Here is a 230,686-nt window from a genome sequence, read left to right as displayed (position 1 = left end):
GCTGCATCCCGGAAAGCCGCGTCACCGCTGTGCTCGAAGGCGAGCCACAGTTCGCCGGGCCAGAAGCCGGCGGTCCATTGGTCGTTTGCCACGGCGGCATAAAAGTTGCCCACACTTGAATGGTTCTGCGCAGCGTGAGTGAATTCGGGAAGATTGCGCCTGACCTGCTCGACGGCGATATCGAGCGCGGCCTTCACTTCCTCATCGGTGATCGGCTGCGGGGCAACTGTTGAAACGGCGTTCATGGCTTAACCCTTCAGTCCCGTCGAGGCGATGCCTTCGACGAAGAAGCGCTGGAGAGAGAGGAAGACGACGAGAACTGGAATGAGGGCGACGACGGAGGCGGCCATGATCAGCCCGTATTCGGCCGAATATTGCGAGATGAACATGCGCAAACCAATCTGGACGGTCTTCAGTTCGGTCTTGGTGAGATAGATCATCGGCCCGAGGAAATCGTTCCAGGTGGTGACGAAAGTGAAGATCGTCAGCGTCGAGAGCGCGGGCTTGGAGAGCGGCAGTATGATGCGCGCCCAGATCTGGTACTCGTTCATGCCGTCGATGCGGGCCGCCTCGCAGAGCTCGGTCGGGATCGACATATAGAACTGGCGCATCAGGAAGACGCCGAAGGCGGTGAAAGCCTGCAGGCAGATCAGCGCCAGATGCGTGTTGTTGAGGCCGAACTCGCGCATCAGCAGGAATTGCGGCACCATATAGACCTGCCAGGGCATGGCGATGGTGGCGATATAGCCGAGGAACAGCGTGTTCTTGTAGGGGAAATTCAGCTTGGCGAAGGCGTAGGCGGCAAAGCTCGATGTCAGGAGCTGCAGCAGCGTGACGATGATCGTCAGCTTCGAGGTGTTGTAGATGAAAAGGGCGAGCGGGATCTTCGTCCAGATATCCACATAGTTCTGCCATTGCGGCTCAGACGGTATCCACTCGATCGGGAAGGCGAAGACGTCGCGGCTAAGCTTCAGGGAGGCCGAGAGCATCCAGGCGAAGGGCATCAGCATGACCAGCGTCACCGTGATGACGATTACATAGAGAAGGACCGTCTTGAGGGTGATCTTGCGTCCGGCGATCCTCATGCCTCGTCCTCCCGCTGGCGCCGGAACTGGAAGACCGTGACGGCGAGCACGAGGAAAAACAGCACCAGCGACACCATGCTGGAATAGCCGAGATCCCAGGAGATGAAGGCCTCGTTGTAGATGTGATAGACGAGGACGAGCGTCGAAGTGCCGGGGCCGCCCTGGGTGATCATGAAGATCTGATCGAACACCTTGAAGGACTGGATCGTCAGCATGACGGTGACGAAGAAGGTCGTCGGCCCGAGCTGCGGTACGGTGACGTGGATGAATTTCTGCCAGGAATTGGCGCCGTCGAGATCGGCGGCCTCATAAAGCTCGGCATTGATGCCCTGCAGCCCGGCCAGATAGATGACCATGTAATAGCCCATGTTCTTCCAGATGCCGAAGAGGATCACGGTGACCATCGCCCAATGGCGATCGGCTGCCCATCCGGGCATGTTCTGCGGATCGAGGCCGAGCGTGTAGAGGATCATGTTCACCGGTCCCATCTCGGGATTGAAGATCATGTTCCAGACGACGGCGACGGCGACCAGCGAGGCGACATAGGGGAAAAACATTGCTGTGCGGAAGAAATTCCGCCCGGCGATTTTCTGGTTGAGGAGGACGGCGAGACCGAGCGCGCAGAGCAGCGTCGCCGGAACCGAGGCGACCGTATAGATGACTGTATTCCAGAAGGCGGCGATGAAGGCCTTGTCCTCGAAGAGCCGCCAGAAATTGTCGAGGCCAGCGAATGTGATCGCATTCGAGCCGTCCCAATGCATGAAGGCGAGCGCGAAGGCGAAGAGGATCGGGCCGAGCGTGAAGACGGCGAAACCGAGGAAATTCGGCGCGATGAAGGAATAGGCAACGAGCGCATTGCGTATCTTGCGCTGGCGCCTGGACAGGACGGCGACCTTCCGGCGGGGCGTTGTCGGAACGCCATCCGTTGCGATGGCCGAATTCGATATGGACACCGATGTTTCCTCCTGGGCGGACATTCTGCAGCTGACGGCTCGCGGGGATTTCCGAATCCTCGATCCGGAACATCCGGGCGGCCGAATGCCGCCAGTTCTTCCTCCTGCCGTCGACATAGCACATATCCGGCATTGGTCAAACAAGTTATAAATAGATCCTACAAATTTTATGGCGATCGCTAGAAACATATGATAGGTGAGCGGGGAGACCGGTTGCGCGTCGAGGTTTTTCGAGTGCGGGGAGGGATATGTTCAGCGAGATTTCAGGAGAGTTGCCGGACAGTTTGGGCGATTTCCCTCCCGGGGCGATTGCTGCGGATCGCGCCATATGGAACGCCGTGCCGCAGACGTTGCGGGATGCCGTCCTTCGCGATGCCGAAACCACGCTTGCGCGTAGCTGGCCTCTCATCACGGCCTCCGATTACCGGCAGTATACGGAGACGGGCAACCGCTGGCGCTTCGAGGAGCTTTATTTCACGCGGCGGCGGATGCTCAACGATCTGGTGCTGGGCGAACTCGTCGAAGGGACCAGGCGGTTCCTGCCTGGCATCGTCGACGGCATCTTCCTGATAACGGAGGAGAGCGGCTGGCAGCTTCCGGCGCATAATGCCTATCAACGCGGTGGCCCGCGTCTGCCGTTGCCTGACAACTCCCAGCCGGTCGTCGATCTCTTCGCCGCTGAAACGGCGGCCCTGCTTGCAACGATCGTCGCCTTGCTGGGCGATGAGCTCGACGGCATCAGCCCGGAGATTGCCGCGCGTGTGAAACGCGAGATCGAAATCCGCATCCTGACGCCCTATCTCGGCCGGCATTTCTGGTGGATGGGCCGCGGCGACGAGCGGATGAACAATTGGACGGCCTGGATCAGCCAGAACGTCCTGCTGACCGCCTTCTCGCTGAAGACAGATCAACCGACGCGCCGCGCCGTCGTCGAAAAGGCGCTCGGCAGTCTCGATGCATTCCTGAAGGATTATGCCGAGGACGGCGCCTGCGAGGAGGGCGTGCTCTATTACCGCCATGCCGCACTCTGCCTTCACGGGGCGCTGACCGTTCTCGATAGCGCAGCACCCGGCCTGTTCGACAGGATCTGGCGGCAGCCGAAGATCCGCAACATGGCCGAATATATCGCCAACATGCATGTGGCCGGCCGTTATTATTTCAACTTCGCGGATTCTTCCGCCGTCGTCGAACCCTGCAGTGCGCGGGAATATCTGTTCGGAAAGGCTGTTGGTTCCGAGATGCTGGCGGATTTCGCCGCAGCCGACAGGGCCACGGCGGATAATCCGCACCTGCCCGGGGAATGGAACCTCTGGTATCGCGTGCAGGAATTGCTGGCGGGAACGCTGCCCGCAGCCGAGCCGCGTCCGGAACCTCCGCGCGATATCTTCTATCCCGGCATCGGCCTGTTCGTCGCCCGCGACGGAGAGTTTTCCCTCGCGGTCAAGGGCGGCAACAATGGCGAAGGCCATAATCACAACGATGTCGGCAGCGTCACGCTCCACAAGAACGGACGCCCGTTCCTGATCGATGTCGGCGTCGAGACCTATACCGCCAAGACCTTCTCGCCGCGCCGCTACGAAATATGGACGATGCAATCGGCTTACCACAACCTGCCGAGTTTCGAAGGCGTGATGCAGTCCGCCGGCGAAGCTTTCGGCGCGCGCGACGTCGAGGTCGAGTTCGGCGATGATCGTGCGCGCATATCGCTCGACATATCAGGCGCTTATCCCCCGGACGCGGAACTGCGCAGCTATCGGCGCACCGTTTCCCTGATGCGGGGCCGCCATGTCGAGATCGTCGACACTTATGACGGAGACAAACCGGCCGTCCTGTCTCTGATGACGTGCCTCGCGCCGGCCGTCACCCCGGAGAAAATCGAACTTTCCGATCTCGGCAGCATCTTCGTCGAGGGCGCCGGCGCGATCGAGATCGACGAGATCGAGGTGGATGATCTCAGGCTGAGATCGGCCTGGCCGGAAAAACTCTTCCGTCTGCGCGTGCCGCTTACCGGCAAGCGCCTGAGACTGCGGATCGTCTGAGGAGGGTAAGCATGGAATTGACGCTGAAGATCGTGGATGCCGATGGGTTCGTGCTGGCAAGCTCGACAGGGCAGGACGAGGCGTTTCTGGTCTATCGTCTGAGCTATAGCGGGGGCGACTGCCTCATCGTCGAGACCTCGGAGCCGGGACATGTCTTCCTCGCGCTGGACAGCGCGGTTCATCCCGCCCTGGTCTACATCAGGGAAGGCGCCTATTCGCTTGCCGTACCCTTCGGCGACAAGCGCAAATCCTATTCGCCCAACGCCTTCAAGGGCGATATCCACCGGCTTTCAGCAAGACGTGCGCGGCCGGACGAGGTCGCTCAAAGGCGAAATCTCGCCCTGAACCCTTGGGACGATCACGCCAACCGCACGCTGTTTCCGCATGCGCATGCCAATGTGGAGACCCGCTGCGAGGCCGCCTTCGCCGCGCGCAATGCCATCGACGGTGAAAAGGCCAACGACAATCATGGCTTCTGGCCCTATACGAGCTGGGGTATCAACCGCGATCCTCAAGCTGCGCTAACGGTGGAATTCGGCCGGCCGATCCGGATCGATGAGATCGTCTTATATCTGCGGGCGGATTTCCCGCATGATTCCTGGTGGGAAAAGGCAAGCGTCACCTTCTCGAATGGCAGGAGTTTCTCATTCCCGCTGCTGAAATCGGGTGCCGCGCAGAGCTTTGCGATAGAGCCGTGCATCATCGAATGGGTGCAACTGCACGGGCTTGTAAAAGCCGAGGACAGTTCGCCCTTTCCGGCGCTGACGCAGATCGAAATCTGGGGGACGGAAGCGGCTGCCGCTGTGGCCGTCGCCGTCGAAGACGAGGCCGGGCACGCCTCCCTTCCCCTTCCTTTATGAACCGACGGCCGGCTTGGGCCGCGCCGCGCTCGGCGGGCTGTCATGCAGGCGGTTCCAGGCGCGGCGCAACTGCCGAGCCGAGCCGAAGCCGGCGCGCATCGCCACGGCCTCCATATCCAGCCTCGAGCCGGCGAGCATCTCGCGGGCGAAGGCCACGCGCATGCGGTTGACGAAATCCGTGACGCTCATGCCGGTATGTTCGTTGAAGAGCCGCGAGAGGTTTCGCGAACTGGCGCCGCTGAGGCGCGCGAGCGAGGCGACTGACCAGTCGCGGGAGGGATCGGCGGCGACGGCGTCCTGGGCGCGATGAATGGCCGGGTGGATATGGTTGCGGCCTTCGAGCCAGGGCGAAAGCTGAGGGTCCGCGCCGCCGCGCCTGAGATAGACGACGAGATAGCGCGCCACCGCAAGCGCACAGGCATGTCCCGCCGCTTCGGCGACGATGTGCAGCATGAGGTCGATGCCGGCGGTGATGCCGGCGCTCGTCAGGCGCTCTCCATCCTCGACATAGAGCCGGTTGTCCCGGATGCGCGCGGTGGGCGCAAGCCGCGCCAGATCTTCCATGCAGCCGTGATGCGTTGTGCATTCGCGGCCGTCGAGCATTCCGGCCTCGGCGGCGAGCAAAGCGCCCGAGCAGATCGAGGCCAGCCGAACCCCCGGACGAACGGCCCGCTTCAGCCAAGCGACAATGGCAGCCTGGGCGGCGCGCTCCTCTCCGTCCCACGGACGATTGTTCTCCATCGGCGCGTCGGCGCTGCCGGCGATGACGACAAGCGCCTGATCGGGCAATCGCTCCGGCAAGGCGGCGACCCCGGTCACGGCAAGGCCGACCGAGCTGCCGACCGTTGCCGACGGACCGATGTAGGTGACACTGAAGCGCACCGCCGTCTGTTCGAGGTTCGCCTTGCGCAGCACTTCGATCGGGCCGGCGACATCGAGCAGCAGCACGCGCGGCGGCACGACGACGTAGACGGGAATAGCGAAGGGCTGCGCTGTATCAGTCATGCCGCGAGTTGCTCTCCGCGCCCCGCCAGCGCCTGTTCGACCGTGGCGATCCGGGCGAAACGTCCAGACAGGACCAGTTCCGTGCGGCCCCGGATTTCTCCGGCGCTCCAGGTGCGCCCTGCCGCGTCGGTCATCGGGAAGGTCAGGGTCGCTTCGCCGGCATAGTCGACCTGATAGCCAAGATCCGAGGCGTGGCGGGTCGTTGTCTCGCAGCACTGCTCAGTGCGGATGCCGGAGACGATGATGCGACGAACGCCATTCTCGGTCAGCCACACGTCGAGCCCTGAGCCGACGAGCGCGCTGTGGCGGCTCTTCTTGAAGATGGCTTCGGGTGCGATCCTGAGCGGCGCGAGCGTTCTGACGAAGCCCGAGGCCTCCGAAAACGGCCCGCTTCCATCGACATGGAAGATCTGGATGACGGGTATCCCGCCGGCCTCGGCGCCGTCGATCAGTGCCTGCTGGCGTTCGATATAGGCGGAGGCGAGACCTTCATCCCAATAGTCGCGCTGCCGGAAAGACTCCTGGGCGTCTATGACGAGAAGAATGGTTTCATGGTCGGACATTTTTTGCTCCATGCGGTTGATCATGAAGCCATATTCGGCGACTTCACGACAGAGGAAAATGCACGCGTCGGACAAATAGCGGACAATTCGCGCCAGTGATTACCGGACGCAGTCCCACGCTTGGAGCGACAACGCCATAGGCACGCTTCCGCCAAGCCCTCTGCACATGCTAAGGGGGATGAATGAGACTGCTTGTGGTGGAGGACAACAAGGATCTGGCGGCCTGGCTGGGCAAAGCCCTGCGACAGGCGCAATACGCTATCGACATTGCTTATGACGGCGAGGACGCTGAGCATATGCTCAAGGTGGCGGAATATTCGGCGATGATCCTCGATCTTTCGCTGCCCAAGCTTGACGGGCTGACGCTTTTGAAGCGGCTGAGGCAATCGGGAAACAAGCTGCCGGTCATCATTCTGACCGCCAATGCGAGCCTGGACGGCCGTGTGGCCGGGCTCGACAGCGGTGCCGACGATTATCTCGCCAAGCCCTTCGAAATCGCCGAACTCGAGGCGAGGATCCGCGCGGTCGTCCGCCGCGGCCAGGACCGGGCATCCTCGGAGATAACGGTCGGAAACCTGCGCTTTTCCGGCGGCACGCGGCAGTTTTTCGTCGCAGACGAACCGCTGCAACTGACCCCGCGGGAATATGCCGTTCTCGAACAGCTCGTCACGAAGCTCGGCACTACGGTCTCGAAAGCCGCCCTTTCCGAAAGCGTCTTCGGCTTTGACGACGAGGCCGATCCGAGCGCCATCGAAATTTACGTCCACAGGCTCCGCAAGAAGCTCGAGAGCAGTTCGGTTCAGATCGCGACGCTGCGCGGGCTCGGCTATCTCCTCAGACATGTCCAATAGCGTCGTGACAAAGGCTGGCGGAACGATCGCGCGGCTCAGCCAGAGCCTGAGGGTGCAACTGCTCTGCTGGGTGCTGTTGACGCTCTTCGGCGCGATTGCCTTCAATCTTTACGACAGCTTCTGGTCGGCTGACGCGACGGCAAAGCTGGTGACGGATCGAACGCTTCTGGCCTCGGCCCGCGTCATCGCCGAGGCCGTCCGCGTCGATGAGGGCGGCAATGTTCAGGTGGATGTGCCGCCGGCTGCTCTCGAGATGTTCGATACAGGCTTCGGCGACCGCGTATCCTACCAGGTCATCACCGCCTGGGGCAGTCTGGTGAGCGGCTTTCCCGACCTGCCGAGGCCGGCTGTCCAGCGGGCGGGCGAGGATCGGACCTTCCATGGCGCTGACGTGCGCGTCATCATGCTCGACCATCCCGTCGTCGGCCTTCCCGATGACGGCACGGTCTCGGTGACCGTCGCGGTGACCCATAAGAGCCAGTATGCGATGCGGCGGCAACTGTGGCTTTCGGACTTTTCCAAGCAGTTCGTGCTTGTCTTCGTCGCAAGCTTGGTGACGATCCTTGGGCTTCAGCGCGGCCTCGCACCTGCTCTGAGGCTGCGGGACGCTGTGCGCCGGCGAGGGCGCAACCGTCTCGATCCGCTGCCGCCGGAGATGGTCCAGAGCGAACTGCGCCCGCTCGTGCATGCGCTGAACGATTACATGGAGCGCGTCCAGAACCAGATGGCAGCGCAGCGGCGGTTCGTATCGAACGCGGCGCATCAGTTGAGAACGCCGCTCGCATTGATTTCGACGCAGGCGAGCGTGGCCTCCCGCGAAGACGATGCCGCCCGCCGCGACGAGGCGCTGGCTGCGCTACGCACCAGCACCCGGCAGATTTCGCGTCTCGCCAGCCAGCTTCTTACCTTGTCGCGGGCCGAGCCCGGCAGCCGCCGCCCGCGCAGCGATGCGACCGATCTCAGCAGGGCTGCCCGCGAGATCCTGGAGGCCTATGCCGAAGAGGCGTTGAGACGCAACATCGATCTCGGGCTGGAAGCGGACGGGGCTGTCATCGTCGAGGGTGACGGCACGATGCTGCGCGAGATGCTGGTCAATCTCATCGACAACGCAATCCGCTATACCAGTGCCGATGGACGGGTGACCGTCGCCGTCGGGCAGGCGGATGGAAGCGCCTTGATTGCCGTCGAGGACAATGGGCCGGGCATCCCCGCCGGGGAGCGCGAACAGGTTTTCGAACGGTTTTACCGGATTATGGGAACCGAAAGTGAAGGAAGCGGCCTCGGGCTTGCGATCGTGCGCGAGGTCGTCGAGGGGGCCGGAGGTTCGGTCTCGCTGGATGATGCGGACGGCGGCGGTCTCGTCGTGACCGTGCGGCTTCCGCTTGCTTGAACGGTCATCCTCGGGCTTGCCCATGCTGTTCGGTTAGCGCGGCTTTGCCCGTAACCTCCCGCTTTTGACGGGGAGAGGGGGCGTGCCAAACGCAGCGTTGAGGTTGGGGAAAGCCGGTGCGGCGTGGTCCCTTGCGTCTCGCAAGCTTGGAGAAGGTGCCCGTAGGGCGGATGGGCAGGCGCCGGATGACACCGTCAATAAACAGAAGGCCGGGCATGGCGCCCGGCCTTCACTTCGATCTGCCTTGGGAGGAGGTCGATCTGATTACTGCGTATCGAGGTGCTGCTGCGGGCGCCATTTCGCCAGGCGGTTTTCGACCAGCGTCATGATGTATTCGGCAACGAGCGTGACGACCATGACGAGGAGGATGGCCGCGAACATGCCGGCGGCGTCGAAGGTGCCCTTGGCGATCGAGATCAACTGGCCGATGCCGAAGCGGGCGCCGACGAATTCGCCGACGATGGCGCCGATGATCGCAAAGCCGAAGGAGACGTGAAGGCTGGCGAAGATCCAGCTCATTGCCGAGGGAATGACCACCGTGCGCGTCACCTGCCAGTCTGACGCGCCGAGGATGCGGGCATTGGCGATCATGTTGCGGTCGGCTTCGCGCACACCCTGGAAGGCGTTGGCGAAGACGACGAAGAACACCATGATGAAGGCGAGCGCGACCTTGGACGGCAGGCCGAGACCCATGATCATGATGAAGATCGGGGCAAGAACGACGCGGGGGATCGAGTTGATCGCCTTGATGTAGACGGAGAAAATGTCGGACAGGAAACGGTTGCGGCCAAGGCCGATGCCGACGAAGACGCCGGTGATCGAGCCCGCGAAGAAGCCGATCAGCGCCTCTTCCATCGTCACCCAGAGATTATACCAGAGCGACCCTTCGGTGGTGCCCTCGGTTGCCCATTCGTAGAGGCGTTCAAGGACGCCGCTCGGGCTCGAATAGAAGAACGGATCGATCCAGTTCATGTTGGATGAGAGTTCCCACATGCCGATCACGAAGACCAGGATGGCGATCTGCCAGAAACGCACCAGCGTGTTGCGCCGGCGTATCGCCTTCATTGCGGAGGCTTCGATCTCGGCATCCGACGTGCCCGGGCGAAACAAGGTGGCCGAACCGGCCTCGAAAGTCGTGTTTGCCATGATATCCTCCCCTCAGGCCGCTTCGCTTGCGCGGCGGTAGCTGGTCTCGACCTCTTCGCGCAGGTCCTCCCAGATGGTCTTGCAATAGTCGATGAAGCTCTGCTCGTAACGGATCTCCGACACCACGCGCGGGCGCGGAAGATCGATCGGATAGACCGACTTGACCGTGGCCGGGCCGGCGGTGAGCACATAGACCTTGTCGGCAAGCGCTACGGCTTCTTCGAGATCGTGGGTGACGAACACCACGGACGCCTTGCGCTCGGCCCAGAGCTTCAGCAGCTCTTCGTGCATGACCGTACGGGTCTGCACGTCGAGTGCCGAGAAGGGCTCGTCCATCAGCAGGATCTCAGGCTCGTTGATGAAGGTCTGGGCCAGCGAGACGCGCTTGCGCATGCCGCCGGAGAGCTGATGGGGATAGTGATGCAGAAACTTCGACAGGCCCACGCGGGCCAGCCAGTCGCGGGCGCTCTGTTCCGCCTCCGCGCGCGACTTGCCGCGAAACAGCGGGCCGGCCATGACGTTTTCGATTACGTTCTTCCAGGGAAAGAGCGCATCGGTCTGGAAGGCGAAGCCGACACGCGGGTCGATGCCGGTGATCGGCCCGCCCATCAGGCGCACTTCGCCGGCGCTCGGGCGTGCAAGGCCCGTCACGAGGTTGAGCGTCGTCGACTTGCCGCATCCTGTGGGGCCGACGACGGCGACGAATTCGCCGCGGGCGACCGTCATGTTGAAATCGCGCAGCGCCGTCAGGGACTTGCCGGTCGGCGAGACGAAGCGCCGGCTGACATTGATCAGCTCGATCGCCGGGATCTGTTTGTTGTCCTGTTGCATGGTGATACCCTAGGCGTGCTTGAGGGCGCGCACGCAAAGCCCATGATCGAACGGACGCCGCTTCCGGCGAATGCGGGAAGCGGCGCGACTGATTACTTGGCGTTCTTGACGAACTCAGTCGTGTAAGTCTTGGAAAGGTCGATCTGCTTGCCCTTGACGTTCTTGGAGAACTCCGACAGCACGGCAAGCACGGTCTTCGGACCGTCTTCCGGCATCACGCCATCAGGCGTGAACATGCCCTTGCCCTCGTCGAGAGCCTTGATGTAGCCGTCCTTGTCGCCGACGTAGAAATCCTTCGGCATCTTCTCCGCGATCTCGGCGGCGGAATGCGTATTGATGTACTTCAGCGTCTTGACGAAGGCGTTGGCGAGCTTCTGCGCCTCTTCCTTGTGCGCGTCGACCCAGGAGGTTTCCATGTAGAGCGAGGCGGCCGGATAGGTTCCGCCGAGTGCCTTGCGGGTCGAGTCGACCGTGCGCATGTCGACGAGAACGCTCGCTTCGCCCGTCTTGATCAGGCGCGAGATCGTCGGCTCCGTCGTCATGCCGGCCTGGATCTGATCCTGCTGCATGGCGGCGATGAACGTGCCGCCGGCTCCGACCGGAATGGTGACGACGTCGCCCGGCTGCAGGCCGGCCTTCGAGGCCATGAACAGCGTCAGGAAGTTGGTGGACGAGCCGAGGCCGGTGACGCCGAGGTTCTTGCCCTTGAAGTCGGCCGGCGACTTGATTTCGGGGTGCTTGCTCGAGACCATCTCGACCTCGCCCGGCGCCTGGCTGAACTGAACGACGGATTCGACGAATTTGCCCTTGGCCTGGAGGTCCACACAGTGGTCATAGAAGCCGACGACACCCTGCACGGCGCCTGCCAGAAGCTGGTTTTCGGCATCGACGCCGGCAGCTTCGTTCAGCAGTTCGACGTCGAGACCCTCATCTTTGAAGTAGCCGAGGGATTCCGCGAGCTTGGCGGGCAGATAGATCTGCTTCTCATAGCCGCCGACCATGATGGTGATCTTGTCGGCCGCGTGGGCGGCGCCTGATGTGAACGTGGCTGCGGCGAGAAGCGCGGAAAAAGCGACGGTGTGAAAAAGGCTGCGTGAAGAACGCATTGATATCTCCTCCTGATGGTTTGCCTGCATCGTCGTCTCGTCACCTCAACCCGTGTCTCCTCCACGATGCAGCCCTTTCGTAAGACGTCGAAGCTTTCAACTAGCTTTCAGCCGCAAACGATCAATCTATTGAGTGAACCGGCGGGAAAGTGATGCGTCGACGCCCACGCCTGCAGGGTGGCGGCTTACAACGCGGAAGAGCTTTTCGCCGGCTTTGTCTCCGCCAGGGCGTTCGGGCTCTCGGGAGCAGATATCAGCTGGTAAAGCTTCGCAGATCCTTGAGCAGGTTGCGATATCTCGCCTGGCTGCCAACGAGATGCTCGCGCATCGCATTGCGGGCGGCCTGATCGTCCCTGTCGGAAATGGCGACGACGATCGCTTCGTGTTCCCTGTGGATCAGCTTTCGGTAGGCGGTCTGCTCGGCCGTTCTGGTTTCCGGAACGAGCCTCGACTGCGGAATGATCGCTGCACCCTGAGATTCCAGGAAATGCTTGAACAGCGGATTGTTCGTCGCCTCCGCGATTGCGACATGGAGTTCGAGATCGGCCTCGCGGATGGATTGATCGGCCTCGATGCACTGGAGGATTTTCCGGTGGCATTCGAAGATCGCTTCCTCCTGCGCCGGCGAACGGCGGAGCGCGGCAAGCCCCGCCGCCTCGATTTCGACAGGTGTGCGGATCTCCAGCACTTCCAGATCGGAGGCGACACGAGCCTTGTCCACTTTCCGTCCGGAGAGAGAGGGATCGGCGCCGAGCACGAAAATGCCCGCGCCCTGGCGCACCTCGACCAGCCCGTCAGAGCGAAGGGCTGCCACGGCTTCGCGCACCACGGTTCGGCTGACGCTATGTGTTTGCGTCAGTTCGTGCTCGCTCGGAAGCTTGTCGCCGGCGGCATATTGGCCGCTCAGGATCGCTTGCCGAAGGCTCTCGCCGACCTGTGCGACCAGCGACCCCGAACCTCTGCTGCGATCCTTCATCTGCATAGCCACGCCTTGTCCCCCGCATCGGCTTTGATCCGCATGCCGCCAAGCTTGGCGGCATGCGGAATCTCAATTCATCACACATGTATGACAAATCCTCCGATCTTTCAATGATGAACGGCACCGTTGCTACCTGTTTTGCGGGGAGTGTCGCCGGGCGCAGAGCGTCTTGTGAGCCTTGCTGCGACATCCTCCGACGCTCCTCATGCTGAGGTGCGCAGCCCGAAGGGCGAAGCCTCGAAGCGCGCCGCAACGCTGCTTCTTGCATGTATCAGCGCCTGAGCACCCGCCTCGTCCTTTGCCTGGTCAATAGAGATCGAGGGAGGAGGCTTAAAGCCGCCTGGTCGACTCCCCGCGCACGAATCTCGGCGTCAGGATGAAATCCTTCGGCGGCTCGGCGGCGGCTTCCGGGTTTGCGATCCTGGCCAGCAGGCGCTGGGCGGCCAACTCGCCGAGTTTCTGTGCATCCTGCACGACCATGGTGATGCGCGGCGTGATGACATTGCTCCAGGGTACGTCGTCGACCATCGCCAGCGAGACGTCGTCGGGACAGCGGAAGCCCATTTCCTGCATCACCTGCAGGGTTGCCAGCCCCGTCATGTTGTTCGCGCCGATGATGGCGGTCGGCCGGTCGCGGCGGGTGAGCAGGCGCATTGCCTGCGCATGGCCGCCGCTCCTGGTATAACCGCCCTCGACCACCAGCGACGGATCGACGTCGGCGCCGGCGCCTGCCATCGTGTCCATGAAGCCTCTCAGGCGCTCGTCGGCGGTATGCAGGCCGGAGGGGCCTGATATGAAGGCGATGCGCCGGTGGCCTAGCTGCAGCAGATGCTCGGTCAGGATGGTGGTCGTCAGCGGGTTGTCGGAACCGACGAAATCGCGCTCGGCGCCCTCGACCTTCTGGTCGAACATGACGATCGGTGTCTTGAAGTCGCGCAGGAAGGTTGCGTATTCCGCGCCGCGCCCGTTTGTCGCCAGCGCAATGCCGGCGATCTTCTGTGCCTCCAGTCGCTCCAGTAGCGCCCGTTCGAGATTGGCCCGGCCGGAGGAGTCGGCGATCAGCACGAAATAGCCGTGGTCGAGCGCCTGGTGCTCGATCTCGCGGCGGATGTCGCCGAAGAACATGTTGCCGAGATTGGCCGAGACGAAGCCGATCAGCGAACTGCGCCCGCGCGCCAGCGTCTGGGCCACCGGATCGATGCGGTAGCCCGTCGATTGTATCGCCTGCTGGATGCGGTCGAGTGTCTCGGCGCCGACCCGCTTCGGGCTGTTGAGCGCCAGCGAGACGGTCGAGATCGAAACCCCCGCAAGGCGTGCGACATCGCGTATGGTTGTCATGTCTATCGAACCGGTTCTAAAGCTTTCTTTTGTCAGATTTTATTCGTATGCGCAACATATCCTGCTGGATTACTCATCTGTGGTGCATTTACTTCGCAGTTCTGCAATTCGCGAATTTCGGCTTGACAGATATGGGATCAAGGAAGATGGTCAGTCACCGAACCGGTTCGACATGATGTGGAACCGGAAAACAGGGAGGAGAAACCTGTGACGAGTTCGGAGCGCCTGCCGGAAAATCCGGCATCGGGAGCGGGCAAACACGCCTGGTTCAGCCATGATCGCCTCGGCATGTTCATCCATTGGGGCCTTTATGCGCTTGGAGCGCGGCACGAGTGGTTGAAGAACCGCGAAGAGCTGAGCGACGATCACTATCAGCGTTATTTCGACAATTTCGATCCCGATCTCTACGATCCCAAGGAGTGGGCGCGTTGCGCGCGTCTTGCCGGCATGAAATATGTCGTGGTGACGACCAAGCATCACGAGGGTTTCTGCCTCTGGGACAGCAGGGTTACCGACTACAAGGCGCCGAACACGCCCTGCGGCAAGGACCTGTTGACGCCGCTCGTCGAAGCCTTCCGCGCCGAAGGATTGAAGATCGGTTTCTACTATTCGCTGCTCGACTGGCATCATCCGGATTTCCCGATCGATGTTCATCATCCCCTGCGCAACCATCCCGAGGCCGCGGCGCTGAATGCCGGGCGCAACATCGCCAACTACGCTGCCTATATGCGCGAACAGGTGCGTGAGCTCCTGACCGGCTTCGGCCGCATCGACATCATCTGGTTCGATTTCAGCTATCCCCGGCGTGAATATCGCGGCCTGCCCGGCAAGGGGCGCGCCGATTGGGAGAGCGAGCGGCTGCTCGAGCTGGTGCGCGAACTGCAGCCCGAAATCATCGTCAACAACCGCCTCGATCTGCCGCCGGGAACGCTGCCCGATGTGACGACGCCGGAGCAATATACGCCGCGCGTGGCGCCTGCCATCGTGAGCCAGGGGGTGCTCTGGGAAGCCTGCCACACCTTCAGCGGCTCCTGGGGCTATCACCGCGACGAGGATAGCTGGAAGAGCCCGGAGCAGATCATCCAATTGCTGATCGATTCCGTCGCGCTCGGCGGCAACCTCCTGATGAATGTCGGTCCGACCGGCCGCGGCACGTTCGACGCGCGCGCCATCGATGCGCTCGAAGTCTACCAGAACTGGACGTCCGTCAACGGACGTTCCATCTACGGGGCAGGGCCGTCCGCCTATCCGGCGCCAGCCGGCTGCCGCTATACCCAGCGCGGCAATCGCCTCTACCTGCATGTCTATAACTGGCCCTACCGCCACATCCATATCGAGGGCCTTGCCGACAGGATCGCCTATGCGCAGTTCCTGCATGACGCGAGCGAAGTTCGCTGGCTCAGTCATACCAGGGATGTGGATTCCAATATCGGCGTGATGGTGCCGGAAGGCATGATCATGCTCGAACTGCCGGTCCGGCGACCCGACGTTACCGTGCCCGTGATCGAGATCGTCCTCAAGGCGTAGTCGATCGCACTTGCCTGTCCATTGCGTTCATGGAGGGAGGAGAAACCCATGAAGGTTCTGCAGAAGACGCTTATGCTTGCCACAATCGGCGGCAGCCTTTTTGCCACAGCCGCATCGGCCGAGCAGGTCAGCCTGACTTGGCAGATGTGGACCGGCTCCGATGCCGACACCAAGGGCTGGCAGCACCTGGCCGACATGGTGACCGCCAAATATCCCGATATCAAGGTGACGCTGACGACGACGGGCTGGGTCGATTATTGGACCCGGTTGCCTGTGCTGGCGGCGTCGGGCCAGCTTGCCGACATCGTTTCCATGCAATCGCTACGCATGCCGAACTTCTATTCGCTGCTGGAGCCGCTGAACGATCGGATCGCGGCCGATAAATTCGACGTCGGCGCGTTTACGCCCTCGATCATCGGCGGCATGTCCATCGACAAGCAGCTGTACGGCCTGCCGTATGACGTCGGTCCGTGGGTCGTCTATTATAACCAGGATGCCTTCGAAGCCGCCGGCATTGCCTTGCCGAAACCGGGCTGGACACTGGCCGAGTTCACCGATGCCGCCAAGAAGCTGACGAAGGACGGCAAATACGGCTTCGGCATTACCCCGCAGAACTATTCGGTCCTGGCTTCGGCCTGGGGCGACAAATACGTCAACGACGCTCGAGAACTCGACCTCACCAATCCAGGCGCTATTACCGCTGCCGAGACGGTGATCGGCTTTGCCGCCAAGGACAAGATCGCGCCGCTGGTGCCGTCGAGCGCCGATGCCGGCACGGTCATCCAAGGCCGGTTCTATTCAGGCAATGTCGCCATGTATGTCGACGGTCCATGGTCGATCATCGGCATGAAGGACAAGGTCAAGTTCAAGGTCGGTTCCACCACCCTGCCGCGCGGAGAACGAGAGCTGACGGCCGTCACGGCGGGCTCCGGTTTCGGCATCGCCACGACGAGCAAGAACAAGGATGCGGCCTGGAAGGCGATCCAGGTGCTGACCAGCCCGGAGGCTTTGCAGTACCTCGCCGAACAGGGCCGGGCGCTGCCGGCGCGCACGGCCTCGCAATCCTCCTGGTACAAGGTGGCTGCCAAGGACATTACCAATGGCGGCGAGGCCATCGACTATTCCCTGGCGCATTCGGTGCCCTACGTGATCACCAATAACTGGGCGGCGGTGGAAAACCTCTTCAACCAGTATTTCCCGCCCGCCTTCGCCGGCAGCGCCGACGCCAAACAGACGATGGACGCCATCCAGAGCCTCGCGCAGCAATAGGGCGCCGTCGCTTTGAACCCGTGCATGATCCCTCGGAAAATCCACTGCGATATCGGGGATCATGCGCCAGCTCTCGCCGTGGCGGAACCCGCCGGGCATGGAGGAAGACATGTCGGAAAGCGCCGTCGCCGAACTTCCCTTGCAACCCGTTCAGCCACGGCGCTTCCTGAAGCCTGAGACGCAGACTGCGATGGTGTTCCTGCTGCCGAGTTTCCTCGGTTTCATGATCTTCATGGCTCTGCCGATCGTGGCGTCGTTCGCGCTCTCCTTCACCAACTGGCAGCTGATCTCGACGCCGTCCTTCGTCGGCTTTCAGAATTATATCAAGCTCTTCACCGTTGATCCCTCATTCTACACCATATTGGGAAACACGCTGTTCTTCGCCGTCGAATATCTGGCCGTGAACATCATCGTCTCGCTGACGCTCGCGGTGTGGATATCAAGCCTCAAGCACGGCAAGGCGATCTTCAGGGTGATCTTCTTCCTGCCGACCTTCACGCCGACGATTGCGGCTTCCGTGGTGTGGCTGCTGATCTTCACGCCGGACGGCCTCGCCGACAGCGTCATCCGCTCGCTCGGCCTCGGCCTGCCGAATTTCCTGCTGAGTTCGAGCTGGGCGATGCAGGCGGTCGTGATCGTCACGCTCTGGGCCAATGTCGGCTACAACGTCGTGATGTTCAACGCCGCGCTCGATCTGGTGCCGAAGCATTATCTCGAAGCGGCGATGATCGACGGCGCCGGTCCCTGGCGGCGCTTCTGGCGCATCCGCCTGCCGCTCATCTCGCCGACGGTCTTCTTCGCCACCGTGATGACGGCCATCACCTCGCTGCAGGTCTTCGACGAGATCTTTGCGATGACGCGCGGCGGTCCCGGCTCGGCGACGGCGACGCTGGGCTTTGCCATCTATCAGAAGGGCTTCACCAATTTCCAGATGGGCTATGCCTCGGCGCTCGCCTGGGTGATGTTCGTCATGATCATGGCGCTCACCATCCTGCAGTTCCGCATGCAGCGTAAATGGGTGCATTATGACGAATAGCCCGACCTCACGGCATCCGCATTCCGTCTCGGCGAACCGCCATCGCCTGTTGCGGCGCATCGGCACCTTCGTCAGTTATGTGGGGCTTTCACTGGTCGCGCTGCTCTTCCTCTTTCCCTTCTTCTGGATGGTGTCGAACGCGGTGCGCTCCAATGCCGAGGTGATGGCCGTGCCGGTCCGCATCTTCCCCGAGGAGTACCAGTGGGGCAATTTCGTCGAAGCCCTGGTGTCGCTGCCCTTCGGCATCTTCCTGTTGAATTCCCTCGTCGTCGCCTGCGGCGTGACCGCAATCGTCATCGTGGTATCCTGCCTTTCCGCCTATGCTTTCGCCCGGCTGCGGTTTCCGGGACAGGAAGGGCTGCTGCTCACCTATCTCAGCACGCTGATGATCCCGCAGGTGATGCTGGTCATCCCGCTCTTCCTCGTCGTCAGCAAACTCGGTTGGATCAACACCTATCACGGCATGATCCTGCCGGTCGCCTTTTCTTCCTTCGGCACCTTCCTGCTGCGCCAGTTCATCCTCGGCATTCCCAAGGATCTCGACGAGGCGGCGATGATGGACGGGGCTTCGCGGCTGCGCATCCTGGTGACGGTGATCGTTCCGCTCGCAATGCCGGCGATCGGCCTGCTCGCGCTCTTCACCTTCATCGCGCAATGGAAGAGCTTCCTCTGGCCGCTGATCGCCACCAGCGGCGTCGAGAAGGCGATGTTGCCGCTCGGGCTCACCTTGTTCCAGACACAGCAGGGCACCGCGTGGAACTACATCATGGCCGGTGCGACGATTTCCATGGTGCCAGGCGTCATCCTGGCCATCGTGCTGCAGAGGGTGATCTACAGGGGCATCACCGTCAGTTCCGGCTTCGGTGGCCGTTAATTCCCATTAAAACAAAGGGGCGCGCGCTGCTGCGAGATCATATCCTGCGCTTAACTTTTGCTTCCGGTCGAAAAGTAAAATTTAACCAAGATTTGAAATAACGCATTCATATCCGAATTGCGCAGGGGAATTCATGAAAACGGCCACGCTTGCATCCATCGCTCTGGCGATATCGGTCTCTGTTGCCAATGCGCAGACGATCGGGGTTTCGATGACCAATCTCGACAAGTTCAGAGAGATGCTTGTGAACGGCGTCGTCTCGCACGGGAAGACGATATCGGGCCTCAAGCTCATCACCGAAAATGCCAATGGCGATAATGAGCTGCAGAAGAAGCAGGTTCAGCAGTTCGTCGCCGACAAGGTCGATGCCATTATCATGATGCTGTCTGATGGCGATCTCGGGCCGCAAATGACCAAGATCGCAGCGGATGCCGGCATTCCGCTGATCTACATCAACACGACGCCCTCCAATCTCTCGGACTTGCCGGACAATCAGGTTGTTGTCGCCTCCGATGAGAAAGACTCCGGTACGCTGGAGACGAAGCAGGTATGCTCTCTCCTCAAGGGCAAGGGCCGCGTCGTCGTGCTGATGGGGGAGGTCTTCCATGTGGCTGCCCGCACCCGCACCCAGGACATCGCTGATGTCATCGCGACGCCGGAATGCAAGGGCCTTGAGATCGTCGAGCAGCAAGCGGCCTATTGGTCGCGCGATTATGCGGATCAGCAGATGCAGGAATGGCTGGCGGCCGGCGTCAAGTTCGATGCTGTGATCGCCAACAATGACGAGATGGCGCTCGGTGCGATCCGCGCCATGAAGAAAGCCAATATCCCGATGAAGGACGTCGTCGTCGGCGGCGTCGACGCGACCGACGATGCGCTTGCCGCAATGGTGGCGGGCGATCTCGATGTCACCGTTCTCCAGAGCGCCGTCGGGCAGGGCGCGGCCGCGGTCGATGCCGCCATGAAGCTCATCAACAAGGAGAAGGTGCCACGCGAAAACAACGTTCCCTTCGAACTCGTCACACCTGAGAACATTGCCCAATACCTGCCGAAGAGCCAGTGAGCATAAGAGGCCTATGATGTTGCATTTCTGGAATAAATTCGGCATTCGCGCGCAGATCACCTCGGGCTTCGTGCCGCTGATCCTGCTGATGAGCCTTCTCACCGTCAGCGCGATCTCCGGCATGAACGGGCTCGCCGCCATCTTCGCTTCCTATCGCTCCACCGCCGGCCAGAGCCTCGCCATCTCGGATTACAGCGACCAACTGCACGAGATCCAGATGTCGGCCGAGGCTTTCCGCTCCACGCCGTCGCAGGCTGTCGTCGACAGTTTCCGTGCCGGCGTCAAAGCTTTCGAAGCGGACGATCCGCGTTTTGCCGACAACAAGGATCTGCAAGCTGGTCTTGCGGTGATCCGTCAGGATATTGCCGCCTATGGCAAGGCCTTCGAACAGATCGTCACCCTTCAGGCCCGGCGCGACCTGCTGATCTCCAAGGTCACCGAATTCGGGCCCTGGACCAGTATCGCGCTCAATGACGTCATGCGTAGCGCCTGGCGCCAGAATGACGTGGCCCTGCTGCACATGACGGCGGAAACGCTGGAAGCCCTGAACCGCAGCCTTTATTTCTCCGAGCGCTTCGTCCATTCCAACGATTTCGCCGCCTATGACAAGGCGCAGGCAGCGCTTGCCGAAGCGGTGGCGCTGAACGATGCCGCCGCCAAGGCCGCCAAGAACGAGCTGCAGAAGAAGCGCCTGATGGGCGCCGGCCAGCTCATGCAGAACTACACGGCCCGTCTCGGCGACATGAAGGAAGTGCTGCAGGCGTCCGGCAATGTCCGCCAGACGCAGCTCAACGTTTTGGCGCCGAAGATCGCAGGCGAGTTCAAGGATCTGCAGGCGACCGTCACCGGCGCACAGAAGAACCTTGACGGTTCTGTGGAAGCAACCGTTGCCTCCGCGACCAGTACGACGCTCGTCATCAGCGGCCTGTTGATCGTCATCGGCCTCGTGCTCTCCTATTTCGTCGGTCGCCTGATTTCCTCGGCCGTTCGCAAAATGGCGCAGTCCATGGAGCAGCTTGCCCGCGGCGACGAACGGATCGTGATCGCCGGCGTCGAGCACCGCCACGAACTGGGCGCCATGGCACGTTCGCTGAAGGTTTTCCAGGAGACCGGACGCGCCAAGCTGATCGCCGAAGCCAATGCCGAACGTGCCCGCCTCGCCGCTGAAGAAGAGCGGCTGCGCCAGGAAGCCGAGCGGCTTTCCGACGCGCAGGTGATGGAGCACGCCTTCCGTCAGATTTCGATTGGTCTCGATGCGCTTTCCAAGGGCGACCTCACCGTGCGCGTCGGCGAAGTCGATCATCGCTATGTCAGGATTCGCGACCATTTCAACAATTCGGTCGCTAGCCTTGAAGAGGCGGTCGGCTCCGTCATCCGTGCGGTCGCCACCATCCGCTCCGGCCTTGCGGAAATCTCCACGGCCTCCAACGATCTTGCCCGCCGCACCGAGCAGCAGGCCGCTTCGCTGGAAGAAACCGTCGCGGCACTCGGTGACGTCACCCGCGGCGTCAACGGCACGGCGGAGGGCGCAAGCCGCGCCCAGGCTGTCGTGGCGACGGCCCGCACCAATGCCGAAAAGGGCGGCGAGATCGTTTCCCGCGCCATCGCGGCGATGACGGAAATCCAGAATTCGTCGTCGAAGATCGGCAATATCATCAGCGTCATCGACGAGATCGCCTTCCAGACCAACCTGCTTGCGCTGAACGCCGGCGTCGAAGCCGCGCGCGCCGGTGAAGCGGGCAAGGGCTTCGCCGTCGTCGCCCAGGAAGTCCGCGAGCTTGCCCAGCGCTCGGCCAATGCGGCGCGGGAGATCAAGGAGCTGATCTCCACCTCCTCGACGCAGGTCAAGACGGGCGTCGAGCTGGTCGGCGAATCCGGCGTCTCGCTCGAACAGATCGTCGAGCACGTCACCGCCATGAATGCGACCGTCGCCGAGATCGCGGTGGCCGCCCGCGAGCAAGCGACAAGCCTGCGCGAGGTCTCGGCCGCCGGCGACCAGATGGACAAGGTGACGCAGCAGAACGCCGCAATGGTCGAAGAGACTACGGCCGCCGCCCAGAGCCTGACGCAGGAAACCGAAAGCCTCGCCGAACTGCTGCGGCGCTTCAAGACGGGCAGCGCCCGGGCATCGGACCATCGCCATTACGCCATGGCGTCCTGAGGTATTTCACCCGAAAGCGCCTCGCACGGGTCCCAATCCCCTGCGAGGCGCTTTGGCGTGCCGCCAAGGCATAACCGGCGAAGTATCAGGCGGCCGCGGAGCGCGCGCTGTGTCGTGAAGGCCTTCCTGCCAAGCCGGAAGACTATGAAGGCGGCAAGGGCGTCCTTGCTGCCTGCGCGATCACGCCGTATGCGGCCCCGCTCGCAAACTCGTGTCGGCCCGCCCGGAAATTCCCGGCGAATGCATCCTGCTGACAAAATTTGTCACTGCCCTGCACTATACATCGGTCATCGCCACTTCACTGAAAGGAAAGAACGATGGCTGCAGCAAACGGCAGAGCCTTGGCGCTCGCCCACACCTATTTCGATGCCATGACCAGCAAGGACATCGACACGATCGCCTCGATTGTCGCGGAGGATGTCGTCTGCACGTCCCCGCTCGGAGAGCTTCAAGGCGCGCAGGCGTTCCGCGGCTTCCAGGAAGGCTTCGCCAGGATGATAGAGAAGCTGACGCTCGTCGCAGCCTTCGGCGACGACGAACACGCCGTCATTATCTATCTCTCGCAAACTCATCCGGTGCCAAGCGCAATCGTAGCCGAGCACCTCACCGTCAGGGACGGCAAGCTGGCGTCGACGACCGTCATGTACGACGCCACGCCTTTCGCTGAATATATGAAAACCGTACGGCCGCACTGACCGGAATCGGCGAGGGTTGCCAATGATTACAATCACCGCTGCAACCGGTCGCTACGGCCGGCTTGTTATCGACGCCCTGTTGAAACGCGGCGTGCCCGCCCATGAGGTCGTCGCCGCCGTTCGCGATCCAGGCAAGGCATCGGACCTGGCAGCCAAAGGCTTGAAGGTTCGAGAGGCCGATTACGATCGACCGGAAACTTTGGCGTCAGCCTTTGCGGGCGCCGACAAGATCCTGCTTGTTCCTTCCGCAGATTTCGGGCGGCGCTATTCGCAAATGCAACGCGCCGTGAATGCAGCAGTTGAAGCGCAAGTCGGGCTGATCGCCTATGCGGGCTTCGTCAACGGCGAAACCAGCACCCTGCTTTTGGGCGACGAGCATAAGCAGACGGAAGAGGCTATCACGGCGACCGGATTGCCTCACATCTTCCTGCGCAATGGAGCTTATATCGAGGTCTACGCCGGTGATCTGGGTGACATCGGCTATGCCCTAACGGCAGGGGAACTCATGGGTGCTGCCGCAAACGGCTATGTGTCGGGCGCGAGCCGCGCCGATCTGGCAGAAGCGGCGGCTGTCGTTCTGTCGAGCGAAGCGGAAGGCAACGCAGTTTACGAACTTGCCGGCACATCTTTCACCATGACGGACATGGCAGCGACGATCTCGAAGCTCACTGGCAAACCACTCGTCTATCAGGACATGCCCGTCGAGCAATACCGGCAAGTGTTGGCGACCTTTATGCCGGGTTTCCTTGCAGAGATTGTGGCCGATGCGAGTTTCGCCACTCAGCGCGGCGACTGGTTCAGCGAAAGCACGGATCTCGAACGTCTTCTCGGTCGGCCGACGACCCCTTTAGCAGAAGTCGTCTCGGTCACCCTCAAGAGAAATGGTCTGATATGAAGCGCATTCAGTACAACGCATACGGCGGCCCGGAGTTGATGAAACTCGAAGATTTCGAGCTTCGTGAGCCCGGCAGGGGTGAGGTCGCCGTGAAGGTCAGCTTTGCGGCCGTCAACCCAATCGATTGGAAGGTTCGCAACGGCGCTTTGAAAATGGTGACGGGGAAGAAATTCCCACGCGCTCTCGGAAGCGATTTTTCGGGGGTTGTGATTTCCGTCGGACCCGGCGTAACACGCATGAAACCTGGGGATGCGGTGTTCGGCCTCGCGCGGATCCAAGAGGCGGGGGCGATCGGCGAAGCCGTGATCGCACCCGAGACTTTCCTCGCCAGGAAGCCGGATTCGATTTCTTTCGAGGATGCAGCCTGTCTTGCAACTCCCGGCGTCACGGCTTGGAATGGTCTCGTCGACAAGGCGGGCCTGAAACAAGGGCAACGCCTGTTCGTCAACGGTTGCGGCGGCTCGGTTGGAGAATCGGCGGTTCAGCTTGCCCACATGGTCGGCGTGACCGTCTCAGGCAGTTGCAGTGCCGAAGATGTGCAAAGAGCGCGAGATCTGAGCGTTCAGACCATATTTGACTACCGAGTGACCGATCTGTCCAAGATCGGCGATCGCTACGACGTTGTGTACGACACTTCGGCCACGATGACCGTTGCGGTTGGAATGAGCCTGCTTCGCAAGGGCGGTACTTTCCTGGACATCAACCCCACGCCGGTCAAGTTCATTCGCGCGATTTTCGATCGGCGGCTAAGGCCGATCATCTGCACTGCGAGAGCCGACATTCTGGATGGTCTTGCCCGTGCGGCAGGTGAAGGAAAGCTGAAGCTGCCGGTCGCCGAGATCGTCCCGCTGAGAGATGCCATTTCTTTGGTGACCGCGCTCGAGGCCGGCCGAAAGCTTCGAGGGAAAGGGTTGATCTCGATGGCTTGATGCATGCCGGAGAAAGCTGTGCAGGACGACACGTATGTAGAGGCGTTTTAGGCGGCATGCTGCCAAATCTTGGCACGATCTGTGCTAGCATTGCCTTATGTCCAAGAGTAACCGGCTTTTCGACCTTATGCAGACGTTGCGGCGGCACCAGCGTCCGGTGCCAGGTCCGGAGCTTGCGCGCGAAGCTGGAGTATCTCTGCGAACGATCTATCGCGACATCGCCGCTTTGCAGGCATTGGGGGCGCAGATCGATGGCGAGCCGGGTTTTGGTTATGTCCTGAAGCCCGGCTTTCTGCTGCCGCCCCTGATGTTTTCCGAGGAGGAACTGCATGCGCTGACCTTGGGGGCGCAATGGGTCAGCCGGCAGACGGATGCGGGTCTGGCGATGGCTGCGCAAAACGCGATCGGAAAAATTGGCGCCGTGGTGCCTGTCGAACTGCGTCCGGCCCTGCACGAAAATGCCTTTCACGTTGGTCGAGCACCGGCCAAGGCAGGCGACCTCGATCTTGGGATCGTTCGGCGGGCGATGCGGGAGCAGCGAAAGCTACGCATCAGTTATCGCGATCCGAACGATCTCGACTCCCAAAGGATCATCTGGCCGATCATGCTCGGTTTTGTTCAGACGAACCGCTTCATCGCTGGCTGGTGCGAACTGCGGCATGATTTCCGGCTGTTCCGCGCCGATAGGATTACGCACGTGGAATGGCAAGAGGAACGCTATCCCGGCCGCCGTCGCGACCTCGTCAAGCAATGGCGGACGAAGGTTGACGCAGAGAATGCGAAGCCCTCAGGCATCGGGAAGCCTCGGGCTTAGATTAGAGCATGCCTCGCAAAGTGTGCAGCGGACTCATGTTTACTGTGACGCGTTTCCGGCAACGATCTGGTTGCGTGCTATCCGACCGCGAACCGTGTAGACGAGTGGCAGACCCGGCGTCAGTGGCTTCCGGATGCCGGGCCGTGCGGCACGCCGGCGATGCTTTTGCGCACATGACGGACAGCGGTCCAGACGGCGAAGAGCACGAGTGGAATGGCGCCGAGAACGGCGAGTTTTGCCACGTGCGGATCGACGCCCACTGCGGAAATGCTCTCGAGGCAGATCTTCACCAGGCCGACGGTATAGTAGGTAATGGCAATGACCGAAAAGCCTTCGACCGCCTGCTGGATATGCACCTGGATGCGCGCCCGCTCTTCCATCGAGGTCAAGAGCGAGGCGTTCTGATCTTCGAGCTGGACCTGCACGGTGGTTCTCAAGAGATCGCCGGCGAGACTGACGCGTTCGGCGAGTTCATCGAGGCGGCGTTCGGCGGCATGCACCGAGCGGACGGCCGGCTGGAAGCGCCGGCGGATGAAGGTGCCGATCCGCTGGCGCTGCTCGACGCGTTCTTCGCGCAGTTCCGACACCCGGCTCGCGACGATTTCGGCATAGGCTGTCGTCGCCCCGAAGCGGTGGCGGGCAAGGGCAGAGAAATTGAGGACATCTGAAGAAAGCCTGGTGACCTCGGACAGCAGCGCCTTGTCGACTTTGACGGCGCTCTGCATGTGCGCGATCAGGAGATCGAGGCGCTGGTCGAAGGCCGAAAGCTGCGAGATCGTTTCGCGCGCCATCGGCATCGCCAGCATCGCCATCATCCTGTACGTCTCGATCTCCAGGAACCGCCGGACCATGCGGCCGGTGCGATAGGCATTGAGATTGCGGTTGAAGAACAGGAATTCGACGAAACCGCTGTCGCTCAGCCGGAAGTTCGTATGCACTTCGGCATCGCCACCGCCGACCTCGGAGGCGACATAATCAAGATTCGGTTTTTCGAGAGCCTGTCCGTTCTTTTCGTCGCGCACCAGCACCCGGACGGCAGCGATCACCTTTCCTTCGATCTTGCGGTAGCAGGCATGAAAGGCTTCCGGCGGATGGCTGCCGGGCGCGGAGGCCGCGGGCGTGACGAAGGTCAGCGTCAGGAACTCGGTATGGGCCTCCCACTTCAGCCGGCCGTCGCCGAAGCGGCCGATGCCGTGGTTGCCTCCGTGGGTGGTCGAGACGTCCTCCAGCCCCGGCAAGGAAACCGGCAGCGGAGGCGAGCCGTTTTCGCCGACGATGGCGACGTGCCAGACATCGGTGTCGCCGTCGAAGTAAAGCGAGGGCCGCGCATGGAGCTCGTCATGCAACTCCCTGCGCAGCGGATGCTCGGAACCCATCGGCATGGAGATGCACCTCTATATGGTAGACAGATCGACGGCTGGCATGACCGGGGTTGCCGGCTTTTGGAATTGACCACGACGCCTATAGCCTCTCCCGAGGCTCGTGTCACGACGGCTTCGCCATCGGATGTGGAGACTGCATCGGTCGCTGCTTGACTCGTTCAGAATTAAAAACTATATATTATATTATAATGTATAATGACTTTTGCCACGGAGCCAATCATGCCTGTCACCGAAATTTCGGAGAAACTCTCGATCTCGCCGCAGCCAAGTATCGAGGAGATCCGGTTGCTGCGTGATAGCGGGTTCCGGATGCTCATTAACAACAGGCCTGACCGCGAAGACTCCATTCAGCCGGGGACGCGCGCGCAAGGGCAGGAGGTGAGACGCTACGGCCTGTCCTACACATTCATTCCGGTTACGGCCGATACGATCACCGAAACGGATGTGCGCGCTTTCCAGCGGGCCGTCGCCGAGGCGGAGGGGCCCGTCGTTGCGCATTGCCAGACGGGCAGACGGTCTTTGAGCCTTTACCTCATTGGTGAGGTTCTCGATGGTCGCATGTCTGTCGGCGAAGTCGTCGAGTTCGGACGTAGCCGCGGTTTCGATACCGCTTCCGCCGCAGCCTGGCTCGAGAAGCATGCCGCGCGCAGGCCGCAGGTGAAGGGTTTCTTCGACAAGCGCACCTGGAGCGTCCAGTACGTGGTGTCCGATCCCGTCACGCGCAAATGTGCCATCATCGATCCGGTTCTCGACTTCGACGAGAAGGCCGGAGCAACGGCGACCATCAATGCCGATGCTATTCTCGACTATATCAGTGATCGCGACCTGATCGTTGAATGGATTCTCGATACGCATCCGCATGCCGACCACTTCTCGGCGGCCCGATATCTGAAGGAGAAGACCGGTGCTCGCACGGCCATTGGCGAGCGCGTCGTTGACGTCCAGAAGCTGTGGAAAGGCATCTATAATTGGACGGACCTCGCGACCGATGGTTCGCAATGGGACCGGCTATTCGCCCATGGTGAAACCTTTAAGATTGGTTCGATCGACGCGAAGGTGCTGTTCTCTCCCGGGCACACGATAGCCTCCGTCACCTATGTGATTGGCGACGCTGCCTTTGTGCACGACACGCTTTTCATGCCGGATAGCGGCACGGCACGCGCCGACTTTCCTGGCGGCGATGCCCGTATTCTCTGGAGGTCGATCCAGGACATTCTGGCGCAGCCGGACGACACCCGGATCTTTACGGGCCACGATTATCAGCCCGACGGTCGCGAACCTCGCTGGGAAAGCACGGTCGCGGATCAGAAGAAATTCAATCCGCATCTTGCCGACGTGACGGAGGAAGAGTTCGTGGCGCTGCGAACGAAGCGCGACAAGACGCTGCCGATGCCGAAGCTGATCCTGCATGCCTTGCAGGTGAACATATGCGGTGGGCGCCTGCCGGAACCGGAAGCCAACGGCAAGCGCTATCTCAAGTTTCCGTTGAACGCATTGCAGGGAGCCGCATGGGCATGAGTTCCGATCCGAAAGAAATGATGAAAGCGGGGCTATCGCCCGCCGAGCTGTTGTCGCGTGCCGGCGAGGTCGCCGACCTGTTGAAGACACTGTCTCACCCGGCGCGCCTGATGATCGTCTGCACGCTTGTACAGGGGGAGTATGCGGTCGGCGAGCTGGAAGAGAAGCTTGACGTCCACCAGCCGCATCTGTCGCAGCATCTGACGGTGCTGCGCGGTTCGAGCATCGTCGAAACCCGGCGGGAAGGCAAGCAGATCTTCTACCGGCTGACGGAGGAGAAGGCGGCCCAACTGGTCGGCGCGCTGTACGACATTTTCTGCGTGAAGGAAGAAAAATGAGTGCCTATCTTCCATCGTTGATGGGAGGCGTGCTGATCGGCGCCTCCGCGGTCATGTTTCTCCTCCTCAACGGCCGGATTGCCGGGATCAGCGGGATCGTCGGTCGACTGATACAAGGCGCCGGCATAACCAACAACCTTGCCTTCGTCCTTGGATTACTACTCGGGCCGCTATCCTACCTCACGATGTTCGGCGACTTGCCGGCCGTGCAGATCACCGCCGGCTGGCCGCTGATCGTGGTTGCGGGACTGCTCGTCGGTTTCGGCTCAAGAATGGGATCGGGCTGCACCAGCGGACACGGTGTACTCGGGCTTGCCCGCTTGTCGCCAAGATCGATGGTGGCGGTCGCCACCTTTCTGACGGCAGGCGTGGTCGCCGTCGCAGCTCTGAGAACGTTCGGATCATGAACCGGAATCTCCGCCGATCCTCCGCAGCCTTCGCATCCGGCATCGTCTTCGGCTTTGGGCTATCCTTATCCGGCATGCTGAATCCAGTTCGCGTTCAAGGCTTCCTCGAAATCTTCGGCGCTTGGGATCCAAGCTTGGCATTCGTTCTCGGCGGCGCGGTGATCGTCACTTTCATCGGCGTGCAGGTGATGAAACGGATGACGCATCCAGCCTTCGACGACAGCTTCCATGTGCCCGAGAACCGTGAGATAGACGCTCCTTTGGTCGTCGGTTCCGCGCTTTTCGGTCTGGGCTGGGGGATCGGCGGATTCTGTCCCGGCCCGGCAGTCGCTTCCCTCTCAATCGGCCTTCCCCAGACGGTCCTTTTTGTCGCCGCAATGCTGGTCGGGATGACCTTGCATGACAGGGTATGGAACCGACGCCCGTGAACTATTCGAGTTTATCGATAATCGGTTCCGGCGGGCTCGTCGGGTTCATGCTCGGTCTCCTCGGCGGAGGCGGATCCATTCTGGCCACCCCACTGCTGCTCTATGTCGTCGGCGTGGCGCAGCCGCATGTCGCCATAGGCACCGGGGCGCTTGCGGTTTCGGTGAACGCATTCGCCAACTTTGCCGGCCATGCAATCAAGGGGCACGTTTGGTGGCGCTGCGCGGTCGTCTTCTCCTTACTCGGCATTGTCGGCGCTCTCGCCGGTTCCAGCCTTGGCAAGGCGATGGACGGAGACCATCTGATCTTCCTGTTCGGCATTCTGATGCTGGTCGTCGGCGTCCTGATGTTGAAGCCTAAAAAGGCGGTGGCGGCAGAATGTCGCCCGGTCGACTTGAGAATGTGCCTTGCCACCGGCGCCGTGGCACTTGCCGCCGGCGCGACATCCGGGTTCTTCGGCATCGGCGGGGGATTTCTGATCGTTCCCGGCCTGATGATGGCCACAGGCATGCCGATGATCAATGCGGTCGGCACCTCGCTTCTGTCTGTCGGTGTATTCGGACTGGCGACGGCCCTGAACTATGCCAGTTCCGGGCTGGTGGACTGGTGGCTTGCCACCGAGTTCATTGGTGGCGGCATCATGGGAGGAACGCTCGGCATGCTCCTTGCCGCCCGTCTAAGCGTTTACAAGAACGTCCTCAACCGCCTCTTCGCGGTGCTCGTCTTCGTAGTCGCGGGGTACATCCTGTATCGGAACGCGGGACCATTTCTGCCGAGGTGAGTGCGCCTGGAAGACAGATGGATCGCACGCGGTCTCCGCATCTGGCCGCGCGTTCAGAGCGAGCACCATGCAATGAAGCTTCCAAGCATCTGCACGCTGCCGCCGGCCGCAATCGCGACGATGAAGGCCGTTTCGGCTTCGCCGAGGAAGGCGAAGATAGCGCCTAGGACGGCGACGCCGATCGTCGCTCCCACCATGCGGGCGACGTTGATCAGGGCGCTCGCCGTGCCGGCGCGATCGGCGCGGTCACGGTCACCACCGCGACTGCCGTCAGAGGCCCCGTCGCCATCAGAAGTGCTGCGTAGACGAGATTGTAGGCGTCGATGACCCATTGCAGCTGCGTGACCGAGGCCCCGAGATCGAGCCCAATGGGCTGGACTGCCAGATTGACGACGGATGTATCGATCTGCGCCACGACCACGCCGAGGCACAGAATTGCGAGGGCGGCAGGCTTCAGGTTTGAACGGGACTGTCTGCTTCGTTCGATGACATTCATGACGCTACCTTTCCTTGCGGAAAGACCTAGCGTGGTTGAGTTGATCGACAATTCGAAACCGATCGAACTGTTCGAGACTGAATGTAAGCAGGGCAAAAAACGATCAGCCACGGCCCGTTGCGAGGCCGTGGCTGATTCAGCGCGCATTCTGCGGAGGGCGCAGACGCGGCCGATTACTTGTTGGCGGCGAGTGCCACGTTGATCTTGTCGACGTCTGCGCTCATTGCCTTGAAGGTGTCCTCGAGGGAAAGTTCGCCGACGATCAACTGGCTCATCCGCTGGACGATCAACTGATAGATGGCCCCGGATCCCTTGAGGCGTTCCAGGTCGCGGGCGGCCTGCGGCGCGCTGTCGCGGGCTGCGAGGAAGACGGCCATGGCGTCCTTCGCGTTCTTGCTGGTCAGCTTGTACTGCGGATCCTTGATGTCGGCGCCGGTCAGGATGACGTAGTTTTCGGCGATTTCACGCTGGACCTTTTCGGAGCCGAGGAACTCGATGAACGAGGCGACGGCCTGCGGATACTTGGTGCGCTTGAAGCCGACGATCGCCGTGCCGCCCGGCATCGCGTAGCAGCCGGCGTCACCGCAGGGCGCGCTGATCGCCGTCCAGTCGAAGCCGTCGCCGATCTTCTGCTGGAACGGATTGACCATCCAGTTGCCGGCGATATAGGTCACGACATTGCCGTTGACGAACTCGTCACCCATGTTCTTGTACTGGGTTCCGCCGGCAGCACCCCACATTTCCTTGGGGAAGGAGCCGTCCTTCGTCCAGTTGTAGAGATCGGTGATGTAGTGCTTGGCGGCATCGTCCGGGAACGAGAACTTGCCGTCCTTGACGTAGTTGGAGCCGTAGGAGAAGGCCGCACCCGAGAAACGGTGGCCCGAGCGGTCCATTGTGAACGGGATCTGGGCGCCGGTCGCCTTGGCAACGCGGGCGGAAGCTTCGACGATCTCCTTCAGCGTGGCGGTCGGTTTGGGAAGCGGTTCCTTAGCCTGGTCGAACAGCGTCTTGTTGACGAAGGGCAGGTTGAAGGTCTGCGAGGCGACGTAGCCGTTGATCGAGTTCGGATCGTTGACGCCGGGGAAGCGAAGCGTGTTGAGGCTGTCGCCGTGCAGCTTGGCGAAGCCGTCCGGATCCTTCATCAGCGGGCGCATGTCGAGGTAATAGGGCGCCAGCTGCCAGTCGGTGATCTTTGCAACGTCGGGGCCTTCACCGATGGCGAGCTGCACCGGCAGTTGCTTGGCAACGGCATCATAGCCCGACGAGACGAAATTCACCTTGATGTCGGGATGTGCGGTCTCGAATTCCTTGCTCAGCGCTTCCATGCGCTCGACATAAGCCTGGTCGTCGTCGGTGAAGAGAAAGGTAATCGTCTGGGTTTCCGCCATGGCGACACTCGACCATGCGAAAGAAACTGTGGCCAGCGCCAGTGCGAAAGCCCCTGAAAGATACGTTTTCATTTCCATCCTCCCATGAAAACATTTTCATCAATCGCGGCATCGGCCGTCGATAAGTGAATTTCATATACTTGACATTCGTTCCGTCAAGCTGTTTTCTACGCGAATAGCGATGTTTTTGAGCAATTTTCAAAAATCACGCACCCAAATAACCGAATGAAAATATTTTCATTAGATTGCGGAGGAGGCGATCTGTGAAAGCGGAAAGCATCAAGCAGCCGGACGCCGTGGCGCCAGCCTATGGCGTGGCCAAGGGACAGACGATAACGGCATGGGCCGTTTCCGGCCTCATCGCCAGCTATTTTCCCGGGGAACCGGCCCCGGCCGAAGATCGCGTGAACTACCGCTTCATCAACGGTTTCGTCGATGTTGGTGACCTGCCCTGCCGCAAGGCCTTCTGGTCGACCATGGTGGGGCGGCCGCTTCTGCCCGACACGTCCTGGCCGACCGAAAGCCTCTATCTTCCCGGCTCGAACCGCCGCGTCGAGTTCACCAGCTTCTGGCACGTGCCGACGCATGTCAGCAAATGGCTGAAAGGCACGTTTCGGACCGGGACCTCGCGCACGCTCAATCTGGCGCTGAAGACCTGCGGCGGCGTTCGCATCTGGGTCAACGGCGAGGAGGCCGTGCGATTCGAGCCCTTCAAGCGCAACGTCGAAAGCGCGACCGAGATCAGCTTGCAGCTCGAAGCCGGCGACAATGAGATTCTCGTTCACACCGAAGACCTGGCCGAGCGCGACACGACGTGGTTCTTCGAGCTCGAAATGCTCGACGAGGAGCCGCTCTGCGTGCTGCTGCCGGTATCACTCGACCAGGACGAGGTTCGCGAGCTGGAAGCGCTTTCGCGCGGTGTGCGCCCGGCGCGCGACGTCTTCGTCAATCAGCCGCTGGAGATCATTTTCGACACGGCGCCCGTGCGCGACCTGCCGGTGGAGATCAAGGTCGTCGGCCATGGTCACGAGCGGCCGGTTCTCGCTGATGTCAAACTGAGCCTGCGCGCCCATCAGGATCGTCTGATCGTCGAGGATATCTGCGGCATCGCCGATGGTTATCACGGCGTGCACATGACGATCGGTTCCGGGCCAGGTTCGGTCACGCGCGTCATCGACGCCGCCTTCATGAGCGACACCTCTCCGTTGCCGTCGGAGGCGTCGCTTTCCGCCCGCAAGCGGGAGGCGCTGGAATACAGCGCCCGCTTCGGCGCCAATCGCGCCGGCCGCCTCATCGCGATGATGGAAACCGGTTATGACGACCCGGGGAGCTTCGAGCGTATCGTCGATGCGACGCTTGCCTCCATCGATGCGCGAGAGGATTGCTCGGATTTCATCATGGTGCCGCTGCTCTGGCTGCTGGGCGCCTATGGCGACCGCATGCCCGAGGCGATCGTCGCCCGCATCCGCCATTCCGTTCTCTCCTACCGCTACTGGGTCGACGAGCCGGGCAATGATGCCATGTGGTTCTGGAGCGAGAACCACGTGCTCTGCTTCCATACGAGCCAGTTGCTCGCTGGGCTTCTCCTGCCCGACGAGGTGTTTTCGGCTTCCGGCCGGACGGGACGGCAGCAGGCGGAACTCGCCGTCGAGCGTCTCGGGCGCTGGTTCGACAGCGTCGAGGCCCATGGTCTGGCGGAATGGAATTCGGCCGCCTACTACCCGATCGATTTCATCGGCCTGCTGGCGCTGGAGCGCTGGGCGGAAAGCGGGATCGCCGATCGCGCCCGCGGCCAGATCGATCTCATCTTCCGTATGATCGCCCTTCACACGCTCGCCGGCGTTCCGGCCGGCTCGCAGGGCCGCGCCTACGACAAGGAATTGCGCGCCGGCCCGCTGACCGAGCTTGCGCCCTTCGCTCAGGTGGCCTTCGGCACCGGCTGGCTCAACAATGGTGTGGCGGCATTGACGATGTTCTGCGCCGGCGGCTACGAGCCGCCCGCCGACCTGACCGAGCTTGCCGTCCTTCCCAAGGGCCGAAACGTCGAGGCGCGTTACAGCCAGGGGCTCGAGAGCGGCAAACTCGTACTGTTCAAGAACGAGGCGGCGCAGCTTTCGACGGTTGTCGATCACAAGACAGGCCGGAAAGGCCACCAGCAGCACGTTCTCGATGTCAGGCTGGCCGGCCATCCGATGGCGAGGCTGTGGGTCAATCATCCGGGTGAAGACGACCCGTGGGGCAATCAAAGGCCGTCCTATTGGGCCGGCAACGGCATCCTGCCGCGCGTCGCCCAGCATCGCGATGTCGCCCTCCTGGTCGAGGACACAGGCGACGCACGGCATGCATGGACGCACGCCTATATTGGCCGCGACGGCCTGGATGATCTTATCATCGAAGACAAGTGGCTGATTGCGCGATCGGGCCGAGGATTTGCCGCCCTGTGGGCGTCTAACGGCCTGGAGCTGATCACCGAAGGCCCGACCGCCGGCCGCGAGGTGCGCTCTTACGGACCGCTCGGCGGCTGGGCCGCCATCATCGGCTGCGGCAACGGCGACGCCTTCAAGGCCTTCATCGAGCGCCTGTGCCAGACGACGGTTTCCTTCGATCCCGCGTTTCGGCGTCTCTCCCTGACGCCGCCGGGCGGCCCGGCGTTTTCTCTTTCCTATGCCGACGGTCTTTCGATCGGCGGCGTGGGACGGCCGTTCACGCATGACCAGCCGCATCCGATCCTCACCCACGACAGTGCGGCATCCGTCGCCGGCACTGACGGGCCCTTCTACTCCTGAAACATAGGTTTCCAGCATGAACACAGCATCTGTCGATAGCGCCGCTCTCCTGACGACGATCGATCGCGTGGCGACGGCTTTCAGCCGGCTCAAGGGCATCAAGGAAGGTCTCGTGACGGGAGGCGCCACCTCCGGCATCCAGTTCGACGAATGGGATTGGGAAGTCGGCGTCGGCCTCTACGGATTTCTCAGGCGCGCAATTTCTACCAACGACCAGAAAGCGCTGCAGGAACTTGTTGCCTGGTACAGCGCCCAGATCGAACGCGGCATCCCGCCGCGCCAGATCAACAGCACGGCGCCGATGCTGCCGCTCGCAATCCTCGTCCAGCATGTCGACCGCCCGGATTTCCGCGCCCTCGTCGAGGACTGGGCCGACTGGCTCATCAAGGAATTGCCGAAGACCGAAGACGGCGGCTTCCAGCACGTCGTCAAGGAACGCCTCAACGACGGCGAATTGTGGGACGACACGCTGTTCATGGCCTGCCTCTTCCTTGCCCAGGCCGGCGTGCTCTGCCAGCGCAAAGATTGGATCGACGAGGCCGTCTATCAATTCGTGCTCCACACCCGCTATCTCTCCGATCCGGTGAGCGGCCTCTGGTATCACGGCTGGACCTTCAACGGCCGCCACAATTTCGCCAACGCCTTCTGGGCGCGCGGCAATGCCTGGATCACGGTGGCAATCCCCGAACTCTTCGATCTCGTCCCGACCCTCGCCGAGAAGGACCGGCGTTTCCTCTCCAACGTTCTCGTCAGCCAGGTGCGCTCGCTGAAGGCATATCAGCGGCCGGACGGCATGTTCACGACGCTTCTGGACGATCCGTCCTCGCCGTTGGAAACCTCGGCCACGGCAGGCATCGCCTATGGCATCCTGCGCGCCATCGATGCCGGCATTCTCGACAAGAGCGACAAGGTCTATGCCGAGCGCGCGCTTGCAGCGGTGCTGGCTGAGATTGATGAGGAAGGCGTTGTCCACGGCGTCTCCGACGGCACGCCGATGGGCCATGACCTCGATTTCTACCGACGCATCCCGAACCTGCCGACCCCCTATGGCCAGGCACTGACCATGCTGCTTTTGACGGAAGTCGTCATTGAGAACGGCCGCCGCCAATGAGTACTCCCTCCCTTGTCGCAATCGAGGCGCTCGACAGCGACAATACCGACCGTCTGCAGGCGGCGATCGACAGCCTTTCGGCTTCCGGCGGCGGACGCCTGGAGCTCCGGGCGGGTATCCACATCTGCCGGGGGCTCCGGCTGCGCTCCGGCGTCGATCTGCATCTGGCCGCCGGTGCGATCCTGCGTCCCGTTGCCGATTATGCGGCTTATGCGCATACGACCGTTTCCGTGATCGCCGAAAAATCGGATCGCGGCATGATCGTCGCTAGGGATGCGCGGCGGATCAGCCTGACGGGGGAAGGGCGCATCGAAGCCGGCTGCGAGAGCTTCATCATTGGCGACGACGAGACTGTGGGAACCTTCATCCCGGCCGAATTCCGCCCCCGCGTCGTCGTCTTCGAAGGCTGCGACGAGGTCGAGATCAGTTCCATCCACGTCAGCCGCTCGCCGATGTGGACACTGCATTTCGTCGACTGCACAGATGTCGTCGTCCGGAACGTCACCATCGAGAACGACCGCCGCCTTCCCAATACGGATGGCATCGTGCTCGATGCCTGCCGCGGCGCCGTCATCGAGGACTGCAATATATCGACGGCCGACGACGGCATCTGCCTGAAGACCAGCATCGGTCCTCAAGGCGTCGCTATCGGCCGGTGCGAGAACATTCTCGTGCGCCGATGCTCCGTCCAGAGCCTTAGCTGCGCGCTGAAGATCGGCACGGAAACGCATGGCGACGTCACCAACATCGTGTTCGAGGATTGCAATGTCTCCTCCTCCAATCGGGCGCTCGGCCTCTTCTCGCGTGACGGCGGCCGGATATCGAATGTGCGGTTTTCGAGGATCGCGGTTGAGTGCCGCGAAACGCTGGATGGCTTCTGGGGCTCGGGGGAGGCGCTGACCGTCAACGTCGTCGACCGTGTCGCCGAACGGCCGGCGGGCGCGATTGAAAATCTCATCGTCGAGGACATAACCGGGCGTATGGAGGGGGCGATCACCGTCATCGCCGCCGCACCGTCCGGAATCCGAAACATATGGCTGAGGCGCGTTGCCATCGAACAGCAGCCCGGCGAACTCGGCACCGGGCAATCCTACGATCTGCGCCCGACGAATGCCGACCTTGCGCCGAAGGCTGAGGGCGGCGGGCGCGCCAATGCCTGGACCCGAGGCTCGGACGGGCGGGTGATCGGTCTCGAGCGCTATCCAGGAGGAATGCCGGCCGTCTACGTGGCCGGCGTCAAGGGGATACTGATGAACGAGGTGCGGATGACAAGGCCGACACCGCTGCCGCAAGGCTGGAACAAAAACGACGTCGTCTTCGAAACGGCGGCATCTGATGGGAGTGAGGCATGGCAGAACTGAAACTTTCTACCGTCAACAAGGCATATGGCACGGTCAAGGTCCTGCATGACGTCGAACTCGACATCAAGGACGGCGAATTCGTCGTCTTCGTCGGACCGTCCGGATGCGGCAAGTCGACTCTGCTGCGCGTCATCGCCGGCCTCGAAGAGGTGACGGAGGGCACGGTCGCGATTGGCGGGCGTGACGTCAGCGCGCTCTCGCCGGCCGAGCGCAAGATCGCCATGGTCTTCCAGTCGTATGCGCTCTATCCGCATATGAGCGTGCGCAAGAACCTCGCCTTCGGCCTTGAGAACCTGAAGTTCAAGCGCGCCGAGATCGAGGCGCGAATTGCCGAGGCCGCTCGGATGCTGGCGATCGAACCCTATCTCGACCGGCGCCCGAAGCAGCTTTCGGGCGGCCAGCGCCAGCGCGTGGCGATCGGCCGGGCGATCGTGCGCGAACCCGATATCTTCCTTTTCGACGAGCCGCTGTCGAACCTCGATGCAGCGCTGCGCGTCCAGACCCGCGCCGAGATCACCAAGCTCCATCGGGAGATCAAGACGACGATGATCTACGTCACCCACGACCAGGTCGAGGCGATGACGATGGCCGACAAGATCGTCGTCCTGCGCGCCGGGCGGGTCGAGCAGGTCGGCGCACCGCTCGAACTATTCGACCACCCGCGCAATCTCTTCGTCGCCGGCTTCCTCGGCTCGCCGCGCATGAACATCATCAAGGGCAAGGTCGCAGCCATCACGGAAAGCGGCATCGCCGTCGATGTCGCCAGCGGCGGCCGGATCGTCAGCGATGTCGATCCGGCCGGCATTGCCGTGGGGCAGGAGGTTCTGGCCGGCATAAGGCCCGCGCATTTCTCGCGCTCCAGCGGCCAGGGTCTGCCTTTCGTCGTGCAGTACCACGAGGGCCTCGGGACCGAGACTTACGTCTACGGCAATCTCGAGGGACAGGACGAGCAGATCATCATCCATGAGGCCGGTCATTTCGCACCTCACCAGGGCGACCGGCTCGTGATCGATGCCGATCCGGCACGGGTTCATCTGTTCGATCCCAAAAGCGAACTTGCTTTTGCCCGACGATCTGAACAGGGGAGGCGCTGACAATGGCGGCTGTTGCATTGCTCTCCCAGGCGGGCGAGACGGCGATGAGGGTCGTCGAAGCTCCGATGAATGCGTTCGAGCGCATCTTCGGCCGCAAGCGTATGCCCTGGATGTTCCTGGCGCCGAACCTCGTTCTCTTCGCCATCTTCACCTTTCTTCCGATTGCGATCGCGGTCGGCTACGCCTTTACCGGCGGCACCAATCTTTTCGTCTCGGAGCGGCCCTTCGTCGGCTTCGACAATTTCCGCGCCCTGCTATCCTGCGGCAATTACCTGCAGCCTGGAACCTGCCAGGAATCGCTGTTCTGGACGGCGGTGTGGAACACGCTCTGGTTCGTGGCATTGAACGTCACCGCCACATTGCTGGTGGCGTTGATCACGGCGCTGATCCTCAATCGGGCGATCTTCGCGCGCGGCTTCTTCCGCGCGATGTTCTTCTATCCCGTCCTGCTGTCGCCCGTCGTCATCGGCCTGATCTGGAAATGGTTCCTCGATCGCAACGGGCTGCTGAACGCCTTCTTTCAGATGGTCGGCGTGCCGCCGGAGATCTTCCTGCTCGATGTCGGCTGGTCGCGCTTCTTCGTCGTTGTTGTGTCGGTCTGGTTCCACATGGGTTTTTACACCCTCATCCTGCTCGCCGGCCTTCAGGCGATCCCGAAGGAACTCTATGAGGCGGCCTCCATCGATGCCGCTTCGCCGCGGCGCACCCTGTTCAGGATCACGCTGCCGCTGCTGGCGCCGAACCTGCTCGTCGTCTTCATCCTTCTGATGATCAAGTCCGTGCAGATCTTTGACGAGGCGTGGGTTCTGACCAACGGCGGCGGCCCGGGCACGGCCAACAGCTTCATCGTTCAATATATCTACCAGATGGCGTTCAGCAGCGATTTGCGCCTCTTCGGCCTTGCCTCGGCCGCCTCGGTTCTCATGGGACTGGTGCTGCTGGTTCTCACCCTCATACAGCTGCGCCTCGGCAAGCGAATGGAGTCCTGAGATGAACAGCTCTATGAACCCGATCCGCTTCATGACGCGCACCCGCCGAGCCGGCCGCATCGACATCACCGACATCCTGTCGTGGGTCTGGCTGATCGGCGGCACGCTCGCCGTGCTCCTACCGGTCCTCTGGGCCGGCCTCTCCTCGCTGAAGCCGGCGGCCGAAATTACCCGCTTTCCGCCGACGCTGCTGCCGCGCGCCGCCGTGGAGCAGACCGTGCCCGGCTTCGACAAACCGCTCAGTCTCTGGCAGGTCACCATCGACGGTCAGCAACGCGAAATGGCGATGGTTCGGCGCATCGGCCTCAAGGCCCAGATGGTCGATCCGGCAAATTCGGGACCGCCGGTCAGCGTTGACGTGAAGGGGATCACGCCGGTGCAGCACCTGACCGTCGCCACTGAGAATTACACCGATCCGCTGACACGCTTCAGCTTCCTGACCTTCCTCAAAAATTCGGTGTTCGTCACCGTGGTCGCGACGCTTCTGACGCTTGTTGTCAATGCCATGGCCGCCTTTGCGCTGTCGAAATATAAATTTCGCGGCGACACGACGGTTTTCGTCATCATCATTTCGACGCTGATGATCCCGCTCGCCGTTGTCATGGTCCCTGCCTATCTCGTCATCGTCGGGGTCGGGCTTGCCGACAATCTCTGGGGCGTCATCCTGCCGACGATCGCCTCTCCGACGGCCGTCTTTCTGCTGCGGCAATATATGCTGACCATACCCGACGAGCTGATCGAGGCGGCGCGCGTCGATGCGGCGAGCGAATTCTGCATCTTCTGGCGTATCATCCTGCCGCTGACGGCGCCCGCGCTCGCGGTGCTGGCAATCTTCTCGGTGCTCTGGCGCTGGAACGACTTCCTCTGGCCGCTGATCGTTCTCAACAGCCGCGAGAATTTCACGCTGCAGGTCGGCTTGAACGCCTTCCAGGGAGAGTTCTCGGTGCAGTGGCACTACATTCTGGCGATGACCTTCCTCAGCCTGCTGCCCGTCACCGCCGTCTTCCTGTTCCTGCAGAAGTACATCACCACAGGTATTGCCGGAACCGGCATGAAGTAAACGAGGTCGGCGCGTAATTCCGAGGCGCGGAGGCCTCCTCCCAAGCGTCCAAGAACCGCATTCCACGTCTCACGCGCCGCTGAAGCGCGCCGTAAAGAACTCGGTTCGTGCGGCGCGCTTCGGAGAAGAGCGGTTCAGGCCCGATCGCTTGAGCCGCTCGATTCAGCGGTCCTTCGGCTTGTCGGCCGGGCGATCGACATCCATTCATGAAGCGGTGCAGGGTTTTGTGACTGCGAATTCATTGTGTCACAAAACCGTTTCGAAGAGCGGGACCAAGGCCGCGCCGATGGCGCCTGGGGCATCGACGACCTCAGCCACCGCAAGGCTGGGGACGTCACGCAGGACGCCGTGCCGAGGCAGATTGTTGAATTCGGTCCGGTCGATAAGCATTCTTGCCAGCGAATGCGGAAACCCGCCGCCTAGCACGATCAAGGCCGGGTCGAAGACTGCGCAGATCGCGTTGATGGCTCGATTATGTGCCGGCGCGACGCGGTCGACCCATTCCGCAACGCCGTCCCAATCCACCAAAGCCTCGTTTTTCAAGTCCGCCAGCGTCAGGTCGGAGCGACCCTTGGTATGAAGATGTTGAAGCAGGAGGCTGAGCGCAGGGCGATCGTCGTATTCCTGACGGTTGAAAAGAACCGAATATTCGCCGGCATTGCCGAAACTGCCGCGAAACGGCATTCCGCCGGAAACGAGGCCGCCGCCATAGCCGTGAAGATGCGCAATATAGGCGAAATCCGCGACATCGCGGCCAACGCCGAAAATCGCTTCCGCCAAAGCGGCGGTTCTGGCCACGTTGTCTACCCAGACCGGCAGGCCGAGCTGCTCTCCAAGCACGGGTGCCAAGTCGATCAACGACCAATGAGCAAGCGGCAGAGGGCAGTTGAAGGCCGTGTCCAGCATGCGGTGGCCGGCAACGGCCAGCCCCACGCCGAGAATATCGCGTCGCTCGGCATGCCGACGGGCAAGAAGCTCTTCGGCCGCCGCTTCTATCCGCGCCATCTCCGCGGCGAGCGACGATCCGATCTGCGGAATTTCCATGTTTTCCAACGGTTCGCCAAAGCCCATGAGGCAAAGGCCGATCGAACCGACATTCACGGAGATGCCGAGCGTCAAACACCAATCCCTGCAGAGGCTAAGCTCGGGACTGGGCGGTCCGGGGCGTCGGGTTTCCGATGGGGAAAAGACGATCATTCCCCGATCGTGAAGCCGTCCGACGATCCTGTGCAGCGATTGCTGGGTGAGGTCGAGCGGCTCGGTCAGGTCGGAGCGTTCGATCCCCGGCGACTTCCAGATCAGCCGCAAAAGGTCCCGCTCATTGCGGGAGGCAACGCGCGCAGGTTGCGTATCCCGCAAGAATTGCGTCGCAACATGATTGAGAGGGACGTACTTCATTTTCGGATCGTTTTGATTTACACTGCAGGTGTGAAACCTGCCGAGGGAAATGCTTTGCTTCTGTCAAACCGAGGGTCAGTCCCCAATTTGTAAGTCCTGCTTACCGCATCGAAGTCGGCCAAGCCAGCCGAGGTGACGGTATTTCCTGGAGACGAGGGGACTATATCCGAGAAGATAAGGAGCGCGGCGGGATCGGCGGGCATGAAGAAGGAGAAGAACCGAGCTGCATGGTATGGTTGAGATCTCAGAAACCGGCTTATCCGCGCGAACGTGACTACGGCTTCATGCCGACTCATGAAGGCGGTGACTTTGAGTCGATGGTGCAAGCCTTTACCACGGGCTATGGGGTCTTTGGTGCGAAGCCGCTGCACAATGAGCGAAACTTTGCCTGGGCGACCGATTTGAGGACAAGCGGAACGCTGACCGCGGTTCATTCGGTTTTTCAGAGCTCCTGGGAGATTCGAACGCTCGATGAAACCCCGGAACACCTTGCGTTCTATATTCCGCACTCAGGATCTTTTCGCCTGACTGTCGGGAATCGGACGGTCGAAGGCGGGGCGGGTCGTATTCTCATGGCCAATAATCACCAAGCCGGTGATCGGGTGGTTCAAGGCGATGAGCACTGTTCGGACGCTCTTTTCCTGGATTGGAAGGTCGTCAGGCGAACGCTTTTTTCTCTCCTGGAAACGCCGACCCTCGATTCGATCGATTTGGAACCCGTCGTGGATCTTGCAACGCCGTCAGGCCGGCTTATCGGCAACCTCGCGCAAACCGTCGTGCAGGGCATGCGCAACGGCGGTCCGCTTCTATCCTCGCCGCTGGCCGTATCGACGATGAGCGAAACGCTCGCCGACCTCGTGATTCGATTTGGCCATCATCGTCTCTCCGGCCATTTCGAAAAGAAGAAAGTATCGGCGGTTGCACCGTGGCATGTCCGGCGCGCCATCGACTATATGCACGCCAATATCGCCGAGCCTTTCACCATGTCGATGGTTGCTGATCAAGTCGGGATTTCACTGCGCGCGCTGCAAACGGGCTTCAAAGCCTTCCGGGGAACGTCGCCTGGCGCCTATCTGCGCACGATCAGGCTGAAAGCCGTTCACGACCAGTTGCGGGATCCCTTCAACCAGCAGACCCTTCGCGACATCTGCACCACGTGGGGCTTCTTTCATCCGGGCAGGTTTTCCGCGATCTATCGCAGTGCCTTCGGAGAAAGCCCGCGCGATACACGCCTGCGGGCGGAGAGTTCGCCGCGCTGAGCGCGGCGCGATCTTTCAGAGGCGGGGTGGTGCGATGCTGCCGCGCAGGACGAGATGGCACCCGAGCTCCAGGCGATGGGCGGGCCGTTGCGGGTCGTTGGCGATCAATCTCTGTTCGATGAGCGCCAAGGCGGCGGCACCGAGCTTGTCGGTGGGAACGCTGACCGTTGAAAGCGGCGGGCGGCTGAATTCGCCGGGGACAATATCGTCGAAGCCCAGCACCGATATCGCTTCGGGCACGCGTATGTCGCGATCGGCCAAGGCCTTCAGGCAGCCGAGCGCCAGATTGTCGGCGGCGCAGAAGACGGCGGTGGCGCCTTTCATCCTGGAATCGCGGTCGAGCAGCGCATTGATGGCGGCCTCGCCGTGCTTTGGCTCATATCCCTCGGCCTCCAGAATCATGTCGTCGGGCATAGGAAGCTGTGCGGCGAAATAGGCATCGGAAAAGCCGTCATATCGGCGCTGGATCGTTGTGCGGCCCTTCCAGGTCAGATGCAGGATGCGGCGATGCCCGAGCGCCAGCAGATGCTCGATGCCGAGCCGAGCGCCGAAGCGGTTTTCGGGTGTCACCGTATCGACCAGCATCGCCGGATCCTCGCCGTTGACAATGACAACGGGCATATCGGGGGAGGCGAGGCTGCGGATCAGTTCCGGCTGATCGTCATTCAGGACGACGATGCCGTCGGCACGCTCCATGAGGGCGATCTGCCTGACCTGGGCACCGTCGATGCGCCGGCCGGTGCTGACGAAGGGCACGATTCGGATGCCGCGGCGTTCGCATTCCTTTCTGAGGCCGTTGAGGATCGTCCAGCTCACCAGGTTGAGGTCGCTTTCCGGCGCGGCATCGTCTGGAATGGCGAGAAGCAGGACACGCAGCGCCGCAATCGTCGCTTTCTTCCGTCGGCGATCCAGGTAACCTAGGCGTTTGGCCGAATCCAGCACCCTTTCGCGCACTTCGAGCGTCAGCGGCGCGGTACCGTTCAGCGCGTGCGAGGCCGTGCTCAGCGATACATCAGCGTCGCGCGCGACATCCTTGAGATTGACTTTGCGTTCCACTTTATTCCGTCGCGAATTGGGGTCGTGCCTACGAAGGCACAAGCTAACTCAATGTTTTCACATAAAGACTTCAAAAAAGCTACTTGCGCTGCAGCCTATTTTCCTCTTTCGCCGAAAACGGCTGCAGCACTGCCGCAAACGAGTGACGATTGCGGGGCATTAGCAATCAGGGAGACTTTGCCAGCAGGCCGTTGAACAGCAGGTCGAAATAGCTCCGCAGGAAGGCCTCCTTGTTGGGGGTGGGCACACGGCGGTCGTCGAATATCAGCCGCAGAACCGTGGTCGTCAGGATGGGCGCGACGACGAGATCGGAAAATTCGACCGGAATTTCGCGGAATTCCCCTGATGCCGCCCCTTCCAGGATAAGGGCGTCGATCTTGGCGATGATCGGCGCGATGAACTGATCATGGTGCCGATCGATCAGATCGGGGAACCGCTGCCCCTCCGAGATGACGAGCCGCGTCAACTCCCGGGTCGTGCGATCTTCGGCAATTTGGTCGTAGAGCAGACCGAGAATGGACATCAGTCTGTCGGTGGCGCTGCCGCGGAGGCCGGCGGTGATCGCAAGCAATTCCTCGAAGGGGACGGAGAAGTGACGGATCATCGCCTCGAAGAGCTTTTCCTTCGTTTCGAAGTAGACGTAGACCGTGCCCTTGGTGACGCCGACCCTGTCGGCGATGTCGTCGACGCGGGCTCCCGCGAACCCGTTTCTGACGAATTCCTCGAATGCCGCATCGAGGATCTGCAAGGGGCGCAGCGCCTTCTGTTCCGCGCGCGTGAGTTTCTTCTGTGCTGCCATTCGTGCCTCGCCTCCCTTGTTGCCCGCTCTCGTCCCCGCGGCAAAAGTTTCATTGACTAATCCGTCAGTCAATTATATAGCACCTGCCGTTGAGAGCAAGAGGTCAACTATGAGAACCATTCTGGTCGCCACAGCGATCGTATGCGCCGCCGGTCTCGCATCCTGCAGCGATGGGGAAGGGCCGACCAAACCTGCCGCGCGGCAGGTCGGCGTCGTCGTCGCCAAATCTGAGCCGCTGGTTCAGGGCGGCGCAATTACGGGAGAAGTCCGGGCGCGCGTCCAGACCGATCTGTCCTTCCGCGTCAGCGGCAAGATCATCGAGCGGCTGGTCGACGTCGGGCAATCGGTGAAGGCCGGGCAGGTTCTGGCACGTATCGACCCGGAAGAGCAGAAGGCCGATCTGGATGTGGCGGCGGCCAATCTTCAGTCCGCTGAGGCGCAGCAGACCCAGGCTCAGCTCGCATTCGACCGCCAGCAGAGCCTGTTTCGAACGCAGGTAACGACGCGCGCCGCGCTCGACCAGGCGCAAGAGGCGCTTCTGACCGCGCAGGCATCGACGAAGTCGGCGCAGGCGCTGCTGGAGACCGCGCAGGACACTCTGACCTATACGGAGCTGAAGGCCGACGCCGACGGCATGATCACCGCCCGCAATGCCGAGGTTGGGCAAGTGGCGCAGGCCGCCCAGGTCGTCTTCACCCTTGCCCATGACGGCGGCCGGGACGCCGTTTTCGAGGTGGTCGAAAGCGCATTCCTGCGCCCGATCGACGGCGACGGAACGGTGAACCTTCTGTCGGACCCGGCGCAGAAGATCACGGCGAAGGTTCGCGAGATTTCACCGACGATCGATTCCTCCACCGGCACCGTCAAGGTGAAGGTCGCGCTGTCGAGCGACGCCCCCATTCCGCTCGGCGCTCCCGTCGTGGGGAAATTCAATTACGCTGCGCAGGACGTCATTCAACTGCCCTGGTCGGCCATCACCTCCAAGCACGGCAAGCCGGCGGTCTGGATCGTCGATCCCGCATCCTCTGCGGTTTCGGTGAGGGTAATCGACGTCGCCGGCTACGAAACCGGCAGCTTCATCGTCAAGTCGGGTGTGTCGGCAGGAGAGGTCGTGGTGACCGAGGGGACCCAATTCCTCAGGCCCGCTGAAATCGTGTCTTATGTCAAGGAAGCTTCCAAGTGAGTATTCGTCCCAAGATAATCGCACTGATGATGGGTACGGCCCTGATCTCTTGCACGAAGCAGGAGGAAAGCAAGGATGAAGCGCCCCGTCCCGTGCTGTCGACGACTGTCAAGCAGACCGCTGCTTCGAGCCTCGGCCTGACCGGAACGATCGAACCGACGATCGAGACCGAGCTCGGCTTCCGGATTCTCGGGCGGATGATCACCCGCAACGTCAATGTCGGTGACATCGTCAAAAAGGGTGACGTTGTTGCCGCAATCGATCCGCTGGCGTTGGAACTTGCCGTGCGCAACGCCCAGTCCGACGTGGAAAACAGCGATGCCCAGCTCAGGAATGCGGTGACCACGGAGCAACGCCAGCGCGCGCTGGTGGAATCGCGCTCCGGCACAGAAGCCTCGCTCGAAGAGGCCGAACAGGCGAGACGGACGGCCGCAGCCGCGGTCGCCAAGGCGCAGGCCAATCTCGACAAGGCCAGGGAGCAGCTCGGTTACGCCCAGCTTCAGGCGGAGTTCGATGGCGTCGTGACGGCGACCTCGGCGGAGGTCGGCCAGGTCGTCTCGGCCGGCCAGACGGTCGTCACGATAGCGCGGCCGGACAAGCGCGACGCGGTGGTCGACGTGCCCCAGGCCGCCGCCCAGAAACTGAAGATCGGTGCGCCCTTCGAAGTGACCCTGCAGCTCGAGCCTTCGATCCGCACGACAGGGGTCGTGCGCGAGATCGCGCCGGAGGCGGAAACCGCCACTCGCACGAGCAGGACCAAGATCGCGCTCGCCGATCCGCCTGAAGCCTTCCGGCTCGGCGCGGTCATCACAGCCTCCGCAACCATCGCGGCCGATCCCGAGATCGTGCTGCCTTCCTCGGCAATCCTTGCCGGCAGCGAAGGCCCGAGCGTCTGGATCGTCGACGTGCCGGCCAAGAAGGTGACGCTCCGCCGCGTGAAGATCGACGGCGACGTCGTCGACGGCGGCACTGTCCGCGTCACCGAAGGGCTTGCTCCCGGAGAACAGGTGGTCGTGGCAGGCGTGCATAAACTTGAAGATGGCCAGGCCATCAGGATCGACCAGGAGATCAGCCAGTGAAGTCCTTCAATCTTTCCGACTGGGCGCTCGAACACCGTTCGCTCGTCTGGTACTTCATGATCGTCTTCATTCTCGCCGGCGCCTTCTCTTATCTGAACCTCGGCCGTGAGGAAGATCCGAACTTCACGATCAAGACGATGGTGATCACCGCGCAATGGCCCGGCGCCTCCGCCGACGAGGTGACGCGGCAGGTGACCGACAGGATCGAGAAGAAGCTGCAGGAACTGGAATCGCTCGATTACACCAAAAGCGAGACCGTTGCCGGCCAGACGACCGTCTTCGTCGAGCTGCTGCCGACGACGAAGGCTAAGGACGTTGCGCCGACCTGGCTGCGCATCCGCAACATGATCGCCGACATCAAAGGCGATTTCCCGAGCGGTGTCGTCGGTCCCTTCTTCAACGATCGCTTCGGCGATGTCTTCGGCAATATCTACGCCTTTACCAGTGACGGCCTGACCCAGCGGCAGCTTCGCGACCTCGTGGAAAACGCCCGCTCCGAAGTGCTGACCGTGCCCAATGTCGGCAAGGTCGATGTCATCGGCGCTCAGGACGAGGCGATCTATCTCGAATTCTCCACACGTCAGATCGCAGCCCTCGGGATCGACCAGCAGTCGGTCATCCAGACCCTGCAGGCGCAGAATGCCGTAACGCAATCCGGCTTCGGCGATGCCGGGCCGGAACGTATCGCCTTGCGGGTCAGCGGACAGTTCACCTCCGAGGAAAGCCTGCGGTCGATCAACCTCAGAATCAACAACCGTTTCTTCCCGCTGACCGACGTCGCCACGATCACGCGCGGCTATGTGGATCCAGCGTCGTCGCTGTTCCGGTTTAACGGCGAGCCGGCGATCGGGCTTGCCATCGGCATGAAGCAGGGCGCCAATCTGCTCGAATTCGGCGAGGCGCTCGACGCGCAGATGAAGCACGTCGTGGCCGATCTGCCGATCGGCGTGGATGTCCACCGCGTTTCCGATCAGCCGGCCGTCGTCGACGAAGCGGTTTCGGGCTTTACCCGCGCGCTCTTTGAAGCGATCGTCATCGTACTGGTCATCAGCTTCATCAGCCTCGGTGCCCGTGCCGGCATGGTGGTGGCGATTTCCATTCCGCTCGTGCTCGCCATCACCTTCGTGGTCATGGAATATTCCGGCATTTCGCTTCAGCGTATCTCGCTCGGCGCGCTTATCATTGCGCTCGGCCTGCTCGTCGACGATGCCATGATCGCCGTTGAGATGATGGTGGCCCGTCTGGAGGCGGGCGACGACCTGAGAAAAGCCGCTACCCACGTCTATACATCGACGGCTTTCCCGATGTTGACCGGGACGCTGGTCACCGTCGCGGGCTTCATCCCGGTCGGCCTCAACAGCAGCGCCGCCGGCGAATTCACCTTTACGCTTTTCGTGGTCATTGCGGTTTCGCTGGTTGTTTCCTGGATCGTCGCCGTGTTGTTCACGCCGCTTCTCGGCGTCACCATCCTGCCGAAGACCATGAAGTCGCACCACGAGAAGAAGGGACGCTTCGCCTCCGTGTTCTCCTGGCTTTTAAAGCTTGCGATGCGCTGGCGCTGGATCACCATCGTGCTGACGGTCGGCGTCTTCGCTCTTTCGGTCGGCGGCATGGGGCTGGTGCAGCAGCAGTTCTTCCCGAACTCGGACAGAACCGAGCTCGTCATCGACTGGAATCTGCCTCACAACAGCTCGATCGCCGAGACCAACAGGCAGATGGCGAAGTTCGAAAAGGAGATACTGGCCGACAACAAGGATATCGACCACTGGACGACCTATGTCGGGGCGGGCGCGCCGCGCTTCATCCTGTCCTTCGATGTGCAGACGCCCGATGTCACCTTTGGACAGACCATCATCGTCACCAAAGGCCTCGACGTGCGTGACAAGGTGCGGGCGGAACTGCAGGATTATCTGACGAAAACCTTCCCGGGCACCGACGCCTTCGTGAAGCTTCTCGATATCGGCCCGCCGGTGGGCAAGCCGGTCCAGTACCGGATCAGCGGTCCCGATATTCAAAAGGTCCGCGACATCTCCCAGCAATTTGCCGGTGTGGTCGGCACACATCCGCTGCTGTCGAACATGGTCCTGGACTGGAACGAGCCCTCCCGTGTGGTGAAGGTCGATGTGCTACAGGACAAGGCGCGGCAGCTCGGGGTTTCCTCCGAGGATATCGCCACCGCCCTCAACGGCATCGTCGAAGGCTCTACGGCGACACAGATTCGCGACGATATCTACCTCGTCAACGTGATCGGCCGGGCCAGCAAATCCGAGCGCGATTCCGTCCAGACGCTGCAGAATCTGCAGCTCTCCACCTCGAACGGCAAGGTTGTTCCTCTCTCGGCGGTCGCGAATTTCCGCTACGAGCTGGAGCAGCCGACGATCTGGCGTCGTGACCGTCAACCCACAATCACGCTCAAAGCGGCCGTTATCGGGCCGACGCAGCCCGCTACCATCGTCGAACAGCTGAAGCCGAAGGTGGAGGAGTTCCAGAAGGCCCTTCCTGTGGGATACAAGGTGGAAATCGGCGGTGCAGTCGAGTCCAGCGCCGAGGCCCAGGGGCCGATCGCCGCCGTGGCTCCGCTGATGCTGTTTACGATGGCGACGATCCTGATGATCCAGCTGCAGAGCTTCAGCCGCCTGTTCCTGGTCTTTGCGGTGGCGCCGACGGCTCTGATCGGCGTGGTCGCGGCACTGCTGTTGAGCAATGCGCCGATGGGCTTTGTCGCGATCCTCGGGGTGCTGGCGCTGATCGGTATCCTCATCCGCAACTCCGTTATCCTGGTCGTGCAGATCGAGCATCTGCGCGCCGAAGGGATGGCGCCATGGCAGGCGGTCATCGAGGCGACCGAACACCGCATGCGGCCGATCATGCTGACGGCGGCCGCCGCCACGCTCGCGCTGATCCCGATCTCGCGCGAGATCTTCTGGGGGCCGATGGCCTACGCCATGATGGGCGGCATCGTCATCGGCACCGCACTCACTCTGCTGTTCCTGCCGGCACTCTATGTCGCGTGGTTCAGAATCCCCAGGGATGAAAGTGTTCGGGCCGAAGCCTCGGCAGACGCATGAGGACCAGGCTTCGCCGTCTATCGCCTGCGGCCGTTGCGGCGGCCGTTGCAACGCGGGCGGCGGCAAGACGGGTGGGACGGCGCAGGCGATGCCGTCTCGCACCGGCGCGGAAACGGCATGGCGAATGATGACGCGGACAGAGCCACACGCAGGAGAGCGTCTGGCTCGAAGGAAAACGGAGCGATAATGCAGCGACATTTCCGAGACCTGCCAAGGGCAATGCCGGCGATCATCGTCACCATCGGCCTGGCGATGCTTGCCGGCTGCGCCACGCGGCCATCGCCTGAGGTCTTGACGCCGGTTCATCTGAGCGAGCCGGCCTCCTCCCAAACGGCTCCGGACAAGGTGAGCGTGCTCGTCGCGACCAACAGAACTCCCGATAGCGTGCGGGGCGGCTTCGGCAGCACATCGGCCGAGAAACTGACCTATGAGCAATACGCGTTCTCGGTTCCTCCCGGCAGGACGGATACCGTGATTACCTACCCCAAGGCGAAGCCGGATCCGGAACGGCAATTTGCCGTCATCGAGCGCAAGCAACTGCCTGGGGATGCTTTCGTGCAGCAGGCGCTCGCCTCTGTGCAGCCCGACGGCACCGTCGGCATCTTCGTCCATGGCTACAACTACAGTTACCAGGAGGCGCTTTACCGCACCGCCCAGATCGCCGCCGATGCGAAGCTCCCGGGCGCTCCGATCCTGTTTTCCTGGCCTTCGGCCGCATCCGTCGCCGGATATGTCGCCGACCGCGACGCTGCGCTTTCCTCGCGCAGCGAACTCGATTCCCTCGTCACATCGCTCGCGGCATCGGCCAAGGTGAAGCGCATCATCCTGTTCGGGCACAGCATGGGCGGGTTCCTCGTCATGGAGACGGTGCGAGAGCTCAAGCTGCAGCATCGCGACGCCGTCATCGGCAAGCTGGCGGTGGTGCTCGCCGCCCCCGACATCGACGTCGACGTCTTCCGCTCGCAGCTCAAGGATATCGGTCCGATGCCGATGCCGATCTCCCTTCTGGTTTCCAAGGACGACCGGGCGCTCGTGGCCTCGAGCTTCATAGCGGGCGAGCGGCCGCGCGTCGGGCGCCTCGATATTGACGATCCCGTCATCGAGGAGGCGGCCTTGAAGGCGAGGCTTCGGGTCATCGACATCACGTCCATCAAGACCTCCGATGGATTGGGCCATGACCGATACGCGTCACTCGCCAAGTTCGGAGCGCAGCTTGCCTCCTTCGAGAGCGGCAGACGCGCGACCGCCGGCGATGTCGGCGCCTTCGTCTTCGATGCCGCCGGTGCCGCAGTCGCGAGCCCGTTTCGCCTGGCCGGACGGGTCGTCGGCGCCCAATAGCTGCGAGCACGCTCAGGCACATCTGTACAGGCGGCCGCCAACATTGTGTACAATGTGACTATTAAATTGTCAGATGCCTAAATGAGGCGCAGACTTCCGTCCGTGGTCGAGTCGGCCACTGGGGATATGGGAGGGCATTCATGAGCATTCGAAATCCGTCTCCCTCGTTATACAACGAGGATCTTGCACCCGCCGAGGAGCGCAAATGGGGTGCGTTCAGTATCTTTAACGTCTGGACATCTGATGTTCACAGCCTGTGGGGCTACTATCTGGCGGCGAGCCTGTTCCTGCTGTGCGGCAGCTTCGTGAACTTCGTCATCGCCATCGGAATCGGCTCGTTGGTCATCTTCCTGCTGATGAGCCTGGTCGGCAATGCGGGTGTGCGCACGGGTGTGCCCTTTCCGGTTCTGGCGCGCGCCTCCTTCGGCACGTTCGGCGCCAACGTTCCGGCCCTGGTCCGGGCGGTTGTCGCCTGCTTCTGGTACGGCGCGCAGACCGCCGCCGCATCCGGCGCCATCGTCGCCTTGCTGATCAGGAACGAGAGCCTGCTCGCGTTCCACCAGAACAGCCATATGCTCGGTCATTCGACCCTCGAACTCATCTGCTACGTTATCGTCTGGGCGCTGCAGTTGCTGATCATCCAGCGGGGAATGGAAACGGTTCGCAAGTTCCAGGATTGGGCCGGTCCCGCCGTCTGGATCATGATGCTGATCCTGGCCGTCTATCTGGTCGTCAAATCGGGCACCTTCTCCTTCGGTTCGGAAATCCCGCGCGACGTGCTGATCGAGAAGACCAAGGATGCCGGTGTGCCGGGCGAGCCCGGCTCGTTTGCCGCACTTGCCGCAGTGGCCGCCACCTGGATCACCTATTTCGCAGCGCTCTATCTGAATTTCTGCGATTTCTCGCGTTACGCGACGAGCGAAAAGGCGCTGCGCAAAGGCAACCTCTGGGGCCTGCCGATCAACCTCCTGGCGTTCTGCCTTGTCGCGGGTGTCACGACCACGGCCGCCTTCACCGTATATGGCGAGGTCCTGCTGCATCCGGAAATGATATCGGCGAAATTCGACAGCTGGTTCCTGGCGCTGCTTGCGGCACTGACATTCGCGATTGCAACGCTCGGCATCAACGTCGTGGCGAATTTCGTTTCGCCGGCCTTCGACTTCGCCAATGTCTTCCCCCGCCAGATCAATTTCAAACGCGGCGGATACATCGCCGCCTTGATCGCTTTGGTGCTTTATCCGTTTGCCCCCTGGGAGACGGGTGCAGCGCATTTCGTCAACTTCATCGGGTCGACGATGGGGCCGATCTTCGGCATCATGATGGTGGACTACTACCTCATCCGGAAGGGCCAGTTGAACGTCGAGGCGCTCTATCACGAGAATGGCGAGTTCCGATTCCAGAACGGTTGGCACGGCAATGCCTTCATCGCCTTTGTGGTCGGCGCGCTGTTCTCGTCGATCCTGCCGACCTTCACCAGCATCCTGCCGGATTGGTGGGGGACCTATGGCTGGTTCTTCGGCGTCGGGATTGGTGGGGCGATCTATTTTGTTCTGAGAATGGGCGCGCGGCGCAATCCGGCGTTCGCGTCGTGACCGAATGAATAAAAGGCGCCCGGCAAATAGCCGGGCGCCTTTTCATGAGCGGTTTACCTAAGTCGTCTGTATCAGCGGCGTGCGGCAACCGCGTGCATGGCTGGACGCGGCGCGGGCTGCGCCATCGTTCTCGCCGTCGAGCGAAGGGCGGACGATTGGCTGGCCGCATCGTCAAGCCTGAATTGGGCGATAAGTTCACGAAGCGTCTGGGCCTGCTGAGCGAGTGAATCGGATGCGGCGGTCGACTGTTGCACCATGGTGGCGTTCTGTTGCGTGGTCTGGTCCATGCGGTTGACCGCGACATTGACTTCGCTGAGTCCTATAGACTGCTCTTTCGCAGAGGTGGCGATCGAATCCATATGGTGATTGATCTGGGTGATGAAGCCGCCGATGGTCTTCAGGGCCTGGCCGGTGTCGCGCACCAGCTTGACGCCGCTTTCCACCTCCTTGGAGGAGTTCTGGATCAAGCCCTTGATTTCCTTGGCGGCACTTGCCGAGCGTTGGGCAAGTTCGCGCACTTCCTGGGCGACGACCGCAAAACCCTTGCCGGCTTCGCCCGCTCTTGCCGCTTCGACGCCGGCATTCAGTGCGAGAAGGTTGGTCTGGAAGGCGATTTCGTCGATGACGCTGATGATATTGGAAATCTGCTGCGACGAGGTCTCGATGCGCTCCATCGCCTCTTCGGCGTGGGAAACGACTTCTGCGGAGACCCCGGCGCTGCGATTTGCCTCGGTGGCCACCGTGCGGGTCTCCTCGGTTCGCTTGCTGGAGTTCGATACGTTCGCCGTGATCTCTTCCAGTGCGGCCGCCGTCTCTTCCAGCGAAGCTGCCTGTTGCTCCGTGCGCTTTGAAAGATCGCTCGCTCCTGAGGAGATTTCCCGTGTGCCTTCGTCGATCGTGCCGATGCTTTCGGAAATCGCTCTCAGCGTTGCACCGAGCTGGGTGACGGACTGATTGAAGTCATGGCGCAGCGCCTCGAAATCGGGGGCGAAGGCCTCGTTGAGCTGGAAGGCCAGGTCACCTGCGGCGAGCCGCTTCAAACCGGCGGCAAGACCCGAGGTGGCGATGCGCAACCGCTCCGATGCAGCGGTTTCCGCCTGCCTTTGCGCATCGAGGCGATCGGCTTCCGCCCGGCCGCGATTTTCCTCGGCTTCCAGTGCCATCTGCTTGTTCTTGATGGCGGCCTGGCGGAAAATCTCCACCGCGCCCGCCATCGATCCGATCTCGTCGGCGCGGTCGGCAAAGGGGATCTCCGAACCGGTGTCTCCCTCGGCCAGCCGCCGCATCGAAGCGGTGATGCCGGTAATCGGATTGGCGATGGCGGTCAGCACAAAGGCGACAGCGCCGAGAACGAGCAATCCGGCGACACCGATCGTTGCAAGCAGATAGAATTCTATGGAGTCGAAAGTCTCCGCGCTGAGGTCGGCAGCCTTCTTACTGCCGCTGACGTTCAATTCGACCAGGGCGACTGTAGCTTCCTTGAGCTTGTCGGAATAAGAGCGCATCTCTCCGCCCAGATACTGGCCGGCTTCCTCGGTTTTGTTGGCGCGCGAAAGGACGAGAAGCTGCGAGCTGCTGGAGATGTAGCCTTCAACGCTTTCCTTGATCGTCTTGATCAAGTCGCGCTCCCGATCGGACGAAGCCAGTGGAAGATAGGCGTCTGCCGATTTGCGAATCGCATCCTCGGCGACCTTGATGGCGTCCTCGCGTGTTTTCTTTTCCGCCTCCGACTGTGCGATGATGTGATCGCGGTAAGCGAGGCGCAAATTCGTCATGCTGAGATTGATTGCCTGCGAGGCCTGCACGCTCGGTAGCCAGTCGGTGGCGATTTCCTCGGTCGAGCCGTTCGTCTTGCGAAGACCGTCGACCGCGAGGTAGGCGACAACGCCGAAAAGAATGGCTATGACACTGAAAATCAACAGCAAACTGGATTTGATGTTTGGGCGACGCATTGAAAGTCCTCAATAGAACCTCCGGCTTCAGGCCGGACCGATGAGGCATTTTCTAACAAAAAAAATTTAACGATTTGCTCAATGGGTAAAATGCCGTTTACCACCTTCGCGCAGAAGCGAGGCCGTTTTTGCGCAAGGCATATCCCGATAACGCAGGAAATGTTTATCGATCCGTCGCCAGAGACGAGAAATGAGTGAGGCATGATCAGACGCATATTTTCCGCCCTTCGCCGGCCGGATTGGACAAGGGCGTGGTCTACGAATGGACTACGCCCTCAACTGGCTAATCGGCTACATGGATCAGGACTGGTGCGATATTTCCACGGATAGCTGATGTCGCCGGGCAGGGGTATTCTCATTCAGCACCCGTACTGAAGCGGATGCATGTTTTACGAAATAGCATTATGATCGGCGCAACGCGTAGCCGGCGTCGGTGGCGGATCTGTCCGCGCGGGAGTGGGAGGACGGCAGGATTTGGAACAGCTGAAGGATCTGGACAGTGTTTCCCCGCAGGCCGGCAGCGGCTCTGCATCGCTGCCGCATGAGCGGCGGGGCGTGGTGGCTGCCGCCGTGTATCAGCATGGGCAGCGCATCCGCGACATCAGGATAGAGGAGGCCGGGGAATGGCGCAGCCGGGAGAACGCCATCGTCTGGATCGGCCTGCACGAGCCGGATGAGGTGCTGCTGCACCAGGTTCAGGCCGAATTCAATCTGCATCCCCTGGCGATCGAGGATGCGGCGCAGCCCCACCAGCGCCCGAAGCTGGAGATCTATGGTGAGGCGATGTTCATCGTTGCCCGCACCGCCCATATGAAGGATGGCGAAATCGTCTTCGGCGAAACGCATTTGTTCGTCGGCCGCGGGTATGTGGTCTCCGTTCGCCATGGGGACTCGTCCTCTTATCTGGCGGTGCGGCAACGATGTGAAGCGACCCCGACGGCGCTCGCTCACGGCGAAAATTATATCCTTTATTCCATCCTCGATTTCATCGTCGACAACTACATGCCTGTCATCGAAGTCGTGCAGGAGGAGGTCGAGAAGCTCGAGGATCTGGTGCTGCGCGAACAGCTGGGAAAGTCCGATATCGAGCGGCTTTACCTGTTGCGGCGCAAGCTGCTGCGCCTGCGCAATGCCGTGGTGCCGCTCGTCGACGTCTGCCGGCGATATGAACACATCGATCTTCCCGGCATGGACCCGACGCTCCAGTCGCTGTTTCGCGATGTGACGGATCACGTGCGCCGGGTACAGGAAGATATCGACGCTCTGCGCGAAGTCCTCGCTTTCGCCTTCGAGGCGAGCGTAATGATCGGCCAGACGGAACAGACGGCGATTGCCCGTAAGCTCGCCGCCTGGGCGGCAATCCTCGCCGTTCCCACCGCGATCGCCGGTATTTACGGGATGAATTTCAGCGATATGCCCGAACTGAAAACCCAATATGGCTATTTCGTCGTGCTTGGCGTCATCGCCGTGCTGTGTCTGGGGCTGTTCGGCTTCTTCCGCCGGAGGAAGTGGCTCTAGTTTTCGCAGGCGGCTTAGGAGAGCGCTTTCAGCAGCCGATCTCGATATTTCTGGATATAGCCGATATCGCTCAGATACAGCTGCGCGTCGCCTGCGGCCACGTCCTCCACGAAGGTCTCGTCTCCGGCCGAGGCCCTTGCCTGCATGAAATCGACGAGCGCCTGCAGCCGCCTGCAGATCATCTCCGGGAGCTGGCGCCGTTCTTCTGCCGTCGTGCCATAGGCCGTGCAGAAGATTTCCGCTCGCCGCAGCTGTTCGTCGAGGCCCGATATCACGCCGGGATTGGAGGGATCGGACAAGGGCGCCCAGCGATAGACCGCATAGGCCAGATCCCACAGGCGCGGACCAGGATGGGCCGTATCGAAATCGATAATCCCGACAGCCTGATGACCTGCTGTGGCAAGGTTGTAAGGCGCATAATCTCCGTGGCAGACAATCTCGCGCGGTTCTTGCGGGGGCAGCATCCATGTCTGGACCTCTTGATCCCTTGCCAGAAATCCTTCAGATGCCGAATGAAAATCCCGCAGAAGCCTGGCCGCAGACAGCAGCATCGTCTCTGATCCGACAAATGGATCCGCCAAGTCTTCGCAGACGCGCCCGGAGACGTAGCTGACGATCTCCTGGTTTTCCCCGGTGATGGCGATTGGCTCCGGCGCCGCCGCAAAGCCTCTGCTCCTGAGATGCCGCAAGAACCGATGCACCGTCGGCGTCCACGCGCCTGATGGTCTGATGACGGTATCGCCGTCGCGCCAGATCTGTCCGGTTCGCCCGCCTTCCAACGGTTTCACGCCATTGTCTCCCCGCATACCGTCCTCTATGCGCGTTTGCACTTTTCGAAATGAGCCTGAACCGTGGCGCCAAGATTTGTCTCATGGCAGCTCCGGTAGAACGTGACCGTCTCCGAGGGCGTACCCGCAGGAATGGCGACGAAATCGTCAAGCCGGAAACCGTTTGACCGGCTGAGCTGTCCATCCGCCAGCTGCGTTTCGCTCAATCCCTCAACCCGGGCGGCCAGGGCGTCGAAATAGGCAAGGTTCGCCATAACAGTCGAAGGCGAAGACGTCTGGCCATGCGCGGGAATGACCAGCCTGGCGTCGAGGTCGCGGATCCGCTCCAGCGAGGAACGGATCAGGCGAAGGTCTTCGGCACTTCTGCTCCAGACTTCGGGGACAGGATATTCCACCGCGTCGACTGCGAGACAGATGCGAAGTTCGGGAATCCAGATGGCGACATGGTCGGGCGTGTGTCCCGGCGTATGGATGAGCTCGAGCGTAAGATTGCCGCCGTTGAGGACCATCGAGCCGGAGAAGGTGATATCGGGGGCGATGAGCTCGACATCGCCAAACCGCGAATCCTCGCGCACCTTGTTCTTCAAAACCTGCTGTGTCGCGGGATCGCGCAGACGGTCGAGCGCCGCGGCATGCGCAATGATCGGAGCGCGCCCGGCAACAGCGGCATTCCCCCAGAAATGATCCCAATCCATGTGCGAATTGACGACGATCAGCGGACGATCCCCGGCCCTATCTTCAAGCAGGACCAACGCCGTCCGGCAAAGCTCGGGCGTGCCGAGCGTATCGATGAGGACGTTGAACCTCTCGGTCCTGACAAATACGGCATCCACTTCGTCTCCGGCACGGACAATCACGATCCGCTCGTCGAGTTCGGGATGGGAGCACAGTTCCACTGATGGATTCACGTCCGACAACCTCTCATGCAATTGCGCGGATTTCATCACTACATCAAATATTGCGGGATCGCCTTCCTTTAAGGACGGGCAGATTTCTGCCGCACCGGCACATGTACATCCCACCGCCTCATCACGGCGTTCGGCGCGGCGGCCGTACATATCACCATCACGCTGGGTAGCGAGCGACCGAGGCTCTTCGGTGTCCATTGCGCCTGGAGCGGGACCGCGCAGCGGGGAACCAGCACCTTCGCATTGGGGTCCAGCACGTCCCACTGATCGCGGCCTTTGGCGTTCTCCTGAGCGATGAAGTGCCTGGCCTCTTCGCGGATTTCGAAGAGCCCGTGCTTGTCTGGTGTCGAGCGATCGGTGTCGATGCTCCAGGAGGCGAGGCATGTCACGCAAGCCGACAGGGCGACAGTGAGGAGTATTGATCGAAGCATTGTCGCGTTCTCAACCGCCCGATAGGTTCTGGATGCGAAACAGTCAGGGCATCTTTTAGCGCATGGCGGCAATATCTCTACAGGCAAATCATGAGGCCCTCGGATATCGCCGTGCGCGGCTCGATCGGGCGGTGTGACCTGCCAGTGTGATTGAGCAAGCCCCGCATTCGATGCTGTCTGCGATGTCGATGCAGCCGTGAATTGATGGGTTGCGTGGAACAACCTCTGCCAAAGGAAGTTTGCCTGAAAAGCAAACGCGAGGCGGCGGCCGATGTTATTCTCTGCGAAGCAGGGTGCGCACAGCACCCCACCCCGGATCTATTATGTCAATCCGCTGCTCCTCCAAGGCGTCGATGCATGGCGCGAGGTTTTCGACCATGCGGCGGATACCGGTTTCGACCATGTGCTGACGGCGCCCCTTTTCAACAGGGGCGGGGACCGCAGCGTCTTCACCTCACAGGACGTCGATCGCCTCGATCCTCAACTGCAGCTTGGAAGCGCGGTCGAGGATGGGGTGTCGCGTCTGGTGGAGGCCGCCGGCAAGAGCGGCGTCGGCTTGATGATGGACCTGATGCTCGACGGAAAAAGGCAGGATCGGCAAGCGGGCTTTCGCCCCGTCGATCCCAGGTGCTCGCCGCTCGACCCGGCGGAGCCGATGAGCATGATGGGAACGGAGCGGCAATCGCAGCTCTCGGCAGAATGGGTCGAACGGCTGCAGCGGCTGTCCGACGCCGGTCTTGCCGGCTATCGGGTGCTGGGGATTGATCGGGCAACACCGGCGCTTTTCAAAGCGCTGATTGCGGCCGTGCGCGAGAAGGCGGAGGTGCAATTCTTCGCGTGGACGCCCGGCACCGATTTTGCGGTGAGAAGCGCCATCGCCGATGCGGGTTTCGCCGGATGTTTTTCATCGATGGCCTGGTGGGATCTCGACGAAAGATGGTTCGTCGAGGAGCATCGCATCCAGGAGTCGCTCGGCTGGCAGATCGCCTTTCCCGAGCCACCGTTTGCCCGGCGTATCGCGCATGGGACGGAGAGCCGTGAAGTTCTCGAGCGGCGCGCCGTCCGGGCGCTGCGGCTTGCCGCCTCGCTTGGCGGCGGCCTCATGGTCCCCATGGGCTTCGAATATGGTGCGGCGACACCGCTTGATCCGACGCGTGGCGACGGCTCGGGCTTGCGCAGGCTCCGCCATGATCTCGCCTTCGATATCTCATCCGAGATCAGGCTCGCCAATGGCGATATCGGCAAGGCCGGCGAGATGCGGGCTCCGTCGCTTCGCCTGATCCGCAATGCCAACGGGCCGGTTACGGTTCTTGTTCAATCCGAGGCGCAGGATCTTCGTAGCGCGTCCGATGTGCGCTTCATCCTGCTCAACCGGGACCTCAGGCGAAGCGCGCCTGCGCCGGTGACGGCGCTTCGCGAGGCCGCCGCCGGTTTTCTTCCCGTCGCCGCCGATGGCGCGGCCTTGCGTCTGCGGGCAGGGGAGATCCGGGTGATTGAAGGCAAGGCGCCGGAGGCAATTACCTCCAGGCCCGCCCTCGAGGTCGAGCAGGCAACGGTGTCGGCGCGGCTTGCCATCGAAAACATCGCGCCGCGGGTTGATGACGGGCGCTTTCCGGTCAAGCGCGTGGTTGGCGAGACCGTCACCGTCGAAGCGGATATATTCGCCGATGGTCACGATCCGCTTGCAGCCGTCCTGCTTTGGCGGCCGCTCGATGCCATGGCGGAGTGGAGCGAGGCGGAGATGCATCTGGTCGAAAACGACCGCTGGCGCGCCGAATTCCTGCTGGAGCGTATCGGACGCTATGAATTTGCCGTCGAGGCGTGGAAGAACCCGTTTGCGATCTTCCGCTATGAGTTGACCAAGAAGAACGACGCCCGGCTGGACCTGAAGCTCGAACTGCAGGAGGGGCTGAACCTCGTTCGCGCCGCACAGGCCGGGGCCTCCGCATCGCTCAGCTCAGAATTGCAGGCCCTGAGCGACAGTCTTGAAAGCGCGTCCGATGCCGAGCGGACGACGGTCCTGCTCGATCCCGAGACAGCCGCGCTGATGAACAAGGCCGACAAGCGGCCGTTTCGGCTGCGCTCGGCGGCAAGTGCGGTCGATGCCGAGCGTAAGGCGGCGGCCTTTGCCAGCTGGTACCAGATCTTTCCGCGCTCGCAGAGTGGCGATCCGGACCGGCACGGCACCTTCGACGACGTCATTCCGAGATTGCCCGCCATCCGCGACATGGGTTTCGACGTGCTCTACTTTCCGCCCATCCACCCGATCGGAACGACCAACCGGAAGGGACGTAACAACAGCCTGAAGGCTGGGCCGGACGATCCCGGCAGCCCTTATGCCATCGGCTCCGAGGAGGGCGGCCATGATGCCATCCATCCCGAACTCGGTGATTTCGAGGATTTCGGCCGGCTGGTCGAGGAGGCAGGCCGGCATGGGCTGGAGATCGCGCTCGATCTTGCCATCCAGGCTTCGCCGGATCACCCGTGGCTGAAGGAGCATCCCGGCTGGTTCGACTGGAGGCCCGACGGCACGATCAAATATGCCGAGAACCCGCCGAAGAAATACGAGGATATCGTCAATGTCGATTTCTACACGAAGGAGGCGCTGCCCTCCCTATGGGTGGAGATCAGGGATATCGTCCAGCTCTGGGTCGACCAGGGCGTCAAGCTGTTTCGCGTCGACAATCCGCACACCAAGCCTTTCCCATTCTGGGAATGGTTGATCGGCGATATCCGGGCACGCCATCCCGACGTCGTCTTCCTGTCGGAAGCCTTCACCAAGCCGAAAGTCATGTACCGGTTGGCGAAGATCGGCTTTTCCCAGTCCTACACCTATTTCACTTGGCGCAATGCCAAGTGGGAACTCGAGCAATATATGCGGGAGCTGACGGAGACGGCGCCGAAGGAATTCTTCCGCCCGCATTTCTTCGTCAACACCCATGACATCAATCCGGATTTCCTCCAGAACGCGCCGCGCCCGGCCTTTCTGATCCGCGCGGCTTTGGCTGCCACGCTTTCAGGGCTGTGGGGCGTCTATAACGGTTTCGAGCTTTGCGAAGGGCGTCCCGATGCCAAGCGCAAGGAATATGCCGACAGCGAGAAATACGAGATCCGCGCCTGGGATTATAACAGGCCGGGCAACATCATCGCCGAAATCAGGATGCTGAACCGCATTCGGAACGAAAACCCCGCGCTGCATTCGCATCTCGGGCTGACGCTGCTGAATGCCTGGAATGACAACATCCTGTTCTTCGAAAAGGCAAGCCGCGCCCGAGACAATGTTTTGCTGATCGCGATCAGCCTCGACCCCCATAATTTTCAGGAAAGCGATGTCGAGCTACCGCTCTGGAAGTGGTCGCTTGGCGACAGCGGCGGGCTCGACGCGGAGGATTTGGTGACGGGGCATCGGTTCAGATGGAACGGCAAGCGGCAGAGAGTGAGCTTCAATCCTCAGATCCTGCCCTTTGCGATCTGGCGCGTTCGCGCAGCGGAGGCATGAATGGATACGATGAATCCCGGCAACACCGAGCAGCCGCTCTGGTACAAGGATGCAATCATCTACCAGCTGCACATCAAGTCGTTCTACGACGCCAATGGCGATGGCGTCGGTGATTTTGCCGGCCTGCACGCCAAGCTCGATCACATCGCGGCACTTGGCGTCAACGCCATCTGGCTTCTGCCTTTCTTTCCCTCGCCGCGCCGCGACGATGGCTATGACATCGCCGATTACGGCAATGTCAGCCCCGATTACGGGACGCTGGAGGACTTCCGCGCTTTCGTCGACGCCGCTCACCAGCGCAACATCCGCGTCATTATCGAGCTCGTCATCAACCACACCTCCGACCAGCATCCCTGGTTCCAGCGTGCGCGCCAGGCGCCAGCAGGTTCGCCGGAGCGCGACTTCTATGTCTGGGCCGATACCGATCAGAAATTTCCGGAAACGCGCATCATCTTCCTCGATACGGAAAAATCGAACTGGACATGGGATGCGGTGGCCGGCGCCTATTACTGGCACCGTTTCTATTCCCACCAGCCGGATCTCAACTTCGACAGCCCGCTCGTCATGGAGGAATTGCTGAAGGTGATGCGCTTCTGGCTGGAAACCGGCATCGATGGTTTTCGTCTCGACGCGATACCTTATCTCGTCGAGCGCGAGGACACGATCAACGAGAACCTTCCGGAAACCCATGCGATCCTCAAGCGCATCCGCGCCGCCCTCGACGCCACGCACCCTGGCGTCATGCTTCTGGCCGAGGCCAATCAGTGGCCGGAGGATACGCGTGAATATTTCGGCGAGGGCGACGAGTGCCATATGGCCTTCCACTTCCCGCTGATGCCGCGCATGTATATGGCGATCGCCAAGGAGGACCGGTTCCCGATCACCGACATCCTGCGCCAGACCCCCGAAATCCCCGAGAACTGCCAGTGGGCGATCTTCCTGCGCAATCACGACGAACTAACGCTGGAAATGGTCACGGATGCCGAGCGGGATTATCTCTGGGAGACCTACGCCTCCGACAAGCGCGCCCGCATCAATCTCGGCATCAGGCGGCGTCTGGCGCCGCTGATGGAGCGCGACCGCCGGCGCATCGAGCTGATGAACGCGCTTCTGCTTTCGATGCCGGGAACGCCCGTGATCTATTACGGCGACGAGATCGGCATGGGCGATAACATCTATCTCGGTGACCGCGACGGGGTGAGGACGCCGATGCAATGGTCGCCCGACCGCAATGGCGGCTTCTCCCGGACGGACCCGGCGCGTCTCGTCCTGCCGCTGATCGGCGATCCTCTCTACGGTTTCGAGGCCGTCAATGTCGAGGCGCAGAGCACCGACGCGCATTCGCTGCTCAACTGGACGCGCAAGATGCTGGCGCTGCGTGGGCGGCATCCGGCTTTCGGGCGCGGTTCGCTGCGGTTTCTCTCGCCCGAGAACCGCAAGATCCTCGCCTATCTCAGGGAATATGACGGCGAGACCTTGATGTGCGTCGCAAACCTGTCGCGCCTGCCGCAGGCGGTCGAACTCGACCTCTCGGCCTTCGAGGGCCGCGTGCCGATCGAACTGACCGGCATGTCGCCCTTTCCGCCGATCGGGCAACTGACCTATCTGCTGACGCTGCCGCCCTACGGCTTTTTCTGGTTCCAGCTGGAGGCCGATGCCGATCCGCCGGCATGGCGCACCGCGCCGCCCGAACAATTGCCCGATCTCGTGACGATGGTCATTCGCCGCGGCTTGCTCGATCTCGTCGACGAGCCGCGGCTCGGACGCGTCCTCAGCAACGAAATTCTGCCCGCTTATCTCGCCAAGCGGCGGTGGTTCGGCGCAAAGGATCAGCCGCTTCAGGCGGCGCGGCTGATCTCGGCGACACCGATCCCCTATGCCGACGGGGTCGTTCTCGGCGAACTGGAGGTGGACCTGCCGGATCACAGCGAATCCTACCAGCTGCCGCTGGCGGTCGCCTGGGACGACGCGCAGCCCTCCGCTCTGACCCAGCAGCTTGCGCTCGGGCGGGTTCGCCAGGGCAGGCGGGTCGGCTTCTTGACGGATGGGTTCGCGGTCGAGCCGATGGCACGCGGCATCCTGCGCGGGCTGACGGACCGCTCGCGCATCACCGGACGCACCGGCACCCTCGAATTTCTCGGCTCCGAGCGGCTCGACCGTCTTGATGTGACCGACGACATGCCGGTTCATTGGCTCTCGGCCGAACAATCCAACAGTTCGCTGATCGTCGGTGATGTCGCCATGATCAAGCTGATCCGGCACATCTTTCCGGGCGTCCATCCGGAGGTCGAGATGACGCGGTTTTTGACCTGCGCGGGTTACGATCACACCGCTCCACTGCTCGGCGAGGTCGCACACACCGATTCCAGCGGGCGCCGCTCGACCCTGATCATCGTCCAGGGAGCGATCCGCAACCAGGGCGACGCCTGGAACTGGATGCTGAACAACCTGCGCCGCGGCGCCGACGAACTCGTGCTGAACGACCCCGCCGTCGAGCCCGGCGACGACGTCTTCCAGCCGCTTATCAGCTTCGTCGCCATGGTCGGCATGAGGCTCGGCGAGTTGCATGTCGTGCTCTCCGGGGAAAATGCGGACGAGGCTTTCAGCCCTGTCGTCGCCAGCGACGATGAGGTCGAGGCGATCAAGAAGGCGGTGGCGGGCGAAGTCGCCTATGCCATGTCGAAGCTGGCGGAACGCGAGGAGAATGTTGATCCCGCGATCGATCTGCTCGCTCGCCCGCTTCTGGAGCGCCGTTCCGAACTCGTCGAGCTTGGCGCGAGCTTGGCGGAGAGCGTCCGCGGCACGCTGATGACGCGCACGCATGGCGACTTCCATCTCGGCCAGATCCTGGTCAGCGAGGGCGATGCCGTCATCATCGACTTCGAAGGCGAGCCCGCGAAAAATCTCGCGGAGCGCCGGGCGAAGACGGTTCCGCTGCGTGACGTCGCCGGGCTTCTGAGGTCGCTGAGCTACCTCGTCGCCACCGCTCAGCTCGACAATGACGCGGTCACCGAACACGAAAACGAGGTACGCCGCGACGCCATCGCCCGTTTCGGGCGCAATGCCGAGAAGGCCTTTCTCGATACCTATTGGCAAGCGGTATCCGCATCGAAGGCGCTCGCCATGCCGACGGAACAACGGCGGAGGGTTCTCGATGCCTTTCTTCTCGAAAAGGCCGCTTACGAAGTCGCCTATGAAGCCCGCATCAGGCCGAAGTGGCTACCGATCCCGCTTGCCGGCCTAACTGAAATCGTATCGCGCTTGGCGGGAGTAACCGCATGAATGTTGATCGCTCGGAACTTCTCTCAGGCATCGGGCACGATGCACTCTGGGCCTTGCTCGAGGGGCGCCACGGCGACCCCTTCTCGATCCTCGGTCCGCACGAGAGCGGCGGCATGACGATCGTGCGCGTCTATCTGCCGGGCGCCGAAGGCGTCGATCTCATCGACGCAGCGAGCGGCAGGGTGGTCGCGCCTTTCAGCATCGCTCACCCCTCCGGCTTGTTTGCGGCGGCGACGGGTTCCAGGATGCCCTACCGGTTGCGGATCACTTGGCCGGACGGCGAGCAGATCACCGAGGACCCCTACAGTTTCGGGCTTCTGCTCGGAGAACTCGATCTCCACCTGATATCCGAGGGCACCCATTACAGCCTGAGCCGGACGCTCGGCGCGGTCGAGATGTCGGTCGACGGCGTGGCCGGCGTTCGTTTCGCCGTCTGGGCGCCGAATGCCCGCCGTGTCTCGGTCGTCGGCGATTTCAACGCTTGGGACGGGCGGCGAAACCCGATGCGTCTGAGACAGTCGGCGGGCGTCTGGGAACTGTTTATTCCTCGGCTGGCGCCCGGGGAGAGATATAAATTCGAGATCGTCGATGCCGAGGGAATCTGCCTGCCGCAGAAGGCTGATCCAGTTGCGAGAGCCAGCGAGCCGGCCCCTTCCACCGCATCCATCGTCGCATCGTCGACACCGTTTCGATGGAGCGATGACGGCTGGATGAAGGGCCGGTCCGGGCAGGCGAGATTGGAGGGCGCAATGTCCGTTTACGAGGTTCATGCCGGTTCCTGGCTGCGCGACCAGAAGGACGGTAACAGGCATCTCGACTGGGTCGAGCTCAGCCAGCGGCTCGTTCCCTATGCCAGCGACATGGGATTTACCCATATCGAGCTGCTGCCGATTATGGAGCATCCCTTCGGCGGATCCTGGGGCTATCAGCCGCTCGGCCTGTTTGCCCCGACCGGCCGATATGGAACGCCGGAGGATTTCGCCTATTTCGTCGACCGCTGTCACGGTGCCGGGATCGGCGTCATTCTCGACTGGGTACCGGCCCATTTCCCCACGGATGTCTGGGGTCTTGCCCGCTTCGATGGCACCGCGCTCTACGAACACGAGGACCCCCGCGAGGGCTTTCACCGTGACTGGAACACGCTGATCTACAATCTCGGCCGCAACGAGGTGAAGGGTTTCCTGATCGCCAGCGCGCTCGAGTGGCTCGAGCGCTATCATGTCGACGGCTTGCGCGTCGATGCCGTGGCCTCGATGCTTTACCGCGACTACAGCCGCAATGAAGGCGAGTGGATCCCAAATCAGTTTGGCGGGCGTGAGAACCTTGAGGCGGTCGAATTCTTCAAGCACCTGAACAGCATCATCCACGAGCGCTGCCCGCATGCAATTGTTATAGCCGAGGAATCGACGGCCTGGCCTGGCGTCACCAAGCCGCCGGCTGAGGGCGGCCTGGGCTTCGACATCAAATGGAACATGGGCTGGATGCATGACAGCCTAAGCTACATCGAGAAGGACCCGGTCTATCGGAGTTATCATCACGGCACGATGACCTTCGGCATGATCTATGCCTATTCCGAGCGCTTCATGCTGCCGATTTCCCATGACGAGGTGGTCTACGGAAAAGGCTCGCTGCTGACGAAGATGCCGGGCGACGATTGGCAGAAATTCGCCAATCTGCGCAGCTATCTCGCCTTCATGTGGGGCCATCCCGGCAAGAAGCTCCTGTTCATGGGAAGCGAAGTCGCCCAGCCGCGCGAATGGAGCCATGACGCTTCGGTGACCTGGGACGTGCTGGACCGGCCGGCGCATATCGGCATTCAACGCCTCGTCAAGGATATGAATAGCCTCTACGGGGACGAGCCAGCGTTGCAGTTCGGTGATTTTCATCCCGAGGGCTTCGAATGGGCGGCCGCCGACGATGCCGTCAATTCCGTTCTCGGCATGCTCCGTTATGCACCCGACCGTTCCTCGTCTGTCCTGGTCGTATCGAATTTCACGCCGGTGCCGCGTTACGGTTACAGGATCGGCGTGCCGCAGGATGGTGTGTGGATCGAGCGGATCACGACGGATGCGCGGGAATATGGCGGTTCCGGCCTTGTCAACGGTGCGCTGCCGAGCGAACCCGTACCGGCCCACGGCAGGCCGGCTTCCTTGTCGCTGACGCTGCCGCCGTTGGCGACGGTCTTTTTCAAGGGACCGTCGCCTTGATCGGGATTCATTCGGCGTGCGGCGCCGGATGAATGAAGGGCCAGGGGCTTGCCTCGGATCCTTTCTCGATGGGAACCTCGATGAGCACGGGTTCGTCGAGAGAGAGGGCCTTACCGATCGTCTCTTTCAGTTCGCCGGGGCTCGTTACCCTGAATGACCGGATGCCGAAGCTTTCCCCAAGGGCGACAAAATCGGGATTGGTGAGATCCGAACCGAGATAGCGGCCGTGATAGGCCTGCTTCTGGTCGCGCAGCACGTTGCCATAAGCCGAATTGTTGAAGACGATGGCGACGACATTGATCTTGTGCTGGACGGCGGTGGCAAGTTCCTGAACGCCGAACATGAAGCCGCCATCGCCGGAAACAGAAATAACCGCTTTGTCGGGATTGGCGACTTTCACGCCAAGGGCTGTATTGAAACCAAAACCCAGATTGTCCTGATAACCGCAGGTCACGTATTGTCGCGGGCCGTAGACCGGGAAGGCAAATCGGGCGGTAAAGCCCATCTGGCTCACCTCCTCGACGAAGAAGCCGTCTCTCGGAAGAGCCTGGCGAATGGCGTCGAGATAGGCGAGTTGCGGCCGCACTCCCGAGAAACGAGATCTGGCATCTTTGTTGAGGTCGGCGAATTCGCCGCCGCGATCCTCGCGGTGGGAACCTGCCAATGCGTCGATCAGCGCCTGCGTTCCGGCCTTGGCATCGGCGACAATGCCGACTTCAGGCTTGAGGCGGACCATTTCGGTCGGATCGATGTCGATGCGGATGACCTTGAGGCCTTTGGGAAGCCATTTCCAGCGCATGAACTGCAATTCGAGCCGGCTGCCGATCCCGATCAGAACGTCGGTCTTCTTCCAGTATTCATAAGCGGCGACGAAATTCAGGGTGTTCGGGTGGTCGTCGGCGACGATGCCCTTGCCGGAACGATGGGAGGTAACGGGCGACTGCAGCAATTCCGCGAGAGCGGCGATCTCGGCCCCGGCATCCGCCGCACCACCGCCGACCATGATCATCGGATTCTCGGCACCCGATATCAGTGCGGCGGCGGCGGCGATCTGATCGGGGTTGACGGCGGGACGAGGCGTCCCCGTGCCCACGGGAAGATCGACTTCGGGGCCGGATTGGCCAAACACGTCCCATGGGGCTTCGACCGCTCCCGGACCCTGACGGCCGGAAAGCATTTTGCCGACGACCTCGGCCATGACAGGTCCGGCCTCGGACTGATGATTGATGCGTTCCGCCACCTTGGTAATGCCGCGCATCGTCGCGAGTTGATCGGGCAGTTCGTGCAACTGCCCTCTGCCCTGGCCGATCAGGTGAGACATGATGTTGCCGGTGACACAAAGCACCGGCGCGTTGGCGCCGTAAGCGGTGCAAAGAGCAGCACCCGAATTGAGAACGCCGGGGCCGGGGACGACGGTATAGGCACCGATCCGTCCGGTGGATTTGGCATAGCCATAGGCCATATATCCGGCGCCCTGTTCGTGCCGGGTATGAATGAACCGGACCTCGTCACGGGCGCCGTGGAGGGCATCGTTGAAATCATACATGTGGGCGCCTGGGATGCCGAACACCGTGTCGATGCCATGGGCGACGAGGGAACGGGTCAGTGCCTGGCCGGTCGTTTCTTTCTTGCTCATTTCAAGCAACCTTCAGCGCGAAGTGCAGTGACGATGGCGCCGGCATCGGCCGGCTGCATGCCTGCAAGATTCATACGGCCGGAATCGGCCATGTAGATGCCGTGTGTGGCGCGGAGCGCCGCGGCCGTTTCTTTGGACATGGAGAGATTGGAGAACAGCCCGCGTTGCCGGCTGATGAAGACGAGATCGGGGGCTGCGGCGGCAAGCGCGGCGCGGTTGCCGTTGACGCGCTGGCACATCTCATCGAGTTCGGCACGCCACATTGCCGACATTTCGGGGCTTTCGAGGATGGTCCTGACGATCGCGGCGCCGTGATCGGGCGGCATGGACCAGTTCACACGGGCAAGTGCTGCCATGTTGCTCTCGGCCTTGCCGATGTCGTCGACATTGCGGGTCATGACGTAAAGCGCGCCGACGCGCTCGCGATAGAGACCGAAATTCTTGTCGCAGGAATAGGCGACCAGCGCCTCATCGACCGCGTCGAGGACCATGCGTGTCGGTGCGGCGTCCTGTTCGAGACCATCGCCAAGCCCCTGATAGGCAAGATCGATGAACGGCACCAGCTTCTGCGCAACGAGGAGATCGGTGATCTCTCGCCACTGCTCCATGGTAAAATCGATGCCGGTCGGATTATGGCAGCAACCGTGAAGGAGCACGACATCGCCCTCGCTCGCAGAAGACAAGGCATCGATGACGTTTTCGAATTTGACCTGCTGCAATGTCAGGTCGACGAAGGCGTAGTCTTTTACCGCCAAACGCGCCGAGCCGAAGATCGGTGCATGGTTTGGCCAGCTCGGTGTGCCCAGCAGAACTTTTGCCGAAGGATTTGCCGTCTGGATGAGCTCAGCGCCGAGGCGCAGCGCGCCGCTTCCACCCGGTGTCTGAATGCCGACAAGACGGTGATCGAACTTTGGCGATTTGCCGAAAATAATCGGCTGCAGCAGGCGGACGAATTGCAGATCGCCCTCGGGGCCGAGATATTTCTTGCTGTCCTGGGTTTCGAGAAGAAACTGTTCAGCCGCCTTCACGGCACGCATAACGGGCGTGCGCCCCATGGCGTCACGATAGACGCCGACGCCGAGGTCGATCTTTCCGCTGCGATCGTCAGCCTGAAAAGTCTTGATGAGTGCAAGCAGGCTGTCGGCCGGCCGGGTATTCAGTTGCTCAAACACAAGTCCACCTCGTTTCTGTAAATTTGGGTCGGAGATTAACTGAGTTCCCACGGCGAATTTCTGCGAATATCTCCCTATGTGGATGCATTCATGCAGACAATCGGCATGGTCTGGCTATAACATGCAGAAATTCTCCTAATTCGAGTGGCGTCGATGCTTGACCAGTTCGATATCAAATTGCTTGCCGCGCTTCAGCAAAACAGCGAGCTGACGCAGGGTGAACTGTCTCAGAAGGTCAATCTCTCCGCGACCCAATGTGCACGCCGTTTGGAACGGCTGCGCAATGAGCAGTACATTCAGAACGTCGTGGCCATCCTCAATCCAGTAAAATTGGGTTTCAGTGTTGTCGCTCATACGCTTGTCAGCCTGCGCGCCCATACCGAAGGCGGAAACGAGAGGCTGCATCGCTTCATCGAGACCGCGCCGGAGATTCTGGAATGTTATTCGCAGACCGGCGACGCCGATTTTCTGATGAAGGTCATGACCCGTGACCTCGACCATCTCAGCCAGTTTCTCGAAAGAATGATCCGGGTCACCGACAACCTGGCCTCGGTCAAATCGAGCATCGTGCTCAAGACGCTGAAAAAGACGACCGCCTTGCCGCTGCAGATCGTGACGTGAGGGCGGGCGCTCTCACCTGAGATAGTGGATGTGCGGGCGCGAATGATGGGGCGAGGCTTCGATGCGGGCCTCGACGGAAAAGACCTCGCGCAGCAGTTTCTCGCTCAGCACGTCGTCAGGCGCGCCGGAGGCGACGATCCTGCCCTGCTGCATGATGATGAGCTCATCGCAGAACATGGCGGCATGGTTGAGATCGTGCAGAGCGACGATGCTGGTGATCGGCAGGCCGGAGACGAGCCGCATCAGGCCGATCTGGTGCTGGATGTCGAGATGGTTTGTGGGTTCGTCGAGGATCAATTCCTGCGGCGACTGGGCGAGCGCCCTGGCGATATGGGTGCGCTGTTTTTCGCCGCCCGACAGGTTCTGCCAGCGCTCGTCGCGCTTTTCCGCCATGCCGGCGCGCGCGAGTGCGGCCTCGACCGCCTCTTCGTCGGATCTCGTCCAGCCCGAGAACATCGAGCGGTGCGGGAAGCGGCCGAGCTTGACGACGTCGACGACCTTCAGATTGGCGTTCGTCGTCGCGTGCTGTTCGACGAAGGCAATGCGACGGGCGATCGACCGGCGGCTGATCGTGCCGATATCGCTCCGGTCGAGGGTGACGCGGCCGGAATGCGGCCGCTTCAGGCCGGCGAGAAGCCGCAGCAGCGAGGTCTTTCCCGAGCCGTTGGGGCCGAGCAGGCCGAGCATCCGACCCGGCTGCGCCTCCATGGAGACGCCGTCCAGGATGGTCTTCCTGCCAATTCTCCAGGTGAGATTGTCGGCCTTGATGCTCATGACGCGCGCTGGAACCGGTAGAGGATGATCGAGAAGAAGGGCACACCCACCAGTGCCGTGACGACGCCGATCGGCAGAATCTGGTTGGGAATGAGGGCGCGCGCGGCAATGTCGGCGAGCACCATGAAGATCGCTCCCGCGATGGCGCAGGCCGGCAGGAGACGGATATGCAGCGGCCCGACGACGAAGCGGGCGACATGCGGCACGACGAGGCCGACGAAGCCGATCGAGCCGACCATACTGACGATGGTGGCCGTCATCATCGCGGTCAGCGCGAAGAGCACCATGCGGGCGCGGCTGACATTGACGCCGAGCGAGGATGCCGCCTCGTCGCCGAACGCAAAGGCGTCGAGCACGCGGGCATAGAGCAGACAGGCGGCGAGGCCGAAGCCGACGACGATCGAGACCAGCGCGAATTCCGGCCAGCGCACGCCGCTGAAGCTGCCGAGCAGCCAGAACATGACGTCGCGCGCCTGCTGCGCATTGGCCGAGGTGGTGACGATATAGGAGGTCGAGGCGTTGAAGAGTTGCGATGCGGCGACACCGGCAAGGATGGTGCGGTCCGCTCCGCCGCGTGTGCCGTTCGACAGCAGCGCCACGAAGAAGAAGGCCGCGAAGGCGCCGGCAAAGGCGCCTGCCGAAAGCGACACCGCGCCGGCACCGACACCCAAGATGACGATCGCGACGGCGCCGGTGGAGGCGCCGGCCGAGATGCCGAGCACATAGGGCTCGGCCAGAGGGTTGCGCAGCAGCGACTGCATGATGGCGCCCGACAGTGCCAGTCCCGCGCCGCAGAAGGCGGCGACGAGCGCGCGGCTCAGGCGATAATCCCAGATCACGGTCTCATGGATGCGGTTCAGCTCGACCGCGGTCCAGCCGAGCCGGTTGGTGACGGCCGAAAATGTGGTCGCAAGCGGAATCGGCAGGTCGCCGATCCCGACGCTGACGCCGATGGCGACAGCGATGAGGCAGAGGGAGGCGAGCAGCAGTGCGGTGACGGCTCCCAGCCGCCGGAAGAGACGGCCCGCGTCGGTCACTTCAGGAGACCGAGGGCCTTCAGCTGCTCGGCCACCTGCTCGGCGCCGTAGATCGTGCGGATGGTCGGGTTCATCGCCTGGCCGTCCATCACGACGAGCGCCTTGTTCTTGACGGCCGGGATCTGGCTGACGGCCGGATCGGTGTTCAGGAAGTTGATCTTGGCTTCCGGTTTGTCGAGCTCCCAGCGGTTGCGGTCGAGGCTGGCGACGACGATGACATCGGGATTGGAGGCGATGATGCCTTCCCAGCCGACGGTTGGCCATTCCGCGTCCGCGGTGATCGCATTGTGGCCGCCGAGCAGGTCGGCGATGAAACCGGAGGCGCTGTTCTTGCCGCCGACATAGGCGTCGGCCGACGGGCTGGGGCTGGAGAACCAGAAGACGTAGGAGAGGCTCTGACCGTCCTTGGCAACGCTCCCGCGAAGCTTAGCTTCGCGCGCCTTAAAGTCGGCGATCAGGGCCTGGCCGCGATCGGCGACGTCAAAAATCTGAGAGAGTTCATCGATCTCCCTGTAGAGGAGATCCATGTTCCACAGCTCGCCGCGGCTGCCGTACTGGTCCTTGACGTCCTTGGTACTGAGGCAGGTGCTCGGCGAGAGATAGGTTGAAACGCCGACCTTGTCGAAATCCTCGCGCTTGGCGATCTTGCTGTTCGGGCCGACGAGGCTCGGCAGGGCGACGGCCACGAAATCGGGATTTTCGGCGAGTATGGATTCGAACGTCGGCATCTCGACGGTGAGAAGCTTGACCTGGGAATTGGCTTCGGCAAGCTGCGGCAGCACCTTGCTCGGCCAGAAGGCCGTGCCGACCATCTTGTTCTGAAGACCGAGCAGCAGCAGGATTTCCGCGCTGTTCTGGCCAAGCCCGATGGCCCGCTCTGGTGCCTTCTTGAAGGTCACCTCGGCGCCGCAATTTTTCAAAGTCAGCGGATAGGTCGTCGAACCGGCCCAAGACGGGGTTGCGGCAAGGCCGATCAGAGCGGAGAGGCCGCAGGCGGTGAGAATGGATTTGAGGCTGGTCACGAAGAAATCCCGGTGCGTGAATATGTGTGGCCGCGGTATAGCCTCAGGGATCACCCGAAAACAAGACAAAAAAAATCAACTTATATGAAAAGTCGACAGCGCTCGCGGGAACAGTCGATGTGGCGGATCTGTTCTGCAGAATTAGCAATAAAGCCGTCGAACCTGTTCAGCTCAGTTTTGCCACCAGCTTGGCATAGTTCGAGAACGTCAGCCGCTCCCCCTTCTGGCTTGCCTCGTTGGCAAGCAGAAGCACGCGAAGGGGAAAGAGGGTCGCTGCCCGGTTGGCGCCGGATAATTCGGGTCCGTTGTCATCTTCGACCGTCTTCTTGGCCTTCGAAAGCGCAACGGCCATCTCTTCATGGGTAAGCAGTCCTTTTTCGACGATCGCCTCGGATATCGACGCCATGGCCATTATGAGGCCTTCGAGCTGCAGGTTCGCTGTATTCATCGTGCCCTCCAACGAAAAAAAGCGGTCTCTCCCGCCGCTGTAAAATCCACATCAATCCTGCTCTACCGGCCGGATCGTGTCGACCGAAATCACACCGTCGACGACCCCGCGTTTGACGTCGCCCCTATCCCGGTCGATCTCGATCACAGTGTAAAGCTTGTCGTCCCGAAAAGCGCTGGCGTTGGCCGTCGTGACATCCTCGGCGGGCGCGGCATCGACTTCCATGAAATCGAGTTCGCGGCTGGCGGCGACGATCCTGGCATCGCCAGGCGTCCGGGCGGCCACGATGATGGTGCCGTGGTTGGGGGCATTGCCCCATCTAGGATCGTCTGAATTGGCGATCGGCTCCAGTCGGTAAATGTTGAGCATCTCGCCGCCGGCTTCGGGCGATGCCTCCGCCGCCGCATCCTGCATCTGCGCCTGGCTCTCGACCGATCTTCCGAATGTGGTCGGGCTGGTCGCGTTGTTGATCTCGTCCTTGCCGGTTCTTGAGACGTTCGACATGTCGTTCTCCTTGTCAGGACGGAAACGACGGCCGCCGGGAAACTGTTCCCGCGCAGGCAAAGTTTGGCCGTTGACGTTGGGTTAGGCCTATCTCTGCAACCCTGCGGCACACCCATACCCTTTTTCCAGCGGAGCACTAATTACCTCCTGTCGAACAGGGGGATTTCGTGAGCAAGCAAACCAGTAAATTTTCGCGCGACGACGCTGCGGCCGAAAGCCTCAATGGGCACGACCACAAAAGCATGGCGTTCGACGATGCCAGCGCGCTTCTGGAGGTTCTGGTCGCCGTCAGGCGCGGTGATTTTTCCGTGCGGATGCGGTCGGATCTCACCGGCGTCACCGGCAAGGTCGCCGATGCCCTGAACGACATTATCGCCGCCAACCAGCGCATGGCCCAGCAGCTCGAACACGTCGGGCAGGTGGTCGGTCGGGACGGGCGGACGAGCACGCGGGTGCGCTTCGGCCTGTCCGACGGCTCCTGGTCCGAGATGGAGGGCTCGATCAACGGCCTGATTGACGATCTCCTGTGGCCGACGACGGCGGTCACCCGTACGATCACCGCGGTTGCCAAGGGCGATCTGCTGCAGACCGTGCCGCTCGATGTCGATGGGCGGGCTCTGAAAGGCGAATTCCTGCGCTCGGCCGATATCGTCAACACGATGATCAAACAGCTGAGTGTTTTCACCTCTGAAGTGACGCGTGTCGCCCGCGAAGTCGGCACCGACGGAAAGCTCGGCGGGCAGGCGCAGGTGCCTGAAGTCACCGGCGTCTGGAAGGACCTGACCGAAAGCGTCAACTCGATGGCGTCGAACCTGACGGCGCAGGTGCGCAACATCGCCGAGGTGACGATCGCGGTTGCGAACGGCGACCTCTCCAAGAAGATCACTGTCGACGTGCGCGGCGAGATTCTGCAGCTGAAGGAAGCGATCAATACGATGGTCGACCAGCTTCGCTCCTTCGCCTCGGAAGTGACGCGTGTGGCCCGCGAGGTCGGCACCGAAGGCAAGCTCGGTGGACAGGCGTTGGTGCCAGGCGTCGCCGGCACCTGGAAGGACCTGACGGACAGTGTCAACGCCATGTGCGGCAACCTGACGGCGCAGGTGCGTAACATCGCCCAGGTGACGACGGCGGTGGCGCGCGGCGACCTCTCGCGCAAGATCACCGTCGACGTCTCGGGCGAAATCCTGGAGCTCAAGGAAACCATCAATACGATGGTGGATCAGCTCAATGGCTTTGCCGGTGAAGTCACGCGCGTTGCGCGCGAAGTCGGCACGGAAGGCCGGCTCGGCGGTCAGGCGCAGGTCCCGGGTGTCGCGGGTACCTGGAAGGACCTGACCGACAACGTCAATTCCATGGCGTCGAACCTGACGGCGCAGGTGCGCAATATCGCCGAAGTGTCCACGGCGATCGCCAATGGCGATCTGTCGAAGAAGATCACGGTGACGGTGTCGGGCGAAATCCTCGAGCTGAAGGAGACTATCAATACGATGGTCGACCAGTTGAATGCCTTCGCCTCGGAAGTGACGCGCGTGGCGCGTGAAGTCGGCACGGAGGGCCGGCTCGGGGGGCAGGCCAACGTGCGCGGCGTCGCCGGCACCTGGAAGGATTTGACCGAGAACGTCAACTCTATGGGCGGTAACCTGACGGCGCAGGTGCGCAACATTGCCGAGGTTTCCACGGCCATCGCCAATGGCGACCTGTCGAAAAAGATCACCGTCGACGTGAAGGGCGAAATCCTCGAACTGAAGGAAACCATCAATACGATGGTCGACCAGTTGAACGCCTTCGCCTCTGAGGTGACGCGTGTTGCCCGCGAAGTCGGCACGGAAGGCCGGCTCGGCGGCCAGGCGAATGTGCGCGGTGTGGCTGGCACCTGGAAGGACCTGACCGACAGCGTCAATTCCATGGCCTCGAATCTGACAGGTCAGGTGCGCAACATCGCCGAAGTCGCGACCGCGGTCGCCCAGGGCGACCTGTCGAAGAAGATCACCGTGCCGGTGTCGGGGGAAATCCTCGAACTGAAGGAGACCATCAATACGATGGTCGACCAGTTGAATGGTTTCGCCGGCGAAGTGACGCGTGTTGCCCGCGAAGTCGGCACGGAAGGCCGGCTCGGCGGCCAAGCGAACGTGCTTGGTGTGGCCGGCACCTGGAAGGACCTGACCGACAGCGTCAACTCCATGGCCGGCAACCTGACGGCGCAGGTGCGCAACATCGCCGAAGTCTCCACGGCGATCGCCAATGGCGACCTGTCGAAAAAGATCACGGTGTCGGTCTCGGGGGAAATTCTCGAGCTCAAGGAAACGCTGAACACCATGGTGGATCAGCTGAACCGCTTCGCCTCGGAAGTGACGCGCGTCGCCCGCGAAGTCGGCACCGAAGGCAAGCTCGGCGGCCAGGCGCAGGTGCCGGGTGTGGCCGGCACCTGGAAGGACTTGACCGAAAACGTCAACTCCATGGCCTCGAACCTGACGGGCCAGGTGCGCAACATCGCCGAAGTTACGACCGCGGTGGCGCGCGGCGACCTCTCGCGCAAGATCACCGTCGACGTGAAGGGGGAAATCCTCGAGCTGAAGAACACTATCAACACGATGGTGGACCAGCTCAACGCCTTCGCCGGCGAAGTGACGCGCGTCGCCCGCGAAGTAGGCACCGAAGGCAAGCTCGGCGGCCAGGCGCAGGTCTCGGGCGTGGCCGGCACCTGGAAGGACCTGACCGACAGCGTCAACTCCATGGCCGGCAACCTGACGGCGCAGGTGCGCAACATCGCCGAAGTGGCGACTGCCATCGCCAATGGCGACCTGTCGCGCAAGATTACCGTCGACGTGCGCGGCGAAATCCTGCTCCTCAAAGACACTTTGAACACCATGGTGGATCAGCTTCGCTCCTTCGCCGGCGAAGTCACGCGCGTCGCCCGCGAAGTCGGCACGGATGGCCGCCTTGGCGGCCAGGCCGTCGTTCCCGGGGTCGCCGGCACCTGGAAGGACCTGACTGACAACGTCAACCTTCTCGCCGCCAATCTGACGACCCAGGTGCGCAACATTGCCGAGGTGACGACTGCCGTGGCGCGCGGCGACCTCTCGCGCAAGATCACTGTCGACGTAAAGGGCGAAATCCTCGAGTTGAAGAACACTATCAACACCATGGTGGACCAGCTCAACGCCTTTGCCGGCGAAGTGACGCGTGTGGCCCGTGAAGTCGGCACCGAAGGCAAGCTCGGCGGCCAGGCGCAAGTGCCGGGTGTCGCCGGCACCTGGAAGGATCTGACCGACACCGTCAACGTCATGGCCGCCAACCTCACCGAACAGGTGCGCGGCATCGTCAAGGTGGTGACGGCGGTGGCGAACGGCGATCTCAAGCAGAACCTCACCGTCGCCTCCAAGGGCGAGGTGGCCGCCCTTGCCGAAACCATCAACAACATGACCAACACGCTTGCGACCTTCGCCGATCAGGTGACGACGGTGGCGCGTGAAGTCGGCGTCGAAGGCCGCCTCGGCGGCCAAGCGAATGTTCCCGGTGCCGCGGGAACGTGGAAAGACCTGACCGGCAACGTCAACCTGCTTGCCGCCAACCTGACGACCCAGGTGCGCGCCATCGCCGAGGTTGCCACCGCCGTCACCAAGGGCGACCTGACGCGGTCGATCAAGGTCGATGCGCGCGGCGAAGTGGCCGAGCTCAAGGACAACATCAACACGATGATCGACAACCTGCGCCTGACGACGGAGCGCAACACCGAGCAGGACTGGCTGAAGACCAATCTGGCGCGCTTCACCAACATGCTGCAGGGCCAGCGCGACCTGACGCTGGTCGGTAAGCTGATGCTTTCGGAGCTGGCGCCGCTGGTCGGCGCGCATCAGGGCGTCATCTATCAGGTGGATGCCGATGAGGAGCAGGCGTTTCTGTCGCTGCTGTCGGTCTATGCGCAGGGCGTCGAGGCGGCGCACCCGCTGCGGCTCGATTTCGGCCAGGGCCTCGTCGGCCAATGCGCCAGCGACGCCCGCCGCATCCTCGTCACCGATCTTCCCGACAATGTCGTCCCGATCAGCTCCGGCGTTTTCACGACCCTGCCGCGGAGCGCGATCGTGCTGCCCGTCCATTTCGAGGGGCAGGTGAAGGCGGTGATCGAGCTTGCTTCCGCCGGCGAATTCACCGAGTTGCAGCTCTCTTTCCTCGACCAGTTGACGACCTCGATCGGCATCGTCCTCAACTCGATCGAAGCGACCATGCAGACCGAAGGCCTGCTCAAACAGTCGCAGCAACTCGCCGCCGAGCTGCAGACGCAGCAGCGCGAGCTGCAGCAGACCAACGAGCAACTCGGCCAGAAGGCGCAGCAGTTGGAGGAACGCAACGTCGAAGTCGAGGCGAAGAACCAGGAAATCGAGCAGGCAAGACGCGCGCTGGAGGAAAAGGCGACCGAGCTGGCGCTGACTTCGAAATACAAATCCGAATTCCTCGCCAACATGTCGCACGAGCTGCGCACGCCGCTGAATTCGATCCTCATCCTCGGCCAGCAGCTCGGGGAAAACCCCGACGGCAACCTGTCGGGTAAACAGGTCGAGTTCGCAAAGACGATCCACGGCGCAGGAACCGATCTTCTGAACCTCATCAGCGATATTCTCGACCTGTCGAAGATCGAGTCCGGGACGGTCTCGGTCGATGCCGAGGAGATCTTCGTCAGCAACCTGCTCGAGATGATGGCCCGGCCTTTCCGGCATGAGGCCGAAAACCGGAACCTGTCGTTCGCGGTCGAGGTGGGCGGCGATCTCACGAAGAGCATCATTACGGATTCGAAGCGCCTGCAGCAGATCCTCAAAAACCTGCTGTCGAACGCCTTCAAATTCACCGCGCAGGGCGGCGTGACGCTTCGCGTCGCCTTGGCAACCAGCGGCTGGTCGCCCGATCATCCGTCGCTCCGGCATGCGCCTTCGGTGATCGCCTTCGAAGTCGTCGACACCGGCATCGGCATTCCGCCGGAAAAGCAGCGCATCATTTTCGAGGCGTTCCAGCAGGCGGATGCTTCGACCAGCCGCAAATATGGCGGCACCGGCCTCGGCCTGGCGATCAGCCGCGAACTGGCGAACCTGCTCGGTGGTGAGATCCAGTTGCGCAGCACGCCGGGCGTCGGCAGCACCTTCGTGCTTTACCTGCCGCTGACATATGTCGGTGCCGGTGCGGTTGCGCCCAGGCCGGCCCCAGCGCCGGCGAACGTCGTGGAATTTGCCGAAGCGGCCGCCCGCCGCGCCGAAAAACCTGTCGAACATGTCGCAGACGATCGTCATCGGATAGCAGTTGGCGACTCGGTATTGCTCATCGTCGAAGACGATGCCCATTACGCCCGCGTCCTCGTCGATCTGGCCCGCGACAATGGCTTCAAGGTGCTGGTCGCGATGCGCGGCAGCGATGCGCTTGTTCTCGCGCAGGAATACAAGCCGTCAGCGATCTCGCTTGATATCTTCCTGCCCGATATGCTCGGCTGGACGGTGCTGAGCCAGCTCAAGCAGAATTCCCAGACGCGGCATATTCCGGTGCAGATCATCAGTCTAGACGAGGACCGCCAGCATGGGCTGACCCGCGGTGCCTTTGCCTTCATGAGCAAACCGACGACGCCGGAAGGCCTCGGCAAAGCCTTGTCTCGTCTGAAAGCCTATGCCGAGCCGCGCCGCAAGCAATTGTTGCTGGTGGAAGACAATGAAGCCGAGCGCATGAGCGTCACCGCCCTTCTCGGGCATGACGACATCGACATAACAAGCGTCGGCTCCGGATCGGAGGCGCTCGCCGTTCTCCGGCAGGGCTCGGCCGATTGCGTGGTGCTCGATCTCACGCTGCCGGACATGTCCGGCTTCGACGTGCTGGAGCAGATCCGCGACGATGCCGCGATCGCCGAAGTGCCGGTGGTCGTCTTCACCGGCCGGGAGCTTTCGCTTGAGGAAGACGCAACGCTGCACAGTATGGCCCGCAGCGTCGTGGTGAAGGGGGTGGAGTCGCCCGAGCGGCTGCTCGATGAAACGGCGCTGTTCCTGCACCGGGTCGTCGCAGACCTGCCGGCAGCAAAACAGGCGACGCTGCAGGAGTTGCACAGCTCGGACGAGGATCTTGTCGGTGAAACGGTGCTGCTCGTCGACGACGACGCGCGCAACATCTTCGCGCTGAGCAGTGTTCTCGAACGTCGCGGCATGAAGGTGCTGACGGCGACGACCGGAAGCGAGGCGATCGAGGTCATCAACAATGAGCCCTCGGTGGCGATCGTGCTGATGGACATCATGATGCCCGGAATGGACGGCTACGAGACGATGCAGGTCATCCGCTCCGAGCCCCGCTTCCGGCGGCTGCCGATCCTGGCGCTGACGGCCAAGGCGATGAAGGGAGACCGCGAGAAATGCCTGGAAGCTGGCGCCTCCGATTACCTGGCGAAGCCGGTCAATACCGAACAGCTCCTGTCGGCGCTGCGCATGTGGCTGCACCGCTGAGGACCTGGCCATGAACCCCGTCAACATCCTCCTCGTCGACGACCAGCCTGCCAAGCTCCTGAGCTATGAGGTCATTCTCGAAGAGCTCGAGGAAAACCTCATCAAGGCGCAATCGGCGCGCGAAGCCTTCGAGCATCTGTTGCGCACCGAAATCGCGGTCATTCTCGTCGATGTCTGTATGCCGGAACAGGATGGTTTCGAACTCGTCGGCATGATCCGGCAACATCCACGCTACCAGAACACGCCGATCATCTTCGTTTCCGCGGTAATGCTGGCCGAACCCGACCGGCTGCGCGGTTATGCCGTCGGTGCCGTCGACTACGTCTCCGTGCCGATCGTTCCGGAGGTGCTGAGAGCCAAGGTCAGGGTCTTTGCCGATCTTTATCGGAAGACGCGGGAGCTCGAGCGCCTGAACGCCGATCTGGAGGCCCGGGTTCGCCAGCGCACCGGCGAGCTCGAGGCTTCGGCGGCGCAACTGCGTCAGCTCAACGAGGAGCTCGAGAACCGGATCGATCAAAGGACGCGCGAGCGCGAGGAGGCGCTTGCCCAGCTGTTCGAGGCGCAGAAGCTCGACACGATCGGCCACCTCACAGGCGGCGTGGCGCATGACTTCAACAACCTCCTCATGGCGGTGCTCGGCAGCCTGAGCCTGTTGAAGAAGCGGCTTCCGGCCGATGAACGCAGTGAGCGCCTGGTGACCAACGCGATCCAGGCGGCCGAGCGCGGCACGGCGCTGACCCAGCGCCTGCTCGCCTTCGCCCGCCGCCAGGAATTGAAGCCGCAAGCGATCGATTTCCTGCGCCTGTTCGAAAATGTCGAGGATCTTCTCGCAAAGGCGGTGGGTCCGCGTATCGAAATCCGCAAAAGTATCCCGGCCGATCTCGCGCCCCTACTGGTGGACAGCAACCAGCTGGAGCTGGCGCTGCTCAACCTCTTCGTCAATGCGCGCGACGCGCTGGAAAGCGGGGGGGCGGTGACGGTTGCCGCGGCTCACGCCGACGAGGCCCGGCCGGCTGGTTTGACGGGCGGCAATTACATCAGAATATCGGTGTCGGACGATGGCGAGGGCATGGATGAGGCAACCGTCTCGCGCGCCGCCGAACCGTTTTTCACCACCAAAGGCGTTGGCAAGGGCACCGGCCTCGGCCTGTCTATGGTTCATGGCCTGGCCGCGCAATCTGGCGGCTCGATCCAGATATCGAGCGTCAGGGGCAAGGGCACGACCGTCTCCCTGTGGCTGCCCGTCGCCGAGACTTTCGTCAAGACGGAGCCGGCCGTCGAGCCCCCAGCGACGGAACCCTTGATGCCGGTATCGCGTCCGCTTGCCATTCTCGTCGTCGATGACGATGCGCTTGTCCGGACAGGAACCGTGGCGATGCTGGAGGATCTCGGGCATCTGCCGCGGGAAGCGTCTTCGGCTTCCCAGGCTTTGGAATTCCTTGCCGGCGGACCGAATTGCGATCTCGTCATCACCGATCACGCCATGCCCGGCATGACCGGCGCCGAGCTTGCGCGTCATCTTCGTTCGTCCTTCCCGGGCCTGCCCATTATTCTCGCTTCGGGCTATGCCGAGTTTTCCGAAGACCATGGGCTCGGCCGGATGCTCAGAATGACCAAGCCGTTCACCCAGGAACAGCTTCAAAGGGCCATGGATCAGGCGCTTTCGGGCAAGGTTGCGGCGGCCTGACGGTTGGGGTGCAGGTGTGTTTCACAGGCAGCTCTAACTTTCGCCGCTTTCAAACTGCTGCCCGGCATGGAGGATACGGAGGATAACAACCTCGGCGGAGTCGACGACGAACGCCACGCTTACCCGGCGCTCAAAACCGACAATCCGCAATCCCGGTCGGACATCATCACGGACGCTGCCACGTTCGGGATATGTTTCGAACCCATCCACAAAGGTCTTGATGCGGGCGATATATTTGCGGGCGACGACAGAAGATGCGGATTTCTTACGGACGAAACCATAGATGCACGCCAAATCCAACTCCGCCTCATCGGTGAAGCGGATATAATAGCGTTTCATCAATCCTCTTCCCGATCGATTTCGTCCATCCGTGCTTCGAGCCGTTTCCAGACTTCGTCGAGAGGTTTGGCCTTGGTGGGATCGGCCTTATGGACGTCATAGGTAGCCGCAACTTCCGTTCGCAGCCAATGCTCGACGGCATTTTCACGTTCCTGCAGAGCCCGCAGACCCTCGCGTATAACTTCGCTCTCAGAGGCGTAATCGCCGTCGGATACCCGTTGCTTGACGCGCTTCGCCATTTCTACGGGCAATGTGATGCTCATCTGTTGCGTCGAACGCATCGATTGCACTCCTATCGTTTGCATTCATATAGCACTCGATAGGATAAAATCCTACTCCCGATAGGGTGGATATTAATCTTCCTGATGTCCGCCGATAAAGCGTCCAGCGGCTGCAGCCGCTTTGCCTCCCCCGCGGACGAAACTTTTTGCTTCTGCAAAAGTTACCCAAATCCCATCTTCACTCCATCGAAGGCTTTCCCTTGACCAGAATGACGTTCGGCCCCGTTTTCACCGAAGAGGGTATTCTGTTTCGCCTCTGGGCTCCCCTGCATGAAAGCGTGTCCTTAAAGATCGACGGGGCCGGTTTACGGCCGATGCGCGCGGGCGAAGACGGATGGCACCGCTGCACGGTTGAGGATGCTCGTCCCGGGACGCGCTATCGCTTCGCCCTGCCGGACGGTCTTGAAATTCCCGATCCTGCCTCGCGGTTTCAGCCGCTGGACGTACATGGCCCGAGCGAAGTGGTCGACCTTTCCTCCTATCATTGGAAGGCGGGCGACTGGACCGGCCGGCCCTGGGAGGAGATGGTCATCTACGAGATGCATATCGGCGGCTTTACGCCGGAGGGCAGCTTCAGGGCCGCTATCGAGCGGCTGGATCATCTGCAAGAGCTTGGTATCACGGCGTTGCAGATCATGCCGCTCAGTGAGTTTCCGGGTCGTTACAGCTGGGGGTATGACGGCGTGCTTCCCTATGCGCCCGACAGCAGTTACGGCCGGCCGGAAGATTTCCTGGCGCTGGTGGATGCGGCGCATGAGCGCGGCATCTCCGTGTTTCTCGATGTCGTCTACAATCACTTCGGGCCTGACGGAAACTATATCCCGTCCTATGCGCCGCTCTTTACCGACCATCACAAAACGCCCTGGGGGCACGGGGTCAATTACGACGGCGACGGGTCGGAGGCGATCCGCGAATTCATCATCGAGAATGCCATCTACTGGATCACCGAGTTCAGGCTTGACGGTTTCCGCTTTGATGCCGTCCACGCCATCAAGGACGACAGCGACGAGCATCTTCTTCAGGCGCTTGCCCGCCGCGTCAGGGCTGCGGCCGGCAACCGGCATGTTCATCTGATCGTCGAAAACGAGGAGAACGATGCCGACCTCCTGCAGCGTGACGATAAGGGCGAGGCGAGGCTGTTCACCGCCCAGTGGAACGATGATGTGCACCATGTGCTGCATGTTGCCGCCACGGACGAAACCTTCGGCTATTATGCCGATTACGCCGGCGACGTCGGCAAGCTCGGGCGGGCGCTGGCGGAGGGTTTCGTGTTCCAGGGCGAACATATGCCATATCGCGGCGGAAGGCGGGGCAGGCCGAGCGGCCACCTGCCGCCCACAGCCTTCGTGTCCTTCATCCAGAACCATGATCAGATCGGCAACAGGGCACTGGGCGACCGGGTTCTGGCGTCGAGCCCGGTCGATGCCGTCAAGGCCGTCATATCAATCTATCTGCTGGCGCCCGAGATACCGATGCTGTTCATGGGAGAGGAATGGTGCGCCAGAGAGCCTTTTCCCTTTTTCTGCGATTTCGATGAAGATCTGAACGAGAAGGTCAGGCAAGGCCGGCGCCAGGAGCTTTCGCGTCTGCCCGGCTTCGACGCGGACGACCTTCTCGACCCGACGGCGCCATCGACCTTTGCTGCGGCCAAGCTCGACTGGTCGAAACGCACCACCTCCGACATGCTTGATTATTACAGAACACTTCTCGACCTCCGGCACCGGCGGATCGTTCCTTTGCTGAAAGGTGCCGTTGGCGGAGGCGCGGTCTACCGCTCGGCGGGAAATGCGATCGCGGTGGATTGGACCCTTGCGGAAAACCGGCGGCTTCATCTGCGCGCCAATCTCGGCAACGCGGCGGCGCCGCTGCTCGAGCCGCGGCAGGACGACACCGAGACGATATTCCGTCTTGGCGGAAGCGGCGGCGGCGGTCTCGGCCCGTGGACGGTGATCTGGAGCATCAGCGCGGGGTGACGGCGGTGGGAGAAAAGGATCGAAGGATGAAACCCGCCGAGCTCGACAAGCTTGCCCGACTTTACGGCATCAGCCCGACAAGGCCCAGCCCCGACAACAGGGAAGTGGCGATTTCCGCCGCGACCAAGCGCAAGATACTCTCGGCGCTCAACATCGAGCTGACGGCGACGGCAGATCCGCAGAGTGGCGCGCCGGGGCGGCAAGTCAAACCGGACGGCAGGAAGATCCCGGTGTCGTTTCTGCCGGATTTCCTTTCCGGCACACGGGTCTGGGGTGTGAGCCTGCAGCTTTACGAGCTCCGTTCGGCCCGCAACTGGGGTATCGGAGACTTCAAGGATCTGTCTGATCTGCCCGATCTGGCAGGATCGCTGGGGGCGGATTTCATCGGACTCAACCCGCTTCACGCGCCGTTCCTTGCCGATCCCGACCGCTGCAGCCCCTACGAACCCTCAAGCCGTCAGCATCTCAACCCACTCTATATCGCGGTCGACGAGGTGCCAGGTTTCGCCGGCAGTCCCGAACTCGAACGCGAATTGAAGCGCCTCCGCCAATCCAATCTCGTCGATTACGTCGGCGTCGCACGAGCCAAGCTTGGAGCCCTTCATGATCTCTGGCCGGCGTGGCGACAGCGCCGCGCCGGTGATAAGGACTATAGCCCAGCCGATTTCGACGCCTTTGTCGCGCGAGGCGGTGACAGCTTGCGGCTGCATGCGCTTTTCGAATGCCTGTCGTTTTCCATGGTCGAGCGCGGGGCCGGCGCCGGTTGGCAGCGGTGGCCGGCCGAGTTTCAGCGTTTCGACAGCGCCGCCGTCGACGATTTCGAACGCGAGCACACGGACGATGTTTTCTTCCATATGTGGCTGCAATGGCTCGCCCACCGCCAACTGATGCAGGCGGCAGATCGGGCGCGCAGGGCCGGCCTGCGCATCGGGCTCTATATGGACCTTGCCGTCGGGGAGGCGGTCGACGGCTCGGCAACGTGGAGCGAGCCTGAGGTCTACGTCTCCAAGGCCACGATCGGCAGCCCTCCCGACCCCTTCGCCGTCGAGGGGCAGGACTGGCATCTTGCCGGATACCTGCCTTCCGAAATTGCCGGAGGCGGCATGTCGCCTTACCAGCGCATGGTGAGTGCGGCCATGCGTTATGCAGGCGCCATTCGCATCGACCACGCCCCGGCGGTCCGCCGCCTTTTCCTGGTTCCCTTGGGCGACAGGCCGGATAGCGGCGCCTATGTCCGCTATCCCGAAGGCCGGCTGCTGCAGATCCTGGCTGAGGCTTCTGCCGAACATCGATGCCTCGTCATCGGAGAATCACTGGGAATGATTCCGGAGGGATTGCCGGAGGATCTGGCCGCCGCCGGCATCCTCTCCTATCGGATCCTTTCCTATGAACAGGGCAAGAAGGGCTTCAAGCCGGCCGATGCCTATCCCGTCCTCGCACTCGTCTGCCTTTCGACGCACGACCATCAGACCCTTGCCGGCTGGTGGCGCGGCGCCGACATTCAGAATCGCTGCGAACACGGTATCGTGCCGCCCGATCTCACCGAAAAACATCTCGAATACCGCAAGCGAGAGCGGAGATATTTGAAAGCGGCATTCAAGGCCGCCGGCCTCGCCTTGCCGCCCAGGCTCCCTGCTGCGCGGGCAAGCGAAGAGATGCTGAAAGATCTGACCGTCAGCGCCTACCGTTTCATTGCCCGGACTCCGTCGCTTCTTGCCGCCGTGCGGCTTGCCGATCTGACCGACGAGAAAAGACCGACCAATATTCCGGGCACCAGCGACAGCTATCCGAACTGGAAGCCGAAGCTATCGGTTTTGCTGGAGGATCTGATGTCGAGTCCGCTGTTTAACAGCGTAACGACGGCAATGCGGGAGGAAAGGCCACGGGAGTGATCGCGGTTGAGCGAATTGTCCGATTCGCGATTGTCGCCCGATCTGGCCCGTCGCGCGAATGGAAATCGATCCGAGAAGGAACGAATACGGAGCCGGCGAATTTTGAACAAAGAAGGACAGCGAATGTCGAGATGAGGGCCTATCCGCTTCCGCCGCTCTAACTGCGGCACGACCAATATGGAAACAAAACCATGACGACCGCATTCATCGTTATCGCATTGGCTCTGATCATCATCTACGCCGGCCCGACATTGCTGTTCATCTGCGTCGGCTATGCCGATTATCTGCTGGAGCGGCGAAGACATATGATCGCGCTAAAGCACGTCGTGAAGCGTCGCAGTGACGAGCTTTAGCCACTCCTGGGAAATCGCTTTTTCTGGAATCAGGCTCGACCGTCGACGTTGTTTGGTTGTCTGGGGAAGGGACCAGAGGCAGGTCGGAAAACCCGCCCCTGGGAGATGCGACGCGCTTTAGTCGTTCGCCGTGACCTTGACGCCGAGTACCGAAGGAATGGTGTTCGGAGCACCCATGGCCGCGCCTATGATCATCGGAAATGGAACCGGCTTTTCAGGTGCGGCGCTGATCGTCAGGCTTTTCGGCGCGTCGAGATAGGTGTTGACGGCTGCCGATACCTGGTTTTGCAGCTCCGGGAGGTTGAGCTGCGCCATCATTATCGGTACGAGGCCTTTCAAAGATTGCGTCAGTTGCTCGCCCGTGACGCCCTGCTGCGAACCGGCATAGTCGAGCGCCTTCTTGGTGATCGAGGCATCGTCGAAGCGGATCGAGGCGCTGTTAAACGTCAGCTGCTGCACCAGCCCCAGCATTGCCAGGCCGGCGGCTTGGTTGGCCTCTTCCTTGTTCGGATTGGCCTCGGCGGTTTTCATCGCCTCCTGCAGCGATTTGACGAAGCCCAGCGTGTAACCGGAAAAGTCGACGGCGATATTCAGCCGGCCGATATTCTTGAAGTCGAAAGCGTATTCGTCGACAGCAATCTTGCCGCTTTCGACTTCCCAGCTGCCCTTCATCGTCACCGTGCCGTCGAGCGTCGTCAGCCCGAGTTTCTCGATGGCCTCCTTCGAGCTCGCATCCTCGACCTGCGACAGGTCGGCTTTCAGGCCGGCGACATTGGCGTCATAGGCAAAGCCGCCGTCCTGGCGTTCCAGGTTCGACTCGATACCCTCGATGGCAAAGACGTCCTTGCCCTTGATGTCGACAGCGATCGGACCGGTGCTGAACGTCTCGTACAGGAGAATATCGTTCAGCGTGCCGCCCGTTGCGTTGGCGGGAATCGTCAAGCCGGTAATCTCGATGTCCTTGGCGGAGAAGCGGCCTTCCTCCTGGCTCATGTCGATATCCGGGAAAGAGACGGTCTTGGCGCGGTAACCGCCGCCTTCGGTTTCCTCGACGCCCTCGAAGGTGAGTTCGCCGATTTTCAAAGTATCGCCGGGCAGATTGGCATATCCCACCTGGACGCCGGTAGCCGTTACCGTGTCGCCATCGACATCGGCCTTCTCGAAGGTGATGACCGTGCCGCCCGCACTGGTTGCGGCATTGAGCTTCTTCATCATGTCGGCGCCGTCAAGAGCAAGCGCCGGACCGGCGAGTGTCAGGAAGGCGGTGCTTGCCATCATCAGGTGAAAATTGCGCATATGCTTCATGAAGATATCCTTATGTCGAAAGTGGATGCGGGGATTGCGAAATTCCCGGACATATCCGAGCAGCCTCTCGGGTCTGAGAGGCGGCGGGGATGTCAGGGTTGCATCTGGTCGGCTAATTGGGGGGCGAGGAGGTCGGGCTCCGTCGGAACCGCTGGGCTGAAGAGACATGGCCGCTCTTCCGCCGGGAATGGACGGCAGCATTTTCTCTAGCAGAGGTAGTTTTGCGGTTCATTGTCACACATAAAGTGTATTCCCCTGATTTTTGCAAGCCTCAAACGACCGAACGACAGGGAATCATCGCCGGATTTTTTACGCGTTTTCAGTGCCGTAAGCGGAAGGGTCAGTCCCTTCGCTGCGGCGCGGCCGGTTCATACGAAATAATCGGGAAACGCCTTCCTGAGCTCTTCGACTTTTGCGACGGTCTGGCTGAGATGTTCACGGATCGCGCCGACGGCACGCTGTTCATCGCGGGCGGTAATTGCGTCGATGATGGCGTGGTGACCATCGAGAATGCTTATGATCTTGCCCTTCTCGGGCAGATGCAGACGACGAACGCGGTCAAGATGGCCGGAGCGCTCGCGAACCAGCTGATGCAGGCTGCTGCGTTTGGCGCCTGCGAATAATGTCTGGTGAAAGAGCTCGTCGAGTTCCTGGAACATGGCAATCTGATCGATGTCGTCGGCGACCGCCGACTGCATTTTGATGATCGAGCGGGCTCGGGTGAGGACGCTCGGATCCGGATCGGGATCGGTCGCGAGGCGGCGGCAGACTTCCGATTCCAGGGCGACGCGAAGGAAATGCGCCTCGTAAATTTGCAGGACATCGATCCTGGTCACCACAGTGCGGGACTGCGGGTGAATGCGAACCAGGCCTTCCTGTTTGAGAAGCTGAAGCGCGTCACGAATGGGAGTCTGGCTGACTTCATAGGTCTCGGTAAGCTCAGTGCGTGACAGCGTGGTGTCCGGGGGCAGCTGGATGGTGATGATCCGCTTCCTGAGATCGTCATAGACCCGCTGGACCGTGCTGCCGGCTGCGGCCGGAAAACCGGGTGCAGTCAGGCCGAATGTGGAGGCGAACTGGGAATTCATGTGGGTCGTTCCTTTCGCACCACTCATAGCTTTGCATGGCCTGAGGCACAAGAATACAAGGTTCCCGTTGATATATATGTCAAACTAAAATATCAGTTACGAGGGCTGAGATGAGCAAGCAAAAAGTTGGGAGAGAGCCGTGGCCGCTGGGAAAACTTACGAGCAATTGCGGTCGGCCCGATGGATGCTGCCGGATGATCAGCGCTCGTTCGGTCACCGGTCGCGGACCATGCAGATGGGGTATGCACCGGAGGATTGGCAGGGAAAGCCGATCATCGCCGTCATCAACACCTGGTCCGATGCCCAGCCCTGCCACATGCATTTCCGCGAGCGCGCCGAATGGGTGAAGCGGGGAATTCTTCAGTCGGGCGGATTCCCCATGGAACTGCCGGCCCTTTCCCTTTCCGAAAACTTCGTCAAGCCGACCACAATGCTCTATCGCAATATGCTGGCGATGGAGACCGAGGAGCTGTTACGGAGCCATCCTGTCGACGGTGCCGTTCTGATGGGGGGCTGCGACAAGACCACGCCGGGTCTTGTCATGGGCGCCGTCAGCATGGGCATTCCCTTTGTCTATCTGCCTGCCGGTCCGATGCTTCGCGGCAATTATGCCGGCAAGACGCTGGGCTCCGGGACTGACGGCTTCAAATATTGGGATGAGCGGCGCGCCGGCACGATCACCAAGGAGGAGTGGCAGGGCATCGAAGGCGGGATTGCCCGCAGCTACGGCCATTGCATGACCATGGGCACGGCGTCGACGATGACGGCGATCGCCGAGGCTATGGGATTGACGCTGCCGGGCGCGTCCTCGATTCCCGCAGCCGACGCCAACCACCAGCGCATGTCGGCGGCCTGCGGGCGGCGGATCGTCGATATGGTATGGGAGGATCTGACGCCGGACCGGATCATTACGCGGGCGGCGGTCGACAATGCCGTCACGGTCGCCATGGCGACCGGCTGCTCCACCAATGCGATCATTCACGTGATCGCCATGGCGCGGCGCGCCGGCGTCCCGCTGGAACTCGACGACCTCGATCGCATCGGTCGCACGACGCCGGTTCTTGCCAACATCCGGCCTTCCGGTTCGACCTACCTGATGGAGGATTTCTTTTATGCGGGCGGCTTGCGTGCGCTGATGAAACAACTCGGCGAAAAGCTGGATCCAACCGCGATTACCGTCACGGGAAAACCGCTGGTGGACGGTCTCGACCAGGTGAAGATCTACAATGACGACGTTATCCGGCCATTGTCGAACCCGGTCTATCACGAAGGTTCGCTCGCGGTGCTCAAGGGGAACCTGTGTCCCGATGGCGCGGTCATCAAACCCGCGGCCTGCGATCCAAAATTCCATCGCCATTGCGGCCCGGCGCTGGTCGCCGACAACTATGCCGAGATGAAGAAGATCATCGACGATCCCGATTATCCGCTGACGCCGGACACCGTGCTCGTATTGCGCAACGCCGGCCCGCAGGGCGGCCCGGGCATGCCGGAATGGGGCATGATCCCGATGCCGAAGGCGCTGTTGAAGCTTGGCCTGCGCGACATGGTACGCATCTCGGATGCCCGCATGTCCGGAACCAGTTTCGGCGCCTGCGTGCTGCACGTCGCGCCGGAATCTTACATCGGCGGCCCTCTGGCATTGCTGAGAACCGGGGACATGGTCGAACTCGATATTCCCACGCGCAGCCTCAATATGCTGGTTTCCGAAGAGGAGATCGCAGCGCGGCGGGCCGCCTGGGTGGCGCCCAAGCGGCACTATGAGCGCGGTTACGGCTTCATGTTCTCCAGCCATATCGAGCAGGCCGACAAAGGCTGCGACTTCGATTTCCTGACGACGGAATTCGGCGGCAAGACGCCTGAACCGGCCATCAACTGAGGCGCCACGATGTTTGATCCCAATCGGTTTCGGCGCTTGAATTTGAATGAGGAGAAGGAATTATGAACCCCGCAACCCGCGAAAAGCTGATGGGTGTCTCCGTCGCGACGCTCTGTTCGGCGTTGTTCAAGCGCGGCCTGAGAAACCAGACGGTGCAGGATGTCCGGCCGGTGCAACCGAAGGGCCGCAATATGGTCGGGCCAGCCTTCACGCTGCGTTACATGCCGGCGCGCGAGGACCGCAACGCCATGAGCGTCTTTCGCAACCCGAAACATCCGCAACGGCTTGCCATCGAGACCTGTCCCGAAGGCCATGTTCTGGTGATGGACAGCCGCAAGGATCCGCGCGCCGCCTCCGCCGGCGACATACTGATTACCCGCCTGATGATGCGAGGCGGCGCCGGCGTCGTCACCGACGGCGGCTTCCGCGACGCCATGACCATCGGCGGTCTTGATATACCCGCCTATCACCATCGTCCCTCCAGCCCGACCAATCTCACGCTCCACGAGGCGATCGACATCAATGTGCCGATCGGATGCGGGGATGTCGCGGTCTTCCCGGGCGACATCATGGTTGGCGACGACGACAGCGTAATCGTTATTCCGGCTGAGATTGCCGACGAGATCGCTGACGAAGCGGTCGATATGACCGCTTACGAGGATTTCGTCACCGAGCGCGTCAAGCAAGGACATACGATCATTGGTCTCTATCCGGCCACCGACGAAAGCAATCTGGCGCTCTTTGCAGACTGGCGGAAGGTGAACGGCCGCTAAAGCGGCGTATCGGCGGTCAGCTAACGCGACAGAAGGGCTTTGGGCTCGGGCTGAATTGCCGGGGTAGGGGGCTGTTCGGCAAGGGCGAGCAAACGCCCCGCCCGACGCCTCTTTGCCGGTCGAACGACGCGATCGCGCGGTTGTTCCGGTTGCGGGCGATCTGTTCCGGTTTTCAGCCGAATTCTGGAACAATATCTGCCGTCCCCTGTTACACTGGCGATAAAATCAGTGACGCGTAAAGAGCGAAGCCGGGAGGGGTCGATGAAGCAGAGCATGGGATTGGGGCTGGTTTTTGCCGTTGCATTGATGGGCTGCACGACTGGCTCAGGCAATTACTCGTCGGCGGGGCTGGCCCCTATTCCGGGCAGCATTACCTATAATGGTCAGCCGCGCGCAAAGCTGACGAAATCGCCTGCCGGTTCTTCCTTCCCGCACAGCTTTACAGATCAGTGGGGGCGCGAGGTCGAGGAAATTTACATCATCCGGCCCGACCGGAGCTTGCTCATCGCCGAGCGCCACTACCGGCCGATCTTCTCGCTCGACGACCACTAGAGCAAAAGTGCGGAAGCGATTTTGCGCGCCGCCCTGAGAAGGAGAATTGATCATGCCGCGACGCAGGAATTCTCAGACGACGATGCTCGACACCAAAGGAGCGAGGATAGGCGAGCCGGTCCCGAAGGCTGTCATTGATACCGCCACCGCCTCTGTCGGCATTCCCCGGCAGCCTGACCACGGTCTCCAGGAGGAGCTGAACACGCTGCGACAGCAAATCGACGCGCTCCGGCAGCAGTTCCTCGATGGCGCCCGATTGGTAAAGGGCGGTGCCGGGAAGGCAATGCGTCAGACAGAAGCGGCGGTGAAGCGTTATCCGGCCTCGACGCTTCTCCTCGCTGCGGCGGCTGCGGCTGCGGCTGCGTTCGTCTTCGCCGCGCGCCGCGCCTCCCTGCCGCGCCATCAACCGGCGTTGCGCGATCTGAGGGAACTTTACGACACCATCCGGGAGCGCATCTGACAAGATTTCGGGATTGTCAGCATGCCTGTTATGCCCGACACTTGATCATCCAAGCGAGGGCAACTGCATGCTCGACATCATCATACGAGACGCTCTTGATATTGTTGGGCGTACGGAGCGCCTGATCGAGGCAAGCCGGCGGCTGCTGGACAGTAAGAGCCTTGGCGAAGTTGAGATGTACGAGCTCGATTACGAGATCGAACGGCTCGGGGATGCGGTTTTCGTCGTGGATGAAGCCATTCGGTCGCTTGCACGTGCCGTCGAATGCTGGCCGCAGACCGCCCCGGTCCACAGGACGGCGAGAAGATTGCATTGATGAACGGCCGCCGCCTCTAAGTGGTTTAGGCAGCAGCCTGGTCATCCGCTTCCAGGGAACTGACACTGCACGAAGCCGTTCTGGACGGGTTTTCGAGCCGCGATCCGCGTGTCACGCCGATGTCACGCGACCATTGAAACAATATGTGCTTGATCGGTATCGTTGGGGTTCAGCCGAGGTCTTGCAGGCCGCCGGCCCGATTGCCGGAGCTGGCGGCTCTGTTGTTCGATCGATTTTCCAGTGGAGACACGCGATGAGGGATATGCTGGCTAATATCATGCTCGTCCCGAGCTGGGGACAGCCGGGTCAATCCTGCTATTATTTCGGTGGGGCATCACGATGACCTCGAAGACCTCTGGGCGAAAATCTCAGCCCCACGAATTCATCTTTCCGGTTCACACGCGCACGATCGCACAAATCAGGTACGATAGCCTCAGCAAAGTTATGACGGTGGTCTATCACGACGGCCGCTCGATAACGACGACCGGCATACAAGGCCCAGCGATGTTGAGGATTCTTGCCCAGCGTCCGCTCGAGCGCTCACCGTTTCTGTTGCAGACCGTCATTTGAGGCGGGAATCGGCGCCGGCCCTTGTCTGCGTCGCGTGGACAAGGCATCCGTTCATGAAATCGGCGTGATCGTGCATCCATTTCCCCCAGCCTGCGTTCATCTCCAACAGCCCGAGCCATGGAGGGAATGCCGATGACCTTTCCACCACCGAAAACCGAAGCTCCCGTGCCGCGCTTCGAAGAGGCAACCATTGCCGCGCGCGACGCTCTGGAAAGGCTGATCGCAGCCGCCAATGAAGCCGGATGGGCAACGGGAGAGATAACCGCGGCAATCCTTAAGGCTGCGCAGTTTCTGAGTGATGCCAACAAGAAAGATCCCGATCCGGCTGAGGATCCTGTGAGCAGCGACACTGCCAGGCAGGAGCAGATCGGTCACGGCGAGCTCTACGATTAGAGCAGTGCAAGGGAAGCCGCGACGCGGCGGCGACTTGCCCATCTCGAAGACGTGCTGGCCGGCGATGATGATCGGTGCAACGGTGACGCTGGCCCTGTTGGCGTCGGCGGCCGGATGCATCCTTTTGAGCCGTCGAGCGTTCTATCGCCAGGAAATAGCTGGAGATGCATCATGTTCAAGGACGAACTCGGCGATATCGGTACAGACGAGGGTATGCGCGACAATGTCGGCACCGCACCGGCCGCCTACGGAGAGGCGAAGGCCAATCCCCATCTGATCAGGCCTGAGGGTTTCGCGAGCGAGGCCGAATATCGGGCATATATTGCGACGCTCGGCGGTCATGTTCCGGCTGAAGATCTCGCCGATACCACTCTCCCGGCCCCCGACCACCATGCGCTGGAAAGCCGTCTGCAAGACTTGAGGGAAGAACTCGAAAACCTCCGTGCTCGCCTTCACGTGATCAAGCGTCAGGCGGAAACCGTGGTTGCGGAGAACCTCCGGTGGGCCGATGCAAGCGCGCATGCACAGCTCGGCACGCAGCCCTGGCTCAAGCTGGCCGGCGCAATGGCGGCAACGTTCGTCGTCACGAAGGGCATCAGGCGGCTACCTCTGGGCACTCTGGCGACGGCGGCGATGCCCCTGGTCGCTGCCGCGATGAATCGGAAGTTCGCCAGAGGATGATGCCGGAAGACGTGTGGGTTCCTCCGACGAGATCGGGCCTCGATCGTCGATTTGCATCCCGGATACTCGGCTGTCAGGTCTCGAACCGTAATGAAGCGGGCGCCATCTTCTCGCCGAAATATTAGTGGCACCTTATTTTCGAAAGGGAGACGAACATGGCTGGACATGACGATCGCTACATCGAGATTACCACGCGTCTGCGCTCGGTACGGTCGTTCTGCGACTTTCTTTCGCAGGGCGCTACGGTCTGCGTTGGCTTATCGGACGGCGCGCCCTATAAGGACGTCACCGCCGTTCTCCTGGAACGAAACCGCAGGGAAGCGGAGGTGCTCGACCGCATGCGCAGGCGTCTCTATCCGGAGTTCGCGGACGAAGAGGTAATGCCGCCGCTCTACAGCCGTCACTGACCTGCGCCGCGCATCGTGGGCCTATGCGATGCGGAGCAGCAGACCTCTCTATGCTGCGGCTACGCGTTGTATGTCCGTTTCATCCAGTTGGAACTGGTCGATGAGCTGCAGGAGCGTTCTCGTCTCGTCGGCAAGTTCCTTCGTCGCCGCGCTGGTTTCCTCGACCATGGCAGCATTCTGCTGCGTCATCTGGTCCATCCGGTTCACCGAGGAATTGACTTCGTGCAGGGCGTTGTATTGCTCCCTGCTCGAGCGGGCAATGACGTCCATCTGCTCGGATGCGGTGACCACTTTTGCGGAAATATTTTCGAGGACTTCACTCGTTTCGCGCACCACACGCGCGCCATTGGTAATCTCGGCCCGCGAGCGCCCGATCAGCTGCTTGATCCGTTGGCCGGCTTCGGCGGAGCGCTGAGCGAGATCGCGGACTTCCTGAGCCACGACCGCAAAACCCTTTCCAGCCTCGCCGGCGCGGGCCGCTTCGATGCCGGCGTTGAGCGCGAGCAGGTTCGTCTGGAATGCGATCTCATCGATGACGCCGATGATCTGCACGATCTCGTCGGAAGCCGCTTCGATCTTGCCCATCGCGTCGATTGCGCTGGCGACCACCTCGGATGAGGAATCGGCCGTCTCTTTGGTATCGGTGATGATCTGGCGGGCATCGTCGGCGCACAGCGCGGAAGAGCGAACCGTGGTGGTGATCTCCTCTATGGCCGCGGCGATCTCTTCCAGTGCGACGGCCTGCTGTTCGGTGCGTTTTGCGAGGTTGCCTGCGGCCAGATCCATCTGGCCGGCATTTCCTTCGATCATGCGGGTATTGGTGCGGATCTGGTCGATCGTTTCCTGCAGGCGAAGCAGCGACGAATTGAAATCGTTGCGAAGCTGCTCCAACCGCCCGAAGAAGGGTGTTGCGATGGTCTGCGAAATATCGCCCCGCGCCAGACGCCCGAGACCTTCGGCCAGCGCCGTGACCGCAAAGTCGATCTGCTGCTCGACCACGCGTTTTTCTTCGTCGTTGCGATGCCTTTCCTCTTCGGCCCTTGTCCGTTCGATCTCGCTGCGTTCCTCGATCTCGACCTTGGCGATGGCATTATTCTTGAAGACCCCGAGCGCACGGGCCATGTCGCCGATTTCATCGGCTCTGTTATCACCGACGATCGAGGTTTCGAGCTTGCCGTCGGCGAGCCGCCGCATGGCCGAGGTGATCTGGTTGATCGGGCCTTTGAGCGTGACGGTCAGACCTATGCCGGCGAGGACTGCGATCACCACGCCGAGGATCGTCGTTCCGAGAGACATGGAATTGGCGTCGGTGCGTTCTGCGGCCGCGTTCTGCCGCTGCATTTCGGCGAAGGCCGTCAGTTGGGACCACATGCCGTCCACATCGGCGGCTGCGGCGCGGAATTCGTCCTGGCGCTGCGCGCTGACGCGGACGAGGTCGGCGGCGGCCTGCTGCATCTTGTCCAGTGCCGGCAGGAGTTTAGGCTTGAGATTGTCGAATTGTGCAACGCCGCCGGCATTGGAAATCAGCATGTCCAGCCCCTTCCTGACGGCTGTGATTTCCTGCGACAGTCTCTGGAGATTGGCATCGGTCGGCGCCAGCGTCAGTTTCGCCATGACGATCTGGATCACGTAAGCCGAGGTCGTCAGCTTCTGGCCGTCTCTCTGACTGGTTTTGGCGCGCTCGACCGATTTGGCGGTCTCGGCCGCCTTGTCCGTTACCGTCTTCAGCCGCCGTGCGGCGACCGCCTGCAATTCCGGCAGCCTGGCGACGATCTGGCCCGTCGCGTCCTTGAGGCCGGCTGCGCGCTCCTCGGTCTGGCCGGTGGCTTCGACCAGCGGCTTCAACGAGGCAATGGCATCGTCGATCGCCTTTTTGGCCTCCGGCGCCTCGCCGCCAAGCGCCATTGCGACGATGCGCTGCTGCCGGCCAAGTTCCTCCATGTCGGAACCGCCGATCGGGCCGGCGGCTTGAGCCTTGTCGTTCAATGACTGGGCGAAAGAGGCGAAGTCCGATATGCGCTGTGCGTCGCCCAGCGTATTGCGGGCTTCATCTTCCTTCATGTCGGCAGCACGCTGGAGAACCTTGGAGCCTTCGACAATATCGGTCTGGGCGGAGACAACGACGCTCTGCGCCTTCTGGAGATCGGCGAGGAGGGCGGTCCGGCTCTCCTGAAGCTGCCACAGCGAGTCCATGCGTACGGAAATTCCGTCGATGGAAGAGAGTGTCTGTTCCAGTTCCTGCTGGCCGCTGCGATCCGCGGCAAGCCGGTCGAGGCCGGATTTCAAAAGGCCGCGTTGATCGCCAAGCTTTGCAGTGACAAGGTCCCGGTTTTCCTGCGTGGCATTGGCCAGGAACTCCGCCATCGCAGCGGATAGATCGCGAAAGCCGCTTAAGGACTGGAGGACGGAGTTGGAAATATCCATCCGCCCCTGAAGCAGGCTCGAAGCATAAAGGCCCGTCGCACCCACGGCCATGATGCTCAAGATGAACGGAACGATGAATACCATCACCTGCGTCTGGATGCGCACACGTGACAACAGCCTGCCCAACATCAACCTTCCTCCCAGAAGAACCGTCGATTTCGAGTGAAGTCCGGAACCGCTCGAACCGACTACTATCCCCGCTCAGACGCCGGCGGAATGAATATTCCATATCATAAAATTTGTGAAATATTCGTTTCAATGTCGTTGTAGGCTCTGGTGAATGTCGTTTTTTAGGCGGATCTGAGAGCCGGCAGGACATCGGCCGATCAGGCGAAGCCGATTTCAGCAAGCAGGGGGAGGTGATCGGACGCCACTCTCGTCAGCCGGCTTTCCATGACCGCCGATCTTTTGACGACGAGATCGTCGGTGACGAAGATATGGTCGATGCGCATCAGTGGGTAGCGGGCGGGAAAGGTCGCTCTCGCCGCGGTGCTGCCTGCGAGTTGGGCGTCCTTCAATGACCGTGCAGCCAGCCGATAAGTCGCCGATGCCGGAATGGCATTAAAGTCGCCGCAGAGGATCGCGGGAAGGGATTCGCCCACGCTCCCATGCAGCCAGCCGGCGTTCAACAGCGTCGTCATCTGCCGGATGCGCTCGCGCCCTCGAAGGCCGAGATGGGTATTGACGACGAGCAGCTTCCTGTCGCCAACCAGGACTTCGACGGAAAGCGCGCCGCGCTGCTCGCCGATGGATGGCAGCGGACCGGCCTTCACCGCGCCTGTCGGCAGCGCGGTGATGATCGCATCGCCATACTGCTCTTCGGCAATCGACAATGCCGGGTGGAAATGCGCCTGCATCTTCAGAGGCGAAGCGATTGCATGCGCCTGGTCGACGCCGCCGGTCCTGCGCCTTGAGACATCGACCTCCTGAAGTGCCACGATGTCGGCCTCCGCTTCGGCAATGACGGAGGCGATACGACCGGGATCGAGCTTCCGGTCGCTGCCGATGCAGCTGTGTACGTTATAGGTCAGGAGTTTGATCGATTTATCCGGCATGGACCTGCTGAAAGCTCGTTCGTCCCAACTCAGAACGCGTTTCCCGGGGAGAACAGCGAACTGTTCCTGCGGGGGAACACAGAACTCGTTTGATCGTTCCGGATAATCGAGCCTGGAGTGTCGCGCCTTCTTTCGGAGAACACGATGCGTTGGACTCTCACCTCGGAAATGGAATGATCGATGAGCTTGAAAAACATAATCTGGAATGGACTGCTCGTAGCCGCCTTTTGCCTTGCGATCTTTCTTCTCTACCGCATATTTCAACAGTACAGCCTGGAGCAGATCGTCAAGTCGGTTGGGAGCATCCCCCTTTCGAATTTCTGCATGGCGCTTCTCTTTGCTGCGGCATCCTATCTCTGCCTGAGCTGCTTCGATCTCCTGGCGATCCGTTCACTTGGCAAGTCCCTGCCTTACCGGAAGATCGCGCTGGCCTCGTTCATCAGCCTTTCGCTCGGCCACAATATCGGCTTTGCCGGGCTGAGCAGCGGCGCCTTCCGCTATCGATATTATTCCCGCTGGGGCCTGACGACGGAGGACGTAGCGAAGATCATCCTGTTTTGCGGTGTCACGGTGGGGCTCGGGCTCATCACGCTCGGCAGCCTTGCCCTGATCGTCAATCCCGAGGATGCAGCGCGTCTGCTGCGCCTCGACGCGGTAAGTGCTCGCCTCTTCGGCGCGATGGCGCTGATCGCTCCGGTCACCTATGCCGGCCTGGCGTCTTTTATCCGCGGCAAGCTGCGCCTATGGCGCTGGTCGTTTCAATTGCCACGATTTTCGATCGCGCTGGCGCAGATCGGAATCGGGACAATCAATTTCATGTTCGTTTCCGCCTGCCTGCACCAGATGCTCTCGGCCTTTGGCGACGTCGCCTTCTTCCGCTCGGTGACGGCTTACGTTCTCGCCAATTCGGCGATCCTTGCAACCCATGTGCCGGGCGGTCTCGGTGTGCTGGAAGCGACGGTCTCCTATGCCGTGCCGCAAGAGGCTTCGATCGGCGCGCTGATTGCGTTCCGTTGCACCTATTTCTTCATTCCGCTGGCGCTCGGCACAACGCTTCTTCTCATCACCGAGGTCGTCTTCCGGCGAGGCTCACGCCGGGCGGGCCAGCAGGCGGACGAGGGAGCCGAGGCCCAGTCGGTGTAGAGGGAGGAAGGGGCGAGCCGGGTCGAAGATCGCGGTGCCTGCGATCGGTGAAACACTGCCGGACGGTTCGACCGTGAATTCCCTCAAGCGGCGCGGCCCGTTACTCAACGCATCGATCGCCGCAATCATCGAGCCGCTTTCCCCAAAGGCCGCGGCAAAGGTTTCGCTGGTCGTTCCGAGATATTCGGCCAGCAGGCGGTTGCGCAGATCTGCGATAGCACGGTGATGCTCGTCGCAGGCCGCCTCGAACAGCATGTCGCATTCGCAATCCAGTCCTTCCGAGCGGTTGTTGAGATTGGAGGAGCCGATCCGGACCAACGCGTCATCGGCAAGTATCAGTTTGGAATGGATCAGGACCTCCACCTCGCTATCCTTTCCCGGCATGGGCACGGGGCCGGGCACGACGGGATAATAGACCCGCAGGCGATCTGCGCGATCAGCCCTCTTGAGGCGTCGGATGAGGCGGTCGCGGTTGCTGCCCATGACGAGTTTTTCGATCAGCCCGTGAGAGCTGCGCGTGCAGATGATGACCACTTCCGGCCCATCTTCTTCCCGCAGCCGCGCGGCAATGGCGTCGGCGACACGAAAGGAGGCGAGATATTGCGCCTCGATGTAAAGCTGGCGCCGCGCCCGGGAGATGATGTTCAATGTCGAGGCGATGCCGTCGCTGATGCCGGTTCGGAAGGTGGTCGACGGCTCCGTCAGCACCAAGCCGACCGGGATTTCTCGCAGTGAAACGGCTAGATCGTCCGGCCATGCGAACGGCGAGCCCTCGGCGAGCGGCAGGTGCTTTTCGCCGGTGGCTTTTTCCCAGCGTTGCCTGGCGATATCGCCGATCAGCCCGGCCGCGTCGCCCGTGACCATCGCCTGAACGTCATGCAGCGGATCGTAGGAAACGCCCTCGGGGTCGCACCGCAGCTTTTCCCTGGCGCGGTGGCGCCTTGTATCCCATCGCCGCGACGTCAGATCCATGCCGCCGATGAAGGACAGTGCATCGTCGATGCAGACGAGCTTTTGATGATGACAGCCTCGCAGGGCGCCCGGAAGATCGAAGCGCAGATCGATCCTGGCGTTCTTCGGGAAATTCTTCTTCCGAAGCACCTGCAGGGATTTGTCCGAATAGATCGGTCCGAGTGCCCAGATGAGGATACGTATTTCGAGTTCGGGATTGGCCGCCGCCGCCGCATGCAGCAGATCGGCCAATGTTTCGCCGGATTTTTCCGGTTCCAACAGAATGTCGGGATTGAAATCCCAGCCGACGATCCAGACAGTGCGCCGCGCCTGCCGTAATGCTCGCGCGACTTCGGCGAAATATCTGTCGCCGTTGATCAGAAAGGCGGCTTTTTCCGCGCGTCCTTGGAGCCGCAATGCCGTATTCCCCTCTTTTTGGCTTCCAGGATGTTGCGCTTTTGTTCGGGTCAGGTACGCTTGTTCGGATGTGGTTTCGAATGCGCTCATGTTTGCCTCGGCCGTTTGACTGAAAGCAAACGCCTGAAATTTCACACGGTTCCCGACGGCAGGAGGCTGCTATGCATAGCGTTCGGGCATAGAGGATATAGGAAACGAAATGTCACAACGAGCAGGCAGCGCCGATCTTCCGCTTCACGGAGGACGTGTGCCGCATTGGCTCGGCGACCGGATGACGCGGCTCGGCACGCTGATCACCGAGGCGATCATCCATCACTATGGCCGCGATGAATTCCTGCGCAGGCTCGCCCATCCCTTCTGGTTCCAGTCTTTCGGCGCCGTGATGGGCATGGACTGGCATTCCTCTGGCATTACGACGAGCGTTCTCGGCGCGCTGAAGCGCGGGCTGAAGCCGCGTGCCGGCGAACTCGGCCTACATGTCTGCGGTGGCCGCGGGGCGCAATCGCGCAAGACCCCGCAGGAACTCGTCTCGATCGGCGAGCGGGTCGGCCTCGACGGGGAGGGACTGGCGACGACGAGCCGTCTGATCGCCAAGGTCGACAGCGCCGCCCTTCAGGACGGCTTCGACCTTTATCTCCATGGCTTTATCGTCGCCGATGACGGCCATTGGGTGGTCGTGCAGCAGGGCATGAACGGCGACAGGCGGCAGGCCCGGCGTTATCACTGGTTGTCGGAGGGACTGGAGAGTTTCGTCGATTCGCCGCATGCGGCGATCGAGGGACGCAGCCAGGGCGAGATCGTCAATCTCGCCGACAGGCGCGCCGAGCGCTCGCGGCGCGGCCAGCTCGACCTGCTGGCAACGCTCGGTCCCGACAGGATCGTCCGCGAGGCCGCCGCACTGCTGCGCACCGAAGAGCCGGAGCCCGAGCCCGCCCGACAGCCGATGCTGCCGCACCTGATCATGCCCGCCCATCACGACGTGCGTGAGAGCGATGTGCATATGCGCCGGCTGCATGGAAATCTGGCCGCCGCCGTCGACCGCGGGCCGGCGGACTTCCAGGAACTGCTGCTCGTTCCCGGCGTCGGCGCCCGCACGGTGAGGGCGCTGGCGATGGTGGCGGAAGTCGTGCACGGCGCGCCCTGCCGTTTTTCCGATCCGGCACGCTTCTCAATCGCCCATGGCGGCAAGGACCGCCATCCTTTCCCGGTGCCGCTCAAGGTTTATGACGAGACGATCGGCGTGATGAAATCGGCGGTGCAGAAAGGCAGGCTCGGCCGGGAGGAAGAGCTGCAGGCGCTCAGGCGCCTGGATGAGCAATCTCGGCAGATGGAACGCTATGTCACCGGCCCCGATCTCAAGGAAATCATCGCCGGCGAATTCCGCCAATCCGCCGATTTCGGTGGCCGCAGCGTCTTCGGCTGGGAGCCGCCCAGGGGTGAGGATTAGGCCATGACGGCGAAAGTGTCAGCGATTTCCGGGCGCCCTCGATTGCAACTTTCGTGGGCCGATGCGCCGTTCAATCGAGCGGTGAAGGCACACCCTCACGGATCGCTTTCGAAAAATTCTCTGAGGTGCCGGCGCCTTTTGCCCGTGCGGCGATATGCGCCGCCGCTTTCAGCTCCTCAAACGGCCGCTTCATGTCGAGCGCATTCCGGTCATAGGCGAATTCCGGAAGATAACCGTTCACGATCAGCCGCCAATCGAACGGAAATGTAGCGCCGACGGCCCGCATCATTTTGGCGGCAGTCGTGGTGCAGTTGGTGGTGAGCGAGTTGTAGAAGCGCGGGTGTTCGGCGAGCGTGTTGGCATCGCTTACATATTGCAGGAGAAGCCGTGCGGCATTGGCCGGCGGAACGCGCATGCGAAAGAGTTGGACGTCCTCGCCGCGTATGTCGGATCGGACACGAATGACGTCGCTTTCGGCCGCCGCGATGATGACGAGGGGATTGCTTTTGAAGAGGTCGCCGATCGGAGAGAATTTACCCTCGGCTGTTCTCCGCACCTCGATCGACCATGCCAGGTATTGATCGTCATCGAACCCGAAACTCAGGATCATGTGCGCCATCTCAGGCCCGGCCCAATAGGACATGAACAAGTCGAGGCTTCTGAGCTTGTTCAGGTCGTAGGTGCGCGACTCCCATTTCTCCACAAAACCGCCATCCGGTTTCCAGGCGAAATTTCTGACATTGGTCAGCGTGAGGATGTTGCCGTCGACCGTGCCTGTCACTTGCCTCGCGACGTCTCCCGCCCAGTCGGCCGTCACCGGGGGCTTGATCGAGTTCCACCACAAGGCGATGCCTGCAAAACACAGGACGAAAGAAAGGATAATAAGGGGGCGCGGCTTCCAGGTGATGGAAATTACCGCGGCAACACCGACCAGCGCGAGGACTCCTGCCGCGACCTCTCGGATGGGCAGGGAAACCGGCAGGCGGTAGAATAGCGCGAGAGAGGCCCATATGGTCGCCAGCAGAAACGCTAAACCGAAGACAGCCTTTGCGGCCCGAAACATTATCCGAACGGGGAGGGGCGCTTGCCGCTGCCCGCAGATCTTGACGCACTTTGGCTGTTGTTGAAACTCATGACGCCTTCCTATCCTTATTGAAGGTCAATCGATGATTTCGATGCTCGGGATGGTCCGGCTCCCGTGGCGGGCGGGATGGCGAACAATCTGCAGTGAACTGAGGGCGCTTGTCCAGTCCGCATCGGACAAAACAAAAAGTCTTACGAGCGGACGACAGTCCAATATATCCGGGCGCGGTTTGTCCGTGCCCGTCGGAGCGGCGCCAGCAAGAGATGATCGGCGAGAGGCATTCCTGAATGCCGATCGGGTTCGCCTTTCAATGCCCGTCCGGCGGGACGGCTTCCGCCGGCACCGTCTCCTTCAGGTTCTTCCGGTGGAAGATGAACAGGCCGGCAAAGACGATGATTGCGGCGCCGACGACGATCTGCATGTCGGGAATATCGTTGAAGAAGACATAGCCGAGCACGATCGCCCAGAGCAGCAGCGTATATTGCAGCGGCGCGAGCAGCGATGCCGGGGCAAGCTTCAACGAGCGCGTGATGAGCAGATGCGCGCAGGTGGCGACGATCCCGAGCAGCAGCATGCCGGACCAATCGATCAGCGTTGCCGACTGCCAGTGGCCGATGCTGAGAACGATGCCGGTGGCAAGGGCGGCGACGGTCTGCCATGTCACCAGCGTCGTGTCGCTGGTCGAGCGCAGATAGCGGCTCATGACAAGCGACAGCGCGAAGGCCAAGCTGCCCGCAAGGCCGAAGAGTGACGGAAGCGACAGCATCGCGGTCGACGGACGCAGCGCGATGACGACGCCTGTGAAGCCGACCAGAACGGCAAGCCACCGGCGCCAGCCGATCTTTTCCCCGAGAAAGAAATGCGAGAGCGCCGCAATGTAGATCGGCCCAGCCATATAGAAGGTCATGACGTCTGCGAGCGGCAGATAGGCGACGGCAGCGTAGAACAGGGCGACATCGCAGGTCGCCATGAAAACACGTATGAATTGGAGGCCCTTCTGCTCGACGCGGAACAGGGCCATCGGTCCTTGGCGTGCGATCATCGGTCCGAGCACGATGAAGGCGCCGACCGAACGGATCACCAGCACCTGGCCGACGGCGAAGCTTGCAACCAGCCACTTGCCCATCGCATCGTTCAGCGCAAAGAGTAGATCGCCGAGCAACATCAGCAGGACACCCGTCATGATCAGGTTTCCGGCATTGGCTGCAGCCGCCTTGGTCTTCATCTTTCGAATCCTCGCGAAAACGGCCGCGCCTGCGCGACCGAGTGCGGCTTCGGCCTTAACACTGCCAATGTCAATGGTGTGATGTGCGCTGTTGGGGATTGCGCACGCCCTTCGGCAGTGGGCTGAGTAAATCATCAATGAGGTTGCTGCACCCTGCGGCGGTGCGTCGAATACTGGCGCATTTGTGGTGGAGATGAACCGATGTGACAAAGCCTATCTGGTTGCCATGCTTGCGACCAGATCGCTGAACCTCTCACCCTGAATTCCGACATGCGTCCGCAGCAGGCGACGGGCTTCATCTCCATCTCCGGCAAAGATCGCATCGACGATGGCGCAATGTTCCAAGAAGGATGTCGACAGGCGGTTTCGGACGCGCAACTGGAGGCGGCGGTAGGGGCGCAGGCGTCGATGCAATTGCACACATTGCTCCTCGAGGAAATCGCTTCGGCCTGCAGCATAGATGGCCTTATGGAATTCCTCATTGTCGTAATAATAGGCATCGCTGTCACCGGCGCCGGCTGATTGTTCGCAGCGGCTATGGGTGGCCGTGATCGCTTCCCGGGAGACCTTGTCCAGCCGTCGTGCGGCGAGCGATCCGGCCAGGCCCTCTAGCTCAGCCATAACCTCGAACATCTCGTAGACGCGGTGCGGTCCCGGATCGATGACGACAGCGCCCCGGCGCGGTCGAATTTCGATGAGGCCGATGGCATCGAGTTGCATCAGCGCCTCGCGCACCGGCGTACGGGAGACCCCGAACCGCGTCGCGAGCACCGTTTCATCGAGCCGCTCACCGGGGGAGAACTCGTTGGAAAGAATTGAGTTTTCAATTTCATCCCGCAGCCACCTGCCGACATTCTCGGACATTCGCTTCACTTCCTTCATACAAAAAGGCCATTCTTGTATACAAGATTATTGACCTCGTGTACGAAAGATGGCAACTTACATACTACAGGTGAATTCAGCCGATGGGAAGCAGCGGTCAAACAGTGCTCCTATGCGGCCGACCGTCAGCAGAGAGGAGAAATGGCATGTCCGAGGCTTCCTTCTTCACCGACATGCTGCAGAGCATCACGGACCGCGGGCGCCAGCTTCTGTTTTCCGGCTCACGCGCTACACAGGCCGCAGCCAAGGTCGATCTCCAAACACTTTGTGAAATGCTGCTGTCGAGCCGGGGCGAAGCGTCGGGCATGGCCCTTGCGGCCGAGATACTCGATCGCTGGGAAGCGCTCGACAGCGAGGGCGCGCAGGCATTCCTCCATATGCTGCATGAAAAGTTCGGCCCCGACACGGCGAGGCTCGACCAGGCGATTGAAAATTACCGCGCCGACAAAAGCTCTGCCACCACCATTGCGCTCCATCAGGCGGCTGAGCCGCGGCGACAGGAACTCCTGCGCCGATTGAACCATGCGCCGAACGGCACCGCCAAGCTCGTGCGGATGCGCCAGCAGCTGCTTGCTTCGAAGGACCAATCGGCAGGTTATCACGCCGTTGATGCCGATCTCACGCATCTGTTCGGTTCCTGGTTCAACCGCGGCTTCCTGACGCTCAGGCCAATCGACTGGACGACGCCGGCTTACATCCTTGAAAAGATCATCAAATACGAGGCGGTGCACGAAATTGCCGGCTGGGAGGAGTTGCACCGTCGGTTGGCGCCGGCCGACCGTCGATGCTTCGCCTTCTTTCACCCCCGGCTGGCCGACGAGCCGCTCGTGTTCGTCGAGGTGGCGCTCACACGATCGGTGCCGAGAGCGATTGGAGATGTCCTCGACGAGGGCAGGGAGCAGATCAATGCCGACGAGGCGACGACGGCCGTCTTCTATTCGATTTCCAACTGCCAGGATGGCTTGCGCGGAATTTCGTTCGGCAACTTTCTGATCAAGCAGGTCGTGGAAGACTTGCGCAGGGACCTGCCCGGCCTGAAGAATTTCGTGACGCTATCGCCGGTGCCGGGCTTTGCCAGTTGGCTTGCCAAGGCGCGCGCTTCGGCAGCCGACCGGTTGCTGCCGTCAGCGGCCCGCAAAACGCTGATGTTGCTGGACGATCCGAACTGGCCCGCCAACGAGAAGACGGCGGCCGAAGTGGAGCGCGTGCTGCTGCCGCTGGCGGCGGGCTATTTCCTGATGGAGCGGACGCCGGAAGGGCGCCCCGTCGATCCCGTTGCCCGCTTCCATCTCGGCAACGGCGCTCGGCTTGAAAGACTGAATTTTCTTGGCGACCGCTCGACCAAGGCGATGCAGCAAGCACACGGGCTGATGGTCAATTACCTCTACAAGCTCGACGATATCGTGGCCAATCACGAGGCTCTGGCGCAGCGCGGCGAGGTGATCGCCTCATCTGATGTCAAAAAACTGGTCAATCAAGACGACAGCCGCAATGGCGGCAATGGCCAACAGGGCTCCCGGCCATTCGCACAGATCATGAACTCAACGCTTGGAGGAGGGCGAAAGTGAGCAACCATCTTTTCGACGCCATGCGGGCCGCAGCACCCGGCGACGCACCATTCATCCGTATCGACAGCACGCAGACATGGACCTACAACGACGCATTCGCTCTTTCCGGCCGTATTGCCAGCGCGATGGACGCGCTCGGCATTCGCCCGGGCGACCGGGTGGCGGTGCAAGTCGAGAAGAGTGCCGAGGCATTGATCCTCTATCTCGCCTGCCTTCGCAGCGGCGCGGTCTATCTGCCGCTCAACACTGCCTATACGCTGGCTGAGCTCGATTACTTTATCGGCGATGCGGAGCCGCGTCTGGTGGTGGTGGCGCCGGCTGCCCGAGAGGGGGTGGAGAAGATCGCGAAGTCGCACGGCGCGATCGTCGAAACGCTCGACGCTGATGGCAGCGGCTCGCTGTTCGATCTCGCACGCGATGAGCCGGCCGATTTTATCGATGCCTCGCGCTCCGCCGATGATCTGGCCGCGATCCTCTACACGTCGGGAACGACGGGACGCTCCAAGGGAGCGATGCTCACGCATGGGAACCTGCTGTCGAATGCCCTGACCCTGCGAGATTATTGGCGCGTCACCGCCGAGGATCGGCTGATCCATGCCTTGCCGATCTTTCACACGCATGGGCTGTTCGTCGCCACGAACGTCACATTGCTGGCCGGCGCCTCGATGTTCCTGCTGTCGAAGTTCGATCCGGAGGTAGTGGTTTCGCTGATGCCGCAGGCAACGATGCTGATGGGCGTGCCGACCTTCTATGTACGTCTCCTGCAAAGCCCGCGCCTCGACAGAGAGAGCGTCGCCAACATCCGCCTCTTCATTTCCGGCTCGGCTCCACTGCTTGCCGAGACCCATGCCGCGTTTCAGGCGCGCACCGGTCACGCGATTCTGGAGCGTTACGGCATGACGGAAACCAATATGAACACGTCGAACCCTTACGAGGGAAAACGGATTGCCGGAACGGTCGGCTTTCCACTGCCTGACGTGACGGTGCGTGTCACCGATCCAGTCACCGGACTGGTGCTGCCGCCTGACGAAACGGGCATGATCGAGATCAAGGGACCGAACGTCTTCAAGGGCTATTGGCGCATGCCGGAAAAGACCGCGGCGGAATTCACGGCGGACGGTTTCTTCATCAGCGGCGACCTCGGCAAGATCGATCGGGACGGCTATGTCCATATCGTCGGCCGCGGCAAGGATCTGGTGATTTCGGGGGGATACAACATCTATCCGAAAGAGGTCGAAGGCGAAATCGACCAGATCGAGGGCGTGGTCGAGAGCGCCGTCATCGGCGTGCCGCATCCCGATTTCGGAGAAGGCGTGACCGCCGTCGTCGTGTGCAAACCCGGCGCCGACCTGGATGAAAAGACCATCGTCAGCGCTCTCCAGGACCGTCTCGCCCGCTACAAACAACCCAAGCGGATCATCTTTGCCGAGGACCTGCCGCGCAACACGATGGGCAAGGTGCAGAAAAATATCCTGCGGCAGCAATACGCCGATCTCTACACAAGGACGTAAGGCGCCGCGCCCTCTGGGAGGAGGGTGCGGCTGCATCCCGCATCGATCTGGAACACAAAAGCTGCGGCGCTGGAGGCGTCGGAGGGAGGGGAATCATGGGTATTGAATTACTGGCCATAGGCCTGCTGGTCGCGATGTTCATCATTGCGACGATCCAGCCGATCAATATGGGTGCGCTCGCCTTTGCCGGCGCCTTCGTGCTCGGCTCGATGATTCTCGGGATGAAAACCAACGACATTTTCGCCGGCTTTCCGAGCGACCTGTTCCTGACGCTGGTGGCGGTCACCTACCTCTTTGCCATAGCGCAGATCAACGGCACGATCGACTGGCTCGTCGAGTGTGCCGTCCGCCTGGTGCGCGGCCGGATCGCCTTGATTCCCTGGGTGATGTTTCTCGTCGCCGCTGTGATCACCGGTTTCGGTGCCCTGGGCCCGGCTGCGGTCGCGATCCTCGCGCCCGTCGCGTTGAGCTTTGCCGTGCAGTACCGCATCCACCCTGTCATGATGGGCCTGATGGTGATCCACGGCGCGCAGGCGGGCGGTTTTTCGCCGATCAGTATTTATGGCGGCATCACCAACCAGATCGTTGCGAAGGCCGGACTGCCTTTCGCCCCGACATCGCTGTTTCTCTCCAGCTTCTTCTTCAACCTGGCGATAGCAGTGCTGGTTTTCTTCATTTTCGGCGGCGCGAAAGTAGTGAGGCAAGAAGCCTCGTCACTCGGCCCCTTGCCGGAACTGCATCCCGAGGGCGTATCGGCGTCGATCAGAGGTCATGGCGGCACGCCTGCAAAACCGATCAGAGAGCATGCCTATGGCACGGCGGCGGATACCGCGACGACCTTGCGCCTGAACAATGAGAGAATCACCACCTTGATCGGCTTGACGGCGCTTGGCATCGGCGCCCTGGTTTTCAAGTTCAATGTTGGCCTCGTCGCAATGACGGTGGCCGTCGTTCTCGCGCTGCTGTCGCCGAAGGCTCAGAAGACAGCGATCGACAAAGTCAGCTGGTCGACCGTGCTGTTGATCGCCGGCATTATCACCTATGTCGGCGTCATGGAAAAAGCCGGTACGGTCGATTATGTGGCGAACGGCATATCCAGTCTGGGCATGCCGCTTCTGGTGGCGCTTCTGCTTTGTTTCACCGGCGCAATCGTCTCGGCCTTTGCATCGTCGACCGCGCTGCTCGGCGCGATTATCCCTCTCGCCGTTCCATTCCTCCTGCAAGGACACATCAGCGCCGTCGGTGTGGTCGCCGCGATCGCAATTTCGACCACGATCGTCGATACCAGCCCGTTTTCCACCAATGGTGCCCTTGTCGTCGCCAATGCGCCGGATGACAGGCGAGAGCAGGTGCTGCGACAATTGCTGCTCTACAGCGCCTTGATCGCGATCATCGGCCCGATCGTTGCCTGGCTGGTGTTCGTCGTGCCGGGTCTGGTCTGATGGCGGTGGTCGATCCGCAATTGCGGGTGCGTGGGCTGGCGCAGCTGAGAATAATCGATACCTCGATCATGCCGACGATCGTCTCGGGTGCCACCAACTCGCCGGTGATGATGATTGCCAAAAAGACGGCCGAGAGCGTTCTACCAGAGGCGCAAATAGCGCCTCACATTTGGCTGAAGTGATTGCGCGAAAAAATTCTTGCCGTCTTGGGTAACCTAAAACGGCAGATATAAGCTCGATCACCGTCGTGACGGTTTATGGCGCAGCCAGGCATTCGCGCCTGCAGATCGTGACGACGAGCCCAACCCGCTCAAGGCGGGCTGGGCGATCTTCGATTTTCGATCAGAGGGTCGAGACGTTCTCGGCCTTCGACTTTCCGGTCTTGCGATCCTGTCCGACGTCGAAGCTGACCTTGTCGCCTTCGCGGAGCGAACCGCCGCGCTGCAACGCGGACACGTGCACGAACACGTCTTGACCGCCGTCCTCGGGGGTGATGAAGCCGAAGCCCTTGTCGTCATTGAAGAATTTAACCGTACCTGTCGGCATGAGAAACTATTCCTTGTATCATTCGTCGATTTGCAAAGCGAAACTATACCGCCGCCGCTCTTCTATCAACCTGCATGCCGGTGACGCAAGCAGAGAGCGTCAGCTTCGTCGAAGGTCGATCCGGCTCGTGACAACGGACCGGCCTGTCGCCGGGTCGGTATCGACGGTGGTGAGACGCATGCCCGACGCTCCGATCTTTTTGATCGTCATCTCAGCACTTCGATCGCCGTTTACCTCTTTCGCCCATCTTATCGCGAGGTTTATGGCATCACCGTTGCGCTTGCCGCCTAGACCCGCAGTGCCGCTTCCCGCCCCAATATAGGAGCCGGTATAGCTATCGCCGCTCGCCTTGAGGTTGGCGCTGATGACACGGGAAAAAATCATGAGGCTGGTGCAGCGTCCGATGAGCGCAAGGGAAGCTGCGTTCGTGTCCGACTTGAAGCGGCAAGTGACTTTGATGGTCGGTGCATTTGTCCGCACTTTCACCGTCCCGTTACCGCTCCAACTCCCCGCGAGTGTTTTCAAGAAGGCGGATTCGTCGGCATAGGCGGCACCGGCCGTGACCATTGACGCGGTCGCCATAGCGATGGAGCATGCAAGGACCTTGATCATGCCAGTCACTCTCAGGGGAACATCAGCATCACGGCGCAGCCAATCAAGGCGGACGACGGCTGTCATGGTAATCGTTCGGCGGCGATTTGGTTCCGCATGGGAAGCGTTCGGACTTGCAACCGGCACGGCATACTCGCTTATCGACAGGATTCAACGCGCCAATGCTGCTTACGCGTGCCGATAGGGATTGCCGATCGCCCGCCTCAGGTTGTAGATCGGTATCGCACAAGGGGATTGTGCAGTCTGGTCGCAATGACGTCAACTCCGCTCGTTGATCATTGGCCGCTGTTTGAAGCTTTACCGGCGCGCTGCGCTGTCACTCGAGGGGGCCGCGCCCATTGACTTCGCTTGTTCTTCCAAGTCGCCCGCTTTCATTGGCGCGCGACGTCATTTCCACGCCGAACGCTTACTTCTGGTCAACGCCTGTAATCCTGGCACTGGCTGTCTTTCTATTCGTCTGGGAAGCCCCGGGGGTGATCCGTGATTTCCAGATCAGCCAGAACCCCTTGGTGCTCGAAGATGGCGACGTGCAAAACGGGCGATGCACGACACGCAAGGCAGTCTTCACGGACTGCGAGGCACGCCTTGTCTACAGCTACGGTGGGCGAAACTACGACACCGAGGTCGAGGTGATGTTCGTCGATTTCCACACCGGCGACTATGAAACCGATCTTGTGATTTCGGCCGATCATCCGGAACTCGCGACGATAAGCCTGGGTCTGGACATGCTCTGGAACAGGATCATCACGCTCACTCTATTCGTCCTCCTGCTTGGCGGCACGAGCCTGGGAACGATTTTTCTCGGTCTCCGCATTTGGCGGGTCAAGGGACAGTTGCGCCGGCCTGCCAGGCTGATCCCCGTCCCGGTCGAGATCGGTGCATTCGACCGCAAACGCGGCGTTCTCTCCATCACCTACAATGACAAGATTGCCGCCGACAAAACGGGGCGATCGGCTTATACGCGCATGAAGAGTGGACAGGAGCCGCTGATCGTCGGTGAAGCCAACGGCAAGGCTATCGGGCTGGCCGTCAGGCACGGCAACACAGCCCTGCCGGTGCTTCTGGACGATCGTCTGCAGCGCGTTGAGCTGACCGATGCCGAGCGCACCGCGGCTCTTGCGCCATATCGGCGGGACGGCGATCCGAGTGGGCCGATGTTGATCGAAGAACCGATAAGGACGGTATCGGTCTGGAAGCGGCTGAAGCTTTTCTTCGGTGTGTTGCTTCTGATCGCCGTCGGTGTGGTCGGCTTCTGGCTTTGGTACGTCACGAGTTCCTCGACGCAATTCCAATCGCCTGGCATGGACATCAACAATCTCATGCCGGCGCCGCTGAACGAGTGGGGATGCGAGCAGTTGAAGAACCGGTTTGCTCAGGAACGCGCACCGTTTGGTTGCGTTGCTGCCGATTATACCAGCTGGAAATAGACGCCGGGGCGTGCCGGTAGCGGTTATGCCCTCCCGTACATCCGGCTCGCCCGCAGCAGGCGCTGCGAATAGGGATGTTCGACGGCGCCCTTTCGCAATGCCTCGATATCGACCTGTTCGACGATCTCGCCCGCTTCCATGATGGCGACGCGGCCGCACATGTGGGAGACGACGGCCAGATCATGGCTGACGAGGAGGTAGGTCAGGCCGCGCTCTTTGCGCAGATCCTGCAGGAGATTGAGGATTTCGGCCTGCACCGACACATCGAGCGCCGATGTCGGTTCGTCCAGAATCAGGACGTCCGGGTTGAGCATCAAGGCTCGGGCGATCGCCACGCGCTGGCGCTGCCCGCCGGAGAGCTGGTGCGGAAATCTGTGGCTCAGCGCCGGATCGAGGCCGACCGATCTCAGCACCGCGTCGACATCGACGGAGTTCGTATCCAGTCCCTGGTTGCGCAGCGGTTCCTTGAGCTGCGAGCGGACGGTTTTGCGAGGGTGGAGCGATCCGTAGGGGTCCTGAAACACCATCTGTACCCGGCGGAAGAATGGCCGGCTGCGCTGCCGCTCCAGAATCTCGCCCTGGAGCTCGATACGGCCGTCATAATTTGCGTTGAGGCCGGAGAGAGCTCTGAGGACGGTAGATTTTCCGCAGCCGGATTCGCCGACCAGGCCGAACGCTGTCCCTTTTTCGATGACGAGGTTTACGTCTCTGACAACAGGCCTTTGGCCGTGCGCGAAACGAATGGTGAGATTGTCGATCCGGATCATCGCGGCGGCTCCAATGCGCGGTCGTCAAGCCAGGCGGGATCGCGCTTCAGGATCGGCAGCCGGGCAGGCGGATCCTCGATCGTCGGCAGGGACGCCAGTAACCCTTGCGTATAAGGGTGTCTGGCCTTGTCGAGATCGCGCGCCTCAAGCACTTCCACGACGCGGCCGGCATACATGATGAGGACGCGATCGCAGAAATTCCGGATCAGATTGAGATCGTGACTGATGAAGATCAGGCCGAGATTGCGGCGGGCAACGAGTTCGTCGAGCAGGGCCAGAATCTCCAGCCTGACCGTGACATCGAGCGCCGAGGTCGGCTCGTCGGCGATCAGCACTTCCGGTTCGGCGATCAGCATCATGGCGATCATCACGCGCTGGCCCATGCCGCCGGATATTTCGTGCGGATAGAGGCGGGCGACGCGCTCGGGATCGCGGATCTGGACGGCTTCGAGCATGTCGAGCGCCTGGGCGTAGGTTTTTGCCTTGTTTACCTTTGGATGATGGAAGCGGTAGGTCTCGGCAATCTGTTCGCCGATCCGCATGACCGGATTGAGCGAATATTTCGGGTCCTGCAGGATCAGGCCGATCCGCCGCCCCCTGATCGTCATCATCCTCCGTTCGTCTGCCGTGATGAGGTCGACGTCGCGAAAGCGCATCCGCTCGGCGCTGACCTTTGCGGTCGGCGGCAGCAGCTTCATGATCGCCCGGCCGACGGTGGATTTGCCCGATCCGGATTCACCGACGATGCCGAGCTTTTCCTGGCCGAGCGCAAAACTGACGCCGCGTACCGCGCGCATGTGGCCGCCGCCATAGGCGATTTCGAGGTTGCGGATATCGATCAGGGGCTCCGTCATTCCGAACCTCTTGGGTCGAGCACGTCGCGAAGGGCATCGCCGACGAGATTGAAGGCGAGGCTGACGAGCGCGATGGCAATGCCGGGTGCTGCGATCACCCATGGGCTGTCGAGCATGAATTCGCGGCCGCTGGCCGCCATCGAACCCCATTCCGGCCAGGGTGGCTGCGCGCCGAGGCCGAGAAAGCCGAGGCCGGCCGCAGTGATGATGATGCCGGCCATGTTGAGGGTGACGCGGACGATCACCGAGGGAATGCACATCGGCAGGATGTGGCGGGTGATGATCGCAATTGACGTCGCGCCCTGCAGGCGCACGGCGGCTATATAATCCGCCTTGCGAAGACTGAGCGTCTCGGCGCGCGCCAGCCGGGCGATCGGCGGCCAGGCGGTCAGCGAGATCGCGATGATCGCGTTGGTGATACCGGGGCCGAGGGCTGCGGCAAAACCGAGTGCCAGCACCAGCCCGGGGAAGGAGAGGAAGATATCGGTGATGCGCATCAGGATTTCATCGACGATGCCGCCGAAATAGCCGGAGAAGGTGCCGATCAGCAGGCCGAGCGGTGCGACGATGATCGTCACCAGCATGATGATGTAGAGCGTCGTGCGGGCGCCGTAGATTACCCGCGCAAAGACATCGCGGCCGAAATTGTCGGTGCCGAGCCAATGGGCGGCCGAGGGCGGCGCAAGCCGCCCGGCCATGTCCTGCACGATCGGATCGTAGCTCGTCAGCAGAGGGGCGGCCGTCGCCACCCCGATCAGGAGCACGATGATGACGAGGCCGGCGAGACCAAGCGGATGCAGGCTGAACTTCAGCCAGCCCTGATGGATCTGCTGCATCGACGACTGAAACCAGCCCTGTGGCTCCGGCGCCAGCAGCCATTTGCGAAAGCCGCCAGCATGGGTGCTGTCTGCGTCTTCGGTGGAGATCGTCATGGCGTCACCGTGTTCTCGGATCAAGGATGCGATAGAGGACGTCGGACACGATATTGATGATCAGGAAGACGGCGCCGATCGTCAGCACCGAACCCATCACCACGTTCATGTCGTTCATCTGCAGTCCGCGGGTGAGATACTGGCCGAGCCCGGGCCAGCCGAAGACCGTCTCGATCAACACCGCGCCTTCGAGCAGCCCGCCGAACGTCAGCGCCAGGATCGTCAGCAATTGTACGCGAATGTTTCTGAAGGCATGGCGCCAGACGACCTTGCGGGTGCCGAGCCCCTTTGCACGCGCGGTGATGATGTATTCCTGGCTGAGTTGTTCCAGCATGAAACTGCGCGACATGCGGCTGATATAGGCGACCGAGTAATAACCGAGGATCGCCGCCGGCAGGATGATGTGGCCGAGCGCGTTGTGAAAAACGTCCCATTGGCCCTGTATCGCGGCGTCGATCAGCAGAAAGCCGGTCATCGGCGTGACGAGGCCCTCGTAGAAGACGTCGATCCGGCCGGATGCGCCGACGAGCTTGAGCTTGGCATAGAAGATGAACAGCGCCATCAGCCCGGTCCAGAAGATCGGGATGGAGTGGCCGGCAAGCGCTACGATCCGGGCGATATGATCGATGATCGTTCCGCGCTTCACCGCAGCCGTGACGCCCAAGGGAATGCCGATGACGGCGCCGATGATCATGGCAATGATCGCAAGCTCGATCGTGGCGGGAAAGATCGTCATCAGATCGGTGAGGATCGGCTGGCCCGTCGTCGCCGCCGTGCCGAGATCGCCTGTGGCGACCTTCCCGACATAGGAGAAGAACTGCATCCAGATCGGCTGCCCAAGTCCCAACTCGTTATAGACCCGATCATAGACCTCCTTGCTGACCTCCGCCCCGGTGATGGCCAGTACCGGATCGGCAGGCAGCAGACGGCCCATCGAAAAGGTTAGGAAAAGCAGGCCGAGCAGCGTGGTGACGATAGCCACCACGCGCCCTGCCAGGCGCCGCAACAGGCTCGTCAAGGGGTGCGGGGCCGCATCGGCAAACCCGCCCGCCCTGGAATGACGGCTCTCCTGCTTCGATGTCAGATCGGCGCTTGCCACGCGCTCTACTCCTTGGTCACGTCATGCCAGCGCGTCGACCAGGTCGTATGGCCGTGATAACCCTTGACGTTGGCGCGCATGACATAGGGGTCGGTTCGCTGGAAGAAGATGACGAGCGGCGAAGCCATGCCGGAATAGATGCCGTCCATCTTCTTGAAGATGTCGGTGCGCTTTTCCGTGTCGCGCTCCCGCATCGATTGGTCGATGAGCGTGTTGAGCTCGTCCACCTTCATGCCCGTCCGCCAGAGATAATAGCTGCCGAGGCGCGCCTCGTCGCTATTGTCGGGGTTGAAGGCATATTGCGTGGCGACAGCGAAGGGATCGGGCAGGCGGGCGCCGGAATTGCCGAGCAGCACTTCGAATTTGCGCTCGCGGAAGGCGGGCGTGAATTCGCCGGGCACGAGATCGAGATCGAAACCGGCGGCGCGCGCACTCGCCTGCAGCGCTTCTGCGAAGGGCAGGGTCGGGGCTCCCGAGGGATTGAGCACCTTCTTCAGGCCGTTGGGATATCCGGCCTCCGCCAGCAGCTGCTTGGCCTTGGCGGGGTCGTAATCATAACGAGCCGCCGCTTCGCCGGGCGCGCCGATCATCCCGCGCGGGATCATCGACTGCCAGGGAAAGCCGGTATAACGCATGATGTTACCGGAGATCGCCTTCCAGTCGAAGGCGTGCTGGAAGGCCTCTCGGACCTTCGGCTTCTGCAGGTCCGGATCTTTCTGGTTGAGGGCGATGTAGTAGAAGCCGAGACCCGGCACGTTCTCGATCACCATATCCTTATTGGTGGCGAGCGCATCGAGATCGCCACTTGCCACATACTGGCCGACATCGACGTCGCCTGCTTCGAGCTGAAGCCGGAGATTGCCGGATTCCGGGATATGGCGGGCGACGACGCGGGCCATTTCAGGCTTGCCGCCCCAATATTTCGGCTGCGCATTGAAGATCGCCACATCGTTCGGCCGCCATTGCGCCAGGCTGAACGGTCCGCTGCCGGCGGAATTGGCGGAAAGCCAGGCGCCGCCGAAATCGCCGTTCGCTTCATGCGACAGCACCGTCTTCTTGTCGACGATGCCGAGCGACGAGCCTGCCAGCGAATAGAGCACCAGATCGGTATTGACAGCCTGCGGCAGCTCGATCTCCAGCGTGTGTTCGTCCCTGGCGCGGACGAGTTTTTCGACATTGTCGGGCTTGAAGCCCCAGAGCGCCACATCGGTGGAGCCGACCTGACCCATCTTGATGACGCGCTGAATCGACCAGGCCGCATCCTCGGCGGTCACCTTGTTGCCGCTCTGGAAGACGGCGTCGTCGCGCAAGGTCAGCGTAATGATCTTGCCGTCGTCCGAGACGCTCCATTGCGTCGCAAGCATTGGCTTCAGCGTCTTGAGATCGTCAGGCGACAGCTGCACGAGATTGTCGTAGAGATTCGAGATCAGCTCGGAGACCGTGCGGGCGTTGTTCTGGGCCGGATCGAGCGTGCGGATCCCGGTGAGATTCGTCCCGATCACCAGCATATTTGGCGGCGATGCCGCCCAGGCAGGCTGCGTCGTCATCAGAGCACCGGTAATCGCGATCGTTGTCAGTAGCTGTTTTAGCATCTCTAGACCTCCCAATCCTGTGGCGCGGCCATCCCCCACGCCTGTTGCTTGTGGAAATTCTTGCCGGCTCAGCCGGCTGCCTTTATGGACTCTTCGTCCGCTTGGACCTGAATGTCGCCGCCGGCCTGCCAGGCTTGTAGCAACCGATGCAATTCCTCGCGATCATGTGCATCGAGCCGCGGCAATCCCGGCACGCGCACCGGGCCGACATCGAGGCCGGAATAGGTGACGGCCTCTTTCACGACGGTCACGTTCGCGCCGTTGCGGAATTTGGTGCGCATCCGCTCGAAGGGTTCGAGCTTGTTGACGATTGCTCTCGCCGCACCGAAGTCGCCTTTCTCAAGCGCTTCGTGGACGGCAAGCGACAGTTTCGGCGCGACGTTGACGAGGCCCGATGTGAAGCCGCGCGCGCCGGCCGCGGTGAATGTCGGCGCCCAGCTCTCCGCCAGGCCGCAGACGAACAACGCACCGGCCGGATCGGCGGCCGGGATTGCTCGTGACAGCAGCATCAGATCTGTTGTGGCAAACTTGATGCCGGCAATATTGCCGTGGTTTGCGAGGCGGACGATATCCTCGACACCGAAACCCTCGGCCCTGACATAGGCGACGAGCGGCACGGTGGATGCATCGGCTAGATTGCAGAAATAGCCGATCTGGGCCGAAGGTGCCGCGAAAGGATCGACGGGTTGATGCGACATCACGGCGGATGCGCCGATCGCGGCCGCATCCCTGGCCATGCCGATCGCCTCGCGCAGCGACCGGCCGATCGCCGCCGTCACCGGCGCCCGGCCGCCAACGCCTGAAACCGCCGCCTCGTGGACGATCCGGATCTCCTGCGGCGTCAGCGCATAGAATTCGCCGGTATTGCCGGCAGCGACAATGTTGTGGATGCCGGCCGCCGCCACCCGCGCATAGACCTTGGCGGTCACCCGCGGTTCGACTTCGCCTTTACCGTTATAGGCCGTGACGGGAACGCCCGACACGCCCGTGAGCGCCTTGCGCATGATCGCGATGCTCATTTTTCTTTCCCCGTTTGCTTTCCATCCAAATGATCGTCATCCGAAGCGGAAGGGCGGCAGCCCCTCCGCATCCAAATCGAAGGCGATGACCGTGCCCGCCTCGAAACGGCCGGTGCGGTCCGTCGACAGGCTGGTGACGAAGAGGGTCCGGAGATCCGGCCCCCCGAAACACGGCATCGTCGGTGCCGGGATCGGCAGAATGTAAATCTCGACGATTTCGCCTTCGCGCGATATGCGGTTGAGGCGGCCGGCCGAGACGCCGGCGCTCCAGTAAAACCCGTCGCGATCGATGGCGGCTCCGTCCGGGCGCCCCTCATCTTCGGTGAAGCCGCGCAGGCGACGTCCTTCGCCGAGGCTGCCCGTCTCGGGATCGAAGTCGAATGCCTGCAGGAAACATTGGCGGCTGTCGGAGTGATACATCCGCCGGCCGTCCGGCGACCAGGCGAGGCCGTTGGAACTTGTCAGCCCCGTGGCGACGGTCCGCGTGCTGCCATCGGCCCCGACGCGGAAAAGTGCAGCGTCACTCACCTGCGGCTTGGCTTCGCTGATCGAGCCGACCCAGAAGCAGCCGTCGGGGCCGATTTTGCCGTCATTGAGGCGGCCATTCATATCGCGCCCGACCGGGTCGCACAAAAAATCGATATCGCCGGAGACAGGATCGAAGAGATGGACGCCCGTCTGGAGGCCGACGACGATCCTGTGATCGCGGCAAAGCCCGAGACAACCGATTGCGGCCGGCATGTCGAAGCGATCAATTTGTCCCGAGGCCGACAGCCGCACAACCGCCGGCGCCAGGATATCGACGAACCACAGCGTGCCGGTCTCATCGTCCCATACCGGCGATTCACCGACCGTCAGCGGTTGCTGGATCACGGAACGAATGTCCGGGCGGATGATCCGAGGCGCCGTCATTCAGCCGCCTCCAGGCTCTTGGCCAAACCTTCGGCGTCACGCATGCGGATGGTGCCGTCATGATTGATCTCGCAGAAGCCGCCGCCCTGGAACGCAAGCGCGACCGGCCCTTCCGATCCCTGTTCGATGCGGGCGTGATCGCGCGGCCGGTCCTGCGGCCGGTAGCCGAGCCTCGTCGCCAGATCGTTGTCCCACCATTTCTCGTCCGTATCGGAAACGCCATAGACGACTGTCGCGGCGATCAGCGGGTGAATGAGCCCGATCCGCACCAGTTGCGCCAGATCCCGCGCGCTGATCCAGATCGCAACCGATCGCTCGCTGTTGGGATAGGTGCCGGCATTGCCGATACGGATGGAAAGAGAGCGAATGCCCGAGGTGTCGTAGTAGAGCCCCGCCACCAGTTCGCCCCAGCATTTGGAAAGCCCGTATGGGCTGTCGGGGCGCATGGGATCGAGCGGCGAGATGATTTCTCCACGCGGATAGAAGCCGGTCGCATGGTTGCTCGATGCATAGACGACCCGCTGGACTCCGTTGGCTCGCGCGGCTTCGTAGAGATTGTAGGTTCCAAGCACATTTGCGTGCAGAATGGCATTCATGTCGATGCCGCTTGCGATGCCGGCGAGATGAACGACGCCGTCGATATGCTTCAATGCAGCCGTTGCCTCGTCAAGCTTTGTAAGATCGGCCCTTACGAACGTCTCGTTTTCGCCAAGCCCGGCAGGCTCCTGCAGATCGATCAGGCTGACGTATTCGGCGTGCGCGCGAAGCAGCGGGCGCAGCAGCGTTCCAACCCGTCCGGCAGCACCCGTCACAGCGATCCGTTTCATCGTTCTTCCTCCCATCCCCGCTCAAACGCCCTGGAACATGCGGGCGCGAGCATTCAGTATGTGTCTTTTCATGGCGTCATGGGCCTCGGTTTCGTTGCGCGCGAAGATCGCCTCGACGATCACCGCATGCTCATCCTGGACGCTGCGGATCTGCTCCGGCGTCCGTTTCAGGCTCAAGCTTCGCGTCACGGAATGCCCGATCGCGAAATGCGGCCTGAACCATTCGCGCACGGTGATATGGAACTGGTTGCCGGTCGCCATGGCGATGGCATCGTGCAGAGCCTGGTCCTGCTCGGCGCCGAGCTCTCCGTTGCGCAGACATTGTTCGATCGAAAGAAGTGCCGCCGTTATCCGCTCCCGGTCCTCCGGCTGCCAGTTTCGTGCGGCAAGCTCCGCAGCCTCCGCTTCGAGGCCGGCGCGGAATTCGAAAAAACGCTGGACATCGGCGAGTGATCCCACAGGCACCATTTTCAGCATCGACGAGTCCGGTCTTTGCCTGACATAGGAGCCGGAGCCCTTGCGTGAAACCACCAGGCCATCGGCCCTCAAGCGCTCGAGCGCTTCGCGCACGACGGGTCTTGAGGCGCCGAAATCAGCGGCGAGCTTCGTCTCCGACGGCAGCCGTTCGTTCACCGGAAAGTTGCCGTCGGCGATCATCCCCACGATCTTCTCGTAGATGATGTCGCTGAAGCGCGTTGCGCCTCTGTTCGAAACGGCGTCGACCTCAAATGTCATTATCGTCCTTTTCCTTGGAACGCTGCGGGCTCTTGCCGGCGCCGGCCGGTGATCTCGATGGCGGCGCACAGATTCTAACAGGTTGCCGCCTTTTGTTCGCTGCAGCCCTTATTTCGGGGCGTGAAATCCTGATGTCGATGTCGTATCGCTACGAAATTTGTAATTATCTGTCAACTCTTGTAATCATTTGGGAACGTGTCTATGGTTCGGTCCCAGCGCCGAGGAGGGCGCAGGCGGCAGGTCGGGAACCCGCCGCATCAGCCGGTTCAAAAATTGCACCGGCGTAGAAAGGGAGGAACTCGATGCCCAACGAAATACTGTCGCGTGGCGTTACCCGCCGCACTGTGCTTGGTGGCATGGCCGGCGTCGCTGCCTTGTCCATCGCTGGTCGCGTCTCCGCCGCCGCAGGTGGTGAAGCACCCGCGCTTGCACAGCTTGTGAAAGATGGAAAACTGCCGCCGCTCGCCGAGCGCCTGCCGAAAAAGCCGATGGTGGTGACGCCGTACGAGAAGGTCGGTACCTATGGCGGCTCGCTACGCCGCGGCCTTCGCGGTTCGTCGGACCATAACGGTATCCTGCGCATGGTCGGCAACCAGAGTCTCGTGCGCTGGAACCTCGATTTTACCGCCGTGCAGCCGAACCTTGCCGAGCGCTGGGAAGTCAGCGACGACGCAACGCAATTCACCTTCCATCTGATCGAAGGCGTGCGCTGGTCCGACGGTCATCCCTTTACCGCAGATGACGTCGTTTTCGCGATCGAAGACTGCGTCAAGAACACCGAGCTCTACAGCGCGACACCGGCGCAGCTTGCTGTCGCCGGCAAGCCGGTCACGGTCGAGAAGATCGACGATTATACCGTGAAGTTCACCTTTGCGGCGGCCAACGCGCTTTACCTGGAAAACCTCGCCACGCCGCTCGGCCAGCATCCGACGCTGTTCCCGAAGCATTACTGCAGCCAGTTCCTGCCGAAATACAATCCCAATATCGAGGCCGATGCGAAGAAGGCCGGCGTCACCAGCTGGACGGAGCTGTTCCGCAGCCGCTGCGGCGATATCGAGATCCCGACACGCTGGGGCAATGTCGACAAACCGACGCTCGACCCATGGGTTGTCAAGGAACCCTATGTCGGTGGCGCAACCCGCGTTGTCATGACCCGCAATCCTTATTTCTGGCAGGTCGACACGGCAGGCAACCAGCTTCCCTACATCGATGAGATCAATTTCGGCATCTCGCAGGATGTCGAATCGCTGATGCTGAACGTCATCTCCGGCAAGATCGATATCCAGGAACGTCACATCAGCGTGCTGGCCAACAAGCCGACGCTCTCTCAGAACATGCAGAAGGGCGACTATCGCCTGCTGGCGCTCGTGCCCTCGGCCTCGCAACAGTGCCAGATCTACTTCAACATCACCCACAAAGATCCTGCCATGCGCAAGATGTTTGCGGACAAGTCGTTCCGGCAGGCGCTGTCGATCGGCATCAATCGCCCGGAGCTCATCGATATCGTCTATTTCGGGCAGAGCGAGCCCTACCAGGCCGGGCCGCGTCCGAGCCATCCGTGGTATCACGAGAAATACGCGCGCCAGTTCACCGAATTTGACGCCGACAAGGCAGGCGCGATGCTCGATCAGGCCGGCTACAAGAAAGGCGGCGACGGCTTCCGCCTTCGTCCCGACGGTCAGAAGGTGTTCTTCTCGATCGACGTCATTCCGACGCTCTATCCCGATCTGGTCGACGCGCTGGAACTGGTCAAGACGCATTGGGCCCAGATCGGCATCGACATGAAGGTCAATACTATCGAACGGGCGCTCTATTACACCCGCGGCGACGACAATGCCCATGATGCGCAGGTGTGGCCGGGCCCCGGCGGTCTCGATCCGATGCTCGATCCGCGCGATTTCTTCGCCTTCCATCCGCAGGGCTCTCGTTACGCCATTCCATGGACGCTGTGGTACACCTCCAATGGTGCGCGCGGCGAAGAACCGCCGGAAAGCCAGAAGAAGCGCATGAAGCTCTTCGACGAGGCGCGTTCGACGGCCGATCTCGACAAGCGCGGTGCGGTCATGAAGCAGATCTTCGATATCGCCGCGGAGGAATTCGAGACCGTCGGGCTTTGCCTTGCCGTCGGCGGCTTCGGGATCATCCGCAACAATCTGCGCAATGTTCCCGAAAAGGAGCCGGATAGCTGGTCCTGGCCCAATCCGGGGCCTGCTCTGCCGCAGCAGTTCACCTTCACGAGCTGATTTTGATCGAGCGCCGTACCCACGGTACGGCGCTTTCTTCGGTTCGCCTTCCGAGACGCCTTGCCGGCTTCGACAGCCGACAGGGTCTGGTGGGCGGCGTTCAATGCAAGAGGCGCCCCATGCTGGTCTTTATCGCCAAACGCTTTCTATGGATGATTCCATCGCTTTTTGCCGTCAGCTTCCTCGCTTTCGTGCTGATCCAGCTGCCGCCGGGCGATTATGTTACCACCTATATCGCGACGCTGGCGGCCTCCAACGAGATCGTCGATCAGAACACGGCGGCGCAATTGCGCGAGCGCTTCGGCCTCGACGATCCGATGCTCATCCAATATTTCAAATGGATGTGGGGCATCCTCTCGCGCGGCGATTTCGGCATCTCCTTCGAGTGGCAGCAGCCGGTCTCCGATCTGATCTGGGAGCGCATGGCGCTGACCCTCGTCCTGGCTCTTTCGACACTGATCGCCACCTGGGCGATCGCCCTGCCGATCGGCGTCTTTTCCGCCGTGCGCAAATATTCGATCGGCGACTATTTCTTCACCGCATTCACATTTTTCGGCCTGGCCGTTCCGTCCTTCCTGCTGGCGCTGGTGCTGATGTATATCGCGGCGGTCGAATTCGGCCAGGATGTCGGCGGGCTGTTTTCGCCGCAATATGAGAATGCGCCCTGGAGCTTTGCCAAGATGGGCGATCTCTTCTCGCATCTCTGGCTTCCCGTCATCATCCTTGCCGTCTCCTCGACGGCGAGCCTCATCCGCGTCATGCGCGCGAACATGCTCGACGAACTGCCGAAGCCTTACGTGACCACGGCACGGGCAAAGGGCCTGTCGGAATTCCGGCTGCTGATGAAATACCCCATGATGATCGCGCTCAATCCGTTCATCTCGACGATTGCCTGGCTGCTGCCCAACCTCATCTCCGGCTCGGTCGTCGTCGCTATCGTCCTCAATCTGCCGACGGCCGCACCCTTGCTGCTGCAGGCGCTGATGGCCCAGGACATGTATCTGGCGGGCGCCTTCGTTCTGCTGATCTGCGCGCTGACGCTGATAGGCTCTTTGATCAGCGACATCCTGCTTGCGCTGGTCGATCCCCGCATCCGGTTGGAATAGGAGTCTGATATGGCCGACATCGCCGTTACAAACATTCAGCCGGACCGCGCGGCCGTCGCATCGCAGTGGCAACTGATCTGGTGGGCGTTTCGCCGCCACAAGCTGGCCATGGTGGCGCTCGTCGTCACCGTGATGATGTATATCGTCGCCCTGGTTCCCGGCTTCTTCGCCATCAACGATCCGAACCTGCAAAATGCGCGGGCAACCTTTCATCCGCCGCAGAGATTGCATCTGATCGATACTCAGAACGGGTTCTCCTTCGGCCCGCATTATTACCCGATGAAGCTCACCCGCGATCCGGAAACACTGGCCGCCATCTTCAAGGAAGACACGACCAAACGTGTCGACGTCCAGTTTTTCGGGCGCGGCTACGAATATTCCGTGTTCGGCCTCTTCAACACCAACATCCATCTGATCGCCTCGCCCGACAAGACGACGCCGCTGCTTCTGTTCGGCGCCGACCGGCTTGGGCGCGATGTCTTCAGCCGAACGGTGCAGGGTTCGCAGGTCTCGCTGTCGATCGGCCTTGTCGGCGTCTTTCTGTCGTTGATGCTCGGCATCGTGATCGGCGGTATCTCGGGATATTACGGCGGCCGCATCGATTTCTTCATGCAACGGCTGATCGATTTCGTGCTGTCGCTGCCGACGATCCCGATCTGGCTGGCGATGGCCGCGGCCCTACCGCAGGACTGGCCGGCGACGCTGCAATATATGATGATCACGATCATCCTGTCGCTGACCGGCTGGGCGCAACTCGCCCGCGTCGTTCGCGGACGTTTCCTATCGCTGCGCACCGAGGAGTTTGTCGCCGCCGCTAGGCTCGACGGCGTTCTCGAGGGGCGCATCATCTTTCGTCACATGCTGCCGAGCTTTGCCAGCCACATCATCGCATCGATCACGCTTGCTGTGCCGGCAATGATCCTTGCCGAAACGTCTCTTTCCTTCCTGGGGCTCGGGCTGCAGCCGCCGACGATCTCCTGGGGCGTGCTACTGCGCGAGGCCCAGAACATCCGCTCGATCGCCACGGCGCCCTGGCTCTTCATGCCGGGCTGTGCCGTCGTCGTCGCCGTCATGGCGCTCAACCTTCTCGGCGACGGCCTGCGCGACGCGGCCGACCCCTACAATAAATGAGGCCGGCATGACCGATATCGTTCCCATTGCCGGCAGGCCGCTGCTCCAGGTGAAAAACCTGACCGTCGAGTTCCCTCTGCGCACCGGCGTGTTTCGCGCCGTCAGCGATCTGTCTTTCTCGATCGAACCGGGCAAGACGCTCTGTGTCGTCGGCGAAAGCGGATCCGGCAAGTCGGTGACGGCGCGTTCGATCCTGCAGATCGTCGATGCGCCCGGCCGCATCGCCGCCGGATCGATCGTATTGAACGATCAACACGGCGGCTCGACCGATCTCACCAGCCTCAGTCCACGCGGGCGCCAGATTCGGGCGATCCGCGGCCGCGACATCGCGATGATCTTCCAGGAGCCGATGTCGTCGCTGTCGCCGATCCACACGGTCGGAAACCAGATCGTCGAGGCTCTTCGGCTGCACACCAGGATGAGCAAGGCAGAGGCGCGGGCCGAGGCCATCTCGCTGCTCAAGCAGGTTGAGATTCCCTCACCGGAAAAAGCCCTGGATCGATATGCCTTCCAATATTCCGGCGGCATGCGCCAGCGCGCGATGATTGCCATGGCGCTCGCCTGCAAACCACAGCTGCTGATCGCCGACGAGCCGACCACGGCGCTCGACGTGACGACACAGGCCGAAATTCTCGACCTGATCGCCCGGTTGCAAAAAGCCAACGGCATGGCTGTTCTCTTCATCACGCATGATATGGGCGTCGTGGCGCAGATCGCCGACGATGTGCTCGTCATGCATCACGGTGTTGCCAAAGAATACGGTCCGGTCGAGCAGATCTTTCATGCGCCGCAAGACGACTATACCCGCATGCTGATCGGCTCGGTGCTGAAGCTGGAGCAGAAGGCCGAGATCCGCCTGGCGCGCCCGCCGCTCGACAGAACCAAAGCGCCGATCCTCGAACTGCGCAACGTGTCGATGGACTTCGGCGAGGTGAAAGCGCTGAACGACGTCTCCATTTCGCTTCTGCCGGGCGAAACGCTCGGTATCGTCGGCGAAAGTGGATCCGGCAAGACGACGATGGGCCGCTCGATCATGCGGCTGCTCGATCCCACGGCAGGCGAAATCCTCTATCGCAACGCCAGCGGCGACATCATCGATCTGGCAACGGCAAAAGGCCAGACGCTGGCCGCCGCACGGCGGGAGTTGCGCATGGTGTTTCAGGATCCGTTCGGCTCGCTCAATCCGCGCATGACCGTATCCCAGATCATCGGCGAACCGTTGCTGGTCAACGGCATTGCCAAGGGGCGGGTGCTGGATGAGCGCGTTTGCCATCTGATGGAGCAGGTCGGCCTCGATCCCAGGGCGCGCGAACGTTACCCGCATGCATTCTCCGGCGGTCAGCGCCAGCGCATCGGTATTGCCCGCGCCATTACGCTCAATCCGCGTGTCATCGTTGCCGACGAGGCGACCTCGGCGCTTGACGTCTCGGTGCGCTCGCAGGTGCTCGATCTCCTGATGCGCCTGCAGGACGAACTCGGCCTTGCCTATATCTTCATCAGCCATGACATCGGCGTCATCCGCTACATGTGCGATCGTGTCGGCGTCATGTACAAAGGCCAGCTCGTCGAAATCGGCGAGGCGGAGCAGGTCTGCCGCACACCCGAGCACGCCTACACCCAGGCGCTGATATCGGCGATCCCGCGCCCCGATCCGCGCGACCGAGATCATTCCAGACGTTTCCGCTACGTCGCGCCCGATCATCCGAAGCCCGACAATCTGAAGAATGGAAGTTCTCAGAGATGAAAATCACCGGAATCCGCACGTTTCTCATGCAAGTCGGTCAGCCCGATCCTTCGAACTGGGCTTCCGATCATCGTCCGGGCGGCGCGGCCTCCAAGCAGTTCGGAGGCACCCGGAACTGGCTCTTTCTGAAGATCGATACTGACGAGGGCATCACCGGCATCGGCGAGTGCTCGGGCTGGCCGCGTGTCGTCGAGACGGCGATCCATGATCTTGCGGCTCTCCTCATCGGCGAGGATCCGGCCCATATCGAACGGTTGTGGCAGAAGATGCATGTCGCGATGATGGGCCATGGCATGCTCGGAACGGTCGGCGGCGGTGCGATGACCGGCATCGATATGGCGCTCTGGGACATCAAGGGCAAGGCGCTCGGCGTGCCGGTCTGGATGCTGCTCGGCGGCAAGGTGCGTGATCGGATCCCGATCTATTCGCATGCGAATACGCCCGAACGGGCGCTTGCGCTCAAGGAGCGCGGCATCAAGGCGATCAAGTGCGGCGGCGTCGCCGACCCGGTCTGCAAGGTCGCAGCACTCCGCGATGCCGTCGGCGACGATATGGATATCGCCATCGATCTGCATGGGCCACCGTGGCTGACGCCCGCGGATGCCTGCCGGCTGGTGCGGGCGCTCGAACCCTATGAACTGATGTGGGTGGAAGATCCGATCGCACCGGAGAATATCGACGGCTACCGTCGCATTCGCGACGCCGCTTACGTGCCGCTTGCGGCCGGCGAGCGCTCGGCGACCATCTTCGGGGAGCGCGAACTCATCGAGAAGGAACTGGTCGACGTAATCCAGCCGGACACCGGCCGGGCCGGCGGCATCACCCAGATGAAGAAGATCGCCGCCATGGCCGAAGCCCATCATATCCAGATGGCGCCGCATTCGGGCTCGCTCGGGCCGGTGGCGGAATATGCAGCCTTGCATCTGTTGGCAGCGATCCCCAACGCCCTCATTCTCGAGCGCCTCGACGACGACTGGGACGGCCGCCGCCAGACGATCGTGCCGCATCCGCAGCAGGTCGATGGCCTGATCGCCGTTCCCGATGGCCCGGGGCTCGGCTGCGATATCGACGAGGAATTCGTCGCGCGCTTCCCGAGCGGCGGCAATGTCTCGGTGCCGCAAGCCGCCGGCGCCTACAATCCCGGAACCGACAACGAGCATGTCTACGTGCAGACGCGCGTGGCGCGCCGCAGCTATTTCAATCGCTAGAAGGACAGAATGATGAAGATCGACCGCATGCGGGTTTTCATGACCCGCGATAAGGACCGTCCGCGCGTAATCGTCGCGCTCGACACCGATGACGGGCTGACGGGCTGGGGCGAATGCTACAATCACGGCCCCGACAAGGCGCTGCCGCCGCTGCTCGACTATCTCTACGGATTTATTTCAGGCCAGGACCCGACGCGCGTCGAGTATCTCGTCAATTTGCTGATCCAGCAAAGCCGCTTCCCCCCAGGCGCGCTCGGCCTTGCCGCGATCTCCGCGCTCGACCATTGCCTGTGGGATCTCGCGGCCAAGGCAGCGAACGTCCCGGTCTACAAGCTGCTCGGCGGCGAGGTGCGCGACCGCATCAAAGTCTATGCCGGGGTCTACACCGCGCCGGATGCGCCGGCGGCTCGCGACGAATTCGATCGTCTGAAGGAGGGATGGGGCTTCACCGCCTTCAAGCTCAGCCCCTGGCGGATCGACATGCATTCCAATCGCTGGGGCAATGTCGTCAAAGCTTCGGCGGATTATTTCCGTTCGCTGCGCGAAACGGTCAACGACGAATACGAGATCGCTTTCGACGCGCATGCCAAGATTTTCGAGCCGGTCGCCGCGCGTCAGCTCGGCAATGCGTTGGCCCCCTACGATCCGCTGTTTTTCGAGGAGCCGCTACGGCCCGAGAATATCGAGGCCTGGGGCGACCTGAAACAGGGTCTCAACTGCACGCTGGCGACCGGCGAGTCGCTTTACAACAGAAACGAGTTCCTGCGGCTGCTGCAGGTCAAGGGCGCCGATCTCATCCAACCGGATATCTGCGTCGTCGGCGGCATCAGCGAAATGCGCCGCATTGCCACGCTCGCCGAGGCCTTCTTCGTCGGCGTTGCGCCGCACAATCCGATGGGACCGCTTGCAACGGCGGTCAACGTGCATTTTTCGGCCGCGGCGCAGAATTTCCGCATCCTCGAATACCGGCTGCCGAAGGGGCAAGCCTATGTCTATGGTGGTCTCGATATCGAGAAGCGTGAAGGGGAAACCCGCTACGTCGTCGATCCCTATCTGCCGAAGGACGGTTATCTGGAACTGCGGCCCGACCGGCCCGGCTGGGGCGTTGAAATGGACGAGAAGGCAATGGAGGATGAAGGTTACATCCATTGGCAGCGGCGCGTGCCGAAGCGTCCGGACGGCTCTTACGCCTTCGCCTGATCCGCTGAAAAACGGGACCGGCGGTTGCCCGCATGGAAGCGGCCGGTCCTGCAGCAAAAAAGGTGGGAGCCGGACAGGTGGGACGCTCGCCTGCCAATTCGTCGGCCACAGGGTGAAACCGAAAAAACCCCTGTGTTCATCATCCCTGTCGCGTTCGGTTAACACGGCTCACGCCCCGAACCTCCCAGAATCCGCGCAGTTCGCCCAGTCATACGGCCGGAGCGTGCTTAGCAAACCAAAGCCTATGTCTGCCTGCCGGTTTTTCTGGGAGAATTGCCGGCATGGCATTCGTGCCGTCAATGCGCATCGGCATGCGGTCAGCCGGATTCCGCCCGCACGCCTGCAGTCCCGATACCAAAGCTCAGGCGCCCCGATACTTCCCGATAATAGCAAGCAGAAGCATGGCTCGCTGACCTTGCCCCTGATTCAGCGGCAGTACCTTCCCCATTTGCCTCAGGCGTTCACGGTTCGGACACGTTCCACTATTGTACGAGGATGCGATCCGAAAATGTCGGCGAGCGTGTCGAGCATCACCCTGGCAGCTCTCGATTGAAGTGAATAATAGATCGTCTGGGCAGCCCTTCGCGTCTGCACGAGTTCCTGTTCCCGAAGAATTGCCAAATGCTGGGAAGTCGAAGATTGGCTCAATCCTACTTCGTCAGCCAGGACGGTCACGGACATTTCTCCTGCGCTCAACAGATGCAGAATGTGAAGCCGTTTGGCATTCCCCAGGGCCGACAGGAATGTTGCTTCGTTGCCGAAGGCGTCGGTTTCAGGGGAAGGCGCGGCGGACGATAGATTGTTCAAGGCGTGATCTCCTTTGGGGAATCAAAGCCGGGCACCTGATCATATCCCCGAGCTTTAATTTAGAGATAACGCAAGGGTGCGGCGCCGAAACCCATTGTCGGTGCCGGATCGTCTTTTTTGGCGCGAATCGGATACGGTGCGCATTAAATTGGACAGCCTGCACCCCTTATAGGCATGTGGCTAAAAGCTAACGCGACCCAGCCTGACGCATCTGCGCCGGCAATGTCTCCCATGCCCGGATCAGTTCGCCGATCGAAGCGGCCTCCATCTTGTGCATGACATTGCTGCGATGCAGTTTGACCGTCACTTCACTGATGCCGAGATCGAAGGCGATCTGTTTGTTGAGACGGCCGTGCGCCACTTCGTGCAGAACTTCGCGTTCACGCTGCGTCAGCGTCTCCAGGCGCTCGATGTTGCGCTTGGAGACCGCGGCTTCCGCCCTTCGTTCGGTATCCATCGTTATGGCTGCGGTGATGGCGTCGAGCAGCGTCTGGTCTCGCACCGGCTTGGTGAGAAAGTCCACGGCGCCGGCCTTCATCGCCTGGACGGTCATCGGGATGTCGCCATGGCCCGTCAGGAAGATGATCGGCTTGGGAATGCCGTTTTCGGCCAGATGACGCTGCAAGTGGAGGCCGCTTGCCCCCGGCATCCGCACGTCGAGGATCAGGCAGCCGGGACTATCCAGGATGTCGGCGTCAAGCAGTTCGCGGGTCGAGGCATAACTGGCCGATCGGAAACCCGCCGACAGGATCAGCTCCGACAGCGCCTCGCGAACCGATACGTCGTCATCGACGATAAGGACGAGCGGCTCAGCCTCTTCAGATCTGTATTGCAATGATAACGGCGCCGATCTCCGCAGCAACGGCTGGTCAACTCTCATGTTACCCTCCATCTGTCGATTTATGCAAAGCGTTGGCGATGGCCGCCAGCAGGGCCTGGGCATCGAAAGGTTTGCGGAAAAACCCGCCCGCGCCTTGCGCGCGGCTCTGATCCGCTATCTCGTGGCGCCCGGTGATAAGGAATACCGGCAGCTCCGGGCGTGACTTGCTCACCAGGTCACGCAGTTCGAACCCGTCGATGCCCGGCATTCCGATATCGGTGATGAGAAGGTCGAGGTCCGACAGCCCGTTGACGAGCAGCGAGCCCGCCGACGAGAAGCCGCGGGCCACATAACCCGCCGATTCCAGAAGGTCGCCCATCGATTCAAGCAGTCTTGGATCGTCGTCGACAATTGCGACGACATGTCTTGTCTCGTTCATGTTCAATTCCCCCCCACCCGGCGCGAGTGGGTAATCGGTATTTCCAGTTTCTCCGCGATCCGCACGAGATCGGCGAGCGATGCCGCCGCCATTTTCTGCATCACATTTCGTCTGTGGATCTGCAGCGTGACTTCGCTGATGCCGAGTTCGGCTGCCGCCTGCTTGTTCAAAAGACCGCTGACCACAAGCGGCAGCACCTCGCGCTCCCGCGGCGTCAGCTCGAGGTAGTGTTGTTTCAGCGCGGTGATTTCGGCGCGTTCGGACCTCTTTTCTTGATCCTGGGCAATCGCTGCGTGGATTGCCGCCATGAGATCGGCATCGCTGAAGGGTTTGGTCAGGAAATCTACAGCGCCGCTTTTGATCGCACGCACGGAGGAGGGGATGTCGCCATGTCCAGTGATGAAGACGATCGGCGGATGATCGCCGTTGGCGATCTGTCTTTGCAGGTCGAGGCCATTGATATCGGGCAGTTCGATATCGAGGATAAGGCAGGCAGGGACATCCGGCTTGTCCGTCTTCACATAATCGCCGGCCGATTCGAAGGCGATGGCGCGCATGCCATGCGAGTCCAGCAGCTCGCCGAGTGCTTCGCGGATGCGCTCATCGTCATCGACGATGAAGACTATATGATCGTCTCTCGTCATGACGCTGCCTTCATTTCAATGGGCAAGGTGAAGATCAACGTCGCTCCGTGCGGATTGTTCTTCTCTGCCCACAATCGTCCGCCGTGCAGCTCGACGATCGAGCGGCAGATCGCCAGACCCATGCCCATGCCGTTTTCCTTCGTGGTGAAGAAAGGCTCGAACATCTTCTCGGGGAACGCGATCCCCTGGCCGCGATCGCTGATCTCGGTCTGGACGGCGTTGCCCATGTGGCGCAGGCGCATCTCGATCACCCTGTCGCCGGCAATGGCATCCATCGCCTCGATGCCGTTGCGGATGAGATTGATCAGAACCTGCTGGATCTGGACGCGGTCGATGGCGATGAGCGGAAGGTTGCCATCGATCTCCACCGCGATCCGGGCGCGGCGGCGTGCCGCTTCCTCGGCCATGAGGTTGCGCGCTTCGTTGACAACGCCCGAAAGCGCCGTATGAGCCCTCCTGTCTGCGGATTGTTTGAACAGGGCGCGGATACGGCTGACGACATCCGCGGCCGAGTTGGCGTCCCGGATGATGCGCTCGACCGTCCTCTGTGCCCGCTCCATGTTTGGCGGCTCGGCCAGGAGCCAGCGCTGGCAGGCATGTGAGTTCGCGACGACGGCCGCCAGCGGCTGGTTCACCTCGTGGGCGATGGAGGCCGAAAGCTCGGCGAGGCTCGCAACCTGGCTCGCCCGCGCAAGGCCCTCCCGTGCCTGACGCAGATCCTCCTCCGCCCGAACCTCACCGTCGATATCAAGGCATATGACGTTCCACTGGATGATGACGCCTTCGGCATTGCGCATCGGCGCGGCGCGTGTTTCGACCCAGCGATATTCGCCGTCGAACCGCCGCAGACGATGTCTGCGCGCATAGGGCTCGCCGGACGCCAATGAATGGGCGTAGTTCTCTTTGACACCCGCCACGTCGTCGGGATGAACGCCGGCATCGAGCGTGCCGTCCAGCCGGGTTTTTCCCGTTCCGTCAAGCTCTTCGAGCTTATATCCGAGGAAGTCGCGGAGCTGGGGGTTGCGGTATACCGGTTCTCCATCAGGCGCTGCGCAATCGATCATTGCCGGCAGCGTTTCGACGATTTGCCAGAGCGAACGTTCTCTCTCCCGCAACTCCTCCTCGATGCGCAATTGATCGTCGATGTCATTGGTGAGGCCGTACCACTGAAGGATTTGCCCGCTCTCGTCCCGCAGCGGCTCGGCGCTGCCTTTGACCCAGCGGTAGACGCCGTCGGCGCGCCGCAGGCGATACTGCTTGGAGAAGCGCTCGCCGGTGGCGAAGGAATGGTTGAGAGCTTCGGCGAGGCTCCCCGCATCGTCGGGATGGACGGCAGCTTCGATCAGCGCCGCGAGGCTGCTCACTCCCGGCTTTTCCATATGAGGGATGTCGAGACCCAGGAAATCGATCAGGCGCTGGTTGAAGAAGGTCGGAGCGCCTTCCGGATTAAGCCGCCAGAGCAGGCTCGGAACCATGTTCACGAGTTGCGAAAGCTCCCGTTCCCGGTCGCGCAGCGCTTCCTGCGCGCGCATCTCATCATCGATGTCGACCGATATCACATACCATTGGACGATCGCGCCGTTCTGATCCCGCAGCGGCTCGGCGCGGCCGTCGACCCAGCGATAGGCTCCATCGACACGGCGCATGCGGTATTTTATCGAGAAGGGATCGCCGCTGGAAAGGGAGTGGTGAACCGTCTCCAGCAGTCGCGTTGAATCATCGGGGTGAACGAGGGTGTGAATGATCGATGAGAGCCGGCTCATGCCGGGCCTATCCATATCCCCTACATCGAGACCGAAAAAATCGATCAGGCGCTTGTTGAAGAAGACCGGCTCGCCTTCCGGCGTCAAGCGTCTGATCTGGGCCGGGACCATGTCCACGAGCTGCGAGAGTTCTCGCTCGCGATCACGCAGTGCCTCCAGGGCGCGGACCTCCTCGTCGATGTCGAGGGAAACGCCGTACCATTGCACGACGGTTCCGTCGTCATCGCGCCGGGGTTCCACCCTGCATTCCGCCCAGCGGTAGACGTCGTCCTTTTCGAGCCAGCGAAACCGCATCGCCGTGCCGTTGCCGTTTTCGAAACAATTCCGCAGCGTGCGCTGAACGCCGGGCGCATCTTCGGGGTGGATCAGCTGCTGTAGAAGCTTTTCGATGCGCGGCTCGCCGAGAGCGTCGAAACCGGCGATGACGGCGCGGAAATGGTCCTGATAACGTTTGTTGAAATAGACCGACCCGCTCGTCGGCTCGACGCTCCAGACGCGGACCGGCACCGCGTCGATCATCTGCTGCAGCGCTCGCTCGCTCTGTCGCACGGCCTCTTCGGCGCGGACCTGATCGTCGATGTCGTGGCAAAGACCGTACCACTGGACGATATTCCCAGTCTGATCCCGCAGCGGCTCGGCGCGGCTCGACATCCAGTGATAGACGCCGTCGGCGCGGCGCAGCCGATACCGCAACGCGAAGTTTTCGCCGGTGGCGAGGCAGTGGTTGAGCGAATCCCTGAAACCGGCTGCATCATCGGGATGAATGACGGCCTCGATGAGCGCCTCCAGCCGGCTCATATCGGGCCTGTCCGAATCTGCGACATCGAGACCGAGGAAATCGACCATTCGTCTATTGAAAAAGGTCGGTTCGCCCTGGGGCGTCAGGCGCCAGACGTGGCTCGGAACCATGTCGACGAGCTGCGAGAGTTCCTGCTCCCGCTCGCGTAACGTCTCCACGCTTTGTCGCAACGTCAGCACGGCCAGTTGGTGTTGCCTTGATATGGCGGCGACGATGAGCGCCGAAAACGCCGAGATGGCCAGAAAAAGCTGCAGCATGACCTGCTGGTGTTTCTGGGAGCCGGGATCGCCGATAAACTGGCCGGCGCCTGTGATCGTGAAGATGGCAGTGATCAGGGCGAGGAGAGCAAGCGATATGGCCGCGCCCTTGAATTCGAAGCGGACCGCGGCCCAAAGAAGCGGCGGCATGATGATATAGGCGAAGGGAAGGTAGCCGCTGAGCGAAAGGGCGGCGACACCGAGAAAAATCAGCCCCAGGACGCAGGCTTCCAGCCATTGGGCAGCCGAGAGCCGGGTCTTGTCGCGCCAGTTGTGGAAGACTGTGAGTGCCAGCGGCGCGACGATCAGGATACCGGTTGCGTCACCGATCCACCAGAGCGGCCAGGCCGTCAGGAAGGATTGCGATTGAATGCCGAACCAGGCGAGCGTCGCGCTTCCTATCGTTGCGCTGACGATTGGCGCAATTCCGGCGCCCAGGACGACAAATGCAAGAACCTCCTGCAAGGTTTCCAACTGAGCCGGACGCTTCAAACTCCGATCGACCAACCATGCCGCGACGACCGCTTCAAGAGCATTGCCGACATAGATCAGGAAGGCCGCAGGCAGCGGACTGTAGAACCACAGGGCATTGCTGAACAACTCGGCAAGGCAGCCCGCCACTATCCACCATGGCCAGCTGCGCCTGGAGGCGAGGACGAGCGTCGCGATGAAAAGTCCGCCCGGAGGCCAGATGGAAATACCCGTTCCCGGCACGATCGCCAGCGACTGGGCGAAGCCGCAGGCGAGCACATAGGCTGCAATGAAAAGCCCCAGATACAGGGATCGGGGACGGTGCGACCAGACGCTCATCATCAATCGCTCCTGTCGGGCAGGCAAAGCGCGGGGATCGCCAGCATTCGGTGCAGCACTCGTTCTTGATGTCGGGGCCGGCGAGCTCATACTCGAACCGTAATCCCGCAGCACCACAGCCGCAACTCATGGAAATCCATAGATTGCGCGGAGAGGTAGCGTTGCGCCCGCCGACCGGATCTTCAGCGCCAGCGAGGAGGGGAGGCCGTTTGCGGTTCCCGCTCGCCATCCTAAACCTTGGGTCTGCTCGGCTATACCTAGGGCTAAGGTAGCCACCCTCATGCATGATGGAAGGCTCTTGGCTTTCCGGTCATTGTCGATGCAATCGATCGCGAGGATGCCGACATGAAAATTACCGTGGCAGGAGCAAGCGGCCTCATCGGAACGCGGCTCAGCGAAGGCCTGCGCCGCTCAGGCCATGAGGTCACGGCGGCATCCTTGTCACTTGGCGTCGATACAGTTACCGGCGCGGGCCTCGAAGCGGCGATAGCGGGAACCGACATCGTCGTCGATGTGACCAACGCCGCCTCCTTCGGCGACAGCGCTGCCCTGGATTTCTTCAAGGCATCGACGAAGAATTTGCTCGCGGCCGCCGCTGAGGCCGGTGTTGCGCATTATCTCGCCCTTTCCGTCGTGGGCACGCCGCTGCTCGTCGAAAGCGACTATTTTCGCGCGAAAATGGTGCAGGAAAATCTTATCCGGGCGTCTAATCGGCCCTATACGATCCTCCGCTCCACACAGTTCTACGAGTTCATCAGCGGATTGATCGACATCGGTGCGCAAGGCGATGTCGTTCGATTGCCGCCAGCCTTGATGAGACCTGTCGCAGCCGGTGAGGTCGCCGCCTTCCTTGCCGAATTGACCGTCTCAATGCCTTTGGGCGGTATCGTCGAGATCGGCGGCCCGGAACAGTTCGGTGTCGATGAGATCGCACGGATCTATCTCACCGCAAACGAAGACGAGCGGCCGGTGATAACCGATCCGTCCACGTCGTACTTCGGTGTCGAATTGACCGAGGATGCACTGCTTCCGGGCACTGGTGCGCGGATGGCATCCGAGACGCTCTCCGAATGGCTCTACCAATCGATGGCGGATTAGATCATGCCGATCGGCATTTTGCCGGCCGTTCGCTCATCGCCTTTTCTCAGCCGTCTCAAACTGACCGGCGGCTTATTTTCGCCTGCGGGTCGATCGCAATCCTGGATCACCCCGTCAGGCCGCCGCCGGGCGCAGGCCGCCGTTACGCGCTGCCGGTAACAACCATCTGAAAAATGACGGACAATAGGCTTTCTGGGCCGCCGGCGGCGTCGCAAAAAATTCAATGAACTTCATGTGCATAATGGGGGCATCGGCCTTGCTCGCCGGCGCTTCGGGCGGGTGCGAATCACCGGTAATTGGACCCGGAAACTGCCGGATTGCCGAACCCGTTTTTCGTGGCTCGATCTGCCTTTTGGTTAAGCATTTGTAATTCGGTCACGAATCGCGGCATATAGTAACTGCGCAACTGAAGCGCTTTCGTTCAAAATTGCGCAGTTATTTGGGAAAAAGATCATGCAGCCGAGTCTTGCTCTTCAGGACGATCAAGAGCATCTCCCGTCGCTTCTGGCAACGGATGCCAAGGAGTTGTCCTATCAACTTCAGCAGCATCAGGCAAAAATCTTCCCCCCGCTGTCACAAAAGACCATCAGAACATTTTCTCCGGCGGAGGCCGCAGCCTTTATCGGCATCGGCGAAGGTTATCTCCGGCAGGTGGCGGCCGACGGCCATGGACCCGATCCGCTGGCAAACGGACGGCGGCTTTACAGCGCAACGGACATGGACCGGATTCGCCGGGTCCTCGACGAGCGAAACGGCACGCCGAAATATGTGCCGGCCCGCAGGCCGGGGGAAAAGCTCCAGATCGTCTCCGTCATGAACTTCAAGGGTGGCTCGGGCAAGACCACCACCGCGGCCCATCTGGCGCAGTTCATGGCGCTGAGGGGCTATCGCGTGCTCGCCGTCGATCTCGATCCGCAAGCTTCCTTGTCGGCCCTGTTCGGTCATCAGCCGGAATTCGACGTCGGCGAGGGTGAAACGATCTATGGCGCGATCCGCTATGAGGATCCGCGCCCGATCGCTGATATCGTGCGCGCCACCTACACGCCCAATCTGCATCTCATTCCGGGAAATCTCGAGCTGATGGAGTTCGAGCACGAGACGCCGAAGGCGATGTCGTCGGGTACGGCGGAGACGATGTTCTTCGCTCGCATCGGGGAAGTGCTGACCGAGATCGAAAGCCTTTACGACGTCGTCGTCATCGACTGCCCGCCGCAGCTGGGTTTCCTGACGATGTCGGCGCTCTGCGCGGCAACCTCGGTCCTGATCACGGTTCATCCGCAAATGCTCGACGTCATGTCGATGTCGCAGTTTCTGACGATGACGAGCGAGCTGATGTCGGTGGTGGAGAAGGCCGGTGGACGCACCAGCTATGACTGGATGCGTTATCTCGTGACGCGGTTCGAGCCGAACGATGGGCCGCAGAGCCAGATGACCGGCTTCATGCGGGCGATCTTCGGCAATCGCATGCTCCACAATGCGATGGTAAAGTCGACGGCGGTCGCCGACGCCGGCGTTACCAAGCAGACCCTCTACGAGGTCGAGCGGTCGCAGTTCACCCGCGGAACCTATGACCGGGCGTTGGACTCCCTCAACTTGGTGAACGGCGAGATCGAGGCGCATATTCGTTCGACCTGGGGGAGGAAATAGATAGATGGCGCGTAAGAACCTCATCGAGATTTCCGCCCCGAGCCCGGCAAGGGCCGAAGCAGTCGCACCGCGCGACAATCGACCGATCGCCGGTTTCGTGCCGCAGGAGCGCAGCGCCGCGCCGGTCGGCGGCATCACCAAAACGCTGGGAAACATTACCGAGAAAATGGAGCGGGCGAGTGAACTGGAACGGCAGCTCGCTGCCGGCCAGACCATCGTCGAGCTCGATACCGGCCTGATCGACGCCTCTTTCGTCAGCGACCGATTGGCGATCGATCCGACCGAACTCGCCCAGCTCGTCGAGCAGATCCGCGAGCACGGGCAGCAGGTTCCGATCCTGGTTCGCCCGCACCCCGAAACCAGGGGACGCTATCAGGTTGCCTACGGCCATCGTCGTCTGGCGGCCACGAAAGAGATCGGCATCAGGGTACGAGCGGTTGTCCGCGATCTCACGGACGGCCAGCTGGTCGTCAGCCAGGGGCAGGAAAACAGCGCTCGAACCAATCTCTCCTATATCGAACGGGCGCTGTTTGCGTCGCGGCTCGAGGAACGCAGCTTCGGCCGTGATGTCATCATGGCGGCACTCGGCGTCGACAAGGCGGCGCTGTCGAGAATGTTGATCGTCATCCGGCAGGTGCCCCTCGATCTGATCAATGCCATCGGTGCGGCGCCCGATATCGGCCGCCGGCGGTGGCTGGAACTCGGTGAGCGTCTTGAAGACGCCGACATCGAGAAGATCATCGCTGAGTTGTCCGCGGACGACGCGCGCAAAATCTCGAGCGACGAGCGGTTTCACCGCACCCTTGTGCTGGCAACGAAGCGGACGGCGGCGCCGAAGCCAGCAATTGCCAAAACTGCGGTCAGCGGTGTGCCTGTGATGGTCAAGAAAACGGCGTCCGGTGCGACTTTCGTCTTCGACGGCAAGACCGCCCCCGGTTTCGATCAATTCGTCCAGGAAAGGCTGCAGGGCCTGTTTCAGGAGTTCAAAAAGGACAGAGGAGCGTAACGCGCAAAAGAAAAAGGCCCCCAACGACGCCGTCGTGGAAGCCCTTCTCAGATCTTAAGCACATCGAGAATCGCATTTCCACGAATCCCAGTCAAGCGTCTTAGGCACCAAATTGGTGGACTGTTTTCTTTTGCCTGAACGAAGGTGAAGGCAAATGGAGAGTGGATATGTGACGACGCCCTTTGGGCGGCGGCCGATGTCGCTTGGCATGCTGGCAAACCAGCAACTGGCCGAGACCATCGAGCCGGGGATGAGACGCAGCAAGTGGAAGCTGTTCAGGGCGATCTGCGAAGCTCGGCCGGCGCTCGGCGTGACCGATCGGGCGCTGACGGTGCTCGATGCGCTTTTGACCTTCTATCCCGATGACGAGATTTCCGAAGAGAAGGGCCTGATCGTCTTTCCCTCGAATGCGCAGCTTTCGCTTCGCGCCCGCGGCATGACGCCGGCGACACTGCGGCGGCATCTGGCTGTGCTGGTCGAGGCCGGCCTGATCCTGCGCAAGGACAGCCCGAACGGAAAGCGTTATGCCCGCCGCGACAGGGCAGGGGAGATCGGTGAGGCTTTCGGCTTCAGCGTCGCCCCACTGCTCGCACGTGCGGTCGAGATTGAAGGTCTGGCCGCCGAGGTGATTGCCGACCGGGAACTCATCCGGGCGACCAGGGAACGCCTCACTGTCTGCCGGCGGGATATCTCCAAGCTGATCTCGGCAGCGCTCGATGAAGCTGTGCCCGGCGACTGGGAGCAGATGTCGTTGATGTTTCGAGACCTTGTCCGCAAGATTCCACGCGTGGCGGGAGCCGAGGAATTGGCGCCATTGCTCGACGAGATGGGCCTACTGCGCGATGAGGCCGTCAACCTGCTGGAAAGACATATAAAATTACAAAAAATAGACGCCAATGAGTCTCAAATTGAGCATCACAAACAGAATTCAAACCCCAACTCCACATCTGAACTTGAACCAAGCTTCGAACCGAAGCAGGGCGCGAAGCCGGCGGCCAATAATGACCCGATCGCCGGGCCGCAGGACGAGCAAAGATTGAAACATCCGGCATCGGCCGGCGCAATCAGCGGCGGGAGATCCGGCGTGGCCGAACCAGCGGCGGGACATACGCTGAAATCCTTCCCGCTTGGTCTGGTTCTTCAGGCGTGCCCGCAAATTCTCGATTATGGGCCGGGCGGAACGATCGGCAATTGGCGCGACCTGATGTCGGCGGCGGTCGTCGTCCGCTCGATGCTCGGCGTCAGCCCCTCGGCCTATGAAGAAGCCTGCGCCGGCATGGGACCGGAAAACGCCGCGACGGTGATCGCCTGCATCCTGGAAAGGGGCGGGCATATCAATTCGCCAGGCGGCTATCTCCGGGATCTCACGCGAAGGACCGAGCGAGGCGAATTTGCGATCGGCCCGATGCTGATGGCGCTCGTGCGGGCCAATGGCGGCACGGCAAAACATGCGGGCTGATTGCAAGGAAATGGCAGCGGGCGATCGTGTAGCAGGATAGCATGCAATCACCTCTTTACAGCTAACATGTCAGGCTGCTACATCTAATCCCAACAATCGGGAGGAAGCATATTTGACCCAGAAATTCGGGCTGTCAGTCGCTCTCGCCACGCCGTTCGACAGCAATGGCGATATTGCGATCGATGTTATGATCGCGCAGGCAAGGCGATGCCTCGCTGCCGGATGCTCGAGCGTAAGCCTGTTCGGAACGACGGGGGAAGGCTCCTCCATCGGAAACCGGGAACGTGAGCGCGTCTTCGCGGCCTTCCTCGATGCCGGAATCGCAGCAAAACACATCATCGTCGGCGTGCTGGTCGATGCCGCCGAGGACGCGGCGATGCAGGCCGATCATGCTCTTTCCCACGGCGTTCGTAATATCCTTCTTGCCCCGCCGTCCTATTTCAAGAACGTCAGCGACGACGGTGTCTTCCAATGGTTTGCGGCCGTCTTCGCCGTGCTGGGAGACAAGGCGCGGGACATCATCGTCTACAATCTTCCGTCGCTCACCATGGTTCCGCTGACCGTGTCGCTGATCGGACGGCTGCGGACCGCCTTTCCCAATATCGTGACGGGCGTCAAGGATTCTTCCGGCGACTGGCCGTATACCGAAAGCCTGCTCAAGGCGCATGGCGATCTCATCATCCTGGTGGGCGATGAACGGCATCTCGCCAGGGGCGTGCAGCTCGGCGGCCAGGGGGCGATCTCCGGCATGGCGAATATTGTCCCCCGCGACGTCAGGCTGATGGCCGAAGAAGGCAAGGACGACCCCCGCATCGAGGGTTTCGTGGCCGAACTGTTGAAATACCCTGTTGTCCCGGCCGTGAAGGCCATGGTGGCGCACGTGACGTCGGAGGAAATCTGGCTTGCCGCTCGTCCGCCGCTCGCTTCAATATCCGCCGAGGGGCAGGCGCAACTCGCTCTTGCTTTCGATCGTCTTTTCCAGTCGAAAGCGGCATAGTCAGGCATGTTTCGGGAAGAGGCGATGGACGAAACGGACGAGCAGCCGACGCTGCGGGAAAAGGCGTATGCGAGCTTCACGCGCCATCTTCTTGCGCGTGACGTGCGTCCCGGCCAGTTCGTTTCCCAGCGCCGTCTCGTGGAGCTGACCGGACTGACGCTCGGCGCCATCCGCGAACTCATCCCAAGGCTGGAAGCCGAAGGGCTGATCAAGACCGTGCCGCAACGGGGTTTGCAGATCGCTCACATCGATCTCAACCTTATTCGTGAGGCATTCCAGCTGCGTGTCTTCCTGGAGAAGGAGGCCGTGGCGCTCTTCACTCGGTCCGCGTCGGACGAGACGATCGCCAAGCTCTTGAAGCAGCATCGCGATATCGCCGACGCCATCCGCAGCGGCGACGGCTCGCATGAGTTGGAACTGCGCGCGCAGGCCGTCGATTGGGGCATGCACGATGCCTTTATCGATGCGCTTGGCAACACTATCATCTCGAACGCCTACCGCGTGAACTCGATCAAGATGCGCCTGATCAGCCAGGATCGGTTTCGGATCGACGGTCACGTCGGGCCTGTCATGGGCGAGCATCTGAAGGTGCTCGAGGCGATCGAGCGACGATCGGCGGAGGACGCCGTCAACAGCCTTGTCGCACACATCAACGGTGCAAGGGATCGTGCGCTGAGGATATAATCGGGAATAATCAGCCGGAGGTGAGGAGATCGCCGGCAAAAGGAGGAGGATCACATGCCATCATTTTTGAACCCGACGCGCCGAGGCTTTCTGGCGGGCACGGCCGCGCTTGGGGCCGGCAGCATGCTCGGCATGCGCTCGGCATTTGCTGCCGTCGACTGGAAGCGCTTCACCGGCACGACGCTCGAAGTCAACCTGGTCAAGAGCCCGCGCAGTGAAATCCTTCTGAAGTACCTGCCTGAATTCGAGACGCTGACCGGCATCAAGGTCAATGCTGAGGCGACGCCCGAACAGCAGCAGCGCCAGAAGACGACGATCGAGCTCAGCTCCGGCAAGCCGAGCTTCGACGTCGTGCACATGAGCTATCACGTCCAGAAGCGGCAGTTCGAAAAGGGTGGCTGGCTTGCCGATATCAGCGGCTTCCTCAAGGATCCCTCGCTGACCGACCCGTCCCTGACAGAGGGCGATTTCGCTGAAGCCGGTCTTGCCTTCGCCAAGGACGCCGGCGGCGTTCTGCGCTCTCTTCGCTTTTCGGTCGATTACTGGATCATCTACTGGAACAAGGCGCTGTTCGAGAAGAAGGGACTTGCCTATCCCACGAGCTTCGACGAACTGGCAAGTGCAGCCGAAGCGCTGACCGATCCTTCGACCAACACCTATGGCTTCGTCGCCCGCGGCCTGAAGAACGCCAATACGCCGGTTTGGACGTCGCTGCTGCTCGGCTACGGCTCGAGCCCGCTCGGCCCCGACGGCAAGCTGCGCACGACATCGCCGGAAGCGGTCGATGCAGCCAAGCTTTACCAGAAGCTGATGACCAAGACCGCCCCTCCCGGTGTCTCCGGCTTCAACTGGGCCGAGGCGCAGTCGGCCTTCCTCCAGGGCAAGATCGGCATGTGGCTTGACGGCGTCGGTTTTGCGCCGCCGATCGAAAACCCGGAAAAGTCGCGGGTCGTCGGCCAGGTCGGTTACGGCATCATGCCGAAGGGCCCGAAGGCACAGGCCGCAGGCACCTTCGGCGATGGGCTTGGCGTCGTCGCGGCGAGCCAGAAGAAGGAAGCCGCCTATCTGTTCTGCCAATGGGCGATTTCGCATGAAATGGGCGCACGCCTGCTGCAGGCCGGCGCCGGCGTTCCCTTCCGCCAGTCCGTGCTGGAGGATGCAAAGGTCCGCGAAGGCGTCAAGATGCCGGGCGCATGGCTGGATGCCGTCGTCGGCTCCGGCAAGATCTCGCAGCTTGCACTGCCGGTCATCATTCCGGTCACCGAGTTCCGTGATATCTATGGCGTCGGCCTCACCAATATGATCGGCGGCGCCGATCCCGAAACCGAGTTGAAGGCGGCGACGGCGCAGTTCGAACCCGTCCTGGCGAAAAGCGAGGGATAATGGCCTCGGCAAGCATCGAAACGGCCGCAGTGGCCAAGGCGCCGAAGGGAAGGAGCAAACCGGACAGGTTTGCTCCCAACTACTGGCCCTTCGTCATCCCGGCGCTCATCGTCATATCGGCCGTCATCGTCTTTCCATGGGTGTTTACGGTGTGGATGAGCGTCAACAGCTGGACGCTCGGTCAGTCTCAGGTTTTTGCGGGGCTCGACAATTATATCAGACTCGCCACCGACATGCGCTTCTGGGAGTCGCTGTGGCACACCGTGCTCTATACGACGCTCTCCGTGGTGGCTCCCCTCTTTCTGGGGACGCTCGCGGCGCTGATCTTCGATGCCCAGTTTCCGCTGCGCGGCCTCATACGAGGCATATTCGTGATGCCGATGATGGCTACGCCGGTCGCCATCGCGCTTGTCTGGACGATGATGTACCACCCGCAGCTCGGCGTGCTCAACTATCTCCTCTCCTTCGCCGGCATCGGCCCGCAGGAATGGATCTACAATCAGAGGAGCGTCATTCCCTCGTTGGTTCTAGTCGAGAGCTGGCAATGGACGCCGCTCGTCATGCTGATCGTGCTCGGGGGCCTCGCGGCGGTTCCGCGCGAGCCTTATGAGAGTGCCGAGATCGACGGTGCCAATGTCTGGCAGAAATTCCGCTATCTCACGCTGCCGATGATCGCGCCGTTCCTGATGATCGCGGTGATTATCCGCAGCATCGATGCGGTGAAGAGCTTCGACATCATCTATGCCATGACCCAGGGCGGCCCGGGCACGGCGTCGGAAACGATCAACATCTATCTCTACAACACCGCCTTCGCCTATTACGACATCGGCTACGGCTCGGCCATGGCGGTCGTCTTCTTCATCCTCATCGTGCTGCTCTCCTTCGTCCTGATGATGATCCGGCAGCGCGTGAACTGGTCCGACGGGGAGGCACGCTGATGAAGCGCAAGACGCTCGATCGCATCGGGCTGCTGTTCGTTGCAGTGGTGATGATCTCGCCGGTCGTCCTGTTCTTCCTCTGGATGATCTCGCTGTCGCTGAAATATGAGATCGACAACGGCGCCTATCCGCCGATCTTCATTCCGGAACGTTTTGCCTGGTCGAACTATGTGAAGGTTTTCGAGGAGAACAACTTCTTCCTCTATCTCTGGAATTCGGTGCTGGTGACGGGTGCGGCAACGCTTCTGGCGCTCTTGATCGGCGTTCCGGCCGGATATGGAATCGCGCGCCTGAAGGCGGAGAAGTCGGCAATGGTCATCATGATCGCGCGCATGACGCCGGGCCTCTCCTTCCTGATCCCGCTCTTCCTGCTGTTCCAATGGCTGAACCTGCTCGGTACGCTGCTGCCGCAGATCATCATCCATCTCGTCGTCACGGTACCGATCGTTGTCTGGATCATGATCGGCTATTTCGAGACGACGCCGATGGAGCTGGAAGAGGCTGCAAGCATCGACGGCGCCACACCCTGGCAGGTCTTCCGCATGGTCGCCTTGCCGATCGCCAAGCCCGGCATCGTCGTCGCCTTCATCCTTTCGGTGATCTTTTCCTGGAACAACTTCGTCTTCGGCATCGTGCTCGCCAGCCGCGAGACGCGCACACTTCCGGTTGCGGTCTACAACATGCTGTCGTTCGAACAGGTCAGCTGGGGGCCGCTCGCGGCAGCAGCGTTGATCGTCACCTTACCGGTGCTGATCTTGACGGTGTTTGCGCAGCGGCAGATCGTGGCGGGCCTGACGGCCGGCGCCGTCAAGTGAGCCGCCGATGAGACGACGGCCGTGACGACTTCTTCTGCCTTTGACCCGCCTGCCAGAACAGGATGATTTTAGGCCGGTCGGCCTAAAATCTGAATCCTGTTCCAAATTAAAGAGTTAGAGCATGATGTCGTCCGAAAACCGCTCACACTTTTCGGCATCATGCTCTAGTCCGGCGCGCAGTGTTTTATGTGTCGGTGCGGCGGTCTTGGACACACTGTTTCGCGTGCGCTCGTTACCGACCGGCCAGGGCAAGATCCTGCCCTACGATATGCTGCAGGTCGCCGAGGGCATGGCGTCGAGCGCAGCCTTTGCCGTCGCCCGGCTGGGCGGCCATGCCAGCCTCTGGGGTTCGGTCGGTGACGATGCCACCGGCGAACGCATCATGGCAGATCTCGGGAATAGCGGCATAGACACGAGCGGCATGCTGCGCGTGGCAGGTGCACGCTCGGCCGTCTCGACGATCCTCATTGACGATCAGGGCGAGCGCCTGATCGTGCCCTTCTACGATGCGGGCCTGCACGATACGGTCAAACCGGTCACACAGCAGGATATTTCGTCTTTCGATGCTGTGCTCGTCGATGTCCGGTGGCCGAAGCTTGCACTGCGCACGCTCTCGGCAGCGAGAGAGACGGGAAAGCCGGCTATTCTCGATGGCGACGTTGCCGGCGAGGGCGTGATCGAGATGCTTGCGCCGGCAGCCAGCCATATCGTGTTCTCACAGCCGGCCGCCGAGCGCCTGACCGGAACGACCGAATTGGTCAAGACCGTTGGCCTCCTGAAGCGAAGGTTCGAGCATGCCTTCATCAGCGTTACGGCAGGCGAGAACGGCTGCTTCTGGTTCGATGACCGAAGCGGTGAAATCGCCCATCTTGCCGCCCCGAAGGTGAGGACGATTGATACGCTTGCAGCCGGCGATATCTTCCATGGCGCTTTCGCGCTGGCGACAGCGGAAGGCTTGCCGATCGCAGAGACGATGCGCGTGGCGTCCATGGCGGCAGCGCTCAAATGCCAGGTGTTCGGCGGGCGCACAGGCGCGCCCGCGAGAGCGGAGCTTTGCGATGCCCTGCTAGGTTGGAGCATTGGCCAGCAATCGTGCGGGCGCGTCACATGAATCAGGCTCGACGCGACGCCCTTTGGAGCGATGGAAAGGCGATGGCGCGTCAGGCCGCTTTCTGTGGTCGTGACATGCTCGTCGCCGCATCGATCTGAAAGCGCCTGACGACGCCTTCCAGTGTCTGTGTTTGAGTGCCAAGCGCGCGGCAGGCCGAGGCGGTTTCCACGGCCATCGTCGCGTTGTGTTGCGTCACCTGATCCAGGGCGTTGACGGAGGCGTTGATCTCGCTGATCGCGACCGCCTGCTCGGAAGACACCGAAACGATCCGGGCGATCAGGTTGGCAACCTGCTCGACCTGCCCTTCGATTTCCAGGAGCGCCTTGCCGGTGCGGTTGACGAGCTCCACGCCGGTGGAAACCTGGGCCGAGGAGGTGGAAATCAGCGCCCGGATTTCCTTGGCGGCATTGGCCGAGCGCATGGCGAGTTCGCGCACTTCCTGCGCCACGACGGCAAAACCCTTGCCCGCTTCACCGGCACGGGCGGCTTCAACCCCGGCATTGAGCGCCAGAAGATTGGTCTGGAAGGCGATTTCGTCGATGACGTTGACGATGTCGCCGATCTGCGAGGACGAGCCTTCGATCCGTTCCATCGCAGCGATCGCTTCGCGAACCACGGCCGCCGAATGTTCGGCGCTGCTGCGCGTCTCGACCATCATGCCGGTTGCCTTGCCGGCATGATCGGAGGCGTCTTTCGCTTTGGCATTCATTTCACCAAGCGCCGTCGTGGCCTCTTCGAGCATCGCTGCTTGCTGTTCCGTGCGCGCCGCAAGACTCTCGGTTGCGCCCGTAATGTCGGCCGAGGAACTGCCCACCTGTTTGGAGGTTTGGGCGATTTCGGCCATCGAGGCGGAAAGCGCGTCCATGCTGTTGTTGAATTTTGCGCGCAAAGTCTCGTAGGTGGTAGCGAATGGTGTCGTAATCCGGCAGTCGAGCTTGCCGGTCGAAAGCTGTTCCAGGCCATAGGTCAACTGATCGATCACCGTTTGGCGGATCTGCTCCTCGGTGGCTTTTTCGGCCAACTGGCTGCGTTCGCGCTCAAATTCCGCATCACGACGCGCCGTTTCGCGCGTCTGAGCCTCCTGCCGCTCGAGCGCATTGCGGCGGAAGACCGCCACGGCCTTGGACATGGCGCCAATCTCGTCGGAACGGTTGGCATAGGGAACGTCGGTTGAAAAGTCGCCTTCGGCGAGGTTGCCCATATAGGCCTTCATGCTATCGAGCGGCAAGATTGCCCGGCGGCGCAGAAGGTAGAGTCCCACCAACAGCAGCCCGAACGATCCGAAGCCGGCAGCGCCCGCATAGATCGTCCAGGTCACGATTTCCGAGGCTGCGTTCTTTTCTTCGCCCTTCAGGAAGGCGTCGGAATTCGCGACGAGTTTCTCCACCGCATCCTGGTGCGCATGGAAGGCGACGCGCAATTGCTCGATCGCGCCGTGCGCCTTGTCTTCATCCTTGGCATTCAGCGCCGGGATGATCTCCCGATTCATCACGTCCCAGAATGTATCGCCCTTGGCCAGCACATCGTTTTCCAGCTCGTCCTTCAAAGTCTGCGGAAGCCGAGTGGTTTTCCAATAGGCGCGACGGTCGTCGTAGGCGGCCTTCAGATTGGCAATCTTGGCAAGGTTGGTTTCGGTAAGCTCGGGAAATTTGCTTGCTTCGAAGGAGAGCATGTAGGATTCGACCACGAAGAGCGGCGGCGGCAAAATATCGGCGATCAGATCCTTGCCGTAGACCACCTGCTCGTAGACAGGGCCATTGACTTTCAGCCGTTCGAGCGCCGATTGCTGCAATCCGATCGACATGAAAAGGCCGGCTGAAACGGCGACACCAAATGCCACCAGACTACGGGCAATAGTAAAAGCCAAGGTCGTCTCCAAAATAATTTGTGGCTTCTGCGTGTCCAGAGGCCTGATCTACGTAGAGCATTATTTCGGAAGAACGCTGAGATATGGTTAACTCTTTTAACATCGGGGGCTTAGCCGATGTTCATAGCCTGGGTGCAGCCGTCCAAAATTGGGGTGGTTGATGAATTGTGGAAACTATTTCGGTATCAAGCCGCCAACTTGCTATCCTGACGGCTTGCGGGACGTTGCGTTATCTATCGCAAAAGGAGATTGGCATGGCCGAACCCCAGCTACGCCAAGCCGGTCGTGAGCCAGCATCATCCTTCTACACCAGGCTTTCGCAGCAAAGCGGGACGGATATCGACCTAGAAGCCGTCGTCACGGCTGGCCGACGGGCACGTAAGGGCATCGAGATTTAATTTTCTCGATACGAGCATTGTTTCGGATGCTTTGAGAAAGTCGCTTAGCAGCGGGGCTCAGGCTAGGCGCATCAGCATTTCATTGAGGTCGCTGATCTCTTGCAACAGCTCGACCAATCTATCCGTATCGTCCTGGCTGAGCCGGCCCGTCTCGCCGCTGTTATTCCAAAGAAGTTGGAATTCGTGGCTCATGTGCAGCGCGCTGTTCATGATGTCGATGATTTGCGCGCGGTTTTCCCAGGTTGCAACCACGGTCGGTTCGTCCATCTCGCTCGAAATATCCGGTTCACGTTCCAGCAAAAGCAATTTCTGATTCCTCTTGAACGGTGACGATCTGTTCGGGCGGCGCCCATCGGGGCGGCCATCCTTTGCAATGACTCGTGAACACGGTTCGACTGAAAAGCGGCTGAAAATCAAAACGATTGGCTAGCGGGCGTGGGGCGGACCCGTTAGCCAATCGGCAAGTCCCTCTTGAGGTAACTCAAACGAGATTCGCAAGGACCATAAAATGGGAAAATTTCCCATTTGTCAACATGGCTGATTGTGCTTTCAGTGCGGGCCCGGTCCCCCGGGCGGTGGTCTTGGCGGATGGCCGCCCGGGCCTGATGGCGGGCCTTGTCTGTTCGGATCCGGAAAATCTCCGTCTGGCCGGCCTCTGCCGAAAGGCGAATGATCGGGCCGCGGTCCATCCCAGGGGCCGTGTGGGGGGCGGGGACCGAACCCATCCGGACCAGGTCCTCCCGGAAAGCCCGTCATCCTGCTCGAATCGCGTACCCCGATATCGACGAAGCCATGACCATCAGGCGACGACGACATCGGACCGGAAGGCGCCGAACCCGGCCCCGAGCCGGCCTGGCCTCTGTCGGTGGGCCGGAACGTCTCGACATTGACGGTGCCGCGTTTCAAACCCGGCACTACCGGTTCTGTCTGAATGCGCGTAATGGTCAGTCGATCGGCGACCGCTTTGAGACGTACCAGCGTTTGCTTGCCGGCGAGATAGCCATAGGTGCTTCCAAGTGAAAGGCCGCCGATCAGGACGCGATTGCCGCTCTTGACGGGGACACCGCGGATATGGGCGCCATCCGAAACGGAGCGAGGCTCGATACGCCGTGCAATGATCGTGCCGTCAGGTTTGCGGATGCCGAATACGGCAACCCGCTTGCCTTTCCGCAGGCCCTTCGTCGCCAAACCTGATGTGTCGACGGTTTGCGAAAGTATTCTTATCCCGGTCTTGTCCATACGGTCGATACGGCCCTGGACTTCGCTGACGATCGTGATGCGGGCGGCACGTTTTCCCGTCAAAAGCACCCGCGCGACATGACCGATCTTCATCGCGCTCGCGGGAACGCGCCGGCCGTCGATCTCGACCGGCGTCGTCGCGCTGAACGGTATGTGGATATTGTTGACGATGATGCTGCCAAAACCCTGGATCGTTCCGACGATCCCGGTTCCACCGATCCCGTGATCATCGTTCTCCCCGCCGCCGATGGAAAGCCCGGAGCCGCCGATGCCATGATCGCCGGTGCCTGTCGGCTGCGCGGCTGTCATCGCAGGCATCAGCACCTGGAGCGCTATTCCGCCCAGCAGAAACTGTCTTCTGGAGATCGTCAACGGACTCATTCGTCAGTCTCCGTCCCGGTGGCTTCTGCCTGAAGATCCGCCTCACGCTCCTCGGTCATGACGTAGACGCCCGAGATCCAGCGGCTGTTGCCACCGGGATCGCCCTTGATGGCCTGATGGGCGATCTTGTTGAGCTTGAGGAGCAGCGCCATGCCTTCCTCGCGCGCGATCTCGTCGAGCCGGGCAGCCAGCGCCGGCGACATGCCGTCGTAATGAACCGCGCGTTCGAAATAGGGAGGCGGGTCGTTCATCAGGTTCATGACCGACGCCTGCACATGGTCACGAAGATTGCGGGTAAAATAATGCCGGCGGGCTTCGTCGCCGGCATTGGGGACGATCGAGGAGAGGTTGAGCCGGACCCAGCCGCTTTCATCGACAATAACGACGCCTCTGTCCTGCCAGTCATCGAGGATGGAGCGGGGATGGACGTCCTTGGTGATGTCACTCACCAGACTTTCGAAGGACGGGCCGCCATCGCTGGAGGTCCGGGGCAGGGCGGTCGGCCGATTCTCCGCATCGCAATAGAGCGGATCGGCAAGCCACCTGGCCAGGATCCGGCTCGTTTGGGAAACGCCGACAGTCAAAAAGGAGGCATCAGGCGCCTGTCCGCGCAGCCGGTTGACGTCCTTGCGATGGATGCCCGTCAGAAGCGAGATGCGGCTATCCGTCTGCTGCTTGTTCGGCAGCGCGAATTCCTTCTCCGCGACCTCGATATAGAGGTGGCGAAGAACGGCGGCGAAGGCGGTGAAGTTGAAGCCTGAAGCGAGAGCGAGCTTGACCAGCGGCCGCAGCACGCGGACAAGCATGGCTTGCAAGGTCTCTTCGGAGAAGGGCAGCTTCGCGCGCGGCTTCGACATCAACAACACACTCGGTCTTTCATAGACCCATCTGTCGGCAGACCTTCGACAATCGCCTTCGATCTCCCTATGGCAAAGTCCAGAATGCTGCAATGGACAAGCCGAGTGCAAGGCCGGCATATCCGGCACACCATCGCGGCGAGGGTGCGATCGCACCACCCTCCGGACGATCTTTTTGATTTTTAGTCAATGCGTTACCGGATGCGGCTCAGGTGAAAGCACCGCTCCCTGGCTCCAGTCGATCAGCCGGTCGATCCGCGCAATCTTGTGGAAAACCTCGAAGACGTCGAAAGCCGCGCCCCGCTCGATATGGCCTGCCAGCAGCTCGCAGAGTTCGAATATTTCAGGAGGGGTGCCCGTCATCTCGACGCCGTCATCGGTGAAGACACCCGATCGTGGCCAGGCCCGCGCCTGCCCTTCGTCCAGCTTGCTGCCGACGAAAGGGATTGTGTCGATGATGCCGGAGGCGAGCGCGAAGGCGGCTTCCGCCACGATTTCGGAGCAGGCTGTGCTGTGCTGTTTCCTTAAGGCTGGTATCTGCAACCGCTTGAACTCCTTCATTTTGATCCGTCAGAGATAGTTGACCAGGCTCAGACCCTGGAGTTTGGAGACGAGCGTGTAGGCCGTTTCCAGTTGTGTCTGCAGTTCGTTGACGAGGGTCGACGCCTCATAGGCATCCACGCCCTGGAGATCGACGAGATTTCCTTGAAGCAGGCTCGACTGGGCATCGAGCGCGTCATTCGCTTTTTCGACCCGTTCCTGCGAGAGGCCGAGCTGGCTCTGCTGCGTTACGATGCCTGACGTCGCCTGAGCCGCATAACCGATCGCCTTCGACGCGACGGTGCTCTGCGCGTCGGCGCTGAGATCCTGGCTGAAGAGGGCGGAGACGACGACGGAGGCAAGCGCCAGATAACGCATGCCTTCGGAATTGGCGTTGGTGGACGAGGTGATGGTTTCCGAGCTGCTGATCCGGCTGGTCATGTCGGTGCTGGAAGCGGTCGACCAGCCGCTCGAAGCGTCCGTCCAGGCGCTTTCGGAGAACATCGGCTCGACGGTGTCGGTTATGAAAGTGCCGATTTCCTCGCCTGTCAGCTCGTTGACATCTTTTCCAAGACCGGTTGCATAATCGCCCAGCGCCGTGACGATCGCATCCGAAGTGGTAGAGGATTGATCGGTCAGCGGCTGGCTGTCGAGGTTCGTTCCGGCAAACAGGAACTCGCCATTGACCGAGGTATTCGCCGTCGAGATCAGCTGCGAAATCGTGGCGCCTGCTGTCTGCAGGGTGACGGCGATACTCGTCGTATCCTGGCTCGCCTGGAGAGCGGTCAGGTTCGTGACCAGGCTGTCGCCGGCGTCCTTGAGACTTGAAAGGGCGGTCTGCGATGCGTCCATGCGCAATTCGACGACGGCATTGCTCGATTGGAATGATGTGGCCTGGTCGATGGCGCTGGTCAGATTGATCGACTTTGCGGCGCCGGCGCCAAGGGATACGCCGATATCGGCGTAGGTTCCGGTCGTCGCCTCCGTCGAGGCCTGCTGCAGCTTGGTCTGCGACTGGCTGATGGTCAGACGCAGGACGCTCTGCATCGCCGATGATGAGACAAAAGAGGCTTTCATGACTAGCTCGCTATGTCGAGGAGCGACTTGAACATCTCGTCGATGACGTTCAGGATCTTCGTCGCCGCCTTGTAGGATTGTTCGATATCGAGAAGGAGCGTCAGCTCCTCGTCGAGGTTGACGCCGGCTTCGTTGGAATAGGCCTCGTCGGAGCGCGAAAGCGCCGCCGCGGTGTTTTCGGAGGCCGACGTCGCATCGCTGCGATACTGTTCCAGCCAACCGATGGAGGAGCTGGCATAGTCCATCAGGCTCTGCGTCGTGGAGAGACCGGCGTCGGAAGAGAAGGAGCGCTGTTCCGTCAACGCCGTATACAGGGCGTCGAGATTGTCCGAGAAGCCGCTGTCGCCGGCGCTGTTGAGATCGGTGATGCCGCTGATCGTTCCATCGCGCAGCTTCGTCGCATCGCCGCCCTCGCTGGTGACGACGGCGAGATTGACGGAAATCGTCGAAGCAATCCCGGTCGTGTCGTCGGAAGTACCGGGCGTTCCCCCGGTTGCGCCGGCCGCCGTCGTCCAGACGAAAAGTCCGGGCGCGCTGGTGCTGCCGTCGGTTTCCGAGAAGGCCTGGACGAGAGATTTGCCGATTTCGTCGAGCTGGGCCTGGAATGTCGGGGCGATTTCGTCGCGAAGTTGCAGCAGCGCCTGCAGGCTGCCCGAGGCAGTCGTCGTCGATCCCTCACCGGCGTCGAGCGCCACGCCGTCGATATAGACGGAATTGCCCTCGGTTCCAGCGACGTAGGTTGTCGTCGGGACGTATGTGACGGTGCGCGGTATGGTCTCGAACAGCACTGTGCCGTCCGAGGTGTAGAGCGCCATGTCGTTGTTGTCGCGCACGGTGGTGGTGACGCCGACGATCGAGGAGATCTGCTTGAGGAGCTTTTCACGCTCGTCGAGTGCCGAGGACGTATCGGCGCCGGTCGCCGTCGCCTGCTTGACGGCGTTGTTGGCCGTCTCGAACTGCGACAGCAGCGTATTCAGCGAGGAGACCTGCGTGGCGATGTCCGCATCGGCATCGGCCCTGATCGACTGGACGCCGTCGCTTGCGGTATTCAGGGAATTGGCAAGATCCTGCGCGGCGGTGACGGCCGATTGCGCAGCGGTCGTGCTGCTCGGCGATGTGGCGTATGTCTGCAGCGCCTGCTGGAATGCCGAGAGATAGGTGCTCGGCGAGGTCTCGTAGTCGTTGCCTCCCATCAGCGATTTCAGGCTTTCGAGGCCGGTCACCAGCGTCTGCTGGGCGCTGTCCTTGGCGTTCGACTGCAGGTACTGGGCCAGCAGCGCAGTTTCCTGCGCCCGGCTGATGCTGACGACCTGCGCGCCGGACAGAGACGTCGTGATCGACGCCTCCCGTCTCACATAATCGGAATTTCCGACATTGGCGATATTGGTTGAGATGACGCTGCTTTGCTGGCCCGTATTGTTGAAAATACTTTGGGCGCTGTTCAAGGCGGAGGTGAGCGACATTCAGCTGCTCCCTCTATCGCTTCAGATTGACGAGGACATCCATGATATCGGAGCCGGTCTGGAATACTTTCGAATTGGCGGTATAGCTGCGCTGCGCCTCGATCATCTCCGTCAGTTCGCCGGCGAGATCGACGTTCGAGCTTTCGAGAGCGCCGGACTGAATGGAGCCGAGCCCGTTCGTCTGCGGAAAGCCGGTGACGGTGACGCCAGACTGGCCGTTGGCGCTGTAGACGTTGCCGCTCATCAGCGTCAGGTTGTCGGGGCTGGCGACGGTGGCGAGCGGGATTTGATAGAGAGACTTGGTCGCGCCATTGGCGTAGGAGACCGAGACCACGCCGTCCGTACCGATCGATACCGAGTTCACGGCACTGGCCGCCTGGCCGTCGGCAGAGCCGGTCGCCGAGAAGTCGGAGGCAAGCTGGGTGAAATCCGAATAATCCATGGTGATTGTCTTTGCCGTAACCGGATCGACGATGTCGGTGTCTGCAGCAGAGGTCAGCTGGCCGTCGGCGTCGAAGGAAAGGCTGGCAACGCTGACCGCGCTGGAGGAGTAGGGGAAGGAGGTCGTGCCGCCGGTCGCTGCATCGGCGTTGCGGTAAACCGAGACCTCCCAGGTGCTTCCGGTGACTGCTCCGCTCGTATCCGTCGTGACTCCCGTCTTGGTGAAGTAGTAGTCGTACTGGACGGTGCCGCCGAGGCTGTCGTAGGCAACCAGCGACATTTTCTTCGTGTCGTCGGTGACACTGGACGAGTTGGCGCTCGGCAGCGTCGTCGTATCGGTGACGACGGTTGCCTCGGAATTCAAGTTGCCGCTGAAATAGGCGCTGCTCGAAGCGATAGCGCTCAAGCCCGATTGGGTTACGTTGACCGGCACCAGGCCGTCGAAGCCGTTGACGACCACCGCCGGCACGCCGGAATCATAGGAATATCCCATGAGGGTGAAACCGGCGCTGTTGACCAGATTGCCGTCGCTGTCGACGGAGAAGTCGCCGGCGCGGGTGAGAACCGGCGTGCCGTCGGCGTTTTGCACGATGAAGAAGCCATCTCCTGATATCGCCAGGTCGTAATCCGAAGTCGTATAAGAAATGTCGCCTTGTTCGGAAATCGCCTGGCGCACGGATGTCTGGACGCCGCCGGAATTGTAATTGCCTGAAGAGGACGGCAGGACCAGCGATGAGAACGAGGTGGAAACGGCTTTGTAGCCGACCGTGTTTGCGTTGGCGATATTGTCGGACACCGTGCTCAGACGGTTTGCCTGGGCGCTCATGCCGGAGACCGCGGTTTTCATGCTTCCAAAAATGCTCATGGCTCGATCCTTTAAGGTTTGGGAACATGCCATGTGACGAGAGGCTGCCAGGTCCCGGATAACGGGCGCACGACATCGGCCGCGCCGGGCAAAGGCCGGCACCGGTGGATGATCTGATTGTCTGGACTGACCCCGTGATGGCGGTAGGCGCCGCGGCTCATCCGCGCGCAAATATCGTGCGCCTGCTGCCGCGCACCATTCAAACTCTTCTACAGTTCAGGAGCGGCCCGGCTCGGGGCTCTGCCGGCTCGACTGCCGGGCCGCTTTCAGGCCGTCGCATTGCAGCTTCTCCAGCAACCACAATGCGACGCCCCTTATCAGCGGTCAGCCCGTGGCGCGGGTTGACAATGAACCGCTGCCCGATGTGTCGAGCAGATCGAAGAGCTGGCTCGCCTGGCTTTCGGTGACGTCCTCCGGCTTGCCGGCCATGAATTCTTCCAATGTCACGAGCCCGTCTCCATCCGCATCGAGGTCGGAGAGCAGGGATGCGGACTGCTGATCGTCGGCAGGCGGCGGTCCGTCCGGACGTTGCGACTGCTGGGCGGACATGGCCTCGGTCAGCGCATCGACCGAGAGTGAACCGGCGCCTTCGCTGTCGAAGCTGTCGAACAGTGTGCCGGCCTGATCTTCGCTGACGTCGGACGGCCGGCCTGCGACGAATTCGGTTTTGCTCACAAGTCCGTCTTCGTCCGTATCGAGATCGGAGAGTAGGGATGCAAGCTCGTCATCCCCGGCGGGCGGCGGTGGTCCGCCGGCACGTTGCGACTGCTGGGCGGACATGGCCTCGCTCAGCGCATCGACCGACAGTGAACCGGAACCTTCGCTGTCGAAGCTGTCGAACAGCGTGCCGGCCTGATCTTCCGTCACGTCGGATGGTCGGGCTGCGACGAATTCGGCTTTGCTCACATAGCCATCGCCATCGCTGTCCAGCTCCGCAACGTCCATACCCTTGCCGCCGTCCTGCTCTTGGGCGGAGCCGGACTGACCGGTGAGGCCGTTCATTGCCATCGACATCAACTGAGCCATGAGTTTCTCGGCACTATTGGTCGAGTCTTCGTCCGACTGCTGGGTTGTGGTTGATTTTTTTGCCGAAACCGTATTACAGGATAGGATGTCCTGGGATGCGGACGTCGAATTCTTGCTATAGGAATAGGAAGAAATTGATGTTGCGGCCGAAATGGTCGTCATAAGCGCTCCATCGCTATGAGGGTGGGGATGCAACGCATTACAGAACTTGTGAGTTCTCTAAATCGAAATTACTAATGCGACAACCGAAAAAATCATCCCTCAGAAATCGTAATCCGCTTTCCGGGGGCATCGGTATGCGCTTTGGTAAAGCGGTCTAGATCATCATGAATGGTGTCGACGAGCCCGTAGATGAGCCGCGCAAGCGGGGCAGGCCGAAAGTCTCCAGCGATGAGGACAAGCGGGCGCATATCGTCGAAATTGCCCGCCGTGTTTTCGTAAAATGCGGTTATGCCGGAAGCACGACCGCTGTCGTTGCCGCCGAGGCGGGCGTCTCGAAGCAGACGCTGTACAAGCTCTTTCAGAGCAAGGAAGAGTTGTTTGCCGCCGTGGTCGGCGCGCATCGGCGCATGATGCTCGATCTGCCCAGGCCTGTGGAGGATCTCTCGATCGCCGAGAGCCTCGAACGCATTTTCATGATCGACATGGACGAGGAGAAGGATGCGGATCGTGCCGGCTTCCTCCAGCTTGTCTTTCGTGAAGCAGGGCAGTTTCCCGAACTCGTCGACATTCTGCAGCATGACGGCATAAATGCCAGCCGGCAGCATCTTGCCGACTGGCTGAGCGATCGCCGGGCGGAAGGCAAGTTGTCGCTTGATGACCCTGAGAGCGGAGCCCGGATGCTGATGGATATGGTCTTTGGCGGCATGGGGCCGCCGGAAGGGCCCGTCAAGGCTTGGCCCGATCGGGCAACACTGCTGGCCCATCTTCGGCGCTGCATCGCAATCTTTGCCGCCGGCGTCGGCGCGGCTTAAAGCGTCGCAAATTTTTCAGCTTCCAATTCCGCATTGGATTAATTATAGAACTGTAGAGTTCTTTTAAATTGATTCGGCCACATGTACGTGGCTGTGCCTCGCCATGACCGGCGACGACCTCCCTGCAGAGATGAAAAGTTTACCCGTGACCGCCGGCAGGCTTTCGCGCGGCACCGCCGTGCCTGGAGCAATTCCAGCAAGAGTGCGCAGCGGTTTTGCCAGGCAAAGCGTGAAGCGCTTTTGCCGGGAATTGCGTAAAACAAAAGGTTAGAGGAACAGACGTTGGTTTCCACCTATGTAAGCTATCTCGCAGTCGCGCGAAATCTCAACACCAGTCTCTCGAACGTCGCGTCTCAGGCCACGGTTTCCCGCGACAGCGCCTACTATAAGGAAAACATCGACAAGGTCACGACGGTCGATGAATTCATGGGCGATTATAAGCTCTACTCCTACGCCATGAAGGCCTACGGGCTCGACGACATGACATATGCCAAGGCCTTCATGAAGAAGGTGCTGGAAAGCGACCTCAGCGATTCATCGAGCTTCGCCAACAGCCTGAGCGACAGCCGTTATGCCGAGTTTGCCGCCGCCTTCAAATTTTCGGGCGAGACGAAGACGGCGCAATCCGACGTGCAGCGGGACAATCTGCTCGATGCCTATGAGACATCCTTCGACACCGAGGCGGAGAATATCGCAGACGAGACGGATTATTTCGAAGAGAACATCTCGTCGATCACCTCGGTCGACGATTTCCTCTCAAGCTCGAGATTGAAGAACTATGCGCTGACGGCCTTCGGTCTAAGCACCGAATACACCTCCAGCAGCTTCCTGAAACAGGTTTTGACCAGCGATCTCGACGACCCCGACAGTTTCGTCAACCAGCTCGGCGACGACGTCTATGTCAGCCTGGCAAAGGCCTTCAACTTCAACGAGGACGGCTCGACCGACGGCGACGTGATGTCGGAAGACCAGATCTCGCTGGTGACGAGCGGCTATGCGGTGGCCTCCTCGACGATTGCGTCTTCGGACACCGGAGAGGCCTACGACACCTATTTCGCGGCGCAGATCGGAAACATCACCTCGGTCGATCAGTTGATGAACGACGACAAGCTGGTCGATTATCTCAGGACTGCTTACGGGCTGACCGATGACGAAACCGACACGTTCATTTCCGCGGCGCTGAAAAGCGCCGACATCGCCGACGCCATCGGCCTGTCCGATCTGCACGACGCCTTCAATTTCGACGAGGATGGCGCGCTTGCCGATGGCGACACCGCCCAGACGTCGGATCAGACCACCGCGACGACGGCGGCCTTCGATGAAAACTATCAGGTGCTGGTCGCCAATACCGACACGGAGGATGCCGTCGACAACTATACGACGCGCATCGCCAGCGTCACCTCGATCGATGATTTTCTCGTGTCGAATGCCGATGACGACGATGATGACAACGACGATCTTCCGGAAATGTGGGAAATGGCGCTGCGCGCCTTCGACATCGATCCGGACAGTGTTTCGAAAAGCCAGGTTCGGAAGATTCTCGAAAGCGATCCCACGGATTCGAAAAGCTATGTCAACAGCCTGAACGACGACCGGTTCGTCGCCTTTCGCAAAGCATTCAACTTCGACAGCGATGGCGACGTCACCGTTCCCTTGCAGGCCATGTCGGAATCCGTCGTCGACGACTATGCCGCCTATTACAAGCAGAACAAGATCCGTTACCTCGACGGTGACGAACTGACCGAGGCGACCGACGCGGCGGATGACGAGATCACCTACTTTCGTGAGCAGATGGCGACGATCACGACGGCGAGTGAATTTCTGGCCGACGATCGCCTGGTTAGTTTTGTGCTCGAGGCGAAGGGGCTCGATCCCGACGATGTCACCGCGGATCAACTGAAGAAAATGTTCTCGTCCGATCTCGACGACGAAGATAGCTATGTCAACAAACTGGACGACAATCGTTTCGCCGAACTCGTCGGTGCGTTCAATTTCGATCAGGATGGCAATATCTCGGCGGAGCCGACCGGGACGGTGCAGCAGCGCGGCGACGTGCTGGAGACGATCGACTCCTATGTCCGCATGACGCTCGAAGACGACCAGGGCGACAGCAATACCGGCGTGCGCCTCGCCCTCTATTTCCAGCGCAAGGCGCCGGAGATTTCGAACGCCTATGACATTCTGGGCGACAGCGCACTCTTTGAGTTTTTTACCACGACCTTCAACCTGTCGAGTTATGTCTCGAACATGGACGTCGACAAGCAAGCTGAAATGGTCGGCAATTTCATCGATATCAAGGATCTGTCGGATACTGACAAGGTCGACAATCTGATCAAGCGTTTCACCGCGATGTACGACATGGCCAACGGGACGGGCACCACGTCGACAGCGCTTTCTATCCTGACCGGCTCGGCGACGATCAGCGCCGATACGCTGCTCACGATGGCGCAACTGAAAAGCGGCTGAATGATCGTTCCAGTGCTGTGCTTCTTTTCCAGTGTGCAAGGACGCTGGAGCCCTTTGGATCTCCACATCCGGTCCTCAGAACCTGACGGAAATTTATCAAAATAGGGCTGCCCATCAGGGCGCGACGGCCGGTAAAGCCCGAAAATAGACCGCTAAACCTTATATTAATCATTAAATCCCCATTAATAAACATGGGCAAATATTCGTAGCCTGTCCGAATTGGACAGCGATGAAATCTGTGGGGGGATTTGCGAATGGGCATTCTTGATCGTGGTACCAATGCAGTCGCGGCTCTTGCCGCTCTATCGAACTCGCAAGCCATGATCGAGTTCGACATGTCGGGCATGATCCTCACCGCCAACGAAAACTTCTGCAGGTCTCTCGGTTACGAGTTGAGGGAGATCGTCGGAAAACATCACAGCATGTTCGTCGAGCCCGGCTATGCGTCCTCGGCGGAATACAAGGCCTTCTGGACGAAGCTGTCGGCCGGAAAATTCGAGCAGCAGCAATATAAGCGGCTCGGAAAAGGCGGCCGCGAGGTTTGGATCGAAGCGTCCTACAATCCGGTGTTCCGACGCGGGAAGCCGGTCAAGGTCATCAAGATCGCAACCGATATCACTGCGCAGAAGCTGAAAGCCGCCGAGGATGCGGGCAAGATCGACGCGTTGTCGCGCGCTCAGGCGATCATCGAATTCACGCCGGCCGGCGAAGTGCTTGGTGCCAACGACAATTTTCTTGCCGCACTCGGCTATTCGCTTGCCGAGATCCAAGGCAAACATCATTCGATCTTCTGTGAAGCCGACTATGCAAGGTCGGAGGCGTACAAGGAATTCTGGCACAAGCTGGCGAGCGGCCAACTGATTGCCGACGAATTCATGCGGGTGGGCAAGGGCGGACGGAAAGTCTACATCCAGGCCTCCTACAATCCGATCTTCGACTTGAACGGCAAAGTGTCCAAAGTCGTAAAGTTCGCGACCGATGTCACGGCGCGCGTCGAGAATGTCGAACAGCTTGCCCGTTGCCTGACGAATTTCGCCGACGGCGACCTGTCGCAGACGATCCCAAAGCCCTTCATTCCCTCGCTGGAGCGGCTGCGCACCGACTTCAACAGCGCGTCGGGGAAGTTGAAGGACGCGATGGCAACGGTTGCCGAAAATGCCAAGGCGATTTCGGCCGGTTCCAACGAAATCCGCACGGCAGCCGACGACCTGGCAAAACGGACCGAACAGCAAGCGGCATCCGTCGAACAGACGGCCGCCGCACTCGAGGAAATCACGACGACGGTCAAGGATTCGAGCCGCCGCGCCGAGGAAGCCGGCCAACTCGTGGCGCACACCAGAGACCATGCGGAGCATTCCGGCCAGGTGGTGCGCGATGCGATCGGAGCGATGGATCAGATCGAGACCTCATCACGCGAAATTTCCAATATCATCGGAGTGATCGACGAGATCGCTTTTCAGACGAATCTTCTGGCGCTCAACGCCGGCGTAGAGGCGGCGCGGGCAGGGGAGGCGGGCAAGGGTTTTGCGGTCGTCGCTCAGGAGGTCCGGGAACTGGCGCAGCGGTCGGCGAAGGCTGCCAAGGAGATCAAGAGCCTGATCACCGCGTCCGGTTCCCATGTGGCAAACGGAGTCGCGCTCGTCACCAATGCCGGATCCGCACTGCAGGAAATCGCCAGTCAGGTTCACGACATCAATACCAACGTCACGGCGATCGTGGAGGCGGCGCGCGAGCAATCGACCGCGCTCGGCGAGATCAGCCAGGCCATTAACACCGTCGACCAGGGAACGCAGCAGAATGCCGCGATGGTCGAGGAGCAGACGGCTGCGAGCCATGGCCTCGCGCGAGAAGCCGCCGCGCTCTTCGAGCTTCTTGAACAGTTCCGTTTCGACGATGCATCGATATCCCGGTCTTCGGCCGCGCAGGTCGCGCATCATGCTGGCAGGCCGACGGCTTTGAAAGTTGTTCGTACCGCGTCTGCCACCTCCGGCCAACGTGGATCGACGGCCGCCGCGCTGAGGACGGATTGGGAAGACTTCTGACTGCAGGAAATGAACCGGTCGGAGAGTCTCAAGAAGAGGCTTGTGGGCGTCAGCTCCGATATCCGCTCTCGACAATGCGGTTCCACCGTCTCGCGGCATGAATCCGTAAAAGGCCTCACGCGGTTTCCCCAGCGCATTTCCTGATTTCTCACGGAAATGCGCTGCGTTTTCTGCATTCCCGGCCAAACCTCATTGCACGCCGCCTCCACTCACCAAAACGATCAGAACGCAGCCAGGCGGTAGTCCGCAAACGGCTGGAGATGCTGCGCTGCCAAAAAAATCGCCACGTGCAACCCTGCGCGTTTTTCCGGCATGCCCCATTGACAATTCGTCCCCGATGGCACTTGATACGTTATTCCAGTAAAACAGACATGCATCCATTATACTGGAATAATGGGAACCATCCATAAGGGGAACGCCATGACCATTTCCTTTCGCACCGGCGTGATGTCGCTGATAACAGCCGCGCTGCTCTCCACGCCCGCACTGGCCGAGGGCAGCAAGCTCGATGAAGTGCTGGCCCGCGGCCACCTCGTCCTCGGCACGGGCAGCACCAACGCGCCCTGGCACTTCAAGAGCGCGGACGACAAGCTTCAGGGTTTCGACGTCGACATGGGCCATATCATCGCCAAGGCGCTGTTCGGCGATCCTGAGAAGATCGAGTATGTGAACCAGTCCTCCGACGCCCGAATCCCCAATATCACCACTGACAAAGTCGACATCACCTGCCAGTTCATGACCGTGACCGGCGAACGCGCCCAGCAGGTCGCCTTCACCATTCCTTATTATCGCGAAGGCGTCGGCCTGATGCTCAAGGCGGACGGAAAATACGCCGACTATGCCGCTCTCAAGGCGGCCGGTTCCTCCGTCACCATTTCGGTGCTTCAGAACGTCTATGCCGAGACAATGGTGCATGCGGCATTGCCGGAGGCGACCGTTGATCAGTATGAATCCGTCGACCTGATCTATCAGGCGCTGGAGTCGGGACGCGCCGATGCTGTCGCCACGGATCAGTCGTCGCTTGCCTGGTACATGACGCAGAATCCGGGCCGCTACAAAGACGCCGGCTACGGCTGGAACCCGCAGACCTACGCCTGCGCGGTCAAACGCGGCGATCAGGATTGGCTGAATTTCGTCAACACCGCCCTGCATGAAGCCATGACCGGCGTCGAGTTCGACTTTTACGCCAAGTCCTTCAAGACCTGGTTCGGCAAGGATCTGGCCCCGCCCCAGATCGGCTTTCCAGTCGAGTTCAAGTAACGGCCATGCGGAGCGGGATTGTTCTCCCGCTCCGCTGCAGCGCCGCGCGTCTTTTCAGACGCGCAACGGACGCAACATTTTGAATCTACGCATCGTGCACGATGCGTTCGTCTGAAAGGGCGGCCCGCATGGGTTACACGCTGAATTTTGCTGCCGTCTGGCGCAATTTCGATTTTCTTTTGAGCGGGCTGGCGCTCAGCCTTGGCCTTGCGGTGATCTCCATCCTGATCGGGGCGGCGATCGGGCTCATCGTGGCCTTCGCGCTGACGTCCAAAAGCCGCTTCGCGGTCGTGCCGGCGCGGGTCTATGTCACGGTCATTCGCAACCTGCCGATCCTTGTCCTGGTGCTTTTCGCCTTTTTCGCGCTGCCGCAGATGGGTTTGCGCCTCGACAAGATGAAAAGCTTCGTTCTGGTGCTCTCCCTCTATTCCGGCGCCTATCTGGCCGAGGTGTTCCGTGCCGGCCTGTTGTCGATCCCGAGGGGGCTGACCGAGGCCGGCCTCGCCATCGGCCTGACGGGAATGCAGATCCGCAGTTCCATCATCGCGCCGCTTATGCTGCGCAACGTGCTGCCGTCGCTGTCCTCGACGATCATCTCACTCTTCAAGGACACCTCGCTCGCCGCCGCCATCGCCGTGCCGGAACTGACCTTTGCCGCCCGCAAGATCAATGTCGAGAGTTTCCGCGTCATCGAAACCTGGATGGTCACCTCGGCCCTCTATGTCGTCACCTGTTTCCTCATCGCCGCCGTGATGCGCTTCATCGAGCGCCGTCTGGCCCTGCCGAGATAGATCTGATGTCCCACACCTTTCTCGAACAACTCTGGATCGCCCGCTACGTCATCATCAACGGTATCGGCGTGACCGTGTCGATCTCGCTGCTGGCCATCCTCGCAGGGTCCGTACTCGGCGTTTTCGTCGGTCTGGCGCTCGTCTATGGCGGCGTTGTTTTGCGGCTTCTCGTGCGTGCCTATACCGATATCATCCGCGGCACGCCGGTGCTGGTGCTGGTGCTGGCAAGCTATTATGTCTCCGCAGCCGTCGGGCTCGATCTCGGGCCGTTCTCCGCCGGCGTGCTCGCCCTTGCGGTCTTCTGCTCTTCCCATGTCGGCGAAATCGTCCGCGGCGCGCTTCAGGCGATCCCGAAGGGGCAGACCGAAGCGGCCAAGGCGATCGGCCTGACCTTCACCCAGACCTTCACCTCGGTGCTGTGGCCGCAGGCCATGCGCCAGTGCCTGCCGGCCTGGGTGAATACGGCGGCCGAAATGGTAAAGGCCTCGACGCTGCTCTCCGTCATCGGCGTCGCCGAGCTTCTCCTGCGCACACAGGAGATCATCTCCCGCAACTTCATGAGCCTCCAGTTCTATTTCCTGGCCGGCGGTCTCTATTTCATCGTCAACTACGGCATCGAGCACTTCGGCAAATATGTCGAGCGCAAGACCGCCCTGCCGTCCTGAGGAGTTCCCCCGATGGCCAAGACCATTCTCGACATCAAGGGTCTGCGCAAGACTTACGGCATCCACGAAGTCCTCAAAGGCGTCGATTGCGCCGTTGAAGAAGGCGAGGTCATTTCCATCATCGGCTCGTCCGGTTCCGGAAAGACCACCTTGCTGCGCTGCGTCAACATGCTGGAAGAATTCCAGGGCGGCACGATCAGCCTCGACGGCGAGGAGATCGGCTACCATGTCGAAGGCGCGACGCGCCGCCGCAAGAGCGAGAAAGAAATCGCACGCCAGCGCGCGTTGACCGGCATGGCGTTTCAGCAGTTCAATCTTTTCCCGCATATGAGTGCTGCTGAAAACGTCATGCTCGGCCTCGTCAAGGTCAAGAAAATGACGAAGCCGGAGGCCCGTGTGATCGCGGAGAAATGGCTCGACCGTGTCGGTCTTGCCGCCCGCACGAACCATTATCCCGGTCAGCTTTCCGGCGGCCAGCAGCAGCGCGTCGCCATTGCCCGCGCCATCGCCATGTCGCCGCGGCTGATGCTGTTCGACGAAGTGACCTCGGCGCTCGATCCCGAACTGGTGGGCGAAGTGCTCCAAGTCATCAAGGGCCTTGCCGCCGACGGTATGACCATGCTGCTCGTCACCCACGAGATGCGTTTTGCCTACGAAGTTTCATCGCGCGTCATCTTCATGAACCAGGGAGTGATCTGCGAGGAGGGAGATCCGAAGGAAATGTTCGTGCATCCGAAGACCGAACGGCTCGCGGAATTCCTCAAAACCTCGAGTTTCAATTAGAGCATGATGCCGAAAAGTGTGAGCGGTTTTCTGGTAACGTCATGCTTTAACTCTTTAATTTAGAACAGGATGATTTTAGGCCAACGGGGCATTAAATCATCCTGTCCTAAAAGCGAAGACGATCGGATCGGCAGTTCGACCGCAGATCTGAAAGATCGCGACGCGCTCAGGTCGCACCAACCGGCGTCTTCGGGCGCCGGCGCCGGCACAAATTGCGTTCAATCTGCATTCCCTGCAGGCAAATTTCCCGCAAAGCATTCGAGACATCTTGAAAATCCTGAGCACAGGATTTTGGCATGCGCTTTGCTTTCTGTCTTGTATGCAAGATAGCCACACATCCGAGACCACGCAGAAATCCATCGAGGCGACGATCGTCTCCGGCATCCTTTCTGCCAAAATCCGGCCCGGTACGCGTCTAGGCGAAAACCAGCTGGCAGCGCTCTTCGGCGTGTCCAGAACCCGCGTCCGCGAAGCGATGATGCGCCTGGAGACACGCGGCATCGTGCATGTCAGCCCTCGGCGTGGCTGGTTTGTCGTCGAGCCGTCCGCCGAAGATGCGATCGCGGTCTATGAGGCGCGGCGGATCGTCGAGGCCGGTCTGCTGCGCAGCATGCGGACGCTGACGGACGAGGGCAGCAAGGCGCTCGACGCGCATCTTACTGAGGAACGAAATGCCATGGCGGCCGGCGACCGCCAGCGCCTGACCTATTTGATGGGCGATTTCCATATCCGCATCGCCGAATTGAGCGGCAACGCCATCATCGTCGATATCCTGCGCGACCTGACCGCGCGGACGATCCTCATTTCAATGCTCTATCAATCCGAATTTCACGCCGCACAATCCCACGAAGGGCACTGCCGCATCTTCGAGGCCATGCGGGCGGGCGATTTCGTCAGGGCTGCGGAACTCTCTGTCGAGCATCTCGACGACGTGGAAATGGGCCTCGACCTCACGGCGCGCCCGGATCCGCTTTCGGACTTGCGCAATTCCCTGTCGCTGCCTCCCAAGGCAGCTTCCTCACCTCTCAGCATCCAAAACCGCAACTTCAAAGGAGTCATTAACGCATGCTGACAAGACGAGTTTTCTTCGCAATCGCGACCCTGGCGGCAACCTTCGGCTTCGGCTCCGCGTCTCATGCCGATGCTCTCGCCGACATCACGGCGCGCGGTACGCTGCGTGTCGCCGTCCCGCAGGATTTCCCGCCATTCGGCAGCGTCGGCACCGATATGGCGCCGATGGGCTACGATATTGACGTTGCCAATCTCATTGCCGAAAAACTGGGCGTCAAGACCGAGCTCGTGCCGGTCACCAGCGCCAACCGGGTGCCTTATCTGCAGACCAACAAGGTCGATCTGGTTATATCAAGCCTCGGCAAGAATGCGGAGCGCGAAAAGGTGATCGATTTCTCCGCAGCCTACGCTCCCTTCTTCAACGGCGTGTTCGCGCCGGCCGATCTTTCGATCGCCAAGGCGGAAGATCTCGCAGGCAAGAGCATCGGGGTCACGCGCGGCGCCGTGGAAGATCTGGAGCTGACGAAGATCGCGCCGGCCGACGCGACGATCAAGCGTTACGAGGATAATAACGGCACCATATCGGCCTTCCTGTCCGGTCAGGTCGACACCATCGCTACCGGCAACGTCGTGGCTGCTGCGATCCTTGCCAAAAATCCACCCAAGCGCCCTGAGCTCAAATTCCTGATCAAGAACTCGCCCTGCTATATCGGCCTCAACAAGGAGCAGGCGGCTCTTTTGGAGAAGGTGAACGGCATCATCGCTGCCGCCAAAACCGATGGCGCGCTGAACGCCATATCGCAGAAGTGGCTCGGCACCGATCTTCCGTCGGATCTCTGATGGGCTTGTTCTTACGGATGTCATTCTCGCCTGCAGGCGGGATGACATCCGCTCGTTACCGCAAGAGGGGACAATTCCTTGAGCTATCATTTCGAATTCGGCTGGCTGCTTCAATATTACCCTGAGATCATCAAGGGCATACTGGTCACCCTGGAACTGATCGCGATCGGCGGAGTGCTCGGCATTTCGCTCGGCATCGTCTGTGCCTGGGTGCGCGCACTCGGGCCGGCCTGGCTGAAACCTGTCGTTGCCGCCTATGTCGAACTGATCCGCAACACGCCGTTCCTGATCCAGCTGTTTTTCATCTTCTTCGGTCTGCCGTCGCTCGGCCTCCAGCTTCCCGAATTGACCGCCGCCAACCTGGCAATGGTCATCAATCTCGGCGCCTATAGCTGCGAGATCATTCGCGCCGGTATCCAGGCAACCCCGAAGGGTCAGTTCGAGGCAGGCGAGAGTCTTGCCATGACGCGCTTCGAAACCTTCCGCCATGTCGTTCTCGTCCCGTCACTGCAGCGCATCTGGCCGGCGCTGTCGTCGCAAGTCGTCATCGTCATGCTCGGCTCGTCGGTTGTGTCGCAGATCGCCGCCGAGGATCTGACCTTTGCCGCGAATTTCATCCAATCGCGAACCTTCCGCGCCTTCGAGGCCTACATCGTCTCGACAGCGATCTATCTGGTGATGGCAATCCTGCTTCGGCAGGTGCTGGGCGTGGTCGGCGGCTTGATTTTCCCGAGGAGAAAAGCACGATGATCGAGTTCACCCTCTGGGACATCCTGCGAAACCTGCTGCTCGCCACCCGCTGGACGATCCTGCTTTCGCTCGTCTCCTTCGCCAGCGGCGGCGCGGTCGGACTGGGACTGCTGTTCCTGCGCATCGGCAAGCGCAAGACATTCAGGGTGCTCGCGAAATACTACATCGAACTTTTCCAGGGCACGCCGCTGCTGATGCAGCTCTTCATCGCTTTTTTCGGTCTCGGCCTCTTCGGCATCGATGTCCCGGCCTGGCTTGCCGCGGGACTGGCACTCACTCTCTGGAGCGCCGCCTTCCTCGCCGAAATCTGGCGCGGCTGCGTCGAGTCGATTGCGAGGGGCCAGTGGGAAGCCTCCGCCAGCCTCGGTATGGTCAGGCTGCAGCAGATGCGTTACGTCATCCTCCCGCAGGCGTTGAGGGTCGCCATACCGCCCACGGTCGGTTTCTCCGTTCAAATCGTCAAGGGTACGGCGCTGACCTCGATCATCGGCTTCGTCGAACTGTCGAAAGCCGGCACCGTGGTCACCAATGCCACCTTCCAGCCCTTCACGGTCTACGGGCTCGTCGCCCTCATCTACTTCGCCCTTTGCTGGCCTTTGTCGAAAAGCAGCCAGATCCTGGAAAGGAAGCTCAATGTCGCTCATCGAAATCACTGAAGTACGCAAAAGCTTCGGAACCACCGAGGTGCTGAAAGGCATCAATCTCGATGTGGAGGCCGGCGAAGTCATCGCCATTATCGGCAAGAGCGGTTCGGGCAAATCGACCTTGCTTCGCTGCATCAACGGCCTGGAGAGCATCACCGACGGCTCCATCTCCGTGGCCGGCGCGCAGCTCCTCGATGACGAAGTGCATCTGAAGGCATTGCGTCTCAAGGTCGGCATGATCTTTCAGCAGTTCAACCTCTTCCCGCACCTGACGGTCGGAGGCAACGTCATGCTGTCGCAGACCGTGGTCAAGAAGACCCCGAAAACCGAAGCCGAGGCCACCGCCCGCAAAATGCTGGAGCGAGTGGGGCTGGGTCACCGGTTCGACGCCTATCCGGACGAGCTCTCGGGCGGCCAGCAGCAGCGCGTCGCAATCGCCCGCGCGCTCGCCATGCAGCCGAGCGCGCTCCTTTGCGACGAGATCACCTCGGCGCTCGATCCGGAGCTAGTCGCCGAAGTTCTCGCCGTCGTGCGCGAACTTGCCGCTGAGGGAATGACGCTGCTGATGGTCACGCACGAGATGAAGTTTGCCCGCGACGTCTGCAACCGCGTCGTCTTCATGCATCAGGGCCGGGTTCACGAGGTGGGCCGGCCCGAGGAAGTCTTCGCTAACCCGCAGACGGCAGAGCTGAAGCAGTTTCTCGGCATCAGCTGACGCAGTGACGACAGCCACCTTGGTGGACGCACATTTCGCGTGCTGCGTTTGTGCGTCGATTGCTCCTTCGATGCGAACACACCCGCCGTTTCAGCAACGCTGATCCCGGCCATGCGCCGCCGAGCGATCTTCCAGCGTTTATCCATGTTGATGTGAGAGCAGGTGAGGTTCATTGCGCTTCCCTTGCGGGTGATAAATCATTACCTATCGCAAGTCAGGCTTCATTCTTGACCCCACCCTTCAAAAACAACCAATGAACCGCACCGACTTAATTCTCCTGCTGCTATCCTCGTGTGCAACCATCAGAAAACTTTCTCATGACTAACCCTGTCAGCGCCTATTCAATGCCCGGGACCTGTTTTTTCGATCTGGCTCCTGCTGCCGGCGGCGAGCCCTATCGCATATTCCTTTCCATCCCGGCGGAGAAACCGCCGGCGGCAGGATGGCCGCTTCTCGTGATGACCGACGGCAATGCCACGTTCCCCTTCGCGGCCGCCAGCTTGGTCACGCAGGCGCCTTATCCCACGGGGACGAATGTCGGCTGGGGGGTGATTGCGGCGATCGGCTACCCGTGCGACGAACCCTATGATCCGCTCCGCCGGTCCTGGGACCTGGGGCCGCCGCCGGTCAAATCCTATCCGCCCTTCGTTGCGGGCGGTCCCCCGGTTGTCATCGGAGGGGCCGGTAAACTGGTGGATTTCATCGAGAACGAGTTGATACCGCGGATTGCCGAGATGGTGATGCTGGATCCGCTGAGCCGATCGCTTTTCGGGCATTCCTTCGGCGGCCTCTTTACTCTCTACGCTCTGTTCGAGCGTCCGGGTCTGTTTGCCAATTGGATTGCGGCCAGCCCAACCATCTATTGGGAGAACAGTGAAATCCTCAACAACGAGGCGCAGCGTCAACTCATCCCGGGACATGCCGCCTTCCTGCATTTGTCCGCCGGAGAATATGAAGGCGATGAGCTGGCCCCTTTTCAGTACCGGAACGAGGATGCCGCCATGCGCCTGGAGAAGAGGAAGGCGGAGCGGACGATCCTCCTGGCGCAGGAGATGGCGGAGCGATTGAGCAGCACGGCCGACGGATTGCGTGCCGAATTCGAGCTTTATGCCGGCCAGACCCACATGTCGGTTCTTGCGGCGGCCGTGAACCGGGCGGTCAGCATCGCCTTCGCCGTTGGCGGATCGACCGACACATGAGGTCTTCCCGGCCATTGCCGCCGCCTATGGCGAGGTCTTTAAGCCATCGAGGATCTGCCGCGCTTCGGCCCGCGGCGCGGCGACGGAATGACGCTTGACGAGCGAGCATTCGAGCTTGGCGATTGGATAGCGCTTGCCCGGCATGGTTTCCGGGTTGAGATGTTCGATCGCCCATTGCCCCATGGCAAGGTGAGGAAGGACCGATGTCGTCAGCGGCGGGACGAGATGCCGTGAAATTTCTTCGTCGTCATAACCCACCACCGACATGTCCTGGGGAATGCGAAGCCCCGCATCCTTGAGCGCTTCGTAGCAGCCGATGGCGGTGCGATCGTTCTGGCAGAAGATCGCGGTCGGCGGCTCTTTCAGAGCAAGCAGTTTCATCGTGGCGGCATAGCCGGCGCCGGCCGACCAGTCGCCTTCGATGACCAGTTCCGGATCGAAAGGGATATCGGCGGTCGCCAGCGCCCGGCGATATCCCGTCAGCCGGTCCTGCGCGGCCTGCATCCAGATTTCGCCGGTGATCGTCGCGATGCGATGGTGCCCGTGCGTGACCAGATGCCGGGTGGAACTCTGGCCGCCCGCGATCTCGCTCGGCACGACGGCCGGGAAAGCATGGTCCGCCGTATAACAATTCAAGAGGACCGTCGGGATGTTGAGCTTGCCGACATAGGGCGGAAGCTCGACCTGGCGGGTATAGATCGTCATATAGATGAGCGCCGATATGCCGCCGCTGGTCAACGCCTTGATGGCTTTCGGCTCCATGACGGGATCGCTGAGCGTCTGGGCGACGAGCAGGACATTGCCGGCGTTCCAGGAGGCTTGCCGCGCGCCTTCGATCGCAACGATCGCTTCCGGGCTGGTGGCAAGCTGATCCACCGCAAAACCGATCACATTGTCCAGCCCCGAATAAGAGGTCTTGGCCGTATAAGTCGTTCCGGTATAGCCGAGCGCGCGCGCCGCCTCCCATACGCGGTCGCGGGTCTGCTGCGAGATACGGGTGCCGGGTGTATCGTTGAGAACGAAGGAGACGGCCGCCTGTGAGCAGCCGGCGGCGGCGGCGATATCCATCATCGTCACGCGGGCAGGCTTGTCCACGGCGGGCTTATTGCTCTTTGGGGTCTTGGGTTGTCGCATTCGCGGAAAACTGTTTTCTATTTGGATTTGCCATTTTGGTAATTAGTATTAGCATCTATCTGAAAGCGTTGGCAATTGCATCGATTGCTGCAATGCCCACAGTTACCGGCAATTGCCAGTACAAAATTGCATCCTGGTCCACGAACGATGAAATGTTTTGATCTGGATTGATAATACTATTTACTAATTAAGATTCTTCTATACCGTCACGGAGCGATCGGAACCAATGCCACTCGTCGCGTTGCGACGGCCCTGGGAGGGGGCGCATCCGGCCGGCCGTAAGTCGAAACGGGCCCATGCGACTGCGGCCCTCGGGAGGTGTATTATGAAACAGCTGAAACGCAATGCAGCCCTGTTCCTCGCCGGTTTGATGCTGAGCGCGGCGCCGGCTGCCGTATCGCATGCCGCCGACAAGCCGACACTTGCATTCGTCGTCAACGGAGCGTCCGACTTCTGGAAGGCCGCAGAGGCGGGCGTCAAGAAGGCGCAGGGCGAAATGCCGGATTACCAGATGGAACTGAAATATCCTGAGCAGGCGGCTGTCGCCATTCAGCAGCGTCTGATGGAAGATCTCGTCAGCGCCGGCGTCAAGGGAATCATGGTCTCCGCTGTCGATCCCAAGACCCAGACGGACGGCCTCAACAAGATCGGCTCGCAGACGGCTCTGTTCACCACCGACAGCGACGCGCCGAAGACCAACCGGGTCGCCTATATCGGTTCCTCGAACGTCGACGCCGGCAAGCAGGCCGCCGAAATCGCCAAGAAGGCGATGCCGGACGGTGGTAAGTGCATGGGCTTCGTCGGTCTGCTCGGCGCCGATAACGCCCGCGAACGCATCGAAGGGATGAAGGAAGGGCTCAAGGGCACCAAGATCGAGCTTGTCGACGTTCGCGGTGACGACATCGACCAGACGCGCGCCAAGAAGAACGTCGAGGATGCGCTGGTGGCCAGCCCCGACCTGACCTGCATGGTCGGCTTCTACTCCTACAACACGCCGCGCATCTATGAGGCGCTGCGCGACGCCGGCAAACTCGGCCAGATCACCGTCGTCGGCTTCGATGACGATCCGATCACGCTCGGCGGCGTCAAGGAAGGCACGATCGCGGCAACCGTCGTGCAGCAGCCGTTCGAATGGGCCTATCAGGGCATGAAATTGATGGCTGCCTACCTCAAGGGCGACAAGTCAGGCGTTCCCGCCGATGGCCTGATCATCATCCCGACGGTGATCATCGGCAAGGATGACGTTGACAAATATGCCGCCAACCTGAAGGCCATGGCTGGAAAGTAACCTCTTTCGCGGCGGCGGCACTCACCGCCGCCGCGAAAGGCATTTCATGCCGACGGCATCAGCAGCCATGGACAGCCGATGAACCATAGTTCCGACATCCCGTCACCGGGCGCGCCCGGAACGCCATTCCTGTCGCTTGCCGGCGTTGGCAAGACCTATCCGGGCGTCGTTGCGCTCGAAGACCTGTCAATGGACATCATGCCAGGCGAGGTCATCGGCCTTGTCGGCGAAAACGGCGCTGGAAAATCGACGCTGATGAAGATTCTCGGCGGCGTGATCGCCCCCGACCGGGGCACGATCCTGCTCGACGGGGCGGAGCACCGGTCCTTCACTGTGGAATCGAGCATCTCATCCGGCATCGCCTTCGTGCATCAGGAACTCAATCTCTTCGACAATCTCGACGTTGCGGCCAATATTTTCCTCGGCCGCGAGCCGCTGAAGGCCGGACCTTTCAAGCTCGTCGATCGCGATCGGCTGCGAGACATGGTGAAGCCGCTGCTGAAGCGCGTCGGGGCGCATTTTTCCGCCGACACGCCGGTGGCGTCGCTTTCCCTTGCCGAGCAGCAGATGGTGGAAATCGCCAAGGCGCTGTCCATCAACGCCAGGCTCGTCATTTTCGACGAACCGACGTCCAGCCTGCCGCTGGCCGAAACCGAACGGCTTCTCAGCATTATCAAATCGCTGAAAGCCGACGGCATCAGCGTCATTTTCATCTCGCATCGTCTCCACGAGGTTGAGCGCGTCGCCGACCGCGTCGTCGTGCTGCGCGACGGCACGCTTGTCGGCACGCTCGCCAGGAAAGACATCGGCCATGATCAGATGGTCAAGCTGATGATCGGCCGGGTGCTTGCGGCCCGGACTGCAAAACCGCAGCGCTCGCCCGGCCCGGTGGCGCTGCAGGCAAGCGGCGTGCGCACTGAGGCCTATCCCGGCCGTCCCGTCGATCTGGAAATCCGCTATGGAGAAATCATGGGGCTTGCGGGCCTCGTGGGGTCGGGCCGCACCGAGCTTGCAAGGGTCTTCTTCGGAATCGAGCGGAGCTACGGCGGAACCATCCTGCAGGACGGGCAGGAAATTTCCGTCCATTCCGCCCGCGACGCCGTCGCTCGCGGCATTTTCCTGGTGCCGGAGGATCGCAAGCGCAACGGCATTCTTCTCGATTTGCCGATCGCCCAGAACATAAGCCTTGCCGATCTCCGCAAGCTCTCCCGCCGTTTCATGCTTTCTGCCGAGCGGGAGACGGCGGCGGCCGAAAAACAACGGCTTCGCCTCGGTATCAAGGCACCCTCCGTTTCGACGCGAACCGGCACGCTGTCCGGCGGCAACCAGCAGAAGGTGGTGCTCGCCAAATGGCTGTCGATGAGCCCGAAGGTGATGATCTTCGACGAGCCGACGCGCGGCATCGACATCGGCGCGAAGAACGAGATCTACGGCCTGATGCGGGCGCTTGCCGATGCCGGGGTCGCGATCCTGATGATATCAAGCGACATGGAGGAGGTGATCGGCGTTTCCGACCGCATCGCCGTCATGCACGAGGGCCGGATCGCCGGCATATTGGAAGAGGACGAATTCAGCCAGGAAAGCGTCCTTTTGCTTGCTGTCGGCAAAAGGGTAAAATAGCGGCCGCGGCCAATATACAAGTATCGGGGAATGGATCTCGAATGGTCAAAAAAGATCTCGGACTGCTGCTTTTGATCGTCGTCGTCGGCATCGTCGTCGCCATCATCAATCCGCGCTTCCTGCTGCCGATCAACCTGGCCAATACCGCCAACCTGATCGGCCTGTTCGGCATTCTGTCGATCGGCCAGGCCTTTGTCATCATTACAGGCGGTATCGAGCTTTCCGTAGGCTCGCTCGTCGCCCTTCTCGGCGTGCTGTTCGTCGACTTCATCGCGGTCCAGGATATGTCGTGGATGCTGGCGCTGCCGCTCATTCTCGCGCTTGGCGCGGTCATAGGCGCCGTCCACGGCTGGCTGATCACCCGGCTCAACTTGCAGCCCTTCGTCGTCACCCTTTGCGGCCTCTTGATTTATCGCGGGGCGGCACGCTTCTATACAGCCGATGGGACGGCGGGTTTTGCTTTCGGCCAGAATTTCCCGGACCTCGAATTTCTGACCGCCGGACGGTTCTACGGCGTTCCCAACACCTTCATCGCGCTTGTCATCATTGCCGTGGTCATGTGGATCATGCTGCATCGCTCAGTCTTCGGGCGTTATCTCTACGCGATCGGGAAGAACGAGGAGGCGGCCCGCTATTCCGGTATCCGCACCGGCCGCATGATCATGTCGGCCTATGTGATTTGCGGGCTGCTGACGGCGCTTTCGGCGATTTATTTCGCCATGTATACGCGCTCGATCTCGCCTGCGAGCCATGGCCAGTTCTACGAACTCTATGCGATTGCCGCTGCCGTCCTTGGCGGCTTTTCGCTTCGCGGCGGCGAGGGATCGATTATTGGCGTCGTGTTGGGCACGGTGCTGCTGCAGGAACTGCAGAATCTGGTGAATCTGCTTGGTATCCCATCATCGTTGAATTTCGCCGTCATGGGCGGCGTAATCCTCATCGGGGTGCTGATCGACCAGCAATGGCACGTAATCCGCGCAAAACGCCGCCTCGTCTCCGCCGCCCGGCAGACCGAGGCCCGCCTTCCGAATGATGGCAGCGTGCCCATGGTTGCCAGTCAGGATTAGGTATTCCAAGGGCCGGACCTCTGCTCGTCCCAACGCACGGCAGTTATGACTTCCGTCGATAAGGGAAAGACAGAAGGATGCGTGACGACGAATCGACATCAGAAACCCTACATGCCGTTGGCCGTTCAAACCAACCAGTTTTCGACCTGCAAAGGGCGAATACGCATGAACTCGCTTATGTTGGCCGTCACCAGAACTGCTCCGAGGGCGGAGGCGTGGGCGGCGATAAATAGGTCATTCGGACCGATAGGCTTGCCAGCGGCCTCTAGTTCAGCTCGGATGCCGCCGTATGCATCATCGGCGGGTACATCCAGCGCAAGCACCGCTAAGCTGCCAAGGATAGCTTCGATCTGTGCTAGAAGTTTCGGTGATCCCTTTTTGGCGCACCCGTAGCGTAACTCCGACGCCGTGATAATACTGACGCAGATTGCATCGGGGCCAACCTCGGCGATGCGCCGAGCGACGACACCCCTCGGGTTTCGGGCAAGCTCGGAGACGATATTGGTGTCCAGCATATAAAGCCTGCTCACAGGTCGATTTCCTTCAAAGGAAGCAGGGTATCGTCTACATCAGGGAACTGATCTTCAGGGCCAAGCGGCTCCAAACCTGCCAGGACTTCCAGGAGGTTCTTGCGGTGCACAGGCTCTATAATCAGCCGATCGCCGTCGCGGTGGATCATCACTCGGTCGCCGGGTAGCTCAAAGTCGGCCGGGATTCGCACAGCCTGACTCTTGTTGTTTCTGAAAAGCTTGGCCTCCCTCGGGGGAATAGGCTCTTGTTGTCGAAAATGGGCCATATCGGACCTCCTTGTATATACAAATGTATATACAAGGCTCCGGCTAAGATTTCAATCGGGGTTTATTCCTTGTTGACCTTCGACCAGAGGTTTGCCCCATTCAGCAGATGCAGCAGCTTGCCAGTAGCATCATCGATGTAGACGAGCTTCGGCTGAGATCGAGCACCTCAGCCGCCTGGACGACGCTCAGGCGTCGATCACGGATCTTCTGAACAACTTCGAGGCGATGCAATTCTTTCTGCGACATGGTGATCAAACAGGACATGACGACTCCGACCGCTCATGGTCTCGACCAGGCTGAAGGTCGTCATCCTTGCTCCCAACGTTGGCATTGACCAGCACGTCGAGAGGCGAGACTGTCGCATCTCTAACTGGCCCAACTGTCGCATTACTAAATAGCCGCTACACAAAAATGTGGCGTAATCGATCGTCGGGAACCTTTGAAAATGTCTCGGGACGAACTACTGGTCGCCCCTTCCTTTCAAGGGCTTTGAGCGTATAGACCGCCCTCCGCCCCTATTAGATTGCCACATTTTCTGACCCCCGGAATGCTGCGGTGGATCGGATGTGACGGTGGTATAGACTGGCAGTCCGGTAGGCGCTATTCGTGATGTACCAGCACATCACCAAACCATTCCGTGGATTCTCTAAGGCCTCTCATATTGAAAAAAGTGCAACGCAGTTTTGCCGTCGAGTACAAAAACGGCAGGCGAAAACTCGATACCAGGTCGAACTCGATCTGGGGCAACATGGATCTAAAATTAGTCGCTCGCGACCTGGAGGAAGAGGCAATGCCGTTTCTGTCGGGTAGCTCTCAGAGTGGCAAATCGGACAGCGAAGTGTCTTTGCCAAAAGCAGATCAACCAGAGTCGTTGTTGACACCGCCTCTCGGGCCGTCGACAACTGCATCAGATACACAGGAGATGAGCATGGCCGACGAGACTGACACGGCAACCAGTGCCGATGTGCCGACCGTTGTTGAAACGCCTATTGCGCCGAAGAAACAGCGCAAACCCCGCGCCAAGAAAGTGGCGGCACTCGAGACCGCGTCAAGCGACGCTACGGCAGAGCCAGCAGCTGCTCTGGCCGGCCCCGGTAGCGGGAGGAGGAGAGGGCGCAAGGTGAAGGCGATCGAATCTTCGGCGAGCGCCAAACGCGCACCTGTACGCCGTGCTCCAAAGGCTGTGCAGGCAGCGCCGGCTACGCCGATGACGGCAATCGATGAGATGGCGGATCTCCTGCAACTGGAAGAGGAGAATCAGCGACTGCGAAAGCTTCTGGCTGAAAAACTTCGCGCTGAAAATGCTGATCTGCGCAAACGGCTCAAGCTCGATTGACAAAGCAGCTGGTCAACGGCGGGCCGTATTTCCCTGCTTATCGAGGCATACAATTCGGCAACGGTGAATGCTGTTGCTGAAACTAACACTCACTGCCTGCTTGCGGGATAAAACGCGAGGTCGGATAGATGGCGTCTCCCTGGAAACTTCTTGCCCGACTGATCTCACCTGGACGCGAACAAAAGAGAGAAAGCGGCTCGACCGAGAAGGTTACGCCGGAGGCGTTGGCTAATGCCGGTCCGACTGGATCGCCTGGCGAGGAGAGCCTGATTGGCGCGGGTCGACCGGCAAGCGAGGACCTACCTCGTCACAGTCAAGCCGGTGTAATCTCCGTAGAGCCTGTGCAATCCGAAGAAGCCGTAAACGGTGGCCGCGATGAGGTCGAGCGCGGAGCCGCCAAGATTGCGGAGGCCACTGATCCCCCTTTGTCCGGCGGTACTGGTATCGCCGTCACCGCTGCACAAACCATGACCAAGCGAGCTGTCGAGGTGGCGCCACGCAAGCAAAGGAGGCGCGGCAAGGAAGCGGTAGCGGTTGCGAATTTTTCCCAAATTAATGACACTGCAGACGAGGTGAACCTCGATGAAGAGATCAGGGCGCTCAGGGATCAACTGGCAAGAAAGCTAAAACTGCAAAACGCGCAGTTAAGAAAAATGCTTGGGCGGTTTGAACGGTGAACGTGTCGCGATGCCTTGCCATTTGAGCCGGTATCGATTGAGCGTCGCGGGTTCATACCCCTTCAAGGCGAAGGTGTCTCATGTGCCATTCATGAGGCACTCATTTTTTGTGATCTGAAGGCGTGGCCCACATAGCGAAAACCGACGAATGCGGCCCCGATGAGCGGGGCGGTCGTCCCGTCTTCCGCTAAGCTGACGCTCTTGCGGCCGCCATGTTCCGCCCTCCACGTGGCGAGGATACCGAGATCCGCCTCACGGCGCCGCTATGCTGATTTCCAGCCCATTGCCACCCACCGGCGGAGTACCGCGAGGGTCGCACTGGCACGCACGCTTCCACCAACAGCTTACGTTCGAGCGCGCCATGGCGGTCACGCCGCGGAAGATGAATTCGACAACCGGCTCACGATATTCCTTCAGTCTCAGATCACGCAACGCGCTTGGTCGGACCATGTGAAAAATCCCTTTTTGGCCATCCAATTGAATCACGGAATCCGTCAGGCCCGCGCCAGCGCTCGAACAGATGGCCGCAAGAGCTACGAAATAATATGAATTCCACAGAAGTATGATGTCTAAAGGTCGATTCGTATATAGTGATCACATCTCTCATTGACATTGATATGCTCTCCTGGGTATTGTTCTATCCAGTTCAACTTGGAGACAGACATGAATCCGCAGCACCTAAAGGCCGCACTTGGCTCGGGCCTTCTTTCGTTCCCGGTTACCCACTTCGATCGCAACGGCATGTTCGCGCCGGAGAGCTACAAGGCTCATGTCGATTGGCTTGCCAGCTATAATGCGCCGGTCCTGTTTGCTGCAGGCGGCACGGGCGAATTCTTCTCATTGAGCCCAAGCGAGATCCCGGTGTCGCAGACCTCCACGCCGGTCGGATAACCGTTGCAAAGAATCCGACCGGCCTTTCTTTCCGCTAGCAAAAGAAGCTCACGAGCGACGCTGCTGTCGTCATCGTCAAGATGAACAGTAAAGGTCAATTGACCTTCGAACGACGTGGCAACATCAAGCAGTTCCCGGACATCGGACGCCTCAACGACGATGCCCGACGGTCCGAAGACCTCGGAATGCAGTGTGGGATTTGCCAGCCAATTCCTGGCGTTTGTCCTGAACAGGTAGGGTGCTGCAATCCGGTCCGGGTAGGCCTGCCCCATTTCCTTCGTCACGCCCTCGGCCGTCTCAAGGGCTGCCGTTCCATCGCGATACGACCGCGCAATGGAGGCTGTCAGCATCGGAGCCGGGGAGATCTTCCGAAGCTCTTCCACGGCCGCCTTCACAAAGCTGTCGGTATCGGTTCCTGCGACGACAATAGCGACACCGGGATTTGTGCAAAACTGACCGACTCCTTGGGAAAGCGAGCCGGCCCAACCTCGGCCGATATCGGCTGCACGCGTTTTCGCCGCGCTCGGCAGGACAAACATCGGATTGATGGAGCCGAGCTCACCGAAGAACGGAATAGGCTCCGGCCTGGCCATCGCCAGGTCGAAGAGGGAGCGGCCGCCGGCTAGCGAACCTGTGAAACCGACAGCCCTGATCGATGGATGCTGGACCAAAGCATGGCCGACGGCGCGATTTCCACCTTGAATGAGGCTGAACACACCAAGCGGCATGCCACAGCGACCGATCGCTTTCTCGATCGCCTGTGCGACGAGCTCGCCGGTTCCGGGATGGGCGCTATGCCCCTTGACCACAACCGGGCAGCCGGCAGCAAGGGCGGCGGCAGTATCGCCTCCCGCCGTCGAGAATGCCAGAGGGAAGTTCGAGGCCCCGAAAACCGCAACCGGTCCGAGCGGGCGCTGAATCAAACGAATGTCGGGCCGCGGCATAGGTTTTCGATTAGGCAGCGCAACATCGTGACGGCGGTCAAGGTATAAGCCGTCGGCAATGTGATCGGCAAACAGCCGGAGCTGTCCGGTCGTTCGAGAGCGTTCCCCTTCGAGGCGTGCCGCAGGCAGGCCGGTCTCGGCCGAACCGATCGCCGTAATCTGCGAACCGCTGGCGTCGATCTCTTCCGCAATCGTCCGCAGAAAGCCGGCGCGAGCTTCCCGGGATAATGCGCTGTAAGCAGGGAAGGCCTCGTCCGCAGCTGTAACCGCTTCGTGCACGAGTTCAACCGATCCGGCCGAGAATGTGCGGTCGTCACCCGTTATCGTATCGGATCGAAAAGTTCCGTTGCCATCTTTCCAGCGGCCCGCAATCAAATGCTTACCTGTCAGCATATCCAATCTCCTTCAGCTCGTGCCCGTCTTTGCCGCTGCTCATTCAGATCTTTCTCGACCGCCCGAACGCCTACCCCCCTGCGCAGGCAATCTTAATCCGACGATCTACGCCTGTTTTGCGAAGATTCCGCCCTGCAGACGGTTCACCACGTCCTCGCGGCTCGGTTGGGGATCTGCGGCGAAGATATCGTCCTGATAATCGTCGGCACTGTCCTTCGGACGGTAACCGATGTGGGAGGCGAGCCGATTATCCCAGAAAGATGCCCGGTTGTTCGACGCGCCATAAACGATCGTGTGCCCAACGCGCGGCACGGTGAGGGAGCGTTCGACGAGCTGCCACATATCGTCGAACGACAGCCAGGTCAGAAGGTGACGGCGAGTACTCGGCTTCGCTTCACAAGAGCCGATGCGCAGTGAGACCGTTTCAAGTCCATGCTTGTCCCAGAAGAGCTGCGCCAAATTCTCGCCGAAAGCCTTGGCGACGCCGTAGTTCGAGTCGGGCCGCGCAGGGGCGCCGGCGTCGATCGTCTGCGTCTGATCATAGAAACCGATCGCATGCACCGAGCTGGAAAATACCACGCGCTTGACGCCTGCCGACCGGGCTGCCTCGTAGAGACTCTGGAAGCCGGCAATGTTGACGCGGTGAATAGGTTCGAAGTCGGCGTCCTTGGAAATGCCACCGAAATGCACGATCGCATCGATATCACGCACAAGGTTCTTCGCCACGCTGAGGTCACCGAGATCTGCTTGTACCAGTTCCTCGTTGGGAGCGGCATCGGCCATCGTAGCGATATCGGTGGAGCGAAGAAATTTGACTTTCGGAGCGAGACGCTTGCGCAGTTCGGTTCCAAGCAGCCCGGCCGCTCCGGTGAGCAGAATGCGATTGTAGATCATTGGGTCGTCTTTCTCTTAAGCGTGGGAATGCCTGCGGTGGCGCCCTCGAGGGCGCCGGTGAATAGAGCGGAACCAACGTTTCCGCCCGACACGACAACGATGACGGTCTTTCCGCGGAACGCGCTCGATCTGGCTAGGATCGAAGCGAACGCCGCGGCGCCGCTGGGCTCCACAACGAGATTGAAGCTATCGAAGAGCGTTCGGATGGCTTTGGTAACCTCGATATCCGAGACGGTTTCGAACGACGGTCTCAGGCCTCGGACGATTTTGAACGGCAAAAGTCCCGGCCTTGGCGACATGAGCCCATCACAAAGTGTGTTCGCGCCCGGTTCATAGTCCTGAAGCTCGCCCGCGGCCATCGACCTTGCGAAATCGTCGAAGCCCCGCGGTTCGACAGCCACTATTGCGCATTCTGGGAAATCCGCCTTGACGGCTGCTCCGCTACCGGCGATCGACCTCCGCCACTGACAGGGATGGCGATGAAGTCTGGTATGATGGATCGCTCGTTCAATTGCTCCGCAATCTCAAGCCCGACGGTACCCTGCCCGGCGATAATATCGCCGTGGTCGAAGGGCGGGACGAAGACGAAGCCCTGCGAGACGAGATCGTCCACGCGCAACTGCCGCGTCTCGAAGAAGTCATCGAGGAGTTCGACTGTCGCGCCAAGTGCCCTGGTTTTTTCAATCTTACGCGGCGAAGCCGTCTTGGGCATCAGCACCGTGGCCGCCGACCCGCAGATCCTTGCCGCATAGGCAAGTCCCTGGGCATGATTGCCGGAGGAATATCCGACGAAGTTCGATCCTGCGCAGGCGCCGTGACGAAGAAGAAAGTTGAGCGCGCCGCGCGCTTTGAATGAGCCTGTCTTTTGCAAGCTCTCCGGTTTGAGGATCAGGCGTACCCCGAGTTCGCCGTTTAGCGTGATACTTTCCAGGAGAGGGGTCCGGACGACAAATTGCCGAACACGTTTGGCTGCGGCCGCAATGTCATCGCGTAAATTTCCGAAATCGTACATTTCGGCGCCTCCCTAAAGAAAGCGCGCCAAATTGAAAGCGGAGAGATCGATTTTGCTTTTGCCGTCATGGATGACCTGGGCAACGGCTTCTCCTATGCCCAGCGAATGCTTGAAGCCATGTCCGGAGCATGCAGAGACCACGATGACCTTGTCCATTTCGGGATGGGCATCGATGATAAATCCATTATCGGGCGTGTTCGTGTAGAAGCAGGTTGCGTTGTTGACCACATCGGGCTTCACGCCGACCATATTCGGCCCGACATGCTTGTTGTAAAAATCATCGGACTCCCAGCGTTCGGCCTTGGGACCGATCGCCTCGTGATCGATATCGGGCGTGTCACGGCTTGCGACCATCTTGACGCCCTCCTGTGGATCCGTGACCGGGAATCCGGTGAAGTAGTCTTCTAAACGATCCGTCACGAACCAGATAAACACCGGCATCTTCTCGGGCGCGAACGGCGCGAAGTCATCTGCATCGTACCAATGGATCGTCTGACGAGTGACGGTGAGAATTCTATCGAAGGGCGCTCCGAGCAAACCTCGGGTCCAGCCACCGGCCGCGACGACCGCTCTCTTGGCGTGAACAGTTCCATCGCTCGTATGCACGACGACTTTGCCGTCTACCTGCTCGAGTTTTTCAACAATGGTATCCGTCATCACCTCCGCACCAAGCACCTTTGCGCCTTTGATCTGGGCATCGATGAGAGCTTCCGGAAGCATGTATCCGGCATTGGGCTCGAGATAGCCGCGATCGGTATCACGGAAGCTCCTGAACTGGGGATAGCGGGCTCGCAACTGCTCGGCGTTGAGAATTTCATGCTCGACGCCGAACTGCTCGGCCATGGCGATGCTGCTGGCTAGAAAATCCTGCGCCCCGTGAAGCGGTGTGGCTCCGTTCATCGGCGATCCGACAATGAGCGTTCCCGACTTCACAAGGAAAGTCTCGCCGAACTCCTTTTCTAGATCTGCAATGATCTCATGAGAACGCACTGCAAGGGGAACGTATGCCGGACCTTCGCCGACTGCTTCTCGGGTCACCCGAGTACCGCCGTGGCTGGATCCTTTTGCGTGCGGAGGAACGAACCGATCTATGCCTAGAACTCGCTCACCCCGCTTGGCGAGTTGATAGAGCGTAGAAGCTCCCATCGCGCCAAGCCCGATGACGACGACATCAGTTTGGATGGTGGATGTATTCGAGCACATAGCTTTGCTTCCGATCATACTGAGCCGCCATCACACCGGCCGGCGCTTCGTTCGCAGACGGCATTAGGCCTTCGCTCGATCGAAACCGGAGCATGCAACCACGACCGCCGCCCGCAGGGCGTGAATGCGCAGCCGCACCCGGGGCCGCGCTATGAGGACAAATCAGGCGAGGTCAATTCCACGCCCGATGTCATCTTATCACAATTCAAAGAGATCATATCTTATGTGGCGTCGTCAAGCGTATTGTCTTGTTCCTCGGTAGTTTTCCGAGCCTGCACCATCAGTCCCCGGTAACGCATCTGGCTTCTGCCAATGTGATTCTTCATGGCATCACGCGCCGCCTCGACGTCTTGATGCGCGATCGCCTCGCAGATCGCGTGATGCTCGCCGACCGACTTCTCAAGGTATTGATGGGTTATGAGCGTCCCACGCTTGGCGCCTTCCAAAGCACGGCGTGGGAGGATGGAAAGGCCTAGCCGGTCAAAGAATTCGATGAAAGCTTCATTGTTTGTCGCTTCCGAAATCGAGCGATGAAAGGTCCAGTCCGCTTCCTCGGTCGGCGCGTTATCGGCAAGCGCCGCTCGAAACCGGTCTGCCGCTTCCCAAATTTTTGCTTCCTGCGCCCAAGATCTACGTGCTGCGGCAAGGCCGGCCGCATGCACCTCGACCGCCATACGCAACTCGAGGATATCAAGCATGGAAGCCGAAAAATGCAGATTTCCAACGCCTTGCTGTGAGTTAGCTTCTGGCTCCGCCTTCTGGGAAACGAAAACCCCGACACCGTGCTTGGCTTCCAGCAGCCCATCCGCGCGCAGAGCCGCAACCGCCTCTCGGATTACTGTTCGGCTTACCCCGAACTCAAGTGCCAGCGCCTTTTCCGTCGGCAATTTGTCGCCCACCTTGATGGAATCGTCGAGGATGCGCTCCCGCAAGGCCTTCTCCGTCTTCAATGTCAGCGTGTTCTTCTTCGTCGCGCTCAAGTGAATGCCTCCAACCTTAAGCCTCGGTGATCATATCTTGCTCGGCACATGTTTGCCCTTTCACGTGCCCTATGTCCATCGTGAAGTTGAAGCCCTGGATTTCCAAGAGAATTTCAGCCTCAGGAGTTGCCGACCCATAAGATATTCAAGGGCAGCCTAAACAATCTATTGACAAGAGATCATATCTCTATCAGGCTACAGGTACGATCTTGACCGCCAGGCCGGCTTTGGGCCGCAGACGAAAAAAGGTAACGAGCGGGCGGACGTGAATCACAATGGGTTCCCGAGGATAGGGCATAGATAGATGGACAACCAAAAGGCCAGGATCGGCGTCGACATCGGCGGCACGTTTACCGATGTTGCGATGGAGTACCAAGGCAAGATCTTCTCGACCAAGGTCCTCACGAACTATACCGCGCCTGAGGCGGCTATCATCGAAGGCATCGCGGGGGTCCTGGGCGACGCCTCCCTGCCGTTCTCAGAAGTGGGCACTATCATCCATGGAACGACGCTTGCGACGAACTCGCTCATCGAGCGGCGTGGCGCCAAGACGGCATTCGTCACGACCCGCGGCTTTCGTGACGTCATCGAGATGCGAACCGAAAACCGCTTCGAGCTCTACGATCTCAATATCGTGCTTCCCCCTGCGCTGATCCCGCGCCGCGACCGACTCGTCGTCGATGAGCGCGTCGGCTCCGATGGGGAGGTCTTGAAACCCCTGGACGAGGCCGAGGTTGCCGCGCTGGCTGTCTCCATCAAAGCGGGTGAATATGAAAGCGTCGCCATCGGCTTCATGCACTCTTATGTGAACGACATTCACGAAAAGAAGGTCCGCGACATTCTCGCAGCCGAAATTCCCAGAATTTCGATATCGATATCGAGCGAAGTCTCGCCACAGATGCGCGAGTTCCAACGCTTTAACACCGTTTGCGCCAATGCCTATGTGAAGCCGCTGATGGCGTCCTATCTCAATCGGCTTGTCGACAAGCTGCGCCAGGCGGGTGCACATTGCCCCGTATTTATGATCCATTCGGGCGGAGGCATCATCACCGTTGACAGCGCCGCTGAATTCCCGGTCCGCTTGCTGGAATCCGGACCGGCCGGCGGCGCCATCTTTGCTGCCGAAGTTGCCAAGCGGTACGGCCTTGACCGCGTTCTCTCCTACGACATGGGCGGAACGACCGCAAAAATTTGCCTGATCGACGACGCTACCCCGAAAACCGCCAAGACGTTCGAAGTGGCGAGAACCTATCGCTTCAAAAAGGGCAGCGGCATGCCGATTTCCATCCCGGTTATCGAGATGATCGAGATCGGCGCCGGCGGCGGTTCCATCGCCTCCGTCGATGGGATGAAGCAGATTCGTGTCGGTCCTCATAGCGCCGCATCCGAGCCTGGGCCTGCCTGTTACGGCCGCGGCGGTGACCGGCCTACGGTCACGGACGCCGATTTGCTGCTTGGCCGACTGGACGCCGACAACTTCGCAGGCGGCTCGATCAAGCTCCGTTCCGACAATTCGAAGAGCACGCTTTCCCGCGAGGTCGGCGCCAAACTCAGCATTGACGAAAATGCCGCCGCTTTCGGCGTCTGCGAGGTCGTCGACGAAAGCATGGCGAACGCCGCCCGCATGCACGCGGTCGAAAATGGCAAGGAGCTTGCCGAGTACAGCATGATCGCGTTCGGTGGCGCCGCTCCGCTGCATGCCTCCCGGCTTTGCGAAAAGCTCGGGATGAAGGAGCTCCTGATTCCTCCGGGCGCGGGTGTCGGGTCCGCCATTGGATTTTTGCGTGCACCCATTGCCTTCGAATCCGTGCGGAGTGCCTATGTCCGCTTCGCACGGTTCGAAGCCGGCAAGGTGAATTCCGTACTGAAAGAATTGCAGGACGAGGCCACGCGCTTCGTGCATGCGGCCGATCCCAAAGCCGAGGTGGAGATGGAATGCACAGCCTATGTCCGCTACGTCGGCCAGGGCTGGGAAATCCCGGTCATCGTGGAAATAAGAGAGTACACGGACAAGGACGGTGCGTCTCTGCGCCAGCAGTTCGAAGACGCCTACGCCGCTTATTTTGGCAGGGCGATCGATGGTCTCGACGCGGAAATCATCAGTTGGTCGCTTCGCGCCAGTTCCCCGATCCATGAGGCGCAGCCCGTTCGGCGGGCTTCGAAAACTCAGGCGGCCAAAGTGCCGGTGCAACGAGAGATGTTCGACGCTCGTGCGGGAAAATATCTGCCGGCCGACATCGTCGAGCGAACCGAGCTGAAGGTTGGCGAGTACGTCTCCGGTCCGGCCGCGATCGTGGAGTGCGAAACGACGACGATCATCTCGTCATCCTACGAGGCGATCATGCAGCCTGATGGCTGCCTGCTTGTGACTTCAAAGAACGCATAAGGAAAAGGCCATGACACAGAAACGCGATGCAATCGCCGAGATGCGGCTCCAGATCATGTGGAACAGGCTCATCTCCGTGGTCGAAGAGCAGGCTCTGACCCTGGTGCGCACCGCTTTTAGCACGAGCGTGCGCGAGGCGGGTGACCTTTCAGCCGGTGTATTTAATATTGCCGGTGAAATGGTCGCACAGGCCGTGACGGGAACGCCCGGACATGTGAACGCCATGGGCGAAGCCGTAGGTCATTTCATCCACACGATCGGACGCGACAATATTTTCGAGGGTGACGTCTACATCACCAACGATCCCTGGAAGGGCACCGGACATCTACACGACTTCACGGTCGTCAGCCCATCCTTCCACAAGGGCAGGCTCATAGGCTTTTTCGCATGTACTGCGCACGTCGTCGATGTCGGCGGGCGCGGCTTCGGTCCCGACGCTGGCGAAGTGTACGAAGAAGGCATCTTCATCCCGATCATGAAATTCGCGGAGCGAGGCGCGGTAAACCGCGATCTGATCAACATCGTTCGCAACAACGTACGCGAGGCCGACCAGGTTGTTGGAGATCTATATTCGCTCGCCGCCTGCAATGAGATCGGTCACAAGCGGCTTCTCGAAATGCTCGCCGAATTCGATATTGCCGACATAGAGGATCTTGCGAAGTTCATCTTCGATCACTCCTACCAGGCTACCGTCGACCGCATCGCCGAACTGCCCGCGGGTATCTACCGCAACTCGATGCGCGTGGACGGTTACGGATCGGCGATCGACATGGTCGTAAAGCTCGAGGTGCGAAAGGACGAAATCATCGCCGACTTCGATGGTACATCGCCGCCCAGTCCCCTCGGCATCAACGTCCCGCTGATCTATACGACCGCATACGCCGCATACGGCTTGAAATGCTCGCTGGCACCGGAGATTCCGAACAATGCGGCGTCCCTGAAGCCGTTCAGGATCGTTGCGCCGGAGAATTGCATTTTGAACGCGCAGCGACCGGCGCCGGTTGCTGTTCGCCACGTGCTCGGTCATTTCGTTCCGGATACCGTGCTCGGCGCAGTCCATAAGATGCTGCCCGACACCGTTCCGGCGGAAGGCGCTGGCGCCCTGTGGAATATCCATCTCAGCGCCCGCCCATCTCAAGGCCGTACAGCTAACGGCTTCGATCTGCACCGCACCGAGATCCTGATGTTCAATTCCGGCGGAAGCGGCGCGCGCCCGACGCTCGACGGGCTCAATGCGACTGCTTTTCCAAGCGGCGTCCACAGCATGTCGGTGGAAGCAACTGAACACGTGGGACCTGTCATTGTTTGGCGCAAAGAATTGCGGAACGGATCGGGCGGCGAGGGGCGCCAGCGCGGCGGTCTCGGTCAAGTCGTTGAGATCGCACCGACAGACGGTCATGAATTCTACTTTAACGCCATGTTCGACCGCGTCGAAAACGCGGCGAGGGGCCGGGAAGGGGGCGAAAATGGCGCCTCGGGCCGCGCCTATCTCAACGACGGCACCACTCTGAATGCAAAGGGCCGGCAGTTCGTCCCAGAAGGCAAGAGACTGGTTATCGAGCTTCCCGGCGGCGGAGGTTATGGCAAGCCCAACGATAGGCCGCGCGAAGCGATCGAACGGGATCGCCTCGACCAATACGTCGTTTCGGAGTGAGTGTTTCGATGAGCGCGATCGAGAAACTGGCCGCAGAAATTGGCACCTTCAACGTGTCACCGGGACTGCGCGGCATTCCGGTCGGGGACGCGCCGATCAGTTCCGCCGACATCCCGGATGCGCACTGGCGTCCCGCCGGCGGCGAGATGAGCCTCCCGCTGCTGACGCTCGATCTGCAAGCCTACGAGGCAAACAAGAAGACAATGCTTGGCATCTGCAGCGACTTCGACTGCCAGATCGCTCCGCATGCCAAGACGCCGATGTCGCCTGTTCTCGCCCGAGATCTCGTATCTGCCGGCGCGTGGGGTGTATCCGTCGCGGACCTTCGCCAAGCTGAGGTGATGCTGCATCACGGACTCCGCCGGGTGCTGATCGCCAACGAAATTGGTGGTAAATCCGCCGTGACGCGGCTGGCACGACTGCTTCGAAACTATTCCGATGCAGAGATCTTCATGTTCGTTGACTCGACCGACGTGGTATCGGCCTTGGCCGGATCGTGGTTGGGCGACGACACGCTTCCGCCGCTAAACCTGCTGGTGGAGGTCGGCTGCGGCCGGGGTGGAGTAAACTCCGATACGGAAGCTCGGCATCTTGTCCGGTCGATCGCGGCCCTCAATTCGGAGCATATCCGATTGGCAGGAATTGCCGCGTATGAGGGAACGGCAAACCGTCCGGACGAGAAGGAGCTTCTAGCGAATCTCGACGACCTTTTCGATCGCGTCTCCTTTGCCTTGAAGGCAGCTCGGGAAACGGTCGGGCCGGAAAGGCCGCTGGTCTTGTCGATGGGGGGCTCCAGTCTTTTCGACTATGTACTCGATCGCTGTCGGCCGATCGTGGATGGCGATTCTAACGTCACACTCCTCTTGAGGAGCGGAGCGTGCTTCTTCAGCGATCACGGACCAATTCGTGCGCGATTACAGGCGATTTCTTCACGTGGAATACTGGGCAAAGCTGCAAGCGACAGCATCGCAAGAGCCTTCATGCCCGTGCTCAGGATTTGGGCCGAGGTCCTGTCAACGAATGGGCCTCATGATGCCATCTGCGGCTTCGGCCTTCGCGACGTCGCACATGATCAGGGTCTTCCGGTCCCCGTCGCGGTATGGCGCGATGGCGAACGGGTGATGACCCTAGGCGACGTATCGGTCGTCTCAAAGCTTAACGACCAACACGCATTCGTTCATGCCCCGGAACTCGGGCTGAGCGTCGGCGACGTCATCGAGTTCGGCATCAAGCATCCGTGCACGACGATCGATAAGCACGACGTGATCTTCGGTCTCGACGAGCGGGGTGAGGTGAAGGTCGCTTTGCGAACATTCTTCGGCTGAACGTCAAAACTTACATACAGGAACTGAAAATGAAAAAGTCCGTCCACGACCGCATCAACGAGCTGGGAATCGTTCTTCCCGCCGTAACGGCCCCAACCGCTACCTATATCCCGACCAAAATCTTCGGATCGATGCTTTATGTATCCGGGCAGGTTCCCAAGGTCGATGGGCAGGTGCGCTTCGTCGGCAAGGTAGGCGAAGCGATTTCGGCCGAAGAGGCGAAGCAGGCTGCGCGCGTCTGCGCAATGAACATCGTTGCACAGTTGAGCGAGGCGCTTGGCGGCAACCTGGATCGAGTTGTTGGCTGTTCTCGCGTTCGCGGCTTCGTCAATGCAGTCCCGGATTTCGGCGGACACGCAGCGGTAATCAATGGAGCCTCGGACGTGATTGTCGAGATTTTCGGCGAAAGAGGCCGTCACACGCGCACCGCTATCGGCGTCGGCTCCCTTCCGCATGGCGTTGCAGTCGAAGTGGACGCCGATTTCGAGATCGCAAACTGATGACGAGACAACTTCGCAAGAAAAGCCGGATCGAAGACGACGGACGCGATTATGGAATATGATTTCGATTTTTCCGTGGTATGGGACGCATGGCCCATCCTGCTGGATGGCACACTCAAGGCTCTCTATTACACGGCTGTCTCAAGCATTCTGGCACTCATTCTGGGCGTCCTTGTGATGCTTATGCGTAGGAGCAATATCTCGCCCGTTCGCAGCGCGGGTGTTCATCGAGGTCATTCGCAATACTCCATTCCTGGTCCAACTGTTCTTCATCTTTTTTGGGCTGCCCTCCCTCGGTTTGAAATTTTCGGTTTCGTTCGCAGCAATCGCGGCGCTGACTGTCAATACGGCGGCCTATATAGCCGAGGTTCTCCGCGGCGGGGTCGACGGCCTGCCGTATGGCCAGATCGAAGCCGGCAAAGCCCTGGGCTTGAACCGACGCCAGATATTCTTCGACATTATTCTGAAGCCATCCGTTCGTGCGGTCTATCCCGGTCTCTCCGCTCAATTCGTTCTTCTGATGCTGACCTCGAGCGTTGTCGCTTCGATCTCTGCGCCCGAACTGACCTATTCGGCGCAAATGATTGAATCGCAGTCCTTCCGTAGCTTCGAAGTCTATTTCGTCGTCACGGGAATCTACCTGGCATTGTCCATCTGCATCTCGTCGTTCCTTCGGCTCTTTGGCCGGCTCTACTTCTCCTATCCGACTAAATGAGGTCAGACCATGGTCAGAGAAATTTCCGTAAATGACCTTTGGATGCTCATGGAAGGGCTGAAGTGGACGGTTCTTCTTTCGGCTATTGCATTTGCAGGCGGCGGCATAGTCGGTGTGATGATCGCTCTGATGCGAACCAGTCCCTACGCGCTTCCACGCTGGTTTGCATATTTGTACATCGAGGTGTTTCAGGGTACGCCGCTCCTGATGCAACTCTTCGTGTTCTATTATGGCGTTGCTTTGGTCGGACTCGACGTCAGCGCATGGATCGCTGCCGCGATCGGACTGACCGCCCACAGCAGTGCGTTTCTCGGCGAAATCTGGCGGGGAGGCATCGAGGCGGTGCCGCTTGGCCAGACCGAAGCGGCGCGAGCCCTCGGCCTGCCGTACCGCCACCGCATGCTCGACGTGGTTTTGCCCCAAGCATTTAAGATCTCGCTTCCTGCGACGATCGGCTTCCTCGTCGGACTCGTTAAGGGAACTTCGCTCGTCGCGATCATCGGCTTTACCGAACTCACCCGCGCCGGGCAGATCATATCGAATAACACTTTCCAGCCGTTGATCGTCTTCGGAATGGTCGGCGCGATCTATTTCGCGCTGTGCTGGCCACTTTCCCTCCTGAGCGGGCATCTCGAAAAGAGGATGTCGTTCGGCAGGTAAACAGATCAGCGAATTCGGCACGCTGGCGGAAAACGAAATGCCGATCAAAACCAACAGAGGTGAACACAAATGTTTAACAAGAAGAGCGCTCTCGGACGTCGTACTTTCCTCGCCTTCAGCAGCCTTGCCCTTGCCATCGCCTTTACCGGTGCCTCGCATATCCGTCAGGCTGGCGCGGCAACGCTCGATGAAATCAAGAAGAAGGGCACAATCACCTTCGGCATCGTGACCGATCAACCTCCCTTCAGCTTCATCAACGCGAGCGGACAGAACGAGGGCTACGATATCGAGCTCAGCAAGCTGATGGCGAAGGAGCTCGGCGTCGAAGCGGCCTATGTTCCGATCACGAGCGCGAACCGTATTCCTCAGCTCATGACCGGAAAGGTCGACATGCTCATCTGCGTGATGGGCGTCTACCCCGATCGCGCCAAGGTCGTCCAATATGTCGCTCCGTACGCGGAAATCAATGCGGCCATTTACGGGCCGAAAGACGGCGGTGTTACGAAGGTCGAGGAGCTTTCCGGACATTCGATCGCTGTTGAAAAGGGCAGCTCCATGGACAAGGCTGTCACCGATGCCGCCCCGAAGGATGCCACAATCCAGCGCTTCGACGACGCATCATCGGCCGTCCAGGCACTTCTTTCCGGCCAGGTCGAATATCTCGGCAGCTACAGCCACCAGTTCGGCGGCGTCGAGAAGGCCGCGCCGGGCAAATATGCTCAGAAGATCGTGCTTTCGACGGAATACGAAGGCATCGCCGTTAGCCCGAAATCCGAGGAGCTCGGCAAATGGGCCGGCGAGTTCATGTCCAAGCACAAGAAGGACGGAACCCTTAACGAACTGTACCAGAAGCACTTCGGCGCTCCGTTCCCGGAGATGCCGGCGTCAATGGACGGCATCACGTTCACGATGAACTAAAGCTGCGTGAAACAGGCTCATACCACGGAAGGATAACGCCAATGGCTGAGAAAACGATCAAGATGGTGGACGTCGACAAGTGGTATGGGTCTCTTCACGTACTGAAGAAAGTCAACCTCGAGGTTGCGACGGGCGAGCATATCGTTCTGTGCGGTCCGTCGGGATCCGGCAAGTCCACCCTTATCCGATGCATCAACTATCTCGAGGAAACCCAGGGAGGGCATATATCGGTGAACGGCATCGAGCTCGGCTCGAAGGGCACCAATGCCGACCATATCCGCCGGGACGTCGGCATGGTCTTCCAGCACTTCAATCTGTTTCCTCATAAGACCGTTTTGGAGAATTGCATGCTGGCGCCGAAACGCGTGAAGCGCGTCAGCGACAAAGAGGCGCGCGAGACCGCGATGCGGTATTTGGAGCGTGTTCGCATCGCCGAGCAAGCCAACAAATATCCCGCCCAGCTATCAGGCGGTCAGCAGCAGCGAGTCGCCATCGCGCGCGCACTCTGCATGGGGCCGAAAGTCATGCTCTTCGATGAGCCAACGTCGGCCCTCGATCCCGAGATGGTCAAAGAAGTGCTGGATACGATGATCTCGCTCGCCGAGGACGGCATCACCATGATCTGCGTGACGCATGAAATGGGCTTTGCCCGCGCCGTCGCGCATCGGGTAATATTTATGGATGGGGGACAGATTATCGAGAGTGCTCCGCCGCACGAATTCTTCTCCAATCCGCAGTCGCCGCGTGCTAAGGCCTTCTTGGGCCAGATTCTCAACCATTGATCGAACCCGGAGCCAGAATGCAAAATCAGTTAACCTGGGCAGAAGGGGATGAAGGCAGGACGGCGTCCAAGGAACCGGTTGATGGTGCAGCGCTTACGGGGCTGCGGCCCCGGCATGCCGGTGTCGACGGTCGAAAGGGCAATGGGCTCTGTTTGGCGCACGCCTGCGCCGCATAAGGGCGACGTGATCGACATTCTCGCAAAGACGGATGGCGTTACCGTAAGGATCGAGCGAAAGGGGCTGATCGGCCGGATCGATTTCAATTCCCGCTTCATGCATACCATCGCCAGCATTCCCATGGGGACATCGCTTGCCGATCTCCGCGGTACAGTGCCGGAAATGGAGATGAGTGAGGACAGTACTGCGAGTGGGGTGCACGTTTCGGCGCGAAACAGCTGACGGAAGGCGCCCCTTTCGCCGCCATTACGTTAGATGCTTCCGGCATCGCTATCTTCAATCCGGATGCCGAATATGCGGAGCCGAGCTTTCCACCTTGTCCTGCTGTAGCCGGCGCTCCCGGCGCTTCATGCTTCAGTTGGTCGGGGGGCCGCTATTCACCGGCCTTCGTCGTGCTCTCGCAAGCGTCCTCGAAATGTGTTGGGCGTCGCCCCGATCGCATCCTGAAACATCGCAATGAATGCAGAGGTGGTGCTGTAGCCCAACTTGAGTGCGACCGTTTGAACGGAAAGGCCATCCGCAAGCATGGGGACCGCCCGGGTTAGCCGAAGCCGCTGACGCCATTTCACAAAGCTCATGCCAAGATCGCGGGCGCAGCGACGGGCCAATGTACGCTCCGTGCTGTGGACGTGGTTCGCCCATTGGCCAAGAGATCGACCGTCACCGGGGTCTTGAAGAAGTGCTTCCAGAACTTGCTTTAGGGCGCGATCATTCGACAATGGCAGGAAGCTCTCCAAAGGCGATCCAACACTCAGCTGATCGATCAACACGCGCATCAGCCTTGCATCATCGGCATTTCCAGGCTCTCGTACACCACGCTTCTTCAAATCAAGAAGAATCGCTTTCGCGATCGGCCCGACGGAGAGAACGCTTGCTTGGTGCGGAAGACGGTCACAATGGCTCTGTTCGATGTCCAAAAGCAGATACGTGGTTTCGTCGCCAGCCCAGGCCAGATGCTCGGTCTCGGGCGGCAACCACACGCCGAAGTCTGGCGGCGCCGCATAGCGGCTGCCTTTCACCGTCAACTCGACGACGCCCGCGACGGAGTAGACGAATTGACCCCAGCTGTGTCGATCCACTGAGAATGCGGTGACTTCGGTCAACTGCACAACCTTCATGGCGACCGATCCACGTGTAGACCGTTCATTTTTTCCTAAACGATTGTCGCCAGTCATTTTGTCAGAAGCCACGTATCCAGTGTCCGGATTTCAGTATCTGCCTTTGTGTATAGGGTCCTCATCTGACGATGTGTAGAGGATAATGGATGAGTGCTCTGGAAACACTTGAATGCCTGCCGCGCCTTAATCTGCGCGGGTTTGTATCGCCAGTGCAGCGTCTTGAGCGTTTCAGTGATGCGATTGGTGTCGAAATTTGGTGCAAGCGGGACGACATCGGCTCGGTCGGTCTCGCAGGCAACAAGGTCCGCAAGCTCGAAGTCGAGCTCGCGCACGCCTTGGCTTGCGGCGCCACGCACCTGGTTGCGGAAGGCTCGCGCCTTTCCAATGCCACGCGTGCGGTGGCCGCTGCCAGCGCTGCTCTCGGACTGAAATGCACACTGCTCCTTTGTCATGACGAGCCGCACGAACCTGTCGGCAATCTCATGCTTGATGGTCTTTTCGGCGCTGATCTTCGATTTGTGGGCGATATGAGCTGGACTGATCTTGCTCGGCATTCAGTAGACGTCGTCAGCGAACTCGAACGATCCGGTGAACGCGTTTATCGACTTCCCATCGGCTGTGCTTCTGAACGCAGCTGCTTGGGGTTTGCCCTGGCATATGACGAACTGCGTCGGCAAATGCGCGAGCATGGACGCACCGTTGGGACGATCGTCCATGCGAGCTCATCAGGCGGAACCCATGCGGGCCTCGTCCTTGGGAATGCACTCCACGGTTTCGAAAGTGAAATTCGCGGCATTGTTGTAGCGGAGGACGTCTATCCCGATGTGCCTGGCGCCTATCTGTCGTTCGCTCGCGGCGGCGCGCGCCTTATCGATGCAGAAGTCGAATTGACGCGCGATCATATCAACGTCACGCAAGCATATCTTGGTGAGGGATATGGACTGCCTGCTGACGGCATATATGAGGCGATCGATTTGCTCGCGACCAAAGAGGGCTTGCTGGTCGATCCTGTCTATAGCGGGAAGGCGATCGCGGCGATCATCGATCTTGCCGCGAAGGGTGAGCTAAACGGCCCTGTCGTCTTCTGGCATACAGGCGGGTATCACGCGCTTTTCGACCCTCGCTATGCAAAGCGAATTTGGTCGGCACTTGACCGCCTTTCAGGCATCTTGCTGTGATATCGCACTGGACCGCCGCTGAGGTATAGTCATGAACTACCCGCCATGGCGGGTAGTTCAGCCGCTCGCATCAGGAAGAGCGAGTGCGAGGGGCGCTGGTTTCACTCCTGTCCGCGCGGCGCCGCCGGCAGAGTCAGGACGGCGATGCGGGGCGAAAGGCGCGGGCAACGGGTCTGCCGCGAATGGTCAGCCGCATACGCGATTGAATCGCTTTCTAGCAGCGTTTCCAAGGGACGGAAGTCGGAGGCCCAATTGTTTCGCGAGTGGGAGACTGGCTACCCGATCTGGTCGGTGGAACGTCTTGCGAGAAGCGGGACGTCCGCTCGCGGCGGGCACGCCCGCGCCGCCACCTGCTACGTTTTCGTTGAAGGCCCTTTAGGTATAGGCCGCGGCTTGGATGCGATAATTGGTCCGGCCAACCTTGAGGGCCAAGCATCGCGGTCCCGGCCATCGTTGCACTTAACATAACCGGAGCGTTACACCGCGGTGATCGGGGGCGCACAATGATGCTAATGTCATCGACCCCGGATCTAACTAACGCCCGTTCCTCTTGCGCCACTCGGCGCCGTCGATATCGGTCTTCTTTTGGCAGCCGTTCCATGAGAAACCGCAATTCCGGTGAAGCCGACTGCGTATCCCTTCTTGCCCTCCTGCTCGGAGTGGATTTGTCACGGCCGGCGTCCTTGACGATGCGAACCGTCGTTCCTGCGATTGAGAGGAAAACCGTGACATCGCGAGCCAACATGATTGCCCCAGGTCGGTGATGTCGAACCTTCCTTCGAGATTGTCGAGCAGGAAGCCTGCATCGACCATCTTTCGAATGATCTCTTGAGAATTCTTCGGCTTGGGCTCGCCGGTCGGATCACAAATCGGGTCGGGGTCGAGCGTGGCGACGACGTCGCCGGCCGTGACGTTCGATGACGCGACTGCGGTTTCGAAACGCCGGCGGCCGGTCGCTATCCAGAGCGCGCGCTCGTGCTCGGGAAACTCGGCGAGTCTTTTCTTGATTTCGCCGATCCGGACAAATTCCGTGCCGGCGAATATACAGGCCGTTTATTAGAATTTCGAATAAAGATCGACCATTGGGCCGACGGCGCAAAAACGGGTTTGGTGTCGTTGAACGGTACTCATGTTGCAGTGTCGGGCGGCCACGTCACATCGCGTCAGGTTTAACGGCTTTGCGAAATTGTAGTTAGGGAATTTCGCGTGATTTTAATCCTGCTGTGTTGCGTTGCTTTCTTTTCTCACCAATGCGCGTGGTTCTTGGCAAAATTTCCCGCCGAGCTTCAGGACACCGCGGTCAATTTGAAACGAGCTGAGGTCGTAGATGAACTTAAATAGCATGCAGGTCAGAGGCGAAAACCACGGGACGGTGGTCGTCGGCGACAAGAGCTTGACGCTAACTGCCAATGGAAGCACTGACTGGTTCCATCATCCCGCGGACAGCTTTCGCCGGAATGACGTGCTTTCCTTAAGTGCGGACGTCGCTGAAATGATATTCGCAGTTGTCGCAAGGGTGTCAGTTGAGTTCACTTCACCCTACGACGCAGGCGCAATTTTCGTGCAGACCGACGAGGATAACTGGGCAAAACTGGCGTTTGAATACTCTGCTGCCCGTAAGCCAACAATCGTAAGCGTCGTTACAAGGACGACATCAGACGATTGCGACGGACCGAATTTCCCTGGAGAAGCTGTTTGGCTCCGCGTTTATTGCGATGGTGAAACGATTGCATTCCATTTTTCCGAGGACGGCAAATTCTGGCAGTTTCTGCGCTGGTTCGCTATCCCTGGCATTGGCAAGCGTCCGATTAAAGTTGGTTTTGGCGTTCAATCGCCGACGGGAGAGGGCTCAAAGGCTCACTTCGACCATATCGAACTAACCTTTGAAAAGATCGCCGACCTGCGAAGCGGTGCGTAAAAGGCATCAGCACAGGCTCACGCGGCCTATGTGTAATTGACGGCGAATGTCACGCGTCGTTCGTAAGGAGACGAACAGGAACCCTAGGGTCGCGTAGGACGGGACATCAACCGGGCGACATGGGTGGCATCCTCAACGCAATAACCAAAGCGATCTATGCAGCAAGAGTGTTGCGGCGCTTCGAAACACCAATCGAGACAGGAATAAACAATGAAACTTCCTACGGCGGATTTTCTGCACAGATTAGCCGACGCTGCCGATCGCGAGACAGTGTCGCGATTTCGGCAAAAGCTTGAGACGACAACGAAGCCAAAAGAGGGATACCGCTTTGATCCAGTGACGGAAGCGGATCGAGAGGCCGAATTGGCAATGCGAGCGCTGATCTCCGAGGAGTTTCCCGATCACAGCATTGTCGGTGAAGAATACGGCGTCACGGGAGCTGGAGCCTGCCAGTGGGTCCTCGATCCGATCGATGGCACCCGTCCGTTCCTGCTTGGAATTCCAGTATGGGGAACTTTGATCGGCTTCTGCGAGCAGGGGCGAGCGAGTGCTGGAATAATGAGCCAACCGATCACGAGAGAGAGATTTTGGGCTCACAACGGCGAAAGCTGGCTCAGGACTGACAACGCTACAACCCGCTTGACGACAAGTCCGTGCACGCAGCTCTCGGATGCCGTCTTGCATACCAACTCGCCTGAAGGTGTGCGCCGGAACCCCGACGTTCGATTTGATGTGCTCGACGCGACGGTCAAAATGACCCGATATGGGGGCGAGTGTTACGCTTTCGCCATGTTGGCGGCCGGCCACATCGATATCTGCGTCGAATTTAGTCTGCAGCCTTACGACATCGTGCCGTTGATTCCGCTTATCGAGGCAGCGGGCGGCACAGTAACGACGTTTGACGGGTCGCGTCCGGAAAACGGAGGCCGCATTATCGCTTCTGCAAACGAGGAACTCCACGCCGCTGCGATCAGCGTTTTGATGCGTGGACGATGAAGCATAACGCGGCAATGATGCGATCGCCAAGGGTAGAGCCTGTCGCGACGCGCCGCCAAAAGCCGGACGGTGGGCGCGCGACAGTGCGTTCATGGTCATCTGCTCCAGGATAGCCCGAGCTAAATCTGACGCCAGATCCGCGCGATTTTCGGTTGCCAGCACACCTTTTAGATCGCCAAATCTGGCCCAACCTTACACCTTACCTTAACTGCCACTGTGGTTTGGGTAGTACGCTGCTTTCCGGCGTTTGCTCTTATCAGGGCACAATGGCAGGCGCGGTCATCCTGACATTACTGCAAAGCGATCTGATACTGGGCTGCCGGAATTTGCCTGGCAGATTGCCTATGGGGGCATACTTGCACCTGTTACGGAGGTCAAAGAGGCAAGTGTGCCTCCTTGACCAACTCATTCCAGACTCTTTGAGCATTATGAAGCACTTTTGACTTCATAATGCTCATTCACGCGAGCGTGGTCGCTAGCTCAGAAGCCGTCCGTCATTACCCTCGCATAGCGCCTGATAGTTCATCACGGGGCCTCCCGCTCGGGTGGGTTGTTGTAACCGGCGTCGAGCTCTGCGCCGGCTGGCGCAACATAAATCAAAAGGTGCTTCATCCTGCTTCGCCGTTTCGGAGTCTGCGAACTTGCGAGTCCGCCTGATGCGGCGGCAATGTAAGCGCAGTTGAACGGCTGCGGTCATTGCCAGCCCACGACTAAAGAACAACGAACTTTAGAGGGTGAAGATGATGAAACTCACAGGTGGCCAGGTCGTCGCAAGGGCACTGAAAGAGTATGGCGTCGAATATGTGGCTGGCGTGCCGGGGCACGGGATCTGGTCGCTTTTTGACGCGTTCCTCGAAGAAGGCTCCCAACTTCCATTCATCCAGGTCATGCACGAGCAGAGCGCCGTCCATATGGCCGATGGATATTTCCGGGCCAGCGGAAAGCCGATGGCTTGCTCGACCTCCGTCGGGCCGGGCGCTGCAAATACCATCATCGGTCTCGCAACAGCGCTAACCGATTCCACCTCGCTGTTCTACGTATCGGGTTCTCCGCAGACCTACATGCACGGTCACGGCACCATGCAAGAACTCGAGCGTCATCAGGATAACGCCTTTCCGCGCGTCACCGAACAGGTTACCAAACGTGCGTGGCAGGCAAATTCCGTTCAGGTTCTTCCCAGCATCATGCATCGCGCCTTCAGCGAAATGCTGACGGGCCGGCCGGGTCCGGTGCACGTCGAAGTGCCGATGGACGTTCAAGTCGAAGCTGCTGACGTCACGATCCATCCGCTCCAAAAGCGGCTTCCGATCGGCATTGCCTACCCGGATCCGCGTGCAATCGAAGCTGCAGTGAAGGTCCTTCTCGCAGCCGAGCGACCTGTCATTGTCGCCGGCGGCGGTGCTATTTCTGCGAACGCGTCGGAGGAATTGACGCGGCTCGCTGAAAAACTCGGTGCGGCCGTCTCGATTACATGGAATGGCAAGGGCGCGATTTCTGAAGATCATCAGCTGTTCATAGGTGCTGTCGGTCAAACCGGCACTACGAGCGGCAACAAGATCACGGCTTCGGCAGATGTTGTCGTCTCCGTCGGTTGTCGCTTCACGGATTGGTCTGCGTCTTCGTATGCCAAGGGCGTCTCCTTTTCGATTCCCTCTGCAAAGCTGATTCACATCGATCTCGATCCACGCGAAATCGGCAAGAATTACGAGACCGAGGTCGGCATTGTGGCGGACGCCAAGGTTACTCTCGAAGCCATTCTGTCGCTGATTTCCGACGCAGACTCTACAAAGATGCTGTCGCGCCGTGAACCTTTCCTGGCTGACGTCCAGAAAGCGAAAGCAGATTGGCGCGCGCAGGTCGAGCCACGCGAAACGAGCCGCGAAACGCCGTTTACGTCGCAGCGGCCCTTGATGGCGCTTCGCAAGGTTCTCGATCGCGACGGCATCGTTGTCGTTGGTTCGGGGAATACGCAAGGGTCAGTGAAGCAGAGCTTCCCGATCTACAAGCCCCGCACCCACATCACGTCCGGTTCCTACTCGCCGATGGGATGGGCCGTTCCCGCAGCGCTCGGCGCCAAACTGGCCTGCCCGGACAAGCAGGTCGTCGCGATTGTCGGCGACGGTGATTTCATGATGTCTCTCCCGGAGATGGGAACGGCAGTCATGAACGGCATCAACGTTGTGTTCCTCGTGCTGAATAATTTCGGATACATGTCCATCCGCGGGGGGCAGCGAAAGTTCATGGGTCGCCACGTTGCTTCCGAGTTCAACCACCATGTCGGAAATGGTGAACCCTACTCGGCCGACATCGCTGCCTCGGCTCGCGCATTCGGCCTTGAGGCATGGAAGGTTGAGAAAGATGAGGACCTCGAAAGCAGCATCAAGGCTGCCCTCGAATGCGGTGGGCCCGCTCTCGTCGAAGTGATTGTGTCGCGTGACGCCGCTGGTCCGTTTGCCACCGGGTGGTGGGATTTCCCGTCGCCGGCCTATTACGAAAAGGAACAGGCTGGCTACGCAAAGATGCGCAAACTCGAGCAGCATCTCTAGAACCGAATTGAGGTTCGGGGCGCCGCCCGGCGCCCCACCAACCACAGTTTATTCTCACCCTGAATGCGGAGCGCAGTTTCCGCAAACGAAGAGTTATTGTCATGATCAGACACATTAAAACTGCCCAAGCCTCGACGGCGGGCGCTTCCGATGGCGCGGTAACGAAGGCTGTCGAGGAGCTCCTTTCCAAAGTGGAAGCCGGCGGCGATAAAGCGGTCCGGGAACTCTCCGTTAAGTTCGACAATTTTGACCGCGAGTCTTACCGCGTGACCAAGGACGAGGTCACCGCTGCGATCAATTCGCTGACCAAACAGGAGCGGGAGGACCTGGACTTTGCCCAGGATCAGGTCCGCCGTTTCGCACAGGCACAGAAGGAAGCGCTACAGGATCTCGAAGTCGAGACGATGCCCGGCGTCATCCTCGGCCATCGCAATGTGCCGATCGAAAATGTCGGCTGCTACGTGCCGGGCGGGAAATATCCCCTGCTTGCATCGGCCCATATGACAGTATTGACAGCGCGTGTGGCGGGCTGCGACCGCGTCATTACCTGTGCCCCGCCGTTCAAAGGACAGATATCCAACAAGATCGTCGCCGCACAGTCTCTCGCCGGGGCGGATGAGATCTATTGTATCGGCGGCGTTCAGGCGATTGCGGCGATGGCCTACGGCACCGAAACGATCAAAGCCGTCGATATGCTGGCCGGACCAGGCAACGCCTTCGTGGCGGAGGCCAAGCGTCTTTTGTTCGGCAAGGTCGGCATCGATCTGTTTGCCGGCCCGACTGAAACGCTGGTCATTGCAGACGAAAGCGTCGACGGTGAAATCGTCGCCACTGACCTGCTCGGTCAGGCCGAACACGGCGCCAATTCTCCGGCCGTACTCATCACCAATTCCGACAAGCTCGCCAGAGATACGCTCGCCGAAATCGACCGGCTCCTGCAGATCCTGCCGACAGCGTCGGTCGCCGGCAAGGCTTGGAACGACTGCGGCGAGATCATCCTTTGCGACACGATCGACGAAATGGTGTCCGAAGCCGATCGCGTCGCTTCGGAACACGTTCAAGTCATGACGAGCGACCCAAACTATTTCCTGGAGAACATGAAAAACTATGGCGCGCTGTTCCTTGGCGCCCGTACCAACGTTGCCTTCGGCGACAAGGTCATCGGTACGAACCACACCCTGCCGACGAATAAGGCCGCGCGCTACACGGGCGGTCTCTGGGTCGGGAAATTCCTCAAGACCTGCACTTATCAGCGCATCGAGACCGATGAGGCATCAGCGCTGATCGGTGCCTATAGCTCGCGTCTGTGCCTGATGGAAGGCTTCGTGGGTCACGCCGAGCAGGCCAATATCCGCGTCCGCCGCTTCGGCGGCCGCAATATTCCTTACGCCGGGTCGGCTGGGCCGCTCGACGCGTAAAATCTGCCGGCAGCTTTGACACGTGCGAGGCTGCCCGCAATCCACCAACCGCTGAGACAAAAAAGGGGAACTACAATGAAACTGAAAATGCTTCTGACCGCTTCGATCTCTCTGCTTCCGATGGCCACGATGGCGCAGGAGAAGCCGAAGATCGAAGGTATTCACCACTGGGTTTCCGAGAGCGAAGTCAAGGCGCTCAAGGTCATCACCGACAAGCTCGCCACCAAGGGCTATACTTGGCAGGACAGCGCGGTCGGGGGACTATCCGGGGCAAACGCCCTGCAGGCGCTGCGTACCCGGCTCGCCGCCGGCAATCCGCCGACGACGATGCAATTCCTGGGCTTTGAGGGGCTCGATTGGGCGAACGAAGGCGTTTTGCGTTCGCTGAACGAGCTGTATGAGAAAAACGGGTGGGAGAAGACCATTTCTCCTCAGTTGGAAGCCTTCGTTAAGAACGGCGACGACTACATTTCCGTGCCGATCAACATGCATCGTCAGAATTGGATTTGGGCCAACAAGGCGCTGTTCGACAAGAACGGCATCAGCGAGCCCAAGAGCTGGGACGACGTGATTGCAGCCGGTGAAAAGCTGAAGGCTGCGGGTGTCGTCCCTCTCGCGATGGGTGACGAACCCTGGCAGATCCTCGAAGTCTTCGAAGCGATCGCCACCGACATGAACGGGCCGGAATTCTACAAGAAGGCGATTGTCGATCTCGACGAGGACGAATTGTCGAGCGACAAGATGGTCAAGACATTCGATATGTTGCGCAAGGTGCGCGGTCTGGTCGATGACGGCTTCACGGGCCGTGACTGGGCCGTCGCCTCGGCCATGGTCGCTGACGGCAAGGCCGGTATGCAGGTGATGGGCGATTGGGCCAAGGGCGAGTTCCTCAACAAGGGCCTGAAGCCTGGTTCCGACTTCCTCTGCTTCCCAACGCCGGCACAGACGCCCTATTTCAAGTTCGTCATCGATGCCTTCGGCCTCTTCAAGACCAGTGACGAGGCGGTCGTTCTTGGGCAGGATGCCTGGGCGGAGTCCGTCATGGATCCGCAGGTCCAGCGCGACTTCAACAAGATCAAGGGGTCCATTCCCGCCCGTATCGACATTTCGGTTTCGGACTTCGACACCTGCGCACAGCGCAGCTTCGCCGACCGTGATGCTGCCCAGAAGAATGACACCATGCTTGGCGGATTAACCGAAGGCTTTGCCAACCAGCCGCAGTTCACCGGCGTGTTCAGCGACGTAGTTGCGAAGTTCTTCACGACCGACATGTCCTCCAAGGACGCGGTCAAGGCTCTCGTCGACGGAATCAACAACGCAAAGTGAGCGTCTTCGGTGTCCAGCCCGCCACGGCGGGCTGGTTCGCTCGATTTCGACGCACATGCGCCTCAACGCTGGAATGCTGTGATGGACAGTAGGATTTCTCCGAAAGATAGATTTACGCTCTGGCTGCCCCGGCTGGTCTTGTCTCCAAGCCTGGTGGTGGTTTTCATCGGCGTCTATCTATTCATTGCGTGGACGGGCTGGATATCCCTGTCTTCGTCGAAAATGGTGCCGCGATACGACTTTGTCGGCCTGGAGCAATATGTTCGCCTTTGGGCAACGCCCCGCTGGGAGACGGCAGTCGCCAATCTATTCATCTTCACGGTGCTGTTCCTCGCGATAACTATCGCACTGGGCCTGCTTATCGCCATCCTGCTCGACCAGCAGGTGCGGGCAGAAGGCTTCCTGCGCGCCATCTACCTCTATCCCATGGCTCTTTCTTTTATCGTTACCGGCACCGCATGGAAGTGGATCCTCAATCCCGGGCTCGGCGTGCAGAAGGTCGTTAACGAGCTCGGCTGGACCGGCTTTGTCTTCGACTGGATTACGAGGCCGGAATACGCGATCTACTGCGTCGTGATCGCGGCGGTCTGGCAATCCACCGGTTTTGCCATGGCGATCTTCCTTGCTGGCCTGCGAGGCATCGACAATTCGGTGATCAAGGCGGCCCAAATTGAAGGTGCGGGCCTCGTCCGGATCTACTGGAGCATCATCGTGCCTATGCTTCGGCCAGCCTTCCTCAGTGTCATCGTTCTGCTGAGCTATATCTCAATCAAGAGCTTCGACCTGGTCCTGGCGCTGACTAATGGTGGCCCGGGGAGCGCAACCGAGATGCCGTCAACCTTCATGTTTTCCGCTACGTTCAAACGAAATCAGATGGGCATCGGTGCGGCAAGCGCCATGATGATGCTGATGACGGTCGCGGCAATCATCGTGCCGTACCTCTATTCCGAACTGAAGGAGAGCCGCAATGACCACTGAGGTTAACAGGGCGCGGCGTTCCGCCCTATTCGGGCATATCTTCATCTACGGGTCGCTCATCGCTCTTGCAGCGTTCTATCTCATGCCGCTGTGGGTGATGATCGTCACGTCGCTCAAGTCGCTTGACGAGATCTACTCCGGTTCGTTTATCGGTCTTCCGCAGCAGCTCACCTTCGACGCCTGGCAGAAGGCCTGGGACGAAGCATGCATCGGCACCGAGTGCAGCGGCCTGAAGCCATATTTCGTGAATTCGCTGATGATGGTCATTCCGGCCGTCATTCTGTCGACCGGGATTGGTGCGATCAATGGCTACATCCTGACAAAATGGCGCTTCCCAGCCTCGAACTTCGTGTTCGGCATGCTGCTCTTCGGTTGCTTTCTGCCGTTCCAGGCGGTGATACTGCCGATGGCCCAGCTTCTTGGCGCCCTCAAGCTCTCAGGAACCATTCCGGGACTGGTCCTCGTTCACACCGTCTACGGGATCAGTTTCACGACGCTGTTCTTCAGGAACTACTTCATCACGATTCCGAACGAACTCACGCGTGCAGCACAGATCGACGGTGCCGGATTTTTTCGTATCTTCTTTTCGATTATGCTGCCGGCGGCACTGCCCATCATCGTTGTCTCATGCATCTGGCAGTTCACTCAGATCTGGAATGACTTCCTCTTTGGTGTGTCCTTCACCGCGGGACAATCGTCACCGATCACCGTGGCACTCAACAATATCGTCAACGTCACGATGGGGCGCAAGCAATACAACGTCGACATGGCCGCTGCCATGATCGCCGCCATTCCCACGCTCGTCGTCTACATCCTGGCAGGCCGCTACTTCGTACGCGGATTGACTGCCGGTGCCGTGAAAGGCTGAACCCATGTCTACTCTCGAAATAGATCGCGTCCGCAAGGCTTATGGCGAACTGGAAGTCCTCAAGGAAGTATCAATCTCGATCGGCACGGGCGACTTCCTTGTGCTGCTCGGACCTTCCGGCTGCGGCAAGTCGACCCTCCTGAACATGATCGCAGGCTTGGAGACGATCACCGGCGGTTATATCCGCATCGGAGAAAAGGTCGTCAACCACCTCTCGCCGAAAGACCGCGACATCGCAATGGTCTTCCAGTCCTACGCGCTTTATCCAACAATGACAGTGCGAGAAAACATCGAGTTCGGAATGAAGATCCGCAAAGTGCTTCCGGCTGAGCGGGACAAGGCGGTCAAGGCTGCGGCCGATCTTCTTCAGATCAGCCACCTTCTTGATCGCAAGCCGTCGCAACTGTCGGGCGGCCAGCGCCAGCGCGTCGCTATGGGACGTGCGATCGTCCGCCAGCCAAAGCTCTTTTTGTTCGATGAACCGCTGTCTAACCTCGATGCCAAGCTTCGCGTCGACATGCGTACCGAAATCAAGCGCCTGCATCAGCGCCTCGGTACGACGATCGTCTACGTCACGCACGACCAGATCGAGGCCATGACGCTCGCAACCCGTGTTGCGGTCATGAAGGATGGCGTCGTCCAGCATCTCGACGAGCCTCAGAAGGTCTATGACCGGCCGGCGAATGTCTATGTCGCAAAGTTCGTCGGCTCGCCTTCGATGAACATCATCCCCGGCAGGCTCGAGGTCGCCGGCTCATCCGTGACCGCCGTTATCGACGTGCCGAACAAGCCGCCGGCGCGCGCGACGGGTATCGGCTTGTCTGCCGAGTCAGCGAAACGATACGCTGGCAAGAATGTACTTGTCGGGATCCGTCCGGAGAACTTCACACCCGCTTTGGCTGGGGCTGGCAACCACATCGCAGTGGACGTCGATGTGGTCGAGCCGACTGGACCTGATGCCCTTGTCGTCTTCCAGCTTGCAAACGTCGAAGTAACGGCGAGATTGCCGCCGAACGTGACCCGCTCGCGCTCTGAAGCATCGCTCGCCGTCGATGCCTCGAAGATCGTCCTGTTCGACGTCCAGACCGAAGCCAGAATTGATTGAGGTATGCCATGCAGCACACGGCGGATGTGGTAATCATAGGGTCAGGCATCGGAGGCAGCTCGCTTGCCTACAGCCTTGCCGAGAGCGGTCTCAAGGTCATCATACTGGAGCGCGGCGGGCACCTCAGAGACAGCGTGGAAGCCCGCGACGATGTCGCGATTTTCCAGCGCGGTTTTTATCGGCCAGCCGAGGAGTGGCTCGGAACCGACGGCGAAAGCTTCCTTGCCAACAATTACTATTACGTTGGCGGAAACTCGAAGTTCTTCGGCGCCGTGATGTACAGGTATCGAAAGGAGGATTTCGAAGCCCGTCCACATCTCGACGGTAGTTCTCCCGGGTGGCCATGCACATACGAAGAGCTGGAGCCGTGGTATGAGCGGGCTGAAAAGGTGTTCCAGGTCCGTGGCGCGCTCGGTCAGGATCCGACGGAGCCTTTCCATAGCGAAGCCTACGCCCATCCTGCCGTTCCCGACGAGGCGCCGATCGCGTCGGTCCGCGACCGGCTGAAGCGGGCAGGTGTCCATCCGGCGAGCTTGCCGCTGGCGATTGACATCGAGGCTTGGCTTCACCGCGCAAAGACGGGCTGGGATGCGTTCCCGAATACAGGTGTCGGCAAGATCGATGCCGAGGTCGGCCCGTTGACGGAGGCGCTGCGTCATCCAAACGTTACCCTCATGACCGGTGCTAACGTGTCCCGCCTGGAAACGGACGAGACCGGCACCCGCGTGACTGCTGCCGTCTTCGTCAAAGACGGGTTCGAGCAGCGGATCTCTGCCGGAATATTCGCTGTTGCCACCGGCGCGGTTCAGACTGCAGCACTTCTGCTCCGGTCGGCAAGCAAGGCTCACCCAACGGGCTTGGCCAACAGCTCAGACCAAGTCGGCCGGAATTTCATGAACCACAACACATCCGCGATGCTGGTACTCGATTATCGCCGCAATGCCTCGGTCTACCAGAAGACCATTGCCTTCAACGATTTTTATAACGCCGATAACGACTACCGGGCGCCGCTCGGAAACGTCCAACTGCTGGGGCACATCACCGGCAATATTTTGAAAGCGAACTTCCCAGTACCCGCACCCTCATGGCTGGTCCGCCTGATCGCGCGACACGCCTATGGGTGGTTCCTCACCAGCGAAGATCTTCCCAATCCGGAAAGCCGGGTGATGGTCCGCGAGGATCGCATCGTCGTCAACTGGATCCGGTCGAACATGCGCGCCCACCAGGCGCTCATCAAGAAAACAAAGAATGTCATGCGAAAAGCAGGCTTCCCGGTCGTGCTCACGCACACCTTCGGTCGAAAAACAACGTCTCACCAGTGCGGCACCGCTCGGCTCGGGCATGATCCGAAAACCTCGGTTGTCGATCTAAATTGCCGTGCGCATGACGTCGAAAATCTTTATATTGCCGATGCCTCAGTTCTTCCAACATCGGCGGCAGTTAACCCGGCCCTGACCATCGCTGCCCTCGCGATCAAGGCGGGTGCTTCGATCCGAGGTGTGTGATGTTGCTTCCTCCGTTTGGCTCTGCGCGCTACGGTATAAAGCCGCATTCTGGCAAGCACCATCGCTACGACTATATTGTCGTCGGCGGCGGGTCGACCGGCTGTGTGATCGCCTCGCGATTGTCCGAGGATGAAAATCTTCGCGTGGCGCTCCTAGAGGAGGGGCCCACCGATTCCAGCCCATACATCCACATTCCAGGCGCTTACTACAAGACTGCTCAGGGAAGCCTCTTGAAGCGTTTCGCCTGGGAGGCCGGTCCGGAGCTTGCGCGTAACGAGCAGCAGACGATGGTACAGGCGCGCGTGCTCGGCGGCGGTAGTTCGGTCAACGCGATGATCTATATTCGCGGTGTTCCCTCGGACTACCAGCAGTGGGTGCAACTGGGTGCTGCGGGATGGGCCTATGAGGACGTGCTTCCATATTTCAAGCGTTCCGAGGACAATAACCGTTTTTGCAATGATGCGCACGGCGTCGGAGGTCCGCTCGGCGTCTCCGACATCGAGCACATCCATCCCTTGACGCGCGGTTGGCTACAGGCATGCCAGCAGGCAGGTCTCCCCTATAACCCGGATTTCAACTCCGGCAGTCAGGCGGGGTGCGGGCTCTATCAGATTACCGCAAGGGACGGTAAGCGCAGCAGTGCTGCCGTCGCCTATATCAAGCCAGCGAAGGGACGACCGAACTTGCAGGTCGTCACGCGCACCACTGTCACTCGGCTGATCATCGAAAACGGCAGGGCTGTCGGTGTCGAATACATCCGCAATGGTGAGAAGCATGTGCTTCGTGCGGAGCGCGAAGTAATCGTGTCGGCGGGCGCGATCGCCACGCCGAAACTCCTGATGCTCTCAGGCATCGGACCGGCCACCGAGTTGAAGCGGCATGGGATCACCGTGCATGCAGATCTTCCGGGTGTCGGTAAGAACCTGCAGGACCACGTCGAAATATCACTGATCTATCAGCTGAGTGGTCCCTACAGTTACGACAAATACAAGAAGATGCATTGGAAAGCGGCCGCCGGTTTGAACTATGCGCTTTTCAAAGGTGGGCCCGCGTCATCAAACCTCATCGAGGGCGGTGCGTTTTGGTGGGGCAATAAGAGCGAGCATGTTCCCGACATCCAGTTTTTCATGGTGGTCGGGGCGGGCATCGAGGAAGGTGTCGATGCCGTACCGGGCGGCAATGGTTGCACGATCAACCTCGGTCAGATCCGGCCGAGGTCGCGAGGCGAAGTCACCTTGCAAAGCGGCGATTTCAACGCCGATGCCCGCGTTGCTCCCAATTACTTCTCTGATCCGTACGACCTGGAGGCAATCACCGAGGGTACAATGGTGGCGATGGATATCATGTCAAAACCGGCGCTCTCGAAATATCTCCAGTCACGATATGTGCCGGCCCCGAGCGTCAGCACGCGCGATGACATCCGCGCGTTCTGTCAGAGAGCCGCGCACGCAGCACTGCATCCGTCGGGGACTTGCCGGATGGGTGTCGACGAGATGGCTGTGGTCGACCCGCAACTTCGCGTCAGGGGGATCGAAGGCCTTCGCGTCGCCGACGCATCAGTTATGCCGACATTGATTTCTGGCAATCCAAATGCCGTCTGCATCATGATCGGGGAACGGGCGGCCGACTTTCTGCGCCTCACACACTAGAGCGACAGCGACAACTTGATCGAGCGGGCGATGTTGGCAACGACATCGCCCGCTTTCGTTTATCGCGAAGGAGTCCGTTCCACCAAAAGGTCCAAGCCACCTGGCGTGTCGCTGCTCAGGTTTCGTGTCGGAGCGTGAGCCCATGAAGCGCCATGCGCTTGGCGACTGCGAAACCGACGATGGCGACAAGAACAAAGCCGCCCATGATTACGGTAAAGCTTGTTGTCAGGCTCGAATGCTGGGCGACAAAGCCGAGCAGCGCCGGTCCTAGAAGCAGGCCGCTATAGCCCATCGTCGTGGCGATCGACATCGCCCGTCCGGCCGAATCCCCTCCAAGATGACCGGCGGCCGCAAAAACGGCTGGAACCAGGTTTGCTACTCCGATCCCGCATAAACCAAGGGCAAACATCGTAACGCTAATGCTGCTCGACACGACGATGACCGAGACCGAGACAGCGCACACCACACCGCCGATGCGAATGACATTGACATGCCCAATGCGCCTCGTCGCCCAGTCGCCCGCAAACCGTCCGAGTGCCATTGTCGCGGAGAAGGTTGCGAACCCATAGGCTCCGACGCTTTCGGAGGCCCCGTGTTCGGTGACGAGAAAGATTGCAGTCCAGTCCATCACCCCGCCTTCGGCCAACATGGAGAGAAAGGCGATGGCTCCGAACATGATGACAAGAACCAGCTGTTCAGGGCTGAGTTGTATTTTTTTCATCGCGTTCGACTGGGTGCTGCTGATGCGATGTTCAAATGACCGTTTTCTTGCGATCAGACGTGAGCCGAAGGCTACGAGGACGACGGTTGAACCTGCAATGCCGAGGCATAAGTTCAACCCGCCACCGATCGAAACCAACTGGCCGACAAGAAGTGCGCCCAAGAGCGCCCCGACACTGAAGACCCCATGGAAGGAGGACATCAGGTGTCGTTTCGATGTACGTTCGAGGTGCGAGGCTTCGGTGTTCATCGAGACGTCGAGCGTTCCGAAGCCGGCGCCTGCCGTAAGGATCAGAAGGGCGGCGGTCGGGACGCCGGGAGCCAATGGAACCAAAAGGATGCAAGCCCCGAACGCCACGCAACCCGCAAGCGAGAGCTTGTCGCTCTGCAATCGATCAATGAACCGTCCGATCGTCACCATCAGAACAATCGCGCCCAGTGCGAACCCAAGAAGGAGGAAGCCAAGTTCTCCCTTGCTGATCGCAAGCCTCGTCGAAACGAGCGGAAGGCTGGAAGCCCACGCTCCGATGCCTATTCCGGCCGCGAGGAAGAAAGCACAACATCTTGCCCGCTTTGACGAGCCGATGCGCCGGAGCACGCCTGTTGGTGCTGGCCTGGTAAACAACATTGAGACACCTGATTATCGCGGAAGGTGGTGCTTGGCGGTCCCAGCTTGAAACAGTGAAGTCCGCCGTCGAAGGTAAATTTTCTAGGGGGCGAGTAAGTCACTCATCAGGTCTTTAAGTCTACGAGCGACCGCAAAACTGTTTTCTTGGTGATTGCGACGGCAAAAGAGCTCGCAACTCCACCATCCCTGGTAGCCGGTTGCTCTGACGGCATCCGTCCACTCCTGAAGATTTAGCACCCCTTCTCCGGTAGGCACGTCCCGGAGTACAGGCTCATCCGGGATGCCGCCATCGAACTTCAGGGAGTCGCAGACATGAATGCCGTAGAGCAGCTCCTTGTCGAGCTTGGCAATCCTCTCCGGCGTGTCACCGGACGTGTAGCAATGCCAGAAATCCACGAGCAGCCGCAGATTATCGCGGCCCGCTTTCTCGATTACCCTGAGCTGCTTGTCCAGCGTATTGAGCGGCGTCCATGACAGCGCTTCGAGATAGAGGATGAGATTGTGGTCGGCGGCAATCTCCGACAGCTCCCGCAGATTGGAAGCCGTAAGGTCGACCTGCTCATCTTCTGGAAGGTCGACCAAACCCCTGTAGAGATCTGCCGCCGTTCGTTGCCCACGCGCGACCTCTAGACTCAGCGGTCCTGTAATGACTTCGACACCCTGAGCGCCCACGGCGCCCGCGAGTTCAAACAGACGGTTTGCTTCCGCAAACAGTTTGGTCTTGTCATCCTTCTGGCGCTCAATATCAATGAGAAAGCCGATTCCCGGAATGAATGTATCACCAACAAGGGATTTGAGCTCGCTTCTCGATAAGCCAGCGTCAAGGCAGTTCGCGATTTTGTCGCCAGACGCCTCTAAGCCATCGAAGCCTATCTGCCGTGCAATTTCGACATCGATCGCTAACGTCGAATGCCGGGCGACCAGAGAATGAAGAATGATCTGATCTCGCTTTCTCACCGTTGCTCTCCTTGATGATATGCTGGATGTGCGTGCACGTTGCGGAGCAGCCGAGAACTCTGCTCATGCCGTGCCCCTCGGTTTGATGTCGACAAGGTCGCCCGACTGGGTCGACGCAATGATAGAGTTAATGGCGGCAAGGTTTGCCACGCTGTCCGCGCCAGTCGAAAGCCAGGTCGGCCTTCCATGAAGCCCGGTGACAAAATCCTGAATGGCAGCCACGTGCACGTCCTTGTCACGGATCGGAATAAGCTCGTTCTTGCCGCCGATCCTGCGCGTCAAAGTGCCGGATCCGCGACCGTAGAGCGTCCCAATGGCGGTCAGCGATCCCTTCGAACCCACAATCATGACCGTGTCTTCGATCTCGGCGGTCAGGAAGCTTTCATGTGCTTGGAAGATGCAGCCGTCATCCATAGCGAGGACGAAGGCAAGGTGTTGCGACCCACCTCCCATCGGCTTCGAAATCCCGGTGGCCCGATGGGGCTCCGCGTCGGTCAAGAACCGGACAAGATCAACGTCCTCGATTGCCGCGTCGAAGAAGATGTCGCCTTCCAGATTGGCGAGTTGACCACGGCGATTGGGTGAAGGATGAAATGCGCCGCCGCGCGCCACGACAATCGAATGAATCTGGCCGATCTCGCCGTCGCGGATCAGCCGCTTCATCGTTTGATGAACGCTAGAAGCGCGCGCGATGTGATGAACGGCGAGCGTGACCTTGAGGTCATGACAGAGCGACACGAGCCGGGCTGCCTCTTCACGCTCGTTGCTGATCGGGCCATCACAGAGAATGTGTTTGCCCGCTTTTGCGGCTGCGGCGATGTGAAACGAGCGTCGCTCCCGCGTGGCGCTGACATAGACGAAACGCACATCGCGATCGGCCCACACTCGTTCGAGGTCGTCGGTCGCATTGGGGATGTCAAGATCGGCGGCAAATGTGCCTGCGTAATGGGCATTGCGGCTGACCGCCCATAGCGGTTGATGGCCAATCGAGCGTATCGCGGAAACCATATGCTCGGTCGCGATGGTTTCCGTGCCCATGATCGCCCAACCGACTCTGTCGTTGCCTGCCAAGTGGTGGATTCCCTAGTGTTTCATCGGCCACTATGGCGTTGGATCCCCTATCGGAGCAATTTCGCAACGGGTTGAAGATGTTCTCAAAGTGGCGTAGAATTAGCGTCAGAGTGCTTCAGTTTCGAGCTTTGGGATAGGTCATGAACTATATGATGGACGATCCGGCGTCGTTTGCCGCCAACTTGAGAACGCTATGTGATCGCCAAGGCTCGGTGGCGGCCGTGTGCCGCAAGATCAAGGTCAATCGCCAGCAATTCAACAAATATCTTTCCGGTGCCCATCTGCCTGCAGCGGCTAATATGCGTATTATTGCGAATTATTTCGGTTTGAGCGTTCCGATCCTGTTTTCCGACCCCGAGGAGTTCCGGACGCTCGTTGATGGCAACTTCTTTCATGCTATGTCGGCGGTCAGGCAACTGCCGGAATTTGCGCGTTTCGTTTCCGCAATGCTTGTCGAAAATTCCGTTCCCGACAGCGATCTCGTCGGAGTCTACGACCGATACCAATTCTCTTCTATCTACAAGGGCTTCGTGTTGAAGTCCGCATTCTGCATATACAGGGCAAACCAGTTCCTGCAGCATTATTACGTCGAGCGTTTCCCCAGTTTCGATGATCCCAAGAAGATGGAATATGTCTTCAAGTATTATGGTTTCTGCTTTCCAGTGGCGGATCGGTTATTCACAGCCGATTTCGAGGGCATTCAGTCGAACGAGCTGACCTTCGGCGTCTATGCGCAGGTCAAGCGCAACTCCAAGAAGTTCATGTTCGGGATTTCGAGTGGAATTGCGGCGACAGTGTTTCGTCAGCCTTACTCGACTAAGGTCGCCTTACATTACAGGGGACCCGGTTTATTGAAGAGGGAGCAGCTGAAAGGGATCACCGTCATGGACAAAAACGATCCGGCGATCCCTCGAGAGGCACTTCAATATCTGGGCGATGGCTCAGACATGATTCAGATGTCCTGATCGGCTAACCCTGGCGCCCTGTCCCAATCGTCGATCAGGGGTGAAGCTCGACGGCAAGCCACACGGAATCGGTATCACAGTAGTAGCGGTGCCATGGGTAAGTCCATTTGTTTTCGCCTGCAACGCGGCAGAAGGGGTCGTGTGAATAGCCGATCGGCATCACGACATCTTCGTACAGCGTTCCCTGATCGCGTTCGTGGAATTTCTGCATGCGGCCAAGCCCATGGATCTGCGTATGGACCTCGAGGAAGGAGTGCTCGTTGTGGATGAAGCAGTCGGTGTCACCTGGCGCCCACCACAGGTTGAGCTTGAGCGTGAAGGGCTGTTGCGCCGCTGGCGCTGCGTGCTCGTTCGTGAACACCTTGGGGTCGACCGTCACCGTTCCGATCTCGTCCTGCGCCGAAATGAAGAGCGGCGTGTCGCGCGGGAAGCTGCGAATTCTGTTGCCGAGCCAGTCCCATCCTCGAAACTGAGCACCGCCCAAATTGGTCGCCTTGCGGACCTTGATCAATGCTGCCCGCTCTGCCGACTTGATTTTGCCGCCCTTCAACCATGTTGATTTCCACGCCGGAACGATTGCGGGATGATCGGCGCCGGTGATCATTGGCGAGGGACTGATGTTGACAACGACAGCATCTTCGACGTCTAGATCGACGACGTTTTCTACAAGCTTCGCCGAAATGAAATCGTCAGCGAATGCGAGGTCTCTGGTCTGGTTCTGCACGAGCATGGATCCCGAATGATGGAGATGATTACATCAAGCCATTTCGGGCGCGCCAAATAAATTGCGCGATGGTGCGATTATCGGCGCAAAATGATTATCTCATTGCGTCAATATGCGAAGGGCATGCATTGGCGCAGTGGCCCGCAGCCAAGAGCCACGGTGAGCACGAATCTTTGCAGGTCGAATGTCTGTTGAATGCCAACGCGGAAGGCCTGCGATCCTTCGCGTTACTTGCGTCATACTGCTCATCGCTTATTACCGCAGCGAAATTTGATCGAGCAGATTGCTGAATTATTCTTCATCGACAGCCATTGAGGACGGAAGATGGAAGACGCAGCACTGGTGCCTGAAGCATCGAGCATTCGCTTCGAGGCGGATTCACTCGGGCATGTCCCGGTCCCGGCTTCGGCCTATTATGGGGCTCAGACGGCGCGCGCGATCGCAAATTTTCAGATCTCCGGCATTCCGATCGGCCACTACCCCGACCTTATCCGATCTCTCGCCTATGTTAAGAAGGCAGCAGCCAGCGCCAACTTTATCCTTGGGGACCTGTCGGAAGACAAAAAGGACGCGATCCTCCGCGCGTGCGACGAGGTTGCCGAAGGGTTGTTTGCCGATCAGTTCGTCCTCGACGTCTTCCAGGGCGGCGCCGGCACATCCACCAACATGAATATGAATGAGGTGATCGCAAATCGCGCGCTCGAGCACCTTGGTCTGCCGCGCGGGCGATTTGACGTCATTCATCCAAACAACGATGTCAATTTGTCTCAGTCGACCAATGACGTTTATCCAACCGCGATCCGGTTGTCCCTCGTCCTTTCGACACGGAAATTGCTAGACGCGCTGGAATACCTTTCGGCCTCGTTTGACCGCAAGGCAGGGGAGTTCGGGAGCATCTTGAAGCTCGGCAGGACCCAACTTCAAGATGCCGTTCCTATGACGCTCGGCCAAGAATTCATGGCCTTTGCAGTGACCTTGCGTGAAGATATGTCACGGCTGACTGAGGCGGTTGGACTGTTTCACGAGGTCAACCTCGGCGGTACTGCAATCGGCACGGGGATCACCGCCGACCCCCGCTATGCTTCAACCGCGATCGCTGAGCTGGCAATTATCGCCGGTGTGCCTCTGAGGCCGGCCAGCGACTTTGTCGAAGCGTGTTGGGATACCGGTGCTTTCGTCCTGTTTTCCGGTACCTTGAAACGAACCGCCGTCAAGATATCGAAAATTTGCAATGACCTTCGGCTCCTGTCGAGCGGGCCTCGCGGCGGCTTTGGGGAAATCACGCTGCCGCCGATGCAGCCCGGCTCCTCGATCATGCCTGGCAAGGTCAACCCCGTCATCCCCGAAATGGTCAACCAGGTGGCTTTTCAGGTTATCGGCTCTGATCTCGTCGTCACCATGGCTGCGGAAGGTGGCCAGCTGCAGCTGAATGCCTTCGAGCCTGTTATCGTCTTCAATCTTCTTCAGTCGATATCATTGATGACGAACGCCTTTTACACATTGGCCGACAAATGCGTCGCCGGTATTGTCGCCAATGAGGAGACGTGCCGGCACAGTCTTGAAGCAGGTACGGCGCTTGCAACCGCGTTAACGTCGCTCATCGGTTACGAGAAGGCGGCAGAGCTCGCAAGGCAGATACTCTCCACCGGCAGGACCATGCGGGAATTGCTGGAGGAGGACAGCAGCCTCTCTGCGAGCCTTATCGAACAGGCTCTCGAGGTGAAGTCGTTGACGCAGCCTATCAGGCTTCGGCGGGTTTGAGTGTTAGTCGGCGCGGATGATCCGATAGCCCGCCCGCTCAAGGGCATCGCCTTCGCTGGAGACGAGGGTCTCGTCGATGACCAAATCATCGATGTCTCCGGCGCCGCCGATCCTGTACGGAGCATGTTCACGGAATTTCCCCGAAGTGGCCATCACGACGCTGGTTCGACTGCTCTTGATTAGGGCCCTTTTAAACTGGGCTTCACCAAAGTCATGGACCCGAATTCCATAATCGGCCGAGACGGAGCAGCCTCCGACAAAACTCCGATCCACGATGGTGTTTTCGAGAAAAGAGGCCGCCGCGGCATCGACGCTGCCGCCTATCGCATAATCGACCAGTCCGCCCACCAAGATCAGAGGATGCGCCGCCTTTACCTTCACGGCAAAAGCCACGTCGATCGAATTTGTCGCCACTGCGATCTGTCGATCGGTGGGAAGATAGTCGACCAGCGCGACGTTGGTGCTGCCACTATCCAGGAATACGAGTTCGCCTTCCTCAATCGTCCGAGCTGCGGCGCGAGCAATTCTATGCTTCTCGTCCACGTCCTGTTCCAGCCGCATCGAGAGGGGTTGAGCGGGTTCCTTTATCGGAAGTGCGCCGCCATAGACCCGTCTGCATTGGCCTTCTGCCGCCAGCAGGCGAAGATCGCGCCGGATTGCGTCTTCAGACACATCAAATTCGACCGCCAGTGATGCGGCGACAACGTTTTGCCCATCGGCCAATCGCATGGCGATCATCTCTCGACGCGACAGGGAAAGCGCGACCTTCATGGCAATAAACCGCAGTTCTTCGATGGTGAGGGCACGACGGCGGACGAACGGTGATCGCCGGCGGTGGGAGAGGATTTGTCGCGAGATGCGGTCATGCCGCTCCCATCCCGCGGACCCGATGCGCAGCTTCCGCCAGACGCGTCCCTGGGAGGGTGCCGCGTTTGACAGCATCGACTATCGCTGAAGAGAGACTAGCAAGATCGGCGCTGCCTGCAACGAGCAGAAGATCGGCGCCTGCGGCCAATGACGCGATTGCTGTTTCCCCAAGTGAGCGACCGCGCATGGTTGCGGGAGCGTCGAGGTCGTCGCTGACGATCAGACCTTTGAAACCGAATTCTTCTCGTAGCAACGAGATGACCGCAGGAGACGTGCAGGCGGGCTCTTTTAAATCGATCGCGCGAACAACCGCCGGTCCGACCATCACGGCCCTTGAGCCGGCGCCGATCGCGGCTCGAAACGGTGCCGCGTTACCCAAGATTTCGTCAAGCGGCGTTTCAAGAACAACGTCCTCTACAGCGGGATCTCCTGCAAGATCGTTAAAGCCTGGAAAATGCTTAGTCGCTGAAGCAATGCCCGCGCGTTGGACACCGGCCACAAAGGCCTCTACCAAACGCGCGACCGCAATCGCGTTCGTGCCCATGGTCCGGTTTTCCAGCCACGGGTTCGTGCCGGTCACGACATCTGCCACCGGCGCGAGAAAGAGTGTAACACCGAGCGCTCGGGCGGCGACAGCCGTCTCGAAGCAGCGACTTTCGAGCTGCTCTCTGTCCATCGCCAGCGCGTCGCCGAGACGCGGCAACCCCGGTGCGATACCCTTGAGCCGCTCGATTCCAGCCAACTCCTGATCGACCGCCACAATCAGCCCAGGCCGCAGCCTTTCCAGCTTCTCAAGGCTTGCCGCGAAATTCTCAGGCGTCTCGGATCGCAGCCGATCCTCGGACATCGATCGGGCGACATACTCCGCCCGCGTTTCTCCGATCAGTATGGACCACCCGCCATTTTCAAGAAATGGCGCCATCACATCGTCGAAGTCGAGGCCGGCGAATGCTGGCAGGAGAACAGCATGGGCATCCTGATTGATTGTAAAGCTCATCAGTTATTTTCCTCCCTTAAAATTGTCCGATTTCGAGCCGACCTCGACAACCTCGACGCCAGCCTCTCTTATCCTCGAGATCATCGGCTCATTCGTCGCTGTGGTATAAAGCGTTGATATCGTCGAGATTGGCGCGACTTCGTATGTGGCATTGAGGCCGAGCTTTTCGTGTGAGGCTAGGAGAAGCGTCCTCCCAGCCGCCTTGATCATCGCAGCCTTCAAAAAGGCATCCTCGATGTCGTCGGCCCTCAGTGTCAGTTTCTCGTCGACCCCGCAGGTCCCGAGAACGCAGATATCTGCGCGAACGCTCCGGACGGCCTCGACTGCGAGCGCTCCGGTGGCGCTCCGCGTCAGGCGGTTGAGTTTGCCGCCCCCGAGGATTGTAACGTCGGCGATCGGATGGTCGAGTGCGGCGGCGGCGATGTCGACCGACGTCGTCAGGATCCTTACCTGCAACGACGGCGGCAGATTGCGCAAGAAATGGAGAACGGTCGTGCTGGAATCGACAAAAATTGTGACGTCGTCAGGAATGCTGGCAGCCGCCGCGCGCCCAATGGCTGATTTGTCGGGTCCATCCAAAACTTCTCGCCGCCTGAAATCGAGGACGGGTGCGGAAAGACGCATCGCGCCGCCGTGGAAGCGCTGCACCAACCCCGCATCGACGAGTTCCTTCAAGTCGCGCCGGATCGAATCTTCGGAAACGCAGAGTTCGCGGGCAATTGCTGTCGCGAGCACACGGCCCTGCTGATTGATCCTCTCGAGCAGAATGGCCTGGCGTTCTTCGGGAGAGGACGCAGGCACGGTCTCGGGTCTCTTCTTCATGAGCGCGAACCGGTTTGCGACAGCAGACCGAGCGCGACAAGTCGCCTCTCAAGATCCTCGGCCGTTGAGAAGCGGACGGTATGGAAGCCGAGCTTGTCGGCGGCTGCGATGTTTGCTGCGCTGTCATCGATAAAGATGCATTCCTTTGCAGCAAGGCCGGACCTCTCCAGGAAAAGTTGGAAGATCTCCTGTCCTGGCTTGATTATCCTTTCCCGGCCCGAGACGACAAGCACATCGAAGAGGTCAAGGAAGGGGTAGAGTGTGGTCGCGATCGGAAACGTCTCAGCCGACCAATTTGAAATAGCGTGGACCGGTATTTGTTCACGCTTCAGGCGCCGCAAGATATCGGCAGTACCGGGAACCTCGCCACCGAGCATTTCTTGCCACCGTCCCCAAAACGCGGAGATGAGCTCAGCCTTTTCGGGATGCTTCGCGGCCAGTGTTTCTATTCCCTTGGAGAAGACGTGGCCGGCGTCAAACTGCTGGTTCCACTCGTTGCTGCAGACATCGCGAAGGAAAGTTTCCACGCTCTCCTCGTCAGGCAGGAGTTTGCGATAGAGGTAGCGGGGGTTCCAGTCAATCAGAACGCCCCCAATATCGAAAACGACAGACGACGGTCCCATAAATGCGCTCCAGGTGCGTGTTTATGCCTATATGGGCGCATTCATGCAGAAAATCAAGTAAAACATGCAGTAAAACGCATCGAAAAAGATCGGCTGCTGCGCCAGCTGGTTTTCTGCGGCGGAGGGAGAAACTGCTGCCGTTGAGGCGACCTCAACGGCAGCAAAGTGGGCTTTGGGAAAGCCCGCTGAAAGCCTAGGGAGGAGTAGCGATGGCCTATTGCCGCAAGAACCTGATCTGGTGAAGTACGGCGGCCATCGCGGTTAAGGCTTTCATCCTCTCTTTTACATCTGGCGCGGCGCTACCACAATTTCGCAAGCCTACGCCTCAATGGTCACGCAGTCGTGCCAAGTGCTTCACTGTGCGTCGCTTAAGGTTCCAGTTTCTCTGCGGGCGAATGGGCTTGACTTGCGTGACCAACCGCATCGCCAACTCACATTAAATTGTCGCGCAAACTGCTTCGGTCTTTGGGGGTGCCGAGTTTGCTGAAAACGCGTTCGAAGACGAGCCACTTCACTGGGGCCTTGAGATGTCCCGGCTTAGCGCCGCCGATCAAGTCAGAAATCGCACGAAGGTTCAGACTGCTCATTGGAGTTCTTGCGACAGCGGCTGTTGGCCGCAAGCAAAAAGCGGTCGTCAACCAAAGTAGTCGACAGGTGAAAGAGTTCAGGCACGGCGTCTATTATGCACGGGCTCGCGACATCTACCGAAAACAGCACAGCGGCGAGGAGGCATCAACGAGCGTGATTATTGACCTCAATCCAGTATCCGTCGGGATCTTGAATATAGACTTGTCGAAACCCGTCGAACCGTTCGCCGACCGTGTTGATATTCCCTGGCCAATCATAATACGCGATCTCCCGGTTTTGCATGTCCGTGAGAAATACGTCGAGGTCCTTCACGCGCAAGGCAAAGTGGGTGTCCTTCTTGAGGGAAGTGGTCGATGTATCGCCTTCGCTCAAGTGGATTGTGTCGTTGCCGCCGATCTTGAGCCAGCGGATCTTCTCATTGCTGGTTTCATCAATGACCTCAAAACCAAAAACGTCAGTATAGAATACGATGCTTCGCGCCAGGTCTTTGACTAGTAGCGAAAAGTGATCAATCCGATATTCCAAGACCATAATGTAAGTCCTCCATGCCCAGCATGAGCGTGTAGCTCTCAAGTGTTGAATCGATTAAGGTAGCTCAGGCTTCGTTTGGCAAATTCCAGTGGTTGGCGCGGATTGTCGTGCTCAACAACGAGCAACCAGGCGCCACACTCGGTTGCTGTCTTCCATAGCGACGGCCATAGCATGGTTCCACCACCAACATCAGACCATCCGTCTTCGTCCTCGTGAGTTCCAATGGGCGCCGCGTCCTTGATGTGAGCCGATACGAGGATGCCCCGATATCTTTTCAACCAATCTGCCGGGTTGATTCCCGCTCGGTTCATCCAGGCAATATCCGCCTGCCACTTCAATGGGCTTCCTCGGGCGGCCGCCATCAAGATCTCGAAGCCAATGCGCCCATCCGCGAGGGGCAAAAAGTCTTGGCGCATATTGTGATAGCCAAGTCCGATCCCGGCACCGTGCAATCTCTCAGCTAAATGAGCCAATTCAGATCCCATAAAGCGCCAGCCACGGGCGCTACTCCTTGACGCATCAAACGCAACGCCTGGGACAAATAAATGTTTGATCTGGCACCGTTCACATACGTCAATCAACCGCACGAGACCATTCCGCAATGCCGGATAACTCACATGGGCGGACGGCGCCAACAGATGGTGTGCGTCCAGCATGGCTTTTAGCACCCGGGGCTCAGCCAAATGCTCTTCCAAGAGTTCGACGGCCTTGAAACCCGCCCCAGCAGTCGCAGCCAACTGCTCTTCGAGCGGGCCTAGTGACCGAACCGAATACAGCTGCAGCGCTATAACTTTTCCTGTCATGTCCTCAACCTTCTCGCCGATCCAACAATGACATTCTCACCTTTTCTTTGAATGACGCTTGCCCAGAGCTATGGGAGCTTCATAGACCTCGCCATGCACGCCAGCCCTATAACGGCCACAGCGGAAAAGACCGCGGGCAAGAGAAACACATGTGGAAGACCAAACTGGGCAACACCCAATCCGCCTGCGGCTCCGCCAAGCGCGCTGCTGAGCGCGGTAGAACTCATGAAGATGGCTGACGCCGTTGCCACAGCCGTTGGAAGCAATCGTTGCGCGGCAATAATTCCCAATGCAGCAAATACGCCCCACACGCCGCCCATGAGGATTTGCCCGGCGAACATACCCATAGCGCTGCTCCAAGCCGCAAAACAGATGTTGGCGAGAACTCCAAGGATCGCAGCGCCACACATTAGCCAAAGCATACCTATTTTACGTGCGAGGAGGACGGCAAATGGCATAATCAACAGCTCTACAAGAGGCTGAATTCCGATGACAGCCCCGCGTGTAGCAGCATCAAGACCAAGGCCCTCGTCCATATACAACAGAAGGAAGCCATATTTGATCGACTCTCCCGCGTAGACGAGGACGAAGAGACCAGTGAAACCCAGGAGAGGGAGCATCTCCTTTAGATTTCGCTGGCGAAGTGGCCTTGCCGTTGTTCCAAACCCTTTTTCCAGCGACGGGGTGGCGAGTGTGCCTAAAGGGGCAATTTGAAGGAGAAAGCACAAGGCGGTAAACCATAGCATGGCGCGAATTCCGAACTGCGCGGTTATCCACGTCCCCACCACGGGACCGACAACCCAGCCGGCAGTGAGCGCCATACGCACGATGGAAACAATGTCGTCACTCGCCACCGTCTCCCTGGCTTGGATGTCGTCATGAATCGCAGCAAAAAGCTGCGAGGCGGCTGCTCCTGAAAATGCCAGCACGGCAGCATTGATCACAAAGGGCATCCAACTGCTGATCGAGAGCGCGATCCCGGCCCAGCCGATGGAACCTAAAAGGGCGCATATGCGAAAAAGCCCAAGCCGGTCACCTGTTCGATCGGAGAAGCTTCCGATCGCATAACCGGCAATAGGTGCTGCCAAGTTGGTCAAGTAGAAGAGGCCTGCAGCGGCAATCGGCGCATTAAGTTCTCTCAGGAGGAACAAAACAATTTGCGGGGCTGCGGCCGACATCCCGATGCCAGACAGGAACATGGCGATTGCTGCGCCTAGATAGAGGGGAGACGAAACGAACTGCCTGAGTGTGGATTGTTTTTCGAGGGCTTCCAATTTTGGCGTTCCGTTCAAGAGAAAGGTGCAGTGACCGCAGATGATGAGCACTAGAGAAATCAACCGGTCGACAACATTGGCGGCAACCAGTAACCGGCCTGCCGGCTTCATCTGCCAGGCTGCCACTGTAACCCACCCATTTCTTCAGGTGACTAGGGCTCCAAGAGAGCTTTTTGGGCGTAGGCGACAGGCTCGCCATACCATCCGCTGCTTCGCTTATCCCAGTATGACCGGTGAATGCGGCGAGTTTGTTCACCCACTGAGCCGAAACCGATTCCGGTTCCGTTCACCGAAGAGACCGGGATAATCCCGCCTGCGGTCGTCGTAAGGAAGATTTCCGAGGCGATTAGAAGCCGCTCCAAAGAAATGGTCTCTTGCGTGACATCGAGATTCAGCTCGTTGCACAGTTCCATAACTGTCCTCCTGGTCATTCCATCCAGCATGCCGAAAGAAGGGGTCCTCAGAACTCCGTCGATCACCGCGAAAACGTTGAAGCCGGGCCCCTCTGTGATATTGCCATCGAGATCAGTGAGAACCACCGTATCGGCACCGTTCTCGTAAGCTTCGAACAAGCCCATCTCAAAGTCGAGCCAATGGTAATGCTTCACCAACGGATCGACGGACTGAGGTGGAATTCGGACGCGCCGGCTGACGTGCACTGCCATGCCAATTTCCTGCTTTTCGGGGTTCGCGATCCACATGTACGGTACGCAGAATGCCTGGAAGCTGTTCGAGCATAAACGAAGATCGCGACTACCGATCGGGGGCCGCCCGCGGGTCATGATGATTTGAACGTAAGCATCACGGAAACCGCACACGGCAACGAGTTTGTGGACTATCCGGTGGATATTGCTTCTTGTAACCGGAGCTGTATCCATCCGAAGGCGCTGGACAGATCGCTCAAATCGATCCAGGTGGTCAGTCAAACGGAAAAAGCTGCCATCCCACACCGACACTGTGTCCTGACATGCGTCCGAACGCAGAAAGCCCCAGTCTAAAAGTGGCACCTTCGCCTCTTCGATTGGTATAATTTTTCCATCGACATAGGCGGAGCCTTTCTGAAAGGCGGATTCCTCGCTGCGATCGGGCACATCCGAGGTGGGGGCTGGCCAAACAAGCTTATTGCTCACAACCTTCTCTCTCCGGCGGACCTGCGCTTTGAACTTTTCTCCTCGCATATATGCAGCTGTCTTTAGCCAGCAGAACTGCGGAATCCGTTCGGTGGTGTTGCCGCCTCCCAATCCCCAAACGGGATAATCCTGTTACAACTTCCGGAGCTTTCATAAACAAGCGCCACAGCAAACCTGTGCGATAGTTCTCGATCATTGCAACGATCGGCCCCTGGTTGATCGCCAGATTGCAATTGGAGACCCAATTTTGAGCGGGAGCGAAGGCATCAGCAAAGCCGAACGCTCCCCACAAGCGTCCGTTTCCATAAGAGAAAAATGCCCGTGCCGCAGCTTCTGCTTGGTCGGGCAGGAACGGGAAGCTCGATAGCGCGGCTGTCGGGGCAATAACGCCGACATCATTTTGGGGGCAACTCACGAGGTAGCCTTTGGGACCATCTGATGCCGTCAGGCCCCAACCATATGCCCCATAACCAATGTGTCCCTTCGGGTTTCGTCTGCAATGCTCATAGTTAATTCTGCAATGAGCGACGACTTGGTCCCAATAGTCGATGTGGTCATCGAAAAGACCCCGCGGATCTAAGCCGCAGAACGAGTACTGAGAGAGAAAGAGAGGACCGCCGTATGGCGAGCCGGCGGGAAGGCTATGGCCATAATAGCTGTTACCGTTTCGGTACTTTCCCTCGTTTCTCCATCCGAGTTGGAAGACCTGCGGGTCAATAAAGTGGTCTCGCGAACCCGCCGCGAGTACATAGGCAACGAGCCCCTCATTCCACCCAGTAATAGGCACATTCAGGGACCATTGGTGTTTTGGACTCCAGTGCCAAAACAACGATGGCCGGGCTCCCGGATGTACGAAGCCGCTCCATTCGATCGCCGTGACAATTTCATCAACTTGTTGTCGGATGTTGTCTTCGACTCGCGTTTTCTCATCAAAATATTCGCGAGCGCATATAAGTCCCTGCACGAGTAAAGCTGTTTCGACTAGGTCCGCACCGTCGTCCATAGGCACCAGGGGGACTGAGTTGAGATCGCTGGCTTTCACAAAGTGCGGGAAACCCCCGCGATATCTTGTTATCTTCCGCAAAGCCTCGATGATTGTCGAAACACGCAAGGCGGCACGCTCACGCGCCAACCATTCGCGATGAGCCATCACGATTATCGCCATTATCCCGAAGCCAACGCCTCCGAGCGAAACCAGATCCGATATCACCTCGCCGTTGGTTCCTCGCCTGTCATAGGGAAGGCCTGTCGCCATATCGGCATCCCAAAAATATGCGGCATGCTGTCGTTGAATGGTGTCAAGCAGGTTGGGAAGCGCTGTGTACTCAGGCTTGCTAGGTGGTGCCGCGAACAAAGACTGGTTCGCCGCACCGTCACTGTCCAAGGAAGCACTCACAGTCGTCATTTTGGCTCGCATTATTGAATGTTCGCAGGAATTCAGTCAGTCTCTGGTGCGCAGGTTTTGCTGGCACGTATCGATAGAGGCAGCAATCACGAGGATTACATCCGCAGCCATGTTTGCGCACTTCGCAACCTGCAATTTGTGGTGTCGAATGTGCGCAGAGTTCGCGTCACATTGCTTCGATCGGCAGTGATCCGCCGCAATCAATTAAGCCAGGCCCGAGGGAAATTGGATCTCATCTGGCGCTTGCAGTGCCACTCAGCATGTTGTTGTCGGAGGCTGATGCGACGCTATTTCGAGATACGGAGTTGCCCATCGCATTCCGCAACGAGCCTGAGAAGGCGCAAACCGTCCGACACGTCGCAATAGGGTTCCGTGCCGTTTTCGCCAATCAGCTGACGTATTGCCTCGCGGTAGGCCTCTGCAGCACCGCCATTTACCATGTCAATGTGCGGCAGCTCGACCTTGCCTCCACTCCAAGCGAAGGTGGTTTCGCTTGCGAGGTCCTCATCGAGGGCGCTTAAGGCCAACTCGGCATCCGAGGTGGCACCGCTTTCATGACGGGCGGAGAGCAGAATATGACCTTTGAGATCGAGGTCGGCGGAAATCTTAGCAATGCTCCCAAGAACATACTGCAAGACGGAAAGTGCGTGTGGACCGAGATCATAAAGCGCAGCGCGCGGACTCTGTCGCCAAGTTGAATTGATGTATGGCGACGGAACTCTCATGGAATTCGCCACGATCCGCACTCGTCCATGCCTCAACCCGGGCGCTTTAGCAGCCTGCGCAAGTTGCGATCGAAGTTCGGGGTGAAATAGGCGCGTTAGGAAAAGAACTGAGCGTACGCCACTCTTGCGTATAGCCTCACTTAAGGCGAGGCCGTCGTCCACCGTGAGTGCGATCGGCTTTTCAAGAAGCACATGCTTTCCGTGTTCCGCGGCCGTTTTCGCCAATTTGGCTTGGGCTCCAGGCGCGACGGCGAAGGCTACAGCGTCTACATCGGACAAAAACCGGTCAAAATCATCATAGGCCGCAACCTTGTGCTCTGCGGCCAGTTCCGCTGTCTTGACGGGATCTCGTCCCCAGACGCCAACGAATGTTACGCCTGGGTCCCGGGCAAGCCCCGGAGCATGAATTTCCGATGCCCAGTGAGCGGTACCGACCAGACCTATTTTCATGCCGTTCGGATCCTGGGTTTCGGCGATTCTTGGTATCCCAACGCACGAGAAATTTCTTTTGCGGCTTCGGAGACAACAAGACCGATCGATGGAATTTCTTCGGAGACAAGGCGGCTGACGGGGCCGCTCATGCTGATTGCTCCTTTTGGACGCCCCGTCGCGTCAAATACGGGGGCACCAATGCATCGCCCGCCGAGCGACGATTCCTCGTCATCGACCGCAAAGCCGAGCGCGCGGATAGTTTGGAACTGCGCCTCAAGCGAGGCTCTTGTCGACAACGTCT

At 60.4% G+C, this 230,686-nt stretch carries 203 protein-coding genes and 4 pseudogenes (2 of these 207 only partly in view); 117 read left to right on the top strand and 90 right to left on the bottom strand.

The window, feature by feature from the left end; genetic code table 11:
* The 3 genes in view from RHEC894_RS30985 to RHEC894_RS30975 are tightly spaced (at most 3 nt apart) and all read right to left on the bottom strand, a layout consistent with a single transcriptional unit that may run on beyond the window.
* On the bottom strand, nucleotides 1–245 hold the 5' portion of the coding sequence (locus tag RHEC894_RS30985) for a glycoside hydrolase family 88 protein (protein ID WP_085740451.1). 928 nt of this gene lie to the left of the window's left edge; only the first 245 of its 1,173 coding nucleotides appear in the window; it begins with the start codon at nucleotides 243–245; the stop codon falls past the left edge of the window.
* A gap of 3 nt (nucleotides 246–248) precedes the next feature.
* A complete protein-coding gene (locus RHEC894_RS30980) occupies nucleotides 249–1,085 on the bottom strand; it encodes a carbohydrate ABC transporter permease (protein WP_085740450.1) in 837 nt (278 codons plus the stop codon).
* Nucleotides 1,082–2,062: a sugar ABC transporter permease gene (locus RHEC894_RS30975; RefSeq protein WP_245339586.1), complete on the bottom strand. Its 981-nt coding sequence runs from the start codon at nucleotides 2,060–2,062 to the stop codon at nucleotides 1,082–1,084. The genes RHEC894_RS30980 and RHEC894_RS30975 overlap by 4 nt, the downstream gene beginning before the upstream one ends.
* 224 nt (nucleotides 2,063–2,286) lie before the next feature.
* Between RHEC894_RS30975 and RHEC894_RS30970 the strand changes: the two genes are divergently transcribed.
* Both RHEC894_RS30970 and RHEC894_RS30965 read left to right on the top strand, forming a co-directional pair.
* Entirely contained in the window at nucleotides 2,287–4,077 is a 1,791-nt protein-coding gene (locus RHEC894_RS30970; RefSeq protein ID WP_085740449.1) for a heparinase II/III family protein, read from the top strand.
* A gap of 11 nt (nucleotides 4,078–4,088) precedes the next feature.
* Nucleotides 4,089–4,937 carry a carbohydrate-binding protein gene (locus RHEC894_RS30965; RefSeq protein WP_085740448.1) on the top strand — a complete coding sequence of 283 codons (849 nt, stop codon included), beginning with the start codon at nucleotides 4,089–4,091 and terminating at the stop codon, nucleotides 4,935–4,937.
* Here the strand turns inward: RHEC894_RS30965 and RHEC894_RS30960 are convergent.
* Nucleotides 4,932–5,942 carry a helix-turn-helix domain-containing protein gene (locus tag RHEC894_RS30960; RefSeq protein ID WP_085740447.1) on the bottom strand — a complete coding sequence of 337 codons (1,011 nt, stop codon included), beginning with the start codon at nucleotides 5,940–5,942 and terminating at the stop codon, nucleotides 4,932–4,934. The two genes, RHEC894_RS30965 and RHEC894_RS30960, sit on opposite strands and share 6 nt — an antisense overlap.
* Nucleotides 5,939–6,517 carry an isochorismatase family protein gene (locus RHEC894_RS30955; protein ID WP_206427951.1) on the bottom strand — a complete coding sequence of 193 codons (579 nt, stop codon included), beginning with the start codon at nucleotides 6,515–6,517 and terminating at the stop codon, nucleotides 5,939–5,941. The genes RHEC894_RS30960 and RHEC894_RS30955 overlap by 4 nt, the downstream gene beginning before the upstream one ends.
* A 170-nt stretch (nucleotides 6,518–6,687) precedes the next feature.
* On the opposite strand from RHEC894_RS30955, the gene RHEC894_RS30950 reads away from it, so the two are divergent.
* The gene (locus RHEC894_RS30950; protein WP_085740445.1) at nucleotides 6,688–7,356 is read left to right on the top strand and encodes a response regulator; all 669 of its coding nucleotides are present in this window, start codon (nucleotides 6,688–6,690) and stop codon (nucleotides 7,354–7,356) included.
* Nucleotides 7,346–8,746, top strand: a complete 1,401-nt coding sequence (locus tag RHEC894_RS30945; protein WP_085740444.1) for a sensor histidine kinase — start codon at nucleotides 7,346–7,348, stop codon at nucleotides 8,744–8,746. The genes RHEC894_RS30950 and RHEC894_RS30945 overlap by 11 nt, the downstream gene beginning before the upstream one ends.
* A gap of 264 nt (nucleotides 8,747–9,010) precedes the next feature.
* Here RHEC894_RS30945 and RHEC894_RS30940 read toward each other — a convergent pair whose 3' ends face one another.
* The 5 genes from RHEC894_RS30940 to RHEC894_RS30920 all read right to left on the bottom strand — a co-directional run bounded on the left by RHEC894_RS30940 (nucleotide 9,011) and on the right by RHEC894_RS30920 (nucleotide 14,146).
* The gene (locus RHEC894_RS30940; RefSeq protein ID WP_085740443.1) at nucleotides 9,011–9,892 is read right to left on the bottom strand and encodes an ABC transporter permease; all 882 of its coding nucleotides are present in this window, start codon (nucleotides 9,890–9,892) and stop codon (nucleotides 9,011–9,013) included.
* A 12-nt stretch (nucleotides 9,893–9,904) separates the two neighbouring features.
* Nucleotides 9,905–10,723, bottom strand: a complete 819-nt coding sequence (locus RHEC894_RS30935) for an ABC transporter ATP-binding protein (RefSeq protein WP_085740442.1) — start codon at nucleotides 10,721–10,723, stop codon at nucleotides 9,905–9,907.
* A 92-nt stretch (nucleotides 10,724–10,815) separates the two neighbouring features.
* Nucleotides 10,816–11,829: an ABC transporter substrate-binding protein gene (locus tag RHEC894_RS30930; RefSeq protein WP_085740441.1), complete on the bottom strand. Its 1,014-nt coding sequence runs from the start codon at nucleotides 11,827–11,829 to the stop codon at nucleotides 10,816–10,818.
* Nucleotides 11,830–12,082: 253 nt separating this feature from the next.
* Nucleotides 12,083–12,811 (bottom strand): FadR/GntR family transcriptional regulator, encoded by a 729-nt coding sequence (locus RHEC894_RS30925; RefSeq protein WP_010068342.1) that lies wholly within the window; start codon nucleotides 12,809–12,811, stop codon nucleotides 12,083–12,085.
* Between the two features lie 327 nt (nucleotides 12,812–13,138).
* Nucleotides 13,139–14,146 carry a LacI family DNA-binding transcriptional regulator gene (locus RHEC894_RS30920; RefSeq protein ID WP_085740440.1) on the bottom strand — a complete coding sequence of 336 codons (1,008 nt, stop codon included), beginning with the start codon at nucleotides 14,144–14,146 and terminating at the stop codon, nucleotides 13,139–13,141.
* Nucleotides 14,147–14,353: 207 nt separating this feature from the next.
* Between RHEC894_RS30920 and RHEC894_RS30915 the strand changes: the two genes are divergently transcribed.
* The 10 genes from RHEC894_RS30915 (at nucleotide 14,354) to RHEC894_RS30870 (ending at nucleotide 25,409) form a co-directional block, all read left to right on the top strand.
* Entirely contained in the window at nucleotides 14,354–15,673 is a 1,320-nt protein-coding gene (locus RHEC894_RS30915) for an alpha-L-fucosidase (protein ID WP_085740439.1), read from the top strand.
* 48 nt (nucleotides 15,674–15,721) lie between these two features.
* A complete protein-coding gene (locus RHEC894_RS30910; RefSeq protein WP_085740438.1) occupies nucleotides 15,722–16,942 on the top strand; it encodes a sugar ABC transporter substrate-binding protein in 1,221 nt (406 codons plus the stop codon).
* Nucleotides 16,943–17,003: 61 nt separating this feature from the next.
* The gene (locus tag RHEC894_RS30905; RefSeq protein WP_010067343.1) at nucleotides 17,004–17,978 is read left to right on the top strand and encodes a sugar ABC transporter permease; all 975 of its coding nucleotides are present in this window, start codon (nucleotides 17,004–17,006) and stop codon (nucleotides 17,976–17,978) included.
* Nucleotides 17,968–18,852, top strand: coding sequence for a carbohydrate ABC transporter permease (locus tag RHEC894_RS30900; RefSeq protein WP_085740437.1), 885 nt, complete (start codon nucleotides 17,968–17,970; stop codon nucleotides 18,850–18,852). The genes RHEC894_RS30905 and RHEC894_RS30900 overlap by 11 nt, the downstream gene beginning before the upstream one ends.
* A gap of 133 nt (nucleotides 18,853–18,985) precedes the next feature.
* The gene (locus tag RHEC894_RS30895) at nucleotides 18,986–19,915 is read left to right on the top strand and encodes a substrate-binding domain-containing protein (protein WP_085740436.1); all 930 of its coding nucleotides are present in this window, start codon (nucleotides 18,986–18,988) and stop codon (nucleotides 19,913–19,915) included.
* 16 nt (nucleotides 19,916–19,931) lie between these two features.
* Nucleotides 19,932–22,076, top strand: a complete 2,145-nt coding sequence (locus RHEC894_RS30890) for a methyl-accepting chemotaxis protein (protein WP_085740655.1) — start codon at nucleotides 19,932–19,934, stop codon at nucleotides 22,074–22,076.
* 317 nt (nucleotides 22,077–22,393) lie between these two features.
* Nucleotides 22,394–22,771, top strand: a complete 378-nt coding sequence (locus RHEC894_RS30885) for a nuclear transport factor 2 family protein (protein ID WP_010066356.1) — start codon at nucleotides 22,394–22,396, stop codon at nucleotides 22,769–22,771.
* Between the two features lie 22 nt (nucleotides 22,772–22,793).
* Nucleotides 22,794–23,666 (top strand): NmrA family NAD(P)-binding protein, encoded by an 873-nt coding sequence (locus RHEC894_RS30880; RefSeq protein WP_085740435.1) that lies wholly within the window; start codon nucleotides 22,794–22,796, stop codon nucleotides 23,664–23,666.
* The gene (locus RHEC894_RS30875; RefSeq protein ID WP_085740434.1) at nucleotides 23,663–24,595 is read left to right on the top strand and encodes an NAD(P)-dependent alcohol dehydrogenase; all 933 of its coding nucleotides are present in this window, start codon (nucleotides 23,663–23,665) and stop codon (nucleotides 24,593–24,595) included. The genes RHEC894_RS30880 and RHEC894_RS30875 overlap by 4 nt, the downstream gene beginning before the upstream one ends.
* A 97-nt stretch (nucleotides 24,596–24,692) precedes the next feature.
* Complete coding sequence (locus RHEC894_RS30870; RefSeq protein WP_085740433.1) at nucleotides 24,693–25,409, top strand: YafY family protein; 717 nt, start codon at nucleotides 24,693–24,695, stop codon at nucleotides 25,407–25,409.
* 119 nt (nucleotides 25,410–25,528) lie between these two features.
* On the opposite strand, the gene RHEC894_RS30865 is transcribed toward RHEC894_RS30870, so the two are convergent.
* Nucleotides 25,529–26,791, bottom strand: coding sequence for a DUF3422 domain-containing protein (locus RHEC894_RS30865; protein ID WP_085740432.1), 1,263 nt, complete (start codon nucleotides 26,789–26,791; stop codon nucleotides 25,529–25,531).
* Nucleotides 26,792–27,010: 219 nt separating this feature from the next.
* On the opposite strand from RHEC894_RS30865, the gene blh reads away from it, so the two are divergent.
* The 5 genes from blh to RHEC894_RS30840 are packed head-to-tail and all read left to right on the top strand — an operon-like array spanning nucleotide 27,011 to nucleotide 30,261.
* Entirely contained in the window at nucleotides 27,011–28,309 is a 1,299-nt protein-coding gene (gene blh / locus RHEC894_RS30860; protein WP_085740431.1) for a bifunctional sulfur transferase/dioxygenase Blh, read from the top strand.
* Nucleotides 28,300–28,647 (top strand): sulfite-sensing transcriptional repressor BigR, encoded by a 348-nt coding sequence (bigR, locus tag RHEC894_RS30855; protein WP_089152762.1) that lies wholly within the window; start codon nucleotides 28,300–28,302, stop codon nucleotides 28,645–28,647. Before blh ends, bigR begins: the two co-directional genes overlap by 10 nt.
* The gene (locus RHEC894_RS30850) at nucleotides 28,644–29,054 is read left to right on the top strand and encodes a YeeE/YedE family protein (RefSeq protein ID WP_010067223.1); all 411 of its coding nucleotides are present in this window, start codon (nucleotides 28,644–28,646) and stop codon (nucleotides 29,052–29,054) included. The genes bigR and RHEC894_RS30850 overlap by 4 nt, the downstream gene beginning before the upstream one ends.
* Nucleotides 29,051–29,482, top strand: a complete 432-nt coding sequence (locus RHEC894_RS30845) for a YeeE/YedE family protein (protein ID WP_085740430.1) — start codon at nucleotides 29,051–29,053, stop codon at nucleotides 29,480–29,482. Before RHEC894_RS30850 ends, RHEC894_RS30845 begins: the two co-directional genes overlap by 4 nt.
* Entirely contained in the window at nucleotides 29,464–30,261 is a 798-nt protein-coding gene (locus RHEC894_RS30840) for a sulfite exporter TauE/SafE family protein (protein ID WP_085740429.1), read from the top strand. The genes RHEC894_RS30845 and RHEC894_RS30840 overlap by 19 nt, the downstream gene beginning before the upstream one ends.
* A 53-nt stretch (nucleotides 30,262–30,314) precedes the next feature.
* On the opposite strand, the gene RHEC894_RS33695 is transcribed toward RHEC894_RS30840, so the two are convergent.
* From RHEC894_RS33695 to RHEC894_RS30830, 3 genes are all read right to left on the bottom strand, one after another.
* The gene (locus RHEC894_RS33695; protein ID WP_245339585.1) at nucleotides 30,315–30,458 is read right to left on the bottom strand and encodes a hypothetical protein; all 144 of its coding nucleotides are present in this window, start codon (nucleotides 30,456–30,458) and stop codon (nucleotides 30,315–30,317) included.
* 14 nt (nucleotides 30,459–30,472) lie between these two features.
* Entirely contained in the window at nucleotides 30,473–30,757 is a 285-nt protein-coding gene (locus RHEC894_RS33690; protein WP_085740428.1) for a hypothetical protein, read from the bottom strand.
* Between the two features lie 173 nt (nucleotides 30,758–30,930).
* Nucleotides 30,931–32,217: an ABC transporter substrate-binding protein gene (locus RHEC894_RS30830; protein WP_085740653.1), complete on the bottom strand. Its 1,287-nt coding sequence runs from the start codon at nucleotides 32,215–32,217 to the stop codon at nucleotides 30,931–30,933.
* 191 nt (nucleotides 32,218–32,408) lie between these two features.
* Here RHEC894_RS30830 and RHEC894_RS30825 point away from each other — a divergent pair, with 191 nt between their 5' ends.
* The 6 genes from RHEC894_RS30825 to RHEC894_RS30800 are packed head-to-tail and all read left to right on the top strand — an operon-like array spanning nucleotide 32,409 to nucleotide 40,546.
* Nucleotides 32,409–34,931 (top strand): hypothetical protein, encoded by a 2,523-nt coding sequence (locus RHEC894_RS30825; protein ID WP_085740427.1) that lies wholly within the window; start codon nucleotides 32,409–32,411, stop codon nucleotides 34,929–34,931.
* 16 nt (nucleotides 34,932–34,947) lie between these two features.
* Nucleotides 34,948–36,042: a glycoside hydrolase family 88 protein gene (locus tag RHEC894_RS30820; RefSeq protein WP_085740426.1), complete on the top strand. Its 1,095-nt coding sequence runs from the start codon at nucleotides 34,948–34,950 to the stop codon at nucleotides 36,040–36,042.
* Nucleotides 36,039–37,403 carry a glycoside hydrolase family 28 protein gene (locus RHEC894_RS30815; RefSeq protein WP_085740425.1) on the top strand — a complete coding sequence of 455 codons (1,365 nt, stop codon included), beginning with the start codon at nucleotides 36,039–36,041 and terminating at the stop codon, nucleotides 37,401–37,403. The genes RHEC894_RS30820 and RHEC894_RS30815 overlap by 4 nt, the downstream gene beginning before the upstream one ends.
* On the top strand, nucleotides 37,391–38,497 hold the full coding sequence (ugpC, locus tag RHEC894_RS30810; RefSeq protein ID WP_085740424.1) for a sn-glycerol-3-phosphate ABC transporter ATP-binding protein UgpC: 1,107 nt from the start codon (nucleotides 37,391–37,393) through the stop codon (nucleotides 38,495–38,497). The genes RHEC894_RS30815 and ugpC (RHEC894_RS30810) overlap by 13 nt, the downstream gene beginning before the upstream one ends.
* Nucleotides 38,498–38,499: 2 nt before the next feature.
* The gene (locus RHEC894_RS30805) at nucleotides 38,500–39,486 is read left to right on the top strand and encodes a sugar ABC transporter permease (RefSeq protein ID WP_085740423.1); all 987 of its coding nucleotides are present in this window, start codon (nucleotides 38,500–38,502) and stop codon (nucleotides 39,484–39,486) included.
* Between the two features lie 13 nt (nucleotides 39,487–39,499).
* Nucleotides 39,500–40,546, top strand: coding sequence for a carbohydrate ABC transporter permease (locus tag RHEC894_RS30800; protein ID WP_206427956.1), 1,047 nt, complete (start codon nucleotides 39,500–39,502; stop codon nucleotides 40,544–40,546).
* Between the two features lie 246 nt (nucleotides 40,547–40,792).
* Here the strand turns inward: RHEC894_RS30800 and RHEC894_RS30795 are convergent, their stop codons facing one another.
* Complete coding sequence (locus RHEC894_RS30795) at nucleotides 40,793–41,944, bottom strand: ROK family transcriptional regulator (protein ID WP_085740421.1); 1,152 nt, start codon at nucleotides 41,942–41,944, stop codon at nucleotides 40,793–40,795.
* 227 nt (nucleotides 41,945–42,171) lie between these two features.
* Between RHEC894_RS30795 and RHEC894_RS30790 the strand changes: the two genes are divergently transcribed.
* A complete protein-coding gene (locus RHEC894_RS30790) occupies nucleotides 42,172–43,203 on the top strand; it encodes an AraC family transcriptional regulator (protein WP_085740420.1) in 1,032 nt (343 codons plus the stop codon).
* A gap of 15 nt (nucleotides 43,204–43,218) precedes the next feature.
* On the opposite strand, the gene RHEC894_RS30785 is transcribed toward RHEC894_RS30790, so the two are convergent.
* Nucleotides 43,219–44,259: a LacI family DNA-binding transcriptional regulator gene (locus tag RHEC894_RS30785; RefSeq protein ID WP_085740419.1), complete on the bottom strand. Its 1,041-nt coding sequence runs from the start codon at nucleotides 44,257–44,259 to the stop codon at nucleotides 43,219–43,221.
* A gap of 166 nt (nucleotides 44,260–44,425) precedes the next feature.
* On the bottom strand, nucleotides 44,426–45,058 hold the full coding sequence (locus RHEC894_RS30780; protein ID WP_085740418.1) for a TetR/AcrR family transcriptional regulator: 633 nt from the start codon (nucleotides 45,056–45,058) through the stop codon (nucleotides 44,426–44,428).
* Nucleotides 45,059–45,167: 109 nt separating this feature from the next.
* Between RHEC894_RS30780 and RHEC894_RS30775 the strand changes: the two genes are divergently transcribed.
* From RHEC894_RS30775 to RHEC894_RS30755, 5 genes are all read left to right on the top strand, one after another.
* Complete coding sequence (locus RHEC894_RS30775) at nucleotides 45,168–46,241, top strand: efflux RND transporter periplasmic adaptor subunit (RefSeq protein ID WP_085740417.1); 1,074 nt, start codon at nucleotides 45,168–45,170, stop codon at nucleotides 46,239–46,241.
* Nucleotides 46,238–47,320, top strand: coding sequence for an efflux RND transporter periplasmic adaptor subunit (locus RHEC894_RS30770; RefSeq protein WP_085740416.1), 1,083 nt, complete (start codon nucleotides 46,238–46,240; stop codon nucleotides 47,318–47,320). Before RHEC894_RS30775 ends, RHEC894_RS30770 begins: the two co-directional genes overlap by 4 nt.
* Entirely contained in the window at nucleotides 47,317–50,388 is a 3,072-nt protein-coding gene (locus RHEC894_RS30765; RefSeq protein ID WP_085740415.1) for an efflux RND transporter permease subunit, read from the top strand. Before RHEC894_RS30770 ends, RHEC894_RS30765 begins: the two co-directional genes overlap by 4 nt.
* A 186-nt stretch (nucleotides 50,389–50,574) precedes the next feature.
* A complete protein-coding gene (locus RHEC894_RS30760) occupies nucleotides 50,575–51,726 on the top strand; it encodes an alpha/beta fold hydrolase (protein WP_206427950.1) in 1,152 nt (383 codons plus the stop codon).
* Nucleotides 51,727–51,866: 140 nt separating this feature from the next.
* Complete coding sequence (locus RHEC894_RS30755; RefSeq protein ID WP_085740414.1) at nucleotides 51,867–53,318, top strand: NCS1 family nucleobase:cation symporter-1; 1,452 nt, start codon at nucleotides 51,867–51,869, stop codon at nucleotides 53,316–53,318.
* Nucleotides 53,319–53,389: 71 nt separating this feature from the next.
* On the opposite strand, the gene RHEC894_RS30750 is transcribed toward RHEC894_RS30755, so the two are convergent.
* Complete coding sequence (locus RHEC894_RS30750) at nucleotides 53,390–55,270, bottom strand: HAMP domain-containing methyl-accepting chemotaxis protein (RefSeq protein WP_085740413.1); 1,881 nt, start codon at nucleotides 55,268–55,270, stop codon at nucleotides 53,390–53,392.
* Nucleotides 55,271–55,500: 230 nt separating this feature from the next.
* On the opposite strand from RHEC894_RS30750, the pseudogene RHEC894_RS33980 reads away from it, so the two are divergent.
* Together RHEC894_RS33980 and RHEC894_RS30745 are read left to right on the top strand one after the other, a co-directional pair.
* Nucleotides 55,501–55,604, top strand: a pseudogene (locus tag RHEC894_RS33980) (DUF4272 domain-containing protein); the annotation flags it as partial.
* 140 nt (nucleotides 55,605–55,744) lie between these two features.
* Complete coding sequence (locus RHEC894_RS30745; protein WP_085740412.1) at nucleotides 55,745–56,788, top strand: magnesium and cobalt transport protein CorA; 1,044 nt, start codon at nucleotides 55,745–55,747, stop codon at nucleotides 56,786–56,788.
* A gap of 14 nt (nucleotides 56,789–56,802) precedes the next feature.
* Here the strand turns inward: RHEC894_RS30745 and RHEC894_RS30740 are convergent, their stop codons facing one another.
* From RHEC894_RS30740 to RHEC894_RS30730, 3 genes are all read right to left on the bottom strand, one after another.
* A complete protein-coding gene (locus RHEC894_RS30740) occupies nucleotides 56,803–57,576 on the bottom strand; it encodes an aminoglycoside phosphotransferase family protein (protein WP_085740651.1) in 774 nt (257 codons plus the stop codon).
* A 26-nt stretch (nucleotides 57,577–57,602) separates the two neighbouring features.
* Entirely contained in the window at nucleotides 57,603–58,484 is an 882-nt protein-coding gene (locus tag RHEC894_RS30735; protein ID WP_085740650.1) for an MBL fold metallo-hydrolase, read from the bottom strand.
* A gap of 68 nt (nucleotides 58,485–58,552) precedes the next feature.
* Nucleotides 58,553–58,915 (bottom strand): hypothetical protein, encoded by a 363-nt coding sequence (locus RHEC894_RS30730; protein ID WP_085740411.1) that lies wholly within the window; start codon nucleotides 58,913–58,915, stop codon nucleotides 58,553–58,555.
* Nucleotides 58,916–59,186: 271 nt separating this feature from the next.
* On the opposite strand from RHEC894_RS30730, the gene RHEC894_RS30725 reads away from it, so the two are divergent.
* Genes RHEC894_RS30725 through glgB form a run of 3 tightly spaced genes read left to right on the top strand, consistent with a single transcriptional unit; the run spans nucleotide 59,187 to nucleotide 67,903 of the window.
* Entirely contained in the window at nucleotides 59,187–62,414 is a 3,228-nt protein-coding gene (locus tag RHEC894_RS30725; RefSeq protein WP_085740410.1) for an alpha-1,4-glucan--maltose-1-phosphate maltosyltransferase, read from the top strand.
* Entirely contained in the window at nucleotides 62,415–65,696 is a 3,282-nt protein-coding gene (treS, locus tag RHEC894_RS30720; RefSeq protein ID WP_085740409.1) for a maltose alpha-D-glucosyltransferase, read from the top strand.
* Nucleotides 65,693–67,903, top strand: a complete 2,211-nt coding sequence (glgB, locus tag RHEC894_RS30715; RefSeq protein WP_085740408.1) for a 1,4-alpha-glucan branching protein GlgB — start codon at nucleotides 65,693–65,695, stop codon at nucleotides 67,901–67,903. Before treS ends, glgB begins: the two co-directional genes overlap by 4 nt.
* A 7-nt stretch (nucleotides 67,904–67,910) precedes the next feature.
* On the opposite strand, the gene RHEC894_RS30710 is transcribed toward glgB, so the two are convergent.
* Nucleotides 67,911–69,539, bottom strand: a complete 1,629-nt coding sequence (locus RHEC894_RS30710; RefSeq protein ID WP_085740407.1) for a thiamine pyrophosphate-dependent enzyme — start codon at nucleotides 69,537–69,539, stop codon at nucleotides 67,911–67,913.
* Entirely contained in the window at nucleotides 69,536–70,711 is a 1,176-nt protein-coding gene (locus tag RHEC894_RS30705; RefSeq protein ID WP_085740406.1) for an amino acid aminotransferase, read from the bottom strand. Before RHEC894_RS30705 ends, RHEC894_RS30710 begins: the two co-directional genes overlap by 4 nt.
* Before the next feature lie 153 nt (nucleotides 70,712–70,864).
* On the opposite strand from RHEC894_RS30705, the gene RHEC894_RS30700 reads away from it, so the two are divergent.
* Nucleotides 70,865–71,332, top strand: a complete 468-nt coding sequence (locus RHEC894_RS30700; protein ID WP_085740405.1) for an Lrp/AsnC family transcriptional regulator — start codon at nucleotides 70,865–70,867, stop codon at nucleotides 71,330–71,332.
* A gap of 12 nt (nucleotides 71,333–71,344) precedes the next feature.
* Here RHEC894_RS30700 and RHEC894_RS30695 read toward each other — a convergent pair whose 3' ends face one another.
* The 5 genes from RHEC894_RS30695 to RHEC894_RS30675 all read right to left on the bottom strand — a co-directional run bounded on the left by RHEC894_RS30695 (nucleotide 71,345) and on the right by RHEC894_RS30675 (nucleotide 75,117).
* Nucleotides 71,345–72,106, bottom strand: a complete 762-nt coding sequence (locus RHEC894_RS30695; protein ID WP_010068433.1) for an ABC transporter ATP-binding protein — start codon at nucleotides 72,104–72,106, stop codon at nucleotides 71,345–71,347.
* Entirely contained in the window at nucleotides 72,103–73,143 is a 1,041-nt protein-coding gene (locus RHEC894_RS30690; protein WP_085740404.1) for an iron chelate uptake ABC transporter family permease subunit, read from the bottom strand. Before RHEC894_RS30690 ends, RHEC894_RS30695 begins: the two co-directional genes overlap by 4 nt.
* Nucleotides 73,140–74,165: an ABC transporter substrate-binding protein gene (locus RHEC894_RS30685; protein ID WP_085740403.1), complete on the bottom strand. Its 1,026-nt coding sequence runs from the start codon at nucleotides 74,163–74,165 to the stop codon at nucleotides 73,140–73,142. The genes RHEC894_RS30690 and RHEC894_RS30685 overlap by 4 nt, the downstream gene beginning before the upstream one ends.
* A gap of 166 nt (nucleotides 74,166–74,331) precedes the next feature.
* A complete protein-coding gene (locus tag RHEC894_RS30680) occupies nucleotides 74,332–74,613 on the bottom strand; it encodes a hypothetical protein (protein WP_085740402.1) in 282 nt (93 codons plus the stop codon).
* A gap of 51 nt (nucleotides 74,614–74,664) precedes the next feature.
* Nucleotides 74,665–75,117, bottom strand: coding sequence for a hypothetical protein (locus tag RHEC894_RS30675; protein WP_085740401.1), 453 nt, complete (start codon nucleotides 75,115–75,117; stop codon nucleotides 74,665–74,667).
* Nucleotides 75,118–75,284: 167 nt separating this feature from the next.
* On the opposite strand from RHEC894_RS30675, the gene RHEC894_RS30670 reads away from it, so the two are divergent.
* Nucleotides 75,285–81,584 carry a HAMP domain-containing protein gene (locus RHEC894_RS30670; protein ID WP_085740400.1) on the top strand — a complete coding sequence of 2,100 codons (6,300 nt, stop codon included), beginning with the start codon at nucleotides 75,285–75,287 and terminating at the stop codon, nucleotides 81,582–81,584.
* 10 nt (nucleotides 81,585–81,594) lie between these two features.
* Nucleotides 81,595–83,271 (top strand): response regulator, encoded by a 1,677-nt coding sequence (locus tag RHEC894_RS30665; RefSeq protein WP_085740399.1) that lies wholly within the window; start codon nucleotides 81,595–81,597, stop codon nucleotides 83,269–83,271.
* Between the two features lie 33 nt (nucleotides 83,272–83,304).
* Here RHEC894_RS30665 and RHEC894_RS30660 read toward each other — a convergent pair whose 3' ends face one another.
* Both RHEC894_RS30660 and RHEC894_RS30655 read right to left on the bottom strand, forming a co-directional pair.
* The gene (locus RHEC894_RS30660; protein WP_085740398.1) at nucleotides 83,305–83,610 is read right to left on the bottom strand and encodes a type II toxin-antitoxin system RelE/ParE family toxin; all 306 of its coding nucleotides are present in this window, start codon (nucleotides 83,608–83,610) and stop codon (nucleotides 83,305–83,307) included.
* Nucleotides 83,610–83,891 (bottom strand): type II toxin-antitoxin system ParD family antitoxin, encoded by a 282-nt coding sequence (locus RHEC894_RS30655; RefSeq protein ID WP_010069576.1) that lies wholly within the window; start codon nucleotides 83,889–83,891, stop codon nucleotides 83,610–83,612. Before RHEC894_RS30655 ends, RHEC894_RS30660 begins: the two co-directional genes overlap by 1 nt.
* Nucleotides 83,892–84,091: 200 nt before the next feature.
* Between RHEC894_RS30655 and treZ the strand changes: the two genes are divergently transcribed.
* The 3 genes from treZ (at nucleotide 84,092) to RHEC894_RS33215 (ending at nucleotide 88,109) form a co-directional block, all read left to right on the top strand.
* Complete coding sequence (gene treZ / locus RHEC894_RS30650; RefSeq protein WP_089152768.1) at nucleotides 84,092–85,864, top strand: malto-oligosyltrehalose trehalohydrolase; 1,773 nt, start codon at nucleotides 84,092–84,094, stop codon at nucleotides 85,862–85,864.
* A gap of 26 nt (nucleotides 85,865–85,890) precedes the next feature.
* Complete coding sequence (gene malQ / locus RHEC894_RS30645; protein WP_085740396.1) at nucleotides 85,891–87,756, top strand: 4-alpha-glucanotransferase; 1,866 nt, start codon at nucleotides 85,891–85,893, stop codon at nucleotides 87,754–87,756.
* Between the two features lie 191 nt (nucleotides 87,757–87,947).
* Nucleotides 87,948–88,109, top strand: a complete 162-nt coding sequence (locus RHEC894_RS33215; RefSeq protein WP_010065829.1) for a hypothetical protein — start codon at nucleotides 87,948–87,950, stop codon at nucleotides 88,107–88,109.
* A 117-nt stretch (nucleotides 88,110–88,226) separates the two neighbouring features.
* Here the strand turns inward: RHEC894_RS33215 and RHEC894_RS30640 are convergent, their stop codons facing one another.
* Together RHEC894_RS30640 and RHEC894_RS30635 are read right to left on the bottom strand one after the other, a co-directional pair.
* Nucleotides 88,227–89,414: a hypothetical protein gene (locus RHEC894_RS30640; RefSeq protein ID WP_085740395.1), complete on the bottom strand. Its 1,188-nt coding sequence runs from the start codon at nucleotides 89,412–89,414 to the stop codon at nucleotides 88,227–88,229.
* Nucleotides 89,415–89,782: 368 nt separating this feature from the next.
* Nucleotides 89,783–90,502: a GntR family transcriptional regulator gene (locus RHEC894_RS30635; RefSeq protein WP_085740394.1), complete on the bottom strand. Its 720-nt coding sequence runs from the start codon at nucleotides 90,500–90,502 to the stop codon at nucleotides 89,783–89,785.
* A gap of 139 nt (nucleotides 90,503–90,641) precedes the next feature.
* Between RHEC894_RS30635 and araD the strand changes: the two genes are divergently transcribed.
* From araD to RHEC894_RS30590, 9 genes are all read left to right on the top strand, one after another.
* Nucleotides 90,642–92,378, top strand: coding sequence for an L-arabinonate dehydratase (araD, locus tag RHEC894_RS30630; RefSeq protein ID WP_085740393.1), 1,737 nt, complete (start codon nucleotides 90,642–90,644; stop codon nucleotides 92,376–92,378).
* 62 nt (nucleotides 92,379–92,440) lie between these two features.
* Nucleotides 92,441–93,151, top strand: coding sequence for a ribonuclease activity regulator RraA (locus RHEC894_RS30625; protein ID WP_085740392.1), 711 nt, complete (start codon nucleotides 92,441–92,443; stop codon nucleotides 93,149–93,151).
* Nucleotides 93,152–93,412: 261 nt separating this feature from the next.
* On the top strand, nucleotides 93,413–93,703 hold the full coding sequence (locus RHEC894_RS30620) for a hypothetical protein (protein WP_085740391.1): 291 nt from the start codon (nucleotides 93,413–93,415) through the stop codon (nucleotides 93,701–93,703).
* Between the two features lie 52 nt (nucleotides 93,704–93,755).
* Complete coding sequence (locus tag RHEC894_RS30615) at nucleotides 93,756–94,163, top strand: hypothetical protein (protein ID WP_010069241.1); 408 nt, start codon at nucleotides 93,756–93,758, stop codon at nucleotides 94,161–94,163.
* A 67-nt stretch (nucleotides 94,164–94,230) separates the two neighbouring features.
* Entirely contained in the window at nucleotides 94,231–94,479 is a 249-nt protein-coding gene (locus RHEC894_RS30610; RefSeq protein WP_010069242.1) for a hypothetical protein, read from the top strand.
* Nucleotides 94,480–94,818: 339 nt separating this feature from the next.
* Complete coding sequence (locus RHEC894_RS30605; protein WP_010069243.1) at nucleotides 94,819–95,049, top strand: hypothetical protein; 231 nt, start codon at nucleotides 94,819–94,821, stop codon at nucleotides 95,047–95,049.
* A gap of 132 nt (nucleotides 95,050–95,181) precedes the next feature.
* Complete coding sequence (locus RHEC894_RS30600) at nucleotides 95,182–95,442, top strand: hypothetical protein (RefSeq protein WP_085740649.1); 261 nt, start codon at nucleotides 95,182–95,184, stop codon at nucleotides 95,440–95,442.
* 171 nt (nucleotides 95,443–95,613) lie between these two features.
* A complete protein-coding gene (locus RHEC894_RS30595; RefSeq protein ID WP_085740390.1) occupies nucleotides 95,614–96,123 on the top strand; it encodes a hypothetical protein in 510 nt (169 codons plus the stop codon).
* Between the two features lie 155 nt (nucleotides 96,124–96,278).
* Nucleotides 96,279–96,530 carry a hypothetical protein gene (locus RHEC894_RS30590; RefSeq protein WP_010069246.1) on the top strand — a complete coding sequence of 84 codons (252 nt, stop codon included), beginning with the start codon at nucleotides 96,279–96,281 and terminating at the stop codon, nucleotides 96,528–96,530.
* A 48-nt stretch (nucleotides 96,531–96,578) separates the two neighbouring features.
* Here RHEC894_RS30590 and RHEC894_RS30585 read toward each other — a convergent pair whose 3' ends face one another.
* Nucleotides 96,579–99,083, bottom strand: a complete 2,505-nt coding sequence (locus tag RHEC894_RS30585) for a methyl-accepting chemotaxis protein (RefSeq protein ID WP_085740389.1) — start codon at nucleotides 99,081–99,083, stop codon at nucleotides 96,579–96,581.
* 197 nt (nucleotides 99,084–99,280) lie between these two features.
* Nucleotides 99,281–100,009, bottom strand: a complete 729-nt coding sequence (locus tag RHEC894_RS30580; protein ID WP_010068476.1) for an endonuclease/exonuclease/phosphatase family protein — start codon at nucleotides 100,007–100,009, stop codon at nucleotides 99,281–99,283.
* Nucleotides 100,010–100,189: 180 nt separating this feature from the next.
* Between RHEC894_RS30580 and RHEC894_RS30575 the strand changes: the two genes are divergently transcribed.
* Nucleotides 100,190–101,152 (top strand): lysylphosphatidylglycerol synthase domain-containing protein, encoded by a 963-nt coding sequence (locus RHEC894_RS30575; RefSeq protein WP_085740388.1) that lies wholly within the window; start codon nucleotides 100,190–100,192, stop codon nucleotides 101,150–101,152.
* Here RHEC894_RS30575 and RHEC894_RS30570 read toward each other — a convergent pair.
* Nucleotides 101,099–102,610: a phospholipase D-like domain-containing protein gene (locus RHEC894_RS30570; RefSeq protein ID WP_085740387.1), complete on the bottom strand. Its 1,512-nt coding sequence runs from the start codon at nucleotides 102,608–102,610 to the stop codon at nucleotides 101,099–101,101. The genes RHEC894_RS30575 and RHEC894_RS30570 overlap by 54 nt on opposite strands.
* A 109-nt stretch (nucleotides 102,611–102,719) precedes the next feature.
* Between RHEC894_RS30570 and RHEC894_RS30565 the strand changes: the two genes are divergently transcribed.
* Entirely contained in the window at nucleotides 102,720–103,967 is a 1,248-nt protein-coding gene (locus RHEC894_RS30565) for a DUF763 domain-containing protein (protein WP_085740386.1), read from the top strand.
* A gap of 70 nt (nucleotides 103,968–104,037) precedes the next feature.
* Here RHEC894_RS30565 and RHEC894_RS30560 read toward each other — a convergent pair whose 3' ends face one another.
* The 3 genes from RHEC894_RS30560 to RHEC894_RS30550 form a co-directional block, all read right to left on the bottom strand.
* A complete protein-coding gene (locus RHEC894_RS30560) occupies nucleotides 104,038–105,030 on the bottom strand; it encodes a DUF4105 domain-containing protein (RefSeq protein ID WP_085740385.1) in 993 nt (330 codons plus the stop codon).
* A gap of 328 nt (nucleotides 105,031–105,358) precedes the next feature.
* Complete coding sequence (locus tag RHEC894_RS30555; RefSeq protein WP_085740384.1) at nucleotides 105,359–106,276, bottom strand: DMT family transporter; 918 nt, start codon at nucleotides 106,274–106,276, stop codon at nucleotides 105,359–105,361.
* 213 nt (nucleotides 106,277–106,489) lie between these two features.
* Nucleotides 106,490–107,140, bottom strand: coding sequence for a GntR family transcriptional regulator (locus tag RHEC894_RS30550; RefSeq protein WP_085740383.1), 651 nt, complete (start codon nucleotides 107,138–107,140; stop codon nucleotides 106,490–106,492).
* A 164-nt stretch (nucleotides 107,141–107,304) separates the two neighbouring features.
* Here RHEC894_RS30550 and RHEC894_RS30545 point away from each other — a divergent pair, with 164 nt between their 5' ends.
* From RHEC894_RS30545 to RHEC894_RS30530, 4 genes and pseudogenes are all read left to right on the top strand, one after another.
* Entirely contained in the window at nucleotides 107,305–108,726 is a 1,422-nt protein-coding gene (locus RHEC894_RS30545; RefSeq protein WP_085740382.1) for a malonyl-CoA decarboxylase, read from the top strand.
* Complete coding sequence (locus RHEC894_RS30540; RefSeq protein WP_085740381.1) at nucleotides 108,723–110,237, top strand: malonyl-CoA synthase; 1,515 nt, start codon at nucleotides 108,723–108,725, stop codon at nucleotides 110,235–110,237. The genes RHEC894_RS30545 and RHEC894_RS30540 overlap by 4 nt, the downstream gene beginning before the upstream one ends.
* A gap of 95 nt (nucleotides 110,238–110,332) precedes the next feature.
* Complete coding sequence (locus tag RHEC894_RS30535; protein WP_085740380.1) at nucleotides 110,333–111,679, top strand: SLC13 family permease; 1,347 nt, start codon at nucleotides 110,333–110,335, stop codon at nucleotides 111,677–111,679.
* Nucleotides 111,661–111,861: pseudogene (locus RHEC894_RS30530) on the top strand (GMC oxidoreductase); the annotation flags it as partial. The gene RHEC894_RS30535 and the pseudogene RHEC894_RS30530, both read left to right, overlap by 19 nt.
* 160 nt (nucleotides 111,862–112,021) lie before the next feature.
* Here the strand turns inward: RHEC894_RS30530 and RHEC894_RS30525 are convergent.
* Together RHEC894_RS30525 and RHEC894_RS30520 are read right to left on the bottom strand one after the other, a co-directional pair.
* Nucleotides 112,022–112,225, bottom strand: coding sequence for a cold-shock protein (locus RHEC894_RS30525; protein ID WP_003572688.1), 204 nt, complete (start codon nucleotides 112,223–112,225; stop codon nucleotides 112,022–112,024).
* A gap of 99 nt (nucleotides 112,226–112,324) precedes the next feature.
* Nucleotides 112,325–112,837, bottom strand: a complete 513-nt coding sequence (locus RHEC894_RS30520) for a hypothetical protein (protein ID WP_085740378.1) — start codon at nucleotides 112,835–112,837, stop codon at nucleotides 112,325–112,327.
* A gap of 338 nt (nucleotides 112,838–113,175) precedes the next feature.
* Here RHEC894_RS30520 and RHEC894_RS30515 point away from each other — a divergent pair, with 338 nt between their 5' ends.
* Nucleotides 113,176–114,264, top strand: coding sequence for a hypothetical protein (locus RHEC894_RS30515; RefSeq protein WP_085740377.1), 1,089 nt, complete (start codon nucleotides 113,176–113,178; stop codon nucleotides 114,262–114,264).
* Nucleotides 114,265–114,287: 23 nt separating this feature from the next.
* On the opposite strand, the gene RHEC894_RS30510 is transcribed toward RHEC894_RS30515, so the two are convergent.
* The 9 genes from RHEC894_RS30510 to RHEC894_RS30470 form a co-directional block, all read right to left on the bottom strand.
* The gene (locus RHEC894_RS30510) at nucleotides 114,288–115,031 is read right to left on the bottom strand and encodes an ABC transporter ATP-binding protein (protein WP_085740376.1); all 744 of its coding nucleotides are present in this window, start codon (nucleotides 115,029–115,031) and stop codon (nucleotides 114,288–114,290) included.
* The gene (locus RHEC894_RS30505) at nucleotides 115,028–115,885 is read right to left on the bottom strand and encodes an ABC transporter ATP-binding protein (protein WP_085740375.1); all 858 of its coding nucleotides are present in this window, start codon (nucleotides 115,883–115,885) and stop codon (nucleotides 115,028–115,030) included. The genes RHEC894_RS30510 and RHEC894_RS30505 overlap by 4 nt, the downstream gene beginning before the upstream one ends.
* Nucleotides 115,882–116,817 carry an ABC transporter permease gene (locus tag RHEC894_RS30500; protein WP_085740374.1) on the bottom strand — a complete coding sequence of 312 codons (936 nt, stop codon included), beginning with the start codon at nucleotides 116,815–116,817 and terminating at the stop codon, nucleotides 115,882–115,884. The genes RHEC894_RS30505 and RHEC894_RS30500 overlap by 4 nt, the downstream gene beginning before the upstream one ends.
* A gap of 4 nt (nucleotides 116,818–116,821) precedes the next feature.
* Nucleotides 116,822–117,916 (bottom strand): ABC transporter permease, encoded by a 1,095-nt coding sequence (locus RHEC894_RS30495; RefSeq protein ID WP_085740373.1) that lies wholly within the window; start codon nucleotides 117,914–117,916, stop codon nucleotides 116,822–116,824.
* Between the two features lie 5 nt (nucleotides 117,917–117,921).
* Nucleotides 117,922–119,508 (bottom strand): ABC transporter substrate-binding protein, encoded by a 1,587-nt coding sequence (locus tag RHEC894_RS30490; RefSeq protein WP_085740372.1) that lies wholly within the window; start codon nucleotides 119,506–119,508, stop codon nucleotides 117,922–117,924.
* Nucleotides 119,509–119,576: 68 nt separating this feature from the next.
* Nucleotides 119,577–120,527, bottom strand: a complete 951-nt coding sequence (locus RHEC894_RS30485; protein WP_085740371.1) for a dihydrodipicolinate synthase family protein — start codon at nucleotides 120,525–120,527, stop codon at nucleotides 119,577–119,579.
* 36 nt (nucleotides 120,528–120,563) lie between these two features.
* Complete coding sequence (locus RHEC894_RS30480) at nucleotides 120,564–121,439, bottom strand: SMP-30/gluconolactonase/LRE family protein (protein WP_085740370.1); 876 nt, start codon at nucleotides 121,437–121,439, stop codon at nucleotides 120,564–120,566.
* Complete coding sequence (locus RHEC894_RS30475) at nucleotides 121,436–122,266, bottom strand: NAD(P)-dependent oxidoreductase (RefSeq protein ID WP_085740369.1); 831 nt, start codon at nucleotides 122,264–122,266, stop codon at nucleotides 121,436–121,438. Before RHEC894_RS30475 ends, RHEC894_RS30480 begins: the two co-directional genes overlap by 4 nt.
* 21 nt (nucleotides 122,267–122,287) lie before the next feature.
* Nucleotides 122,288–123,001, bottom strand: coding sequence for a FadR/GntR family transcriptional regulator (locus RHEC894_RS30470; RefSeq protein ID WP_085740368.1), 714 nt, complete (start codon nucleotides 122,999–123,001; stop codon nucleotides 122,288–122,290).
* 302 nt (nucleotides 123,002–123,303) lie between these two features.
* Between RHEC894_RS30470 and RHEC894_RS30465 the strand changes: the two genes are divergently transcribed.
* The 6 genes from RHEC894_RS30465 to RHEC894_RS30440 all read left to right on the top strand — a co-directional run bounded on the left by RHEC894_RS30465 (nucleotide 123,304) and on the right by RHEC894_RS30440 (nucleotide 131,633).
* The gene (locus RHEC894_RS30465; protein WP_085740367.1) at nucleotides 123,304–125,244 is read left to right on the top strand and encodes an ABC transporter substrate-binding protein; all 1,941 of its coding nucleotides are present in this window, start codon (nucleotides 123,304–123,306) and stop codon (nucleotides 125,242–125,244) included.
* A gap of 119 nt (nucleotides 125,245–125,363) precedes the next feature.
* Nucleotides 125,364–126,350 (top strand): ABC transporter permease, encoded by a 987-nt coding sequence (locus RHEC894_RS30460; RefSeq protein ID WP_085740648.1) that lies wholly within the window; start codon nucleotides 125,364–125,366, stop codon nucleotides 126,348–126,350.
* A 9-nt stretch (nucleotides 126,351–126,359) separates the two neighbouring features.
* Nucleotides 126,360–127,481, top strand: coding sequence for an ABC transporter permease (locus RHEC894_RS30455; RefSeq protein WP_085740366.1), 1,122 nt, complete (start codon nucleotides 126,360–126,362; stop codon nucleotides 127,479–127,481).
* A 7-nt stretch (nucleotides 127,482–127,488) separates the two neighbouring features.
* Nucleotides 127,489–129,225: an ABC transporter ATP-binding protein gene (locus RHEC894_RS30450; RefSeq protein WP_085740365.1), complete on the top strand. Its 1,737-nt coding sequence runs from the start codon at nucleotides 127,489–127,491 to the stop codon at nucleotides 129,223–129,225.
* Nucleotides 129,222–130,433 (top strand): mandelate racemase/muconate lactonizing enzyme family protein, encoded by a 1,212-nt coding sequence (locus RHEC894_RS30445; RefSeq protein WP_085740364.1) that lies wholly within the window; start codon nucleotides 129,222–129,224, stop codon nucleotides 130,431–130,433. Before RHEC894_RS30450 ends, RHEC894_RS30445 begins: the two co-directional genes overlap by 4 nt.
* A gap of 12 nt (nucleotides 130,434–130,445) precedes the next feature.
* On the top strand, nucleotides 130,446–131,633 hold the full coding sequence (locus tag RHEC894_RS30440; RefSeq protein ID WP_085740647.1) for a galactarate dehydratase: 1,188 nt from the start codon (nucleotides 130,446–130,448) through the stop codon (nucleotides 131,631–131,633).
* A 453-nt stretch (nucleotides 131,634–132,086) separates the two neighbouring features.
* Here RHEC894_RS30440 and RHEC894_RS30435 read toward each other — a convergent pair whose 3' ends face one another.
* From RHEC894_RS30435 to RHEC894_RS30415, 5 genes are all read right to left on the bottom strand, one after another.
* On the bottom strand, nucleotides 132,087–132,440 hold the full coding sequence (locus tag RHEC894_RS30435; protein ID WP_085740363.1) for a metalloregulator ArsR/SmtB family transcription factor: 354 nt from the start codon (nucleotides 132,438–132,440) through the stop codon (nucleotides 132,087–132,089).
* 187 nt (nucleotides 132,441–132,627) lie between these two features.
* Nucleotides 132,628–133,320, bottom strand: a complete 693-nt coding sequence (locus RHEC894_RS30430) for a response regulator transcription factor (RefSeq protein WP_085740362.1) — start codon at nucleotides 133,318–133,320, stop codon at nucleotides 132,628–132,630.
* Between the two features lies 1 nt (nucleotide 133,321).
* Entirely contained in the window at nucleotides 133,322–133,699 is a 378-nt protein-coding gene (locus RHEC894_RS30425) for a response regulator (RefSeq protein WP_085740361.1), read from the bottom strand.
* Between the two features lie 2 nt (nucleotides 133,700–133,701).
* Nucleotides 133,702–134,343, bottom strand: a complete 642-nt coding sequence (locus tag RHEC894_RS30420) for a response regulator (RefSeq protein ID WP_085740360.1) — start codon at nucleotides 134,341–134,343, stop codon at nucleotides 133,702–133,704.
* On the bottom strand, nucleotides 134,340–137,975 hold the full coding sequence (locus RHEC894_RS30415; RefSeq protein ID WP_085740359.1) for a PAS domain-containing protein: 3,636 nt from the start codon (nucleotides 137,973–137,975) through the stop codon (nucleotides 134,340–134,342). The genes RHEC894_RS30420 and RHEC894_RS30415 overlap by 4 nt, the downstream gene beginning before the upstream one ends.
* A gap of 342 nt (nucleotides 137,976–138,317) precedes the next feature.
* Here RHEC894_RS30415 and RHEC894_RS30410 point away from each other — a divergent pair, with 342 nt between their 5' ends.
* From RHEC894_RS30410 to RHEC894_RS30365, 10 genes are all read left to right on the top strand, one after another.
* Nucleotides 138,318–139,070 carry an NAD(P)H-binding protein gene (locus RHEC894_RS30410; protein ID WP_010069195.1) on the top strand — a complete coding sequence of 251 codons (753 nt, stop codon included), beginning with the start codon at nucleotides 138,318–138,320 and terminating at the stop codon, nucleotides 139,068–139,070.
* Between the two features lie 453 nt (nucleotides 139,071–139,523).
* The gene (repA, locus tag RHEC894_RS30405) at nucleotides 139,524–140,717 is read left to right on the top strand and encodes a plasmid partitioning protein RepA (protein ID WP_010069193.1); all 1,194 of its coding nucleotides are present in this window, start codon (nucleotides 139,524–139,526) and stop codon (nucleotides 140,715–140,717) included.
* Between the two features lie 4 nt (nucleotides 140,718–140,721).
* Nucleotides 140,722–141,723 (top strand): plasmid partitioning protein RepB, encoded by a 1,002-nt coding sequence (repB, locus tag RHEC894_RS30400; protein WP_010069192.1) that lies wholly within the window; start codon nucleotides 140,722–140,724, stop codon nucleotides 141,721–141,723.
* A 154-nt stretch (nucleotides 141,724–141,877) separates the two neighbouring features.
* The gene (gene repC, locus RHEC894_RS30395) at nucleotides 141,878–143,182 is read left to right on the top strand and encodes a plasmid replication protein RepC (RefSeq protein ID WP_085740358.1); all 1,305 of its coding nucleotides are present in this window, start codon (nucleotides 141,878–141,880) and stop codon (nucleotides 143,180–143,182) included.
* 112 nt (nucleotides 143,183–143,294) lie between these two features.
* Nucleotides 143,295–144,179 (top strand): dihydrodipicolinate synthase family protein, encoded by an 885-nt coding sequence (locus tag RHEC894_RS30390; protein WP_085740357.1) that lies wholly within the window; start codon nucleotides 143,295–143,297, stop codon nucleotides 144,177–144,179.
* 6 nt (nucleotides 144,180–144,185) lie between these two features.
* Nucleotides 144,186–144,863, top strand: coding sequence for a GntR family transcriptional regulator (locus tag RHEC894_RS30385; protein WP_206427955.1), 678 nt, complete (start codon nucleotides 144,186–144,188; stop codon nucleotides 144,861–144,863).
* 54 nt (nucleotides 144,864–144,917) lie between these two features.
* Entirely contained in the window at nucleotides 144,918–146,246 is a 1,329-nt protein-coding gene (locus RHEC894_RS30380; RefSeq protein ID WP_085740356.1) for a sugar ABC transporter substrate-binding protein, read from the top strand.
* Nucleotides 146,246–147,184, top strand: a complete 939-nt coding sequence (locus tag RHEC894_RS30375; RefSeq protein WP_085740355.1) for a sugar ABC transporter permease — start codon at nucleotides 146,246–146,248, stop codon at nucleotides 147,182–147,184. The genes RHEC894_RS30380 and RHEC894_RS30375 overlap by 1 nt, the downstream gene beginning before the upstream one ends.
* A complete protein-coding gene (locus RHEC894_RS30370; protein ID WP_085740354.1) occupies nucleotides 147,184–147,999 on the top strand; it encodes a carbohydrate ABC transporter permease in 816 nt (271 codons plus the stop codon). The genes RHEC894_RS30375 and RHEC894_RS30370 overlap by 1 nt, the downstream gene beginning before the upstream one ends.
* Nucleotides 148,000–148,123: 124 nt before the next feature.
* Nucleotides 148,124–149,110 carry a sugar kinase gene (locus RHEC894_RS30365; protein ID WP_085740646.1) on the top strand — a complete coding sequence of 329 codons (987 nt, stop codon included), beginning with the start codon at nucleotides 148,124–148,126 and terminating at the stop codon, nucleotides 149,108–149,110.
* A 49-nt stretch (nucleotides 149,111–149,159) separates the two neighbouring features.
* On the opposite strand, the gene RHEC894_RS30360 is transcribed toward RHEC894_RS30365, so the two are convergent.
* On the bottom strand, nucleotides 149,160–150,977 hold the full coding sequence (locus RHEC894_RS30360) for a HAMP domain-containing methyl-accepting chemotaxis protein (protein WP_085740353.1): 1,818 nt from the start codon (nucleotides 150,975–150,977) through the stop codon (nucleotides 149,160–149,162).
* A 266-nt stretch (nucleotides 150,978–151,243) separates the two neighbouring features.
* Here RHEC894_RS30360 and RHEC894_RS30355 point away from each other — a divergent pair.
* Nucleotides 151,244–151,375, top strand: a pseudogene (locus tag RHEC894_RS30355) (plasmid stabilization protein); the annotation flags it as partial.
* A 57-nt stretch (nucleotides 151,376–151,432) separates the two neighbouring features.
* On the opposite strand, the gene RHEC894_RS30350 reads toward RHEC894_RS30355, so the two are convergent.
* The 8 genes from RHEC894_RS30350 to RHEC894_RS30315 form a co-directional block, all read right to left on the bottom strand.
* On the bottom strand, nucleotides 151,433–151,681 hold the full coding sequence (locus tag RHEC894_RS30350; RefSeq protein ID WP_085740352.1) for a hypothetical protein: 249 nt from the start codon (nucleotides 151,679–151,681) through the stop codon (nucleotides 151,433–151,435).
* Between the two features lie 243 nt (nucleotides 151,682–151,924).
* Nucleotides 151,925–152,995 carry a DUF5666 domain-containing protein gene (locus RHEC894_RS30345; RefSeq protein WP_010063420.1) on the bottom strand — a complete coding sequence of 357 codons (1,071 nt, stop codon included), beginning with the start codon at nucleotides 152,993–152,995 and terminating at the stop codon, nucleotides 151,925–151,927.
* Nucleotides 152,992–153,852 (bottom strand): DUF6502 family protein, encoded by an 861-nt coding sequence (locus RHEC894_RS30340; protein ID WP_085740351.1) that lies wholly within the window; start codon nucleotides 153,850–153,852, stop codon nucleotides 152,992–152,994. The genes RHEC894_RS30345 and RHEC894_RS30340 overlap by 4 nt, the downstream gene beginning before the upstream one ends.
* 186 nt (nucleotides 153,853–154,038) lie before the next feature.
* Nucleotides 154,039–154,413 (bottom strand): hypothetical protein, encoded by a 375-nt coding sequence (locus tag RHEC894_RS30335; RefSeq protein ID WP_085740350.1) that lies wholly within the window; start codon nucleotides 154,411–154,413, stop codon nucleotides 154,039–154,041.
* 9 nt (nucleotides 154,414–154,422) lie between these two features.
* Nucleotides 154,423–155,469, bottom strand: a complete 1,047-nt coding sequence (locus RHEC894_RS30330; RefSeq protein ID WP_085740349.1) for a flagellar hook-associated family protein — start codon at nucleotides 155,467–155,469, stop codon at nucleotides 154,423–154,425.
* A gap of 2 nt (nucleotides 155,470–155,471) precedes the next feature.
* A complete protein-coding gene (gene flgK, locus RHEC894_RS30325; protein ID WP_085740348.1) occupies nucleotides 155,472–156,932 on the bottom strand; it encodes a flagellar hook-associated protein FlgK in 1,461 nt (486 codons plus the stop codon).
* Nucleotides 156,933–156,945: 13 nt separating this feature from the next.
* Nucleotides 156,946–158,238 carry a flagellar hook protein FlgE gene (locus RHEC894_RS30320; RefSeq protein ID WP_085740347.1) on the bottom strand — a complete coding sequence of 431 codons (1,293 nt, stop codon included), beginning with the start codon at nucleotides 158,236–158,238 and terminating at the stop codon, nucleotides 156,946–156,948.
* 324 nt (nucleotides 158,239–158,562) lie between these two features.
* Nucleotides 158,563–159,426 (bottom strand): EF-hand domain-containing protein, encoded by an 864-nt coding sequence (locus RHEC894_RS30315; RefSeq protein WP_010068251.1) that lies wholly within the window; start codon nucleotides 159,424–159,426, stop codon nucleotides 158,563–158,565.
* A 164-nt stretch (nucleotides 159,427–159,590) separates the two neighbouring features.
* Here RHEC894_RS30315 and RHEC894_RS30310 point away from each other — a divergent pair, with 164 nt between their 5' ends.
* The 13 genes from RHEC894_RS30310 to RHEC894_RS30250 all read left to right on the top strand — a co-directional run bounded on the left by RHEC894_RS30310 (nucleotide 159,591) and on the right by RHEC894_RS30250 (nucleotide 173,404).
* Entirely contained in the window at nucleotides 159,591–160,238 is a 648-nt protein-coding gene (locus tag RHEC894_RS30310) for a TetR/AcrR family transcriptional regulator (RefSeq protein WP_010068252.1), read from the top strand.
* A gap of 282 nt (nucleotides 160,239–160,520) precedes the next feature.
* Nucleotides 160,521–162,704: a DUF1217 domain-containing protein gene (locus tag RHEC894_RS30305; protein WP_085740346.1), complete on the top strand. Its 2,184-nt coding sequence runs from the start codon at nucleotides 160,521–160,523 to the stop codon at nucleotides 162,702–162,704.
* A gap of 254 nt (nucleotides 162,705–162,958) precedes the next feature.
* Complete coding sequence (locus RHEC894_RS30300) at nucleotides 162,959–164,746, top strand: PAS domain-containing methyl-accepting chemotaxis protein (RefSeq protein WP_085740345.1); 1,788 nt, start codon at nucleotides 162,959–162,961, stop codon at nucleotides 164,744–164,746.
* Nucleotides 164,747–165,166: 420 nt separating this feature from the next.
* The gene (locus RHEC894_RS30295) at nucleotides 165,167–166,006 is read left to right on the top strand and encodes a transporter substrate-binding domain-containing protein (RefSeq protein ID WP_085740344.1); all 840 of its coding nucleotides are present in this window, start codon (nucleotides 165,167–165,169) and stop codon (nucleotides 166,004–166,006) included.
* A 128-nt stretch (nucleotides 166,007–166,134) separates the two neighbouring features.
* Nucleotides 166,135–166,797: an amino acid ABC transporter permease gene (locus tag RHEC894_RS30290; RefSeq protein ID WP_085740343.1), complete on the top strand. Its 663-nt coding sequence runs from the start codon at nucleotides 166,135–166,137 to the stop codon at nucleotides 166,795–166,797.
* A gap of 5 nt (nucleotides 166,798–166,802) precedes the next feature.
* Nucleotides 166,803–167,462, top strand: coding sequence for an amino acid ABC transporter permease (locus tag RHEC894_RS30285; RefSeq protein WP_085740342.1), 660 nt, complete (start codon nucleotides 166,803–166,805; stop codon nucleotides 167,460–167,462).
* A gap of 12 nt (nucleotides 167,463–167,474) precedes the next feature.
* Nucleotides 167,475–168,245 carry an amino acid ABC transporter ATP-binding protein gene (locus RHEC894_RS30280; protein WP_085740341.1) on the top strand — a complete coding sequence of 257 codons (771 nt, stop codon included), beginning with the start codon at nucleotides 167,475–167,477 and terminating at the stop codon, nucleotides 168,243–168,245.
* Nucleotides 168,246–168,564: 319 nt separating this feature from the next.
* Nucleotides 168,565–169,317, top strand: a complete 753-nt coding sequence (locus RHEC894_RS30275) for a GntR family transcriptional regulator (RefSeq protein WP_085740340.1) — start codon at nucleotides 168,565–168,567, stop codon at nucleotides 169,315–169,317.
* Complete coding sequence (locus RHEC894_RS30270; RefSeq protein WP_085740339.1) at nucleotides 169,311–170,096, top strand: transporter substrate-binding domain-containing protein; 786 nt, start codon at nucleotides 169,311–169,313, stop codon at nucleotides 170,094–170,096. The genes RHEC894_RS30275 and RHEC894_RS30270 overlap by 7 nt, the downstream gene beginning before the upstream one ends.
* 78 nt (nucleotides 170,097–170,174) lie before the next feature.
* The gene (locus tag RHEC894_RS30265; protein ID WP_010069334.1) at nucleotides 170,175–170,846 is read left to right on the top strand and encodes an amino acid ABC transporter permease; all 672 of its coding nucleotides are present in this window, start codon (nucleotides 170,175–170,177) and stop codon (nucleotides 170,844–170,846) included.
* The gene (locus RHEC894_RS30260) at nucleotides 170,843–171,502 is read left to right on the top strand and encodes an amino acid ABC transporter permease (protein ID WP_010069335.1); all 660 of its coding nucleotides are present in this window, start codon (nucleotides 170,843–170,845) and stop codon (nucleotides 171,500–171,502) included. The genes RHEC894_RS30265 and RHEC894_RS30260 overlap by 4 nt, the downstream gene beginning before the upstream one ends.
* Nucleotides 171,480–172,205, top strand: a complete 726-nt coding sequence (locus RHEC894_RS30255) for an amino acid ABC transporter ATP-binding protein (RefSeq protein ID WP_010069336.1) — start codon at nucleotides 171,480–171,482, stop codon at nucleotides 172,203–172,205. The genes RHEC894_RS30260 and RHEC894_RS30255 overlap by 23 nt, the downstream gene beginning before the upstream one ends.
* Nucleotides 172,206–172,522: 317 nt before the next feature.
* Nucleotides 172,523–173,404: an alpha/beta hydrolase-fold protein gene (locus RHEC894_RS30250; RefSeq protein ID WP_085740338.1), complete on the top strand. Its 882-nt coding sequence runs from the start codon at nucleotides 172,523–172,525 to the stop codon at nucleotides 173,402–173,404.
* A 24-nt stretch (nucleotides 173,405–173,428) separates the two neighbouring features.
* Here RHEC894_RS30250 and RHEC894_RS30245 read toward each other — a convergent pair whose 3' ends face one another.
* Entirely contained in the window at nucleotides 173,429–174,538 is a 1,110-nt protein-coding gene (locus RHEC894_RS30245; RefSeq protein WP_085740337.1) for a LacI family DNA-binding transcriptional regulator, read from the bottom strand.
* A gap of 325 nt (nucleotides 174,539–174,863) precedes the next feature.
* Between RHEC894_RS30245 and RHEC894_RS30240 the strand changes: the two genes are divergently transcribed.
* The 3 genes from RHEC894_RS30240 to RHEC894_RS30230 all read left to right on the top strand — a co-directional run bounded on the left by RHEC894_RS30240 (nucleotide 174,864) and on the right by RHEC894_RS30230 (nucleotide 178,513).
* Nucleotides 174,864–175,826, top strand: a complete 963-nt coding sequence (locus tag RHEC894_RS30240; RefSeq protein WP_085740336.1) for a sugar-binding protein — start codon at nucleotides 174,864–174,866, stop codon at nucleotides 175,824–175,826.
* Between the two features lie 78 nt (nucleotides 175,827–175,904).
* The gene (locus tag RHEC894_RS30235) at nucleotides 175,905–177,446 is read left to right on the top strand and encodes a sugar ABC transporter ATP-binding protein (protein ID WP_085740335.1); all 1,542 of its coding nucleotides are present in this window, start codon (nucleotides 175,905–175,907) and stop codon (nucleotides 177,444–177,446) included.
* Between the two features lie 41 nt (nucleotides 177,447–177,487).
* A complete protein-coding gene (locus tag RHEC894_RS30230; protein WP_085740334.1) occupies nucleotides 177,488–178,513 on the top strand; it encodes an ABC transporter permease in 1,026 nt (341 codons plus the stop codon).
* A 125-nt stretch (nucleotides 178,514–178,638) separates the two neighbouring features.
* Here the strand turns inward: RHEC894_RS30230 and RHEC894_RS30225 are convergent, their stop codons facing one another.
* The 3 genes from RHEC894_RS30225 to RHEC894_RS33210 form a co-directional block, all read right to left on the bottom strand.
* A complete protein-coding gene (locus RHEC894_RS30225) occupies nucleotides 178,639–179,043 on the bottom strand; it encodes a type II toxin-antitoxin system VapC family toxin (protein ID WP_085740333.1) in 405 nt (134 codons plus the stop codon).
* Complete coding sequence (locus RHEC894_RS30220; RefSeq protein ID WP_085740332.1) at nucleotides 179,040–179,309, bottom strand: AbrB/MazE/SpoVT family DNA-binding domain-containing protein; 270 nt, start codon at nucleotides 179,307–179,309, stop codon at nucleotides 179,040–179,042. The genes RHEC894_RS30225 and RHEC894_RS30220 overlap by 4 nt, the downstream gene beginning before the upstream one ends.
* Before the next feature lie 100 nt (nucleotides 179,310–179,409).
* The gene (locus RHEC894_RS33210) at nucleotides 179,410–179,574 is read right to left on the bottom strand and encodes a hypothetical protein (protein WP_164517729.1); all 165 of its coding nucleotides are present in this window, start codon (nucleotides 179,572–179,574) and stop codon (nucleotides 179,410–179,412) included.
* A gap of 397 nt (nucleotides 179,575–179,971) precedes the next feature.
* On the opposite strand from RHEC894_RS33210, the gene RHEC894_RS30215 reads away from it, so the two are divergent.
* The 3 genes and pseudogenes from RHEC894_RS30215 to RHEC894_RS30205 all read left to right on the top strand — a co-directional run.
* Nucleotides 179,972–180,646 (top strand): transcriptional regulator, encoded by a 675-nt coding sequence (locus RHEC894_RS30215; protein ID WP_085740331.1) that lies wholly within the window; start codon nucleotides 179,972–179,974, stop codon nucleotides 180,644–180,646.
* Nucleotides 180,647–180,774: 128 nt separating this feature from the next.
* A complete protein-coding gene (locus tag RHEC894_RS30210; RefSeq protein WP_085740330.1) occupies nucleotides 180,775–181,323 on the top strand; it encodes a hypothetical protein in 549 nt (182 codons plus the stop codon).
* Between the two features lie 663 nt (nucleotides 181,324–181,986).
* A pseudogene (locus tag RHEC894_RS30205) lies at nucleotides 181,987–182,181 on the top strand (dihydrodipicolinate synthase family protein); the annotation flags it as partial.
* On the opposite strand, the gene RHEC894_RS30200 reads toward RHEC894_RS30205, so the two are convergent.
* The 6 genes from RHEC894_RS30200 to RHEC894_RS30180 all read right to left on the bottom strand — a co-directional run bounded on the left by RHEC894_RS30200 (nucleotide 182,112) and on the right by RHEC894_RS30180 (nucleotide 187,640).
* Entirely contained in the window at nucleotides 182,112–183,551 is a 1,440-nt protein-coding gene (locus tag RHEC894_RS30200) for an aldehyde dehydrogenase (NADP(+)) (protein ID WP_245339604.1), read from the bottom strand. The pseudogene RHEC894_RS30205 and the gene RHEC894_RS30200 sit on opposite strands and share 70 nt — an antisense overlap.
* Nucleotides 183,552–183,656: 105 nt before the next feature.
* On the bottom strand, nucleotides 183,657–184,445 hold the full coding sequence (locus RHEC894_RS30195; protein ID WP_085740329.1) for an NAD(P)-dependent oxidoreductase: 789 nt from the start codon (nucleotides 184,443–184,445) through the stop codon (nucleotides 183,657–183,659).
* The gene (locus RHEC894_RS33860; RefSeq protein ID WP_281069179.1) at nucleotides 184,442–184,846 is read right to left on the bottom strand and encodes a pyridoxal-phosphate dependent enzyme; all 405 of its coding nucleotides are present in this window, start codon (nucleotides 184,844–184,846) and stop codon (nucleotides 184,442–184,444) included. The genes RHEC894_RS30195 and RHEC894_RS33860 overlap by 4 nt, the downstream gene beginning before the upstream one ends.
* The gene (locus RHEC894_RS33855; protein WP_281069178.1) at nucleotides 184,846–185,457 is read right to left on the bottom strand and encodes a pyridoxal-phosphate dependent enzyme; all 612 of its coding nucleotides are present in this window, start codon (nucleotides 185,455–185,457) and stop codon (nucleotides 184,846–184,848) included. Before RHEC894_RS33855 ends, RHEC894_RS33860 begins: the two co-directional genes overlap by 1 nt.
* Nucleotides 185,458–185,469: 12 nt before the next feature.
* Complete coding sequence (gene solA / locus RHEC894_RS30185; protein ID WP_085740328.1) at nucleotides 185,470–186,678, bottom strand: N-methyl-L-tryptophan oxidase; 1,209 nt, start codon at nucleotides 186,676–186,678, stop codon at nucleotides 185,470–185,472.
* A 203-nt stretch (nucleotides 186,679–186,881) separates the two neighbouring features.
* Nucleotides 186,882–187,640, bottom strand: a complete 759-nt coding sequence (locus RHEC894_RS30180) for a FadR/GntR family transcriptional regulator (protein ID WP_085740327.1) — start codon at nucleotides 187,638–187,640, stop codon at nucleotides 186,882–186,884.
* 304 nt (nucleotides 187,641–187,944) lie between these two features.
* Between RHEC894_RS30180 and RHEC894_RS30175 the strand changes: the two genes are divergently transcribed.
* The 9 genes from RHEC894_RS30175 (at nucleotide 187,945) to RHEC894_RS30135 (ending at nucleotide 196,979) form a co-directional block, all read left to right on the top strand.
* Nucleotides 187,945–190,026 carry a hydantoinase/oxoprolinase family protein gene (locus tag RHEC894_RS30175; RefSeq protein WP_085740326.1) on the top strand — a complete coding sequence of 694 codons (2,082 nt, stop codon included), beginning with the start codon at nucleotides 187,945–187,947 and terminating at the stop codon, nucleotides 190,024–190,026.
* Between the two features lie 10 nt (nucleotides 190,027–190,036).
* Nucleotides 190,037–191,680: a hydantoinase B/oxoprolinase family protein gene (locus tag RHEC894_RS30170; protein ID WP_085740325.1), complete on the top strand. Its 1,644-nt coding sequence runs from the start codon at nucleotides 190,037–190,039 to the stop codon at nucleotides 191,678–191,680.
* 8 nt (nucleotides 191,681–191,688) lie between these two features.
* The gene (locus RHEC894_RS30165; RefSeq protein ID WP_085740324.1) at nucleotides 191,689–193,005 is read left to right on the top strand and encodes an amino acid deaminase; all 1,317 of its coding nucleotides are present in this window, start codon (nucleotides 191,689–191,691) and stop codon (nucleotides 193,003–193,005) included.
* Nucleotides 193,006–193,034: 29 nt separating this feature from the next.
* Nucleotides 193,035–193,505, top strand: a complete 471-nt coding sequence (locus tag RHEC894_RS30160) for a RidA family protein (RefSeq protein ID WP_010067548.1) — start codon at nucleotides 193,035–193,037, stop codon at nucleotides 193,503–193,505.
* 220 nt (nucleotides 193,506–193,725) lie between these two features.
* Nucleotides 193,726–194,220, top strand: coding sequence for an amino acid ABC transporter permease (locus RHEC894_RS30155; protein WP_245339603.1), 495 nt, complete (start codon nucleotides 193,726–193,728; stop codon nucleotides 194,218–194,220).
* Nucleotides 194,221–194,229: 9 nt separating this feature from the next.
* Complete coding sequence (locus RHEC894_RS30150) at nucleotides 194,230–194,880, top strand: amino acid ABC transporter permease (protein WP_012490243.1); 651 nt, start codon at nucleotides 194,230–194,232, stop codon at nucleotides 194,878–194,880.
* Nucleotides 194,881–194,949: 69 nt separating this feature from the next.
* The gene (locus RHEC894_RS30145; RefSeq protein ID WP_085740323.1) at nucleotides 194,950–195,798 is read left to right on the top strand and encodes a transporter substrate-binding domain-containing protein; all 849 of its coding nucleotides are present in this window, start codon (nucleotides 194,950–194,952) and stop codon (nucleotides 195,796–195,798) included.
* 41 nt (nucleotides 195,799–195,839) lie between these two features.
* Nucleotides 195,840–196,580 (top strand): amino acid ABC transporter ATP-binding protein, encoded by a 741-nt coding sequence (locus RHEC894_RS30140; RefSeq protein ID WP_085740322.1) that lies wholly within the window; start codon nucleotides 195,840–195,842, stop codon nucleotides 196,578–196,580.
* A gap of 81 nt (nucleotides 196,581–196,661) precedes the next feature.
* Entirely contained in the window at nucleotides 196,662–196,979 is a 318-nt protein-coding gene (locus RHEC894_RS30135) for a hypothetical protein (protein WP_010067907.1), read from the top strand.
* A gap of 155 nt (nucleotides 196,980–197,134) precedes the next feature.
* On the opposite strand, the gene RHEC894_RS30130 is transcribed toward RHEC894_RS30135, so the two are convergent.
* Entirely contained in the window at nucleotides 197,135–197,875 is a 741-nt protein-coding gene (locus RHEC894_RS30130) for an AraC family transcriptional regulator (protein ID WP_245339602.1), read from the bottom strand.
* 146 nt (nucleotides 197,876–198,021) lie between these two features.
* On the opposite strand from RHEC894_RS30130, the gene RHEC894_RS30125 reads away from it, so the two are divergent.
* From RHEC894_RS30125 to RHEC894_RS30070, 12 genes are all read left to right on the top strand, one after another.
* Complete coding sequence (locus tag RHEC894_RS30125; protein WP_085740320.1) at nucleotides 198,022–199,053, top strand: pyridoxal-phosphate dependent enzyme; 1,032 nt, start codon at nucleotides 198,022–198,024, stop codon at nucleotides 199,051–199,053.
* 975 nt (nucleotides 199,054–200,028) lie between these two features.
* Nucleotides 200,029–200,226 carry a hypothetical protein gene (locus RHEC894_RS32785; protein ID WP_125461007.1) on the top strand — a complete coding sequence of 66 codons (198 nt, stop codon included), beginning with the start codon at nucleotides 200,029–200,031 and terminating at the stop codon, nucleotides 200,224–200,226.
* A gap of 154 nt (nucleotides 200,227–200,380) precedes the next feature.
* Nucleotides 200,381–200,971 (top strand): DUF1349 domain-containing protein, encoded by a 591-nt coding sequence (locus RHEC894_RS30115; RefSeq protein ID WP_085740319.1) that lies wholly within the window; start codon nucleotides 200,381–200,383, stop codon nucleotides 200,969–200,971.
* A 210-nt stretch (nucleotides 200,972–201,181) separates the two neighbouring features.
* Nucleotides 201,182–201,967, top strand: a complete 786-nt coding sequence (hisN, locus tag RHEC894_RS30110; RefSeq protein ID WP_010069187.1) for a histidinol-phosphatase — start codon at nucleotides 201,182–201,184, stop codon at nucleotides 201,965–201,967.
* A 740-nt stretch (nucleotides 201,968–202,707) separates the two neighbouring features.
* Entirely contained in the window at nucleotides 202,708–204,513 is a 1,806-nt protein-coding gene (locus tag RHEC894_RS30105) for a thiamine pyrophosphate-binding protein (RefSeq protein WP_085740644.1), read from the top strand.
* 101 nt (nucleotides 204,514–204,614) lie between these two features.
* Nucleotides 204,615–205,931, top strand: coding sequence for a histidinol dehydrogenase (hisD, locus tag RHEC894_RS30100; protein ID WP_085740318.1), 1,317 nt, complete (start codon nucleotides 204,615–204,617; stop codon nucleotides 205,929–205,931).
* Nucleotides 205,932–206,006: 75 nt separating this feature from the next.
* A complete protein-coding gene (locus tag RHEC894_RS30095) occupies nucleotides 206,007–207,257 on the top strand; it encodes an ABC transporter substrate-binding protein (RefSeq protein WP_085740317.1) in 1,251 nt (416 codons plus the stop codon).
* Nucleotides 207,258–207,338: 81 nt separating this feature from the next.
* On the top strand, nucleotides 207,339–208,235 hold the full coding sequence (locus tag RHEC894_RS30090) for a sugar ABC transporter permease (RefSeq protein ID WP_085740316.1): 897 nt from the start codon (nucleotides 207,339–207,341) through the stop codon (nucleotides 208,233–208,235).
* Complete coding sequence (locus tag RHEC894_RS30085) at nucleotides 208,225–209,103, top strand: carbohydrate ABC transporter permease (protein WP_085740315.1); 879 nt, start codon at nucleotides 208,225–208,227, stop codon at nucleotides 209,101–209,103. The genes RHEC894_RS30090 and RHEC894_RS30085 overlap by 11 nt, the downstream gene beginning before the upstream one ends.
* A gap of 4 nt (nucleotides 209,104–209,107) precedes the next feature.
* The gene (gene ugpC / locus RHEC894_RS30080; RefSeq protein ID WP_085740314.1) at nucleotides 209,108–210,208 is read left to right on the top strand and encodes a sn-glycerol-3-phosphate ABC transporter ATP-binding protein UgpC; all 1,101 of its coding nucleotides are present in this window, start codon (nucleotides 209,108–209,110) and stop codon (nucleotides 210,206–210,208) included.
* 8 nt (nucleotides 210,209–210,216) lie between these two features.
* On the top strand, nucleotides 210,217–211,713 hold the full coding sequence (locus RHEC894_RS30075) for a GMC family oxidoreductase (protein ID WP_085740313.1): 1,497 nt from the start codon (nucleotides 210,217–210,219) through the stop codon (nucleotides 211,711–211,713).
* Complete coding sequence (locus RHEC894_RS30070; RefSeq protein WP_245339601.1) at nucleotides 211,713–213,362, top strand: GMC family oxidoreductase N-terminal domain-containing protein; 1,650 nt, start codon at nucleotides 211,713–211,715, stop codon at nucleotides 213,360–213,362. Before RHEC894_RS30075 ends, RHEC894_RS30070 begins: the two co-directional genes overlap by 1 nt.
* A 115-nt stretch (nucleotides 213,363–213,477) precedes the next feature.
* On the opposite strand, the gene RHEC894_RS30065 is transcribed toward RHEC894_RS30070, so the two are convergent.
* The 3 genes from RHEC894_RS30065 to RHEC894_RS30055 all read right to left on the bottom strand — a co-directional run bounded on the left by RHEC894_RS30065 (nucleotide 213,478) and on the right by RHEC894_RS30055 (nucleotide 216,738).
* Nucleotides 213,478–214,710 carry an MFS transporter gene (locus RHEC894_RS30065; protein WP_085740312.1) on the bottom strand — a complete coding sequence of 411 codons (1,233 nt, stop codon included), beginning with the start codon at nucleotides 214,708–214,710 and terminating at the stop codon, nucleotides 213,478–213,480.
* Between the two features lie 81 nt (nucleotides 214,711–214,791).
* The gene (locus RHEC894_RS30060) at nucleotides 214,792–215,667 is read right to left on the bottom strand and encodes a sugar phosphate isomerase/epimerase family protein (protein ID WP_085740311.1); all 876 of its coding nucleotides are present in this window, start codon (nucleotides 215,665–215,667) and stop codon (nucleotides 214,792–214,794) included.
* A gap of 63 nt (nucleotides 215,668–215,730) precedes the next feature.
* Nucleotides 215,731–216,738, bottom strand: coding sequence for a Gfo/Idh/MocA family oxidoreductase (locus RHEC894_RS30055; protein WP_245339600.1), 1,008 nt, complete (start codon nucleotides 216,736–216,738; stop codon nucleotides 215,731–215,733).
* A 140-nt stretch (nucleotides 216,739–216,878) separates the two neighbouring features.
* Between RHEC894_RS30055 and RHEC894_RS30050 the strand changes: the two genes are divergently transcribed.
* On the top strand, nucleotides 216,879–217,703 hold the full coding sequence (locus RHEC894_RS30050; RefSeq protein ID WP_004670035.1) for a helix-turn-helix transcriptional regulator: 825 nt from the start codon (nucleotides 216,879–216,881) through the stop codon (nucleotides 217,701–217,703).
* A gap of 34 nt (nucleotides 217,704–217,737) precedes the next feature.
* Here RHEC894_RS30050 and RHEC894_RS30045 read toward each other — a convergent pair whose 3' ends face one another.
* Complete coding sequence (locus RHEC894_RS30045; protein ID WP_085740310.1) at nucleotides 217,738–218,433, bottom strand: hypothetical protein; 696 nt, start codon at nucleotides 218,431–218,433, stop codon at nucleotides 217,738–217,740.
* A gap of 318 nt (nucleotides 218,434–218,751) precedes the next feature.
* Between RHEC894_RS30045 and RHEC894_RS30040 the strand changes: the two genes are divergently transcribed.
* Nucleotides 218,752–220,188, top strand: coding sequence for an aspartate ammonia-lyase (locus RHEC894_RS30040; RefSeq protein ID WP_085740309.1), 1,437 nt, complete (start codon nucleotides 218,752–218,754; stop codon nucleotides 220,186–220,188).
* A 3-nt stretch (nucleotides 220,189–220,191) separates the two neighbouring features.
* Here RHEC894_RS30040 and RHEC894_RS30035 read toward each other — a convergent pair whose 3' ends face one another.
* The 12 genes from RHEC894_RS30035 to RHEC894_RS29985 form a co-directional block, all read right to left on the bottom strand.
* Nucleotides 220,192–220,959, bottom strand: coding sequence for a DeoR/GlpR family DNA-binding transcription regulator (locus RHEC894_RS30035; protein ID WP_245339599.1), 768 nt, complete (start codon nucleotides 220,957–220,959; stop codon nucleotides 220,192–220,194).
* Between the two features lie 91 nt (nucleotides 220,960–221,050).
* Nucleotides 221,051–222,052, bottom strand: a complete 1,002-nt coding sequence (locus tag RHEC894_RS30030) for a glycoside hydrolase family 3 N-terminal domain-containing protein (RefSeq protein ID WP_085740307.1) — start codon at nucleotides 222,050–222,052, stop codon at nucleotides 221,051–221,053.
* 3 nt (nucleotides 222,053–222,055) lie between these two features.
* A complete protein-coding gene (locus RHEC894_RS30025) occupies nucleotides 222,056–222,874 on the bottom strand; it encodes a DeoR/GlpR family DNA-binding transcription regulator (RefSeq protein ID WP_085740306.1) in 819 nt (272 codons plus the stop codon).
* Nucleotides 222,871–223,497: an HAD family phosphatase gene (locus tag RHEC894_RS30020; protein ID WP_085740305.1), complete on the bottom strand. Its 627-nt coding sequence runs from the start codon at nucleotides 223,495–223,497 to the stop codon at nucleotides 222,871–222,873. Before RHEC894_RS30020 ends, RHEC894_RS30025 begins: the two co-directional genes overlap by 4 nt.
* A gap of 431 nt (nucleotides 223,498–223,928) precedes the next feature.
* On the bottom strand, nucleotides 223,929–224,084 hold the full coding sequence (locus RHEC894_RS33205) for a hypothetical protein (protein ID WP_010067881.1): 156 nt from the start codon (nucleotides 224,082–224,084) through the stop codon (nucleotides 223,929–223,931).
* A 145-nt stretch (nucleotides 224,085–224,229) separates the two neighbouring features.
* Nucleotides 224,230–224,616, bottom strand: a complete 387-nt coding sequence (locus RHEC894_RS30015; RefSeq protein ID WP_010067882.1) for a VOC family protein — start codon at nucleotides 224,614–224,616, stop codon at nucleotides 224,230–224,232.
* A gap of 38 nt (nucleotides 224,617–224,654) precedes the next feature.
* Entirely contained in the window at nucleotides 224,655–225,419 is a 765-nt protein-coding gene (locus RHEC894_RS30010) for a sugar phosphate isomerase/epimerase (protein WP_085740304.1), read from the bottom strand.
* Between the two features lie 68 nt (nucleotides 225,420–225,487).
* Nucleotides 225,488–226,819 carry an MFS transporter gene (locus RHEC894_RS30005; RefSeq protein WP_245339597.1) on the bottom strand — a complete coding sequence of 444 codons (1,332 nt, stop codon included), beginning with the start codon at nucleotides 226,817–226,819 and terminating at the stop codon, nucleotides 225,488–225,490.
* Nucleotides 226,820–226,845: 26 nt separating this feature from the next.
* Nucleotides 226,846–227,823 carry an aminotransferase class IV gene (locus tag RHEC894_RS30000; RefSeq protein ID WP_245339596.1) on the bottom strand — a complete coding sequence of 326 codons (978 nt, stop codon included), beginning with the start codon at nucleotides 227,821–227,823 and terminating at the stop codon, nucleotides 226,846–226,848.
* Nucleotides 227,813–229,207: a glucoamylase family protein gene (locus tag RHEC894_RS29995; RefSeq protein ID WP_245339595.1), complete on the bottom strand. Its 1,395-nt coding sequence runs from the start codon at nucleotides 229,205–229,207 to the stop codon at nucleotides 227,813–227,815. Before RHEC894_RS29995 ends, RHEC894_RS30000 begins: the two co-directional genes overlap by 11 nt.
* Before the next feature lie 308 nt (nucleotides 229,208–229,515).
* Entirely contained in the window at nucleotides 229,516–230,403 is an 888-nt protein-coding gene (locus RHEC894_RS29990; protein WP_010069500.1) for a Gfo/Idh/MocA family oxidoreductase, read from the bottom strand.
* Nucleotides 230,400–230,686 carry the final stretch of an IclR family transcriptional regulator gene (locus tag RHEC894_RS29985; protein WP_206427960.1) on the bottom strand. It continues 517 nt past the right edge of the window, so 287 of the gene's 804 nt are visible here — the last part of the coding sequence; the start codon falls outside the window, past its right edge — the gene reads right to left on this strand; the stop codon is at nucleotides 230,400–230,402. Before RHEC894_RS29985 ends, RHEC894_RS29990 begins: the two co-directional genes overlap by 4 nt.

The organism is Rhizobium sp. CIAT894 (assembly GCF_000172795.2).
Lineage (GTDB): Bacteria > Pseudomonadota > Alphaproteobacteria > Rhizobiales > Rhizobiaceae > Rhizobium.
Note: the sequence above shows the minus strand (reverse complement) of the source record. Positions and strands in the feature narration are given on the sequence as shown.

Coding starts and splice junctions, on each gene's coding strand:
- RHEC894_RS30335 (WP_085740350.1), bottom strand. CDS start 154,413: ATGAAGGAGTTCAAGCGGTTGCAGATACCAGCCTTAAGGAAACAGCAC.
- RHEC894_RS30620 (WP_085740391.1), top strand. CDS start 93,413: ATGAAGCAGAGCATGGGATTGGGGCTGGTTTTTGCCGTTGCATTGATG.
- RHEC894_RS30840 (WP_085740429.1), top strand. CDS start 29,464: ATGGAACCGACGCCCGTGAACTATTCGAGTTTATCGATAATCGGTTCC.
- RHEC894_RS30450 (WP_085740365.1), top strand. CDS start 127,489: ATGACCGATATCGTTCCCATTGCCGGCAGGCCGCTGCTCCAGGTGAAA.
- RHEC894_RS30130 (WP_245339602.1), bottom strand. CDS start 197,875: ATGAAGGTTGTGCAGTTGACCGAAGTCACCGCATTCTCAGTGGATCGA.
- RHEC894_RS30160 (WP_010067548.1), top strand. CDS start 193,035: ATGAAAAAGTCCGTCCACGACCGCATCAACGAGCTGGGAATCGTTCTT.
- RHEC894_RS30900 (WP_085740437.1), top strand. CDS start 17,968: ATGACGAATAGCCCGACCTCACGGCATCCGCATTCCGTCTCGGCGAAC.
- RHEC894_RS30220 (WP_085740332.1), bottom strand. CDS start 179,309: ATGGCCCATTTTCGACAACAAGAGCCTATTCCCCCGAGGGAGGCCAAG.
- RHEC894_RS30270 (WP_085740339.1), top strand. CDS start 169,311: ATGCTGACAAGACGAGTTTTCTTCGCAATCGCGACCCTGGCGGCAACC.
- RHEC894_RS30085 (WP_085740315.1), top strand. CDS start 208,225: ATGACCACTGAGGTTAACAGGGCGCGGCGTTCCGCCCTATTCGGGCAT.
- RHEC894_RS30255 (WP_010069336.1), top strand. CDS start 171,480: ATGTCGCTCATCGAAATCACTGAAGTACGCAAAAGCTTCGGAACCACC.
- RHEC894_RS30140 (WP_085740322.1), top strand. CDS start 195,840: ATGGCTGAGAAAACGATCAAGATGGTGGACGTCGACAAGTGGTATGGG.
- RHEC894_RS30380 (WP_085740356.1), top strand. CDS start 144,918: ATGCCATCATTTTTGAACCCGACGCGCCGAGGCTTTCTGGCGGGCACG.
- RHEC894_RS30440 (WP_085740647.1), top strand. CDS start 130,446: ATGAAGATCGACCGCATGCGGGTTTTCATGACCCGCGATAAGGACCGT.
- RHEC894_RS30725 (WP_085740410.1), top strand. CDS start 59,187: ATGTTATTCTCTGCGAAGCAGGGTGCGCACAGCACCCCACCCCGGATC.
- hisN (WP_010069187.1), top strand. CDS start 201,182: ATGAAACTTCCTACGGCGGATTTTCTGCACAGATTAGCCGACGCTGCC.
- RHEC894_RS30285 (WP_085740342.1), top strand. CDS start 166,803: ATGTCCCACACCTTTCTCGAACAACTCTGGATCGCCCGCTACGTCATC.
- RHEC894_RS30455 (WP_085740366.1), top strand. CDS start 126,360: ATGGCCGACATCGCCGTTACAAACATTCAGCCGGACCGCGCGGCCGTC.
- RHEC894_RS30965 (WP_085740448.1), top strand. CDS start 4,089: ATGGAATTGACGCTGAAGATCGTGGATGCCGATGGGTTCGTGCTGGCA.
- RHEC894_RS30950 (WP_085740445.1), top strand. CDS start 6,688: ATGAGACTGCTTGTGGTGGAGGACAACAAGGATCTGGCGGCCTGGCTG.
- RHEC894_RS30575 (WP_085740388.1), top strand. CDS start 100,190: ATGAGCTTGAAAAACATAATCTGGAATGGACTGCTCGTAGCCGCCTTT.
- RHEC894_RS30710 (WP_085740407.1), bottom strand. CDS start 69,539: ATGAGCAAGAAAGAAACGACCGGCCAGGCACTGACCCGTTCCCTCGTC.
- RHEC894_RS30170 (WP_085740325.1), top strand. CDS start 190,037: ATGACACAGAAACGCGATGCAATCGCCGAGATGCGGCTCCAGATCATG.
- RHEC894_RS30815 (WP_085740425.1), top strand. CDS start 36,039: ATGAGTACTCCCTCCCTTGTCGCAATCGAGGCGCTCGACAGCGACAAT.
- RHEC894_RS30850 (WP_010067223.1), top strand. CDS start 28,644: ATGAGTGCCTATCTTCCATCGTTGATGGGAGGCGTGCTGATCGGCGCC.
- RHEC894_RS30310 (WP_010068252.1), top strand. CDS start 159,591: ATGAATGGTGTCGACGAGCCCGTAGATGAGCCGCGCAAGCGGGGCAGG.
- RHEC894_RS30695 (WP_010068433.1), bottom strand. CDS start 72,106: ATGAGCATCAAGGCCGACAATCTCACCTGGAGAATTGGCAGGAAGACC.
- RHEC894_RS30605 (WP_010069243.1), top strand. CDS start 94,819: ATGACCTCGAAGACCTCTGGGCGAAAATCTCAGCCCCACGAATTCATC.
- RHEC894_RS30960 (WP_085740447.1), bottom strand. CDS start 5,942: ATGACTGATACAGCGCAGCCCTTCGCTATTCCCGTCTACGTCGTCGTG.
- RHEC894_RS30050 (WP_004670035.1), top strand. CDS start 216,879: ATGAACTATATGATGGACGATCCGGCGTCGTTTGCCGCCAACTTGAGA.
- RHEC894_RS30555 (WP_085740384.1), bottom strand. CDS start 106,276: ATGAAGACCAAGGCGGCTGCAGCCAATGCCGGAAACCTGATCATGACG.
- RHEC894_RS30010 (WP_085740304.1), bottom strand. CDS start 225,419: ATGACAGGAAAAGTTATAGCGCTGCAGCTGTATTCGGTTCGGTCACTA.
- RHEC894_RS30065 (WP_085740312.1), bottom strand. CDS start 214,710: ATGTTGTTTACCAGGCCAGCACCAACAGGCGTGCTCCGGCGCATCGGC.
- RHEC894_RS30365 (WP_085740646.1), top strand. CDS start 148,124: ATGTCGTCCGAAAACCGCTCACACTTTTCGGCATCATGCTCTAGTCCG.
- RHEC894_RS30070 (WP_245339601.1), top strand. CDS start 211,713: ATGTTGCTTCCTCCGTTTGGCTCTGCGCGCTACGGTATAAAGCCGCAT.
- RHEC894_RS30150 (WP_012490243.1), top strand. CDS start 194,230: ATGGTCAGAGAAATTTCCGTAAATGACCTTTGGATGCTCATGGAAGGG.
- RHEC894_RS30980 (WP_085740450.1), bottom strand. CDS start 1,085: ATGAGGATCGCCGGACGCAAGATCACCCTCAAGACGGTCCTTCTCTAT.
- flgK (WP_085740348.1), bottom strand. CDS start 156,932: ATGTCGCTCACCTCCGCCTTGAACAGCGCCCAAAGTATTTTCAACAAT.
- RHEC894_RS30640 (WP_085740395.1), bottom strand. CDS start 89,414: ATGAAGCATATGCGCAATTTTCACCTGATGATGGCAAGCACCGCCTTC.
- repC (WP_085740358.1), top strand. CDS start 141,878: ATGGAGAGTGGATATGTGACGACGCCCTTTGGGCGGCGGCCGATGTCG.
- RHEC894_RS30315 (WP_010068251.1), bottom strand. CDS start 159,426: ATGACGACCATTTCGGCCGCAACATCAATTTCTTCCTATTCCTATAGC.
- blh (WP_085740431.1), top strand. CDS start 27,011: ATGCCTGTCACCGAAATTTCGGAGAAACTCTCGATCTCGCCGCAGCCA.
- RHEC894_RS30125 (WP_085740320.1), top strand. CDS start 198,022: ATGAGTGCTCTGGAAACACTTGAATGCCTGCCGCGCCTTAATCTGCGC.
- RHEC894_RS30075 (WP_085740313.1), top strand. CDS start 210,217: ATGCAGCACACGGCGGATGTGGTAATCATAGGGTCAGGCATCGGAGGC.
- RHEC894_RS30340 (WP_085740351.1), bottom strand. CDS start 153,852: ATGTCGAAGCCGCGCGCGAAGCTGCCCTTCTCCGAAGAGACCTTGCAA.
- RHEC894_RS30865 (WP_085740432.1), bottom strand. CDS start 26,791: ATGCCGATGGGTTCCGAGCATCCGCTGCGCAGGGAGTTGCATGACGAG.
- ugpC (WP_085740424.1), top strand. CDS start 37,391: ATGGCAGAACTGAAACTTTCTACCGTCAACAAGGCATATGGCACGGTC.
- RHEC894_RS33690 (WP_085740428.1), bottom strand. CDS start 30,757: ATGAATGTCATCGAACGAAGCAGACAGTCCCGTTCAAACCTGAAGCCT.
- RHEC894_RS30945 (WP_085740444.1), top strand. CDS start 7,346: ATGTCCAATAGCGTCGTGACAAAGGCTGGCGGAACGATCGCGCGGCTC.
- RHEC894_RS30195 (WP_085740329.1), bottom strand. CDS start 184,445: ATGATCTACAATCGCATTCTGCTCACCGGAGCGGCCGGGCTGCTTGGA.
- RHEC894_RS30385 (WP_206427955.1), top strand. CDS start 144,186: ATGTTTCGGGAAGAGGCGATGGACGAAACGGACGAGCAGCCGACGCTG.
- RHEC894_RS30410 (WP_010069195.1), top strand. CDS start 138,318: ATGAAAATTACCGTGGCAGGAGCAAGCGGCCTCATCGGAACGCGGCTC.
- treS (WP_085740409.1), top strand. CDS start 62,415: ATGGATACGATGAATCCCGGCAACACCGAGCAGCCGCTCTGGTACAAG.
- RHEC894_RS30610 (WP_010069242.1), top strand. CDS start 94,231: ATGCTCGACATCATCATACGAGACGCTCTTGATATTGTTGGGCGTACG.
- RHEC894_RS30475 (WP_085740369.1), bottom strand. CDS start 122,266: ATGAAACGGATCGCTGTGACGGGTGCTGCCGGACGGGTTGGAACGCTG.
- RHEC894_RS30590 (WP_010069246.1), top strand. CDS start 96,279: ATGGCTGGACATGACGATCGCTACATCGAGATTACCACGCGTCTGCGC.
- RHEC894_RS30115 (WP_085740319.1), top strand. CDS start 200,381: ATGAACTTAAATAGCATGCAGGTCAGAGGCGAAAACCACGGGACGGTG.
- RHEC894_RS30680 (WP_085740402.1), bottom strand. CDS start 74,613: ATGAATACAGCGAACCTGCAGCTCGAAGGCCTCATAATGGCCATGGCG.
- RHEC894_RS30230 (WP_085740334.1), top strand. CDS start 177,488: ATGGTCAAAAAAGATCTCGGACTGCTGCTTTTGATCGTCGTCGTCGGC.
- RHEC894_RS30300 (WP_085740345.1), top strand. CDS start 162,959: ATGGGCATTCTTGATCGTGGTACCAATGCAGTCGCGGCTCTTGCCGCT.
- RHEC894_RS30490 (WP_085740372.1), bottom strand. CDS start 119,508: ATGCTAAAACAGCTACTGACAACGATCGCGATTACCGGTGCTCTGATG.
- RHEC894_RS30975 (WP_245339586.1), bottom strand. CDS start 2,062: ATGTCCGCCCAGGAGGAAACATCGGTGTCCATATCGAATTCGGCCATC.
- RHEC894_RS30565 (WP_085740386.1), top strand. CDS start 102,720: ATGTCACAACGAGCAGGCAGCGCCGATCTTCCGCTTCACGGAGGACGT.
- RHEC894_RS30420 (WP_085740360.1), bottom strand. CDS start 134,343: ATGACGAGAGACGATCATATAGTCTTCATCGTCGATGACGATGAGCGC.
- RHEC894_RS30245 (WP_085740337.1), bottom strand. CDS start 174,538: ATGCGACAACCCAAGACCCCAAAGAGCAATAAGCCCGCCGTGGACAAG.
- RHEC894_RS30880 (WP_085740435.1), top strand. CDS start 22,794: ATGATTACAATCACCGCTGCAACCGGTCGCTACGGCCGGCTTGTTATC.
- RHEC894_RS30800 (WP_206427956.1), top strand. CDS start 39,500: ATGAACCCGATCCGCTTCATGACGCGCACCCGCCGAGCCGGCCGCATC.
- RHEC894_RS30625 (WP_085740392.1), top strand. CDS start 92,441: ATGAACCCCGCAACCCGCGAAAAGCTGATGGGTGTCTCCGTCGCGACG.
- RHEC894_RS30970 (WP_085740449.1), top strand. CDS start 2,287: ATGTTCAGCGAGATTTCAGGAGAGTTGCCGGACAGTTTGGGCGATTTC.
- RHEC894_RS30845 (WP_085740430.1), top strand. CDS start 29,051: ATGAACCGGAATCTCCGCCGATCCTCCGCAGCCTTCGCATCCGGCATC.
- RHEC894_RS33695 (WP_245339585.1), bottom strand. CDS start 30,458: ATGGTGGGAGCGACGATCGGCGTCGCCGTCCTAGGCGCTATCTTCGCC.
- RHEC894_RS30200 (WP_245339604.1), bottom strand. CDS start 183,551: ATGCTGACAGGTAAGCATTTGATTGCGGGCCGCTGGAAAGATGGCAAC.
- RHEC894_RS30895 (WP_085740436.1), top strand. CDS start 18,986: ATGAAAACGGCCACGCTTGCATCCATCGCTCTGGCGATATCGGTCTCT.
- RHEC894_RS30030 (WP_085740307.1), bottom strand. CDS start 222,052: ATGAGCTTTACAATCAATCAGGATGCCCATGCTGTTCTCCTGCCAGCA.
- RHEC894_RS30905 (WP_010067343.1), top strand. CDS start 17,004: ATGCGCCAGCTCTCGCCGTGGCGGAACCCGCCGGGCATGGAGGAAGAC.
- RHEC894_RS30460 (WP_085740648.1), top strand. CDS start 125,364: ATGCTGGTCTTTATCGCCAAACGCTTTCTATGGATGATTCCATCGCTT.
- RHEC894_RS30370 (WP_085740354.1), top strand. CDS start 147,184: ATGAAGCGCAAGACGCTCGATCGCATCGGGCTGCTGTTCGTTGCAGTG.
- RHEC894_RS30505 (WP_085740375.1), bottom strand. CDS start 115,885: ATGACGGAGCCCCTGATCGATATCCGCAACCTCGAAATCGCCTATGGC.
- RHEC894_RS30210 (WP_085740330.1), top strand. CDS start 180,775: ATGGCGTCTCCCTGGAAACTTCTTGCCCGACTGATCTCACCTGGACGC.
- RHEC894_RS30730 (WP_085740411.1), bottom strand. CDS start 58,915: ATGCTTCGATCAATACTCCTCACTGTCGCCCTGTCGGCTTGCGTGACA.
- RHEC894_RS33215 (WP_010065829.1), top strand. CDS start 87,948: ATGACGACCGCATTCATCGTTATCGCATTGGCTCTGATCATCATCTAC.
- RHEC894_RS30595 (WP_085740390.1), top strand. CDS start 95,614: ATGTTCAAGGACGAACTCGGCGATATCGGTACAGACGAGGGTATGCGC.
- RHEC894_RS30560 (WP_085740385.1), bottom strand. CDS start 105,030: ATGTTTCGGGCCGCAAAGGCTGTCTTCGGTTTAGCGTTTCTGCTGGCG.
- RHEC894_RS30295 (WP_085740344.1), top strand. CDS start 165,167: ATGACCATTTCCTTTCGCACCGGCGTGATGTCGCTGATAACAGCCGCG.
- RHEC894_RS30700 (WP_085740405.1), top strand. CDS start 70,865: ATGCTTGACCAGTTCGATATCAAATTGCTTGCCGCGCTTCAGCAAAAC.
- RHEC894_RS30635 (WP_085740394.1), bottom strand. CDS start 90,502: ATGAATTCCCAGTTCGCCTCCACATTCGGCCTGACTGCACCCGGTTTT.
- RHEC894_RS30025 (WP_085740306.1), bottom strand. CDS start 222,874: ATGAAGAAGAGACCCGAGACCGTGCCTGCGTCCTCTCCCGAAGAACGC.
- RHEC894_RS30035 (WP_245339599.1), bottom strand. CDS start 220,959: ATGAAGGTCGCGCTTTCCCTGTCGCGTCGAGAGATGATCGCCATGCGA.
- RHEC894_RS30250 (WP_085740338.1), top strand. CDS start 172,523: ATGACTAACCCTGTCAGCGCCTATTCAATGCCCGGGACCTGTTTTTTC.
- RHEC894_RS30780 (WP_085740418.1), bottom strand. CDS start 45,058: ATGGCAGCACAGAAGAAACTCACGCGCGCGGAACAGAAGGCGCTGCGC.
- RHEC894_RS30145 (WP_085740323.1), top strand. CDS start 194,950: ATGTTTAACAAGAAGAGCGCTCTCGGACGTCGTACTTTCCTCGCCTTC.
- RHEC894_RS30790 (WP_085740420.1), top strand. CDS start 42,172: ATGGTATGGTTGAGATCTCAGAAACCGGCTTATCCGCGCGAACGTGAC.
- RHEC894_RS30135 (WP_010067907.1), top strand. CDS start 196,662: ATGGTGCAGCGCTTACGGGGCTGCGGCCCCGGCATGCCGGTGTCGACG.
- RHEC894_RS30830 (WP_085740653.1), bottom strand. CDS start 32,217: ATGAAAACGTATCTTTCAGGGGCTTTCGCACTGGCGCTGGCCACAGTT.
- RHEC894_RS30470 (WP_085740368.1), bottom strand. CDS start 123,001: ATGACATTTGAGGTCGACGCCGTTTCGAACAGAGGCGCAACGCGCTTC.
- RHEC894_RS30105 (WP_085740644.1), top strand. CDS start 202,708: ATGATGAAACTCACAGGTGGCCAGGTCGTCGCAAGGGCACTGAAAGAG.
- RHEC894_RS30805 (WP_085740423.1), top strand. CDS start 38,500: ATGGCGGCTGTTGCATTGCTCTCCCAGGCGGGCGAGACGGCGATGAGG.
- RHEC894_RS30520 (WP_085740378.1), bottom strand. CDS start 112,837: ATGATCAAGGTCCTTGCATGCTCCATCGCTATGGCGACCGCGTCAATG.
- RHEC894_RS33210 (WP_164517729.1), bottom strand. CDS start 179,574: ATGTCCTGTTTGATCACCATGTCGCAGAAAGAATTGCATCGCCTCGAA.
- RHEC894_RS30930 (WP_085740441.1), bottom strand. CDS start 11,829: ATGCGTTCTTCACGCAGCCTTTTTCACACCGTCGCTTTTTCCGCGCTT.
- repA (WP_010069193.1), top strand. CDS start 139,524: ATGCAGCCGAGTCTTGCTCTTCAGGACGATCAAGAGCATCTCCCGTCG.
- RHEC894_RS30330 (WP_085740349.1), bottom strand. CDS start 155,469: ATGAAAGCCTCTTTTGTCTCATCATCGGCGATGCAGAGCGTCCTGCGT.
- RHEC894_RS30260 (WP_010069335.1), top strand. CDS start 170,843: ATGATCGAGTTCACCCTCTGGGACATCCTGCGAAACCTGCTGCTCGCC.
- repB (WP_010069192.1), top strand. CDS start 140,722: ATGGCGCGTAAGAACCTCATCGAGATTTCCGCCCCGAGCCCGGCAAGG.
- RHEC894_RS30275 (WP_085740340.1), top strand. CDS start 168,565: ATGCAAGATAGCCACACATCCGAGACCACGCAGAAATCCATCGAGGCG.
- solA (WP_085740328.1), bottom strand. CDS start 186,678: ATGATCGGAAGCAAAGCTATGTGCTCGAATACATCCACCATCCAAACT.
- RHEC894_RS30820 (WP_085740426.1), top strand. CDS start 34,948: ATGAACACAGCATCTGTCGATAGCGCCGCTCTCCTGACGACGATCGAT.
- RHEC894_RS30040 (WP_085740309.1), top strand. CDS start 218,752: ATGGAAGACGCAGCACTGGTGCCTGAAGCATCGAGCATTCGCTTCGAG.
- malQ (WP_085740396.1), top strand. CDS start 85,891: ATGAAACCCGCCGAGCTCGACAAGCTTGCCCGACTTTACGGCATCAGC.
- RHEC894_RS30875 (WP_085740434.1), top strand. CDS start 23,663: ATGAAGCGCATTCAGTACAACGCATACGGCGGCCCGGAGTTGATGAAA.
- hisD (WP_085740318.1), top strand. CDS start 204,615: ATGATCAGACACATTAAAACTGCCCAAGCCTCGACGGCGGGCGCTTCC.
- RHEC894_RS30795 (WP_085740421.1), bottom strand. CDS start 41,944: ATGAAGTACGTCCCTCTCAATCATGTTGCGACGCAATTCTTGCGGGAT.
- RHEC894_RS30320 (WP_085740347.1), bottom strand. CDS start 158,238: ATGAGCATTTTTGGAAGCATGAAAACCGCGGTCTCCGGCATGAGCGCC.
- RHEC894_RS30165 (WP_085740324.1), top strand. CDS start 191,689: ATGAGCGCGATCGAGAAACTGGCCGCAGAAATTGGCACCTTCAACGTG.
- RHEC894_RS30425 (WP_085740361.1), bottom strand. CDS start 133,699: ATGAACGAGACAAGACATGTCGTCGCAATTGTCGACGACGATCCAAGA.
- RHEC894_RS30665 (WP_085740399.1), top strand. CDS start 81,595: ATGAACCCCGTCAACATCCTCCTCGTCGACGACCAGCCTGCCAAGCTC.
- RHEC894_RS30415 (WP_085740359.1), bottom strand. CDS start 137,975: ATGATGAGCGTCTGGTCGCACCGTCCCCGATCCCTGTATCTGGGGCTT.
- RHEC894_RS30600 (WP_085740649.1), top strand. CDS start 95,182: ATGACCTTTCCACCACCGAAAACCGAAGCTCCCGTGCCGCGCTTCGAA.
- RHEC894_RS30535 (WP_085740380.1), top strand. CDS start 110,333: ATGGGTATTGAATTACTGGCCATAGGCCTGCTGGTCGCGATGTTCATC.
- RHEC894_RS33205 (WP_010067881.1), bottom strand. CDS start 224,084: ATGAGCAGTCTGAACCTTCGTGCGATTTCTGACTTGATCGGCGGCGCT.
- RHEC894_RS30910 (WP_085740438.1), top strand. CDS start 15,722: ATGAAGGTTCTGCAGAAGACGCTTATGCTTGCCACAATCGGCGGCAGC.
- RHEC894_RS30660 (WP_085740398.1), bottom strand. CDS start 83,610: ATGAAACGCTATTATATCCGCTTCACCGATGAGGCGGAGTTGGATTTG.
- RHEC894_RS30240 (WP_085740336.1), top strand. CDS start 174,864: ATGAAACAGCTGAAACGCAATGCAGCCCTGTTCCTCGCCGGTTTGATG.
- RHEC894_RS30290 (WP_085740343.1), top strand. CDS start 166,135: ATGGGTTACACGCTGAATTTTGCTGCCGTCTGGCGCAATTTCGATTTT.
- RHEC894_RS30885 (WP_010066356.1), top strand. CDS start 22,394: ATGGCTGCAGCAAACGGCAGAGCCTTGGCGCTCGCCCACACCTATTTC.
- RHEC894_RS30925 (WP_010068342.1), bottom strand. CDS start 12,811: ATGCAGATGAAGGATCGCAGCAGAGGTTCGGGGTCGCTGGTCGCACAG.
- RHEC894_RS30760 (WP_206427950.1), top strand. CDS start 50,575: ATGCAGCGACATTTCCGAGACCTGCCAAGGGCAATGCCGGCGATCATC.
- RHEC894_RS30870 (WP_085740433.1), top strand. CDS start 24,693: ATGTCCAAGAGTAACCGGCTTTTCGACCTTATGCAGACGTTGCGGCGG.
- RHEC894_RS30545 (WP_085740382.1), top strand. CDS start 107,305: ATGTCCGAGGCTTCCTTCTTCACCGACATGCTGCAGAGCATCACGGAC.
- RHEC894_RS33855 (WP_281069178.1), bottom strand. CDS start 185,457: ATGTACGATTTCGGAAATTTACGCGATGACATTGCGGCCGCAGCCAAA.
- RHEC894_RS30045 (WP_085740310.1), bottom strand. CDS start 218,433: ATGCTCGTGCAGAACCAGACCAGAGACCTCGCATTCGCTGACGATTTC.
- RHEC894_RS30890 (WP_085740655.1), top strand. CDS start 19,932: ATGTTGCATTTCTGGAATAAATTCGGCATTCGCGCGCAGATCACCTCG.
- RHEC894_RS30525 (WP_003572688.1), bottom strand. CDS start 112,225: ATGCCGACAGGTACGGTTAAATTCTTCAATGACGACAAGGGCTTCGGC.
- ugpC (WP_085740314.1), top strand. CDS start 209,108: ATGTCTACTCTCGAAATAGATCGCGTCCGCAAGGCTTATGGCGAACTG.
- RHEC894_RS30955 (WP_206427951.1), bottom strand. CDS start 6,517: ATGGAGCAAAAAATGTCCGACCATGAAACCATTCTTCTCGTCATAGAC.
- RHEC894_RS30430 (WP_085740362.1), bottom strand. CDS start 133,320: ATGAGAGTTGACCAGCCGTTGCTGCGGAGATCGGCGCCGTTATCATTG.
- glgB (WP_085740408.1), top strand. CDS start 65,693: ATGAATGTTGATCGCTCGGAACTTCTCTCAGGCATCGGGCACGATGCA.
- RHEC894_RS30550 (WP_085740383.1), bottom strand. CDS start 107,140: ATGTCCGAGAATGTCGGCAGGTGGCTGCGGGATGAAATTGAAAACTCA.
- RHEC894_RS30615 (WP_010069241.1), top strand. CDS start 93,756: ATGCCGCGACGCAGGAATTCTCAGACGACGATGCTCGACACCAAAGGA.
- RHEC894_RS30755 (WP_085740414.1), top strand. CDS start 51,867: ATGAGCATTCGAAATCCGTCTCCCTCGTTATACAACGAGGATCTTGCA.
- RHEC894_RS30570 (WP_085740387.1), bottom strand. CDS start 102,610: ATGAGCGCATTCGAAACCACATCCGAACAAGCGTACCTGACCCGAACA.
- RHEC894_RS30500 (WP_085740374.1), bottom strand. CDS start 116,817: ATGACGATCTCCACCGAAGACGCAGACAGCACCCATGCTGGCGGCTTT.
- RHEC894_RS29990 (WP_010069500.1), bottom strand. CDS start 230,403: ATGAAAATAGGTCTGGTCGGTACCGCTCACTGGGCATCGGAAATTCAT.
- RHEC894_RS30775 (WP_085740417.1), top strand. CDS start 45,168: ATGAGAACCATTCTGGTCGCCACAGCGATCGTATGCGCCGCCGGTCTC.
- RHEC894_RS30090 (WP_085740316.1), top strand. CDS start 207,339: ATGGACAGTAGGATTTCTCCGAAAGATAGATTTACGCTCTGGCTGCCC.
- RHEC894_RS30095 (WP_085740317.1), top strand. CDS start 206,007: ATGAAACTGAAAATGCTTCTGACCGCTTCGATCTCTCTGCTTCCGATG.
- RHEC894_RS30510 (WP_085740376.1), bottom strand. CDS start 115,031: ATGATCCGGATCGACAATCTCACCATTCGTTTCGCGCACGGCCAAAGG.
- bigR (WP_089152762.1), top strand. CDS start 28,300: ATGGGCATGAGTTCCGATCCGAAAGAAATGATGAAAGCGGGGCTATCG.
- RHEC894_RS30580 (WP_010068476.1), bottom strand. CDS start 100,009: ATGCCGGATAAATCGATCAAACTCCTGACCTATAACGTACACAGCTGC.
- RHEC894_RS30675 (WP_085740401.1), bottom strand. CDS start 75,117: ATGTCGAACGTCTCAAGAACCGGCAAGGACGAGATCAACAACGCGACC.
- RHEC894_RS30375 (WP_085740355.1), top strand. CDS start 146,246: ATGGCCTCGGCAAGCATCGAAACGGCCGCAGTGGCCAAGGCGCCGAAG.
- RHEC894_RS30445 (WP_085740364.1), top strand. CDS start 129,222: ATGAAAATCACCGGAATCCGCACGTTTCTCATGCAAGTCGGTCAGCCC.
- RHEC894_RS30940 (WP_085740443.1), bottom strand. CDS start 9,892: ATGGCAAACACGACTTTCGAGGCCGGTTCGGCCACCTTGTTTCGCCCG.
- RHEC894_RS30465 (WP_085740367.1), top strand. CDS start 123,304: ATGCCCAACGAAATACTGTCGCGTGGCGTTACCCGCCGCACTGTGCTT.
- RHEC894_RS30175 (WP_085740326.1), top strand. CDS start 187,945: ATGGACAACCAAAAGGCCAGGATCGGCGTCGACATCGGCGGCACGTTT.
- RHEC894_RS30655 (WP_010069576.1), bottom strand. CDS start 83,891: ATGCGTTCGACGCAACAGATGAGCATCACATTGCCCGTAGAAATGGCG.
- RHEC894_RS30935 (WP_085740442.1), bottom strand. CDS start 10,723: ATGCAACAGGACAACAAACAGATCCCGGCGATCGAGCTGATCAATGTC.
- RHEC894_RS30920 (WP_085740440.1), bottom strand. CDS start 14,146: ATGACAACCATACGCGATGTCGCACGCCTTGCGGGGGTTTCGATCTCG.
- RHEC894_RS30015 (WP_010067882.1), bottom strand. CDS start 224,616: ATGGTCTTGGAATATCGGATTGATCACTTTTCGCTACTAGTCAAAGAC.
- RHEC894_RS30485 (WP_085740371.1), bottom strand. CDS start 120,527: ATGAGCATCGCGATCATGCGCAAGGCGCTCACGGGCGTGTCGGGCGTT.
- RHEC894_RS30480 (WP_085740370.1), bottom strand. CDS start 121,439: ATGACGGCGCCTCGGATCATCCGCCCGGACATTCGTTCCGTGATCCAG.
- RHEC894_RS30345 (WP_010063420.1), bottom strand. CDS start 152,995: ATGAGTCCGTTGACGATCTCCAGAAGACAGTTTCTGCTGGGCGGAATA.
- RHEC894_RS30585 (WP_085740389.1), bottom strand. CDS start 99,083: ATGTTGGGCAGGCTGTTGTCACGTGTGCGCATCCAGACGCAGGTGATG.
- RHEC894_RS30020 (WP_085740305.1), bottom strand. CDS start 223,497: ATGGGACCGTCGTCTGTCGTTTTCGATATTGGGGGCGTTCTGATTGAC.
- RHEC894_RS30750 (WP_085740413.1), bottom strand. CDS start 55,270: ATGCGTCGCCCAAACATCAAATCCAGTTTGCTGTTGATTTTCAGTGTC.
- RHEC894_RS30235 (WP_085740335.1), top strand. CDS start 175,905: ATGAACCATAGTTCCGACATCCCGTCACCGGGCGCGCCCGGAACGCCA.
- RHEC894_RS30280 (WP_085740341.1), top strand. CDS start 167,475: ATGGCCAAGACCATTCTCGACATCAAGGGTCTGCGCAAGACTTACGGC.